Here is a 165,154-nt window from a genome sequence, read left to right on the forward strand (position 1 = left end):
GCCGACGGCGCCGAGCTGCTGCAGCTGGGACAGGGTGTCGACGACGCCCCAGACTTCGGCGATCTTGCCCTCGGTGAACCGGATGATGAAGATCTCTTCGTACACAACGGTTTTGCCGGTCGGTGCCAGCCCGCGGTAGTCGCCGAGGTGCGTCCCGGTCACGGTCTGGCGTGCGGCGAGTTTGTCATGGTCGACGACCATGTCGTCGACCATGACGTGAATGTCGGGGAAGGCGCGCAGGAGCAGCGTCCAGATGCGTTTCATGATGTCCGGCCCGGAACCTACGGCGAGCGGGGAGTGGACCACGGCATCGGGGAGGAAGACATCGTCGATCGTGCTCACGATGTCGTCGATGTCTCCGCTGTTGCAGCTGCAGTGGAATCGTTCGAACGTCGCGACATTGGTGCTCGTGGGTGTCGTGGACATGGACCCTCCTTGCGATGTGGCGCAACGGTTCGCGAGCCCACCGGGCACTCAGCCTGCGTCGCCGGTGCGGTCTGCCAGCCCCAGCCTCAGGTGCTCGCTGTGATAGACGGCTTCGTCGAGCAATTGCGCGACGTGGTTGTCGTACAGGCTGTAGACGATGCTGCGGCCGCTCCGGGTGCCGGTCACCAGTCCGAGATTCCGCAGCAGTCGGAGCTGATGGGAAACGAGCGACTGCTCGAGGCCGATCGCGTCGGCGAGGTCGGTGACGGAGCGGGCGCCCTGGCGTAGCTCGGTGAGGATCATCAATCGGCTCGGAGTGGCGAGCGCCTGCAGGGTCGTGGCGACCTGAGCCGCGGCGTCAGCGTCGAGCCGCCCGGTGGGGCGGTCACGCCCCTCGACACCATGTCCCACGTTTGTAGTGTACTAGGGCACACACATGAAGACGTATTCATTTGTTCTGATAACGTTGACTGCATGTGTTTGCGAGGTGCGTCATGGCGACGGTGACCCAGACCGCCCGGCCGGCGCTGTCCGGCGCGGCGGTGGCTCCGTCACGCCGCGGGTGGTTCGACCTGTCCGAAATGCGCTGGGCTGCACTGGCTTTGGCATTGTTCCTGGCGGGGTTGGTGCTGCAGCTGGCCGGTGGGCCGACCTGGTCGTGGTGGGCGCTGTACCTGGCCTGCTACGTCACCGGCGGCTGGGAGCCGGCGCTGGCGGGACTGCAGGCGCTGCGCGAGAAGACCCTCGACGTGGACCTGCTGATGGTCGTCGCGGCGATCGGCGCCGCCTCGATCGGCCAGGTCACCGACGGTGCCCTGTTGATCGTCATCTTCGCGACGTCGGGCGCGCTGGAAGCCCTGGCCACGGCGCGGACCGAGGACTCGGTGCGCGGCCTCCTGGACCTGGCGCCCGACACCGCGACCCGGTTGTCCCACGACGGCGAGCACGTCGTGCCGGCCACCGAGCTGGCGGTCGGTGACGTGGTGCTCGTACGGCCGGGGGAGCGCATCTCCGCGGACGCCACGGTGATCGACGGCGCCAGTGAGGTCGATCAGGCGACCATCACCGGCGAACCGCTGCCGGTCGACAAGGCCGTCGGCGACGAGGTCTTCGCGGGCACGCTGAACGGCACCGGGGCACTGCGGATCCGGGTCGACCGGCGGGCCGCCGACTCGGTCGTGGCGCGCATCGCGGCGCTGGTGGAAGAAGCGTCGCAGACCAAGGCCCGCACCCAGCTGTTCATCGAGAAGGTCGAGCAGCGCTACTCGATCGGCATGGTCGCCGTCACCCTCGCGGTGTTCGTGATCCCGCTGCTCGCGGGCGACTCCGTGCGGGAGGCGCTGCTGCGGGCCATGACCTTCATGATCGTCGCATCCCCGTGCGCGGTCGTGCTGGCCACGATGCCGCCGCTGTTGGCGGCGATCGCGAATGCCGGGCGTCACGGCGTGCTCGTCAAGTCTGCGGTGGTCATGGAACAGCTCGGCGCCGCCACCCGCGTGGCGTTCGACAAGACCGGGACGTTGACCCGCGGGACTCCAGAACTTGCGGAGATTCGGCTGCTGACAGGTGATTTCACGCAAGATCAGGTGCTGACACTGGCCGCGGCCGCCGAGCATTCCAGCGAGCACCCGCTGGGTGCGGCCATCGTCCGTGCGGCCAAGGTGCGTCGACTCGTCCTGCCGCGAGCCGCCGATTTCGCCGCCGAACCGGGCCGCGGCGTACGGGCCGTCATCGACGGACACACCATCACCGTGTCCTCGCCGTCGGCGGACAGCGCCGACGCGGCAGCCCAGATGGAGCAGCGGGGTGGTACGGCGGTCGTCGTGGCGGTCGACGGTCGCGCGGTCGCGGTGTTGGGCCTGACCGACGAACTCCGTCCCGATGCCCAGGGTGCCGTCGCCGCCGTCACCGCGTTGACAGGGCTGGCCCCGGTCCTGCTCACCGGTGACAATGCCACGGCGGCAGGACAATTGGCCGACCGGGTGGGTATCGCCGAGGTGCGTGCCGGCCTGCTGCCGCACGACAAGGTGGCTGCCGTCCGGGACTTGCAGGCCGACGGTGGGCGGCTGGTCATGGTCGGTGACGGCATCAACGACGCGCCCGCGCTGGCAGCCGCGCACCTGGGCATCGCGATGGGCGGCGCTGGTTCGGATCTCACCTTGCAGACCGCGGATGCCGTCATCATCGGTGATGACCTGCGCACCGTCCCCGCGGTGATCGCGCTGTCGCGGCGCGCCCGCCGCGTGGTGATGGCCAACCTGGCGATTGCCGCGACTTTCATTGCCGTGCTGGTGGTCTGGGATCTCGTCGGCACTCTGCCCCTGCCGCTGGGCGTGGCCGGCCATGAAGGCTCGACGATCATCGTCGGGCTCAACGGGCTGCGGCTGCTCCGGCGGGGTGCCTGGCGCGCGGCTCAGTCCTCGTAGGGGACGAACTCGTCCTTGCTGACGCCGCAGACGGGGCAGACCCAGTTGTCGGGGAAGTCTTCGAATGCGGTGCCGGGCGCGATCCCGCTGTCGGGGTCGCCGTCGGCGGGGTCGTAGATCATGCCGCAGCGCACGCAGATCCACAGCTGGGCGGTTTGGGTCTCGGTCATGGTGTGTCCGTTCGGAGAAGTGGTGTGGTCAGGGCTCGACGTGCGCCGGGGCGAGGCTGAAGCGGTTGGCCCGCCCGAAGGTGCCGAAGTCGTTGAAGCGGACACCGTTGGCGCGCAGTACTTTCTGGCAATCGTGCTTGATCGCCTCGCGGAGGTAGAACGGGTCGCGCACCAGGAAGTGGTGGATGGCGTGGGTCTCGCCGAAGTTGAAGCACAGGGCGTGGAAGGGCTTGAGCCACTTGGCCGTCCACACCTGGGTCTGCTGCATCACGTTGTGCTTCTCGACGTCGCCGTAGTAGTGCATGTTGGAGCTGACGAAGTGCAGGCAGAACGTGCGCACCGCGTTCGGCGCCAGCAGCGTGACGGCCACGAAGTCAAGCGCCGTCACCCAGCTGCCGGAAATGCTGCTGCCGGTGACGAATTCGTAGACGTGCACGCCGATGAACAGGTGCCACAGCGTGTAGTGGATGGTGCCGAGCGGGAAGTACAGTGCGAGCGTCTTGGCGGCGAGCTGACGCGCTTCTTCGGGGGAGCGGGCCTCGTGCTTGATGTAGGCGGTGACGATGGCGCGCTGTCGGAGTGGCTTGGTGTAGATGCCGAGCATCGAGTCGAGCAGGCTGAGCAGCCGGTGGCTGCCCCAGCGTTCGCCGTTGGTGATGCCGCGCTCCTCGAGGTCGGAATCGGTGCCCGAGACCTCGTGGTGGTGCAGGTGCAGCGTCCGCCGGAGCCAGGGGTTGATGGTGCTGGGCCGGAAGAACCAGACCCCGAACATCATCGCGTTGTGCACCGGGCGGTTCTGCCGGAAGTACATGGAGTGGATGAGGTCGTGTTCCAGTTCGTGCAGCAATGACAGCCAGAACGCGGTGATCAGGATGGTTGCGTACCAGGGCAGGATGCCGGCCGCGTAGAGCGCGGCGTCGACGAGTACGCCGGCGATGGACGCCAGGAAGATCGCCATCCCGACGCCGTCCTGGTGTGCGGCGAGGAACGGATGGCGTTCGCGCCAGCCGTTGCCGATGCGGATGAGCTCGCCCCGGATCGCGGCGATCCGGTCGCGGTCCTCCTCGGCCAGGTTGCGCTCGCCGGGTAGGCGGGTTGCGATACGTGCCATGATTTCTCCATTCAAGTTAGAGAACGAATGTTCCGTAAGGTATGTTTGCCGATATGGCGAGGTCAATAGCTATAGTTGGTTTCGTGACAGGCAACACAGAGAACAAACGCTCTCTATCTGTCGAGGCGGACTCCGGCAACGGGCGGGATCGGCATGGGCGCCGGACGCAGCAGGAGCGCCGCGAGCACACCCGCCGCGCGTTGATGACGGCGGCGCTGGAACTGACCGGCAGCGGATCGAGCTTCGACGCGCTGAGCCTGCGGCAGCTCGCCAGTAAGGCGGGTGTCGCGCCGTCGGCCTTCTACCGCTACTTCCAGTCGCTCGACGACCTCGGTCTCGCCGTGATTCACGAGACCTTTCGCACGCTGCGCGAGATCATGGGCGAGATGGCCACTCTCGACATCGATTCGTCCGGCGGCGCCATCCACGTCGGGGTGCAGGCGCTTCGTGGCGTGGTCTCGCGCGACCATGCACACCTGGCGTTCCTGGCGCGCCAACGTGCGGCCGGTCATTCGGTGCTCCGGCGCGAGATTCGGTCGGAAATCCGTTTGTACGCCAGCCAATTGGCTACCTACATGGCCCGGTTCGAACCCATCCGGTCGTGGAGCGTCGGGGATGTCGAGATGCTGTCGAGCATGTTGATGGCCACCATCCTCGCCGGCATCGATTCGATGCTCGAGGTCATTGCGCGCGGGCTCGACGAAGAGACGACGGCGCGTGATCTGGATGCGGCGGCCACCATGCTCGAGCGCCAGATCCGGTATCTGAACGTCGGTGCCTCCGCGTGGCGGAGCGACTGATCACCCGCGGCCCCGAAACACTTTGACCACCAACAGGAGTGACATGACATTCTCACTACAACTCAGCGATGACGTCATCGAGGTGCGCGACTGGGTGCACCAGTTCGCCGCCGAAGTCGTCCGCCCTGCCGCCGCGGAATGGGATGAGCGGGAGCAGACGCCATGGCCGATCATCCAGGAAGCGGCGAAGATCGGGCTGTACTCGCCCGAACTGTTCGGCACGCAGGCCGCCGAACCGAGCGGGCTCGGCATGCTCACCGTGTTCGAGGAGCTGTTCTGGGGTGACGCCGGCATCGCGCTGTCCATCATGGGTACCGGTCTGGCCGCGGCGGCCTTGGCGGGCAACGGAACTCCCGAACAGATCGGGCAGTGGCTGCCGCAGATGTTCGGCTCGGCCGCGGACCCGAAGGTCGCGGCGTTCTGCTCATCCGAGCCCGACGCGGGCTCCGACGTCGGGTCCATCCGGGCCCGGGCCCGCTACGACGAGGCCACCCGGGAATGGGTGCTCAATGGCACCAAGACGTGGGCCACCAACGGCGGCATCGCCAACGTGCACGTCGTGGTCGCGTCCGTCTACCCGGAACTCGGGTCGCGCGGCCAGGCCAGCTTCGTGATCGGGCCGGACACCAAGGGGCTGTCCCAGGGGCAGAAGTTCAAGAAGCACGGCATCCGGGCGTCGCACACCGCCGAGGTGGTGCTCGACAACGTGCGGCTGCCGGAGGACGCGATCCTCGGCGGCCGGGAGAAGTTCGAGGCCCGGGTGGCGCGGGTGAAGTCGGGTGCGTCCGCGGGTGGCCAGGCCGCGATGAAGACGTTCGAGCGGACCCGCCCGACGGTCGGGGCGATGGCGGTCGGGGTGGCCCGGGCGGCGTACGAGTACGCCCTCGAATATGCCTGCCAGCGTGAGCAATTCGGTAAGAAGATCGGCGAATTCCAGGCCATTGCCTTCAAACTGGCGGACATGAAGGCCCGCATCGACGCCGCCCGGCTGCTGGTGTGGCGGGCCGGCTGGATGGCGCGCAACAATGTGCCGTTCGAGAACGCCGAGGGTTCGATGGCCAAGCTGGTGGCCAGCGAGACCGCCGTGTACGTGACCGACGAGGCGATTCAGATTCTCGGCGGCAACGGGTACACCCGCGACTACCCGGTCGAGCGGATGCACCGAGATGCCAAGATTTTCACCATCTTCGAGGGCACCAGCGAGATTCAGCGGTTGGTCATCTCACGGGCGGTGACGGGCCTGACGATCCGCTGAGTCAGGACTCGTCGACGCGGCCGGTACGCCGAGACCACCATCAGGGGAATCAGACGAGTTCCGGCACCCTCAGGTGAGCGATGGCCAGTTCGAACTCGCAGATGTCGACCAGGCTGCCACCCAACTCGGCGAGCTTTTCGGTCCGCAGCGCACTGGCCTGTTCGCGGTTGTTGTCCAGCGCCGTGGCGCTGTCGAACGTCACCGACGAAACGGCGCGTCCGGACGGCTTGTCGAGCAGGAGGCTGGCACTGCAGAACCCCTCGAGTTTCTCCAACGGCGGCAGGACCAGCGTCCGGTAGAAGTCGGTGAGGAGGTCCGCCTGATGGGGCTCGACGGAGAACCAGGCAACGCGAAGGCAGGCACTCTCCGGTGAGCGGTGGTGGCGGTGCAGCGCCGCCACCTCCCACTCACTGATCTCCTTGCGGGTCCCGTTCAGCAGCTCTGCCGCACGTTCACCGAGGGGTCGGGCGGCGTGCGCCGTCAGGTGCATCACTGCCTCGGACTCCCAGGAGCTCGTGGCGATGCACCGGCCCAGGCGCCGGTCCACCAGCAGCGACATCCCCGCCGCCCCCAGTTCCTCCAAGGCCGGGAGCACGGTGTCGCGCATGTACGCAATACCGGCGTCGATCGACGCCGGCTCGGCCTGAAACGTGGTTGAGCGTGCGTACACCAGGCGCTCCTCGGTTGCGGCAGCGCCCCGTGGCGCTGCTGGTTCTCCCCACAGCGTCCCTTGTCAACCCCGATGGTGTACGGACTTTGCCGGAATCCACAGGTTGCGTTAAGGAGCGACAACTGCGGCGCCGAACCAATGGCAAAGCAGCAGTGCGGGTTCCATGTCCACGCGGACTTATTCGGTCGCTCTGCCGCGACGCGCGATGGCGAGCTGGGGCGCGGTACTTCACCGAGTTGACGTGCAGGTGCAGCTCGTGGGCACTGGAATCGAACCTCGGGTTGGTCCGCACGTACCCGCCGGGAGGGTCGGGGCACCGCTCATCGCTGTCGGGATGAGGCGGGCGTGGCCATGGGCCTGGCAAACTCGCACGCGGCCACGTTCTCGGCGCGGTGGTCGGCCGAGGCGGTCCGCTCCGCGCTGCCGAGGGATGAGCGGGGCGATGCGACTGGCGGAGTCCTGCGACGCCTGCCGGCTCCCGCGCCCCAGCGGCGGGCTATCTGGGAATGCGGGCGCGACTCGCGACTGATTGAATCGTCAATTTGTTACTGGCCGGTGGCGTAGGCCAGGGTGCGCGCACGTGCGGGCGCGGCGACGTGCGGCAATGCCGCCGAGTGGACAGCGGCCGCGGCGGCGGTGCGGCGGGCGTTGAACCAGCGGACGCCGGCGGCGCCGACGACCAGCAGCAGCGGCCACAGGCCGATGGCGAAGAGGACGATGGCGTCGAAGATGAAGGCGGGCTCGAACATGACTGTGCTCCTGGATTGGTGAAATATGTTTGTTCCGTTGATATTTGGTGTTTTCTCAACGGGAAAGCCGATACCAGAACGGTACGGCGCGGGCGCGCGGCGACCCAGGTACCGCCGAGACAATCTTTTGGCGATCTGGCCCGAATCGTTGTCCCTGAGGAACAAAGGGGCAGCAATTTTCCGCGGGTGGCCCCCATTCCGGCTCGCCGCGCCGACAATTGAAGGTGACGGCAGCAACCGAACCGAAGGCCTCCGACGTGTCCGAACCCGACGAAACGCAACGTGGCGTCGCGACCGGCATCGTCGCGGAGCTCGAAGCCGAGGGCTTCTACGGCGCCGAGCCGGTCGGTCGCGGGGGATTCGGCGTCGTCTACCGGTGCCGCCAGCCGTCGCTGGACCGCGTTGTCGCGATCAAGGTCCTTAACGCCGACTCGGACGACGTCGACCTCGAGAACTTCGAGCGTGAGCAGCGGGCCATGGGCCGGGTATCAGGTCATCCCAACATCGTGCCCGTGCTGCACAGTGGCCTGACGTTCACGGGGCGCCCGTACATCGTCATGCCGTATCTCGGCCGGAACACGCTGTCGGCATGGATCCGGCAGCACTGCCCGCTGGCCGTCGGGGAGGCGCTGACGGTCGGTGTCCGACTGGCCGGGGCGCTGGAAACCGCGCACCGCGCCGGTGTGCTGCACCGAGATGTCAAGCCGCCCAACGTACTTCTCTCGGCGTACGGGGAGCCGCAGCTGTGTGACTTCGGCATCGCCCGTATCGCGGGCGGTCGGGAAGCCACCATGAACGTGTTCGTCGGATCCCCGTCGTACACCGCGCCGGAATTGTTCGAAGGCGCGACGCCGACGGCCGCCGTGGATATCTACGGGCTGGCCGCCACCATCTTCACCCTCATCAAGGGGGAGCCACCGTTCCCGTTCCAGAAGGGAGAGAATCCCATCGCGTTCGCCCGGCGGGTCTTCGCCGGACCGGTGCCCGACCTGCGTGCGCACGGGGTCGCCGACCCGGTCTGCGCCGCGCTCGAGCAGGGGCTGAACGTCGATCCCACGCAGCGCCCCGCAACGGCCGCGGATTTCGGCGAGTTGTTGCGGGCCGCGGGTGCGCGCATCGGGCTGAACATCGCGGACGTCCCGCTGGAGCTGCCGGAAGTCCACTACGACGGGGCCGAATCGTCGCCGGACACCGGCGGACGCTCCACCGGCGGCATCGGACTGCGGACCGACGGTTCGGGGCGATCGACGTATCCGCCCAGTTCACCGGCCAGATTCCGGCCGCCGACGTTCAGCCGCCCGCCGGTACTTCGGCGCCGCATCCTGGACCGCCTCGGCTCCGGGCGCAGGCCGAAGCTGGTGCTCATCCACGGGCCGGCCGGCTACGGCAAGACGGTGCTGGCGACGCAGTGGGGCGAGACGCTGGTCCGCGAGGGCGTCCCGGCGGCCTGGCTGACGGTCGATGCCGACGACGACAATGCCCTCTGGTTCGTGGCGCACCTGATCGAGGCGGTGCGCGTCGCGATACCGGCACTTGCCGATGTGCTGCAGCAGGAATTCGACGAACGGCCCGACTCCGCGCTGCCCCAGGTGCCCAACCTGTTGATCGACTGGCTGCACGCCCACAAGCAGACGTTGGCCCTGCTGATCGACGAGTGGCATCGCGTCACCAGCGCCGACAGCCAGGACACCCTGGCTCACCTCCTGGAGAAGGGCTGCCACCACCTGCACCTGGTCGTTGCCAGCCGGACCGGCACCGGCCTGCCGCTGGGCACCCTCGGCGTGCAGGGTGAACTTGTCGAGATCGACGCGTCGCTGCTGCGCTTCGATCTCGCGGAGGCCCGGGCCCTCCTTGTCGACCGCGGCGGCCTGGACCTGTCCGGGGCCGTCGTGGCCGACCTGGAAGAGTCGACCGACGGCTGGCCGGCTGCCCTGCAACTGGCCTCGCTGAACCTGCGCGGCGGCGGTGACGCCGCCGCGCTCGCCGGCCGGCTCTCCGGGTCGGACAAGGTCATCGGCGACTACCTGACCTCCAACGTGCTGGACAGTCTGGAGCCGGAGCTCGTCGAGTTCCTGTCGGCGACGTGCATCACGAAACAGATCTGCAGCGGCCTGGCGGCGGCGCTCACCGGCCGTCCGCGCAGCCGGGAAATCCTCGAGGACATCGAGCGGCGGGACCTGTTCCTGCGGCGGACCGACCAGGACGGGACGTGGTTCCGCTACGCCAACTTGTTCGCGGACTACCTTCGGCACCGGCTGCGGCACGAGGACGAAGAACGTGTCGTGGAGTTGAACCGAACGGCCGCACAGTGGTTCATGAAGCACCGGATGTACAACGACGCCGTCGATCACTGGCTGGCCGTGGGTGATGACGAACAGGCCGTCGACGCCGTCGAGCAGGTGTCCCCGGATCTCCTCGAGCAGTGTGAACTCATGACGCTGCTCGGTCTGGCGGCCAAGTTGCCGCCGCACCTGGCCGAGGAGCGGCCGCGGCTGCAGACCAACCTGGCGTGGGCCAACGTCATTCTGCGCAGGCCGGCTGCTGTGGCCGACGCGCTGCAGCTGGCCGAAGACAACATCGACCTGCTGGGCGACGATGAAATCGATGACGTCCGTTGCGAATTGGACCTGCTGCGCGTGGTGATGGCCGGGCACGCCGACCACATCGATGCGTTCACCGAAACGGCGGCGCAGGCGTGTGTGGCCAGGACCGACACTTTGGCGCCGTTCGTGCTGTGCCGGGCGGCGTACACCCTGTCCTACGTCGCGCTGCGCAGGTTCGACTTCGACGGCGCATTGCGCTGGCACCGGTGGGGACACAAGTATCGCCGGGCCATCGCCGGGCCGATGACCGTCGGCTACGGGTATCTCATTGCCGCCCTGGCCGCCAACGAGGAACTCGACGTCGCCGGCGCCGAGGCGCACCTGCGCCACGCGATCAGGATCGCCCTGTTGCCGTCGGGGCTCCCGACCTACATCGCCAAACTCGCCGGGGCCCTGCTGGGTGAATTGCTCTACGAGCGTGGGCAACTCGACGAGGCGGAGGTCCTGCTCGATGACGCGGCCGCCCTCGGGGCAGAGGGCGGCATCGCGGACGTGATGCTCGCGACCTACCGCGCGGGCGCCTACGTCAAGTGTGCCCGCGGCGACACCGCCGCCGCCGAGCAGCGACTGTCGGAAGGTATCGGGCATGCCCGGGCGCTGGGGTTGCCCCGGTTGGAGGCTGGACTGGCGCTGACGCTCATTCGCGTCGCGGCATTGTCGGGCAACGAGATGGACAAGGCGCTGGCGCGGCGCGTGATGGCGCACGGTGTGCAGGACCTCGGTGAAAGTGGCGATCTGACAGCAGAATTCAGAGAAGACGCGCAAATCAGACTGCTACTGCTCGACGGGCAACCGGCGGCATCGGCGTCGGCGTGCGAGCGAGCTCGGGTCCGGCTCGACCATACCGACAAGCTGCAGCGGCCGCGGGCGCACCTGCTGGCCAGGATTCAGTATGCCCGGTGTCTCGCCGCAGCCGGGCGGGACGAGAAAGCGCGGTGGGTGCTGGCGCCGGCGCTGAAAACCTGTGCCGCGCTGGGATTGAGCCGGCTTCTCATCGACGAGGGCCCTGCGCTGCTGCGCGTCGCACATGATGTCGCGGTCGGCTGGGAAACCGTCGATGTCGCCACTGCGGCCGACATCAGCGACTTCGTCCACCAACTCGAGGCAACGTCGTTGCACCACGCCGGCTGATCCGCTGTCACCGCAGCCCGGCCAGCGACGCCGGCTAACCGTCCGGAGGTTCGGCTTCCTTGCTTATCCCGAGAACCGTCTGGACGACAGCATCGATACTGGGGATGTCGTCGAACCCGTCGGTCGCGGGGTGTGCGGTGTCGCTCAGCGCCGTTGCGATCACGTCCCAGGTGTGGCCTGCGGCATGTGCCGCATGGACAGCATCGCGCAGTTCACTCTGGGCCGCACGCAGCGCCTGATGAGCCGCGCTGATGCGCTCGATGTACGCGAGGTGCATCTCCTGCTTCTCTGCTGACATCTCTTCTGCTCCAAGCGTCCCCGAGGTGATCACCGATTCGGGCGCCGAAGCTGAGTTTGTGTGCCAAATCCAGCCCAGATCTGGCACACAAGCTCATGCTCGTCAGCTCAACCGGGAAGGCCGGGCCCTCCGGCAGTCACCTCACTGTCCTTTCCTTTACCACTTGTGCGATTCAGGGTAGCTTATCTATGGCAACTGACATAGATTTCGATATAGCACTGGTACATGATTCAATGCAAGTAGTGGAACAGGGAAGCTCATGAACGATGCAGATCGCCGGCCGGTGCCGCCGAGCGCAGGACCCGCTGCCGCGGGCCCGGCATCCAATCATGCGGTGTACGGGATCACGGTAGCGGCGGAACTGTCCGGTGCGCCAACACAATCACTGCGCCTATGGGAGCGTCACGGGCTCCTCACTCCGGCGCGCACCGACGGCGGCACCCGCCGCTACAGCGCCGACGACGTGGCCCGGATCGGACGGATCGTCGACCTGGTCGCCTCGGGCGTCAACATCGCGGGAATCAGCAGGATCCTCGAATTGGAAGACGCCAACAACGCGCTGCGCAGCGCCGCCGATCGGCGCAACCGCTCGAAGTGACGGTCGGCTGATCAGCTCGGTTATCGTGCCCGGGTTTTCGGCGCGAGACCTCGGGTGGCGGGCCCTTCCAGGAGCCGCCCGTCCGGTGCGAACCGCGAGCCGTGCAGCGGACACTCCCAGGCCCGGTCGGCGTCGTTCCACCGCACCACGCCGCCCAGGTGCGGACAGATCGCCGACACGGTGTGTTGTTTTCCGTCGACCAGGCTGTCGGCGCGTAGCTGCCACGGGAGCCCGCTGACCACCCCGCCGCCTTCGCACAGGCCATCCGGCGACGCGGAGATCGGCGTGATCCAGCCTTTGGCCAGATTGAGTCCGACCTCGAGATTCGCGCGCAGGGCGGCGGTCATCCCGCGCAGCTCGTGCGGACTCCAACTGTCGAACGCGCGAGCCCACTCGATGTGGCCGCCGAGCATCTGCGCGGCCAGGACCAGCGCTGCCGCGACGCCATTGGTCAGCCCCCACTTGTCGAAACCCGTTGCCACCCGGATCTTTTCGTAGCCCGGGAGTAGTGGTCCGACGTACGGCAACTCGTCGATGGGCGAATAGTCCTGGGCCGACCAGAAGTGCGTCGGGTGGGCACCCGGGTAGTGCAGTTCCGCCCACTTGGCGAGCTCGGCCACGTCGTGCGCTGGCGCGTGGGCACGGCCCACCGGATGGCCGGCGCCACCGACGATGAGCTTCTCACCGCTCGCGGATGGCGCGTAACGCACCGACCGGGTGGGCGAATCGACCGAGATGAACATGCCGCCCGTCGCCTCGCGCGTGATGTCGAATGCCACACAGTAGGAGCGTTTCGCCGTCAGCCGCGCGAAGAAGCCGCCGCGGTCCAGGATCGGCGTTCCGGTCGCCAGGATGCACCGATGCGCCGTGACCGACATGTTGGAGCCGGCGGTGTCGACCGTCGGATGTGTGGCCTGCAATGCCACGCGCACCAAGCCGTCGTCGGCCACCGACAGCGCGCGGACGCCCTGTAACAGTGTGCCGCCGTGGCTCTCGAGTTCCACCGCCAGACTGTTCAGCAGGGGCATCGGGTCGAGCTGCGCCTGTTCGGGTAGCCGCACGCCGCCATGGAACGGGAACGGCACATCGGCGGAGTCGACCCACTGCGCTTGCGTCAATCCCGCTTCCTGGCAGGCGCTGAACGTGTCGCGCGCCGTGGCGACGCCGGAGAACGTCTGGGCGTAGGCGTGGTCGGCTTCGGCCTGCCACGGGATCGCGTGGTTCTCGCAATGCCGCACCAGCCAGTCACGCCCCTCGGCGTTGCCGCGGACATAGTCGCGCAGCACATCCGCGTTGTGCTTCGCGGCGATGCGCGCCAGCTTGCTGCCCTGCAAGACGCTCAATTTGCCTGTGGTGTTGCCGGTCGTGCCGGCACCCACATGCCGTGCCTCGACAACCGTGACGTTCTTGCCCGCCCGGGCCAGGAGCACGGCAGTGGTCAGCCCGGTGATGCCGGCGCCGATCACGACCACGTCGGCGGGCGACGCCATGTCGGTCGACTCCGGCGCCGGCGCCGGGGGCGAGGACGGCGACATCTCACGGTCGGCCAACCACAACGAGGTCAGGTGGCAACCTTCTGGAGGTCCGGTCACCGCCATGCCTAGCCGGCCATGAATTCGGCGTAGGCGGAGGCCATTTCGGGTGACAGCACCGTCACGTTGCACCGCTGCTGAGTGTCACCGATCGGCGCCAGAATTCCGCGCAAATCCTGATACTGCTGGGGGTGGGCCGTGAAGTAGGCCCGGAGGTTGGCCGATGCCACCGGCCGCGGCTGCGAATAGGACGCCACCACAACCTGATTGGCATCGGGATGCGCTGTCAGGTAGTTGCTGGCCGCACCGGTGGCCGAACTGACGGTGTTCGCAACAGATTCCGGGCTGCAGTCGGTTTCTGCAATGGCGTTCGCGGGGGTGATCAGGCTCAGGCAGGCCGGTACGGCGGCCAGTACCGGGATCAGACCCGCGAGTCGAGTTGAAAGCCTCATAACATGTCCTCCTCGGTGTTTCGTTGCCGACTGGACGCAGCTCAGCCGATACGGCTGGACGGCATCCGCCAGGCGTCGGTCGTCATATACCCGCGGTGGCGAATCTGAACCCATCGGCTTTTGCTGTCTCTCATCCACAGTGCGTGTTTCAACGCACCGGAGCGGGTATTCAGCCACCGTCGGTCGGATCCGATCGCGACGCCCCGCCGGAGTGGCTCAGACATCGCCGTCGCTCTCTCCGGTCCACAGATCCGGGCGCCCGGTCGCTCCGTACTGGCACCGCCGGGACGGTTCAGCCGCAAACAGGACCGTCCCGGCCACCATGTGTGGGGACGACGCCGGTCCGGTCAGCCGCGCGGCAGCGTCGCGTGGGGGCGGAACGGCCGGGTCGGGGGTTCGTCGGGCCGCGCCGCGCGCATGCGGGTCGTGGGTTGCTCGGCGATAAACTGTTGGGGCGGACCGAGTTTCGTCGGCCGCCGCTCCGGCCGGGCCGACTCCCGTTCGGTCAGCAGACCACGGGCGATGCGCTCGAGCGCGCTCTGGACATGGATGCGCTCGGGCACGCCCTGGAATTCGTCTGACTGCGTGAGGGTTTCGGTGATCCAACTCGTGATCACGTTGCGGGCCGCACCCACCTCGGCGGAACCGGCCGGCGTCAGCGAGTATTCGGTTCCGGAGTGCGTCGCGAATCCGGTGGCCACCAGGCGATCGAAGGTCGGTTCGAGGACCTGACGTGGCACCCGTCGATCGTCTGCGATGTCGAGCAGATCCGCGGCCCCGGTCACTGAGGCATAGCGGTAGATCAGCATCAGTGCCCACAGTTGCGCCGTCCCCAGGCGGCTGTTCGTGGTGCGGGCCACGGCTTCGAGATCGATGCCGTTGCTGCGCTGCAACAACCGGCCGACGGCGACTTCGATGAGTTTCTCCGGCGACTCGGTGGTCGGCATGCCGAAGCCCTCGCCCATGTCGGTGCTGCCACTGGCGGCAGCGTCACGCAGCGGCACCTGTTTGAGGAACAGCGCCAGGACGAAGCCGACGATCGCGACGGGCGCCGCCAACAGGAACACCTGGCTCAGGGAATCGGCGTAGGCGTTGATGATCGGGGCGGCGGTGTCGTGCGGAAGGCTGTGCAGCACTTTCGGGGACGTCGCCGCGTCGGGTGGCGCGCCGCTCGATCGCATGGCCGACGGGACCCTGTCGCCGAGGAAGTTCGCAAACATCGAGCCGAAAATCGCGGCACCAAAGGAACTTCCGATGGTGCGGAAGAACGTCACACCGGAGGTGGCGACACCCAGGTCGGCGAAGTCGACGGTGTTCTGCACCACGAGAATCAGCACCTGCATGCTGAGCCCGATACCGGTGCCGAGGATCAGCAGGAACAGTGACTGGGTCAGCGTCGAGGTGTCGGCGTCCATCCGTGACAGCAGCACGAACCCCAGCGCCATGATGGCCGTACCGGCGATCGGGAAGATCCGGTATTGCCCTGTGCGGCCCACGATCGCGCCGCTGCCCAGCGAGGTGACGAGCAGACCGGCCACCATGGGCAAGGTCCGCAGCCCGGACGCGGTTGCCGAAACACCGTCGATGAACTGCATGTAGGTCGGCAGGAACGTCAGCGCACCCAGCATCGCAAACCCGACGACGAACGACAGCACACAGCACACCGTGAAGACCGGGTTCGCGAACAGACGGATCGGCAGAATCGGTTCGGGCGCACGGCGTTCCACCATGACGAAGCCTGCGATGGCCACGGCCGAGGCGACGAACAATCCGATGATCGTCGCCGAGCCCCAGGCATACGTGGTGCCGCCCCAGCTGGTCGCCAGCGTCAGGCCGGCAGCGCCGAGGCCGACCAGCACGATGCCCGCGTAGTCGACGACGGGTCGCCCGGCGCGCGCCAGTTCGGGTATGGCAACTGCCGCGATCCCGATGACCACCACCGCCACCGGCACGTTGATCCAGAACGCCCACCGCCACCCCAGATGGTCGGTGAACAGCCCGCCGAGCAACGGGCCGACGACGGTCGTGACACCGAACACCGCGCCCAAAGCGCCTTGGTACTTGCCTCTTTCGCGCAGCGGGATGACCTCACCGATCACCGCGACGGCCGTCACGGTGATGGCGCCACCACCCAGGCCCTGCAGTGCCCGCGACGCGACGAGCATCCCCATCGATCCCGAGAGCCCACACAGGACCGAGCCGGCCAGGAACAGCAGGATCGCGACCTGGAACACCTTCTTGCGGCCGAAGATGTCACCGAGCTTGCCGACCACCGCGGTCACGATCGTCGAGGCGAGCAGGTAACTGGTGACGACCCAGGACTGATGGCCGGCGCCGCCGAGGTCGGCGACGACGGTCGGCAGGGCTGTCGCCACGATGGTCTGGTCGAGCGCGGCCAGCAGCATCCCGAGGACGACGGCCAGGAAGACGAAGTTGCGCTGGCGGATACCGGGAGCTGCGTCCGGCACCTCAGCGGGGTTCTGTGTGGTCATGGCTGTCATGAGCCGGCTGACCTCAGGTCTGGGCCGGACTGCTCGCCAATGCCTCGGTGATGGCCTCGCAGAACGCCGGTAGATCGGAGGGCGAACGGCTGGTGATGAGATTGCCGTCGATACACACTGCTTCATCGACGACGGTGGCCCCGGCGTTACGCAGATCGGTGCGCACACTCGGGTAGCTGGTCACCTTGCGGTCGCGCACGACATCGGCCTCGACGAGGGTCCACGGGCCGTGACAGATGGCGGCGACGGGCTTGCCGGAGCGCACGAAGTCGCCGACGAACGCCACCGCGGTGTCGTCGACCCGCAACTTGTCAGGGTTCACCGTGCCGCCCGGCAGGATCAGCGCGTCGAATGCGTCGACGCGCACCTCACCGACGGTGCGGTCCACCGCGATGCTGCCCGCCGGTTCGAGGTCGTGATTGCGGGCCTGGATTTCACCGGCCTTGATCGACAACACCTCGACGGCGCCGCCGGCCTCCTCCACCGCGGCGCGCGGTTCCTCGAGCTCGACTCTCTCGACCCCGTCGGCGGCCAGGATGGCGATCCGGCGGCCTTGCAGTTCCTTGAGCACGTGGCTGTTCATACCCCCGCAGCCGTCGCCCAAACGTGGCCGGTCACGCCGTCAGCGCAGTTCTGCGATGACCTTCGCGAAGGCCTCCGAATGCTGTTGCTGGACAATGAAGTAGCTCACCCCGTAGCGATCCCGCAGGTCGCGGATCCGGTCGGCCATGTCGGTGGTGCTGCCGCTGAGGGCGCCCGGTGTCGCCAACAACTCGGCGTCGCTGAGGTCGGGCTGGAAGCGCCGGGTCATGGACAGGTTCGGTATCCCGGACCCGTCGGTCGGCACCGCGGTGATGGCCAGGTTCAGCTCCAGCTCATCGAACCGGTCGCCGGCGGCGTTGCGCACGAACGAGATTCGCTCAGCGAGCGGGTCGTGGTCGGGGGACGGCGGGCCGCCGCCGGTCAGCCCGATGATCTGTGCCTGCTGGGCGGCGACCGTCAGCAACTTGTCGCCGGCACCGGCGATCATCACCGGCACCTCGGGCAGGTGGGTGCGCAGATACGAGGTGACGTGCGCGGTGTACTCCACCCGTTTCCCGGCACTGGGGAACGGCAGTTCGGCGGCATCGAACTCTTCCTTGACGTACCCGGCACCGAGGCCCGCCTCGAAACGTCCCTCGGTCAGGTCGCGCATGGCCGCGATGTCGCGGGCCAGCAGCGCGGGCTTGTAGAAGCACGCGTTGAACACGAAGGTGCCCAGGTGCAGCGTGCTGCTCGCCGCGGCGGCGGTCGCCAGCACCGGAAACGGCGCCGGAGCGCCCAGATGGTCGGGCACCAGGAGGACGTCGTAGCCGAGGTCCTCACCGCGGCGCGCCGCCTCCTGGACCGCTGACCGGCTGTCGGTGTGCCGCAGGCCGACGCCGAAACGGAAATCTCTCGTCATGGGTTCGACCTTACGGACGCGCGGGGCGTGCACGCCGGTGCAAACTGCAGGTGTGCGCCCCAGACTGACACTGACCGCGGTCTGCGTGGTGGTGTTCATGCTGCTGCTCGACATGACGATCGTCGCCGCGGCGTTGGCCGACATGCAGGCTGCCCTGCACGCGCCGCTGTCCGGATTGCAGTGGGTGGTCGACGCCTACGCCCTGCCGATGGCCGGATTGCTGCTCACCGCGGCGACGGTGGGGGACCGGCTGGGGCGGCGGCGGTTGTACCTCGGTGGCCTGGTGGTGTTCATGTTCGCGTCGGCCGGGTGCGCGCTCGCCCTCAACATCGATGCGCTCAACGGGCTGCGGGCGGTGCAGGGCGCGGCCGGCGCGGTGCTGCTCGGGGTGTCGTTGCCGATGCTCGCGGCCGCGTTCCCCGATGCGCGGCAACGGGCGGGCGCCATCGCGGCATACGGCGCGGCGATGGGGGCGGGCGGCGCCGTCGGGCCGCTGCTGGGCGGTGCGCTCGTCACCGCGTACGGGTGGCCGTCGATCTTCTTGATCAACCTGCCGGTCGGCGTGGTCGCGCTGTACATCGTCATATTCGCTGTCCCCGAAAGCGTCGTCCCGCGGTCCCGTCCGGTCGACATCTGGGGCACGGTGGTGTTGACGGCGGCACTGTTCGCGGGCGTGTATGTGCTGATCGAGGGCAACCACTTCGGCTGGGGCAGCCCGATCATGTTGGGACTGAGTGCTTTCTGTGTGGTCGCGCTGGCCGCCTTCGGGCTGCGCGAGTCCCGCCTGGCCGAGCCGATGCTCGACGTGCGGCTGCTCGCCGGTCCCGGTTTCGCGGGTGTCTCCCTGGCCGCGTTCGCCGCGACCGGGACGCTGATCGCGTCGACGAACTACCTGGCGTTGTACTTCATGAACACGTTGGGGTTCAGTCCCTTTGGAGCCGGCTTGCGCTCGCTGCCGCTGACGCTGGCCATCGTCCTGGGTGCCCCGATGGCGATGGCCGCGGCGCGGCGGATACCGGTGGCCGCCACCATCCCGGCCGGCGTCGCATTGATTGCCGTGGGTATGTGGATGATGACCGCAGTAAACGCGAACACGACGTGGACGCACTTCGTCTCGGGGTCGGTCGTGGCCGGGTTGGGACTCGGCGGCCTGTCCGCGTTGACGTCGGACGCGGCGCTGCGCTTCGTGCCGGTGGCCGACGCCGGGATGGCGACGGGGACGGTCAGCACGGCGCGGCAGGTCGGGATTCTGGCCGGCGTGGCCGGACTCGGCGCGTTGTTCAGCCGGCACGCGGGCGACCTTGCCACGTCGCGGCTTTCCGCAGTACCGGGACTCGGCGCCGAAGCGCGCCGGCAGCTCAGTGACGGGTTGGCGGCCGGCGCCGGGTTGCGGGCGCTCGAGGTCGTGCCCGACAGGCTGCGCCCCGCGCTCGCGACGCTCGCACGGGAAGCCGGTGCCGCCGGCCTGCAGTCCGCGTTGACCGCCGCCGCGCTCGCCGCCACCACGGCCACGCTGTTCGTGGCGCTGCTCATCCGGACGGGCACCCGGCAAACAATCCGTGCAGAGTCTGTGGATTAGCCGAAGTTGCTACGGCCGCGCCGCAATGCGGATAGTTTCGAATCTTATGTTCGGCGCTGCTGTTCTCATCCCAGCGACCGATTCCGGCCGCTACAGCATCGTCATCTCCGACGACCCCGATGAGATCGAAGCGGCGCAGCGCCTGCGGTACCAGACGTTCGCCGAAGAGCTGGGGGCCGCACTGCCACAAGCGATTCGCGGACCGCGCACCGGCGAGATGATCGACATCGACCGCTTCGATGCCTACAGCGATCACCTGCTGGCCCGGGACGAACAGACCGGGGCGATCGTCGGCTGCTACCGGTTGCTGCCCCCGGACGGCGCGCGGGCGGCCGGCGGCATCTTCACCGACACCAACTTCGAGCTCGGTGCGGGCATCGACGCGTTGCGACCGTCGCTGGTCGAGTTGGGCCGGGCCAGCGTGCATCCCGACCATCGCAGTGGCGCGGTCATGGCGATGCTGTGGGCCGGCATCCTGCGCTACCAGGAACTCACCGGCTACCAGTGGGCGATCGGCAGCCTCTCGGTGCGCATGGCGGACGGCGGTTCGCGTGGTGCGCTGGTGCGCGGCGTTCTCGACCGGGCGTACCGGCAGCACCCGGCGCCGCCGGAGTTTCGCGTGACACCACGAAACCCGGTGCAGGTCAACGGAATACCGCTCGCTGAGCTGCCCGATCCCGGTCGGGTGCGGATTCCGCCGATGGTGGCCGGCAGCCTGCGGATCGGCGGCGTGATCTGTGGGGAACCGTCGTACGACCCGGAATTCGACATGGCCGACTTCGTGGTGCTGATCAATCGGGACATGGTGCACCAGCTCTACCTGGCCCGGCTCACCCGCAACCATGTCCAGACCTGAGAACCCCGACATGCTGGGCGTCGGGTTCGGACCGTCGAATCTGGCGCTGGCCGTGGCCCTCGCCGAGCGTGGCGTGCGCGGCCGATTCGTCGATGCCCAGCAGCGGTTCGGCTGGCACCGCGACATGCTGCTGCCCGGCACCCGGATGCAGATTCCGTTCCTCAAAGACCTGGCGACGCTGCGCAATCCGCGGAGCGCGTTCACGTTCGTCAACTACCTGAGTGATCGGGGCAGGCTCGTCGACTTCATCGGCCGCCATGACGTCTTTCCCAGCCGGCACGAATTCCACGACTACCTGCAGTGGGCCGCGGATCAGTTCGCCGCCGACGTGCGCTACGGCCGCCGCGTGGTCGGCGTGACGGCAGGGGACGCGGGATTCGCGGTGCATCTGGAACCCGACGAGGTCATCTCGGCGCGCACCCTGGTGCTGGGCACGGGCCTGCACCCGGTGCTGCCCCCGGGCACGCGCTCGAGCCTGCGCCAGTGGCACAGCCACCAATTACTCAGTGGGGTGGCTGCTCTCGGTCCGGTGGAGCGTGGCCGGTTCGCCGTGGTGGGCGCGGGGCAGAGCGCCGCCGAGGTGGTTTCCTACCTGCACCGCACCTACCCGCGCGCCGAGGTGCACGCGGTGTTCGGGCGGTACGGGTACAGCCTCGCCGACGACAGTGCCTTCGTGAACCGCATCTTCGATCCCGCCGCGGTCGACGAGTTCTACGGTGCGGACGGCGTGGAACGTCAGCGGCTGCTCGACTACCACCGGTCGGCCAACTACTCGGCCGTCGACGTCGACCTCATCGCGGAACTGTATGAACGCGAGTACAGCGAACGCGTGAGCGGGGACCGCCGGTTGTTCCTGCACCGGGCCTGCACTGTCACCGGCGCCGACGAAGACGGCGCGGAGGTCCGGCTGGGCCTGCACAATCGCATCGACAACACGACCGAGACCGTGCGCTGCGATGCCGTGGTGTACGCGACCGGCTACGCGCCGATGGATGTGCCGGCGTTCCTGGGCGAGCTGGCGTCCTGCTACGAGTTCGATGAGCGGGGCCGTCCCTTGGCGACCCGGGACTACAAGTTGGTGGCCCGGCCGGGCGCGCCCGGGGACATCTACCTCAACGGCGCGACCGTCGAACACAGCCACGGGCTCGGCGCGACGCTGCTGTCGAACGTGGCCGTTCGCAGCGGCGAGATCGCGGCGGCGATCAGCCTGTGACGGTCAGGTAGATCAGCACCACATTGAGGGCCGAGATCAGCACGGCCACAGCCCATCCCAGTGTCGTGACGAGGCGGTGGTTGATGTTCTCGCCCATCACGGCGCGGTTGCTGGTCAGGCGGACCAACGGGATGAGCGCGAACGGAATGCCGAACGACAGCACCACCTGCGAGATGACCAGCGCGCGCGTCGGGTCGAAGCCGACGGCCAGCACGACCAGCGCCGGAATCACCGTGACGGCCCGGCGCAGCAAGAGTGGATACGACCGATTGAGCAGGCCCTGCATGATCATGGCCCCGGCGTACGCACCGACCGATGAGGACGCCAGGCCCGAAGCCAGCAGACCGACCGCGAAGCACAGCGCGACCGCGGGGCCCAGGGCGTTGCCGACGGCGGCGTGCGCACCCGCGATGGTGTCGGTGCCTGCCACCCCCTGCAGATGCGTCGCCGCGACCAGCAGCATCGACAGGTTCACCGCGCCCGCGACCACCATCGCCAGGCCGACGTCGAAGCGGGTGACGCGCAGCATGTGGCGCAGCGGAGCGCCGGTCTCGGGCTTGCCGTGCCGGTCGCGGGCCAGGCCGGAGTGCAGGTAGACCACGTGCGGCATGACCGTCGCACCCAGGATCGCGGTGGCCAGCAGGAGGCTCTCGGGTCCGGCGAAGTGCGGCACGACGCCGCCGAGCACGGCGCCGGGCGCGGGTGGGTCGACGATGAGGCTGGTGAGGAAGCCGATGGTGATGATCATCAGCAGCCCCGCGATGATGCGTTCGAACGCGCGCTGGCTGCCCCGGTTCTGCACCGACAGCAGGCACATCGAGACCACGCCGGTGATCACGCCGCCCGCCAGCATGGGCAGCCCGAACAACAGTTGCAGCGCGATGGCGCCGCCCACCACTTCGGCGAGATCGGTTGCCACGGCGACCATTTCGGCCTGCACCCAGAATGCGAGCCGGGTGGGCGTGCGGCAGTTCTCGGCGACCAGCTCCGGCAGAGACCGGCCGGTCGTCAGGCCCAGCTTGGCGGACAGGTACTGCACCAGGCCGGCCATGATGTTGGCCAGCAGGATGACCCACACCAGCAGGAACCCGAACTTCGCGCCTGCGCTGATGTTGGCCGCGACGTTGCCCGGGTCCACGTAGGCGATGGCAGCGACGAACGCGGGACCCAACAGGGACCAGGTCGGGCGCGACGAGCGCGACGGTGCGCGGGTCTCGGTCAGCATGCACTCACTCTCTATCCGGGTTTGCGAATAGAAAAGTTAGGTTAGCCGAAATCTGGGGATTGTGGAAACCCGGTCAGCCGGCCGTCGAGCGCCCGTCGGGTGGCGGCGGGATGTCGCGGATCTGATGCCGGCTGGTCACGCCCAGCTTCGGAAATGAGCGGTAGAGGTACCCGGAGACGGTGCGCGTCGAGAGTTGAAGCCGGGCCGCGATCTGCGGGTTCGTCAAACCGCGGCCGGCCAGATAGACAACCTGATGCTCCTGGGGACTCAACCGTCCGGTGGACGGCGTCGCGGGTGCCGTCGTCGGAACTCCGGAAGCGCGCAGCTCCCGGGCGCAGATTTCCAGCCACGGTCTGGCGCCGAGCGTTTCGAACGTCGCCAGTGCGGCGGAGATGTGCCGGCGCGCTTCTTTGCGTCGTCGACTGCGCCGGAGCCAGCCCGAGTAGCTGAGCCGCAACCGCGCGCGTTCGAAGGGCCACTGCTCACCTGCGGCGTCGGCCAGCGTCCGGGCGAGGGTGTCGCCGGTGTCGCCGGCGCCGAGGAGGGCCGAGGCGTGGTTCACCAACTGGTCGAGGCGCGCGGAGTGCGGTGGTGAGAGGTGGGTCAGTGCCGCGCTGAATCTGCGCCGTGCGTCGTCGACCATGCCCGTGCGCATGGCTGCTTCGGCGTAGTCGACGAGAGCGCGGAAGGAGACGTGCGGGTGCAGCGGTGCGCCGGAATCGCTGAACAACTCGGCCAGATGGCCGTAGGCCCCGAGGTCGTTGCCATCGACGAGATTGATCTGCCCGAGGATGTGGTGTGCCCGCGCCGAGTGCAGGCGGTTGTCGTGGAAATCCAGCACGTCGAGGGCAGCGGTCAGCTGATCTCGCGCGGACGTGGTGTCGCCGCGCCGCGCGGTGACTGTTGCTCTGATCAGGTCCCCGGTGGCGGCGACCAACGGCTGATCGCTGACGGCCCCGAGCGTGCGCAAGTGGCCCGTGATACGAAGCGCCTCGTCCCAGCGCCCGGTGTCGACGCACGACCACGCCAGCATCGCCGTCGTGAGGGCATGCCCCGTCGTCGAATCATGTTGCGTCATCAGGGATTGGGCGGCACGTAGCGTCCGGATGCCGAGCTCTGACTCGTCGGTGACTCCGGCGGCGAGCCCGATCAGGCTCAGATCCAGCACTCCGAATCCGTCGATCGGCCGGGTGCTGAAAGACGCCAACTCGGCGCGTGCGTGCGGGGCGTCGGTCACCGCCCGGACCCACAGCCGTGATGTCGATGCGCTCCTTGTGGCCGCCGGTACCGAGTCATCAAGTCGCTGAAGCGTTTTCGCTGTGTCTTGATAGGTGGCCGGGTCGCCGGACAGGAATGCCGCGGCGGCCGCAACGCGTAGCGGTTCCCAGGCCAGCGCGGGTTCCAGTTGGAGCGCTTCGTCGGCTGCGGCCAGCAGCGTCGCGGCAGCGGCCTGGCCGTCGTTCCACATCGTCGCCATCCCGTGGGCGGTCAGTGCGCGAATCCGGTCATGCGGACTGTGCGTGGTGGCTGACGCCGCATGGGCGCGGTGCCAGGTCTGGCGCTGCGGCAACGCATGCAGTGCATCGGCCAGGAGTCGATGTGCGTCCTGCCGGGCGGCCAGTGGCGCCCCGTAGTAGGCCGCGGAGCGGATGAGCGGGTTGACGGGGCTGATGCGCGCCGCCTCGATCCGCATGATGCCCGCGGTCTCCGCCGGCGCCAGGGCAGCCGGGTCGGCCAGCGCGCCCGGGGGCAGCACGCGCAGATCTGCGGCAGACGCCGCGGCGACGACGACGAGCGCCGCACGCGTGGCCGCGGGCAGATGCGCCAGATGCTGCGCGTAGATGGCTTGCACGTTGATCGGCAGGGGCAGGGGGTCCGGGGCCTGGCCCGCCATGGCCGCCGGGCCGGCGGTCGAACTGGAAAAGTGGATGATCGCCGCGGCATTACCCGCGGATTGCTTCACGATCTGCTCGCGCAGGACTCCGCTCGGCGGTGTGGGTTGCGCCTCCAACAGCCTGAGCGACTCGTCGAGATTCATTGGTCTGAGCGGGATTTCGACGGCGGATCGGCCTGCCAGACCCGTTGCCGCGACGGTGTCGGGCAGGGTCAGCGCCACGGTGACCGGGCGGCCGGCACTGCGTCGGGCGGCGAACAAGAGGACGCTGCGGGATTGGTCATCGAGCCAATGCGCGTCGTCGACAGTGACCAGGACCGGCTGTTGCCGCGGCACCGCGTCCAAGAGTTCGAGCAGCGCCGTGGCCAGTCGCGCGGTGTGGATCTGATCGCCGAACAGCGGTGTGCTGAAAAGGGTCTCGATGATGTCGGCGCGCCCGTAGGGGTTGGCCTCGGCGCCGTTCAACGCCCGCAGTAGCCGGTGCAGGCCGCCCAGCGGAGTGCCGGTCTCTCCGGGTAATCCGGCGATCCCGAGGACGCGATGACCTGACGCGTCTGCTTGTTGCTGGGCAATCGTGAGCAGGGACGTCTTGCCCGAGCCCAAGGCCCCGGAGATGACAATCACCTGCCCGTGCGGTGGTGTGGCGATGGCGTTCCGCAGGACCGTGAGTTCCGCGTCGCGGCCGATCAGCCGCGTCGACGCGGTATTCACACGCACCATGAGACATCCGATCGGTCAGCACGTCTAACGACAGATATTGATAACTTCCATCTACGCCGTAGATAATCTGGCGCGTGGAGTTACGGCAGGTGGAGCACTTCGTGGCGGTCGCCATCGAGCGCAGCTTCACCCGCGCGGCACGCCGCGTCCACGTCGTGCAGTCCGCCGTCTCGACATCGATCGCGAAGCTGGAACGTGAGCTCGGTGTGCAGTTGTTCGATCGCTCCCGTCAGCAGATCGAACTCACGGTCGCCGGTGAACGATTTCTCGCCCAGGCGCACGAACTGTTGCGCGTCGCGGGCTCAGCCGCGGAATCGGTCGCGTCCAGTCGCGGCCGGCTGATGGGCAGCGTCGAATTCGGGTCATTGATCTCCTACGGGCCGATGAATGTCGCCCAGGTGCTCGGAGAGTTCCATCGAGAGCACCCCTTTGTACGACTTCGATTGCAACTCAATCAATCTGGCGCCTCGGCATACCTCTCGGCACTCGTCGACGGCTCGTTGGACCTGGCGCTGGTCTCGGTGCCCAACAGATTTCCGCCACAGCTCGAGATGCGGCTGATGTTCGAGGAACCGATGGTGTTCGTGTGCCGCGACGATCACCCGATGGCAGCCCAGAACGCGGCCGGTCTGCTCGAACTGGCGGGGGAGGACCTGATCGGGTTCCCACCCGACTGGGGCTTCCGGTCCTTGCTGGACAACGCTTTTCTGGCCGCAGGCGTCCAATCGCGTCCCGTCCATGTGATTCCTGCCGGCTTCTCCGTTATCGGTGAACTGGTTCGCCAGGGGCTCGGGACCACCTTCATGCCCGCGTCGGAATGCGCACAGTTCGACGATCTGCGCGCCATCGAATTGCGGCAATCTGTCAGGTGGCAGGTCTATCTGGCGTCGCAGCCCAGGGACCGCCTGACACCGGCCACCGCGGCCCTGGCCGACATGCTGATCCAGGCGGCGCCAGGCTAGCTCATCGGGAGTGTCGGCTTGTGGTCGACGATCGTCGACATCCTCGACCACAAGCCGACATTCGACTGCTACTTGGCGTGCGTGCCCGTGCCCTCCTTGGTGTGCCCGGCGTCGTGGGATGCCTTGGCGGGCTTCGTGGTTCCGGTCTTGGCCGGCTTGGTTTCGGTCTTCGTTCCGCCCGGGGTGCTGCCCTTGGTGCCGGCCTTGGTGTCGCCGCCGTCGGCGCCGGATGAGGAGTCCCCACCTGAGGCGTGGTCAGCGCCCTTGCCTTGTCCCGTGGTGGGCGTCTTGCCGCTGCCGGTACCGGTGCCGGTGCCGGTGGCTACGGTGCCGCTGCTGCCGGACGTGCTGCCGCTGGTGTCCGCGGGCTTGGCCGCGCCGCTGGTGTCGGTCGCGGTGTCCTTGCCGCCATCCGCGCCGGTACCCGTCGACGAATCCGGTTTTGTCACAGCCGGTTTCGTGGCGGTATCCGCCGAGCTCGTCGGATCCGTCTTCGGGGTATCCGTCTTCGTGGTGTCGGTCTTCGTCGTGGGCCGGTCAGCCGGCTGTGCGGTCTCCGTTGCTGCCTTGGCGGGCAACGCCTTCACGGTGGTCGCTGCCGGCAGGGCGATCGTCGTCGCATCGGTGGCCGGCACAGCGTTGGCCGCCGCCGTCTTGGTCGTCGTGATCGGCGGCGGCTTGAGCGCACCCGCAACCAGCTTCTGCAGCAGCTGCAGCGCGGCCACCGGACCGGGCAGATTGACGGTGAAGCCCAGTGGTCCGTCACCGATGTTGATGCCGAACGAGGTCAGCAGCCCGCCTGCGTACAGCGGCACGCCGGGGAGCCCGGTATCGATCACGGTCGACAGGTCCGGGCCGTAGCCGCCGTTGAGGACACCGTTGAGGACGGTGGCGGGAATCGAGATGAGCGAGGTGGCGACCTTGCCGAGATCGCCGGTGCGCGTGGCGTCGATGACGTCCTGCACGGCGGCGCCCAGCGCGGCAGGCGCCTGGATCAGCGGGCCGAGGAGGCCGCCGACGATGACGAGGGCGTTCGACGGTTGCAGCCCGCCGAAGCCCTGGTTCAGGGTGTTGAGGACGTTGACCGCGTTCTGCAGTGGGTTGGCGGCGATGACGCCCAGCGGGCCGAGCTTGTCGATCGCGCTGACGAGGCCCTGCAGCGGGTAGGCGATGGAGTTGAGCGCCGGCGCCAGCAGATTGGTCAGCGGGATCAGCGCGTTCAACCCGACCAGGAGCAGCTGATTCGTCGCATCCTCGACGTTGCCCTTCGTCAGATCGTTGACGGCGGCCGCCAACAGCGGTGGCACGGCCGTCGTCAGATTGGTCCCGATCTGGCCGAGGGTGCTGCCCAGCGCGTTCAACAGCGGCGGCGCCGGTGCGAACGGCACGGCCGGCTGCGGAGTCGGGTCGACCTTGACCGAACCCGGCGACGACACCAGCTTCAGCAGGTCCTGCAGCGCGGCGAGTTGGTTGTTGAGGGCCGCGGTCAGGATCGGCGTCGGCCCGTTGGTCTGTGCCGTGCTCACGATGGTCTGCAGGCTGGCGACGGTGTTGTTGAACGCCTGCGCGTACGCCTCGAAGGGGTTGATGGTGGCGGTCAGACGTACCGCGGTGCGCTCGATCTGAGCTTCCATGTGGTGAATCTGGGTACTGACGGTCGGCGCCATGACCGGGGCGACGGCGATAGCCGCGGCCCCGGCCAGGGACACGCCGACGGAAGCGAACGGTCGAGCGGCGGTGTGCATGGCGGGCCCTTTCAAAGGCTCAGAATCGGACATTCGGCGAACTGACTTTCGCGTAAGTTCGCCCTGATTCTGGCTTCGAGAGGTGGGTCGCCCGCTAGCGACGAATGACTCTATTTTCGACGGCGTCAGACGCGCCGGTACAGCCCTTTCCCGGTGATGAGCGGCAGATCCAGCGTCGTGCGGATGCCCGGCTCGGCGGCCACGACCGCCGGGATCGCGTTCACGACGCGGGCAGCGGTGGCAACGAGTCCGGCGTGATTGTGGTCGCCCTTGCCGCTGCTCAGGCACAGGTCCAGGGCGTACGACGGCTCGCCGGTCACCTCGACGCGGTACGAGCCGCCCTCCTGCGCGGGTTGGGGCCAGTCGGGGCAGAGATCGTCACGGAGGCGGGTGATGTGCTCGAGGACGACGGCCGGGTGGCCGTCCTTCATGCCGCGCACCTCGAACCGCATGGCTGCCGTCGTGCCCGCCGGGATGTGGCCCGACGCGATGTCGAAGTCCTCGGGCGCGGGCACCCGGGTGTGCGTCTCGGTCACCTCGTCGAGTTCGATGCCGAGACCCGCGGCCAACTGCCGCACGACCGAACCCCACGCCAGGCTCAGCACGCCGGGCTGCAGCAGCATCGGTAACTCATCGATGGGCTTGCCGAAGCCCATCACGTCGAACATCACCGTCGCGCTGTCGTAGGTGGCGTAGTCGACGATCTCCATGCACCGGACCTGCTCGACGCTCTGACAGGTGCCCATGAGGGCAAGGGGGAGAAGGTCATTGGCGAAGCCCGGGTCGATGCCGTTCACAAACAGCGACGAACCGCCTTGTTGTGCGGCGTCTTCGAGCGGCGCGATCAGTTCGGCGGGCAGCACCTGCCACGGATACTGCAGGAACACCGCCGCACTGGCGACGACGTTGATCCCGGCGGCCAGGATGCGGCGGTAGTCCTCCAGCGCCTCGGGCAGCCGGTTGTCTGCCATCGCCGTGTAGACGACGCAGTCGGGCTTGCTCGCCAAGATGGCGTCGAGGTCGTCGGTGGCCGTGACGCCGGTCGAAATATCAAGTCCGGCAAGCTCTCCGGCGTCTTTGCCGGCCTTGGCGGCAGAGGACACCCAGACGCCGGTCAGTTCGTAGGCGGGGTCATTGATGAGCTGAGTCAGGGCATGGCGGCCGACGTTGCCAGTGCCGACTGCGGCGACTTTGATGGGCATGCAGACGTTCCTCACAGGTCCGGGATGGGGAGATCAAGGTTGGGAAACGTGAGGCCGCCGTCGACCTCCAGCACCTTGCCGGTGACGTAGGCACCGGCCGGGGAGGCCAGGTACAGCGCGGCGGCCGCGATGTCCTCCGGGTCGCCGAGGCGGCGCATCGGGGTGGCCTTCTCCATGGGGTCGCGTAACGCCTCGTTGGAGGCGACGATGTCCAGCGCGGAGGTCAGGATCGAACCGGGCGCGATGCCGTTGACCCGGATCTTCGGGCACAGGTCCATGGCGGCGAGCTTGGTGTAGTGCGCGAGTGCCGCTTTGGCCGTGCCGTATGCGGCGAATCCGCGGCCCGCCAGCCGGCCGACGGCCGAGGTGATGTTGATGACGCTGCCACCGCCGGCGTGCTCCAGCATCAGCGGGACCGCCGCCTGTGTCAGTGCGTGCGCGGTGGCGACGTTGAAGGTGAAGGCGTCTTTGAGATCCTGCGGCGAGGTGTACATCAGCGGCCCGGGCATGGTGCCGCCGACGTTGTTGACGACGACATCTAGTCGGCCGAACGCCTCGACCGCCGCGGCGGCGAGCTTGGCGGTCTCGTCCGGGTGGGCGAGGTCGGCGGCGATGACGTGCGCCTTGCGGCCGGCGGCCTCGACCTGCGCGGCGACCTCGTGCAACTGAGACTCGGTCCGCGCGGCAATCAGCACGTCAGCACCGGCTTCGGCGAATGCGACGGCAATGGCCGCGCCGAGGCCGCGGCCCGCGCCGGTCACCACCGCTACCTGGTCGTCGAGCCGGAATCTGTCCAGAATCACGTGTGCCTCACTCGCGTCGTCGTGGTCGTTGTTAGGCACGCTAGCAAGTTTGGGACGCCGCGGGAACGAATTTCTAGAACACGTTTCAATTGCTGCGAATGCGTTGACCGCTCCGGCTGATACGTACACGTGGGGTGCTATGGCGAGCGTGCAGGTTTGGACCGGATCGGCGGGCGAAACCAGACAAAAGCGACACGTTCGTCGTAGGACGCGCGGGCGGCCCCGGTGAGAGACCGCCGACCGCTCAGGACCGCGACTTCGCGCTGGACTTGGCGCCGGACTTCGAGCCGGCCTTGGCGGTGGACTTCCGCGACTTCACGCTGGCCTCCAGCTTGGCCAGCAGATCGGAGACGTCCTCGGTCGCGTCCAGCTCGGTCGCCGCTTCCTCGGTGGTGAACGCCTCGCCGCCCGCGATCTTGGCTTCGATGAGCTCTTCCATCTGCTCGCGGTAGGTGTCGTGGAACTGCTCGGGCTGGAAGTCCTCGGTCATCGAGTCCACCACCTGGCCGGCCATCGTCAGCTCGGCCTTCTTGATCTCGACTTCCTTGTCCAGCACCGGGAAATCCGGATCGCGAATCTCGTCGGGCCACAGCAGCGTGTGCACGATCATCACGTTGCGCTTGCCGAAATCCTTGACGCGCAACGCCGCCAGCCGCGTCTTGTTACGCAGCGAGAAATGCACGATGGCCACGCGGTCGGTCTGCGCCAACGTCTGGGCCAGCAGCACGTACGACTTCGAGGACTTCGAGTCCGGCTCGAGGAAATAACTGCGGTCGTACATGAGCGGATCGATCTGCTCGGCCGGGACGAACTCGACGACCTCGATCTCGCGGCTGCGCTCTTCCGGCAGCGTGGCGATGTCCTCGTCGGTGATGATGACGGTCTGGCCGTCCTCCGATTCGAAAGACTTGGCGATATCCCGAAACTCGACGACCTCGCCGCAGACCTCGCACACCCGCTTGTATCGGATGCGGCCGTTGTCCTTGGCGTGCACCTGATGAAACTTGATGTCGTGATCCTCAGTGGCGCTGTACACCTTCACCGGCACATTGACCAGACCGAAGGCGACTGACCCCTTCCAGATGGACCGCATACCCCAGTATGGCCCATGATCGCGCCGTGGCTTGGATACTTGAGGTGTGGAGCAATTCGGACGGGTGCGGCTGACCAACCCCGACAAGGTGCTCTATCCGGCGACCGGCACCACCAAGGCCGACGTTTTCGACTATTACCTCGCCGTCGCCGGCGCGATGTTGCCGCACATCGCGGGCCGTCCCGTCACCCGTAAACGGTGGCCCAATGGTGTTGCGCAGCAGCCGTTCTTCGAGAAGCAGCTGGCGTCGTCGGCGCCGGAGTGGCTGGAGCGCGGCGCCATCACGCATCGCAGCGGAACCACCGTCTATCCGATCATCGACACGCCCGAGGGGCTGGCCTGGATCGCCCAACAGGCGTCGTTGGAAGTGCATGTGCCGCAATGGCGCTTTGTCGGTGGGGGCGGCGGGCCGGGCGAGGCCCCGGCGCCCGGGCCCGCGACACGCATCGTGTTCGACCTGGATCCGGGCGAGGGTGTCACGATGGCGCAGTTGTGCGAGGTGGCGCGTGCCGTCCGCGAACTCGTCGCCGGCATGGATCTGGAGGCCCATCCGGTGACCAGCGGCAGTAAGGGTTTACACCTGTATGTGCCGCTGGCCTCGCCCGTCAGCTCCCGCGGTGCGTCGGCTGTCGCCAAACGTGTTGCCCAGCAACTCGAATCGTCGATGGGTGGGCTGGTCACCGCGACCATGACCCGCAGTCTGCGGGCCGGCAAGGTGTTTCTGGACTGGAGCCAGAACTCCGCGGCCAAGACGACGGTGGCACCGTACTCGTTGCGCGGCCGCGACGAGCCGACGGTGGCGGCGCCGCGTACCTGGGAGGAACTCGACGATCCCGAGTTGCGCCAGCTGCGGTTCGACGAGGTGCTGGCCCGCCTGGCCGACGACGGCGATCTGCTCGCGGACATGGACGGCGACGCGCCGGTGGCCGACCGGCTCACCACCTACCGCAGCATGCGGGACCCCGGTCGCACGCCGGAGCCGGTGCCCGCGGCCCCGCCCGCATCGGGTCTCAACAACCGCTTCGTCATCCAAGAACACCACGCCCGCCGGCTGCACTACGACTTCCGGCTCGAACGCGACGGCGTGCTGGTCAGTTGGGCTGTCCCGAAGAACCTTCCGGACACCTCGACCGTCAACCACCTGGCGGTGCACACCGAAGACCACCCGCTGGAGTACGCCACCTTCGAAGGCGACATCCCCAAGGGCGAATACGGCGGCGGGCACGTCACGATCTGGGATTCGGGCACCTACGACACCGAAAAGTTCCGGGACCCAGGCGAAAACGGCGAGGTCATCGTCAACCTCCACGGCAGCCGGGTCTCCGGGCGCTACGTGCTGATCCAGACCGAAGGTAAGAACTGGCTGGTGCGCCGGATGAAAGAGCAACGGCTGCAACCCATGCTGGCCACGCACGGCTCGGTGGGCCGGCTGTCTCCGGACCACTGGGCCTTCGAAGGAAAGTGGGACGGCTACCGGCTCCTGGTCGACGCCGACCACGGCCGAATTCGGCTGACCGCTCGCAGCGGCCGTGACGTCACGGGAGAATTCCCGCAACTGCAGTCGTTGGCAGCCGATCTCGCCGACCACCACGTGATCCTCGACGGCGAGGTGGTGGCGTTGCAGGACGGTGTGCCGAGCTTCCAGGCCATGCAGAACCGCGGATCCGGCAGCCACATCGAATTCTGGTGTTTCGACATCCTGTCCCTCGACGGACGCGACCTGACCCGCGCGAAGTACCGGGATCGGCGAAAGTTGTTGGAGACCTTGGCCTCTGACGGTGCGCTGACGGTACCGCCACTGCTGCCGGCGGAAGACCCCCTGAAGTTCGCCGATGAGCGCGGCTATGAAGGGGTGGTCGCGAAGAAATGGGATTCGGGGTACCGGCCGGGGCGGTCGGAGGCCTGGGTGAAGGACAAGTTCTGGCGCACACAGGAAGTGGTGATCGGCGGCTGGCGGGCCGGGGAGGGCGGCCGCACCAGCGGTATCGGGGCGCTGCTGGTCGGGGTTCCCGAAGGCGACGGCCTGCAGTTCGCCGGCCGCGTCGGTACCGGGTTCACCGACAAGATGCTGGCTGATCTGAAGGCGATACTCAAGCCGCTCGAGACGCGCGAATCACCTTTTACCGCACCGCTTTCCACCCTGGATGCCAAAGGCGTGACCTACGTGCGGCCCGAACTGGTGGGCGAGGTGCGCTACAGCGAGCGCACCACGGACAACCGCTTGCGCCAGCCCAGCTGGCGTGGCCTCCGCCCCGACAAGACGCCCGCAGAGGTCACCTGGGAGTGATTTGTGCACGATTTTCCGCGGCAGGCGCGGATTTTCGTGCACAAATCACGGCAGGCAGAGTGCGGCGGCGACGGCCTCTTCCAGCCCGCGCGTCGCCAGCTGATCGGCCAACTCGTTGTCGGTGATGCCGGAGTGCCCCTTGACCCAGAACCACTCGACCTGGTGCCGGGCGCAGGCCGCCTGCAGCCGCTGCCACAGGTCGACGTTCTTCACGGGCTGCTTCGACGCCGTCATCCAGCCGTTGCGCTCCCAGCCGTACACCCACTTGGTGATGCCGTTGCGGACGTAGGTGCTGTCGGTGTGCAGGTGCACCACGACAGGCCGCGTCAACGCCTCGAGCGCCATGATCGGCGCCATCAGCTCCATGCGGTTGTTGCTGGTTTCACCGGCCTCGCCGCCGAACATTTCGCGCACGTGATGGCGCATGCGCAGCACCGCACCCCAGCCGCCGGGGCCGGGGTTGGGGCGGCAGCCGCCGTCGGTGTGGATGACCACGACGTCGTCGGTAGCGGAGTCGCTCATCGGCTGAGAATAGGTGCCGAGATCATCGCCGTGCGGACCGACATCCCGAATTCGTGATGCCGCAGCGTGGTGATCCGGCGTCCGGGTTGCACCGCCGGTTTGACGGGCGCGGTGCGGTCAGCGAAGAAGGCGGCGGTGGCATCGATGTCGTCGACGACGTAGGTCAGGCCCCACAACGTGGACGGGCCGTCGCCCGTGGCGCCGGGCGACCCGACGACCTCGAGGATCACCTCGCCCAGCCGGAAGAAGATCTGCCGCATCGGCCGGCCGCCCAGTTCGCCGTCCCGTTCGCGGCGCGGATGGACGTCGACGGCCGCCAGCGCCGCGACGGTCCGTTTCAAGTCGGGTGACAGCAGCACGACGTGGTCGACCGATACCGCGCCGTTGGGGTGCTCGGCGGGCGTCGGCGGCGGCGCGTCCGATCGCGTGGTGGGGATGCCGTCGAGCGGCTGGTCGGACGGCACGCCGCGCAGTGCCCATCCGACGATGCCCGTGCCACGCTCGCGTCCGACCAACCGCATACGGACGCCGCCGACCCGGCATACGCCGTCCGGCTCGACGGTGAAGCCGGCCGCGGTCCACGCGTCGGCGGGGTCGGCGACCTCGAATTCATCGACGCTGACGGTCATTGCCCGGCCTCGTCGACCGTCACCCGGAGTCGTGGCGGTTTCGTATCCGGCGCCACCCGTGCCCACACCGCGTCGACCATGGGCGCCAACAGTAGTTCGCCCATCTGCCGGGCGAGCACGGCGACGACCTGGGTGTTCTCGCGGCGCGTGGTCGAGGCGCGACCGGTCTTGCGGGCCGCCCGGACCTCGCGTTGCGTGAGGTCGACGATGACGTCGACCAGGTGGCTGTCGGCGACGTTCGGTTGCAGCAGGGCCCGGCGCACGTAGTCGACCACCGCCGGATTGGCCCGCAGCATGTCGCGGACGGCGGCGTCGCGCACGGCGGTGGAGGCGTCTTCGGGCACCTCGGCAAGCGCACCCGCGAAGTAGTCGACCACCAGCTGGTCCACCGCGTTCCGCAGGCCGGCCTTGGTCTTGAAGTGGTGCTGCACCAGCCCGACCGCGACGCCTGCCTCCGCGGCGATGGCGCGCAACGAGATTCGGTCTTCGCCGTGTTTGGCGTACAGGTCCAGCGCGGTGTTGCGGATGCGCGCTTTGGCTGTCAGGTCGTCGACAGTTGCCCTCGGATCAACCATCAGACCTCCCATCGGCAACCGGATCAATGTACTGTACACATGAACAGGGGCCTATACAGTTGTATAGCGCGCAGAATTTAGCGAGGTGGACCAATGTCAGAGCTCTTCCCGAAGTACCGGGCCAGCTGGGAGACCGATCAGCACCGCGAGCTGCGTCAGCACGCGGCGGCGTTCCTGGCCAAGGAGGCCACGCCCAACCAGGAGCGGTGGGCCAAGAACCACCAGGTCGACCGCGAGTTCTGGAACAAGCTCGGCGACGCCGGCCTGCTCGGCCTGGACCTGCCCGAGGAGTACGGCGGCGCGGGCGGTGACTTCGGCTTCTCGGCCGTGGTGGCCGAAGAGTTTGCGCTGGCTCATGATTCGGCCTCGGGCTGGTCGGTGCACTCGCCGATCGTGGCGCACTACATCGACACCTACGGCAACGCGGAGCAGAAGGCCCGTTGGATGCCGAAGATCATCAGCGGCGAGACGGTGCTGGCCATCGCGATGACCGAGCCGGGCACTGGTTCGGACCTGCAGGCCGTCCGCACCACCGCCATCCGCGATGGCGACCACTACGTCATCAACGGCTCAAAGACCTTCATCTCCAACGGATCTCTGTGCGACATGGTGGTGATCGTCGCCAAGACCGATCCCACGCAGGGCGCGGCCGGGGTGTCGCTGATCGTCGCCGAGGTCAACGACCTGCCGGGCTTCGAGCGCGGCCGGGTGCTGGAGAAGGTCGGTCAGCACGGCCAGGACACCCGCGAGCTGTTCTTCAGCGACATGCGCGTGCCGGTCACCAACCTGCTCGGTGAGCAGGAAGGTCTGGGCTTCTACCAGCTGATGTCGCAGCTGGCCCGCGAACGGCTCGTCATCGGATCGATCTGCGCCGGCATGGCCGAGGCCGCGGTGCTGGAGGCCATCAAGTACACCAAGCAGCGCGAGGCCTTCGGCAAACCGCTGATCAACTTCCAGCACAACCGATTCCAGCTCGCCGAGCTCAAGGCCGAGGTGCTGTCCATCAAGACCACGGTGGACTACTGCGTGCAGTCGCTGATCGACGGCGACAACGATCCGGCGATCGCCTCCATGGGAAAGCTGATCGCCGCGGACCGGGCCGTGGCCGTCGTCGACCGCTGTGTGCAGTTCTTCGGCGGGTACGGCTACATGATGGAGTACCCGATCGGCCGGGCCTACGCCGCGGCGCGCGTGAACAAGATCTACGGCGGCACAAGCGAAATCATGAAGGAGATCATCAGCCGCACGCTGTGATCCAGCTGCTGGAGTGTGCACAGATGTCCCTGACGCCCTGACGTGTCGGGGACATCTGTGTCTCCTCGCCAAAGGCGCCGTTCGGTGGCATCCTGAGGCCATGAGCTCAGGCGATTACACCGACGAGGATGACGATCAGCTGACGCAGGAGGACATGCTGATCGACCGCGGCGTCGACGACCTGCTGGACGAGGGCTACGTGCCGCCCGACAAATGGCGTGAGCCCCGGGACCAAGAGACCCTCGACGAGCTGCTCGCCGAGGAAGAGCCGGACCCGGCGCTGCAGCTTGACGAGGGTGACGATCCCGACGAGCAGTGGGGCGAAGACGAGGTCGGTGACCAGCGGTCCGGCCGGCTCGTGGCCGGCGAGCAGGACGGTGAGCTGCTTGCCGGGGACGTCGGCATCGACGGGAGCGCGGCCTCCGCCGAGGAGGCCGCGGTCCACGTCATCGACGAGTAGTCGCGCTCAGACCTTGGCGATGACGTTCTCGGCGAACATCTCCAGGTGCTTGATCTTCTCGTCGAGCGGCTGGGTGTCCTCGCCCATGATGTAGGGCACGCGGAAGCCGACGATGACGTCGGTGACGCCCTTGTCCTCGAGGCGCTTCACGCCGTCGACGGTGAAGCCGTCGATCGAGATGACGTGAATCTGGAACTCGTCGCACAGCCCGATGCGCTCTTCGGATTCGCGGTACTGCGCGAGCTTCTTGAGCAGCGGGTCGAGCTCAGCCGGGTCGCCGCCGCCGTGCATCCAGCCGTCGTTGCGGGCGGCGCGCTTGAGTGCGGCGTCGGCGTGGCCACCGACCAGGATCGGCACCGGCTTGGTCGGCGCCGGCGTCATCTTGGTCTTGGGGATGTCGTAAAACTCGCCGTGGTACTCGAAGTAGTCGCCCTGCGTCAGGCCGCGGATGACGTCGATGCACTCGTCCATGCGCTTGCCGCGGCGGGCGAACGGCACACCCATGACCTCGTAGTCCTCCGGCCACGGGCTGGTGCCCACGCCCAGGCCCAGGCGGTTGTCGAACATCGCGGCCAGCGAGCCGGCCTGCTTGGCCACCAACGCCGGCGGCCGGATGGGCAGCTTCAGCACGAAGATGTTGAAGTGCAGCTTGGTGGTGACGGCCGACAGCGCGCCGATCAGGGCGAACGACTCGATGAACGACTTGCCGTCGAGGAACTCGCGGCTGCCGTCGGCGGTGTACGGGTAGGTCGAGTCGGACTCGAAGGGGTACGCGATGCTGTCCGGGATGGTCATCGCGTGGTAGCCGGCCTCGTCCGCCGCCTTGGCCAGCGGGATGTAGTAGGACGGGTCGGTCATCGCTTCGGCGTAGGTGAACCTCATGAAGCGATACTAGAACGTGTTCTAGTTTCATGGGCCGGGTACGGCCCATTCAGTGGTCGTCAGTTCAGCGGGAACGGCGGCAACCCGGTGCCGCTGATTGCGTAGCCGCCCTGCTGGCTGCGCTCGGTGACGCGTGCCGTTGCAGTGCGCTCGCCCACGGCCACGGTGACGGCAGTGCGCGGCAGCTCGTCGAGCGTCTCGAAAACCGTTCCCCGCCAGTGGTACTGGCCGTCGATCGGATCGAGGTGCCCGGCCAGCCGGACCCGGACGTCGCGGCCGTCGATCGTGGCGGGTCCGTCGTACAGGTCTTCGGCCTCCGCAATTTCCGCCCGCGCGGCCGGCGCCACGGGACCGCCGGGCAGGAATCCGCTCCGCCGCCACAACCGCCGCGCGATGGGGCCGAGGAGTCCAACTTCCTCCAGGAATGACGCCAGCGGCGCGAAGCCGGCGATCTGTGTCTCGATCCGGTGCGGCGACGTCCGCGCCATGCGGCGCGCGGCCCGCGCGTCCAGCCCCACGCGGCGGTACTGCACCTTGTTGGTGAACAGGAACCGGAAGAACAGGCCGCCCACGCCGTTGAGGTTACCGATCCAGAAGCGCTTGGCCCACGACATCTCCGGCGCCCGCTTGCGCAGGCCGTCGCGGGCGAACTGGATGTGCCGGGCCTCCTCGGTGACGTGAATTCGCATGAGCCGCTGCACCATCGGCTGCAGCTCGGGATCGTCCATCATCTGCCGCTGCAGTGAATCGAAAATCTCCTCGCCGATCAGCGCCGCCACCCACAGCACCGAGCCCTGGAACGCGAACGGCAGCATGTTGATGATGGTGCGCTGGTACCACTTGGGGCGTACCGGGTCGGCGCCCACCTTCTCGATGGCCTTGCCGAACATCACCATGTGGCGGGTCTCGTCGCCGAGTTCGGTCAGCTCGTAGTGGGTGGCACTCGCCGTCGGGTCCTGATGCATCGCCTTGCGCAGCAGGGCCTGGTTGAGGATGTTCTCGAACCAGATGCCCGCCGACAGGGTGTTCACCAGTTCCTGGCGTGACAGCTCGATCTGCTCGGCCCGGCTCATCGACTCCCAGAGCGGGGTGCCGTACAGCGACACCACTTTCGGCGGCAGGAAGTACTTGTCCGGGTCGATCGGCGCGTCCCAGTCGATGTCGACGATCGGCGCGTAAGACTTGCGTACCGAGCCTTTGAGCAGGCGTTCGGCGAATTCCGCGCGCGTCGTCTGGCCTTTGACCGAAGCTGTCATCGTTGACATCCCTTCGAAAGTGTCCGTAATCCGAAGCTACGTCCGATACCAGAGGTAGTCAATACCTGCGGTACTGGATAAAACTGCGGCCGCCGCAGGCCGCTAGCCTTCGCGGATGCGCACAATCCACGTCATCGGTATCGGCGCCGGCGACCCGGACTACGTCACCGCCCAAGCCATCGCGGCGCTCAATGACACGCAGGTGTTCTTCGCGATGGACAAAGGCGACGCCAAGGACGATCTCGTCGCGCTGCGCCGGCTGATCTGCGAGCGCTTCATCGAAGACCCCGGCTACCGGTTCGTGGCACTGCCCGATCCCAAGCGGGCCAAAGATCGCGAGTACCACGAGGCCGTCGCCGAATGGCATGCCGCGCGGGCCCGGCTGTGGGCGCAGGCCATCGAGACCGAACTGAGGCCCGACGGCGTCGGCGCTTTTCTGGCGTGGGGCGACCCGTCGCTCTACGACAGCACGCTGCGCATCTTGGACCGCGTCGCCGAACACGTCGAGTTCGAGTTCGACGTCATCCCCGGCATCACCGCCATCCAGGCGCTCACGGCCCGACATCGCATCCCGCTCAACGACATTGGCGAGCCGGTGCTCATCACGACGGGTCGTCAGCTGCGTGAGCACGGCCTGGCCGGCGCCGCGGTCGTGATGCTCGACGGCGAGTGCTCGTTCCTGGAATGCCCACCGCAGACGCGGATTTGGTGGGGTGCCTACCTCGGGACCCCGGACGAGATGCTGATGGCCGGGACCGTCGGCGAGGTCGGGGAACGCATCGCGCGGGAGCGGGCCGACGCCCGGGCGCGGCACGGCTGGATCATGGACACCTACCTGCTGCGGGCAGAATCGACAGCATGAAATCGCTGCTGGTTCGTGCTGGGTTGACCGGCCTGGCGTTGTGGTTGGTCACGCGCATGGTGTCGGGGATCTACTTCGTCTTCCCCGTGGGCGCCGGCCAACTCGAGCGGGTCGGCATCATCCTGGTGGTGGCGTTCGTCTTCGGGTTGGTCAACGCCATCATCAAGCCGATCGTGCAGCTGTTCGCGATCCCGCTCTACATCCTCACGCTCGGCCTCATCCACATCGTCATCAACGCCTGGATGCTGTGGATCACCTCGTGGATCACCGAGAACACCACCCACTGGGGCCTGGGGATCGACCAGTTCTGGTTCACGGCGATCTGGGCGGCGATCCTGCTGTCGATCGTCGGCTGGGCGCTGGGTCTGGTGCAGCGCGCCATCGAGAGCTAGGGATTTGTGCACGTTTTTCCGCGCCGACCGCGGAAAAACGTGCACAAATCCCTACGTCAGGGACGCCCGGATCGCGTGTAACTCGTTGGCGCCGAACGCCGGTGGCTCGGTGATCTCGGCTGCCGGCCGTCCGGTGCGCACCGCGTCGGCCAGATCGCCGAGCGTCGCGGTCAGTCGCTGGGCGTCGGCGGGGGTGAACGGTGCTTCGGACTGCTCCGTGGCCCATGCGGTGGCGAGTGTGCGGTAGGCCAGTTGCTCGGTTGCGACGATGATCGGCCAAAGTCGTTCTGCCGCAACCCGACTGCGGCTCGATCCGCCGATGGCGGTGTCGTACACCGGAAGCATGGCCATCGCCCGTACCTGCAGATCGCGACGGTCGTTGCGGGCCTGATCGGTGGTCACCTGACCTGCGGCCAGATGTCCGACCACGACCGCGACCGCATCCAGCGTGGCCGCGATCGACTCGGCGGGGCGCGCCGCGGGATGGCCGCGCCGCGTCACCCACAACACCAGAAGTGCCACCGCGCAACCGATCACGGTGTCGATACCGCGGGCGAGCAGCATGGCGGGCACGTCGGCGATGTGGTGTCCGCCCGACGCGATGGTCAAGGCCGCGGGCGTGATGAAGATGACCGCGACGGTGTAGTTACGCACCACGAACATCTCGATGACGAACTGCAACGTACCGACGATCAGGGCCAGCCACGGTCCACCCGGTGCCGCGATCAAGATGCCCCCGGCCAGCACCAGGCCGAGCCACGTGCCCAGGGTGCGTTCGAGGCCGCGTTGCACCGTGCGCCGCCAGTCGAAGCCCTGGTGCAGCATCAGCACCGCCGCCGCCATCGCCCAGTACGCGTGGTCCATGTTCAGGCCGACGGTGACGGTGCCGGCGATCGCGACGGCGACCGCGGTGCGCAGGGCCGCGGTCAGCGGGGGAGCCCCCGGCGTCACCGCCCGGCGCAGCAGCGTCGCGACGGACGGCCGCCCGAGCGGGATCAGGCCCGCGAAACTGCCGCCGATGTCGTCGGGCACCGTGCCCAGTTGCCGGGCCAGTGCGGCGCTGTCGACGGACAGCGGCCGGCCGTGATCGGCGGCAGCCATGGCCTCGGCGAACAGCACATGTAGCCGGCGGTTCGTCATCCGCAGTCGATACAGGGTGTCGTCAGGCTTGGGGTGCACCGGCTGGAACGTGACGAGCGTGATCCACGCTTCGTGCAAGAGTTGGGCGGCGCGGTGCCGCGCATCGGGCGAAGACGTTTCGATGTAGGTGGCGACCGCTTCGGCGGCACCGGCCACCGCAGCGCGCTCGGGCCCGCGGGGGCGGACCAGTACGCCGGCCATGTGCACCACCCAGGCGAACGCGCCGCCGGCCAGTACCAGCGCACCCAGCCGCCAGGGACTCAGGTGCTCGGCCGCGATCCCGACCGCCGCCGCGCACGCCAGCACCGGCATGTAGGCGCCGGGTGGTCCGACCGACAGGGCCTGGCAGATCAGTACGGCGGCCATCGCGATGACGCTCACCACGAGAACCGCCGACCAAGGGGTTGCCGCCGCCCAGTCGCCGAGCGCCACGACCACCGCGAACGAGACCGCGATGGCGCCGAGATACATCGCGCGGTTGAGATACGGCCGTCCGCTGCCGTACAGCGAGGTGAAACCACCGATGGTGGCGACCAGCCCGGCCGGCACGTCTCCTGCCGCCCACCCCGCGAGAATCGGCACCACCATGCAGATCGACGCCCGCAGTGCGAACGGCCAGCGACGCGGCACGCTGTTGATGACCAGCATGCGTCGCAGCGGATTGGTGGCCGGGGCGGGCGCCGAGCGGTCTGCCATGTGTACAGCATGCGGTACATCCAGTCGCTAGCCTGAACCCATGCCGGAACTTCCCGAGGTCGAGGCGCTCGCCGATCACCTGCGTCGTCATGCGGTCGGACTGCCGGTGGGCCGCGTCGACGTCTCCGCTCTGTCGGTGCTCAAGACCTTCGACCCGCCGCCGACGGCGTTGTACGGCAAGGAGGTGACGGGTGCCAACCGCTGGGGCAAGTACCTGGGCCTGCAGGTCGGCGACCTGCACCTGATCACCCACCTGTCACGGGCGGGCTGGCTGCGTTGGTCGGAGAAGCTGGCGGCCGCGCCGCTGAAACCGGGCAAGGGCCCGATCGCGCTGCGGGTGCATCTCGGAAAGCCGGGTGAGGCACCGGGTTTCGACCTCACCGAGGCGGGCACCCAGAAGCGGCTGGCGGTGTGGCTCGTGAACGACCCATTGGCCGTGCCGCAGATCGCCACGCTGGGGCCGGACGCGCTGTCGCTCGGGCCGGCGGAGTTGGCAGCGGTGCTGGCCGGCAACACTGGCCGGATCAAGAACGTCATCACCGATCAGCGCGTGATCGCCGGGATCGGCAACGCCTACAGCGACGAAATTCTGCACGTGGCCAAACTTTCGCCGTTCGCGACCGCGGGCAAACTGACGCCCGAACAACTGAGTGCGCTGCACGACGCGATGATCTCGGTGCTCACCGATGCGGTGACCCGATCGGTCGGACAGGGGGCGGCAACCCTCAAGGGGGAGAAGCGCTCTGGGCTCCGGGTCCACGCCCGCACCGGGCTGCCGTGCCCGGTCTGCGGTGACACCGTCCGGGAAGTGTCCTTCGCGGACAAGTCTTTTCAGTACTGCGCGACGTGCCAGACCGGCGGCAAGGTGCTGGCCGACCGGCGGATGTCGAAGCTGCTCAAGTGATTCAGTTGCAGTAGTTCTTGGTCGCCGTCACCAGTGCCTGCTGGTACAGCGGGTCGAGGTGCCGTTGCTCGGTGACTTGTGTTCGAGCGGCGTCCACCGCACCCGGGCATCCAGGGCCGTGCAGGACACTCTGGTGTGCCGCCAGCTCGGCGACCATGGTGCGGTTGAAACCGTCTATCGCCGTGCGGGATTCGGACAGATCCGGGGCGGTGGTGGGAGCCGCGGCCGGATCGAACTTCCACTGGCTGAACCGCAGGTACTCGATGCCCTCGGTGGCGTGAATCTGATCGGTGAACACCTGCCGCACGAACACCGGGTCGGCACCGGACGCGGTGGCCTGGGCGCCGACCGCATTCAGTACCTGTTCCACTCGCGCGGGGTCCTCGATCGAGCCGCCGCTGATCCACTTGACGGCGGCCACCGGATCGGCGGTCTGCAGCCGCTGGGCGGCGGTGTCAACCAGCCGGAACAGCTGATCGTCGTCGGCGTGGGCGAGGGGCAGCCACGTCATGCCCAGGGCGGCAACCAACAGGGCGGCGAGCTTCATCCTTCGATCCTGCACCATGCAACCTTTCTTGACAGGTGTCGAGTTGGTTACGCTGCAGGCATGACTCGGCAGAAGATCCTCATCACCGGCGCGAGCTCGGGCCTGGGCGCCGGTATGGCCCGGCAGTTCGCCGCCAAGGGCCGCGACCTCGCGCTGTGTGCCCGCCGGCTGGACAACCTCGAAGAACTGAAGGCCGAACTGACGGCGCAGTATCCCGGGGTGACGGTGGCCATCGCGGCGCTGGACGTCAACGACCACGACCAGGTGCCCAAGGTGTTCGAGGAACTGTCCGATCAGTTGGGCGGTATCGACTGCGTCATCGTCAACGCCGGCATCGGCAAGGGCTACCCGCTGGGCGGCGGCAAGCTGTGGGCCAACAAGGTGACCATCGAGACGAATCTCGTTGCGGCGCTGGTGCAGATCGAAACGGCACTGGAGATGTTCAAGGCCACGGGCCGCGGCCATCTGGTCCTGGTGTCGTCGGTGCTCGGCAACGTCGGGGTGCCCGGGTTCAAGGCCGCGTACGCCGCGAGCAAGGCCGGCGTCACGTCGCTGGGTGAGTCGCTGCGTGCCGAGTACCCGTCCGGACCCATCAAGATCACGGTCCTCGAGCCCGGCTACATCGAGTCGGAGATGACCGCGAAAGCCGGCTCCACGATGCTCATGGTCGACAACGAGACCGGTGTGAAGGCCATGGTCGACGCCATCGAGAAGGAGAAGGGCCGCGCCGTCGTCCCCGGCTGGCCGTGGTGGCCGCTGGTCGAGGTGATGAAGCTGGTGCCGCCGCGGTTCACCAAGTACTTCGCCTAGGGATTTGTGCACGATTTTCCGCGCCGGCCGCGGATTTTCGTGCACAAATCCCTAGGAAACGCGGCCGCGCTCGACGCGGTAGCGGCGCACCAGGGCGTCGGTGGAGCTGTCGGACTGCGGTGCGGGCGCGGCGTCGGACGTGATGACCGGCAGCAGGGCCTTGGCCTGCGTCTTACCGAGCTCGACACCCCACTGATCGAACGAGTCGATGCCCCAGATGACGCCTTCGGTGAACACCTGGTGCTCGTACAGCGCGATCAACTGTCCGACCACCGACGGCGTCAGCTTGGTCGCCAAAATCGAAGTGGTGGGCCGGTTTCCCGGCATCACCTTGTGCGGGACGACGGCAGCAGGGGTGCCTTCGGCGGCAATTTCCTCGGCGGTCTTGCCGAACGCGAGCACCTGGGTCTGGGCGAAGAAATTGCTCATCAGCAGGTCGTGCATGCTGCCGGTGCCGTCGGCGGTGGGCAGATCATCGGTCGGCTCGCTGAAGCCGATGAAATCGGCCGGCACCAGCCGCGTGCCCTGGTGCAGCAGTTGGTAGAAGGCGTGCTGGCCGTTGGTTCCCGGTTCACCCCAGAAGATCTCGCCGGTATCGGTGCTCACCGGAGTGCCGTCGGCGCGCACCGATTTGCCGTTGGACTCCATGGTCAGCTGCTGCAGATAGGCGGCGAACCGGGCCAGGTCGTTGGAGTAGGGGAGCACCGCACGGGCTTGTGCGCCAAAGAAATCCGAGTACCACAGGCCGATGAGCCCGAGCAGCGCCGGCGCGTTCGCCTCCAGTGGCGCGGTGCGGAAGTGCTCGTCGACCAGGTGGAAGCCGGCCAGGAATTCGCCGAAGCGCTCCTTGCCGATGACGGCCATCACCGACAGCCCGATGGCACTGTCGACGGAGTAGCGGCCGCCGACCCAATCCCAGAAGCCGAACATGTTCGCAGTGTCGATGCCGAACTCGGACACCAGCTTTGCGTTGGTCGACACCGCGACGAAGTGCTTGGCGACGGCCTCCGATCCAGCCCCGTCGCCCAGTCCTTCAATCAGCCAGCGCCGGGCGGCGGTGGCGTTCGTCAGCGTTTCCAACGTCGAGAACGTCTTGGAGGCGACGATGAAAAGCGTTGTGGCAGGGTCGAGTCCGTCGAGCTTGGCCACCAGGTCGGCCGGGTCGACGTTCGACACGAACCGCGCCGTGATGCCCGCGTCGGCGTAATGGCGCAGGGCCTGGTCGACCATCACCGGGCCCAGGTCGGAACCACCGATCCCGATGTTGACGACCGTCGTGATGCGCTGCCCGGTGGCCCCGGTCCACTCACCGCTGCGCAGCCGGTCGGTGAAGGTGCCCATCTCGTCGAGTACCGAGTGCACGTCGGCGACCACGTCCTGACCGTCGACCACCAACGAGGCGCCGCGGGGCAGCCGCAGCGCCGTGTGCAGCACGGCGCGGTCCTCGGAGGTGTTGATGTGTTGTCCCGCGAACATGGCGTCGCGCCGCTCCTCAAGGCCGGCCGCACGGGCCAGATCGAGCAGCAGGGCAAGGGTTTCCCTGGTCACGCGGTGCTTGCTGTAGTCGATGTACAGATCGCCGACGGTCAGCGTCAGCTCCCGGCCGCGGTCCGGGTCGTCGGCGAACAACTCGCGCAGCGTGGTCGCCTCGACCGCGGCGTGGTGCGCGCTGAGCGCCTTCCAGGCTGAGGTGGTCGTGATGTCGGCAGCGGGAGTCTGATCAGCCATGCCTCAAACCCTAGTGTGACGTAGGAAACGCCGCCGTACATGATGGGTGTATGGACATCGCCGCGTTGTTGTCGTCTGTCCCAACTGGCCTCTGGATCGGCGGTGAGGAGCGCGCCGGTCAATCCACGTTCGAAGTGCTCAACCCGGCTACCGAGGACGTCATCGTCCGCGTCGCCGACGCCGCGCCGCAGGACGGCATCGCCGCACTCGACGCCGCGGAGGCTGTCGAAAAGGAGTGGGCGGCAACCCCGCCCCGTGAGCGCGGCGAAATCCTGCGGTCGGTGTTCGAGACCATCACCGCCCGCGCCGAAGATCTCGCCACGTTGATGACGCTCGAGATGGGCAAGGTGCTCGCCGAGAGCCGCGGCGAGGTCAAGTACGGCGCCGAGTTCTTCCGTTGGTTCGCCGAAGAGGCCGTCCGCATCGGCGGCCGCTACACCCCCAGCCCAGCAGGTACCGGGCGCATCGTCGTCACCAAGTCGCCCGTCGGCCCGTGCTACGCGGTGACACCGTGGAACTTCCCGCTGGCCATGGGCACCCGCAAGATCGGCCCGGCCCTGGCGGCCGGCTGCACCATGGTGGTCAAGCCCGCCGCCGAAACCCCGCTGACCATGTTGCTGCTGGCCAAACTGATGGCCGACGCCGGGCTGCCCAAGGGCGTGCTGTCCGTGCTGCCGACCACCAGTCCGGGTGAACTGACCGCCGCGCTGATCAACGACGGCCGGCTGCGCAAGCTGACCTTGACCGGGTCGACGGGCGTCGGCCGGGCGCTGGTGCAGCAGGGCGGCGAGAAGCTGCTGCGCATGTCGATGGAACTCGGCGGCAACGCGCCGTTCCTGGTGTTCGACGACGCCGACATCGATGCCGCCGTCGACGGCGCGATCCTCGCCAAGATGCGCAACGGCGGCGAGGCCTGTACGGCGGCCAACCGCTTCCACGTCGCCAACGCGGTGCGGGAGGAGTTCACCACGAAGCTGGTGCAGCGGATGAGCGAGTTCACGCTCGGCAACGGCTTGGACGAGAACGCGACGCTCGGCCCGCTGATCAACGCCAAGCAGCTCGGCACCGTCACCGACCTGGTGTCCGACGCGGTGTCGCGCGGCGCGACCGTCGCGGTCGGCGGCACGGCCCCGGGCGGTCCGGGCTACTTCTATCCCGCGACGGTCCTGGCCGACGTCCCTGCCGATGCCCGCATCCTCAAGGAGGAGGTGTTCGGGCCCGTCGCTCCCGTGACGGGATTCGACACCGAGGACGAGGCGATCGCCGCGGCCAACGACACCGAGTACGGTCTGGCGGCCTACATCTACACGCAATCGCTCGACCGGGCGCTACGGGTGTCCGAGGCGCTGGAGTCCGGCATGGTCGGCGTCAACCGGGGCGTCATCTCGGACCCGGCGGCGCCGTTCGGCGGGGTGAAGTCGTCAGGCTTCGGCCGCGAAGGCGGCACCGAAGGCATCGAGGAGTACCTCGACACCAAGTACATCGCCCTGACTCCCTGACTCCCTGACTCCCTGACGCCCTGACGCCTTGGCGCCCCTCACCCTTGGCCTGAGCGGCCGTGTCTGTACGCAACACGCCGTGGTTGCTTGTACAAATGGGGCCGCTCACCGGCCGCGAAGGTGCGCAAACCACACATCGAAGTCGGTGTGTCGCCGTACAGACACGGCCGCTCACCAGGCGCGAAGGTGCGCAGACCACACACCGAAGTCGGTGTGTCGCCGTACAGACACGGCCGCTCGCGGGAAGTTTGGTCGCGAGAAGTTTGGTCAGTGAGCGGAGGTCAGTGGCCGAGGCGGCCGCGGCCGAGACGCAGCAGCAGCATGGCGAGGTCTTTGCCCTCGGGGCCCAGCTCGCTGTAGCGCTCGATGACCTTCATCTCGCGGCTGTGCACCAGCCGGGTGCCGCCGGAGGCCATGCGGGCCTTGCCGATCATCTTGGAGACCTCGGTGCGACGGGCGACGGCCGCAAGGATGGTGGCGTCCAACTCGTCGATCTCCAGGCGGAGCTCGTCGATGTTGGGGAGTTCAGTTTCGGTCGACATGGTTTCCTCGCTGTTGGTGGATTCTGGTGTCATCCGAATTCAGGCCTCACACAACAAACGAGCCCCGGATCCGGATGCGGACCACGGGGCTGAAGGGAAGCAGCTAAACCCCGGGTACCGGCGTCCGGTACCCGTAGAAAAATCGCTGCTGCGCATTGAGCACGTTCCGAGTGTGCCATCCCGGCCGGTGCCAGCGCAAAGAGGCGACTGAAGCGACCGGGGAAATGCGTGGCTTGTCGCACCCCGGCGGTAAGTTTGAGCTGATATGACGAGCACAGCCCCCGACATCGATCAGCTTCTGGACGGCCTCAACCCGCAGCAGCGTGCAGCGGTTCTGCACGAGGGTTCGCCGCTGCTGATCGTGGCCGGCGCCGGCTCGGGCAAAACCGCGGTGCTGACCCGGCGCATCGCCTACCTGCTGGCCAACCGCGATGTCGGCGTCGGCCAGATCCTGGCCATCACGTTCACCAACAAGGCCGCCGCCGAGATGCGTGAGCGCGTGGTCCAGTTGATCGGCCCCCGCGCCAAGTCCATGTGGGTGTCGACGTTCCACTCCACCTGCGTCCGCATCCTCCGGAACCAGGCCTCGCTGCTGCCGGGGCTGAACTCCAACTTCTCCATCTACGACGCCGACGACTCGCGCCGGTTGCTGATGATGGTGGGCAAGGACCTGGGCCTCGACGTCAAGCGGTACTCGCCGCGCATGCTGGCGACCGCGATCTCGAACCTGAAGAACGAACTGATCGACCCATTGCAGGCGGCCTCGGAGGCGTCGGAGGCCGACGAGGACCTGCCGAAGATCGTCGCCGAGGTCTACGGCGAATACCAGCGCCGGCTGCGGGCGGCGAACGCCATGGACTTCGACGACCTGATCGGCGAGACGGTCGCTGTGCTGCAGAGCTTTCCGCAGATCGCGCAGTACTACCGGCGCCGCTTCCGGCACATCCTGGTCGACGAGTACCAGGACACCAACCACGCCCAGTACGTGCTGGTGCGCGAGCTCGTCGGGCACCACGCGCCCGAAGGCGCCGACGACGTCCCGCCCGCCGAACTGTGCGTCGTGGGTGACGCCGACCAGTCCATCTACGCGTTCCGCGGCGCGACGATCCGCAACATAGAGGATTTCGAGCGCGACTTCCCGAATGCGAAAACCATTCTGCTGGAACAGAATTACCGTTCCACGCAGACCATCCTGTCGGCCGCCAACGGCGTCATCAGCCGCAACGCCGGACGCCGCGACAAGAAGCTGTGGACCGACGCCGGCGAGGGCGAGCTGATCGTCGGCTACGTCGCCGACAACGAACACGACGAGGCCCGGTTCATCGCCGAGGAGATCGACACGCTGACCACCAAGGGCAGCGGTATCGACACCAAGTACAGCTACGGCGACATCGCGGTGTTCTACCGCACCAACAACTCGTCGCGGTCCGTGGAGGACATCTTCATCCGGGCCGGCATCCCGTACAAAGTCGTCGGGGGCATGCGCTTCTACGAGCGCAAGGAGATTCGCGACATCGTCGCGTACCTGCGGGTGCTGGACAACCCGGGCGACGCGGTGAGCCTGCGGCGCATCCTCAACACCCCCCGCCGCGGCATCGGTGACCGCGCCGAGGCCTGCGTGGCGGTGTACGCGGAGAACACCGGCGCCAGCTTCAGTGACGCGCTGCAGGCCGCCGCCGAGGGCCGGGTGCCGATGCTGAACTCCCGCTCGGAGAAGGCGATAGCCAGTTTCGTCGAGCTCATGGACAGCCTGCGCGGCGGGCTCGACGGCGAGCTGGGTGACCTGGTCGAGACGGTGCTGGACCGCACGGGCTACCGCCGCGAACTGGAAGCGTCCAGCGACCCGCAGGACCAGGCGCGGCTCGACAACCTGAACGAATTGGTCAGCGTCGCACACGAATTCAGCACCGACCTGGCCAACGCGCAGGCTTTGCAGGAAGAGGAACTGGACGAGGACGTGCCCGACACCGGAGCGCTGGCCGCGTTCCTGGAACGGGTCTCGCTGGTGGCGGACGCCGACGAAATCCCCGAAGACGGCGACGGCGTCGTCACGATGATGACGCTGCACACCGCCAAAGGCCTCGAATTCCCCGTGGTTTTCGTGACCGGCTGGGAAGACGGCATGTTCCCGCACATGCGCGCCCTCGGCGACCCGACCGAACTGTCCGAGGAACGTCGGCTGGCGTACGTCGGCATCACCCGGGCGCGCCAGCGGCTGTACCTCAGCCGCGCCAAGGTGCGCTCGTCGTGGGGGCAGCCCATGCTCAACCCGGAATCGCGCTTTCTGCAGGAGATTCCGCAGGAGCTCATCGACTGGCGCCGCGTCGAGCCGCCACCATCGCTGTCGGCGCCGCGAGGCTACGGGTCCGGCGGATCGGGCGGTGGTCTCGGTGGTGGACGTCCGTCGCCCATGCGGCCGGCGCCGAACCGCAACAAGCCGCTGGTGGTGCTCTCGCCAGGTGACCGTGTCACGCACGACAAGTACGGCCTGGGCCGCGTCGAGGAGGTCAGTGGTGTCGGCGAATCGGCCATGTCGCTCATCGATTTCGGCAGCTCCGGCCGGGTCAAACTGATGCACAACCACGCTCCGGTACAGAAGCTTTAGCGTCGGCGCGCGCGAAAGTCGGACGGTGCGATCTCGCTGATTTTTAGCCGGATTCGCTTCGGCGCGTCAGGTTTTGGTGCACCAGCGGCCGGTAACGGGCAGCATCGCGAGCACCATGCTGGCGATCGGCAGCACCGGGATGCCGTAGACGATCGGCGGCAGTTTGGCCCCGGCGACGAACAAACTGGCGAAGATCACCAGCGTCACCAAGGCGCCGACCACCACCACGACCCGGCCCGTGCGGCGCCGCAGCAGGACGGCGATCTGCCCGCCGATGGTGGCGCCGCAGCCGACGGCGGCGAGGAAGCCGATGGCGACGCAGAACAGCGGATCGGTGCGCCACCACCCGGCGATCAGTGAAGTGGCGATGACGGCCGTCGCCCAGCCACTCAAGATGCAGGCCGTGGCAGTGGCGCAGGCGGCGAACGGCCCGGGCGGTGGCTTGGGCGCCGGCGTCGGAGCCGACTCGGGAGCGGGAGCCGCTGCCGGAGCGGGGCCCGAGGCCGGGATGAACGTGGTCGCGGGGGCATCCTCGGCCCGGATCAGGCCGGTCACGGGCTCGGCGGGAATGAGACCGGTCGCGGGCTCGATGACACTCGTTTGAGGAGCGTCGACGACGGGTATCGAACCAGTGGGCGTGCGGCGGATGATGCTGGTGGGCGGTGCGTCAGCGACGGGAAAGGCTCCCGTCGGCGCGCGCCGGATCAACCCCGTTCTGGGTTCGTCGTCAGAGTGACGTCCGAAAGATTGGGTGGGGTCGGACGAATGCGTCTGGGCTGGCCCGTCGGCGTTGTTGTCCGTCACGGATCAGCCGACGTAGTTACCCGGGCTCAGGCCACGCTGTGCCAGCCACGGCACGGGGTCGATGCGCTGGCTGCCGCCCATGAGCACCTCGAAGTGGCAGTGCGGGCCGGTCGAGTTGCCGCGGTTGCCGATGGTGGCGATCTGGTCGCCGGCGAAAACCCGCTGGCCGACCGAGACGACCCAGGTGTTGACGTGGCCGTACAGCGTGACGGTCCCGTCCGAGTGACGGACCTTGACCCACGCGCCGTAACCAGCGGTCGGGCCTGCAGCGACGACGACGCCGTCGGAGACGGCGACGATCGGCGTACCGATCGGGCCGGCGATGTCGATACCGCCGTGCAACGCGCCCCAGCGGTAACCGAAGCCGGAGGTGAACACGCCCTTGGTCGGCATCACGAACAGCGGGCGGGCCAGCCGGGCTTCGCGCTCGGCGCGTTCCTGCGCGAACGCCGCGCCGTTGGCGAGCTCCTGGGCGTGCACCGCGCCGGACGCGGCGGCGGGTTCGACGTTGACGATCTGGATGCCGTCCGAGGAGCCGGTCGACCCGTCCGCGCGGACGACCTGGTCAGCGGCCAGCTTCGTGCTGGTCGGCTGGTCGGCGCTGGTCATCATCGAGTACCCGGCGGCAGCGGTGGCGCCGACGGCCATGGCGGCGGCGACCAGGCGGCCCTTCACGCCATTGACGGGCTCAGGCTTGCGATGGGTGCCACGGCTCGCGCGCAGGTCGATGACGTCCGTGTCGTCGAGACCGTTGCTGGTGTCGGTGTGGCTGTCGCGGTAGGCGCTCGCGGAGAGGCGCTGCGCGCCCTCGGGCTGCCGGAATTCGGCCGGAACAGTCAGAGTCAGGGGAGTCTCGTCGTCGGTGTCGTTCAGATCGTCGAGCTCGGGGGCGGCGTTGACGCGGGAATCGCGGTGGAACGCGCTCTCGGAGAGGTCCAGATCGTGCAGGTCACCGAACTCGTTGAACGGGATGATGTCGGTCACTTCAGCAGGGCTCACAGCGCGGGATAGCTTGATGGTGGTGCGGGCAGCGTTCTCAGTGTTGCCGGCGTTCGTCGCCTCTCCGAGGGGAGTTACCGACGAATCGTGCTCAGCCAACCGAAAATTCCTTTGCTCCGTGACCGTACCGTTACCGAGACCGCCCATGACGGTACTGAAAATCAGAACCGATTGGCAACCTATAGATGTCATTGGCCGGGAACTGTGATTTGCCTCACTGGTTGCTCTCAGGTGAGATGTACCACATGGGTAGTAGGCGGTGCTGGCTACTCATTAGTACGTGGCTAAAGTGCCGAGCGAGCCAGTGCGGCCCAATGCTGAAGTGAATTCAACCGTCAACGCAGACAGAACGGGATTTCTCAGAGCTCATGGATCTCTTCGAGTACCAGGCGAAAGAGCTGTTCGCCAAGCACAACGTCCCTACTACACCGGGCCGGGTCACCGAGTCCGCCGATGACGCCAAGGCGATCGCCGAAGAGATCGGCAAGCCCGTCATGATCAAGGCGCAGGTCAAGGTCGGTGGCCGTGGCAAGGCCGGTGGCGTGAAGTACGCCGCCACCCCGGAGGACGCCCTCACGCACGCGCAGAACATCCTCGGTCTGGACATCAAGGGCCACATCGTCAAGAAGCTGCTCGTCGCGGAGGCCAGCGACATCGCGGAGGAGTACTACATCTCCTTCCTGCTCGATCGCGCCAACCGCACCTACCTGGCCATGTGCTCTGTCGAGGGCGGCATGGAGATCGAAGAGGTCGCCGCCACCAAGCCGGAGCGTCTCGCCAAGGTTCCCGTCAACGCCGTCAAGGGCGTTGACCTGGCCTTCGCCCGCGAGATCGCCGAGAAGGGCCACCTGCCCGCCGAGGTGCTCGACGCCGCAGCCGTGACCATCCAGAAGCTGTGGGAGGTCTTCGTCGCCGAGGACGCCACCCTGGTCGAGGTCAACCCGCTGGTTCGCACCCCCGACGACCAGATTCTCGCCCTCGACGGCAAGGTCACCCTGGACGCCAACGCCGACTTCCGTCAGCCCGGCCACGCCGAGTTCGAGGACAAGGAAGCCACCGACCCGCTCGAGCTCAAGGCGAAGGAGCACGACCTCAACTACGTCAAGCTCGACGGCGCCGTCGGTATCATCGGTAACGGTGCCGGCCTGGTCATGTCGACGCTGGACGTCGTCGCGTACGCCGGCGAGAACCACGGCGGCGTGAAACCCGCCAACTTCCTGGACATCGGTGGTGGCGCCTCGGCCGAGGTGATGGCCGCCGGTCTGGACGTCATCCTGGGCGACAGCCAGGTCAAGAGCGTCTTCGTCAACGTCTTCGGTGGCATCACCGCGTGTGACGCCGTCGCCAACGGCATCGTCAAGGCCCTGGAAATGCTGGGCGACGAGGCCAACAAGCCGCTGGTCGTCCGTCTCGACGGCAACAACGTCGAAGAGGGCCGCCGCATCCTGGCCGAGGCCAACCACCCGCTGGTGATCCAGGCCGAGACCATGGACTCCGGTGCCGACAAAGCCGCCGAGCTGGCGAACAAGTAAGGGAGCCAACAACTTATGTCTATCTTCCTGAACAAGGATTCCAAGGTCATCGTCCAGGGCATCACCGGCGGTGAGGGCACCAAGCACACCAAGCTGATGCTGAAGGCCGGCACCCAGGTCGTCGGTGGCGTGAACGCCCGCAAGGCCGGCACCAAGGTCTCGCACGTCGACAAGGACGGCAACGACATCGAGCTGCCCGTGTTCGCCACGGTGGCCGAGGCCATGAAGGAGACCGGCGCCGACGTGTCGATCGCCTTTGTGCCGCCGGCCTTCTCGAAGGACGCCATCATCGAGGCCATCGACGCCGAGATCCCGCTGCTGGTCGTCATCACCGAGGGCATCCCGGTGCAGGACAGCGCGTACGCGTGGGCCTACAACGTCGAGAAGGGTCAGAAGACCCGCATCATCGGCCCCAACTGCCCGGGCATCATCACCCCCGGTGAGGCGCTGGTCGGCATCACGCCGAACAACATCACCGGCAAGGGCCCGATCGGTCTGGTCTCCAAGTCCGGCACCCTGACCTACCAGATGATGTACGAGCTGCGTGACTTCGGCTTCTCGACCGCCATCGGCATCGGCGGCGACCCGGTCATCGGCACCACCCACATCGACGCCATCGAGGCGTTCGAGAAGGACCCCGAGACCAAGGTCATCGTGATGATCGGCGAGATCGGTGGCGACGCCGAAGAGCGTGCCGCCGACTACATCAAGGCCAATGTCACCAAGCCGGTCGTCGGCTACGTCGCGGGCTTCACCGCTCCGGAGGGCAAGACCATGGGCCACGCCGGCGCCATCGTCTCGGGCTCGTCGGGCACCGCCGCCGCCAAGCAGGAAGCCCTCGAGGCTGCCGGCGTCAAGGTCGGCAAGACCCCGTCGGCCACCGCTGCGCTGGCTCGCGAGATCCTGCAGTCGCTGTAATTTCTTTCTGCACAACAGGCCCCCACCTTCTGGTGGGGGCCTGTTGTGTTTCGCGCGAATGCGGCTGACGATGCGAGTGTGCAAACAGATCGCAGATCCCGGCAGTGGGGCGCTCTGGCTGCACATTGGCCGCGTCAGCGCTGGCGGCGCTCGCGGTAGTGCACGTAGTGCCGGAGCAGTGGATCGCAGAGGTCGTACCAGGTGGCGCGACGGTCGCCGGAGTCCGCTTTGGCGGCGCGGACCCAGCCGCCGGCCGTGAGGCGGCCCAGCGCCGCTGACGCCGACTGGTTCGAAATGCCCACGGCGGCAGAGAGATCGGTGACAGTGCGGGCGCCGTCGGCGCGGGCCAGTTCGACGATCAGGCGTTGTTCGCCGGCCGGAAGCTGCCACAGCAACTGCTGATAATGCGGCGTCAGCTGTTCCAATACCGCGTCGGCAGCGGGAGTGACGCTTTCCAGTGCGGCGCGGTCGACGGTCTCGGCGATGATCTGCCAGTTACGCGGTGACCAGCCGATGATCTGGGCGGTCGCGCCGACCTTGGTCCGCCCCTCGGAAGTCTCGACGTACGCGGCCAATCCGCGATCGCGGGCGTGCTGCGTGAGGAACTCGGCGACGTCAGTGTCCGCGAGGTCGGGTAGTTCCTCGATGATGAACGAGCCGTACCACGGGTGGGTGCGGGACGAGACTGCCGGGAACAGCGCCGGAGACGTCGCGAAAACCAAGACGGCGGTGGATGTTTCGACCCAGGCGCGAAAACTGCCCTGGCCCGCCTCGCCGATGGCGTCGAAGATGCGGTCGGCGTTTTCGATCGCGACCAACACCATACGGCCGGCGGCCAGGTCGAGGATTTCCCGTTCCAGCTCCAGTGCGTCGCCGCGAAGCTCCTGGGCTCGTCCGAGTATTTCCGAGCCCTGCGTGCGCAGCAGTTCGACGAGCAGGTCCGGATAGCTGCCGATGGCCAGGGCGTCCTCGGGAAGTGTCAGCAGCAGTGTGGCTTTGGCGGCCTTGCGGTGTTTCAGCGCGCGATGGATCGCGACCCGAAGCGTGTGGGTCTTACCAGCGCCGCGAGGTGCGATGAGCAAGGTGTGCGGCCGGGAGCCGTCCTGCGCGGAGCTGACGATGCGATCCGTCAACCGCTTCAGCAGGGGCCCGCGGCCGACGGTGCGGGCGTCGAGTTCGTCGGGGTCGACGGTGCCAGGTGAGAACGCAGGGTGGGTCATGGCCTACCGCCTCATGGCTCGCCAAGCCGACTGCACCAGGCCGGAGGCGAAGCAGTCGTCGTCGCCGACGCGACGCAGATAGTGGTCCTGCTCGAGGCGCTCGATGAACGAAACCAACTGGTCGCGATCGGTGATGGGTGAGCCCTCGGTCTTCAGGAACTGCAGTGTTGCGTTGACACTCAACGGGGTTGGGGCATGGGCGTAGATGTCGAGCAGTCCGGCGATGGCAGGGGCGTCGTCGCCGTAGTAGTTGCGCAGCCGGTCGCGGTAGTGCCGCAGGTCCCAGGGATCGTGCGGATCGGTGATGGCGGCGGACAGTAGCTCCGCGATGCGGTCCGGTTTGACGGACCCTTCTCGTGCCGCGCCCGCGACCAGGTGCTGGATGTAATACGGCACGTTCTCTGCCGCCGCCGCAATGGATTCCGCGACCAGATGTCGGTCGGTGGTCCGGACGTTCACGCCGAGCAGCAGGCACTCGGCGAGGTAAGTGGCATGGTCGTGGCGGATCGGGCCGACCGTGACCTTGCGGATGTCGTTGACCGAACTGAGCGCGTCTTCCGAGACATGGTGGAAGCCAATGGAACCGGACAGGACGGTGGCCAGGCGGCCGGAGTGTTCCTGGCGGAACCGGCGCAGCAGGTGCAGGAACGCGTCTCCGCCGCCCGGCTTTTCGCGTTCGAGGTTCCGGGCCAGCACGGTGACCTCGTCGATGAACAGCACCAACGGGCCGTCCTTGGTGCGGGCGACGGCGCGCTGCAACAGATCGTCGAGAGCGGCGTCGGCGCGAACCCGCTCGAACTTGAACGGCCCGGTGCCAACCGCGACCTTCCAACGGTCGACCTCCTGGCGCAGGGCGTTGTCGACGCGGCCGAGCTCGGCGGCGAGAGCCGTGACGAACTCGGCATAGGTCTGCCGCTCGGCGCTGACCGAGACGACCGTCAGGCCCTGCAGCCGCGCGGTGTGCGCGACGAGTCGGGCCAGGGACGTCTTGCCGTGCCGACGGTCGCCGACGAGAGCAGCGCCACCGTCGGGCAGGCTGGCCAGGATTTCCTGCTGCTCGCGCACGCGGCCCACCACGTTCTCGGGCGGGACGACGCCGCCGACCACGAGGGACATGGGTCTGATGGGCCAATTCATCTGGCAATTGTACGTCGAATTAGCTGTACGTCTAGATAGTTGTACGTTTGAATTGTTGTACGTGTGCTCTGGCGTAAATGCCCAGCTACCCGTCATGCGCGGTCGCCTCCCAATCGGTTAGCCTGTCGAATTAACAGTTGTCTGGAGGTTTGTAATGGGTGTCGATCCGCGTACGCCGGTGATCGTGGGTGTCGGTCAGTTCACCGAGCGCCTTGAGGACCCCGACTACCGCGGCATGTCCTCGGTCGACCTCGCAGCGGCGGCCGCGCAGGCGGCACTGCAGGACACCGGAGCCGACGTCACCGCAGTTGCCGCGGCGATCGACACTGTCGCGGGCACCCGGCAGTTCGAGATCTCCGGCCACGTTCCGGCGCCGCTCGGCAAATCGAACAACTACCCGCGCTCCGTGGCGCAGCGCATCGGCGCTGATCCCGCCCGCGCCGTGCTCGAAGTCATCGGCGGGCAGAGCCCGCAACACCTGATCACCGAATTCGCCGGCGAGATCGTGGCCGGCCGCGCCGACGTCGTGATGATCATGGGGTCGGAAAACACGTCCAGCATCCGCTACTTCAAGGGTCGGGATGACAACCCCGATCACTCGGAGACCATCGACGGCCAGCTCGAGGACCGCGGCTACGGGTACGACGGCATCTTCGACGAGTACACCGTCCGGCACGGGCTGATCGGTGCGCCGGTGCAGTATGGCCTCTTGGAGAACGCCCGGCGGGCACGGCTTGGCCTGTCCGTGCAGGACTACCGACAGGCGATGGGGGAGCTGTTCGCCCCGATGTCGAAAGTCGCGGCCAAGAATCCGTATTCGTCGGCGCCGGTGGAGCGCACCGTCGACGAGCTGGTGACCGTCACCGACAAGAACCGGATGATCTGCGACCCCTACCCGCGGCTGATGGTGGCCCGCGACCAAGTGAACATGGGTGCGGCCGCATTGCTGATGTCCGTGGAGTCGGCGCGCAAACTCGGTGTGCCGGAATCCAAGTGGGTCTACTTGCGTGGTCATGCGGACATGAAGGAGCAGAAGCTGCTCGACCGTCCCGATGTCGGTGCCAGCCCGGCATCGGTACTGGCCGTACGGGAAGCGTTGCGGGTGGCCGGAATTGGAATCGATGACGTCTCGGCATTCGACCTGTACAGCTGCTTCCCGTTCCCGGTGTTCAACATCTGTGACGGCGTCGGCCTGGCGACCGACGATCCGCGGGGTCTGACATTGACCGGCGGCCTGCCGTACTTCGGCGGCCCGGGAAACAACTACTCGCTGCATGGCATCGCTGAAGCGGTCACCCGAATGCGGGAAGCCCCAGGCGAATTCGCATTGGTGGGCGCGAACGGCGGCATCGCCAGCAAGTTCTCGGTCGGCATCTATTCGACCGAGCCGGCGGACTGGGTGGCCGACAACAGCGCCGAATTGTGCGCAGAGGTCGCGTCGTGGCCGACGGTCGCCGTCACCGAGCATGCGAAAGGCCCCGCGACCATCGAGACCTACACCGTCCGATACGACTGGACTCCCAACACGGGCATCATCATCGGGCGCCTTGACGCGGATGGCAGCCGGTTCTTGGCCACCACAACGGACGTGGACCTCATGGCAGTGCTCTGCGACGGCGAGCCGCTGGGCGCAAAGATCGTCGTCACCTCGACCGACGAGGGTAATCGGGCTGTGCTGGCCTGATCTTGGTTGCCGAGATCGACGAAATGGTCGTTCTTGCAAGAGATTAGCGACCAATTCGTCAATCTCGGCGCGGGACAGAACCTCAGATCCCGAAGTCGCTCAACTTCTTCGCCAGCTTCTCGACATACGCCGACACGGTGGCCTCGTCACTGTCCGGCAACCCGAACAGCACCTCGGTCACACCGAGTTTCTTCCAGTGCGCCAGCTTGTCGGCGTCCGGCTTGAAGTCCAGCGCGACGATGGTCGGCGCACCTGAACGGCCGGCAGCGGCCCAGGTGTCCTGCAGCAGCTTGACCGGCTCGTCGATGTCGAAGTCGCGCGGCGTCGTGATCCAGCCGTCGGCCGACTTGGCGATCCACTTGAAGTTCTTCTCGGTGCCGGCCGCCCCGACCAGGATCGGGACGTGCGACTGCACGGGCTTCGGCCAGGCCCACGACGGACCGAACTTCACGAATTCGCCGTCGTACTCGGCTTCTTCCTGGGTCCACAGCGCGCGCATGGCCTCCAGGTACTCGCGCAGCATGGTGCGGCGGCGGGCCGGCGGGACGTTGTGGTCCTGGAGTTCGTCTGTGTTCCAGCCGAATCCGACGCCGACCGAGACCCGGCCGCCGGACAGATGATCCAGTGTCGCAATCGATTTCGCGAGAGTGATCGGGTCGTGCTCGACAGGCAGCGCCACCGCGGTCGACAGCCGCACCCGCGACGTCACCGATGCGGCGGAGCCGAGCGCGACCCACGGATCGAGCGTCCGCATGTAGCGGTCGTCGGGCAGCGTCTCGTCACCGGTGGTGGGGTGGGCCGCCTGGCGCTTGATCGGGATGTGCGTGTGTTCGGGCACATAGAAGGTGGTGAAGCCGTGGTCGTCGGCCAGTTTGGCGGCGGCGGCGGGCTTGATGCCGCGGTCGCTGGTGAAAAGTACGAGCCCGTAGTCCATACGGTGAATTAGAACGTGTTTCAGTATGGGGCGCAAGAGTGGGTGTCAAGAATGCCGAAGTGGGCCCATTACCTGGGAATTTCCCAAACAGCGCAGCTGCTGGACGCCCGTGAACCGATCCGGAGATAACTTCATCGCGAACGTTACCCACGACGGTGGCTGGGCTTGCTTGTTCACATGGGCCCATGACGACCGAACGCATCGCCGACCACGTCAAGTTCGCCTACTGGGTGCCCAACGTCAGCGGCGGCCTGGTGACCAGTGACATCGAGCAGCGGACCGACTGGAATTACGAGTACAACAAGAAGCTCGCGCAGACCGCGGAGAACAACGGCTTCGAGTACGCCCTCAGCCAGGTGCGGTACGAGGCCAGCTACGGCGCCGAGTATCAGCACGAGTCGACGAGCTTCAGCCTCGCGCTGCTCCTGGCAACGGAGCGGCTGAAAGTCATTGCGGCCGTTCACCCCGGCCTCTGGCAGCCGGCGGTGCTCGCGAAACTGGGAGCGACGGCCGACCACCTCTCCAACGGCCGTTTCGCCGTCAACGTCGTCTCCGGTTGGTTCAAGGACGAATTCACGCACCTGGGCGAGCCCTGGCTGGAACACGACGAGCGCTACCGCCGCAGCGCCGAATTCCTCCAGGTGCTGCGCAAGATCTGGACCGAGGACGACGTCGACTTCCGTGGCGACTTCTACCGGATCCACGACTTCACGCTGAAGCCGAAGCCGCTCAACACGGCCGAGCGCCCCAACCCGGAACTGTTCCAGGGCGGCAACTCGAGCGCGGCCCGCCGCAACGGCGGCTACTACGCCGACTGGTACTTCTCCAACGGCAAGGACTTCGACGGCGTGACCGAGCAAGTCGTGGACGTCCGCGACCACGCCCGTCAGGTTGCCCGGGAGGTCCGCTTCGGGCTGAACGGCTTCATCATCGCGCGCGACACCGAGAAAGAGGCGAAAGAGGTCCTCAAGGAGATCGTCGCGAAGGCCAACCGGCCCGCCGTCGAGGGATTCCGCCAGGCAGTGCAGCAGGCCGGCAACTCCACCGGTGACAAGAAGGGCATGTGGGCGGATTCGAGCTTCGACGACCTCGTGCAGTACAACGACGGTTTTCGTACCAAGTTGATCGGAACTCCGGAACAGATCGCCGAACGGATTGCTGCCTACCGCAAACGGGGCGTGGACCTGATCCTCGGCGGCTTCCTGCATTTCCAGGAGGAAATCGAGTACTTCGGAGCCAAGGTGCTGCCGTTGGTGCGGGAAATCGAGGAGGCGGAACAGGACGCCGCGGAGGCGCCGATCCGCGTCCCGGCGTGACGGCTCGGCGAGTTTGCTCAGGACCGTCGCGGCCGGTCAGGGCGGTGCACTGCGGGCCGAACTGATGCGGGGCGACCTCAGTGAAGTGCGCTAGCGTGGTTGGTCGAGTCGACAGGTACAGGAGAGGTCATGACGTACCAGCCCGGTAACCCCGGCTACCCGCCCGCCCAGCAGCCCGGCCAGTACGGCAACCAGTACGGCGGGCCGACCCAGCAGTTCAACCGTCTGCCCGAGCAGATCCCGGCTGCGCCTGCGGCGCCGGCCGGCCCGAGCAAACTGCCGGAGTACCTGACCATCGCGGTCGCGGCGCTCGGCCTGCTCATCTTCGGCTTCAACTTCGCGCCCCAGCTGGGTGCGGGAGGCCTGGATGCGGGCACCGGCAGCATCCTGACCCAGGCGCCGATCGTCGTCGCCGTGCTGGCTGCGCTGCTCGCCGGCGTCAGCCTCCTGCCCAAGCAGAAGAGCTTCAAGTCGTGGGTCGCCATCCTCGCGGTGCTGGCCCTGCTGCTCGTGATCAACGAGATCGTGCAGGCGCCCAAGGGCATCGAGGTCGAGTGGGGCCTCTATGTCGTGCTCGCGCTGTCGGTGCTGCAGGCCGGTAGCGCTGTCGGGGCGCTGCTGCTGGACGCCGGCGTCATCCAGCCGCCCGCACCGCGTCCGCAGGCCGATCCGTACAACTACGGCGGACCGGCGCAGGGCTACAACCCGCAGGCTCAGTACTACGGCCAGCAGCCTCAGCAGCAGTACGGCCAGCAGACCGGCCAGCACTTCGGCCAGCAGGTTGGCTACCAGCCGCAGTCCCAGAACGGTCCCATCGGCGGCTACACCGGCGCACAGAGCGCGTCGCAGCACGGCGCCGACTCGGGTCCGCCGACCCCGCCGACCGGGTTCCCGGCCTTCGGTCAGCCGCAGCAGTCGGCCGGCCAGTCGTCGTCCCCGCAGCAGTCGTCGGGCCAGGGCTCGTCGGCGTCCGAGGCCTCGGCCGGATCGTCGTCGTTCACCTCGTCGCCCAGCGTTCCGGGCTCGACGGGATCCGGCTCGGAGCCGACGACGACCTTCCAGCAACCCCCGGCTCCGCAGTAATCGGGTCCGGCTTCGTCATAATCGCTAGGGCGCTCGCGGCACGCGAGTGACGACCTCGCGAGGAGTGACCCAGCTAGTGGATAACCGACCAGTCGGTACGCGTCAGGCGCGTGACCTGCTTCGGGTTGCGTTCGGCCCGTCGGGCATCGCCCTGGCGATCATCGCCGCGCTGGTGCTGATCCAGCTGGTCATCGCCAACAGCGACCTGACCGGCGCGTTCGGCGCGATGGCCAGTATGTGGCTGGGCGTGCACGGCGTCCCGGTGTCGATCGGCGGCGCCGAGCTCGGCGTGATGCCCCTGGCCCCGCTGCTGGCGATGGTCTGGGGCACGGCCCGCACCACGGCCGCGGCGACGCGGCCGGGTGCGTCCTGGTTCGTGGTCCGGTGGATCGTCGCGTCGGCGCTCGGTGGACCCCTGCTGATCGCGGCGATCGCGATTGCGGTGATCCACGATGCGTCGTCGGTGCTCACCGAGCTGCAGACTCCGAGTGCCCTCCAGGCATTTGGCTGTGTCCTGGCGGTGCACGCGGTCGGCGCGGCCATCGGTGTCGGCTCGCGCCTGCAGGGGCGGCTGCTGACCGATGCGCACCTGCCGTACTGGCTCCCGGAGGCGTTGCGCGGGGCCGTTGCCGGCGTGTTGGCGCTGCTCGGTCTGTCGGGGTTGGTCGCGGTCGGCTCGATGGTCGTGCACTGGTCGACCATGCACGACCTCTTCGGCATCACTGATTCGGTGTTCGGCCAGCTCAGCCTGACCGTGCTGTCTGCGCTGTACATCCCGAACGTGATGGTCGGCGCCGCCGCGGTGGCCGTCGGTTCGAGCGTGCACGTGGGGTTGGCCACGTTCAGTTCTTTCACGGTGCTCGGCGGTGATGTGCCCGCCGTGCCGGTACTCGCCGCCGTGCCGTCGCCTCCGCTGGGTCCGGTATGGGTGGCGCTGCTGATCATCGCGGCGGCCTCGGCCGTGGCGGTGGGCCAGCAGTGTTCGCGGCGCCCGGCCCCGTGGCCGATTGCATTCGCCAAGTTGGCGGTGGCGTCGCTCCTGGCTGCGGTGATGATGGTCCTGCTCGCGGTCGCAGGCAGTGGTCGCCTGGGCAACTTCGGTGAGCTCGGTGTCGATCAGACGACGTTCGGGCCTGCGGTTTTCCTGTGGTTCATCTCCATCGGCGGTCTCACGGTGGCCATGGCGGGCGGCCTGACCCGCCGTCCGGCCCGTCCGGCCCGGCCGGCACCCGTCGCGCCGGCCCCGCCGGTTGACGAGGAACCGTACGAAGATGAGGCGGCAGACGTCGTCGACGATGACGAGCCCGTGACCGAGAAGCTGATCGGTGACGTGTCGGCCGCCCCGGCGGAAGGGGACGACGACTCGCACTTCGCCGGCGGCCCGGCATTCGAGCAGGCCGCCGAGACAGTGTCGGCGCCGGAGCCGGATGCTGAGCCCGCGGCCAAACCCGCCGAACCACGCCGGCCGGCACGTCCGGAACCGGACATGACCCCGGCACCGGCGGAGGCCTATCAATCCGGCACCACCGATCGCATCGGTGAGCACGTCACCTTCGACCCGGACGAGGACCCTGAGGCGCATTTCGTGGTCGACGACGACGGCCACTAGGCTGCTCCCGTGCAGCTACCGGTCCATGTGCCCCCGACTGCGCCGGCGCGGCTCGTCGTCCTGGCGTCCGGGACCGGTTCGCTGCTGGAGTCTGTGCTTGCCGCAGCGGTCGGCGACTACCCGGCGCGCGTCGTCGCCGTCGGCGCGGACCGTGACTGCCCGGCACTGCAGATCGGGGCGGCCGCCGGGGCGGCGACGTTCACCACGCGGCTGCGCGACCACGCCGACCGGGCCGCCTGGGATGCCGCTTTGACCGCCGCCGTCGCGGCCCACGAGCCGGACCTGGTGGTGTCGGCCGGGTTCATGAAGATCCTCGGACCTGCATTTCTGGCGCGCTTCCAGGGACGGGTGCTCAACACCCACCCGGCGCTGCTGCCGTCGTTTCCGGGCGCCCACGCGGTGTCCGAGGCCCTCGCCTACGGGGTTCGGGTCACCGGCAGCACGGTGCACTTGGTCGACGACGGCACCGATACCGGCCCGATCCTGGCGCAGGAGCCGGTGGCGGTACGCGACGACGATGACGAGTCGTCGCTGCATGAGCGGATCAAAGTCGTCGAACGACGACTGTTGGTAGATGTGATCGCCGCGGTGGCCCTCCGCGGTGTGACGTGGAGTGGGCGAAAGGCGGCCATCGGGTGCCGCGGTGAGGAGCAATAGGATGACGCGACGACCGATTCGGCGCGCGCTGATCAGCGTGTACGACAAGACCGGCCTGGCCGAGCTGGCCCGCGGGCTGCACGAGGCCGGCGTGACCCTGGTGTCGACCGGTTCGACAGCGAAAACCATTGCAGCCGAGGGTATCCCGGTGACTCCGGTCGAAGAGGTCACCGGTTTCCCGGAGGTGCTGGACGGCCGGGTCAAGACACTGCACCCGCGCGTGCACGCCGGCCTGCTGGCCGACACCCGCAAGGCCGAGCACCTCGCCGCGCTCGACGAGCTCGGGGTCGAGGCGTTCGAACTCGTTGTGGTGAACCTGTATCCGTTCACGCAGACCGTGGCGTCGGGCGCCTCCGAGGACGAGTGCGTCGAGCAGATCGACATCGGCGGCCCGTCGATGGTCCGCGCTGCGGCCAAGAACCACCCCAGCGTCGCCGTCGTCGTCGACCCGCTGGGGTACGACGGTGTGCTGGCCGCCGTCCGGGACGGCGGCTTCACGCTCGAAGAGCGGAAGAAGTTGGCGTCGTTGGCTTTCCGTCACACCGCCGAGTACGACGTGGCCGTCGCATCCTGGATGGGTTCGGTGCTGGTGCCCGGCGACGACGAGGCCTCCGCCGCCGGTATGCCCGCATGGCTCGGTTCGACATGGCGTCGCACCGACGTGCTGCGCTACGGCGAGAACCCGCACCAGAAGGCCGCGCTCTACAGCGACGACGCCGGCTGGCCGGGGCTGGCCCAGGCCGAGCAGCTGCACGGAAAAGAGATGTCCTACAACAACTACACCGACGCCGACGCGGCGTGGCGGGCGGCGTTCGACCACGAGGACATCTGCGTGGCGATCATCAAGCACGCCAACCCGTGTGGCATTGCGGTGTCGTCGATCTCGGTTGCCGATGCGCACCGCAAGGCCCACGAGTGCGACCCGCTGAGCGCGTTCGGTGGCGTCATCGCGGCCAACACGGCCGTGACCGAGGAGATGGCCGAGACCGTCGCGGACATCTTCACCGAGGTGATCGTCGCTCCCGCCTTCGAGCCGGGCGCCGTCGAAATCCTGAGCCGCAAGAAGAACATTCGCATCCTGGTGGCGAGCGAACCGCAGCCCGGCGGCACCGAGTTCCGTCAGGTCAGCGGTGGCCTGCTGGTGCAGCAGCGTGACGCGCTCGATGCCGCGGGCGACGACCCGCTGAACTGGACCCTGGCGACCGGCAGCCCGGCGGACCCGGAGACGTTGGCCGACTTGGTGTTTGCCTGGCGCGCGTGCCGCGCCGTGAAGTCGAACGCGATCGTGGTCGCTGCCAACGGCGCCACCGTCGGCGTCGGCATGGGCCAGGTGAACCGCGTCGACGCGGCGCGACTGGCGGTCGAGCGGGGCGGTGACCGCGTCAAGGGCGCCGTCGCTGCCTCCGACGCCTTCTTCCCGTTCCCGGACGGTCTGCAGACCCTGACCAACGCCGGCGTGAAAGCCATTGTGCACCCGGGTGGTTCGGTCCGTGACGACGAAGTGACCGCGGCCGCCGCGGCTGCGGGCATCACGCTGTACCTGACCGGGGCGCGGCACTTCGCCCACTAGATTCACAGGCTGAATGGCCAGGTTCGCACGGAGATGATCCGGGCAAACCTGGCCATTCGCCGTTCAGAGGCTGAGCAGCGCTGCAGTGTCCCGAGGGGCCACCGCATCGTTCATGCGGTACTGCCAGGAGGCGGCCCAGCGCTCGGGGAAGCACCGCTGCAGGAGGCCGAGCATGATCGGCACGGCGGTCGAGGCTCCCGGAGAGGCGCCCAGCAGTCCTGCGATGGTGCCGTCGGCCGACGTGACGAGCTCGGTTCCCGATTGCAACACGCCGACGCGCTTCGGGTCCGGTGTGACGAGCTGAGCCCGCTGTCCGGCCGGTATCAGCTCCCAGTCGCCGGGGTCGGCCTCCGGGTAGAACCGTTGCAGCTGTTTGATCTTGCCGCTGAGCGGGGTGAGCAGCTCGCCGATCAGATAGCGCACCAGGGTCAGGCTCTGCAGGGCCGCGGCGGCCAGTACATGCAGGTTGTGCCACCGCAGCGTGGTGAAGAAGTCGGTGAGCCTGCCGCCTTTGAGCAGCTTGGTGCTGAACGTCGCATACGGGCCGAACATGAGGTAGCCCTTGCCGTCGACGACGCGTTTGTCCAAGTGCGGCACCGACATCGGCGGGGCTCCTATCGCCGCCTGGCCGTACACCTTGGCATCGTGCTGTGCGACGACGTCGGGTTGCGCGCACCGCAGGAACGCTGCGCCGACGGGCAACACACCGTAGCCGCGGACCTCGGGAACGTGCGCGCGCTGCAGCAGCCGCAGGGCGAACCCACCGGCTCCGACGAACACGTGGCGCGCCCTCAGCTGAAACCTGTTGTGCGACTCCGTACGTCGGCCGCCGACCAACCAGGTGCCGTCCGGATCCTGGCGTAGCCGGCGCACCTCATGGCCGAGGCGGACCTCGCCGCCGTTCGAGGTGATGATGCGGGTCAGTCCGCGGGTGAGCGCTCCGAAGTCGACATCGGTGCCGCCGGGGTGGCGGGTGGCCGCAATCGGTTGCGCCGGATCGCGGCCCGCCATCACCAGCGGGGCCCATTCGGCGATGGTCGCGGGGTCGTCGCTGAATTCCAGATCGGCGAAAAGCGGATCGGAGCGCAGGGTTTCGAATCGGCGCCGGAGGTAGGCCACATCGTGGTCGCCGAACACCACGTCCATGTGCGGCGTGCCGTGGACGAAAGTCGCCGGGTCCAGCAGGCCCTGCTGGACCAGATGTGCCCACCAGCGGCGGGACAACTGGAACTGTGCGGCGATCTGCGTGGGCGCGCTGCCGTCTTGGGGATCGGGCATGTAGTTGAGTTCGCAGTAGCCGGAGTGGCCCGTGCCGGCGTTGTTCCACGGCCCGCTGCTCTCCGTGGCGATGTCGGATGCCCGCTCCACCAACACAATGCGCCACTGTGGTTCCAATGTGCTGATCATGGCGCCCAGGGTGGCAGACATGATGCCGCCACCGATGAGGACGACGTCGGCGACTTCCGGTTCAACGGTGTTCATGGTTGCTCCTTGTCTCGTTACTCCAGCATCACCCCCGAGAATTCGATCCGTCCAATGAATGTTCTGGCGATTATCATCCGAATATGGATCAATGGATGAGTCTGCTCGCGCCGCAGCTTCGGGCGCTCGAAGAGCTCGACTCCCAGGCCGGGCACATGACCCGTGCCGCCGACAGCCTGGGTATTCCGCAGTCATCGATGAGTCGGCGCATCCACGCCTTGGAGAAGATGCTCGGCGTCCGGCTGCTCACTCAGGAGGGGCGGACGGTGCGGCTGACGCCGGTCGCGGTGCAGCTTGCCGAACAGGCACGGCGCCCGTTGCGCGAGCTCGAAGCGACGGTCGAGACGATCGCCGGCGAAGCCGACCCCGAACACGGGACCATCCGGTTCGGCTTCCCCCTGACGATGGGGGCCGGCGTGGTGCCGAACCTGGTCACCGAATTCCACCGGCGCGCACCGGGAATCCGGCTGCAGATGAAGCAGGCGCACGGCAGTGAACTCGCCGCGGATCTGAAGGCCGGGATGCTTGACGTCGCCGTCGTGATACCGCCGCCCGACGGCGTCGAACATGTGGTGATCGGCGGACAACACATCCGGGCCGTGTTACCGGCGGCCCATCCGCTCGCGGCCCGTCGCCGTCTTCGGCTGGACGAACTGCGCGACGAGACCTTCATCGCCAACCCGGCCAGCTATCACCTGCGTCAGGCGACGGAAAGCTGGTGCCGTGACGCGGGTTTCGTTCCGCACGTGCCCGTGGAGATCACCGAGTTCTCGACCATCCGCGAGCTGGTCGGCCGGGGGATGGGCATCGCGCTGCTGCCGCACGACGAGCACACCTCGCGCAAGGTCCGGGAAATCCCGTTGACGCCCAACAACTATCAGCGACAGATCGCGCTGGCGTGGGCGCCGACCGCCGGCACTCCCGCAGCGCGCAGGCTGCTGGCCTTCCTGCGTACGGAGTGGGCGGCCAAGGCCGCCCACAACCGCTGACGGCGCGTGAATTAGGACGCGACCTCGCCGGACTGCTGCGTGGTCGTGGCGTATTCGAAGAAGTCGACGATCTCGTCGACGGCCTTGCGGGCGTCCGGGTTGACGTCGAAGCTCAGCTGGAACATGTGCATCGCCTTGTCCCACACCTGAACCCACGCCTGCGCACCCGCCGCCCGCAACGCGTCAGCGAGCGCGAACGAGTCGTTGCGCAGCATCTCGTTGTTGCCGACCTGCAGGAGCGTCGGTCCCAGGCCGTGCAGGTCGGCCTCGGTCGGCATCTCGGGCACCGGGTGCGTGCCGTTCTTCGTGGCGAAGACGTCGTAGAGGTACTTCACTGCCATGAACGGGAACAGCACGTCGCGGTGTTCGAGCATCGCGTTGTACTTCAAGTTCATGTCGGACGACGTCAGGGGCGACAGCAGAATCTGGCCGGCGGGTACCTGCAGGCCCGCGTCCCGCGCCGCGAGCGCCGTGCCGGTCGCGATCAGGCCGCCGGCGGAGTCGCCCGCGAAGACGATCTTCTGCGCGTCGACGCCCGCGCCCAGCACCATGCGGTAGGCGCACACGCCGTCGGCGATGGCGTCCTCGATCAGCGCCTGTGGAGCCAGTCGATAGCCGACGTTCAGGACCCGGGCGCCGGTCGCGGCCGAGAGCTTGCTGGCCCACCGCCGGTGCGAGTTCAGCCCGAGGGTGATCAGCGCCGAACCGTGGAAGTAGATGATCACGCGATCGGATCCCTGGGCGCGCGGCGCGACGATCCATTCGGCGTCGCAGTCGTCGAGCTTGATCGGCGTCACCGTGGTGCCGGGCAGGGCGCGGAACGCGCGGAAGGGCCCGTCGATGATGTCGTAGCGGCCGCGCTGGACCAGCTCCGGATAGAACCGGTTGACCACCAGGCCGATGAGCGTGAGCAGGGCGATTACCGGTCGGACGAACACCGCGGTGAGCCCGCCGAGCAGTCGGCTCTGCCACGCGGCGGGGCCGAACTCGAGGTCGGTGGGGCGGTGAGTCCAGTCGAGCGAGTTCACGATACCGAGGGTACTGGGTAAAGCTCCGGAGCCCAAGGGGCTGCCGCTCACCGTGCACCGTCGTAGCGTGGAGGTCGTGACATCACCTAACGACCTTCCAGCCGACCTGCCGCGGACCGTCGGCGAGCTCAAGGCCTCGGGCCACCGTGAGCGGGGCATCAAGACCGAGATTCGCGAGAACCTGCTGGCAGCGCTGGCTGACGGCAAGGACGTCTGGCCCGGCATCTTCGGCTTCGAGGACACCGTCCTGCCGCAACTGGAGCGCGCGCTGATCGCCGGACACGACGTCGTGCTGCTCGGCGAACGCGGCCAGGGCAAGACCCGTCTGCTGCGCGGTCTGGTCGGTCTGCTGGACGAGTGGACGCCCGTCATCGCGGGCTCGGAGCTGGGTGAGCACCCGTACTCGCCGATCACGCCCGAGTCGATCCGCCGGGCCGCGGATTCCGGCGACGACCTGCCGGTCACCTGGCAACACCGCAGCGAGCGCTACTTCGAGAAGCTGGCGACGCCCGACACCAGCGTCGCCGACCTCGTCGGCGACATCGACCCCATCAAGGTGGCCGAGGGGCGGAGTCTGGGTGACCCGGAAACCATCGCCTACGGCCTCATCCCGCGGGCGCACCGCGGCATCGTCGCGATCAACGAGCTGCCCGACCTCGCCGAGCGCATCCAGGTCGCCATGCTCAACGTGATGGAGGAGCGGGACATCCAGGTGCGGGGCTACACGCTGCGCCTGCCGCTGGACGTGCTCGTGGTGGCCAGCGCCAACCCCGAGGACTACACCAACCGTGGCCGCATCATCACTCCGCTGAAGGACCGCTTCGGCGCCGAGATCCGCACTCACTACCCGCTTGAGCTCGACGCGGAGGTCGGCGTCATCAGGCAGGAAGCGCACCTGGCTGCCGAGGTCCCGGAGTACCTGCTGCAGATCCTGGCCCGGTTCGCCCGGTACCTGCGCGAGTCGCAGTCGATCGATCAGCGGTCGGGTGTCTCGGCCCGCTTCGCCATCGCGGCGGCCGAGACCGTCGGCGCCGCGGCCCAACACCGCTCCGCGATTCTGGGTGAACAGGATCCGGTCGCGCGCGTGGTCGATCTGCAGACCATCATCGGCGTGCTGCGCGGCAAGTTGGAATTCGAATCCGGTGAGGAAGGCCGCGAACAGGCCGTCCTGGAGCACCTGCTGCGGCGGGCGACGGCGGACACCGCGCAGCGGCTGCTCGGCGGCATCGACGTCGGTTCGTTGGTCGCCGCGGTGGAAGGGGATTCACCGGTCACGACGGGCGAGCGGGTGTCGGCCAAGGACGTGTTGGCCGCGCTGCCGGACCTGCCGGTGATCGATGCCATCGCCGACCGGCTGGGCGCGCAGTCCGACGGCGAGCGGGCAGCAGCCGTCGAACTGGCGCTGGAAGCGCTGTATCTGGCCAAGCGCATCGACAAGACCTGCGACGACGGCGAAACGGTATATGGCTAACCACCTCTCGCGGTACTCGCGCTACACCGGCGGGCCCGACCCGCTGGCGCCTCCCGTCGACCTGCGGGAGGCGCTGGAGCAGATCGGGCAGGACGTCATGGAGGGCGCGTCGCCCCGGCGCGCCCTCTCCGAGTTGCTGCGCCGTGGCACCCAGAACATGCGCGGCGCCGACCGACTGGCCGCCGAGGCCAACCGGCGTCGTCGGGAGTTGTTGTCGCGCAACAACCTTGACGGCACCCTGCAGGAGATCAAGAAGCTGCTCGACGAGGCGGTGCTCGCCGAGCGCAAGGAACTGGCCCGCGCGCTCGATGACGACGCACGGTTCGGCGAACTGCAGTTGGAGTCGTTGTCGCCGTCGCCGGCGAAAGCAGTGCAGGAGCTGTCCGAATACGACTGGCGATCGGCCGAAGCCCGGCAGAAGTACGAGCAGATCAAGGACCTGCTGGGCCGGGAGATGCTGGACCAGCGATTCGCCGGCATGAAAGATGCGCTGCAGAACGCCACCGATGAGGACCGTCAAGCCGTCAATGACATGCTCGACGACCTGAACAACCTGCTGGAGAAGCACGCCAACGGCGACGATACCCAACAGGATTTTCAGGATTTCATGGCCAAACACGGCCAGTTCTTTCCCGAGAATCCACAGAACGTCGACGAACTGCTGGACTCCCTGGCCAAGCGGGCCGCCGCCGCGCAGCGGTTCCGCAACAGCCTGTCACCCGATCAACGAGCCGAGTTGGATGCGTTGGCGCAGCAGGCTTTCGGGTCGCCGTCGTTGATGAACGCGCTCGACCGGCTCGATGCCAATCTGCAGGCCGCCCGCCCGGGTGAGGACTGGACCGGCGAGCGGAATTTCACCGGAAACAACCCGCTGGGCATGGGGGAGGCCGCACAGGCGATGGAGGACATCGCCGAGCTGGAGCAACTGGCGGAACAACTTTCGCAGAGTTACGCCGGCGCGCAGATGGACGACGTCGATCTGGACATGCTCGCCCGGCAATTGGGAGACGAGGCCGCCGTCGATGCCCGCGCCCTCGCGGAACTGGAACGCACCCTGATGAACCAGGGCTTCCTGGACCGCGGTTCCGACGGGCAGTGGCGGTTGTCGCCCAAGGCGATGCGGCAGTTGGGTCAGGCAGCGCTCCGCGACGTGGCGCAACAGCTTTCCGGCCGTCACGGCGAGCGGGACACCCGTCGCGCCGGCGCCGCAGGCGAACTGACCGGGGCCACCCGGCCGTGGCAGTTCGGCGATACCGAGCCGTGGAACGTCACCCGCACCTTGACCAATGCGGTACTGCGACAAGCGGGTACGGGTCAGGACGGGCCGTTGCGCATCACCGTGGACGATGTGGAGATCTCGGAGACCGAGACCCGCACCCAGGCTGTGGTGGCGCTGCTGGTGGACACCTCGTTCTCGATGGTCATGGAGAACCGGTGGCTTCCGATGAAGCGGACCGCCCTGGCGCTCAACCACCTGGTGAGTACCCGGTTCCGGTCAGATGCGTTGCAGATCATCGCTTTCGGCCGGAATGCCCGCACCGTCTCGGCGGCCGAACTGACGGGGCTGGAAGGCGTCTACGAGCAGGGCACCAACCTGCACCACGCGCTGTTGCTCGCCGGCCGGCATCTGCGTCGTCATCCCAATGCCCAGCCGGTCGTCCTCGTCGTCACCGACGGTGAGCCCACGGCCCACCTCGAGCAGTACCGCAACGGCACCGAGACGTTCTTCGACTACCCGCCGCACCCGCGCACCATCGCTTTCACGGTGCGCAGCTTCGACGAGGTGGCCCGGCTGGGCGCGCAGATCACGATCTTCCGGCTGGGCAGCGATCCCGGCTTGGCGCGGTTCATCGATCAGGTGGCCCGGCGCGTCGAAGGCCGCGTCGTCGTGCCCGAGCTCGACGGGCTGGGGGCTGCGGTGGTCGGCGACTACCTCCGCTCGCGGCGGCGGCGTCGGTAACCACTCCACGGCGGGGTAACCACCTCACGCGAGGGTAACCACTTCACGCGAGGGTAACCACCTCACGCGAGGGTAACCACCTCACGGCGAGCGGCCGTGTTTGTACCGCGACACGCCACCGCACCTGTACCTGAGCGCACGCTCGTCGCCTCCGAGCGGCCCCAAAGTACACGCCAGTCGCGGCGTGTTGCGTACAAACACGGCCGCTCGCGGGAATGAGGGCTCGCGGGAATGAGGGCTCGCGGGAAAGAGAGCTCGCGGGAAGTGAGCTAAGTGGTCGGCGGCTTGCGCTTCTTGCACTTGATGCCGACGCGGCCCCACAGCGAGAAGCCGCGGATGGTGACGCGCGGGGCGCCGGGGGTGCCCTGCTGACCGAGGTGGTCGAACGCGCCCATGACACCGACGCCGTGCACGTCGACGTTGACCTCGGGCGGCAGCAGGATGGTCTGCCCGCCGAAGATCGAGTAGGAGTGGATCTCGACGTCCGGTGAGGTGAAATCGGCGTAGCGCAGATCGATGACACCGCCACCGAAGAGTGAGAACGACGTCAGCCGCTGCGGCACGTTCCAGCGGCCCCGGCGCTCGAATCCGCTCATGATCGCCAGCAGCAGCGTCGAGGGCGCGGGATGGCATTCGCCGCCCGTTTCCCACGGCGCGGTGGTGATGTACGGCAGGTCGGCGCTCAGCTTCGACAGTTCGGCGTACGTCTGCGCGGAATAAGCGCGGTTCAGCCGGTCTTCGTACTCGGACATCGGCAGCCGGCCCTGCGCGGCCGCATCGCTGAGGAGGTGAGCGACCTGGATCCGGTCGGTATCGGCGGCGCGCATCTGTGCGCGCGAACCTGGGGTGCTCATCAACTCGAGCCTACGACGATCACAGCGACTTGCAAGGCTCTTGAGGCAAACTGTGGCCGCATCGATGTCCCATCCGTTACGGGATATGGATCACTTATTCCAGTTCGGCTGCCGCTTCTGGAGGAAGGCCATCATGCCTTCCCGGGCCTCGTCGGAGACGAACAGCTGCGCCGACTGCTTGGCCAGCTTCTCGGCGTCGCGGTCGAAATCGGCCAGGATCGACGCCGTGGTCAGTGCCTTGGATGCGGCCAGACCCTGCGGTGAACCCTTGGTGATCTCGTCCGTCAGCTTTGCCACGGTTGCCGGTACGTCATCGGTCGCGACGGTCACCAGGCCGATGCGTTCGGCTTCCTCGGCGCCGAACTTCTCGCCTGTCACGAAGTAGCGACCGGCCGCGCGGGCCGTCATCTTCGGCAGCAGTGTCAGCGAGATGATCGAGGGCGCCACGCCGATCCTGGCCTCGGTGAGGGCGAAAGTGCTGGCGGTACCCGCGACCACGAGGTCGCAGGCACCGATCAACCCCATGCCGCCGGCGCGGACGTGACCATCGATCGCGGCGATCACGGGAACGGGTAGCTCCAGAATCGACCGCAGCAGCCCGGCCGCCTCCAGCGCACGTGCGGTGGCCAGGTCGCCGGGGTCGCGCCCCGCGGCTTCACTCAGATCGGCCCCGGCGCAGAACGTGCCGCCGGTGTGGCCGAGCACCACGACCCGCACGCCCGGATCGTCCGCAGCATCGGTGAGGCCCTGCCGCAACTGGTCCACCAGCGCGGTCGACATCGCATTGCGGTTGTGCGGTGAGTCCAGCGTCAGCCGGGCGACACCGTTTTCGACGGAGTAGTGGACCAGTGCGGTCATGAGACTTTCCTGTCAGTACGAGCGCGGCAGACCCAGCGAGGTCTGCGCCACGAAGTTAAGCACCATCTCACGGCTGACCGGAGCGATGCGCGCCAGTCGCGACGCCGTGACCGCGGCGGCGATGCCGTACTCCTTCGTCAGGCCGTTGCCGCCGAGCGACTGCACGGCCTGGTCGACCGCGCGGACCGAGGCCTCGCCTGCGGCGTACTTGGCCATGTTGGCGGCTTCGGCGGCACCGAAGTCGTCACCGGCGTCGTACAGCGTGGCGGCCTTCTGCATCATCAGCTTGGCCAGCTCGAGCTCGATGTGGATCTGAGCCAGCGGGTGCGAGATGCCCTGGTGCGAACCGATCGGCACCTTCCAGACCTGACGGGTCTTGACGTACTCGGTCGCGGTGCGGATCGCGAGTCGACCGGTGCCGACGGCCATGGCCGCACCGATGATCCGCTCCGGGTTCAGGCCCGCGAACAGCTGCGCGATCGCGGCGTCCTCGGAGCCGACGAGCGCGTCGGCGGGCAGCCGCACCTCGTCCAGGAACACCTGGAACTGGCTCTCGGGGCTGATGATCTCCATCTCGATCTTGGTCCAGCTCAGGCCCGGTGCATCGGTTGGGACCACGAACAGTGCCGGCTTGAGGTTGCCGGTCTTGTGGTCCTCGGTGCGCCCGACGACCAGCACGGCGTCGGCCTGGTCGATGCCCGAGATGAAGACCTTCTGGCCGGACAGGATCCAGTCGCCGCCGTCGCGGCGCGCCGTCGTGGTGATGCGGTGGCTGTTGGAGCCGGCGTCGGGTTCGGTGATCGCGAAGGCCATGGTGAGCGAGCCGTCCGCGAGACCCGGCACCCAGCGCTTCTTCTGATCTTCGGTGCCGTACTTGGAGATGATGGTGCCGTTGATGGCCGACGAGACCACCATCATCAGCAGCGGACAGCCGTTGGCGGCCATCTCTTCCATGACCAGGCTCAGCTCGTACATGCCGGCACCGCCACCGCCATACTCCTCGGGCATGTTGACGCCCAGGAAGCCGTGCTTGCCTGCCTCGGCCCACAATTCGTCGGTGTGCTGGCCGGCGCGGGCCTTCTCCAGGAAGTAGTCCTGGCCGAACTTCGAGGCCATCGCGACGACGGCCTCGCGGAGCGCCTTGCGCTCGTCGGATTCGATGAAAGACATGGTCATTCTCCTTCTGGGGTTTCGACCCGGGCCAGCACAGCGCCGACATCGACCTGTTGGCCGGGTTGCACGTTGAGTTCGGTGAGCACACCGGAATCCGGTGCGGCGATGGTGTGTTCCATCTTCATGGCTTCCAGCCAGATCAGGGGCTGGCCGGCGGTGACCGAGTCACCGATGGCCGCACCGACCCGGACCACGAGTCCGGGCATCGGCGCCAGCAGCGAGCCCTGCGCGACCGCCGCGTCCGGGTCCGGGAATCGCGGCTGGGCCACGAGGTGGACGGCACCGGCGGGGGAGTCGACGAAAACGTCGGCACCGTATCGGGCGACGTCGAACGAACGTTCAACTCCGTTGACCGACAACACCACTCGAGTGGGATCGGCGGTCACGACGGTGACGTCGTCGCGGTCGGGCAGCTCGACGCCGGCGCGCGCGTATCGGTACCGCACCTGGTGTTCGGCGCCGGCCGCGTCACTGTACGTACGGCTCTGGTAGCCCGATGCGAGGTTCCGCCAACCACTCGGTGCGGCGGCGAAAACCGTTGCTGTGGCGCGGTTGTGCGCGGCGTCGGCCAGCGCCGCTGCGACGGCGGACAGCGTGACGTCGGTGTCCGCCGGTGCCGCCAGGTCGGCCAGACCGTGCGTGTCGAAGAACGCGGTGTCGGTGTCACCGGCCCGGAACGCGGGGTGCCGCAACACGTTCACCAACAGGTCGCGGTTGGTGCGCAGGCCGTGGATGCGTGCGCGGGACAGCGCATCGGCGAGGATCGCCGCGGCGCGGTCGCGTGTCGGTCCGAACGAGATGACCTTGGCCAGCATCGGGTCGTAGAACACCGACACCACCGAGCCGTCGACGATGCCGGAGTCGACGCGCGTTCCGGCGCGACCCAGAAGGCTGAATTCGGTCCGGACACCCGGTACGTCGAATCGGTGCACCGTCCCGGCCTGCGGCTGCCAGTCCTTGGCCGGGTCCTCGGCGTAGAGCCGGGCCTCGATCGAATGTCCGTACGTCGCGGGCGGTTCCGGCGCGAGCACACCGCCGTCGGCCACATCCAATTGCAGTTCGACAAGGTCCAGTCCGGTGGTCTCCTCGGTGACCGGGTGCTCGACCTGCAGGCGGGTGTTCATCTCCAGGAAGAAGAAGTCGCCACCTCCGTCGGACATGAACTCGACGGTGCCGGCGCCGGTGTACCCGATCGCGGTGGCCGCCAGCCGGGCCGCCTCGAACAGCTTGGCGCGCATGCCCGGCGTCCGCTCCACGAGCGGGGACGGCGCTTCCTCGATGACCTTCTGGTGGCGGCGCTGGATGGAACATTCGCGTTCGCCGACGGCCCACACCGTGCCGTGCGCATCGGCCATCACCTGGACCTCGATGTGGTGACCGCTGGCGAGATAGCGCTCGCAGAACACCGTCGGATCACCGAACGCGGACTGGGCCTCGCGCTGCGCCGCCGCGACTTCGGCCGGTAGCGCGGACAATTCGCGCACCACCCGCATGCCGCGACCACCGCCGCCGGCGGACGCCTTGATCAGTACCGGCAGTTGGTCTGCGGTGACGGTGTCGGGGTCCAGCTCGGTCAGCACCGGAACGCCGGCCGCCGACATCAGCTTCTTGGCCTCGATCTTGGAGCCCATGGCCTGCACGGCGGCCACCGGCGGGCCGATCCACGTCAGCCCGGCGTCCTGCACCGCCGCCGCGAAATCCGGGTTCTCCGAGAGGAATCCGTAGCCGGGGTGAATGGCGTCGGCGCCGGACGCCTTGGCCGCGGCGATCAGCTGGGTGGCGTCGAGATAACCGGTGCGACCCTCGAGCCGCACCCGGTCGTCGGCCTCGGCGACGTGCGGGGCGGCGGCGTCGGGGTCGGTGTACACCGCGACGGTGCCGATGCCGAGCCGGCGGCAGGTGGCGAACACCCGGCGGGCGATTTCGCCGCGGTTGGCGACAAGGACTTTTGTGATCATGGAGCTACTCACATCCGGAAGACGCCGAAGTTCGACGTCCCCTCGATCGGCGCATTGGCAATGGCGGACAAGCACATTCCCAGCACGGTGCGGGTGTCGCGGGGGTCGATTATGCCGTCGTCGTAGAGCCGTCCGGACAGGAACGCCGGCAGCGACTCGGCGTCGATCTGCGCTTCGACGGCGGCACGCAGTGCCGCGTCGGCGGCTTCGTCGACCTGGCCGCCGCGGGCTTCGGTGGCCGCGCGGCTGACGATGGAAAGCACGCCGGCCAGCTGCGCGCCGCCCATCACCGCGGATTTCGCGCTGGGCCAGGCGAACAGGAACCGTGGGTCGTAGGCCCGGCCGCACATGCCGTAGTGGCCGGCGCCGTAGGAGGCGCCGATGAGCAGCGAGATGTGTGGCACCTTCGAATTGGAGACGGCGTTGATCATCATCGAGCCGTGCTTGATCATCCCGCCTTCCTCGTACGCCTTGCCGACCATGTAGCCGGTCGTGTTGTGCAGGAACAGCAATGGCGTGTCGGACCGGTTGGCCAGCTGGATGAACTGGGTCGCCTTCTGTGATTCCTCGCTGAACAACACGCCGCGCGCGTTGGCCAGGATGCCGACCGGGTAGCCCCACAGGTTGGCCCAGCCGGTCACCAGCGACGAGCCGTACAGCGGCTTGAACTCGTCGAAGTCCGAGCCGTCGACGATGCGGGCGATGACGTCGCGCGGATCGAACGGGATGCGCAGATCGGCGCCGACGATGCCCAGCAGTTCGTCTTCGGGATACAGCGGCGGCACCACCGGCGCCGGCGTCGGGCCCTGCTTGCGCCAGTTCAGCCGGGCCACGATGCGCCGGCCGATGCGGATGGCGTCGAGCTCGTCCTGCGCGAAGTAGTCGCCGAGACCCGAGGTGCGGGAGTGCATTTCGGCGCCACCGAGGGATTCGTCGTCGGATTCCTCGCCGGTGGCCATCTTGACCAGCGGCGGGCCGGCCAGGAACACCTTGGAGCGTTCCTTGATCATCACCACGTGGTCGGACATGCCGGGGATGTAGGCGCCGCCGGCGGTCGAGTTGCCGAACACCAACGCGATGGTCGGGATGCCCTCCGCCGACAGCCGGGTGAGGTCGCGGAACATCGCGCCGCCGGGAATGAAGATTTCCTTCTGCGTGGGCAGATCCGCGCCGCCCGACTCGACCATCGAGATCACCGGCAGCCGGTTCTCGCGGGCAATCTGGTTGGCGCGCAGGATCTTCTTGAGCGTCCACGGATTGCTCGTGCCGCCCTTGACGGTCGGATCGTTGGCAACGATCAGGCACTCGACGCCCTCGACGACACCGATACCGGTGACGAGGCTGGCACCGACGACGAAGTCGCTGCCCCACGCAGCCAGCGGACTGAGCTCCAGGAACGGCGAGTCCGGATCCACGAGCTGCTCGATGCGCTCGCGCGCGGTCAGCTTGCCGCGGGCATGGTGGCGGTCAACGTATTTCGCGCCGCCTCCGGCCAGCGCCTTGGCGTGTTCGGCATCCAGCTCGGTGAGCTTGGCCGTCATCGCCGCGGCTGCTTCGGTGTAGCCCGCCGCCGCGGTGTCGAGCCGAGATTTGAGGGCGGTCATGACTGGAATCCCAACGTCTTGGCAGCCAGCGAGGTGAGAATCTCGGTGGTGCCGCCGCCGATGCCGATGATGCGCATGTCGCGGTACTGCCGTTCGATTTCCGACTCGGCCATGTAGCCCATGCCGCCGAACAACTGGACGCCCGCATTGGCCACCCACTCACCGGCCTCGACGGCCGTGTTCTTCGCGAAACAGACCTCGGCGATCAGGTTCGTCTCACCGGCGAGCTCCCGCTCGACCAGGTGATGCGTGTACACCCGGGCGACGTCGATGCGCCGCGCCATCTCGGCGAGGGTGTTCTGCACCGACTGCCGCGTGATGAGCGGCCGGCCGAACGTCTCCCGGTCCCGGCACCACTGCACGGTCAGGTCCAGGCAGCGCTGCGCGCTCGCATACGCCTGCGCGGCAAGGCCGACCCGCTCGGAGACGAAGGCGCCGGCGATCTGTAGGAAGCCGGAGTTCTCGGGCCCGACCAGGTTGGCGGCCGGGACACGGACGTCGACGTAGGACAGCTCGGCGGTGTCCGACGAGCGCCAGCCCATCTTCTCCAGCTTGCGGCTGACGGTGAAGCCCGGCGTGTCCTTGTCCACCACGATCAGCGAAACACCCGCTGCGCCAGGGCCTCCGGTGCGCACCGCTGTCACCACATAGTCGGCACGCACACCCGAGGTGATGTAGGTCTTGGCGCCGTTGATGATGAAGTCGTCACCGTCGCGGTCGGCGCGGGTGGTCAGGTGCCCGACGTCCGAGCCGCCGCCGGGTTCGGTGATGGCCAGGGAGCCGATCATCTTGCCCTGCAACGTCGGTCGCACGTAGGTGTCGATCAGTCGCTGGTCGCCGGAGGCGATCATGTGCGGCGTGGAGATGCCGCAGGTGAACAGCGACGCGAAGACGCCGCCGGGCACGCCGGCGTAATGCAGCTCCTCGCAGACGATCACGGCGTCGGCGCCGTCGCCGCCCCCGCCGCCAACGGACTCGGGCGCCTGGGCGCCCAACAGTCCGGCGGCACCGGCTGCCTCGTGCAGCGAACGGGGCAGCTCGCCGCTGCGCTCCCATTCGTCGACGTGGGGGAGGATCTCGCGTTCGGCGAACGCGCGCACGGTCTTTCGCAGTGCGTCACGTTCGGGCGTGGTCCAGATGCTCACGAAAACAGTTCCTCCGGGATGTCGAGATGGCGGGTTCGTAGCCATTCCCCGAGGCCCTTGGCCTGGGGATCGAATCGGGCCTGATACGCGACGCCTTCGCCGAGGATGCCCTCGATGACGAAGTTGATGGCGCGCAGGTTGGGCAGCAGGTGTCGGGTCACGGGCAGCTCGGCTGCCTCGGGCAGGAGCTCGCGCAGCTTCTCGACCGTCAATGCGTTTGCCAGCCAACGCCATTGGTCGTCCGTGCGGACCCAGACCCCGACATTGGCAGAGCCGCCCTTGTCGCCGCTGCGGGCCCCGGCGATGGTGCCCAGCGGTGCGCGACGGACCGGCCCGGCGGGCAGGGGTTCCGGCAGCGCCGGATCGTCGACCGGTCCCAGCGTCACCGTCTCGGCGGACGGCGCGATGTTGGTGCGGGTGCCATCGGCCAGTACTGCCACGTGCGGCACCAGGGCCGCGTCGACGTAGCCGGGCTTGAACAGGCCGTACACCTGGCCGTCGCCCGGGGGCGCGGTGGTGGTGAAGCCCGGGTAGCTGGCCAGCGCGAGTTCGACTGCCGCTGCGGAGAATTGGCGGCCGACCTTGGCCGGATCGGGGTCGCGCACCACGCAGTGCAGCAGCGCGCTGGCGCGCTCCTCGGTGTCGGCGTCGGGATGATCGGTCCGCGCCAGCGTCCACTGCAACTCGGCCGGGCGCTGCGTGATGCCGGCCTCCAGCTGGCGCTGCAGCAGATCGGCCTTCGCCTCGATGTCGAGGCCGGTGAGGATGAACGACGCGGCATTGCGGAAGCCGCCGATGCTGTTGAGGGACACCTTCAACGTGGGCGGCGGCGCCTCGCCGCGGACGCCGGAGATGCGGACCCGGTCCGCGCCGTCGGACGTCAGCTCCAGCGAGTCGACCCGCAGGGTCGCGTCGGGGTTGGCGTAACGCGCGCCGGTGATCTCGTACAGCAGCTGCGCGGTGACGGTGTCGACGCTGACGCGTCCGCCGGTGCCGGGGTGCTTGGTGATCACCGACGACCCGTCGGCGGAGATCTCCGCCAGCGGGAAACCGGGGCGGATGAGGTCGGGAATCTCGGTGAAGAAGCTGAAGTTGCCACCGGTGGCCTGCATGCCGCATTCGATGACGTGGCCGGCGGCGATGGCGCCGGCGAGTGCGTCGTAGTCGGTTCGGGCCCAGCCGAAGTGGGCGGCGGCCGGTCCGACGATCACCGAGGCGTCGGTGACCCGGCCGGTGACGACGACGTCGGCGCCGGACTTCAGGCAGTCCACGATGCCCCAGGCGCCGAGGTAGGCGTTGGCCGACAGCGGGGTGCCGAAGCCGAGCTCGTCAGCGCGCGCCACGAGATCGTCGCCCTCGACGTGTGCCACGTTGACCGACAGCCCGAGCTTGTCGGCCAGGGCGCGTACCGCTGCTGCCAGGCCCGCCGGATTGAGGCCGCCGGCGTTGGCCACGATCTTCACGCCCTTGTCCAGGGCGAGGCCGAGGGACTGCTCCAGTTGGCGCAGGAAGGTCTTGGCGTACCCGAGGTCGGGGTTCTTGGCCCGGTCCCGCGCGAGGATCAGCATGGTCAGCTCGGCGAGGTAGTCGCCGGTCAGGTAGTCCAGCTCACCCCCGGCGAGCATCTCGTGCATCGCCGCCAGCCGGTCGCCATAGAACCCTGAGCAGTTACCGATCCGGACTGCTGGTGATGTCACACACACTCCCGTCGTTCAACCAACCGGTAGGGAGGTTAGTCGGTACTAGCGGTACCGAGTCAAGGGGGCTGGGGGTTGCGTGTTGCCCGGTTGGGGCGACGTTTTGGAGCCTACGCAGGTCGACGGCTATCCTGAGGTGCAATCGCTGCGCACGCGAGAAGCAATAGAGCGCCCCCAGGCCCTATTTGTTCGCGACGCGGCCGACCGCAAGCAATTCCGTTTAGTCAGAGAGGTGCACATCATGGCTGTGCCCAAGCGCAGGATGTCGCGCTCGAACACCCGTAGCCGTCGCGCGCAGTGGAAGGCCGAGGCCACTGGCCTGGTCAACGTGAACGTCGCAGGTCAGGCACACAAGGTGCCGCGTCGCCTGCTCAAGGCCGCGCGTCTGGGTCTGATCGACCTCGACCGCCGCGCCTGAACCGACTGACGGTTTTTCTCGCGCCCGCGTGGCGCGTCTTCTCAGTCCGCTCTCAGATGGTGGGGTGAGACTGTGCCTGTGCGAATCCTTGTAGTCGACGATGACCGCGCTGTACGCGAATCACTGCGTCGGTCACTGACTTTCAACGGGTACTCGGTCGAACTGGCGCAAGACGGTGTCGAGGCGCTGGAGCGCATCTCCAGCGACCGGCCCGACGCTGTCGTGCTCGACGACATGATGCCCCGGCTGGATGGGCGCGGTGTCTGCCGTCAGCTGCGCAGCAGCGGTGACGACCTTCCGGTGCTGATGCTGACCGCCCGTGACTCGATCGATGAGCGGGTGGCCGGCCTCGACGCCGGTGCCGACGATTACCTGCCGAAGCCTTTCGCGCTCGAGGAGCTCCTGGCCCGGATGCGGGCCCTGCTCCGCCGTACCGGCCCCGCCGACGGCGCCGAGTCGGCGGCGTTGACGTTTTCCGACCTCAGCCTCGATCCGGTGACCCGCGAGGTCACCCGGGGGTCCCGGTCGATCAGCCTGACCCGCACCGAGTTCTCGCTGCTCGAGATGCTCATCCACAACCCGCGCCGAGTACTCAGCCGCAGCCGGATCCTCGAAGAGGTGTGGGGCTTCGATTTTCCGACGTCGGGCAATGCCCTCGAGGTCTACGTCGGGTACCTGCGCCGCAAGACCGAGGCCGAGGGAGAACCACGCCTGATCCATACCGTGCGCGGCGTGGGTTACGTGCTGCGTGAGACGCCGCCCTGATGCTCGACAAGCTTCGCGCAACCGTGGATCGGAAGATGCGGGAAGTGCCGCAGATGCCGGCGACGACGCCGGACGGCACGGTGCAACACGACGCCAGCTCGGTGTCGCTGAAATGGCGCGTGATGCTGCTCGCGATGTCGATGGTGGCGATGGTCGTCGTCCTCATGTCGGTCGCGGTGTACGTGGTGGTGTCCAAGGCGCTGTACGGCGACATCGACAACCAGCTGCACAGCCGCGCGCAACTGCTCATCGAGAGTGGTTCGCTGGCCGTCGACCCCGGCAAGGCCATCGAGGGCACCGCCTACTCGGACGTCAATGCGATGTACGTCATCCCGGGCCAGTCGATCTACACCGCGAATCAGCAGGGGCAGACGCTGCCGCTCGGGACGCCGGAGAAGGACGTCATCGCCGGCAAGCTGCTGATGTCGTTGCGTACCACCAACTATCAGCGCGTGCTGGCGGTGCATCTGCAGTCGGGTAACTCGCTGCTGATCTCGAAGAATCTCTGGCCCACCAGCCAGGTGCTCAAACGGCTGGGCACCATTTTGCTCATCGTGGGTGGAATCGGCATGGCCGTCGCCGCGATCGCCGGTGGCACGGTCGCGCGGACCGGGCTGAGACCCGTGGCCCGGTTGACCGAGGCCACCGAACGCGTGGCCCGCACCGATGATCTGCGCCCCATCCCGGTGTACGGCAATGACGAATTGGCCAGGCTGACAGAGGCTTTCAACATGATGTTGCGGGCGCTCGCCGAGTCGAGAGACCGGCAGGCCCGGTTGGTGTCGGATGCCGGGCATGAGTTGCGCACACCGCTGACGTCACTGCGGACCAATGTCGAACTGCTGATGGCGGCCATGGCACCCGGTGCGCCGCCGTTCCCCGAGGAGGAGATGTCGGGTCTGCAGTCCGACGTCATCGCCCAGATCGAGGAGCTGTCCACGCTCGTCGGCGACCTGGTCGACCTGACCCGCGACGACGCCGCGGTGACGGTCCACGAGCCCGTCGAGATGGCCGAGGTCGTCGAGCGCAGTCTGGAACGAGTTCGCCGCCGCCGCAACGACATTGACTTCGACGTCGACATCGCCGGCTGGCAGGTGTACGGCGACGGGGCCGGGTTGTCCCGGGCGGTGCTGAACCTGCTCGACAACGCCGCCAAGTGGAGTCCGGCCGGCTCGGTGGTGGTGGTCCGGCTCGGGCGCATCAATCCGACGCACGCCGAGCTCGTGGTGTCCGACTGGGGGCCGGGTATCCCGCCGCAGGAGCGGGCGCTGGTGTTCGAGCGCTTCTACCGGTCGACGACGGCACGGGCGATGCCCGGTTCCGGTCTCGGGCTGGCCATCGTCAAGCAGGTTGTGCTCAAACATGGTGGCGCACTGCGGATCGAGGACACCGTGCCGGGCGGGTCGCCGCCGGGCACGTCGATCCATCTCGTGTTGCCGGGACGGCCCTCGGGCGTGACCGCAACACACCGGCCCTCTGGGCTGGACGTAACGGGCGTGACCACGGAAAATGAACCTGCCCGGACGGGGGAGGAAGTCTAGGGTGCGGCCTGTGGTGTCTCAGTGGATTCTCAGCCCGAAAGGGCACCGTCGGGTCATGTCGTTCGTTGTCCCGGCAACGGATCGGAAATACAGGAAGAGTGTCGACCAGTAATGACGAATCACCCGAGGTACTCGCAGCAGCCCGAGTCCGGTCGGCGTCCTGATTCCTATCAGTCCGCACCTGGCTACGGCGCGTCGCCGCAGCAGGGGTCGTCGTACGACTGGCGCTACGCCGGCCAGCAACAGAACACCGGGCAGTACCCCACGGGCAGCTACTCGACCGGTCAGTACCAGACGGGGCAGCACCAGACCGGTTCGTACACCACCGGCCAGTACTCGACGGGCCAGTACGGCACGCAGCCGTACGACCCCTATCGCAACGGGTCGCCGAACGGCCGGCCTTCGATCGCGCCCCGGCCGCAAAACCGTTCCCGCACAGGGCCTCTGATCGCCGGTATGGCGGCGGTGGCACTGGTGTCCGCGGGTATCGGCGGCGGCATCGTGATGCTGGCGCAGCCCGACTACTCGAGCAGCTCGACCTCGTTGGGCGGTTCGGCGCGCGGACAGCACGCCGGGAATGCGCCGATCGGTTCGGTGGAGCAGGTCGCCGCCAAGGTGGTGCCCAGTGTCGTGAAACTCGAGACCGACATGGGCCGGGCCTCCGAGGAGGGCTCGGGCATCATCCTGTCCGCCGACGGGCTCATCCTCACCAACAACCACGTGGTGGCCGGTGCCAAAGACGCCCCGCCGCCCGGGGCTCCGCCGGTGCAGACCAAGGTCACGTTCAACACCGGTAGCACCGCGACGTTCCAGATCGTCGGGACGGATCCGAGCAGTGACATCGCAGTCGTGCGGGCCAAGGGCGTCTCGGGCCTGACGCCCATCGCGCTGGGATCGTCGTCCAACCTGGTGGTGGGCCAGCAGGTGGTGGCCGTCGGTTCGCCGCTGGGTCTGCAGGGCACGGTGACCGAGGGCATCATCAGCTCGCTGAATCGCCCTGTCGCCGCCGGCGGCGATGCCAAGAACCAGAACACCGTGCTGGACGCCATCCAGACCGACGCCGCGATCAACCCCGGCAACTCCGGTGGCGCGCTCGTCAACATGAGCGGCGAGCTGGTCGGCATCAACTCGGCGATCGCGACGCTCGGCGGGGATTCCGGCCAGTCGCAGAGCGGTTCGATCGGCCTGGGCTTCGCCATTCCGGTGGACCAGGCCAAGCGCATCGCCGACGAGCTGATCAAGAACGGCATCGCCAGCCATGCGTCGCTCGGCGTGCAGGTGGGTAATGACAAGGCCATCGACGGGGCCAAGATCGTCGACGTCACCAACGGTGGGGCGGCCCAGTCGGCCGGTCTGCCGAGTGGTGTGGTGGTGACCAAGGTGGACGACCGGGTGATCAGCAGCGCCGACGCGCTGGTGGCCGCCGTGCGCTCGAAGGCGCCCGGCGACAAGGTCACGCTGACCTACCTCGACACCGCGGGCAAACCGCAGACCGTTCAGGTGACCCTGGGAAAGGCGCAACAGTGATGAGTGCAGGGCCGAGTTCGATGTCAGAGGCGGGATATACGGTGACAGGCATGGAACAGGCAGGGGAATTGGTCGGGCGCGCGCTCGTCGTGGTCGTGGACGACCGGACCGCGCACGGCGAAGAGGATCACAGCGGCCCGTTGGTCACCGAACTGCTCGGTGAGGCCGGCTTCCTCGTCGACGGCGTCGTCGTGGTCCCGGCCGATGAGATCGAGATTCGCAACGCCCTGAACACCGCCGTGATCGGCGGCGTCGATCTGGTCATCTCCGTCGGTGGCACCGGCGTCAGCCCGCGTGATGTCACGCCGGACGCCACCCGCACCATGCTCGATCGCGAATTGCTCGGTATCGCCGAGGCGCTGCGTTCGTCGGGTCTCGCCGCAGGTATTTCGGACGCTGGGCTCTCGCGTGGCCTCGCCGGAGTCTCGGGAAGCACGCTGGTGGTCAACATCGCCGGCTCACGTGCGTCGGTGCGCGACGGCATGGCGACGCTGGGGCCGTTGGCGGCGTACATCATCGCGCAGCTGTCGAGCCTCGACATCTGATAGCTGAGCTCCGCTGGGGCTCGTAGGTCGAACGGAGTGGTCATGAGTTCGTCTCACCTGGACCCTTCAATTTGGCAAAGGTGTGAGCTTGATCACACTAGCCGGGGGCTGTGATGAGCGATACACAGCCCTCTCGCGACCTAGTTAACAAGGTGTTCGGCGACGTTTTGCCGGACGTTACCCGGGACGAATGTAACGAACCCTCCCCGGTCGGGGAGGGTGACCGGGATCGCTGGCTACGGGAAAACGTTCCGCCGCACCATCGCTGAGCACGCTGTTCTCACAACGCGTGGTCGCGAATGAGGTTAACTCCTGATTGCGCCGGTCAGCGGCCTTGTTGAGCGCATGTTTCCGTCTTGTTTCGGCCCGACCGGCCCTCGGGGTCGACGCCGGTGCGCAGGTAGTTCCCAGCAAACTTTTCCGGATCGGGAATATATGCGCGGTCTTTATGCCGTTCGCATTGCCGGACGGTGTGTACGCCGATATCTTCCTCGTGTCAACGATGAGCAAAAGGTAAGAGCGACATTTGAAGTTCGCCTGAGGGCGTAAATGGAGTTCTTGCAACGGTCGCGCGGTCAGCTTGCTGGCACCGCCTACTGAGCTAGGGAGAATATGAAGGCATTCAGTCGGGTGCTGGTAGCACTGGTAGCGGCGCTGGCGTCGCTGTTTTTCGGGGCGGGTACGTCCCATGCGGGTCTGGACAACGAGCTGAGTCTGGTCGACGGCCAGGATCGGACGCTGACGGTGCAGCAGTGGGACACGTTCCTCAACGGTGTGTTCCCGCTTGACCGCAACCGGCTGACGCGTGAGTGGTTCCATTCGGGCCGGGCCAAGTACAACTGCGCCGGCAAGGGTTGCGACGAGTTCGCGGGGACCTTGGAGCTGGGCTACCAGATCGGTTTCCCGTGGTCGCTGGGTGTGGGTATCAACTTCAGCTACACCACGCCGAACATCCTGCTGGATGACGTGAATCCGTTCACCTTCAACACGCTCGGCGGTGGTGGCGGCATCATCACGCCGAACCTGTTCCCGGGTGTGTCGATCTCGGCGGACCTGGGCAACGGTCCGGGTATTCAGGAAGTTGCGACGTTCTCGGTGGACGTGTCCGGTCCGGCCGGTTCCGTCGCCGTCTCGAACGCCCACGGCACCGTGACCGGCGCGGCCGGTGGCGTGCTGCTGCGGCCGTTCGCCCGCCTGATCGCCAAGACCGGTGATAGCGTCACCACCTACGGCGAACCCTGGAACATGAACTAGTTATGAACTAGGTGAGAGCCGAGCACGCCTAGGCCTTATGCTAGGCGCCGACGACGCATTCGGGGCGGCGTCGACAGACCAGACCAACTGGTCTTGTCGACGCCGCCCTGTGTCTGCAGCGAACTTCATATGGAACATCATCAAGCCCAGAAAGTGGGGACCATGAAGGCATTCAGTCGGGTGCTGGTAGCGACGGTTGCGGCGGTTTCGTCGCTTTTCCTCGGCGCGGGGACGTCCCATGCGGGTCTCGATAATGAGCTGAGCTTGGTCGATGGCCAGGATCGGACGTTGACGGTGCAGCAGTGGGACACGTTCCTCAATGGTGTGTTTCCGCTTGACCGCAACCGGCTGACGCGTGAGTGGTTCCATTCGGGCCGGGCCAAGTACAACTGCGCCGGCAAGGGTTGCGACGAGTTCGCCGGGACGCTGGAGCTGGGTTACCAGATCGGTTTCCCGTGGTCGCTGGGTGTGGGTATCAACTTCAGCTACACCACGCCGAACATCCTGTTGGATGACGTGAATCCGTTCACCTTCGTGGTCCCTGGCGGTGGTGGCGGCATCATCACGCCGAACCTGTTCCCGGGTGTGTCGATCTCGGCGGACCTGGGCAACGGTCCGGGTATTCAGGAAGTTGCGACGTTCTCGGTGGACGTGTCGGGCCCGGCGGGCTCGGTCGCGGTCTCGAACGCGCATGGCACGGTGACCGGCGCGGCCGGTGGCGTGCTGTTGCGTCCCTTCGCTCGCCTGATCGCCAAGACCGGTGACTCGGTGACCACCTACGGCGAACCCTGGAATATGAACTAGGCCTGAAAAGGGTATGAGTAGGAGCGCACAGCTCGTCTGCTGAGCGCCAACGACGTACTTTGGGGCGGCGTTGACAGACCGAAAGGTCCGTCGACGCCGCCCCGTCGTTTTGCCGGGCATTGACAGTGAAAAGTAGGCCCGGGAGTGGGGAAAATGACGGCGTTCGGTCGTGTGTTGGTGGCAGTGCTGGTGGTGGTCGCGTCGTTGTTCCTGGCAACGGGTACGTCGCAGGCCGGTGTGGACAATGAGCTGAGTCTGGTCGACGGCCAGGATCGGACGCTGACGGTGCAGCAATGCGACACGTTCCTCAACGGCGTGTTCCCGCTTGACCGCAACCGGCTGACCCGTGAGTGGTTCCATTCGGGCCGGGCCAAGTACAACTGCAATGGCGCCGGGTGCGACGAGTTCGCCGGGGCGCTGGAGCTGGGTTATCAGATCGGCTTCCCGTGGTCACTGGGTGTCGGCATCAATTTCAGCTACCAGACGCCGAATATCCTGCTGGACAACGTGACTCCGGCGACGTTCACCGGTCAGGGCTTTGGCGGCATCATCACGCCGAACCTGTTCCCGGGTGTGTCGATCTCGGCGGACCTGGGCAACGGCCCGGGTATCCAGGAAGTCGCGACGTTTTCGGTGAACGTATCGGGCCCCGCGGGTTCGGTCGCCGTCTCGAATGCCCACGGGACCGTGACCGGTGCGGCCGGCGGCGTCATGCTCCGGCCCTTCGCACGGTTGGTCGCCAAGACCGGCGATTCGGTGACCACGTACGGCGAACCCTGGAACATGAACTAGACCCGACCGGTTCGCGCCGGCCTACGGCGAAGTCCCCGGCCACCGGCCGGGGTGCCGACGTCGAACTACGGGTTGTTGCCGGTGTCCTTGTTTGTGGTGAGCAGATCGCGGATCTCGGTCAGCAGTTCGACTTCCTTCTTGACTGCTTCTTCTGTGACGGTGCGGAACCGGCTGTACGGCAGCACGATCACGAAGTAGATGACGGCCGCGACCAGGACGAAGTTGATGGTCGCGCTCAGGACGGCGTTCAGGTCCATGTAGTTGTCGCCGAGCAGATGGATGCGCAGCACACCGTACGAGTGGTCGCCGCCGGCGCCGATGCTGGAGATCAGCGGCTGGATCACCTGGTCGGTGAACGACTTCACCAGCGTGGTGAACGCGGCGCCGATGACCACCGCGACCGCCAGGTCGACGATGTTCCCTTGCATGAGAAACGCCTTGAAGCCCTTGAACATGACTGGCCTCCCTGTGATACATCCTGTACCCACGAACGGTAAGACCGACGTGGGCGTCGCGCAGTAGGCGGCGGCCTCACGATCGCAACAGATGCGATCCGGTGACGAAATCGAAATCGGCCGGCGGGAAAATTCTCCGGTCAGTGCAGCGTGACGGTGATGGTCCGGTGCAGAGCCGCGCCGGCGACGGCGTTGGCGCTGTGCCGCGGCAGGGCGACGAGTACGACGCGTTCGTCGGCGCTCGTCGGTGACTTGCGCCGTTCGGACACCAGCACCACCCGCGCGGCGGTGGCGATCACCTCGGCCGGCGATTGATCGGCTGTCGTGCCGGCGTTCTCCGGTCCGGCCAGGACGTCGACCACGTCGCCTGCGCGCAGCAGGTCCGGGAGCGCGGCGTCCGCCAGATGCAGTGGCACCATGCGCGCGTCGGGCCCGGCGGCGGCGACGGTGAGCCGGGAACCGAGTATCCGCACGTCGGTGATGACCTCGCCGCGTCGCGCTGGGGCGGCCAGCGTCGAGCCCACGACGGCGCTGGATTCGCGCAGTGCGCCGTCGGGAATGCCTGGCGCGGAACGGGATTCGACGACGACGTCGTCGGCCGTCAAGGCCGAGCCGGGGGACAGGTCGTGCTTGGCGACGACGACGGCGACCTGTCCGTCCTCAGGGTCGGGGCGAAATTCGATGACGGCCGCGAGGACCACCAGCATTCCCGCGGCGACGCGGCGCGCGGCGGTGGTCCTGGCCCAATCGGGCCGCAGCTTCTGTGTCAGTCGGCCGAGCAACGGCGCGTCGAGTGAATCCCCCATGCAGTAACGGTAGGGATTCTGTGCGGGAAACACAGGCCGGAAGGCTTCCGGCCTGTGGATAACTCAGTTGGACGCGGCGGCGGCCGGTGCGGCCGACTTCGTGCTGCTGCTCGACGAGGACGACGAAGACGAGTCCGACGAGCTGGAGCTCGACTCGCTCTTTGCGGGAGCGGCTGCGGTGCTGGAGCTCTTCGAATCGCGGTTGTCGGTGCGGTAGAAGCCGCTGCCCTTGAAGACCACGCCGACGGAACCGAACAGCTTGCGCAGCCGGCCGTGGCACTTCGGGCATTCGGTCAGCGCGTCATCGCTGAATGCCTGCACCGCGTCGAACCGGTTGTCGCACTCGGTACACGCGTAGGAATAGGTCGGCACGTAAACCTCCGAGGTCGTCAAACTTGTTAGCACTCTACCGGCTTAAGTGCCAAAACAGCTATTCGGTGCCGGGCATTCCCCGGCCGACAGGCCGGGTGGCCTGGTGGCGGGGGCAATCACGTCCGGGATGGCGGCGCGACACATAGCATTGTGCGCATGACTCGCATCATGACCAAGGGCAGCTGTGACAACCCGGACTGCACCTGCGAAAACTGCAACTGCGGATCGGGATGTACCTGCGGCAAGGACTGATTGTCTTCCGCAGGTTCAAACTCCCAGCGTGACGAGGCCCGTCCGCGGGGTCAGGGCGTGCGTCATCGCGATGTCGTGCGGTTCGGCGGGTAGCGCCGGCAGCAGATCGTCGTCGTACACGACCGCCACGAGCAGCGCGTCCGGCGCGGCCAGCGACAGCGACCGGTCGTAGAAGCCGGCGCCGCGGCCGAGGCGCACGCCCGTACGGTCGACGCCGAGCGCAGGGACCAGCACCACACCGGCCTGCCGGATCGCATCGGGCGGCAGATGCGGCATCGCCGGTTCGAGCAGGCCGAACGACGCCTTGGTGAGATGCCCGGAGCGATACCAGCCCCAGCTCAGCGGGGCGTCGGGGTGCGTCACCGGCAACAACACCCGGGCACCGGCGTCGATCAGGGCGTCCAGCATCGCCGGAGAACCCGGTTCGGTGCCGATCGGGACGTACGCGCACACCACGACCCCGGGCCCCACCAATCCGGGTGCATGTCGTGCCAGCGCTTCGGCGTCCGCGCGCCTCTCCTCCGGAGTCAGGGCGCGCCGTCGACTCAGGATGGCGCTGCGCAGCTCACGCTTTCCCTCAGGGGTCACGGTTACCACCGTGTCATATTTGCTCGCCCGGTGTTGTACACCTGTCCAGGTAATGGCTACTTCGGCGTTGCCGCTGACCCCTCGAAGGTGCACCTTGGTAGGGCAGATCGAGGCATTGCCGTTATCGTGTGAACAATGACGACACAGACTTCAGTGCCGATGCCGCGTACCGCGGTGGTCCCGGCGGCTGGTCTGGGCACGCGTTTTCTGCCTGCCACCAAGACCGTGCCCAAGGAGTTGCTGCCGGTCGTCGACACCCCCGGCATCGAGCTGGTTGCTGCGGAAGCTGCCGACGCCGGCGGCGAGCGACTGGTCATCGTGACCTCGGAGGGCAAGGACGGCGTCGTTGCGCATTTCGTCGAGGACCTCATCCTCGAAGGAACGCTCGAGGCGCGCGGCAAGCACGTGATGCTCGAGAAGGTGCGGCGTGCACCCGCATTGATCAAGGTGGAGTCGGTCGTGCAGGCCGAGCCGCTGGGCCTGGGCCACGCCGTCAGCTGCGTCGAACCGGTGCTGCTGCCCGACGAGGACGCCATCGCGGTCCTGCTGCCCGACGATCTGGTGCTGCCGACCGGCGTGCTCGAGACCATGGCGAAGGTGCGCGCCAAGCGCGGCGGCTCGGTGTTGTGCGCCATCGAGGTGCCCGAGGACGAGATCAGCGCCTACGGCGTGTTCGACGTCGAGACGGTACCCGACGCGGCCAACCCGAATGTGCTGCGCGTCAAGGGCATGGTGGAGAAGCCGAAGGTCGAGGACGCCCCGTCGCCGTTCGCCGCGGCCGGCCGGTACATCCTGGACCGCGCCATCTTCGACGCGTTGCGGCGCGTGCAGAAGGGTGTCGGCGGCGAGATCCAGTTGACGGATGCCATCGCGCTCCTCATCGAGGACGGCCACCCCGTACATGTGGTGGTGCACCGCGGGTCCCGACACGACCTGGGAAATCCCGGCGGCTACCTTAAAGCTGCGGTTGACTTTGCGTTGGAACGCGACGACTACGGCCCGGAATTGCGGCGTTGGTTGGTCGAGCGATTGGGTCTTGCCGAGCGCTGAGCGCCTGACACCGGCGGTACGGTTGGCCCGCACGTGCGCGAGCATGTGGTCAGCCACGGTGTGCGAGGTATGCGGAAAGGCGAGCTGTGCGTTCGGTTGAGGACCAGCAGGCCCGGGTTGCGGCTGCGGCGGTGGCACCGCGGCCGGTGCGGGTGGCGATAGCCGAAGCGCAGGGCCTGATGTGCGCCGAAGAGGTGGTCACCGAACGCCCGCTGCCCGGATTCGATCAAGCCGCCATCGACGGCTATGCCGTGCGCAGCGTCGACGTGATGGGCGCGGATTCCGGCGGCGACGCCGACGTCACGCTGCCCGTGGTCTCGACCATCGCCGCCGGCGAACGCACTCCCACCCGCCTGCAGCCGCGTCAGGCCGCGCGGGTGCAGACCGGTGCGCCGATGCCCACGCTCGCCGACGCGGTGCTGCCGCTGCGCTGGACGGATGGCGGCGAATCGCGCGTGCGGGTCCTGCGCGGGGTGCGGTCCGGCGCCTATGTCCGTCGTACCGGGGACGACGTGCAGCCCGGCGACGTCGCGGTGCGTGCCGGCACCATCATCGGGCCGGCCCAGGTCGGGCTCCTGGCGGCCGTGGGCCGCGAACGCGTGCTGGTCCACCCGCGGCCGCGGCTGACGGTCATCTCCGTCGGCGGCGAGCTGGTCGACATCTCCCGCACGCCCGGCAACGGCCAGGTCTATGACGTCAACTCCTATGCGTTGGCCGCCGCCGGTCGCGACGCCGGCGCCGAGGTGAACCGCGTCGGCATCGTCGACGCCGACCCCAAGACCCTGCGCGATGTGATCGAGGGCCAACTGAGCCGGTCGGAAGTCGTGGTGATCGCGGGCGCTGTCGGCGGTGCGGCGGCCGAGGGTGTGCGCGCGGTGCTCGCCGAGCTGGGGGAGATGGAGGTCGCCCGGATCGCGATGCACCCCGGATCGGTGCAGGGTTTCGGCACGCTCGGGCGTGACGGCGTCCCGGTCTTCCTGCTGCCCGCGAACCCGGTGAGCGCGCTCGTGGTCTTCGAGGTGATGGTCCGTCCGTTGATCCGGATGTCGCTGGGCAAGCGGCAGCCGATGCGGCGCGTGGTGCCGGCCCGGACGTTGTCGCCCATCTCATCGGTGGTGGGGCGCAAGGGATTTCTGCGCGGGCAGCTCATGCGTGATCAGGACACCGGCGAATATCTGGTGCAGGCGCTGGGCGGGGCGCCGGGGGCGTCGCACCTGCTGGCCACCCTCGCCGAGGCGAACTGCCTGGTGATCGTGCCCACCGAGGCCGAGCAGATTCGCACGGGCGAATCGGTCGATGTGGCCTTTCTTGCGCAGCGCGGCTGATTCGTGAACCTGTTGCGTTCGAGTGCGATGCATCCGGGCTGGCCGCTGTCGGTCGGCCCGATCCGCGTGCGCGCCGGAGTGGTGCGATTGCGGCCGGTGCGGTTGCGCGACGGTGCGGTGTGGAGCCGGATGCGGCTGACGGACCGCGCCCACCTGGAGCCCTGGGAGCCGGTCGGTGAGGTGGATTGGACTGCGCGCCACGCTGTTTCGTCTTGGCCGGCGCTGTGTTCGGGGTTGCGGTCGGAAGCCCGGCGCGGCCGCATGCTGCCGTACGTCATCGAGTTGGACGGTGAGTTCTGCGGGCAGTTGACCATCGGCAACGTGACCCACGGGGCGCTGCGGTCGGCGTGGATCGGCTACTGGGTGGCGCGTCAGTTCACCGGCGGCGGGATCGCGACGGCCGCGCTGGCGCTCGGCGTCGACCATGCCTTCGGGCCGGTCGGACTGCACCGGATCGAGGCGACCGTCCGCCCGGAAAACGGTCCGAGTCGGTCGGTCCTGGCGCGGGTGGGGTTCCGCGAGGAGGGGCTGCTGCAGCGGTACCTCGAAGTCGACGGCGCCTGGCGGGACCACCTGCTGGTCGCCATGACCGTCGAAGAGATGGCGCAGTCGGCATCATCGGCGCTGGTCAGGGAGGGCCGAGCCACCTGGGTCTGAGGGATTTGTGCACGATAGTCCGCGGTGGGCGCGGCAAATCGTGCACAAATCGCAAATAGGACTGTGTTGCAGATGTGACATCTGTGACTGATGTGCTTGTAAGTAGCGAATTACAGGTGTGTAATTGACCTTGGCGCGTCGGCTTCGGATGCGCTGGTCACGGACCTAATCTGATGGGGAAAGGAGCCGGCGACATGCCAAGCATCCCCCAATCCCTACTGTGGATATCCCTCGTCGTGTTGTGGTTGTTCGTGTTGGTGCCGATGTTGATCAGCAAGCGCGAGAACGTCCGCCGGACGAGCGATGTCGCATTGGCGACCCGCGTGCTCAACACGAACGGCAACAGCCGGCTGCGACGCCGCAGTGGGCCCGCCGCAGGGCACCACAGCGACCCGCATTGGAAGCACGACGATCTCAGCGCGTTCGAAGAAGACTTCGCGCGCAGCGATGCGACCACCGACTCGATCCCGGTCGCCGACCCCGAAGCGGATAAGACGCATTCGATGGTGGTCGTCGAGCACGTCGTCGTCGAGGAATCGGAGTACCTCGACGTCGAGGTCGTCGAGATGGACTCCGGTGCGTTGCCGATCGGCGCCTCTGGGCGCATGAAAGCCGTTCCGGAGCCCGAAACGGCCGAACAGCCAACACTTTTCGATGAGATCGCGACGCCGACCATGGCGATCCGGACCATCTCTGAGGCCGACTTCGACCCGGAGGAGGCGCTCACGGACGAGATGGTGGCGGCCGAGCCCGACGTGGAGACCGAGACAGAGCCTGAGCCGACCACCGACGTGCACGAGGCCGTCGCGGTCGACGAGGAACAGGCCGAGGCGGCTCCCGAGCCCGCGGCCGAGCCGGCTGCCGAAGCCGAGGACGGCACCGACCACGACTACGAGTACGTCGACGACACCTCGGGCGTCGAGGCACCCTCCGAGGCCGAGCCGAAGCTGGCCGACTCGATGTCCAAGGCGCGCCGCGTCCGCTACGAATCGAAGGCCGCCGTCGCGGCCGCCGAACGCAAGTACCGCTTCCGCAGCCGGATGCTGTCCGGGATGGCGCTGGCGATCCTGTTCTCCGGCATCGCCGCCTTCTCGCTGTCGTCGAGCCTGTGGTGGGTGTGCGGCACGGTCAGCGTCATCTCCGTGCTGTACCTGGCGTACCTGCGCCGGCAGACCCGCATCGAGGAACAGCTGCGGCGCCGTCGTGCCCAGCGGATGATGCGGTCCCGGCACGGCGTGGAGAACACGCAGGACGAGGAGTTCGATGTCGTCCCTTCTAGGCTGCGGCGGCCAGGCGCCGTAGTGCTGGACATCGACGACGAGGATCCGATCTTCGAGCACCTGGAATATGCCCGGATGGCACGCGACTATGACCTGCCCCGAGCGGCCGGGCAGTAACCGGTTTTTATGTGGCGGACCGGTACTGGTAGCCTTTGCTTCCGGTACAAGGGGCTATAGCGCAGTTGGTAGCGCGTCTCGTTCGCATCGAGAAGGTCAGGGGTTCGATTCCCCTTAGCTCCACAGAGATTGAGTAGTTCAGGTGGGCGTGGCTTCGCCCAGTCCCAGGGTCACCGACGGACCGGCGAAGCGCCTCACAAGCTCGTATTCGGACTGTTTGTCCTTGAGCGGCCAGTACCACAGCGCGAATGTCACGCGGATCAGCCATTGTGCCGCCAACGGGTCGTCGCTCCCGATCATCTCGGCGGCGAACTTTCCCACCAGTGGCGACGCGGTCACGGTCCCGCTGTCGTGATCGGGCCGGATGTCTCCCATGATGAGCTTTCCCAGCGGTTCGGCCCGCATACAGTCCAAGGCGACGACGATGGCGGCCACGACACGCTCGGTACCTTCCAGGCCGGTGATGGCCTCGCGAATGGCGCCGACGATTCGTTGGGCGAAGAGCGATACGAGTCGCTCGAGGATCGCGGCCTTGCCGCCCGTACGGCGATAGACGGTCGCCGGGGAACAGTGCAGTTCGGCGGCCACGGCTTCGACCGTGAACGCTTCGAACCCCTTGCGGGACACGAGTTCTGAGGCTGCCGAGAGAATGCGGGCGAGCGCCTCGGCGTTGCGGTCGGTGCCGAGGACCCAGTCATGTCGGGGCATGTCGTCGGCCTCCTGTTGCGATAGAAGCAGAATCCGTTCTATCACCTTGAGACATTCAGCGGCTTCTATCTCACTGGTATTGCCTGGTCGGGAATCGGCTCGCGTCCGACAACCGCCGCCGAGCTGCGGCTACGTCCATCAACATGGGCGAGACGCATTGACCACCGCGGTGGCCGGCACGGACGCTGATCGCGTGGCAACCAGGAAGGTCCGCTGACATGACAGTCGCCCAGGCGGTACGTGGCACCACCTCGGTGCTCTCCCCGCTGCTGGCCGCCGGCCAACTGAACATCGCCGCGGCGGTGCGCGCGCGCCGGCTCGGATACCGAGGCTGGACCGGCGCCATCAACACCGACTACGACCCGCTGGACCCGCAGACGGCCGCCCAACCACACGCGGCATACGCGGCCCTGCACCGGGGTGGACGGGTGCACTACAGCCCGCAGCGGTCGACGTGGATTCTCCACCGGCTCGACGACGTCCGTGCGGCCCTGCGCGACACCGACCAGGTCACCAGCAGCCAAGGGGTGACCCGGATTCGGATGGTCGCCGACCTCGTTGTGGTGACCGATGGCGAACAGCACAGCCGACTGCGCAAGCAGGTGCAGCCGGCATTCACGAAAGGCGCTCTGGACAGCTGGCGCAGCACCATCGACGGGCTCGCTGCGGAACTCGTCGACGAGCTGATCGCCGCCCCGGGCGAGGACGCCGTACAGCGGCTGACCGTCCCGCTGCCGCTGCGGGTCATCGCCGCGCTGCTCGGCGTCCCCGCGCGTGACATCGCCGAATTTCGCCGGTGGTCCGACGAGAGCACCCGGCTGATCAACTTCACCCCGACGGTCCCCGGGCTGGTCGACGCCGCGAAGTCGATGCGTGCCGCAATGGCATTACGCCGTTACTTCTTACGGCATCTCGCGACAGGAGAACTGAAGGGCTCGGACACCGTGCTCGGGCGCCTGCTCGCCCACAGCTCCGACGGCGCGTTGTCGGACGAGGCGCTGTTCCAGATCGCCATCCTGCTGCTGATCGCCGGCAACGAGACGACCACCAATCTGCTGGGCGGGATGCTTCACACCTACGCGCAGCACCCGGATCAGTACGACATGATCCGGGCCGATCCGGACCTGATCCCGCAGGCCGTCGAGGAACACATCCGGTACACCAGTCCCATTCAGAACCTCTACCGCTACACCCGCGCGCCCTACCGGGTCGGCGAAGTCACCATTCCGACCGGCTCGCGGGTCCTACTGTCCTTCGGCGCCGCGAACCGCGATCCACTCGCATTCGATGACCCCGACGTTTTCCGCACGGACCGAAACCCACGGACCCACGTCGGTTTCGGTTTCGGGGCACACCTGTGTCTGGGCGCGCCGCTGGCTCGGATGGAAGCGCATGCTGTTCTGCGTGAGCTCGTCAACCGGGTTTCGCGACTGACCATCGCGGGACCGCCGACGTGGTCGACCAACAGTTCGCTGCGCGGACCCACGCGGCTCCCGGTGGTTCTGCACCGCTGACACGGTGCCACTGTTTCGGAGAATATCGACGGTTTCGCGATCACCGGGAACTTCGTAGGCTGGCTTAGGTCGTCGCAGTCCCCGACAAGGTCAGGACATCTCGTGAGCGAATCCGAATTGAGCAAGTCCCCGACACCCGACCCGGCTGAGGACAACGCCTTCTTCCCGTCGGCGTACTCGTTGAGTCAATACACCTCGGACAGAACAGATTTCGGCGGCGTCAAACACGCCGGCGCCTATACCGGCGGGCGGTGGAAGGTGCTGATGATCGCCACCGACGAGCGCTATCTGCTGATGGACAACGGCACCATGTTCTCCACCGGCAACCACCCCGTGGAGATGCTGCTGCCGTTGCATCACCTGGTGGCCGCGGGCTTCGACGTCGACGTCGCCACCATCACCGGGAACCCGGCGAAGTTGGAGCTGTGGGCCATGCCCCGCAAGGACGACGCGGTGCTCAAGACGTACGAAGACCTCAAGCCCAAACTCAAGGAGCCGCTGAGCCTTCGCGAGGTGATCGCCGACAGGCTGGGGCCCGATTCCGACTATCTGGCGGTGTTCATCCCGGGTGGCCACGGTGCCGAGGTCGGTATCCCGTTCAGCCCCGAGGTCGGGCAGGTCCTCAACTGGGCACTGGAGAACGACAAGTTCGTCATCACGCTCTGTCACGGGCCGGCCGCCCTGCTGGCGGCCGCGATCGGGAAGGAGGGGTCGCCGTTCAAGGGCTACAGCATCTGCGTCTTCCCCGATGCCCTCGACAAGGGGCCCAACAAGGAGATGGGCTACATCCCCGGCGGGCTGCGGCTCTTCATCGGGGAGGCCCTGGAAGGCCAGGGTCTCAAGGTCGTCAATGACCAGATGACCGGGCAGGTTCATCAGGACCGACGCTTGCTCACCGGCGATAGTCCGCTGGCGTCGAACAACCTGGGGCTGCTCGCGGCGGACGCGTTGGTCGAAGCGGTGTCTGCATAGAGCTGCTGTTGGCCGGGCGGCGTCACGTTCTCGCGTGCTCGCGGAGTACAGCGAGCCTTTCGCGGTACTCCGTTTCCGTGATGTCACCGTGTGCGAATCGCGCGGCGAGTATCTGTCGAGCGTCGGGTTCGCCGGGGCCGGAGTAGCCGAACCTCTGGTCGCCACCGGCGACGCGGATCAGCGCGACGATGCCGCCGAGCACCAGCGCCCAGAACAGGAACATCCCGATTGCCATGCCGGCGTAACCCCATCCGCCCATGTCGTTGCCGTACCAGAACATCATGATCTGCTGCTCCTTCCGCTGCTGTGGACCATTGTTCCGCCGCGGAGCAGCTCCCCGGTGGTGCCAAAAGGACAGCGATGGTGGGACTTTCGGCACCGGCGGCCGGCCCGGATGCGCCATCAGGCCATAGTCACGGCCAGTACGACTCCGAACACCACGGCGGGCGGCGTCATCCCGACCAGAAACCGGAGCCCGAACCGACGACCGCCCGCGGTGAACGCCAGCACGGTTTTCACGATCAGGTTGGAGCCCAGTGCGGCCGCCACCGCGAGCAGCGCGGTATCGACCGAGATATCGCCCTTGGCGGCCAGGCTGGCAGCGGCCACCGCGCCGGCGTGCGCGTCCGCCAGGCCAGCGGCGAACGCGGCGAGCACGGTGCCGCCAGAGCCGAGCACATCGGCACCCCACCGCCCGACAAGCAGTGCCAGGGTGAGTACGGCGGCGAGGATCAACGCCGGACGTAGCGCGAACGGACGGCTTGCGGCTTTCGCGCCGGTGTCCTGACCTGGTGACGGGTCGCCTTCGGGGAGACCCGCTCGGCGGTAGACGACGGCGGCGATCACCACCAGCACCGCCGCGCCGGCAGCCACGGGTGGCCACAGACGCTGGAGCACTTGGGCATCCACCACTGCGATCACGATGAGCAGCTGGACGAAGGTGGCCAGGCTGGCCAGCAGGGCGCTGGCCAGGGGCGCGCGCACGCTCGGTGTCGTGCGGCTGAGCCGCGCCATGGATGCCGTTGTCGCGGTCGCCGAGACGAATCCACCGGCGATGCCGGTGATCAGCAGTCCGCGTTCGGGTCCGAGCGCTCGAACGCCGATGTAGCCCACCCAGCCGATGCCGGTCAGCAGTACGACGAGGAGCCAGACCTTCTCCGGATTCAGGACGCCGTACGGTCCGAGGCCACGATCCGGCAGCAGCGGCAGGATCACGAATGCGACGACCAGAAATTTGATCGCGTCTTCCAGCTCGACCTCGGTCATGATGTCGCGGGCGAATCGGTGGATGCGGTTCTTCGAGACGAGCAGCCCTGCGACGACGACGGCGAGGGCCACCGCGAGTGCCGGCCGGGAGTAGGCAAGGGCGCCAAGGAGATACGCGACGAGCGCCGCTGTCGCTGTGGTGGTTCCCGGGTCTTCCGCACTGGTTCGGAAGTAGGCCAGCGTGATCAGCGCGCCGACGCCGAGAAATCCGACGACGATGACCCACTGACCGAAACCCGCTGCGACTGCACCGGTCAAAGACAGCAGCGCGAATGAGCGCGAGCCGGCAGGCAGTTTGCGTGTGTGACTTCGCTCGCGCTCCAGGCCGAGCAGCAGCCCGATGGCGAGCGCTACGAGGAAGGGTTCGATCTGCTGCCAGCCCATGTCGGTTCCTGGGGTTAACGCGCCGACGGGAACTGTGGCGGGCGCTTCTCGCGCAACGCCGTGTACCCCTCGACCACATCCGGCCCGAGGAACGTCAGCATCTCGTAGGCCGCGGACTGGTCGAAGATCGGGCCGGCGTTGCGGAGCCAGTTGTTGAGCGCGCGCTTGGTCAACCGGATCGCCTGCTGGGCGCCGGTGGCCAGCACGTCGGCCACGCGCAGCGCTTCCTCCAGAACCTGTTCGCGGGGAAGCGCTTTGGCGACCATGCCGATCCGCTCGGCCTCGACGCCGTCGATCATCTCGCCCGTCATCAGGTAGTACTTCGCCTTGGCGGTTCCGGCCAGCAGTGGCCAGATGATCGCGGCGTGGTCGCCCGCGGCGACCCCGAGTTTGACGTGGCCGTCGCCGATCTTGGCGTCCTCGGCGATGATCGCCACATCGGCCAGCAGCGCGGCGACGGCGCCTGCGCCGACCGCGACGCCGTTGATGGCCGACACGATCGGTTTGTCGCAATTGATCATGTTGTAGACCAGGTCGCTCATCTCGCCGAGCATGTGCGAGACGCGGTCGTAGTCGCCCGCCATGCGTTCGACCATCGCCAGATCCCCGCCGGCGCTGAATGCCTTTCCCGCGCCGGTGATCACGGCCACCCGAGTGTCCGGATCGGCCGCGACGTCCTTCCAGATGTTGGCCAGCTCGGCGTGCATGTCCTCGTCGGCGGCGTTGTACTTCTCCGGCCGGTCGAGGGTGATCAGCAGGACGCCGTTGTCGTGGCGCGTCAGGGACAACTGCTGGTAGTCGATGAATGCCATCTCGCGAAGCCTTTCTGCCGCATGCGGGTGCCTGCAGCTGTGCGCCCGACGGCAACCCACGTTACGGTCTCCCGACCGCCGCCGTGGTCAGCCCACGCGGACGGCGGCCTCGGGCGGCTGGGCGGCCCGGGACCAGGCCAGGGGATTCAGGCTGCGGTACGGATCGCGGGCTCGGACTTCCTGCAGGTCGGCCAAGATCTGTTCCAGCGCTTGCTGAGTCGTGGTCTTGACCGTCTCCACCCACCGGCCGTGGTCGGTCGTGCTGGTCGGCGCCGTGGTGCTGATCGGCTCGCCGAACTCCAGGTACATGCGCTGCGGGCGGGGGATCAGCGTCGGGCCGATGCCCCGCACCAGGGGCATCGCCATGTCGGACCGTCCGCCCAACCGCTCGCCGATGGTCTGACTGAGCCGGCCCAGGGTGCTGTCGCGCTCGAAGAGGGGCTCGTAGACATCGTCGCTGCCGACGAGGCCGACCGGCACGATCGGGTACCCGCTCTCGATGGCCACTCGGGCGAATCCGCTTCGCCCGTCCCATTTCAGCTGGTACTCCTCGCCCTTGAACTTGGGCATCTCGCGTCCGCCGCCGGGGAAGACCAGCACGGTCTCGTTGTGCCGCATCAGCTCTCGAGCGGTGTCGGGATGGCCGACCACGCCGCCGTACGCGGCGACCAGATCACCGCCGAAGCCCTTGGCCTGTGCCAGGCCCCGCTCCGCGAGCGGGCGTACCTGCACTCCGAGCTCGCGCCGGGTGTAGTACGGCATCAACAGAATCTCGGCGAAGCCGAACGCGGTGTGGTTGCCCACCAACAGAAAACGGCCGTCGCGCGGCAGCCGGTCGAGTCCGGTGACGTACGGTCGATACAGGTCGATCAATGGCTCGAGGGCATCGCCGGTGGCGTCCAACACATTTCGCAGGGTGCGGACGCGCTGCGGCGGGTCCATGATGGCAGTGATCTCGTCGTCGGTGACGGTCGGCCGGCCCTGTGGCGGTCCGAATCCCATCGGTGCTCCCGTCGGTGTCGTGATGTTGACACCAAGGTACCGAGAGTTTTGATAGATCAGCTAATAAAAGGCTGTGAACTTCGCAACGCGGCGCGCTCCTTCGGGGTTGTGGCGCCCCAGATGCCGTAGGGCTCATCGGCTTCCATGGCATGGCCGAGGCACTCGCGCAGCACTGGGCAGCGGTGGCAGATCTGTTTGGCGTGTTCTTCGTGCGCGACCCGGCGGGCGCCGCGATCGTCATCGCCGGTGTAGAAGACCTCGGCCGGCAACCCGCGGCAACGGGCATGCAGTTGCCAGTCCCAGGCCGCGGTGGTCGCCGCGCCCCGGGTGTGGGACCCGGGCCGCGGCCGATGCCGGGTGATACGCGGCGGGGAGATGAATGAGTCGGTGCGGCAAGGGGATACCCGCGCCAAGGTCATCGACCGTACTTGCGGTTGAACTTCTCGACGCGACCCGCGGTGTCCAGAATCTGCCGCTTGCCGGTCCATACCGGGTGGGAGTCTGAGGTGACATCGACCACGATCAGCGGGTACGTGCGGACGCCGTCGGCGGTCTGCCATTCGATGGTCCGGGAGCTCGTGGCGGTGGAGCGGGTCAGGAACGTGCGTCCGGTGGTGGCGTCCTGGAAGACGACGGGGTGGTAGTCGGGGTGGATGCCGGCCTTCATGGGAACCTCCGTCAGTTAAGTGAAAATCGTTTTCATTAACGCGCGGCCGACGATACCCGAGACCGGAGAGCTTGTCGAAAATTGTTTTCAATAGGGGGAGTCCCAACGGCACCACATGCCGTGCCGTCCGCCGGTAACGTTTCCTTCCGTGCCGGAAGCGACGACGGATGAACTGGCCTCGTTGGGGTTCTTCGCGAGCTGCCGTCGGGAGGACCTCGACCGGCTGGCGCCCCTGCTGAGGCCGCTGACCGCCGAACCGGGCAAGGTGCTGATGACGCAGGGCGAAGTTGCGTCGTCGTTCATCCTGATCAGCGCCGGCAGCGTCCGGGTGACGCATGCCGCCCCCGACGGCGAACTCATCGTCCACAACATCGGCCCGGGCCTGATCGTCGGTGAGATCGCCCTGTTGCGGGGTGGCACGCGCAACGCCACCGTGCTGGTCACCGAACCGCTGACCGGGTGGGTCGGTGGGCACGACGCGCTGACCGCGATGCTCGACGTGCCCTGTATGGCCGAGCGGCTGGTGCGTACGGCGCGGCAGCGGCTCGCGGAGTTCATCACGCCGCTCCCGGTGAAGCTGAGCGACGGCAGCCAGATGTACTTGCGGCCCGTGCTGCCCGGCGACAACCCGCGCGTGCGCCAGGGGCCCGTCCGTTTCTCGACCGAGACCATCTATCGCCGGTTCCAGACGGCCTACCAGCCCAGCCCCGCGCTGATGGCCTACCTCTTCGAGGTCGACTACGTCGACCACTTCGTGTGGGTGCTGACCGACGGCATCGACGGGCCCGACGGGCCGATGGTCGCCGACGCCAGATTCGTTCGGCTGCACGAGAACCCGACCGTCGCCGAGGTTGCCTTCATGGTCGGTGACGACTATCAGGGCCGGGGCATCGGTACCTTCCTGATGGACGCGCTGGTGCCGGCCGCGCGGGGCTCCGGCATCGAGCGATTCGCGGCGCGGGTGCTGTCCGACAACTTTCCGATGCGCAAGATCCTCGAGCACTACGGCGCCACCTGGGAGCGCGACGACCGCAACATGATCGTCACCGAATTCGACGTCCCGAAACCCGACCAATTGTCGTTGTCGCCCAAGCAGTATCAAGAGATCCACACCCTGGCGCAGCAAGTGATCAAGGCGGTCGGCTGATGGCGGAATCGTTGTACTCCCGGCGTCCGCTGCTGAACAAGGACACCGCGGTGTGCATCTCGCTGGCTGCCCGGCCCAGCAACATCGGCACGCGCTTTCACAACTACCTCTACGACGAGCTGGGCCTGGATTTCGTCTACAAGGCCTTCACCACGACCGACATCGCCGCGGCGATCGGCGGCGTCCGGGCCCTGGGCATCCGCGGCTGCTCGGTGTCCATGCCGTTCAAAGAAGACGTCATCGCGCTCGTCGACGAGCTGGAAGAGTCGGCGCGCGTGATCAATTCGGTCAACACGATCGTCAATGACGCGGGCCGGCTGACGGCCTGCAACACCGACTACCTCGCCATCGCCCGGCTCATCGACGAGCACGGCCTCGATCCGGGCGCGTCGCTGCTCATCCGCGGCAGCGGCGGCATGGCCAGCGCGGTGGCGGCAGCGTTCCGGGACAAGGGATTCGAGGCGGGCACCATCGTCGCACGCAACCCTGAGACCGGCGGCCGGCTGGCCGACCGGCTGGGGTACCGCTACACGGCCGACGCGTCAGGTGGCGCGGACATCGTCGTCAACGTCACCCCCATCGGGATGGCTGGTGGCGCCGAAGCCGACGACCTGTCGTTCGCGCCGGAGGTTGTTGCCAAGGCGCGCAACGTTTTCGACGTGGTGGCCCTGCCATCGGAAACGCCGCTGGTGCGCGCGGCGCGCGCGGCCGGGATCCCGGTGATCACCGGCGCCGAGGTCATCGCCCTGCAGGCCGCCGAACAGTTCGAGCGGTACACCGGGGTCCGGCCGACGGCCGAGCAGGTGGCCGCGGCATCGGCGTTCTCCCTCGCCTGAGTTCAGGCCCGTCAGGGCACGGTGATCTTCAGCGATTTGTCGATCGACGACGTCGCATCCATCAGCGGCGCGATGGTCTCCTTGGTGCCGCTGGCGTTGATCTGCAGCACGATCACGCCGTCCTTGGTCGGGATGGCCGCCGTCTTCTGTGCCATCAGCCGGTCCTTACCGTCCTGGCTGTACATACCGCCGACCTGACACGCCTTGAACCCCGCGAGCATCGCCTCGCAGTTGGTGCCGGCATCCTGCCAGTTGTGCAGGTTCTGCAGCTCGCCGGGTGCGTACTGCAGTACCTCGTCGGCATTGGCGCCGGGCAACTTCGAGATCAGCACGATGATGGTCGGCGGGTCGGCCTTCATCGCCGGGTCGTCGAATTTGCTTGCGCTCCAGGCCCATTTCGGTGTCAGCGGACCGGCGTCCACCCAGCCCTGGGGGAGCGGCATGGTCAGCGTCGGGGCGCCGGGATCGCCGGGGTGCAGCTGCTGCTCGGTGATGTTCTTCTCGTGCAGGTAGTCCCGGATGGTCTTCTTCGGAACCGCCGGTGCGCTGGGTGCCGCAGAAGTCGGTGCGGCCGCCGCGCTGGTGCTCGCGGCACTGCTGGACGTCGACGACGGCGCCGGTTTCGAGTCCGAGTTGCAGGCACTCGCGCCCAGCGCAGTCACAGTCACGGCCAGCGCAACGCCGGCAACCCTCATCGGCAACATTTCCGTCTCCTGTCGTCGGTTGCAGACTACGGGGCGGACGAAGCCGGATGCGCGAGCTTGCGGTGGAACGTCGTGTCCGCAAAAGTCGCATCGGCGTGGCGCCGGACATCGGCCGGGGTCGACGCGTTCGCCGTGCTATCAACAGCAAATGCGCGTACTCGCGTGGTCGGCAGCGGTGCTGCTGTGTGCGGCGTGTGGGTCGACGACCCCGCCCACGCGGCCGACCACCCCGGCGGCCGGGAAACCCGCCGACCCGGCCGCGATCGGCCGGATGCGCCAACACCTGCCCAAGGATCTGCAGGGCTACGAGTTCGCTGCGTTGCCGGCACCGGCCGCCCCGACGACGTTCTGGGGCATGTCCGCCGGGTCGGCGGCCGACCCACCGGACTGCGCGGTCCTGGTGGCCGCGCCGGCAGACGGCGTGCGGGGCTGGTCGGCATCGGGACCCGGCGGCATCGTGTACGCGACCGCGGCGCCGGCCGCCGCCCCGGCGCGCGAACTCGTCGGCGACTGTCACGCCTGGTCATTGAGCACCGGCCGTGCGCACGCTGCCGTCGACCTCGTCGACGCTCCGCAGATCGCCGACGCCAAGACGTTGGGCCTGACGGCGCACATCACCACCAGCGTCGAGAACGGTGCGCAAACCCATTCGCAGGCAACGACTCTGATCGCGTACGTCGACGCGCTGGCGGTTTCGGTGACCATGGTGACCGACCCGGGGGCCGTCGCGCCGCCGTTGCCCGCCGAGCTCCCGGCGACATTGTTGGACGCGGCGGTGCGGTCGGTGCGGGGCATCCCGGCCGCAGATGGATTGGCCCGGTAGATTCGCCACAATGCGCAGAACGGTGCTCGCGGTGGCCGGCCGGGTCGGGCTGGTCGGTCTGGTGGCGGCATGCACGTCCCACTCCCCGGCGGTGGTCGCTGACCCCGACATCACCAAAATCCTTGATCTGAAGGGCACTTTCGGGCCGGACTACCAGGTCAAGACGGTCGCGCCGACAGGCATCGACCCGCGCGCGTTCGCCCCGCAGACGCTGCCGCCGGGCCTGAAATTCGAGCCGCCGGACTGCGCGAAATTCGCCTCCGGCATGGCCGTCTCCCCAGGTGCCAAGGGCAACATGACCGCTGTCACCGCCGAAGGGCAGGGCAACCGGTACGTCATCCTGGCGGTCGAGACGTCCGAACCGATCGCGCCGGCCGATCCCGGTGACGGCTGCAAGAAGGTCGCCTTCTCCGGCGCCGGGGTGCGGGGCCTGGTCGAAGAGGTGCCGGCCCCGCCCATCGACGAGGTGAAGACGCTGGGTACCCACCGCATCCTCGAGACGATGGCGGGCGGCAAGCCGGCCTCCGGCCAGCTGTACAACTACGTCGCCGGTTTCGGCAGATTCCTGGTGATCGTCACCGCCAACTCGCTCGTCGCGCCGGACAAACCCGTCGTGCCGGTGAACACCCAGAAGGCGACGGAGCTGCTGACCAAGTCGGTCGCCGCGGTGCGCGGGCAGTAACTACCGCACGTTGCGCGGCCGGAACTGAATGCTGATCCGCGGCCCTGTGGGCCGTGCGGTCTTGGGCACCGCGTGCTCCCAGGTGCGCTGGCAGGACCCGCCCATCACCAGCAGGTCGCCGTGGACCTGGGGCAGCCGGACGCTGGTGCGTCTGCCGTCTGCGCCCGTGTTGCGGGGACGCAGCGCGAAAACCCTTGTCGCCCCGAGGCTCAGCACCGCGACCATGGTGTCCTCGGTGCTGCTGCGCCCGATGGTGTCGCCGTGCCATGCGACGCTGTCATTGCCGTCGCGGTACAAGCACAGGCCCACCGTGGTGAACGGCTCGCCGAGTTCGTGGGCGTAGGCGTCGTTGAGGCGCACCCGCAGCCGCGCCAGCCCGGGATGCGGCGCCCGTTCCTGCGCGAGGTCATGGAAGCTGACGAGCCGCGGCACGTCGAGCACCTTGTCGTACATCTGGCGCTGCTCGGCGCGCCAGGGAATCGCCGTCAGCAGCTCGTCGAAAAGCGTGTCGGCGCCCGTCAGCCAGCCGGCGCGGACGTCGACCCAGGCGCCGTCGCCGAGCCAGCGCCGTTCGGCATGGTCGAACAGCGAACCCTGAACCGCCAAGGACACCCCGCGATCCTATCGCACAGGCGTTCGATGTGTCGGAACCGTTCCGTTGACTCCGCGGTGGCGGCGTTCGCCACTCGCACTCTTGCGCCCTAGACGCAGGATCAACGCCAGGAGGGCAGCACGATCTCCATGTTCCAGGTCGACGGCGAGATCGGCAGGCCGGTCAGGATCGGGTACATCCACGCGAAGTTGGTGATCACCAGCGCCACGTAGAAGCACACGACCAGCAGCCCGAGTGTTCGTCGTTCCGGTTCCGTCGATCTCGGATACAGGATGTCGCCGAGGATCAGCGTGATCAGGATGATCAGGAACGGCGCCATGGGTGTGGCGTAGAAGAAGTACATCTGCCGGTCGATGTCGGCGAACCACGGCAGGTAACCCGCGGCGTAGCCGGTGAGCGCGGCGGCGTACCGCCAGTCGCGTTTGACGAACGTCCGCCACACCGCCCAGGCCAGCACCGGCACCGCGATGAACCACATGGCCGGCGTGCCGGCCAGCATGACGGCCTTGACGCACGACTGCGCGCCGCAGCCCGGCACATTGTTGTTGTCGATGGCGTACAGCACCGGCCGCAGCGACATCGGCCACGTCCACGGCTTGGATTCCCACGGGTGGTGATTGCCCGCGGCGTTGGTCAGGCCGGAATGGAAGCGGTAGACGTCGTGCGTGTAGTACCAGAGCGAGCGCAGCGTCGCGAACGGCCCGTCGCCGATGTTCCGGCCTTCCATGTGCCGGTCGATCGCGGTCTCCGAGGCGAACCACGGCGCGTACGACGCCAGGTACACCCCCACCGGGATCAGCGTCAGCGCCCACATTCCCGGCACGACGTCGCGGCGCAGCGTCCCCACCCAGGGCCGCTGCACGCGGTACGCCCGCCGGGCCGCAATGTCGAACGCGACCGTCATCAGGCCGAAGAACACCATGTAATACAGGCCCGACCACTTCACCGCGAGCGCGAGCCCCAGCAGCACGCCGGCGCCGAACCGCCACCACCGCACGCCGAGCCGCGGCCCCCACGGTGCCTCGGTGATCCGGCCTTCGGCCATCGCGACGTGCATCCGGGCGCGCACCTGGTCGCGGTCCACGATGAGGGCGCCGAACGCCGCCACGATGAATACGGCCTGGTAGACGTCGAGCAGCGCGGTGCGGGCCGAGACGAAGCTGACGCCGTCGGCGATGATCAGCAGCCCGGCGATGCCGCCCAGCAGCGTCGAGCGCGTCATGCGCCGCACGATCCGCGCCACCAGCAGCACCAGGATGACGCCGCACACCGCGCCGGAGAACCGCCAGCCGACGCCGTTGTATCCGAAGATCCACTCGCCGATGGCCATCAGCTGTTTGGCGACCGGCGGGTGCACCACCAGGCCGTAGCCGGGGTTGTCCTCGACGCCGTTGTTGTGCAGCACCTGCCAGGCCTGCGGCGCGTAGTGCTTCTCGTCGAAGATCGGGGTGCCCGCGTCGGTCGGCGAGCCCAGGTTCAGGAACCGGGTGATGACGGCCAGCGCGGTGATCACCGCGGTCATGGTCCAGCCACGCAGCCGGTCGGTCGGGCCGAAATCGGCGGCAGGCGTCAGTGGCGCCGGACTGATCACGGGGACCTCGCGCTCGGCGTCGGAGGCGTCGAGGGCGGGGGCGGTCACGTCAGCGAGCTTAGGCTGTCCCGTGTGACATCAGCACTTGGTCCGCTCGCCGGCGCTGGTCGGCTGCTGCTCGCGGCGACTCCATTGGGCCAGCCCGGTGACGCGTCGGCCCGCCTCATCGAGGCGCTCAGCACCGCCGATGTGATCGCCGCCGAGGACACCCGGAGGGTGCGCGCGTTGGCCGCGTCGCTGGATGTCCGGCCCGCCGGGCGCGTCGTGAGTTTCTTCGACCAGAACGAGGCATCCCGGGTCGCGGGGCTTGTCGAATCGATCGCCGCGGGGGAGACCGTGCTGGTGGTCAGCGACGCCGGCATGCCGTTGATCAGCGATCCCGGGTACCGGCTGGTGGCGGCGTGCGCCGGGGCCGGGCTGCCGGTGTCGTGTCTGCCGGGCCCGTCGGCGGTGACGACGGCGCTGGCGGTGTCCGGGCTGGCGTCGGACCGGTTCTGCTTCGAGGGTTTCGCGCCGCGCAAGGGCCGGGCGGCGTGGCTGGCCGGCTTCGCGACCGAGCGCCGGACGTGTGTGTTCTTCGAGTCACCGCGCCGGCTGGCCGAGACCCTGGCCGAGGCGGTGACCGTGCTGGGGCCGGACCGGCGCGCGGTGGTGTGCCGTGAGCTGACCAAGACCCACGAGGAAATTCGCCGGGGCAGCCTCGCGGAACTGGCCGAGTGGGCCGCCGACGGCGTGCTCGGCGAGATCACCGTGGTGCTGGCGGGGGCGACGCCGGTGGCGGACATCGACAGCTTGGTCGCGCTGGTTCAGGAACTGGTCGACGACGGCGCGCGCGTCAAAGATGCCTGCGCGCAAGTGATCGCCGAGAACCCCGGCGCGCCGTCCCGGCGCGAGCTCTACGACGCGGTCCTGAAGGCCCGTGAGACATAAAAGTGTTGAAAAAGGCTCCGCTGACGTTTTCTGTGGGTCGACTGTCCGGCCGGTGCGGGCCTGGGATGCGCCACGCGGGCGATCGCCTGCGATGCTTCGCAGGCGATCACGAAATTCGCCGCCAATCTCCGCGTGAACCGACCCGACTCGCTTAGGTCGCACTAAGGCCTCGGATCCCAGTCACCAGGTGACTGGGATCCGAGGCCTAAGAGAGTCGGGTAGCTAGATCAGTGTCGATCGACCCAATTTTGTGCAGGGTACCGCCCGCTTGCAGCGGACTGCTCGCGAGACAGGGAGAGGCTGACGGTGGCGGCGGCCTTGTGGAGGCACTCTTCCCATTCGCGGTCCGGGTCGGAGTCGGCGGTGATGCCGCCGCCCACCCCCAGGATCGCTCTGCCGTCGGGGTCGAATTCCACGGTGCGGATCGCGACGTTGAGTTCGGTGCCGGCCAGGGGTGACGCCAAACCGACCGTCCCGCAATAGATTCCGCGGTCGTACGGCTCCCATTCGGCGAGGAGTTCGCGGGCGCGGCATTTCGGGGTGCCGGTCACCGAGGCGGGCGGGAACGCGGCATCGAGCACGGCTGCCATCGGGGTGTCGACCGGAACCCGCGCGGCCACCGTCGACACGAGATGCCAGACGCCCGGCGCGGGCTCGACTGCCAGTAGCTGCGGCACCCGGACCGACCCGGTCGTCGCGACGCGGCTCAGATCATTGCGGACGAGGTCGACGATCATGATGTTCTCGGCGACGTCCTTGACCGACGACGCCAGCTCCGACGGCGGACGATCAAGGGGGAGCGTGCCTTTGATGGGGCTGGAGGTGACGACCTCGCCGCGGCGGCTCAGGAACAGTTCAGGCGACAGCGACGCGACCGCGCCCCACTCGCCTGCGACGAACGCGGCCCGGGCGGGCGCGGTCCGCGTCACCGCGTCGACGAAGAAGTCGATGGGCGCGCCGGACAGCCGCCCGGTGAAGCGGGTACAGACGCAGGCCTGGTACACCTCGCCCGCGGCGATCGCGTCGAGGCAGGACAGCACGCCGGCGCGGTGGCCGGCGCGGTCCGGCGCCCGCCAGTCGATGGCGTACGGCTCGGGTGCCGCCGGCTCCAGGGCGGCCAGCCAGTCGGGAAGCGCTGCCCCGGAGAGGCTTTCGTACCACCAGTGCCCGGCGGCGTCCTGCCGCAGCACCGAGTCCGACCAGCCGCCGGCAGCCTCCGGAATCCGGTGACCACCGTCCGGGTACGACAGGTAGCCGAACCAGCCGCCACCGATCGCCTCACCGGAACCCGTTGGCGCGTCGAAGACTTCGGTGGCGGTCACCGGTTCGATGGCGACGCTCGGTGCGATGACGGCCGTCGCGCCGAACCAGTCACCCAGCAGCGCGGCCGGCGGGGGCAGGCCGCGGCGGGCGGCGGCGTCGGCGACAGCCTTCAACACCCCCGGGGCGTCGCCCAGGTCGGCCAACCGCTCGACTCGCACGCCCCACAGCTTGTCAGACGGTCCGCCGGATCTCCCGCTCGACCAGCACCCCACCGAGCTTGTCGGGGTTGCGCACGGCGTAGAAGTGGCTGATCTTGCCGTCCTCGATCTCGATCAGGATGACGCCCTCGAGTTTCTCGCCGAGGTACAGCACCAGTGCCGGGGCGCTGTTGTACGTCGCGAGGTCGGCACGGGCCTCGGGGTAATCACCGATGCCGCGCATGAGGCCGAGCAGCAGTCTGCCGACCTTGTCCGGGCCGTACACCGGTCGCCGGGCCGCGCTGACCTTGCCGTCGCTGTCCGCGGTCCACGTGACGTTCGGGGCCAGCAGCGTCATCAGGCCGTCCAGATCGCCGGTCGCCGCTGCCGTCAGGAACTGCGTGGTGACCTCGGCGGACTTGGCGGTGTCGGGCGTGTACCGCTTACGCCGGGCCTGGACATGCTCGCGGGCCCGGTGTGCGACCTGGCGCACCGCCGCGGTGGATTTGCCTACGGCCCCGGCGATTTCGTCATAGTCGAACCCGAACACCTCACGCAGCACGAACACGGCCCGTTCGTCGGGGCCCAGCGTCTCCAGGACCACGAGCATCGCCATCGAAACCGACTCGGCGAGAACGACATCCGAGGAGGCGTCGCGCTCGTCGAGTAGCAGCGGCTCGGGCAGCCACGGGCCGACGTACTCCTCGCGGCGGCGAGCGCCGGCCCGCAGGGCATTCAACGCCTGCCGGGTGACCAACTGCGCCAGGTACGACTTGGTGTCCCGCACGGTGTCGAGGTCGACCTCGGCCCACCGCAGGTAGCTGTCCTGCAGCACGTCGTCGGATTCCGTTGCCGAGCCCAGGATTTCGTAGGCGATGGTGAAGAGGAGCGGCCGCAGGTGGGTGAACCGCTCGGCGTGTTCACCCCCTGCGACACTGGCTGAGCCGGTCATGCGCTGACAGTCTCCGCCAGCTGTTCGGCCCGCTTGCCGCCCGTCATTACGAACACCGCGCTCGGCTTATTGGCGACCCGTCGGATCCCCCACAGCGTGCCCTTGCAGATCGCTTCCTTCAGCTTCGCGCCGACTCGACCGCCGATGTAGTAGTTGGTCGAGGAGTCGTCTTTCCGGGCGATCTGGATGGTCGCCAGGTGCCGGCCGAGGCTGACGCACGATCCGACGAACACGGGGTCGAGGGGCTTGGGCTCGGTTCCGGCGATCCGGCTCAGCACGGTCCCCACGGCCGTCACGGTGAGCGGACTCGTCGCCTGGCAGCTCATCCGCAGCGGCTGACCCGACGGTGCAGCGGCGTCGCCGGTGGCGACGATGCGCGGATCGTCGATGCTGGTCATGGTTTCATCGGTCAGCAACCGGCCCAGGTCATCGGTCCGCAGTCCGCTGGCGGCCGCCAGTTGGGGGGTGCCGAAGCCGGCGGTCCACACCGTGACGGCGCTACTGATGAAGCGCCCGTCGGCGAGGGTCACCCGGTGGGCGCTGACGGCGCTGACGTCGCCCTCGATCACAGTCACGCCCAGCTTGGCCAGGGCCTTGGCCACCGAGCGGCGGGCCGGGGCACTCATCGCCGGCGCGAGCTTGTTGCCGACCAACACGACGTTGCGGCCGGCCTCGGCGAATTCGGACGCCGCCTCGATGCCGGTCAGCCCGGCACCGATGACCACCAGTGGCGCGGACAGCGGCACGTCCTGCAGTCGCGCTGCCAGCCGCTCCGCCTGCTCGAATTCGGCCAGGGGGTAAGCGAATTCGGCGGCGCCGGGCACCGACGCCGGGACGGCGCCAGTGCTGCCGACGGCGTAGATCAGGTAGTCGTAGTCCAGGGTGTCGCCAGACGCCAGCTCGACGGTGCGGGCCGCGGCGTCGATGCGGGTGGCGGTGTCGATCACCACGCGGACGTCGTCGGCGAGGAGGGTGTCGTAGCCGACGGTGGCGTCGTAGTTCCCGGCCGCGTGCTGGTGCAGGCGGATGCGTTCGACGAACTTGGGCCGCGGGTTCACCAGGGTGACGGCCACGTCGTCGCGCATCCGGACGTGATTGGCCGCCAGTGCGCCGGCGTATCCGCCGCCGATGACGACAACGCGGTGGAGCTTCTGGTTTCCGGTCATCACTGCATCTCCTTCGGGGTTGGTTATGCCCTCAAGACACCGGCGGCGCCGAAAGTGTGACAAACGTACCCGCAGATGTGGCCCAGATCACTCGACTCCAGTGCGGACCCTGCGACCAGCGGGGGTCAATGCGCAGGTCAGACCACTCCGAGGGCCGACATCGCGTCGGCGACCCGGATGAACCCGGCGATGTTGGCCCCGGCCATGTAGTTGCCCGGCTGGCCGTATTCGTCGGCGGTGCTCAGGCAGCGGTCGTGGATGCGGCCCATGATCTCGGCCAGCCGCTGCTCGGTCTCCTCGAACGTCCACGAGTCGCGCGACGCGTTCTGCTGCATCTCCAGCGCGCTGGTGGCCACGCCGCCGGCGTTGGCGGCCTTGCCGGGCGCGAAGGCGACCTTGGCCTCGGCGAACAACTTCACTGCTTCCGGGGTGCACGGCATGTTGGCGCCCTCGGCGACGACCTGGCAGCCGGACGCGATCAGTGCCTTCGCGTCGTCACCGTCCAGCTCGTTCTGCGTCGCGCACGGTAGCGCGATGTCGCACGGTAACTGCCAGACCGAATCGTTATCGACGAACTGCGCACCGCCGCCGCGCATTTCGGCGTACTCGGCAATCCGGCCGCGACGCACTTCCTTGAGCTCCTTGAGGAGCTCGAGGTCGACGCCCTTCTCGTCCACGATGTATCCGCTCGAGTCCGAACAGCCGATGACGGTGCCGCCGAGTGCGTGCACCTTCTCGATGGCGTAGATCGCGACGTTCCCGGACCCGGACACCACGACCTGCTTGCCGTCGAAGGACTGCCCGGTGCTGCGCAGGATTTCATCGACGAAGAACACGGTGCCGTAGCCGGTGGCCTCGGTGCGGACCTGCGAGCCACCCCACGTCAGGCCCTTGCCCGTCAGGACACCGGACTCGTAGCGGTTGGTGATGCGCTTGTACTGGCCGAACAGGTAGCCGATCTCGCGGCCGCCGACGCCGATGTCGCCGGCGGGGACATCGGTGTACTCACCGATGTGCCGGTACAGCTCGGTCATGAACGACTGACAGAACCGCATCACCTCGTTCTTGGAGCGGCCTTTGGGGTCGAAGTCCGAACCGCCCTTGCCGCCGCCGATGGGCAGGCCGGTCAGCGAGTTCTTGAAAATCTGCTCGAACCCAAGGAATTTCACGATGCCCAGGTACACCGACGGATGGAACCGCAGGCCGCCCTTGAACGGACCCAGCGCGGAGTTGAACTCGACGCGGAAGCCACGGTTGATCTGCTCGGCTCCGGCGTCATCGATCCACGGCACGCGGAAGATGATCTGCCGCTCCGGCTCGAACAGCCGTCGGATGATGGCGGTGTCGGAGTACTCGGGGTGCTTGTCGACGACCGGGCCCAGGCTCGTCAGAACCTCGTAGACGGCTTGGTGGAATTCGATCTCGCCGGCGTTGCGGCGGGTGACTTCCTCGTAGACGTCGTGCAGCCGCTCGTGTAAGCCGTCCTGCGCCATATCTTTTCGTTACTCCTTGGTCTCCGCTTGATAGCGGGGAAATACGCCTTCGGGTGTCGGTAGCACCGTCCCCGGTGCCAGCCGGGTGCCCAGGGCACGGAAATCCCGTGCCGAGGCGTCCTGCCCAAGAAGGTCGAGCAGCTTCCCCCCGGACTCCGGCATCACCGGCTGCACCAGCAGCGCGGCGATCCGGACCGCCTCCAGCGTCGTGTATAGCACTGTGCCGAAGCGGGTCTGGTCCGACTCAGCGGGAGACTTGCGCAGCACCCACGGTTCTTCGGCCGAGAAGTAACGGTTGGCGGCACCGAGCATCTGCCAGATGGCCTCCAGGGCCAGATGCATCGCCGGCACGTCGTAGTGCGCCCGCACCTGCTCGAGCAGCGCGTCGGCCTGCTTGAGCAACTCGAGGTCGGCGGCGGTGAATTCGCCTGGCTCCGGCACGATTCCGCCGAGGTTCTTGTTCACCATCGACAGCGAGCGCTGTGCCAGGTTGCCCAGTTCGTTGGCCAGGTCGGCGTTGATGCGGCCGATGATGGCTTCCTCGCTGTAGCTGCCGTCCTGGCCGAAGGACACCTCGCGCAGGAAGAAGTAGCGCACCTGGTCCAGGCCGAAGGCGTCGATCAGCGCGATGGGATCCACCACGTTGCCCACCGACTTGCTCATCTTCTCGCCCTTGACATTGATGAAGCCGTGCGCGAAAACCCGCTCCGGAAGGGCGATTCCAGCCGACATCAGGAACGCCGGCCAGTAGACGCTGTGGAACCGGATGATGTCCTTGCCGATCATGTGGAGATTGGCCGGCCAGTACTTGCCGAAGTCCTCGGCGGCGGTGTCCGGAAAGCCCACGCCCGTAAGGTAATTCGTCAACGCGTCGACCCACACGTACATGACGTGCTCGGGGTGGTCGGGTACCGGGACGCCCCAGTCGAACGTGGTGCGCGAGATCGACAGGTCCTTGAGCCCGCCCGAGACGAAGCTGACGATCTCGTTGCGCCGCACATCGGGTCCGATGAATTCGGGATGCGCCTCGTAGTGCGCCAGCAGCCGGTCGGTGTAGGCCGACAGCTTGAAGAAGTAGGTCTGCTCCTCGGTCCACGTGACGGGCGTGCCGGTCTCGATGGCGAACCGGCTGCCGTCGCGCACCTCGGTCTCGTCCTCGGCGAAGAAGCGCTCGTCGCGGATCGAGTACCAGCCGGCGTACGTGCCGAGGTAGATGTCCCCGGTCTCGTTCATCCGGCGCCAGATTTCCTTGGACGCCTCGTAGTGGTCGGCGTCGGACGTCCGGATGAACCGGTCGAAGGAGATGTTGAGCTTCTCCTGCAGCGCCTGGAACACGTCGGAGTTGCGCGTGGCCAGCTCCGCGGCGGTGATGCCTTCGGCCGCCGCGGCCTCGGCCATCTTCTGGCCGTGCACGTCGGTACCGGTCAGGTAGCGGACGTCGAAGCCGTCGAGCCGCTTGAACCGGGCGATCGCGTCGGTGGCGATGTACTCATACGCGTGCCCGATGTGCGGTGCGCCGTTCGGGTACGCGATGGCGGTGGTGATGTAGAAAGGCTCACTCATTTGGGTCTCACTTTAGGGTGTCGCTGTGAGCGCCAAACGAGAGAAGCCGCCCGCCCCGGAACCACTGCCCGGACTGATCGACGCCCACACCCACCTGGACGCCTGTGGTGCGACCGACGCGGCGAGCATCAAAGAAATCCTGGACCGTGCCGAAGCCGTCGGCGTCGAGAAGGTCGTCACCATCGCCGACGATCTCGAGGCGGCCGAGTGGGCCGTCGGCGCCGCGCATGCCGATCCGCGTGTGTACGCCGCCGTCGCGCTGCATCCGACCCGTGCCAACGCCCTCGATGACCAGGCCAGACGCACCCTGGAAGGCCTGGCCGCCGACCCGCGTGTGGTCGCGGTAGGGGAGACCGGCATCGACATGTACTGGCCCGGCAAGCTCGACGGTTGCGCCGACGAGGCGACGCAGCGCGAGGCCTTCGCCTGGCACATCGACCTGGCCAAACGGGTCGGCAAGCCGCTGATGATCCACAACCGGGACGGCGACGCCGAGGTCCTCGACGTGCTGAGGTCCGAGGGCGCGCCGGAGACGGTGATCTTCCACTGCTTCTCGTCGGACGCCGCGATGGCCCGCACCTGCGCTGATCACGGCTGGCTCATGAGTCTGTCCGGCACCGTCAGCTTCCGGAACGCGCATGCGCTGCGGGAGGCGGCCGCGATCATCCCGGCGGAGCTGTTGCTCGTCGAAACCGACGCGCCGTTCCTGACGCCGCACCCGTTCCGCGGCGCGCCCAACGAGTCGTACTGCCTGCCGTACACGGTCCGCGCACTGGCCGAGATCCGGAATTCTTCAGCGGCCGAAATTGCCGCGGTGACCTCGGAAAACGCTTCGAAAAGCTATGGACTGTATCATTAGTCCAAGTTGCCGCCTCCCGGGGACGTTCGTTACCGTTCTGTGATCAACCCGGTCGAGGTGGCTTTCATGTGGTCACCGCGGCCGCTGCTCGGGGCCACCCCGGGCTCGATAGACACGGGATTGACGCCTTGAACGTTCTGAACAAATTGCATGATGCGCGCTCGCCGATGCTGCGTGGCGTGACCGGGGCCTTCCTCGCCACGCTGACCGTCGCAGGCGGGTTCGCCGTCGCGAACCACAAGACCGTCACCCTCACCATCGACGGCGCACCGATGACGGTGCAGACCATGAAGACCCGCATCGGCGACGTCCTGACCGAGAACGGCTTCACCGTCGGCGAGCGCGACGACCTGTTCCCCGCGGCCGACCAGGACGTGCACGACGCCGAGAACATCGTGCTGCGCCGCAGCCGCCCGCTCGAGATTTCGCTGGACGGCCAGGGCACGCGTCAGGTGTGGACCACCGCCGCCACCGTGCAGGACGCCCTCAAGCAGCTGTCCATGACCGACACCGCGCCCGTCGCGGCCGACCGCGCCACCCGCGTGCCGCTGGCCGGCATGTCGCTGCCCGTGGTCAGCGCCCGCAACGTGACCATCGTCGACGGCGGTGTGCCGCGCCAGGTGCACCTGGCCGCGGCCAACGTGGCCGGGCTGCTGGCCGAGGCCGGCGTGCCGCTGGAGCAGCGCGACACCGTCGTCCCCGCGGCATCCACGCCGGTGACCGAGGGCATGCAGATCGATGTGACCCGGATCCGGCTGCAGCAGGTGACCATGGAATCGCCGCTGCCCCCGACCATGAACACGGTGCCCGACCCGGCGCTCAACATGAGCCGCAAGGTGGTCGACGATCCGGGCCAGCCCGGCACGCAGAACGTGACGTTCGCCGTTGCCACGGTCAACGGTGTCGAGACCGGTCGGCTGCCGGTCTCCAATCAGGTGCTGACCCCGGCGCGGGACGGCGTCCTGCGCGTCGGCGCCAAGCCCGGCACCGAGGTGCCGCCGGTGACGCAAGGGGCTGCCTGGGATGCACTGGCGCGTTGCGAGTCCACCGGCAACTGGGCCATCAATACGGGCAACGGTTTTTACGGCGGAGTCCAATTTGATCAGAACACCTGGGAGCGGCAGGGCGGTCTGCGTTATGCTGCGAGAGCTGATCTTGCGACACGTGAAGAGCAGATCGCGATTGCTGAAGTGACGCGAGCCCGCCAAGGTTGGGGTGCCTGGCCAGTGTGTAGCGGGAGAATTGGGGCACGATGACGATCCGGCTACTCGGTCGAACCGAAATCCGGCATCTGGCAAAAGAGCTTGATTTCCGGCCGCGTAAGGCCTTCGGACAGAACTTCGTGCATGACGCCAACACGGTGCGCCGCATCGTGTCGGCATCCGGGGTCAACCGGCAGTCCCACGTCTTGGAGGTCGGCCCGGGTCTGGGCTCGCTGACGCTGGCGCTGCTGGACCGCGGCGCGAAGGTGACGGCCGTCGAGATCGACCCGGTGCTGGCCCGCCAGCTGCCGACCACGGTCGCCGAGCACTCCCACAGCGAGATCGGCCGGTTGACGGTGATCAACCGCGACGTGCTCGACCTCATGCCGTCCGACCTGGACGAGCAGCCGACGGCGCTGGTCGCCAACCTGCCGTACAACGTCGCGGTGCCGGCAATCCTGCACCTGCTCTCGGAATTCCCGACCATCCGCACCGTCATGGTGATGGTCCAGGCCGAGGTCGCCGAGCGGCTCGCCGCCGACCCCGGCACCAAGGACTACGGGGTGCCCAGCGCCAAGGTGCGGTTCTTCGGCAACGTCCGGCGCTACGGCATGGTGTCGCCGACGGTGTTCTGGCCCATCCCGCGGGTCTACTCGGGCCTGGTCCGGATCGACCGGCACGAGACGTCGCCGTGGCCGACCGACGACAACTTCCGCTCGCAGGTTTTCGACCTGATCGACATCGCGTTCGCGCAGCGGCGCAAGACGTCGCGCAACGCGTTCGCCGAGTGGGCGGGTTCGGGCAATGCCTCGGCCGAGCGCCTGCTGGCCGCCAGCATCGATCCGGCACGTCGTGGCGAGACCCTGGCGATCGCCGACTTCGTGCGGCTGCTGCAGCGTTCGGGCGAGCTGGACCGCGAGCAGCGCGCCACGGCCCCGGAGCCTGAGCAGCAGGTCGACGCCACCCACTGAGGCCGGCGGGCAGGCTTTTCCACACTTGGTGTTGTGGCTCTCGCCGCGGGCGTTAATGTCGTGGCGTGTCTACGTCGGATGGAAACACTGCTTCTGAGTGGGTACCCACAGGCTCGGTGACCGTCCGCGTGCCGGGCAAGGTGAACCTGTACCTCGGTGTCGGTGACTGTCGCGATGACGGCTATCACGAGCTCACCACGGTGTTCCACGCCGTCTCCCTGTTCGACGAGGTGACCGTTCGCAACGCGGACCTGTTGTCACTGGAGATGTTCGGCGACGGCGCCGAGGGCCTGCCGACCGACCACCGCAATCTCGCCTGGCAGGCTGCCGAACTCATGGCCGAGCACGTCGGCCGCGCGCCCGACGTCGCGATCTCGATCGACAAGTCCATCCCGGTGGCCGGCGGCATGGCCGGCGGCAGCGCCGACGCGGCCGCCGTGCTGGTCGCCATGAACAACCTCTGGGAGCTGGGTGTGCCCCGCAGGGACCTGCATGCGCTGGCCGCCCGGCTCGGCAGCGACGTCCCGTTCGCGCTGCACGGTGGCACCGCGCTGGGCACCGGCCGCGGCGAGCAGTTGGCCACGGTGCTGGCGCGGAGCACGTTCCACTGGGTGCTGGCGTTTGCCGAGGGTGGGCTGTCCACGCCGAAGGTTTTCGCCGAGCTGGACAACCTGCGGGCCGACGGGCGCAAGGGCGGCCCGCCGGCGCTGGACGATCCCGAGCCGTTGCTGACCGCGCTGGCCTCGGGCGATCCGAGGGAACTGGCGCCGCTGCTGGGCAACGATCTGCAGGCCGCGGCCGTCAGCCTGGACACCGGGCTGCGGCGCACGCTGCGCGCGGGCGTCGAAGCCGGCGCGCTGGCGGGCATCGTGTCCGGTTCCGGGCCCACCTGCGCGTTCCTGTGCGCCTCCGCCGAGGACGCCGTCGAGGTCGGCACCCAGCTTTCCGGTGCCGGGGTATGCCGCACGGTGCGTGTCGCCAGCGGCCCGGTGCACGGCGCCAGAGTGGTGCCGGCGCCCAGCAAGCAGGCCTGAGCCGGTGTGACTCAGCACTCAATTCGGCCAACAGTTTGTTAGCTACTTAAGAGTCTCTTAAGATGATCGATGGTGTATGCCAGCGGCCAGGCGTGGAACGCAATGGTTTTTCTCACCGGCGGTGTCGGTGGGCGGATGCGCAGCGCCGGAGTCATGGCAGCGGAGCCATCGATTCGAGATATAACCGCGGCCGAATTGTGCGTGCGCGCCTCTACAAGTGCGCCTGGCACCGGACGGACTATGGAACGACGGGCAGTGGCGCCTGACGTCAGGAGGTTGTCGTGAGCCGATTTACCGACAAGATGTACAACAACGCTCGTACATCGCAGCGGGGCATGGTCACCGGTGAGCCGCACGAGCCGGTGCGCCACACCTGGGGTGAGGTCCACGAGCGGGCCCGCCGGATCGCAGGTGGCCTGGCGGCCGCCGGCATCGGTCACGGCGACAAGATCGGCGTGCTGGCCGGTTTCCCGGTGGAGATCGCCCCGACCGTGCAGGGCATCTGGATGCGCGGCGGCAGCCTCACCATGCTGCACCAGCCGACGCCCCGTACCGATCTGGCCGTCTGGGCTGAAGACACCATGAACGTCATCAGCATGATCGAGGCCAAGGCCGTCATCGTCTCCGAGCCGTTCCTGGTGGCCATCCCGGTGCTGGAGGAGAAGGGCCTGCAGGTCCTCAAGGTCGGCGATCTGCTCGCTGCCGAGCCCATCGACCCCGTCGAGACCGGTGAAGACGACCTCGCGCTGATGCAGCTGACCTCGGGTTCGACCGGGTCGCCGAAGGCCGTGCAGATCACGCACCGCAACATCTACTCCAACGCCGAGGCCATGTTCATCGGCGCCGAGTACGACGTCGACAAGGACGTCATGGTCAGCTGGTTGCCGTGCTTCCACGACATGGGCATGGTCGGCTTCCTGACCATCCCGATGTACTTCGGCGCCGAGCTGGTCAAGGTCACGCCCATGGACTTCCTGCGCGACACCCTGCTGTGGGCCAAGCTGATCGACAAGTACAAGGGCACCATGACGGCGGCCCCGAACTTCGCCTACGCCCTGTTCGCCAAGCGGCTGCGCCGCCAGGCCAAGCCGGGCGAATATGACCTCTCCACGCTCCGGTTCGCGCTGTCCGGCGCCGAGCCCGTCGACCCCGCCGACGTCGAGGACCTCATCGACGCCGGCAAGCCGTTCGGCCTGAAGGCCTCGGCCATCCTGCCGGCCTACGGCATGGCCGAGACCTGCCTCGCCGTGTCGTTCTCGCCGTGCAACGCCGGCCTGGTCGTCGACGAGGTCGACGCCGACCTGCTGGCCGCCCTGCGGCGCGCCGTGCCGGCCTCCAAGGGCAACACGCGTCGCCTGGCATCGCTGGGCCCGCTGCTGCGCGACCTCGAGGCCCGCGTCGTCGACGAGGACGGCAACGTCCTGCCCGAGCGCGGTGTCGGTGTCATCCAGCTGCGCGGCGAATCGGTGACCCCCGGCTACATCACCATGGCCGGCTTCCTGCCGACGCAGGACGAGAACGGTTGGTACGACACCGGTGACCTCGGGTACATCACCGAGGAGCAGAACATCGTGGTGTGTGGCCGCGTGAAGGACGTCATCATCATGGCGGGCCGCAACATCTACCCCACGGACATCGAACGCGCGGCGGGCCGGGTGGAAGGTGTGCGCCCGGGCTGCGCCGTCGCGGTGCGCCTGGATGCCGGTCATTCGCGCGAGACCTTCGCCGTCGCGGTCGAGTCCAACGCCTGGCAGGACCCGGCAGAGGTGCGCCGGATCGAGCATCAGGTGGCGCACGAGGTCGTCACCGAGGTCGACGTGCGGCCGCGCAACGTGGTCGTGCTGGGCCCCGGCACCATCCCGAAGACCCCGTCCGGCAAGCTCCGTCGCGCCAACTCGGTGGAACTCGTCACCGGCTAGGTTTGTGAAGTCGTGAAAGCCCCTGATCTCCAAGGAGATCGGGGGTTTTCACGTTTTCCACACGGATGGGCTTGCCCGCTACGCTGAGCGAAAGCTGTGAACCCCGGGTAATCTCGCCAATTACCGACGAGAGGACCGGCGTATTCATGAGGCGTGTCGTTGCGGCCCTGGCCGCAGTGCTCGGCGCGGGCGCCATCGCCGCGGTACCCGCTTGTGCCGACGGCTCGGCGGGCGTGCTCGGGAAGCCGAACAACATTGCCGCAGCGGTCGGTTCCGGCGTCCGGGGCGGCGTCATCGTCGGCTTCACCGCCACGGGGCCTGACGTCCGTGCGGCCTCCGTGGCAGTGATCGCGGCGTGTAACCGGGCCGGTGCCGACCAGTGCACGAGCGACGAGGTCACCAACGATCGGTTGTGCATCGTCAACGTGCACGCCCCCGAGAGCGGCGTCGTGGCCGGCGGCGCCGGGCCGACGATCGAGGACGCCCGCCGCGACGCGTTCAACCGGGCGGCGGCCAACAACACTCCTCTTGCTGCGGACTCACCCACACTGGTCTCGTCGTGCCCGTGAACTGAGGCACGCACGCAGCGGTCGTGACGAATTCCGTTGCATACGAAAGTTCCTCGGCCATCCGGTGACGTTGCTCACCGCCTTTTTCGAGATCACCAGGTCACCGCATTTCGGCTGCTCACGGACATGTGAGTTTGCCATGAGTTCATGGCACGGTCACATGGCCGAAACATATAGTCGAACTAACATGCGGGGGCCAGAAGGCAGGCTGAGAGACAGACGGCCTTCCCCCGAAAGTGAGAAGGTGACATGACTCATCAAGGCAAGCGCACGATGGCAGCTCTGCTGGTGGGCCTGGCCTCGGTCAGCGGCATCATGGCGCCCGTCGCAGGTGCCCGCCCGACCTGTCAGGACTCCGGCGCAACCTCCACCTGTGAGACCAACGGCAGCGTGGCGATCAAGGCGACCCCGGGCGTCCGTACCCAGGACACCACCCAGAGCTCGCGCGTGGGCGCGCAGGGCCGCCGCAACTGCTACACCGATGCCGTCGACCGGCAACACATCTGCGGATAGTTCTTTCGCGACCAATACGCGAAAACCCCCAAATTCGGTGGAATTTGGGGGTTTTCGTGGTTTACGGCCGAAATGGCTACCAGGCGTGGACGGTGTTCTGCGCCGCCTCGACGCCGTGCTGCAGCAGCAATTCCGTTGCGTCGGCTGCTTGTTCGAGAATGGCGCCCAATTCGGGCCGTTCCCTCGAGTTGAAGTTCTCCAGCACGAACGCCGCCGGGTCCTGACGCCCCGGCGGGCGGCCGACGCCGATGCGGACGCGCTGAAAATCCTTGGTGCCCAAGGCCGAAGCCACGGACCTCAGGCCATTGTGGCCGCCCTCGCCGCCGCCGAATTTGAGCCGGATGCGGCCGAAATCGATGTCCAACTCGTCGTGGAGCACCACGACATCGGCGGGCGCGACCGAATAGAACTTCGCCAAAGGCCCGACGTGCCTGCCGGATTCGTTCATGTAGGTGCGCGGCTTGGCGAGCACCACGGACCGGCCTCCCAGCCGGCCCGTGGTGACCTCAGCTCCGGATTTCTTGTGCACCTTGAATCCTGAGCCGATGCGCTCGGCCAGGATGTCGGCAACCAGAAATCCAACGTTGTGCCGCGTTGTTTCGTAGCGCGGCCCAGGATTGCCCAGGCCGACCACCAGCAGTGGCTCGGCCAAAGCGGACTACTCCGACTCGGCAGCGGCCTCTTCGGCCGCCTCGCCCTCGGCAGCGGCCTCTTCGCCCGAAGCGGCCTCTTCCTCGCCGGCGCCCTCGGCGTCCAGGTCCTCAGCGGTCGGCGCGGTGACGACGTTGACGACCAGGGTCTCGGCGTCGGTCACCAGGGTGACGCCCTTGGGCAGCTCGACCTGGCCGGCCAGGATCTGGGTGCCGGCCTCGACGCCCTCGACCGAAATGGTCAGCGACTCGGGGATCGACAGGGCCTCGGCCTCGATCTGGATGGTGTTGGCGTCCTGGGTGACCAGGGTGCCGGGGGCGGCGTCGCCCTCGACGAGGACGTTCACGTCGACGGTGACCTTCTCGCCACGCTTCACGACGATCAGGTCGGCGTGCTCGATGTTGCGCTTGATCGGGTGAACGACGACCTGCTTGGTCAGCGCGAGCTGCTCCTTGCCGGCGATGTCCAGGGTCAGCACCGCGTTGGTGCCCGAGTTACGCAGCACGGCAGCGAAGTCGTGGGCGTTGATCTCGAGGTGCTGGGGGTCGGTGCCGTGGCCGTACAGGACAACGGGCACGCGGCCTTCGCGACGGGCCAGACGCGAGGCGCCCTTGCCGGTCCGGGTGCGGACCGCAGCGGTCAGATTGTTCGAGGTGGGGGCCGCGTTCTTGGCCATGTGAATCGCTCCTGATGCCGTATCTACTGGGTGGCACGGCCAGGGCTGGGATATCTGCGCACATACGTGCTGTGAATTCCCGTCGATAACGGTGGCCCGAAATCGGACCGACCCTCGCCGTGATCGTGAGCCAGACTAGCGGAAACGCCCCTTACAGCGGAAATTCAGTGGCAGTGAGCTGGGCAGACAGGTCCCAGAGCGCCGTCGCGGTGCGCGCCGAACGGGCGGCCGGCTTGATCAGCTGGGTGGGGCCGGTCGGCCCACGGAAGCCGAATTTCGGGCCGACGAACGTGTTGCCCGGCAGGTCCTGCGACGCCGCGAACAGCGTCTGGCGCGCACCGAAGGACGCGTCGGTGGCGATCTTGTTGGCGGCGAGCCAGAACTTGTCGCCGAACTCATTGCCGGTGTGGCCCTGCAGGTTGGTGGCCGAGTAGCCCGGGTGCGCGGCCAGCGCCCGGACGGGCGAGCCCGCGATCGACAGCCGGCGCTGCAGGTCTTTGGTGAACAGCAGATTCGCCAGCTTCGACTGCCCATACGCCAGCCAGGCCGAGTACGGCCGCGACTTCCAGTTCAGGTCTTTGAGGCTGATGTAGCCCAGCAGGTGCAGCTCGGACGACACCGTGACGACGCGGTCGGTGATCTTGGGCAACAGCAGGTTGGTCAGGGCGAAGTGGCCCAGGTGGTTGGTGCCGATCTGGCTCTCGAAACCGTCCTCGGTCACCGAGAAGGGCACCGCCATGATGCCGGCGTTGTTGATCAGGACATCGACCTTGTCGACCCCGGCGGCGAACTCACGCACCGAGGCCAGGCTCTGCAGATCGAGCGGACGGACCTCGACGTCGCCGGTCATGCCCGCGGCCGCGGCGTCGCCTTTGGCGGTGTTGCGGCAGGCCAGGATGACCTTGGCGCCCACGCCGGCCAGCTCACGGGCGGTGACCTCGCCGAGGCCACTGTTGGCCCCGGTGACGATGACGGTGCGGCCGGCGAAGGAAGGAAGGTCCGCGGCGGTCCATTCGCTCATGACGGCGAGCTTAGTGCGGCGCCGCTACTTCGGTCCGACGGAGAAGCCCTTGATGATCGTCTCGATGTCGCCGGCCTGCTCCTTGGCCTGTTCGGCGTACGTCGTGACGGTCAGCTGGATCAGGTAGTGGATGCCCGGGCGCGGCGGCGACGGCTGGGCGATCACGATCCGGTTGTACGACTGCATCCGGCGGTTGTGCAGGTCGTAGCTGCCCTCGATCATGGCCGACGGATAACCCTGGAAGTCCTCGCTCGAGCTGTAGAGCTTCTTGAAGTTCTCGGACAGCAGCGCGTCGGCGTCGGAGTGCTTGAGAGCGTCCTTGACGTCGAAGTCGCCGGACAGCTGGAACACCATCAGCATCGCCAGGGGATAGGTGTCGTTCTTGGCGATCGTCACGGTGCCGGGCGAGTAGTTGAGGTTCTTGTAGCCCGTCCAGCCCGGTGGCCGCGGCAGCGACACCTTGAGGTCGGTGAGCTGGTCCGGGACGACCTGCTTGCTCTGCACGCCGAGCTTGTTCAGGTAGTCGGGGAACGGGATCAGGCTGGCCTTGTCCACCGGAGTCGTGCTGGTGGTCGGCGTCGTCGACCAGATCGACTTGTAGTCAGGCGTTTTCGCGTCGCATGCGGCGAGGGTGAGAGCGGTCGCAATGGACAGCACCGCCCCACCGATCCGCTGCAGGATCACAGAATCTCGCGGACCGCGTCGATCGGGCGGGCCAGCCGGGTGCCCTTGTCGGTGACGACGAAGGGCCGCTCGATCAGGATCGGGTGCTCCGCCATGGCGTCGAGCAACTGCTCGTCGGTGGCCTCGGCCAGATTCAGCTCGGCGTAGAGGGCTTCGCGCTTGCGCACCGCGGTGCGCACGTCGATGCCCGCATCCTCGATCATCGCCGCGAGCTCGGCCCGGGACGGCGGCGTCTTCAGATACTGCACGACCTCGGGCTCAACGCCGTTCTCCCGCAACAGATCCAGCGTCTTGCGGGAGGTCGAGCACTTCGGGTTGTGGTAAATCCGGGCCATTTAGGCGGATCCGTCGAAAAGGCCGGTGACCGAGCCGTTTTCGAACACCGCGCGGATGGTCGAGGCCAGCAGCGGCGCGATCGACAGCACGGTCAGGGCGTCGAACTGCTTGTCCGGCGTGATGGGCAGCGTGTTGGTGACGATGACCTCGCGGGCGCCACAGTCGGCGAGACGCTGGGCCGCCGGGTCGGACAGCACGCCGTGCGTGGCGGCGATGATGACGTCCTTGGCGCCGTCTTCGCGCAGCAGCTTCACGGCGCCGGCGATGGTGCCACCGGTGTCGATCATGTCGTCGGTCAGGATGCAGGTCTTGCCCTTGACCTCACCGACGACGCGGTTGGCCTTGACCTGGTTGGGGACCAGCGGATCGCGGGTCTTGTGGATGAAGGCCAGGGGCACGCCGCCCAGCGAGTCGGCCCACTTCTCGGCGACGCGCACGCGGCCGGAGTCGGGGGAGACCACGACGAGGTCGGAGTCGGAGTACTTGTCACCGATGTAGCCGCACAGCAGGGACTGGCCGCGCATGTGGTCGACCGGACCGTCGAAGAAGCCCTGAATCTGGTCGGTGTGCAGGTCGACCGAGACGATGCGGTCGGCGCCGGCGGTCTTGAGCAGGTCGGCGACCAGGCGGGCCGAGATGGGCTCGCGGCCGCGGTGCTTCTTGTCCTGGCGCGCGTACGGGTAGAACGGCAGGATCGCGGTGATCCGCTTGGCCGACCCGCGCTTGAGCGCGTCGATCATGATGAGCTGTTCCATCAGCCAGTGGTTCAGCGGCGCGGGGTGGCTCTGCAGCACGAAGGCGTCACTGCCGCGCACCGACTCGTCGAAACGGACGAAGATCTCGCCGTTCGCGAAGTCCCGGGATGTCTGCGGGGTGACCTCGACGCCGAGCTCTTTGGCCACCTGTTCGGCCAGTTCGGGGTGCGCGCGCCCCGAGAAGAGCATCAGATTTTTGCGGTTGTCGGTCCAGTCCGTGGCCACTGTGTGCTGCTTTCGCGGTGGGGGATCGATACGCGGTAATGGTACTTGCCGGTAACCCGGAACTGTTGCCGGGTTACCAGAACACCAACAACAAACATCGAGCTCAGCTCTCGCCGCGCGCTTTCCGGGCTGCGGCTGCGGCCTTCGAGTCGGGGCGTTTGCGCTCGACCCAGCCTTCGATGTTGCGCTGCTCACCCTTCGAAACGGCCAGCGCACCAGGGGGTACGTCCTCGCGGACCACGGTGCCGGCGCCGGTGTAGGCGCCGTCGCCGACGGTCACCGGTGCGACGAACATCGTGTCCGAGCCGGTGCGCACGTGGGAACCGATGGTGGTGCGGTTCTTGTTCTCACCGTCGTAGTTGACGAAGACGCTGGACGCGCCGATGTTGCTGTACTCGCCGATGTCGGCGTCCCCGACGTAGGTCAGGTGCGGCACCTTGGTGCCGGTGCCGATCTTCGAGTTCTTCACCTCGACGAACGCACCCAGCTTGCCGTCGGCGCCGAGTTCGGTGCCGGGCCGCAGATACGTGAAGGGGCCGACGGTGGCGCCCGCCCCGATGACCGCGAGCTGCCCGTGGGTGCGGATAACCTCGGCGCCGTCGCCGACCTCCATGTCGGTCAGCGTGGTGTCGGGGCCGATGACGCAGTTGGCGCCGACGTCGGTGGCGCCCAGCAGCTGGGTACACGGCCTCACGACGGTGTCGCGGCCGATGCTCACGTCGACGTCGATCCAGGTGGTGCTCGGGTCGATGACCGTGACGCCCGCGCGCTGGTGGCCGGCGATGATGCGGCGGTTCAGTTCGGCGGCCACCTCGGACAGCTGCACACGGTCGTTGACGCCGGAGACCTGCGCGCTGTCGTCGACATGGTGGGCCCGCACGATCTGGCCGTCGCCGCGCACGATCGAGATGGCGTCGGTGAGGTAGAGCTCCTGCTGCGCGTTGTCGGAGCGCAGCCGGCTCAGTGCCGAGCGCAGGGCGGCCGCGTCGAAGGCGTACACCCCGGAGTTCACCTCGCGGATGGCGCGCTGGGATTCGGTGGCATCGGCCTGCTCGACGATGCCGATCACCTCGTGGTCCTGCGTGCGCAGGATGCGGCCGTAGCCCGTCGGGTTGGTGACGGTCGTGGTCAGCACGGTGGCCGCCGCGGTCGCGGCGGCGTGGGTATCGACGAGATTGGCGAGGGTGTCGGCGTCGAGCAGCGGCACGTCACCCGCGGTGACGACGACGGTGCCGGCGAAGTCGCCGGGCAGTGCGGACAAGCCGCAGCTGACGGCGTGCCCGGTACCGAGCTGCTCGTCCTGGATGGCGACGGTGACGCTGCGCCCGAGGCCGCCCGCGATCTCGTGCACATGCGCGGTGACGCGCTCGCGCTCCTTGCCGACCACCACAACGAGGTGCGTCGGATTGACCTTGGCGACGGCATGCAGCGCGTGTGCCAGCATGCTGCGGCCGGCCAGCGTATGCAGGACCTTCGGGATGTCGGAGCGCATCCGGGTGCCCGACCCGGCCGCCAGGACGATGACAGCGGCTTCGCCTCGAGTCACGTACGCCTCTCTCTACGCGGATGGTCGCGCTTTACAGCTCCGTCGCCAGGACTCGAACCTGAACTATCTGAACCAAAATCAGAGGTGCTGCCGATTACACCACGACGGATTACTCGCCAGAGACTCTAATGCAAGCGGATAGGCTGGCGACCATGGCAGCGGCGGAGAACGGAGCGCGCAGCCCTCGTGCGCGCATGACCGGCAGTGAACGCCGTCAGCAGCTCATCGAGATCGCCAAGTCGCTTTTCGCCGAGCGCGGCTACGACGGCACGTCCATCGAGGAGATCGCGCAGCGCGCCAACGTCTCCAAGCCCGTCGTCTATGAGCATTTCGGCGGTAAGGAAGGCCTCTACGCCGTCGTCGTCGACCGCGAGATGTCCGCGCTGCTCGACGGCATCACGTCGTCACTGACCAACAACCGGTCGCGGGTCCGGGTCGAGCGGGTGGCGCTGGCGCTGCTGACCTACGTCGAGGAGCACACCGACGGCTTCCACATCCTGATCAGGGATTCGCCGGCGGCCATTACCTCGGGCACCTACTCGACGCTGCTCAACGACGCGGTCAACCAGGTCAGCTCGATCCTGGCCGGTGACTTCTCCCGCCGCGGGCTCGACCCGGAGCTGGCGCCGCTCTATGCGCAGGCGCTCGTGGGCTCAGTGTCGATGTCCGCGCAGTGGTGGCTGGACACCCGCGAACCGAAGAAGGAAGTGGTCGCCGCGCACCTGGTCAATCTGATGTGGAACGGCCTGACGCATCTCGAGTCGGATCCCGAGCTGCACGAGAACTGAGTTCACGTTCGGCTGACGGGGTCCTAGCCGCAGTCGCGCAGCAGCAGGTCCGCCGTGGTCTCCCGGCGGATCAGCGCCCGGACCCGGCGGTCGCACACGGCGATGACCGGTGGCCGGGTCGTCATGGTGAAGTTCGACGCCGTGCTGTGGTGGTAGGCGCCGGTGCACGCGGTGGCGAGCAGATCGCCGGGGTGGACGTCGTCGGGCAGGTCGAGGTCGTCGGCGATGACGGTGCCGTCGCGGCCGAGGACGGTGGCGGGTCGCGTGGGCCCGAGCGGGTGCCGATTGGCAAGGGTGACAGTGTAATTCGCGACCGGCGCCGAGTGCGGGTGGCTGCCGTCGACGGTGACGACGGCGCGGCCGTCGGTGCGGGCCGACACCGACTGCACGCGGTGCAGCGTCACGCCGGCCCGGCCGCTGATCGCGCGGCCGGGTTCGACGACGAGCCGGGGCCGGGGGAAGCGGTTGGCGGCGCAGGCGGCGTCGAGGGCGTCTTCCAGGAAATCGGCGAGGGCCGCCACGTCGAGTTCGGGTTCGCCGGTCCGGTAGGCGATGGCGTGGCCGCCGCCGATGTTCAGTTCGGTGAGCACGACGCCGTGGGCGGCGCGCACATCGGTCATGGTGTCGACGAGACCGCGCACGGCCTCGACGTACACCTCCGGTTCGGCGATCTGCGTGCCGAGGTGGCAGTACAGGCCGGCCAGCGGCAGTTGCGGGGTGGCGAGCGCCCGGCGGACGGTCGGCAGCACGTCGACACCGGGCCGGACCTGCAGCAGCACGGCCTGCCGCCGGCGCGCGACGCCCGCCAGGTAGGCCATCTCGATGGGGCAGTCCAGCACGATGCGGCCGACGCCGGCGCCCGCGGCGGTCGCCAGCTCGTCGACCGACTTGCCGCTGCCGTGGACGACGATGCGCGCCGGGTCCATGCCGCCGGCGAGGGCCGTGGCCAGCTCGGCCGTCGAACACACCGCCATGCCGAGGCCGGCCTCGTGCACCCAGCCGGCAACGGTCCTGGTCAGCAGGGACTGGGCGGCGTAGACGACCTCGACGCCGCGCAGCGTGGCGCGGTAGTGCTGGGCCCGCTTGCGGAAGTCCGCCTCATCCAGAACATATGCGGGCGTGCCGAACTCGTCGGCCACGTCGGTGAGCGCGACCGACCCGACGCAGAGTCGTCCCAAGGCGTCGACCTGGGTGGTCAGCGGCCAGATGGTGGTGTCGATGCGCGGACGCATGGCGCCCCGCAGGGACGGCAGGATGTCGAGCAGTGTCATGGATCCACCCTGCGCCCGGAATCGCCCGGTGAGCGCCCCGTTGACGATCCCTTGACGGGACGGTGCCCAATATTGACGAAGTCCTGCGAACTACAATCGGAGTCATCATGACCTCCCCGGGGCAGCAATCGATCCAAACCCCGTTGGCGGGGCTCGTCCAACTCGCACTCACCGATCCTGGCCTGCAGGAACTGACGCGGCAGGCCGCTGAGGGTGTCGCCGAGCAGGCTCTGGTGGGCCCGGTCAGCGCGCGGCTCCCGGTCGCGGCCGCGCTGGCCGCCGCCGGTCCGGTGCTGGTCGTCACGGCCACCGGTCGCGAGGCCGACGACCTCACCGCCGAACTGCGGGCCGTCCACGGCGACGCCGTGGCGCTGTTCCCGTCGTGGGAGACGCTGCCGCACGAGCGGCTCTCGCCCGGCGTGGACACCGTGGGTGCCCGGCTGACGGTGCTGCGCCGGCTGGCGCGGCCCGACGACGCCCGCCTCGGCCCGCCGCTGCGCGTGGTGGTCACCACGGCCCGGTCGCTGTTGCAACCGCTGGCCGGCGGGGTCACCGACGCCGAGCCGGTGACGCTGACCATCGGCGGTGAAGCCGACTTCGACGACACCGTGGCGCGGCTGGTCGAGCTGGCCTACACGCGCGTCGACATGGTGGGCAAGCGCGGCGAATTCGCCGTCCGCGGCGGCATTCTCGACGTCTTCACGCCGACCGCCGAGCACCCGGTGCGCGTCGAGTTCTGGGGCGACGAGGTCACCGAGATGCGGATGTTCTCGGTGGCCGACCAGCGGTCCATCCCCGAGATCGCGGTCGACACGGTGATCGCGATGCCCTGCCGCGAACTGCTGCTGACCGCGGATGTCCGCGAACGCGCCGCCGAGATCGGGGCGGGCCTGCCCAGCAGCGACAACCAGGTCACCGGCAGCATCGCCGACATGATGGCCAAGCTCGCCGAGGGCATCCCGGTCGACGGCATGGAGGCACTGCTTCCGGTGCTGCGCCCGGGCGAACTGGCATTGCTCACCGACCGGCTGCCCGCCGGTGCGCCGCTGCTGATCTGCGACCCGGAGAAGGTGCGCACCCGCGCCGCCGATCTGATCAAGACGGGCCGCGAGTTCCTGGAGGCCTCGTGGTCGGTGGCCGCCGTGGGCGGCGACGCACCGATTGATGTTGAGCAGCTTGGTGGTTCGGGTTTCCGGGATTTCGTGGAGGTCCGGGAGGCCGCGGCCGCCGGTGGCCACCCGTGGTGGACGCTGAGCCAGCTGGCCAATGAGTCGGCCGCAGAGGTCGACATCCGGCCGGCGCCGTCGGCCCGCAGCCAGCAGAGCCTCGAGGAGATTTTCGCGATGCTCCGGGCGCACATCGCCACCGGCGGGCTCGCCGCGGTGGTGACTCCGGGCACCGGTACCGCGCACCGCGTGGTCGAGCAGCTCGGCGAATCCGACGTCGCCGGGGCGATGTTGGAGCCCGGCGAGGTGCCCAGGCCCGGTGTGGTCGGCGTGCTCAAGGGCCCGCTGCACGACGGTCTGGTGCTGCCCGGCGTCAACCTGGTGATCATCACCGAGACCGACCTGACGGGTAACCGCGCCGGGGTCACCGAGGGCAAAAGGCTTGCCGCCAAACGGCGTAACGTCGTCGACCCGCTGGCGTTGACGGCCGGCGACCTGGTGGTGCACGACCAGCACGGCATCGGCAAGTTCGTCGAGATGACCGAGCGGGTGGTCGGTGGCGCCCGGCGCGAATATCTGGTGCTCGAATACGCCTCCGCCAAACGTGGCGGTGGGTCCGACCGGCTGTACGTGCCGATGGATTCGCTGGACCAGCTGTCCCGCTATGTCGGCGGCACCGAGCCCACGCTGAGCCGGCTCGGCGGCAGCGACTGGACCAACACGAAGACCAAGGCGCGCAAGGCCGTTCGCGAGATCGCCGGCGAGCTGGTGTCGCTGTACGCCAAACGGCAGTCCGCGCCGGGGCATGCGTTCGCCCCCGATACCCCGTGGCAGGCCGAGATGGAGGACGCGTTCGGCTTCACCGAGACCATGGACCAGCTGACCGCCATCACCGAGGTCAAGGCCGACATGGAGAAGCCGGTCCCCATGGACCGCGTCATCTGTGGTGACGTCGGCTACGGCAAGACCGAGATCGCGGTCCGCGCGGCGTTCAAGGCCGTGCAGGACGGTAAGCAGGTCGCGGTGCTGGTGCCGACGACGCTGCTGGCCGACCAGCACCTGCAGACCTTCACCGCGCGCATGGCCGGGTTCCCGGTGACCGTCAAGGGTCTGTCCCGGTTCACCGATCCGGCCGAATCCCGTTTGGTGGTCGAGGGTTTGAAGGACGGCTCGGTCGACGTGGTGATCGGCACGCACCGGCTGCTGGCGACCGGCGTCACGTGGAAAGACCTCGGCCTGGTGATCGTCGACGAGGAGCAGCGGTTCGGCGTCGAGCACAAAGAGCACATCAAGTCGATGCGCACGCACGTCGACGTGCTGACCATGAGCGCCACCCCGATCCCGCGCACGTTGGAGATGAGCCTGGCGGGCATCCGGGAGATGTCGACGATCCTGACGCCGCCGGAGGAACGCTTCCCGGTGCTGACTTACGTTGGGCCGCACGACGACAAGCAGGTCGCCGCGGCGCTGCGGCGCGAACTGCTGCGCGACGGGCAGGCGTTCTACATCCACAACCGGGTGAAGTCGATCGACAACGCGGCCGCGCGGGTGCGGGCGATGGTGCCCGAGGCGCGGGTGGTCGTGGCGCACGGGCAGATGCCGGAGGAAATGCTGGAGAAGACCGTCGAGGGCTTCTGGAACCGCGAGTACGACATCCTGGTGTGCACCACGATTGTCGAGACGGGCCTTGACATTTCGAACGCCAACACGCTGATCGTGGAGCGCGCCGACACCTTCGGCCTGTCGCAGCTGCACCAGCTGCGGGGCCGCGTGGGCCGCAGCCGCGAACGCGGCTACGCGTACTTCCTGTATCCGCCCGAGGTTCCGCTCACCGAGACCGCGCACGACCGGCTGGCCACCATCGCGCAGAACAACGACCTCGGCGCCGGTATGGCCGTCGCGATGAAGGACCTCGAGATCCGCGGCGCCGGCAACGTGCTCGGTGTCGAGCAGTCCGGGCACGTCGCGGGCGTCGGCTTCGACCTGTACGTCCGGCTGGTCGGCGAGGCGGTCGAGGCCTACCGGGCCGCGGTGGACGGGAAAACCATTGCGGCCGTGGAGGAACCGAAGGAGGTGCGGGTCGACCTGCCGATCGACGCCCACCTGCCGCCCGACTACATCGGCAGCGACCGGCTGCGGCTCGAGGCCTACCGCCGGCTGGCCGCGGCGTCCGATCACGCGGCCGTGGCGGCTGTCGTCGAGGAGTTGGTGGACCGCTACGGACCGCTGCCCGAACCCGCGCAGCGCCTCGTCGCGGTGGCGCGCCTGCGGCTGCTGTGCCGCGAGTACGGCGTCACCGAGGTCACCGCGATCTCGGACTCGACGATCCGTCTGACGCCCCTGACGCTGATGGACTCGGGGCAGCTGCGGCTCAAGCGGATGTATCCCGGCGCGACGTACCGGGCCACCACGTCGACGGTCCAGATCCCCATTCCGCGGGCCGGTGCCGGGGTCGGTGCACCGCGCATCCGGGACCTGGAGCTGGCGCGCGCGGTGGCCGGATTGCTGCTGGTGCTCGACGGGAAAGCGGCGGGTGAAGTCGACATCACCGACCTGGGAGGTAACGCAGTGGGAGAGGCGGATCGCGCATGACTGTCGTCCTGGTCGATCCGCGCCGCCCCTCGCTGATGCCGATCGACGCGCTGGTCCTGCTCACCGGTGACGTGCAGTACACCGAGGAACTGCCCGTCAAGGTGCCGTGGTCGTTGCCGTCGGGCCGGCCGGCCTACGGCGACGCCGACACCCCAGCGCCGGTGCTGCTGTCCTCCGATCCGGAACATCCGCAGGTGCGGGCCCGGCTCGCGGCCGGCGAGAAGCTCATCGCGGCGGATGGCTCGCAACCGGGAGAGCGGCTCATCGACGCCGTCACGATGATGGACAAGCTGCGGACCAACGGCCCGTGGGAGAGCGAGCAGACACACGACTCGCTGCGCCGGTATCTGCTGGAGGAGACCTACGAGCTGTTCGACGCGGTCCGGGGCGGCAACGCCGACGACGTGCGTGAGGAACTCGGAGATGTGTTGCTGCAGGTGCTGTTTCACGCCCGCATCGCCGAAGACGCACCGCTGCACCCGTTCGGCATCGACGACGTCGCCGACACCCTGATTCGTAAGCTGGGCAACCGGGTCCCGGCAGTGCTTGCCGGACAAGAGATTTCGCTGGAAGACCAGATCGCCCAGTGGGAAGAGCGCAAGGCGCTGGAAAAGGCGGCGCGGACTTCGTGCATGGACGAGGTGCCGACGGCGCTGCCGGCATTGGCGTTGGCGCAGAAGCTGCTTGAACGGGCGAACGCAGCCGGGCTGCCCGCCGACCTGCTTCCGGCCGGGCTGACTGCGGTGACGGTGTCGGCCGACACCGACGCCGAAAGCGCTCTGCGCACAGTGGCTCTCGAGTTCATCGACACCGTCCGCGAGGCCGAGCGTCGCATCGTCGCCGCCCGCCGCGGCGACGAAGTGGCGGTGGAATTGGATGCGGCGCCGCTGGGTGCGGTGTCAGAGGACGAGTGGCGGGAGCACTGGCCTCAGGGGTGACTGAGTCGCGGCCTCGTCGATAAGGTCGGCTACCGCCACCGCCTGTGAAGCCAGCGACGCGTGGCTGGCGTCGAGTTCGATGATCTTGCGCGGGCTGATGCGCTCCGCCGAGGCCGGCTTCAGCCGGGCGTTCAGCCGGCGGTTCGGCGCCCCGCCGCTGCGCTGGCGAAACACCGTGGGCCGCGCCGGCTGAGACGGTGCGCTGCAGCGTCCGAACGCAACTGCACGGCGACTCTCGGGCTGGTTTTCCGCCACCCAGTTGCGTTCGAGCGACGGCGGATCCTGAGCGGGTTGTCGCACAGAGGGGGCGCATCGGTCCGTCTCCTGGCCGGCGACACAAGTGCCTGGTGTGGTGACAGTGACTGCAACAATGCGCCCGCCACCGCGAATGTGCAGCTAGAGCGCCCATTCGGCTGGATCTGCGATCTGTGCGCACGGTCGCGGCCCAACTACCGACACACCCGCAAGGCCCCAGAACTTGGGATCGGTAGCCGCCGGGCCCCGGTGTGATTGCTCCAACGACGCCGACCGACGAGCGTCGGAGAAACCTGAGGAAGGAATCACCATGAAGCTCCCCGCCGCCATCGAACAGCACGTCAACCGCTTCGACCGCCAGCAGAGCCTGATCATCGCGATCAGCACCGGCCTGTTGGCCTTCTGGTCGGGCTACCGCGTCGCCTGGTCGCTGTACCTGACCATGACCTACGACTTCCTGTTCGGTTCGCTGGTCTTCCAGATCGCACTGTGGGGTGTCATCGGTGCCGCCGCAGCGGTCGCGTCGCTCGCGTTCTACAACCGTTACCGCACCGCCGAGCAGCCCGAGTCTCAGCCGAGCAGCGTCGATCCCCAGTAGTCCGACGAACCATCACGCACACCCGGCGGGCAGGCAAAGATGCCGCTGCCGGTGTGCGTGATGTATTCGTTGAGGGCATCGTTGTCGGACAACGACTTCTGCATCGGGATGAACGATTCGGCCGGGTTGCGGACGAACGCGATGAAGAACAGGCCCGCGTCCAGGTGGCCGAAACCGTCTGAGCCGTCGGTGAAGTTGTACCCGCGGCGCAGGATCTTCGCGCCCTTGTTGGCCTCGGGTGAGGCCAACCGCACGTGCGAGTCGACGTCGATCAGCGGTGCGCCGTCGGCGCCCTTGCTCTCGAAGTCGAGCGGGGTGAACTCGTCGGTGTACCCGTTGGGTGCGCCGTTGCCCTTCTGCCGCCCGATAACCCGCTCCTGCTCCGCGAGCACCGTGCGGTCCCACGATTCGATGAGCATCCGGATGCGGCGGCTGATCAGATACGCGCCGCCGGTCATCCAGGCCGGTCCGTCGCCGGAGCCGACCCAGACGTGCTGGTCGATGGCGGAGGTGTCCTCGGCCTTCAGGTTGTTCGTTCCGTCCTTGAACCCGAACAGGTTTCGTGGCGTGGACTGCGTGACGGTGGTCGACGACGTGCGGCCGAACCCGAGTTGCGAGTACCGCACGGCGACGGTGCCGAACCCGACGCGGGCCAGGTTGCGGATGGCGTGCACCGCGACCTGTGGGTCGTTGGCGCAGGCCTGCACGACGATGTCACCGCCGCAGCGCTTGGGGTCGAGCGTCTCGTTGCGGAACTTGGGCAGGTCGACCAGGTGCGCGGGCCGCTGCCCATCGATGCCGAACCGGTCCTTGCCGTCCTTGCGGAAGAACGTCGGGCCGAAACCGATGGTCAGGGTCAGCGCGGAAGGCGAAAGCCCAAGGGCCTCACCGGTATCGGCCGGCGGGGCGTACGGGTTGAGCCCGACCGCCCCGTGCGCGACGGCCTCCTCGCCGAGCGTCATGCGCTCGGCCATCTCCGTCCACTTCTTCAGCATCGCCACGACGTCGGACTTCTTGTCCGTCGTGACGTCGAAGGTGGCGAAATGCATCCGGTCCTGCGCGGCGGTGACGATGCCCGCCTGGTGGGTGCCGCGGAACGGCACCGGGTTGCGCAGGCTGTTGTCGACGACGGCCGCGGAGGAGCGGCCGGCCAGCGCGCCGGTGGCGGCGGCGCCGACGACGGCGGCCGTCACCCCGGCCGCGCCGAAGAGCTTGCGCCGGCTGAGCCCACCGGACTCGGTCACGGTCGGCTCAGTGGTCGCCGGCTGGGGCTCACTGCTTGGCGACGACACCCTGCACCTCGCTGACCTCCTTGCTCAAGGCGTCGACGGCGCGCGAAAGTTCTTGCCGCTGCGGCTCGGTCACCTTGTCGTACGAGATGAAGCCGTCGCCCTCGCGGTACTTGTCGAGCAGCTTCTGGACATTCTCGAAGGCCGCGTCGACGTCCTTGCCCAACTGCGGGTTGCGCTCGTCGAGGATCGGGTCCACTGAGCCGACCGCGGTGCGCGAGCCCTCGATGTTGGCCTGGATGTCCCACAGGTCGGTGTGGCTGAAGATGTCTTCTTCGCCGGTGATCTTGGTCTTGGCGATCTCGTCCAGCAGTTCCTGCGCGCCACCGGCGATCTTGGTGGAGTCGATGGTCCACTTCGGATCCTTGACGCCGGCCTCGAGCTCCTTGACGTCGGCGACCAGCTGGTCGGCGAGGGCGCCCGCGTAAGGCTGCAGCCCGGTGACCCACAGCTGCTTCTCCAGGACATGGAAGCCGGTCCACTTGTCGCCCGGCTTGACGTCGGCTTCGCGCAGGTCGATCCGGGGGTCCAGATCGTCCGGGAACGACTCGGCGACGGGCTCGATGCGCTCGTAGAAGGTGCGCGCCTTCGGGTACTGCGCCTTGGCGCCGGCGACGTCACCCTTCTTCACGGCGGCGGCGAACGCCTCGGTGGCGGGCACCAGGGCGGTGGTCTGCTCGACGACGTACTTCTTGTAGAAGTCCGCGGCGTCCTTGAACTTGCCGGTGTCGTCGATCTTGACGGTGTCGCCGGTGACGGTGAAGTCGCCGCGGATGCCGTCGCCGACCATGCCGGGCTTGCACGCGGTCTTGTAGGTGCCGGCTTCGGGCAGCTGCACGATCAGCTTGCGCTGCAGGCCGGGGGAGACGTTCTCGATCTCACCCATGACCTTGTCGCCGGGGCCGTACACGTAGAACTCGGTGACCTTGGTGCCGTTGTTGGTGACGACGAAGGTGCTGGTGCCCGTCTTGGCGGACGTCGCCGACAGCTTGCAGGCGTCGTCGGAGGCGGTCACGGTGATCTCGCCGGAGGCGGACTTGTTCTCGTCCGACTTGGAGGTGCACGCGGAGACCGCGGTCAGGCCGGCGAGCAGGGCCGCCGAGGCGGCCACGCCGGTCTTGACGTTGAGGGCAGCGAGTTTCACTTAGCGGACCTTTCGAGGGAGGCAGCAGGGGCGGGTTTGGCTGCGACAGGTCGCAGGAACAGCGTCAGGACGACCAGAAGGTAGGCCAGCCAGCAGACGAACTGCAGGATCGAGGGGGCGGGGCTGATGTTGAAGACGCCCTGGATCACCTGGCCGTACCACGACGACCAGTTGAAGGCGCCCGTCATGTCGAAGGCCTTGGCGCCCAGGCCGGGCAGCCAGCCGACGGTCTGCAGCGCGTGGACGGCGTACGACAGGATGCCCGCGGCGACGACGACGAGGAACGCGCCGGTGTATTTGAAGAACTTGGCCAGGTTGATCCGTACCGCGCCGGCGTACATGCCGTACGCGACGACGACGGCGATCAGCAGGCCGATCACGAGTCCGATCAGCGGCCATGCGGTTGACGCGTTGGCGTAGCCGACCATGAACAGGGCCGTTTCGACGCCCTCGCGGCCGACGGCCAGGAACGCGAGCGTGGCAACGGCCATGCCGCCGGTCTCCAGGGCGCGCGCCATGTCGCTGCGCAGCTCGCCGGAGATGGTGGCGGCGGCTTTGCGCATCCACAGCACCATGGTCGTCACGATGATCACCGCTACCAGGGAGGCGACGCCGGCGATGGCCTCGGCCGCCAGGCCGGAGATGGTGTTCTCGCTGAGCTGGATGGAGAGGAACACGCCGATGGTCATCGCGATGGCGGCGGCGACGCCGAGCCAGACCCATTTGAGGGCGTCGCGGCGGTCGGACTTCACGAGGAAGGCGATCAGGATGGTGACGACGATCGCAGTTTCCAGGCCTTCGCGAAGCCCGATCAGCAAGCTGCCAAATAGCTGTGAGGAGACGCCGGGGCCGGCGGCGACCAGCGATGTCGAGACCGCGAAAGTGGTGGTCATCCGCAATCCTTAGATAGACTAAACGGCAACACAGGTTTGCCTTGCCAAAGGAAGGCAAGCCAACCTTATCAGCGGATGAGCGACCGTCGTACCTTCGTGCCGGAAAGCTTGCGCTTCGGGGCGCACTCAGCCCGGCATGCGACGATGACGGGACGACGAATCCGTCGAAATCTCTGGGTATAGGGGAGTACCGGTGTTGCGAGCGCGATGGCTGCGGGCGAGCGCTGTTGTCGCCGCGACGGCGCTCCTGATGGCCTCGAGCTGCTCATTTCAACCCGGCTACCTGCGCGGAGTACCGCCGCCGCCCGGGCCCGCCGTGCCCCCGATCAACACCCACGTGAAGGGGCGGGGCGCGGACCAGCTGCATGACTGGGCCGAGCATCTGGCCCCACCTCTCGGCATTCCGGTCATGGCCCTGGAGGCCTACGGGTACGCCGCGCGCGTGGCCGAGGTCGAGAACCCGAAGTGCCACATCGCGTGGACGACCCTGGCCGGCATCGGCATGGTCGAGAGTCACCACGGCACCTATCGTGGCGCGACCATCGCCCCGAACGGTGACGTCACGCCCCCGATTCGCGGTGTGCCACTCGACGGCACCATGAACAATCTGCGGATTCCGGACTCCGACTCGGGCAGCATGGACAGCGACGACGCCGTCGACCGCGCCATGGGGCCCATGCAGTTCATCCCGGACACCTGGCGGTTGTACGGCGTTGACGCCAACAACACCGGTTTCGCCAGCCCCGACAACATCGACGACGCCGCGCTGTCGGCGGCGGGTTACCTCTGCTACCGCGGCAAGGATCTGTCCAGTCCGCACGGCTGGATGGACGCGCTGCACGCCTACAACCTGTCCGACGACTACGCTCGCGCCGTGCGGGACTGGGCGACGGCGTACGCGAACGGGCACCAGAGATAGGTCTGCGAATAGCTACCGGTAGCTGACGCACTTCACACCCTGGCACCGTTTAGGCTGATGGGCGTTCGCACGAGTCCGTGACGCCAAAGGGAGACCCAAGTGCCAATCATCGAACAGGTCGGAGCCCGCGAGATTCTCGACTCTCGGGGAAATCCGACGGTCGAGGTCGAGGTCGCTCTGACCGATGGAACCTTCGCTCGCGCGGCGGTGCCGTCGGGTGCGTCGACCGGTGAGCACGAGGCTGTCGAGCTGCGCGACGGCGGCGCCCGTTACCTCGGCAAGGGTGTCGAGAAGGCTGTCGAGGCCGTGCTCGACGAGATCGCGCCCGCGGTCATCGGCCAGGCGGCCGACGACCAGCGCATCATCGACCAGGCGTTGCTGGACCTGGACGGCACCCCGGACAAGTCGCGCCTGGGCGCCAACGCCATCCTCGGCATCTCGCTGGCCGTGGCCAAGGCCGCTGCCGACTCCGCCGGCCTGCCGCTGTTCCGCTACATCGGTGGCCCGAACGCCCACATCCTGCCGGTGCCGATGATGAACATCCTCAACGGTGGCGCGCACGCCGACACCGGCGTCGACGTCCAGGAGTTCATGGTCGCCCCCATCGGTGCGCCGACCTTCAAGGAGTCGCTGCGCTGGGGCGCCGAGGTCTACCACTCGCTCAAGTCGGTGCTCAAGAAGCAGGGGCTGTCGACGGGTCTGGGTGACGAGGGCGGTTTCGCTCCCGACGTCGCCGGCACGCACGCCGCGCTCGAACTGATCAGCACCGCCATCGACGCCACCGGCCTCAAGCTGGGCAGTGACGTGGCGCTGGCCCTGGACGTCGCGGCCACCGAGTTCTACACGGACGGAACGGGTTACGCCTTCGAGAAGCAGACCCGCACCGCCGAGCAGATGGCCGAGTTCTACGCCTCACTGCTCGATGCGTTCCCGCTGGTGTCCATCGAAGACCCGCTGTCCGAGGACGACTGGGACGGCTGGGTCGCGCTGACCACCGCCATCGGTGACCGCGTGCAGCTCGTCGGCGACGACCTGTTCGTCACCAACCCGGAGCGTCTGGAAGAGGGCATCGAGAAGGGCGCCGCCAACGCGCTGCTGGTGAAGGTCAACCAGATCGGCACGCTCACCGAGACCTTGGACGCCGTCGCCCTGGCGCACGCCGCCGGCTACAAGTCGATGATGAGCCACCGCAGTGGCGAGACCGAGGACACCACCATCGCCGACCTGGCCGTGGCGTGCAGCTGTGGCCAGATCAAGACCGGTGCCCCGGCCCGCAGCGAGCGCGTCGCCAAGTACAACCAGCTGCTCCGCATCGAGGAGACCCTGGGCGACGCCGCGCGTTACGCCGGCGACCTGGCGTTCCCGCGTTTCGCGGTGGAAGCCAAGTAGTTTCGCGGGTCTGACCTACCGACATGGCCGATCCCAAACGGCGTACCCCCGCCTCTCGCCCCGCCAAACCCGGCGAGGCGAAGCGGGGGCGTGCCGGGGCCGGCACGTCGGCGGCCAAGGCGGGTAACCGGCCCAAGGCCGAGCCACGGCGCGTCCCGGACAACCTGCCGGTTCCGGTCACCGAGCCCATCCGGCAGGCCTATGCGGAGTCGGTCGAGCACCATGCCGAGCAGCGGCTGGGGTCGGCGGCGCGGCGCGCGGCGATCCTCGCCGTCGTGGTGTGCGTGCTGACCCTGACCATCGCCGGGCCGGTCCGCACCTTCTTCGCGCAGCGCACGGAGATGCAGCAGCTGGCCACCGCCGAGTCCCAATTACGTTCGCAGATAGCCAATTTGGAGCAACAGAAGGTGAAGCTGGCCGACCCGGTGTACATCGCCGCGCAGGCCCGTGAGCGGTTGGGCTTCGTGATGCCAGGCGATATCCCGTATCAGGTGCAACTGCCTCCCGGCGCCGTCACGACACCGGTCGCACCCGCGCCGTCGCCCACCGCGAAGAGCAACCAGCCCTGGTACACCGCGCTGTGGCACACCATCGCCGATCAGCCGCACGGGCTGACGCCGGCTCCGGCCGTCGTCCCGCCCGGCCCGGACGGCGTCACCCCGGACCCTGACGTGCCCCCGACCGATCTGCCCGCACCCCAGGCGCCGCCCGGTGGTTGACGCTGCTGATCTCGAAGCCGTTGCGGCCCAATTGGGGCGGGAACCGCGTGGCGTCCTGGAGATCGCCTACCGCTGCCCCAACGGCGAGCCCGGCGTGGTCAAGACCGCGCCGCGACTGCCCGACGGAACCCCTTTTCCCACTTTGTATTACCTGACGCACCCGGCGCTGACCGCGGCCGCCAGCCGACTGGAGTCGTCGGGCCTGATGCGGGACATGACCGAACGCCTGCAGGCTTCCGAAGAGCTGGCGGCGGCGTATCGGCGCGCGCACGAGTCGTTCCTGGCCGAGCGGGACGCCATCGAGTCGCTGGGCACGACCTTCTCCGGCGGCGGCATGCCCGACCGGGTCAAGTGCCTGCACGTGGTGATGGCACATTCGCTCGCAAAAGGACCGGGTCTCAACCCCTTTGGCGATGAGGCGTTGGCGTTGTTGGCGGTCGAACCGGCGATGGCCGGGATTCTGGATCCGAAGGTGTGGGTGTGAGTTCGCGGGTTGCGGCGGTCGACTGCGGTACGAACTCGATCCGGCTGCTCATCGCGGACGTGGCCGACGGCCGGTTGCGGGACGTCCACCGCGAGATGCGGATCGTCACCCTCGGTGAAGGTGTCGACGCCACAGGCGAATTCGCGCCTGCCGCGCTGGCCCGGACCGAAGCGGCGCTGACCGACTATGTCGAGACGATGCTGGCGCACGACGTGACCAAGGTGCGGATGGTCGCCACCTCCGCGGCTCGCGACGCCGGGAACCGCGACGAGTTCTTCGCCATGACCGCGCGCCAGCTGGGTCGGGTGATGCCGGGGGCCGTGGCCGAGGTGATCACCGGGACCGAGGAAGCGGCGCTGTCGTTCCGCGGCGCCGTCGGCGAATTGGACCCGGCCACAGGGCCTTTCGTGGTCGTCGACCTGGGTGGCGGCTCGACCGAAGTGGTGCTCGGCGGGACCGGTGCCGCGGTTGCGGATGTGGTCGCGAGCTTCTCGGCCAACATCGGCTGCGTCCGGCTCACCGAGCGCTGCCTGCAGACCGACCCGCCCACCGCCGACGAGGTCGCGGCCGCACGTGCCGTGGTGCGGGAGAAGCTGGACGAGGCTCTGGGCGTCGTGCCCATCGAAGGTGCCCGGACGTGGGTCGGTGTGGCCGGCACGTTCACCACGGTTGCCGCGCTGGCCCTGGGGCTACCGGAGTACGACTCCGAGGTGATTCACCTGTCCCGCATCGGAATTCCGGATGTCGTCAAGGTGTGCGATGAACTGATCGCGATGCCGCGGGCGCAACGCGCCGAACTCGGCCCCATGCACCCGGGCCGCGTGCCGGTGATCGGCGGCGGCTCCGTCGTCGTCGAGGAATTGGCCCGCGAATTCGGTCAGCGGGCGGGGATCACGGAATTGGTGGTCAGCGAGCACGACATCCTGGACGGCATCGCGCTGTCGGTCTGACGCCGAGCGTGGGGGCCTACGCGGAAAACCGAAGCGAATCCCTCGTCAACCCCCACGGTCGACGGTCGAGAATCCTGACTAGACCTTGCAGTTCGGGCGGTTGTGGCAGTGGTGTCCGTCGCGGCAGGCGTTGCACTGACAGCCACAGGTCGACACGTTCTTGGTGGAAACCTTCATTACTGATCACCCCTGTTTGTCTCGGCTTATCGAGATATGACTACCTCACCATAGTTCGATCGCGGGATGGAGTGAAGGTCACGGGAGAGACCGGCGCTACGGCGAATGTGACGGCCGGCGCGGTGACGCGCGGGAGAATTCAACGGCAAGCGTCGCGTTCGGCGTAGCAGCCGGGACCGCGTCAGGACAGACCGACGGCCGGAGTCAGTCCTTGTGAGACTAGCGTCCGGCCGTCGGCTGGGGGTGATTCAGTTGGCTGTGTCGTCCGACGTCTGGATCATCGGGGCAACCGGAGCGGCAGGTGCACCCAGCTGACGGGCGACGAAGTCCGCGGCCTGGTTGGCCATGCCGTTGAACTTGTAGGCGCTGTGCGCGGAGCGGTCCATGCCGCCACCGCAGATCGGGTCGCCGGGGGCGCACAGCTGGATGGTCTTGCCGGCGTAGGCGCCACCGATGTTGATGGCGGGCGCGCTGCGGTCGGCGACGCTCAGCACGAACGGGCTCGGGGTGCCGAACAGGACGACGGCGGCGACGTGTGAGGCGACCGACGCGGGCATCGGGCCGCTGATGCCGGCGGGCAGAACGAACCCGGCGGGCACACTGCTCATGGTGCTGTAGCCGGCGACGGCCGCGCCCTGCGAGTAGCCGCCGATGACGATCTTGGTGGCGGGGCACGAGGCGGCGATGGACTCGATGCGGTTGGTGGCGTCGGCGACGCCGTCGGCGGCGGCACCGAAGTCCAGGGAGGCGGGGTAGTTCACGCCGTAGGCGTCGATGTTGCGGCCGGGCATCCGGGCGTTCAGCGCGTCGACGAAGGCTTGGCCGGTGGCTCCGACGCCGGGGGCTTCGAAGGTGCCGCGGGCGAAGACGACCTCGACGTTCGCACAGGAGTCGTCGGCGGCGTTGGCGGTCGCGACCGGGCCGGCGATGGCGCCGGTGATGATCGTGAAGGCGGCCACGGCGGTCAATGCCACCTTGCCGGCCGCGTTACGAATGGCGCTCATGTTGTTTTCCCCGTCCTTGAAGTTCCAGTTGCCTGGTATAAGCCGAACGGGGGAGCTGCGATTCCACGCGATCGTGTGACGTACCGCATACGTAGCGTAACTAAGCATGAGGGATGAACTGCGGGCTCCGATGCGTTGGCATCGGGTCGCGCAAATCAGGGCGTCGCGTGTGCGTCACAGGGAGCGTGTCTGGTCGGTCTGGGACGGAAAAAAATCAGTCGAACTGTGTGCGCCGAATTGTGAGGATGAGGCCGTGATCGACGACTGGCGCAGCATGAACCTGGCGAACTGGGAGGCGCGGGTACCGCTGCACACGGCCCCCGATGGCTACGATCTGGCGGCTTTCGACGACCCTGAATATCTTTCGGCCGTGGTCCGTTATGACCTGCCGCGGCTCGGACGGCTGGACGGTCGCGACGTGGTGCACCTGCAATGCCATATCGGTACCGACACGGTATCGCTGGACAGGCTCGGCGCCCGGTCGGTAACCGGCCTGGACTTCTCGCCGGCCGCACTCGACGCCGGCCGCGCCTTGAGTCGTCGGGCCAACACGGACGTGCGCTTCGTCGAGTCCGACGTCGATGGTGCCGTTGCGGCTCTGGGCGCGGCATGCTGCGACGTCGTCTATACCGGCATCGGTGCCCTGTGCTGGTTGCCCGACATTCGGCAGTGGGCGGCCGTCGTCGCCGAGCTACTGAGGCCGGGAGGCCGGCTCTTCATGCGTGAAGGCCACCCGGTGCTCTGGGCCATGTGTGACCCCAGGCCTGACGGCCTGCTGGTTCTGGAGTACCCCTATTTCGAAACGGCCGGAACGGTTTTCACCGACCACGAGAGCTACGCGGGCTCGGGTGTCATCACCGCGCCGGAGTCGGTCAACTTCAACCACGGCCTCGGCGAGATCTTCACCGCCCTCACCGAGGCCGGACTCACGGTCACCGCGTTGGAAGAACATCGCGAGGTGCCGTGGAATCCGTTGGGCGAAGCGATGATTCCCAGCCCCGATTTCGCGGAGGAGTACGTCCTCGCCAGCGGGCGTGACCGGGTGCCGATGACCTATACGCTGCAAGCGGTGAAGCGCTGACCCTACTCCTGGAAGCGGTAGCCCATGCCGGCCTCGGTCAGCAGGTGCTTGGGGTGTGACGGGTCGACCTCGAGCTTGCGGCGCAGCTGTGCCAGGTACACCCGCAGATAGTGGGTCTCCTTGGCGTAGGCCGGGCCCCACACTTCCTTGAGCAACTCCTCGCGGCCGACCAGCTTGCCGCGGTTGCGCACCAGCATCTCCAACATCCCCCACTCGGTGGGCGTCAGATGCACCTCGACTCCGCTGCGCGTCACGCGTTTGGCCGCCAGATCGACGGTGAACGACGATGTCTCGACGACGGGCTCGTCGGTCTCGGACGCGGCCGCACCCCGTCGCACCGCGGCGCGGAGCCGGGCCAGGAACTCGTCCATGCCGAATGGCTTGGTGACGTAGTCGTCGGCGCCGGCGTCGAGGGCCTCGACCTTGTCCATGGAGTCGGTGCGCGCCGACAGCACGATGACGGGCGCGGTGAGCCAGCCGCGCAGCCCGGCCAGCACGTCGATGCCGGACATGTCGGGCAGGCCGAGGTCCAGGATCACGACGTCGGGCTTGTGTTCGGCGGCCGACTTCAGGGCCTCGGCGCCGGTGGCGGCGACCGAGACGTCGTAGCCGCGCACCGACAGGTTGATGCGCAGCGCACGCAGAATCTGTGGTTCGTCGTCGATGACCAGAACCCGTGTCACACCCGATCCTTTCCCGCGGCTGCCAGGTCCACCACGACCGTCAGCCCGCCACCGGGAGTGTCGGTGGCAGAGATGGTGCCGCCCATTGCTTCGACAAAACCGCGCGCCACCGAAAGGCCAAGTCCCACACCGGTGCTGTTGTCGTGGTCGCCGAGGCGCTGGAACGGCGCGAACAGTTGTTCCTCGGCGCCGCGGGGGATGCCCGGCCCCTCGTCGACGATGGTGACCAGCACCCGCTCGCCGACCTGTCCGGCGTTCACCCGCACCACGCTGCCCGCGGAGTAGCGCAGCGCGTTGTCGATGAGGTTGACCAGCACCCGCTCCAGCAGTCCCGCATCGGCCAGCGCGACGGCGTCGCCCACTTCGACCTTGACCCGGTCGAGGCCGCGGTTCGCGTAACCGGTTGCTCCGCGGCTGATTCCGAGCAGCGCCCGCTGCACGACCTCTTCCATGTACACGCGGCGCAGCTCGGGCTTCACGACGCCGGCCGCCAGTCGCGACGAGTCGAGGAGGTTGCCCACCAGCGCGGTCAGCTGATCCACCGATTCCTCGATGGTGGCCAGCAGTTCGGCGGTGTCCTCGGGCGAGAATCCGACGTCCTCGCTGCGCAGGCTCGATACCGCGGCCTTGGCCGCGGCCAGCGGGGTGCGCAGGTCGTGGCTGACGGCGCTGAGCAGGGAGCGGCGCAGTTCGTCGGCCTTGGCGAGCGCCTCGGCGCGGCCGGCTTCCTCGGCCAGGGCGCGCTGGCGCACCAGCCCGGCCGCCTGCCGTGCGACGGCGCCGAGCACCCGGCGATCGCGCGCCTCGGTCTTGCGGCCCGCCATCAGCAGCCAGTATTCGTCGTCGCTGACCTCGATGGCGGTGTCGGCGGAATCGACTGTCACACAGGGGTCTTTGCCGACACAGGCGACGATGCCGTCCTCCTCGTGCAGCAGGCTGACGGCCCGTTGCGCGTACGTCTCGCGGACACGTTCAAGCAGCGTGGTGAGGTCGGCACCGCGCAGCACGCTGCCGGCGAACAGAGCCAGCAGCTCGGCTTCCTGCGAGGCGTGCCGGGCTTCCCTGGACCGTTTGGCGGCGCCGTCGACCAGTGCGGCGACGGCGACCGCGACGGCCAGCAGCACGACGATGGTCAGGGCGCTGTCGGGGTCGGCGATGGTGAAGCTGTAGCGCGGCGCGACGAAGAAGTAGTTGAGCAGCAGACCGGACAGCACCGCCGACAACGCGGCCGGGGCGACACCACCGAGCAGCGCGACGACCAGCACGCCGATGAAGAACACCGCGCTCTCGCCGCCGACGTGAAGGAACGGGTCCAGCAGGGAGGCGATGGCGGTGATGATCACGGGCACGACGATGGCGGCCAGCCACGACGTCAGGTGACGCTGCCCGCGGGTTGCCGTCGACCACGACCAGCCCGGCTGGGACTGCTCATGGGTGACCATGTGCACGTCGATCTTGCCGGAGTTCTGGACGGTCTTGGCGCCGATGCCCTCATCGAAGAGCCGGGCCCAGCGCGAGCGTCGCGACGTGCCCAGCACCAGCTGGGTGGCGTTCATCTCGCGCGCGAAATCCAATAGGGCACTGGGAACGTCACCGTCGCTGCCGCCGACGACGGTGTGCAGCGTGGCACCGAGGCTTGCGGTCAGCTCGCGCACCTTGCCCATCTGCGGGGCGGAGACACCCGTCAGGCCGTCGCCGCGGACGACGTGCACCACCATCAGTTCGGCGCTGGATTTGGAGGCGATGCGCGACGCGCGCCGTACCAGGGTCTCCGATTCGGGGCCGCCGGTGACCGCTACGACGACGCGTTCGCGCGCCTCCCAGGTGTCCGAAATATTGTGCTCGGCACGGTATTTCGCGAGCGCCGCGTCAACCTGGTCGGCCAGCCACAGCAGCGCCAGTTCACGCAGGGCGGTCAGGTTGCCCTGCCGGAAGTAGTTGGACAGCGCCGCGTCGACGCGTTCCGGTGCGTACACGTTGCCGTGGGAAAGTCTGCGGCGCAACGCTTCCGGGGTGATGTCGACCAGCTCGATCTGGGCGGCACTGCGCACCACGGAGTCCGGCACCGTCTCCTGCTGTTCGATGCCGGTGATCTGGGCGACGACGTCGTTGAGGCTCTCCAGGTGCTGGACGTTGACGGTGGAGATGACGGTGATGCCGGCGTCGAGCAGTTCTTCGACGTCCTGCCAGCGTTTGGCGTTCTTGCTGCCGGGGGTATTGCTGTGCGCCAGTTCGTCGACCAGCACCACCTCGGGGTGGCGGGCCAGCACCGCGGGGACATCCAGTTCGGCGAACGTCCCGCCGCGGTAGTCGATGAACCGCGGCGGGATCCGTTCGATGCCTTCCAACGCCTGGGCCGTCTTCTTGCGCCCGTGCGTCTCGACCACGGCCGCGACGACGTCGGTGCCGCGCTCGAGGCGGCGGTGCGCCTCGCCGAGCATCGAGAAGGTCTTGCCCACTCCGGGGGCCGCACCCAGGTAGATGCGTAGCTCGCCCCGCTTGTCCGGCGTTCCCATGTCTCCCATCATCCAATACGGGCTGGGTGCTTCTGGTCCAACGCGAGATTCAGCTGCAGGACGTTGACCCGCGGCTCACCCATGAAGCCCAGCGCGCGGCCGGTGGTGTTGTCGCGCACCAGCGCCCGGACCTCGTCGACGGAAAGGAGCCGCGCCTTCGCGACCCGGTCCACCTGCAGGTCGGCATAGTCGGCCGAGATGTCGGGATCCAGGCCGCTGCCGCTGGCGGTGACGGCGTCGGCCGGCACCCGCGAGTCGGCGGCCGCCGCGCCGCGGATCGCGACGATCTGTCCGGCGGTGTAATCCGCGCCGTCCGTGGCGCATTCGACCCGCACGCCCTCGTACGTCGCCAGGAACGGCGCCTTGGTGGTGGCGCACGGCTGGTTGACGCTGACCACCTTGGTGGGGTGGGCGACGTTGCCGGTGGCGTCCCGGGGGCCGATCACCGACAGCACCGCGCCCACGCCGTCGGCAGTGCAGAACGGACGGGCGCCGGCGGCGCGGCCCAGCCCTTCGGTCTCGGCGACGGCGTAGCTGCGGGTGCACACCTGGGTCAGCAGGCTCGGCTTGCCGGCGGCGTCGACGACGTTCTCCGGGCCGAGATTGCCCGCACCGCTGGCCATCGGGTCGTACCCGGTGCCGGCATTGGACGGCCGGCTCTGGAAATACTGCGGCAGCGCATTGCCTTTGGCATCGGTGAACAGCTGGCCGATCAGGGAGCTGCCGACCACCTTGCCACCCGCCGTGACGAGCGAGCCGTCGGCCTTGTCCTTGAGCCCGGGCAGCTGGGCGACGGCCCAGACAAGCACCGGGTAGGCCAGGCCGGTGATGACGGTCAGGACCAGCAGTGCGCGCAGGGCGGCACTGTGCACGCGAATCAGGTTGCCAATGTTCATGATTAAGACATCCCCGGGATGAACTGGATGAGCAGGTCGATGAGTTTGATGCCGATGAACGGGGCGACGATGCCGCCCAGGCCATAGACGTACAGGTTGCGGCTCAAGAGCTTTGACGCACTGCTGGGGGTGTACCGGACACCGCGCAGCGACAGCGGGATCAGCGCGATGATGACGAGGGCGTTGAAGATCACCGCCGACAGGATCGCCGACTGCGGGCTGTGCAGCCGCATGATGTTCAGCAGATCCAGGCCGGGGAACAGCGCCACGAACATCGCCGGGATGATCGCGAAGTACTTCGCGATGTCGTTGGCGATGGAGAACGTGGTCAGGGCGCCGCGGGTGATGAGCAGCTGCTTGCCGATCTCGACGATCTCGATGAGCTTGGTCGGGTCCGAATCGAGGTCGACCATGTTGCCGGCCTCTTTGGCTGCCGAGGTGCCGGTGTTCATCGCGACGCCGACGTCGGCCTGCGCCAGCGCGGGGGCATCGTTGGTGCCGTCACCGGTCATCGCAACGAGCTTGCCGCCCGCCTGCTCCTTCTTGATCAGCGCCAGCTTGTCCTCGGGCGTGGCCTCGGCGAGGAAGTCGTCGACCCCGGCCTCGTCGGCAATCGCCTTGGCGGTCAACGGGTTGTCGCCGGTGATCATGACGGTACGGATGCCCATCTTGCGCATCTCGTCGAACCGCTCGCGCATGCCCTGCTTGACGACGTCCTTGAGGTGGATGACGCCGAGGACCTCGGCTCGCCCGTCGACGACCCGCCCCACCACCAGCGGGGTACCACCCGCCGCAGAGATGCCGTCGACGATCTCGCCCAGCTCGACGGGCACGGTGCCGCCGTTGGTCCGAATCCAGTCGGCGACGGAGTTGACCGCACCCTTGCGCAGCTTCTGGCCGTCGTGCAGATCGACACCGGACATGCGGGTCAGGGCGGTGAACTCGACCCATGTGGCGTCGGTCAGCTCGCCCGGGGTGCGGGCCCGCAGGCCGTAGGTTTCCTTGGCGTACACCACGATCGACCGGCCCTCAGGGGTCTCGTCGGCGAGGCTGGACAGCTGCGCGGCGTCGGCGAGTTGTTCGGCGGTGACGCCGGGGACCGGGAGGAATCCCGCGGCCTGCCGGTTGCCGAGCGTGATGGTGCCGGTCTTGTCGAGCAGCAGGGTGTTGACGTCACCGGCAGCTTCGACGGCACGGCCCGACATGGCGAGCACGTTGCGCTGCACCAGCCGGTCCATGCCGGCGATGCCGATCGCCGACAGCAGAGCGCCAATTGTGGTGGGAATCAAGCAGACCAGCAGCGAGACCATCACGATGCCGGTGACGCCGAAGCCGTCGAGCGCTTCGGTGTCCGGCACGCCCGGGTTGTTGGCCTTCGAATAGATGGCCAGCGGCTGCAGCGTCGCGACGGCGAACACGAAGATGATCGTCAGCGCGGCCAGCAGGATGTTGAGCGCGATCTCGTTGGGCGTCTTCTGCCGGTTGGCACCCTCGACCAGCGCGATCATGCGGTCGACGAAGCTCTCACCCGGCTTCTGGGTAATCTGCACGACGATCCGGTCGGACAGCACCGTGGTACCGCCGGTGACAGCCGACCGGTCGCCACCGGACTCCCGGATGACGGGCGCCGACTCGCCGGTGATCGCCGATTCATCCACGGAGGCAATGCCTTCCACGACGTCGCCGTCACCTGGGATGACCTGCCCGGCCTCGACGACGACGATGTCGCCCTGCTGCAGCAGCGGCGCGGCGATCTCTTCCTCGGTACCGGCGTTGCCCGGCGCCCACCCGACCAGCTTGCGGGCCATGGTGTCGGACTTGGTCTTTCGCAGACTGGCCGCCTGCGCCTTGCCACGTCCCTCGGCGACCGCTTCGGCGAGGTTGGCGAAAACGACTGTCAGCCAGAGCCAGAACACGATCAGCCAGGCGAACCAGCTGGAGTTCAGCACGGCCAGGACCGTCGACCACACGGCGCCGACCTCGACGATGAACATCACCGGGTTGCGCCACAGGGTGCGAGGGTCCAGCTTGCGCAGCGCGTCCGGCATGGACTTCCACAGCATCTTCGGGTCGAGCAGGCCGCCCTTGACAGCGGTATCGGACATCAGTGAATTCCTTCAGCAAGGGGGCCGAGCGCCAGCGCCGGCAGGAAGGTCAGGGCGACGAGAATCAGCGTCACGCCGGCGACCATGCCGACGAACTGGGGTCGATGCGTCGGCAGCGTGCCGATGGACGGGGGAGTGCTGCCCCGTTTGGCGAGTGAACCGGCGAGAGCGAGCACCAGGATCATCGGCAGGAAGCGGCCGATCAGCATCGCCAGGCCCAAAGCCGTGTTGTACCAGACGGTGTTGACGGACAGACCCGCGAACGCCGAGCCGTTGTTGTTGGCCGCCGAGGTGAAGGCGTACAGCACTTCGGACAGGCCGTGCGGGCCGGAGTTCAGCATCGCCGCGCGCTCACCCGGGAGAGCCATGGCAAAAGCGGTGCCGGTCAACACGATCAGCGGCGTGACGAGGAAATAGCTTGCGGCCAGCTTGATCTCCCGAGGGGTGATCTTCTTGCCCAGGTATTCGGGCGTGCGCCCGACCATCAGGCCGGCCACGAACACCGTGATGACCGCGAGGATCAGCATGCCGTACAGGCCCGAGCCGGTACCGCCGGGCGCGACCTCACCGAGCTGCATGTTGAACATCATCATCAGGCCGCCCAGCGACGTGTACGAGTCGTGGAACGAGTCCACGGCACCGGTCGAGGTCAGCGTGGTGGCGGTGGCGAACACCGCCGAATTGGCCACGCCGAAGCGCTGTTCCACGCCTTCCATCGACGCCCCGATGGCGGTCGGCACGGTCCCGTGGTGCTGGGTCTGGAACACCAGCATGAGGCTGGTGCTGATGATTGCCAGGACTGCCATGACGGCGACGATCGCGTAGCCCTGCTTACGGCTGTCGACCATGCGACCGAACGTGCGCGGCAGCGAGAACGAGATCACCAGCAGCAGGAAGATTTCCACCCAGTTGGTCCAGGCCGTCGGGTTCTCGAACGGGTGCGCCGAATTGGCGTTGAAGAAACCGCCACCGTTGGTACCCAGCTCCTTGATCACTTCCTGGCTGGCCACCGGACCACCGGTGATGGTCTGCTGCGCGCCGGCCAGGGTGTCGGCGATCTGGTCGTGCAGGTGGAAGTTCTGGATGGCGCCGCCGGCGATGAGAATCAGCGCGGCAATAACGGCCAGCGGCAACAGGATTCGGATGGTGCCGCGCACCAGGTCGACCCAGAAGTTGCCCAGTTCGGCGGCGTGCCGACGGGCGAACCCGCGCACCAGGGCGACGGCCACGGCCATGCCGACGGCAGCCGAGACGAAGTTCTGCACCGACAGACCGGCCATCTGCACCAGGTGGCCCTGCGTCGTCTCACCCGAGTAGGCCTGCCAGTTGGTGTTGGTGACGAAGCTGACGGCGGTGTTCCACGCCAGATCGGCCGTCATCGGGGTCGCCGGATTGTTCAGGTGCAGGGGCAGCATGCCCTGTGCGAGCTGGAAGAAGAACAGGAACAGCAGCGAGACGGCGGAGAAGGCGAGCGCGCTGCGGGCGTAGGCGCCCCAGTTCTGCTCGGCCTCCGGGTCGGCGCCGATCACCTTGTAGATGAGACGTTCGGCGCCCGAATGCTTTTCGGACGTGTACACGCGGAACATGTAGTCGCCCAACGGCACATGCACGGCGGCGAGCGCGACGATCAGGGAGAGCAGGAACACGATTCCCGCGGCGGTGGGACTCATCAGAACCGCTCCGGAAACAGCAAGGCGGCGACCAGGAACAGTGCGATCACCAGACACAGCACCAGGCCGATGGCGTTGGCGTAGTTCACAGGCGCTCGACCGCCTTCTGGATCACGCCGAGCAGCGCGAAAATCGCGACCGTCAGCACCACGAACACCACTACAGACATGGGTTCTCCCACACGTAAACGGGTCGCCGGCCCTCGGCGACCTCGTCAGCATCGACCCGCCGGAGGGGACATCCCGCGATCTTGACGCCTTCTTTACGGCCGGCCCGGCTTCCTTTACGGAATTCCGCACCGAGCGCCGGGCCCACTGTGCGCGCGACGCGAAAAATGCCTGGTCATGTGATGTTTTGTACAACGAAATGGGACGGTGCCGGGACATTTACGGGCAGCGCGGCCGGTAGGAGTCGAAAGCAGGTGATGTCGCGTCAGCGCTCAACCGGCTAACGTGCCATGCAGTGTGGGGCCGATCACCCCTCAAACCTCGGGAGGCATGTGGTGTTGGACGTCGTCGGTGGAGTGCAGCAGAAGCTGGGCCGCATAGCGGAATCCGCAACCGCGCTACGCAGGCTGTTCGAGACCGGCTTCCTGGATCTCGCCAACCCTGGGGCGATGATCGAGACCGCCAAGAATGCGCCGATATTCGGCCCGCAGGCCACCATGGCCATCCAGGGCGGACGCAAGTATGCGGGGCTGCCGGCGCTGGTGGATGAACGCGGCACGTTGACCTACCGGCAGGTGAACGATCAGTCCTGGGCGCTGGCCCGTGGTCTTCAGGGCCTGGGAGTGGCGGAAGGCTCTGTGGTCGGGCTGTTGTGCCGGGACCATCGTGGCCTGATCCTGGCCATGGTGGCGTGCGGCAAGCTCGGGGCCCGGCTGGTTCTCATGAACACCGGCTTCGCCAAGCCACAGTTCGCTCAGGTCTGTGACCGTGAAGGCGTCAAGGTCGTGCTGCACGACAGCGAGTTCATCGGGCTGCTGGACGCCCTGCCCGCGGACATGCCGCGCGTGCTGACGTGGGTCGACGAGGGCGCCGAAATCCCCGATGGCGCACAGACCCTCGACGCCATCGTCGCGGCCAACTCCACCGAACCGCTGCCGGCGCCGAACAAGGCGGGTGGCTCGGTGATCCTCACCAGCGGCACGACGGGGCTGCCGAAGGGTGCGCCCCGAAGCTCGGTGTCGCCATTGGCCTCGGCGCAGATCATCGACCGAATTCCGTTCCCGCGCAAGGGCACCATGGTGATCGTCTCACCGATCTTCCACAGCACCGGGTGGGCCACCTACACCGTCGGCGCAGCGCTGGGGAACAAGGTGGTGACCGCCCGGCGGTTCAACGCCGAGCGGACGCTGCAGCTCATCGCCGAGCACAAGGCCGACATGCTCGTCGCGGTGCCGACGATGCTGCACCGGATCGTCGAACTGGGGCCCGAGGTCATCGGCAAGTACGACACGTCGTCGCTGAAGACCATCCTGATCGCGGGGTCGGCGTTGAGTCCGGAACTGTCCAACCGGGTCCAGGACACCTTCGGCGATGTGCTCCACAACCTGTACGGCTCAACCGAATGCGCCATCGCCAGCGTCGCCACTCCCGCCGAACTGCGTCTCGCCCCGGGCACGGCCGGACGGGCGCCGGTGACGTGCGAGGTGGTGCTGTACGACGAGAACGACCGGCGCATCACCGGGAAGAACAAGCGTGGCCGCATCTTCGTCCGTAATGGCGCACCGTTCAGCGGTTACACCGACGGCCGGACCAAGCAGATCATCGACGGCTACATGTCCAGTGGCGACATGGGGCATTTCGACGACCATGGGCTGCTGTTCGTCGACGGCCGTGACGACGACATGATCGTCTCCGGCGGCGAGAATGTGTTTCCGCAAGAGATCGAAGAACTGCTCGCCGAGCGGGACGACATCTATGACGCGGCGGTCGTCGGCGTCGATGACGTGGAATGGGGAAAGCGCCTGCGCGCCTTCATCGTTTCGCAGCCGGGCGCGACCCAGGACGCCGATGAGATCAAGGCATTCGTCAAGAACAACCTGGCCCGGCACAAGGTGCCGCGCGACGTCGTGTTCATCGAAGAGCTGCCGCGCAACACCACCGGCAAGCTGCTGCGCCGCGTGCTGATCGAGATGGACGTCTAGGGCGGCGATGCCGACCGAACTCAGCGCCGAGCAGGCCGCTGCCCGGTTGGGGGCTGTCGACACGCTGGGCATCACCCTCGGCCCCGGCCAGCCGCCGGCGATACTGAGGGCGCTCGGCGCGCGCCAGGACTGGTCGAATCTGCGGGTGTTCGGCGCGTTGTTGGCCGTTGGTACCGAACTGTTTTCGCGCCCCGGCGTGCACTACGTCTCCGGCTTCTTCGGGCCGATCGAACGGGCGCTGCGGGACATGGGCGCCGACATCGAGTTCGCCGCCGCGGACTTCCGCCGGTTCGCACCACTGTTGGAGCGGCAGGCGCCGCGGGTGATGACGACCGTCGCCACCCCACCTGATGCCGACGGGTGGTGCTCGCTGTCGCTGCATGCCGGCGGGACGGTCACCGAATTGCGCCGGGCCGGGGCGGACCCGCAGCGACTCCTCATGGTCGAGGTATCCGACTCCTACCCAAGGACTTTCGGATACGGCTCCCGCCGTCACGCACTGCACGTCGACGAGATCGACATCCTCGTGCGCTCGACCGACGGCCCGCTGGCCCTGCCCGGCGGCGACGTGCCGCCGACGGAGGTCGAGCGAGCGATCGCGCGGCACGCCGTCGGCTTCATCGGCTCGGGCGCGACGCTGCAGACCGGAATCGGCGCAATTCCCAACCAGATTGCCACCTTGCTGGCCGAGGGTGACGGCAGCGGCTACGGCTTGCACACCGAGATGTTCACCGAGGGCTGCATGCATCTGCATCGCGCGGGCAAGATCACCAACACCGGTAAGGGGCAGTACGACGGCGTCAGCGTCACGACGTTCGCATTCGGGTCGCAGGAGCTCTATGCGTGGCTCGACGGCAACCGTGATGTCGCGTTCCTGCCCGTCGACCTCGTCAACTCCCCGGAGGTGATCGCCGCGAACACGGACATGGTCTCCATCAATGGCGCACTCGCAGTGGACATTCAAGGACAGGTGATCGCCGACACCATCGACGGGGGACAGTTCAGCGGGATCGGTGGCGCCGAGGACTTCGTTGCCGGCGCCGGGCTGGAGTTGTCCGACCGTTCGCTCATCTGTCTGCCGTCTACTTTCGTGAAGGACGGCGAGCTGCGATCGCGAATCGTGCCGTGGTTCGGGCCCGGCGCGGTGATCACCACGCCGCGGCAGCAGGTCGACGTCATCGTCACCGAATACGGGGCCGCGGAACTGGAGGGCAAGACCGTCCGCGAACGCGGTGAGGCGCTGGCGGCAATCGCGCACCCGCAGTTCCGGGACGCCCTGCTGGCGGCGGCCCTACGCGCCGCGAAAGGGCGTTCGCCGGTCGGCTAGCGCAATTCGTGATTCACTGCCGCCATGACGACCAGCGATCAGCCGTGGTGGATCGCCGCGTCCGTTGCGGACCTGGCCGCGGCGATACTGCCGATGTTCGGGCAGTCGTCGTTCGACAGCGAGCGAGCGGCGATGGCGGACGTCGTGTCATGGCTCCGGACCGGCGCCCGCGCTCCCCGTGGCATGTTCTCCGCGGGCGTCTCCACCCGCGGCGACGTGTTCCAGAACCCCGACCTGCGCGCCGTCGCGGAGGCCATGCAGTTGCTCGAACGCTCAGGCCTGCTGCTGCGGGTGCTGGTCCCGTCGAGCCATTCCAGCTTTGACGTCGGTTTGACGCGCCTGGGATGGCACGCCGTCCAGACCGGCACGGTCAGAAAGCATCTCGGTCTGGGGGACGCACCGGCCTGAGGCGGCGGCCGGCGATGGAGCAACCCTTGACAATCATGTGGGACCGGGGGTCCCATATAACTGGGTGGGCAACGGTGCTCACGTGGGAGGTTGATGTCATGGCAGCTACGAAGACGGTCCGCCGGTGGCGCGCCGGTATGGACGTGCGCGACGACCTCGACTACTGCGCGAATCTGGAGACGCTTTCGGCCGGTTCGGTGCGCCGGAACTTCAATCCCTATCTGGATGTTTCGTGGGATTCGCCCGAATTCCGGGTGACGGAGAACGACCCGCGCTGGGTGCTGGCCAAGAGTGACCCCATCGGTATGAGCGCGTGGTATCAGGCGCAGCCCCTGGAGAAGCAGATCGCGATCGGCATGTGGCGCCAGGCGAACGTCGCCAAGGCCGGCCAGCAGTTCGAGAGCATGCTCATCCGCGGGCTCCTCAGCTACACGTTCTGGGTGCCCAACGGCAGCCCCGAGTACCGGTATTGCCTGCACGAAGCGATCGAAGAGGGCAACCACACCCTGATGTTCCAGGAGATGGTGAACCACGTCGGCGTGGACGTCCCGGGCCTGCCGCGCTGGGTCAAGTGGCTCAACTGGGCCTTCCCGCTGTTCGCCAGCCCGACGCCGGCCTTCTTCTTCATGATGGTGCTGTGCGGCGAGGAGCCCATCGATCACATGCAGAAATCCATTCTGCGCGAAGGCAGTTCGATCCATCCGATCATGGAGCGTGTCATGGCGATCCATGTCGCGGAGGAAGCGCGGCACATCTCGTTCGCCCACGAGTTCCTGCGCCGGCGGATCCCGGAGATGCGGCCGTTCAACCGCTTCGTGTTGTCGCTGTTCTATCCGCTGGGCTTCCGCGTGGCGGCCTCCCTCATCGCCAAGCCGCCACGCGTCTTCTGGCGTCAGTTCGACATCCCCAAGTCGGTGAAGAAAGAGATCTTCTGGCGGGCGCCCGAATCCAGGACGATGCTGCGCGAGTTCTACGGCGACGTGCGCATGCTCGCCGAAGACACCGGCCTGATGAACCCGGTTGCCAAGGTGTTGTGGCGGATGTTCCGGATCGACGGCCCGGCGTCGCGCTACCGCAGCGAGCCGGCGCGCCAGGCTGTCGTGCCCGTGGCTTGACCAGGGCCGTCGCGGCTCGGCGCCGACACAATGTCGGTCTGAGGCTGTCGATAACCGTATATGGCCATCAACGGCGTTCTCAGACCGACATTGTGTCGCCAAGATCTTTTTCTCGAACGATGTCGAAATCGGCCCCGCCTGTTCGACGTGTGTGTGAAGGATTGACACGACGACGAAAGGTCAGGCAATGCGCTACATGGGTTTGGTCATCATGGATCCCAACCAGGGTCCGCCTCCGCAGGCGCTGATGGACGCGATGGAGGTGTATGTCGGCAAGAACGCCGCCGACGGCATCTATCTGGATGGCGGCGGACTGGGACAGGGCGAGAACCGCATCGGATACCAGGTCCGCTCCGGCCAGATGAGCACCACCGACGGGCCTTTCACGGAGGCCAAAGAGATCATCGGTGGGTTCGCGATGCTCGAGTACCGCAACCACGCGGAGGCTGTCGAAGGTGCCCGGTCCTTCACCGAACTCCACCGGGAGCACTGGCCCGAGTGGGAAGGCCGGGTCGAGATGCACTTGATCGAGGGCGCGCCCGATCAGGAACCGGGTGCTTGTCCTCGGTAACCACAACTGAGGCAGTGACCGCCGCCTGGCGTGCCGAATCGGCGCGCCTCGTGGCGGCGCTGGCCCGCATGACCCGCGACATCGAGCTTGCGGAGGACGCCGCGCAGGACGCGCTCGTCGCGGCACTGGAGGAGTGGCCCGAGCGCGGAATTCCGGCCAACCCCGCCGCGTGGCTCATGACGGCCGCGAAGCGCCGCGCGATCGACCACATCCGTCGCGCTGAGACGCTGCGCCGCAAGACCGAGGAGATCGGACACCGCCTGGAGGAGGTCGACATGGCCGATTTCGCGGGGCAGCTCGACTTCATCGAGGACGACGTGCTCCGCCTGATGTTCCTGACGTGCCACCCGCAGCTGGCGCCGGCGTCGCGGGCGGCATTGACGCTGCGGCTGGTGTCGGGTCTGAGCACCGCCGAGATCGCCCGTGCCTTCCTGGTGCCGGAGGCGACGATGGCACAACGGATCAGCCGGGCGAAGAAGACCCTCGTGGGTGCGGATATGGAGCTGCCGGTGGGGGCCGAGCGTGTCGCGCGCCTCGACGACGTGCTGGCCGCCATCTACCTGACCTTCAACGAGGGGTATGTGGCGACCGCCGGCACTGATTGGACGCGCCCGGACCTCTGCTTCGAAGCGATCCGGCTGGCGCGCATGGTGGCCGCGATGGTGCCGGACATCCCGGATTCGCTTGGGCTGCAAGCACTTGTCGAACTTCAAGCATCGCGGATTCCGGCTCGTGTGGATCGCGACGGTGCGCCGGTGCTGCTGGACGATCAGGACCGGGCGCGGTGGGATCACCTGCTGCGGCGCCGTGGGCTCCAGGTGCTGGCCCGGGCCGAGAAGCTCGCTGCGGCAGGTGCGCCCGTCGGGACCTACTTCTTGCAGGCGGCCATCGCGGCGTGTCATGCGCGTGCCATCCGGGCCGAGGACACCGATTGGCAGCGGATCGCGGACCTGTATGACGTGCTGGCGCTCGCCGCGCCGGGGCCCGTCGTCGAGGTGAACCGCGCAGTGGCGCACGGGCGTGCCTACGGGGCAGAAGCGGGTCTGGTGGTGCTCGATGCGCTCGGACCCGATCCGCTGCCCCGATCGCCACTGCCGCACGCGGTACGCGGAGACCTGTTGGAGCGTTTGGGGCACGCCGCCGAGGCGTCGGCGGCATTCACGCGGGCCGCTGCACTCAGCACGAACGACGCCGAGCGCACGCTGCTGCTCCGTCGGGCCGGGGCCTGAGTTGCGCTCAGACGCAGCAACGCGCACAGGTCAGAGCCGGTGTCGTGTGGTGGCGCCGTGTGCTTGGCCCTGTGCGTCGCGATTGACCATCCTGAGACGTTGGTTCAGGATTGTTTCAAGCGACGGTCCTGATCTGGTCGCGTGCTTCGATGCGGGGCGGGGGTGAGCAGGCCATCTCAGAACTCCTCATGGACCTTCGCCAGGCGATCGACCGCGACGAACTCTCGCTGGTCTATCAGCCCAAATTCGACGCGCACACGGCCGCCGTCGTCGGGGTGGAGGCGTTGTTGCGGTGGCGCCATCTGGACCGCGGCTTACTGCGGCCCGCCGATTTCCTGCCGCTGGTGCGCGAGCACGGCCTGATGGACCAGGCCACGGGTCTGGTCGTCAACATGGCACTCGACGATGCGCTGCGCTGGTATGCCGCCGGCGCGGAAGTGCCTGTCGCCGTTAACCTTTTCGCCCCGTTGCTCAGCGATCTGAAGCTGCCGGATCACCTGTGCCAGGCACTCGACGACCGCGGGCTGCCGTCGTCCGCGCTCACGGTCGAGATCACCGAAGACCTGTTCGTCGACAACATGGAAGACACGCGGACGGTGCTGACGGGCCTGCTCGACCGCGGCATCAGGATCGCCCTCGACGACTTCGGCACGGGGTACTCCGCGCTCACCTACCTGTCCGACCTGCCGATCGACGAGATCAAACTGGACCACGACTTCATCGCCCGGGTGACGGTCGACGAGCGCGCAGGGCTGGTGGTGCGGACCATCATCGACCTCGCGCACAAGCTCGGTTTCGGAACCGTCGCCGAGGGTATCGAGAGTGCCGAATCGGCCGCGCAGCTACGGGATTTCGGGTGCGATGTGCTGCAGGGGTTCTTCCTCAGCCCGCCCCTGCCGGCGTCGGAAGTGCTGGGCGTGGTGCGTGCCGGCGCGCGGGCTGCGTTCTAGGTTCTGCGCTGGCTTCTCGGGTCTGCGGCCGGGGTCGGGTTCAGTGGCCGGGTGTCCACGTCATAGGTTGATACCCGCTTGATCACCAAGCCCCCATAGCCCAATTGGCAGAGGCAGCGGACTTAAAATCCGCCAAGTGTGGGTTCGAGTCCCACTGGGGGCACCGAGTAAGGCCAGGTCAGACACGTTCTGACCTGGCCTGCTCTGCGTTCGGACCATCTCGCCCCAGCGTTACCCCAGCGCTAGCCGCTAGCAAGCGCTTATTGCGGTGTTAGCTAGCGGTAATAGCTACCGGATTGAGTGCGGGCCGACTACCGGCGCAATCGCTGCCAATTGACCGGCGATAGCGTTAGC

General features: G+C 67.7%; 151 protein-coding genes, 3 tRNA genes and 1 pseudogene. 75 read left to right on the plus strand and 80 right to left on the minus strand.

The window, feature by feature from the left end; translation table 11 throughout:
- The coding region (locus VXD91_RS18995; protein ID WP_346416114.1) for an ester cyclase at nucleotides 1-426 on the minus strand (426 nt) is incomplete at its 3' end.
- A 48-nt stretch (nucleotides 427-474) separates the two neighbouring features.
- Nucleotides 475-837 carry a metalloregulator ArsR/SmtB family transcription factor gene (locus VXD91_RS19000; RefSeq protein WP_318987142.1) on the minus strand — a complete coding sequence of 121 codons (363 nt, stop codon included), beginning with the start codon at nucleotides 835-837 and terminating at the stop codon, nucleotides 475-477.
- A gap of 83 nt (nucleotides 838-920) precedes the next feature.
- On the opposite strand from VXD91_RS19000, the gene VXD91_RS19005 reads away from it, so the two are divergent.
- Nucleotides 921-2,852, plus strand: a complete 1,932-nt coding sequence (locus tag VXD91_RS19005) for a heavy metal translocating P-type ATPase (RefSeq protein ID WP_318987143.1) — start codon at nucleotides 921-923, stop codon at nucleotides 2,850-2,852.
- Here VXD91_RS19005 and rd read toward each other — a convergent pair.
- Complete coding sequence (gene rd / locus VXD91_RS19010) at nucleotides 2,840-3,022, minus strand: rubredoxin (RefSeq protein ID WP_318987144.1); 183 nt, start codon at nucleotides 3,020-3,022, stop codon at nucleotides 2,840-2,842. The genes VXD91_RS19005 and rd overlap by 13 nt on opposite strands.
- A 28-nt stretch (nucleotides 3,023-3,050) precedes the next feature.
- On the minus strand, nucleotides 3,051-4,133 hold the full coding sequence (locus tag VXD91_RS19015; RefSeq protein ID WP_318987145.1) for a fatty acid desaturase: 1,083 nt from the start codon (nucleotides 4,131-4,133) through the stop codon (nucleotides 3,051-3,053).
- An 83-nt stretch (nucleotides 4,134-4,216) separates the two neighbouring features.
- On the opposite strand from VXD91_RS19015, the gene VXD91_RS19020 reads away from it, so the two are divergent.
- Nucleotides 4,217-4,933 (plus strand): TetR family transcriptional regulator, encoded by a 717-nt coding sequence (locus tag VXD91_RS19020; protein ID WP_318987146.1) that lies wholly within the window; start codon nucleotides 4,217-4,219, stop codon nucleotides 4,931-4,933.
- A 43-nt stretch (nucleotides 4,934-4,976) separates the two neighbouring features.
- Nucleotides 4,977-6,188 carry an acyl-CoA dehydrogenase family protein gene (locus VXD91_RS19025; RefSeq protein ID WP_318987147.1) on the plus strand — a complete coding sequence of 404 codons (1,212 nt, stop codon included), beginning with the start codon at nucleotides 4,977-4,979 and terminating at the stop codon, nucleotides 6,186-6,188.
- A 49-nt stretch (nucleotides 6,189-6,237) separates the two neighbouring features.
- Here VXD91_RS19025 and VXD91_RS19030 read toward each other — a convergent pair whose 3' ends face one another.
- Both VXD91_RS19030 and VXD91_RS19035 read right to left on the minus strand, forming a co-directional pair.
- Entirely contained in the window at nucleotides 6,238-6,858 is a 621-nt protein-coding gene (locus VXD91_RS19030) for a hypothetical protein (RefSeq protein ID WP_318987148.1), read from the minus strand.
- A 545-nt stretch (nucleotides 6,859-7,403) separates the two neighbouring features.
- A complete protein-coding gene (locus VXD91_RS19035; RefSeq protein WP_318987149.1) occupies nucleotides 7,404-7,607 on the minus strand; it encodes a hypothetical protein in 204 nt (67 codons plus the stop codon).
- Between the two features lie 224 nt (nucleotides 7,608-7,831).
- Between VXD91_RS19035 and VXD91_RS19040 the strand changes: the two genes are divergently transcribed.
- Nucleotides 7,832-11,341 carry a protein kinase gene (locus tag VXD91_RS19040; protein ID WP_318987150.1) on the plus strand — a complete coding sequence of 1,170 codons (3,510 nt, stop codon included), beginning with the start codon at nucleotides 7,832-7,834 and terminating at the stop codon, nucleotides 11,339-11,341.
- A 34-nt stretch (nucleotides 11,342-11,375) separates the two neighbouring features.
- Here VXD91_RS19040 and VXD91_RS19045 read toward each other — a convergent pair whose 3' ends face one another.
- Nucleotides 11,376-11,639, minus strand: coding sequence for a hypothetical protein (locus tag VXD91_RS19045; protein ID WP_318987151.1), 264 nt, complete (start codon nucleotides 11,637-11,639; stop codon nucleotides 11,376-11,378).
- Nucleotides 11,640-11,898: 259 nt separating this feature from the next.
- On the opposite strand from VXD91_RS19045, the gene VXD91_RS19050 reads away from it, so the two are divergent.
- Nucleotides 11,899-12,237: a MerR family transcriptional regulator gene (locus tag VXD91_RS19050; RefSeq protein ID WP_318987152.1), complete on the plus strand. Its 339-nt coding sequence runs from the start codon at nucleotides 11,899-11,901 to the stop codon at nucleotides 12,235-12,237.
- Between the two features lie 20 nt (nucleotides 12,238-12,257).
- On the opposite strand, the gene VXD91_RS19055 is transcribed toward VXD91_RS19050, so the two are convergent.
- From VXD91_RS19055 to VXD91_RS19075, 5 genes are all read right to left on the minus strand, one after another.
- On the minus strand, nucleotides 12,258-13,835 hold the full coding sequence (locus VXD91_RS19055; protein WP_346416115.1) for an FAD-dependent oxidoreductase: 1,578 nt from the start codon (nucleotides 13,833-13,835) through the stop codon (nucleotides 12,258-12,260).
- A gap of 2 nt (nucleotides 13,836-13,837) precedes the next feature.
- The gene (locus VXD91_RS19060) at nucleotides 13,838-14,221 is read right to left on the minus strand and encodes a heme-binding protein (protein WP_318987154.1); all 384 of its coding nucleotides are present in this window, start codon (nucleotides 14,219-14,221) and stop codon (nucleotides 13,838-13,840) included.
- A 347-nt stretch (nucleotides 14,222-14,568) separates the two neighbouring features.
- On the minus strand, nucleotides 14,569-16,713 hold the full coding sequence (locus VXD91_RS19065) for an MDR family MFS transporter (protein ID WP_346416116.1): 2,145 nt from the start codon (nucleotides 16,711-16,713) through the stop codon (nucleotides 14,569-14,571).
- A gap of 22 nt (nucleotides 16,714-16,735) precedes the next feature.
- Nucleotides 16,736-17,293 (minus strand): type 1 glutamine amidotransferase domain-containing protein, encoded by a 558-nt coding sequence (locus tag VXD91_RS19070; RefSeq protein ID WP_060999312.1) that lies wholly within the window; start codon nucleotides 17,291-17,293, stop codon nucleotides 16,736-16,738.
- A 51-nt stretch (nucleotides 17,294-17,344) separates the two neighbouring features.
- Nucleotides 17,345-18,166 carry a TIGR03621 family F420-dependent LLM class oxidoreductase gene (locus VXD91_RS19075; RefSeq protein ID WP_318987156.1) on the minus strand — a complete coding sequence of 274 codons (822 nt, stop codon included), beginning with the start codon at nucleotides 18,164-18,166 and terminating at the stop codon, nucleotides 17,345-17,347.
- 64 nt (nucleotides 18,167-18,230) lie between these two features.
- Between VXD91_RS19075 and VXD91_RS19080 the strand changes: the two genes are divergently transcribed.
- The 3 genes from VXD91_RS19080 to VXD91_RS19090 are packed head-to-tail and all read left to right on the plus strand — an operon-like array spanning nucleotide 18,231 to nucleotide 21,814.
- Nucleotides 18,231-19,745 (plus strand): MFS transporter, encoded by a 1,515-nt coding sequence (locus VXD91_RS19080; RefSeq protein ID WP_318987176.1) that lies wholly within the window; start codon nucleotides 18,231-18,233, stop codon nucleotides 19,743-19,745.
- Between the two features lie 46 nt (nucleotides 19,746-19,791).
- Nucleotides 19,792-20,601: a GNAT family N-acyltransferase gene (locus VXD91_RS19085; RefSeq protein ID WP_318987157.1), complete on the plus strand. Its 810-nt coding sequence runs from the start codon at nucleotides 19,792-19,794 to the stop codon at nucleotides 20,599-20,601.
- Nucleotides 20,602-20,611: 10 nt separating this feature from the next.
- Nucleotides 20,612-21,814, plus strand: coding sequence for a SidA/IucD/PvdA family monooxygenase (locus VXD91_RS19090; RefSeq protein ID WP_318987177.1), 1,203 nt, complete (start codon nucleotides 20,612-20,614; stop codon nucleotides 21,812-21,814).
- On the opposite strand, the gene VXD91_RS19095 is transcribed toward VXD91_RS19090, so the two are convergent.
- Together VXD91_RS19095 and VXD91_RS19100 are read right to left on the minus strand one after the other, a co-directional pair.
- Nucleotides 21,804-23,039 carry an Nramp family divalent metal transporter gene (locus tag VXD91_RS19095; protein ID WP_346416117.1) on the minus strand — a complete coding sequence of 412 codons (1,236 nt, stop codon included), beginning with the start codon at nucleotides 23,037-23,039 and terminating at the stop codon, nucleotides 21,804-21,806. The two genes, VXD91_RS19090 and VXD91_RS19095, sit on opposite strands and share 11 nt — an antisense overlap.
- A gap of 73 nt (nucleotides 23,040-23,112) precedes the next feature.
- The gene (locus VXD91_RS19100) at nucleotides 23,113-25,644 is read right to left on the minus strand and encodes an AAA family ATPase (RefSeq protein WP_346416118.1); all 2,532 of its coding nucleotides are present in this window, start codon (nucleotides 25,642-25,644) and stop codon (nucleotides 23,113-23,115) included.
- Nucleotides 25,645-25,727: 83 nt separating this feature from the next.
- Here VXD91_RS19100 and VXD91_RS19105 point away from each other — a divergent pair, with 83 nt between their 5' ends.
- Nucleotides 25,728-26,615, plus strand: a complete 888-nt coding sequence (locus VXD91_RS19105; protein WP_346416119.1) for a LysR family transcriptional regulator — start codon at nucleotides 25,728-25,730, stop codon at nucleotides 26,613-26,615.
- Nucleotides 26,616-26,683: 68 nt separating this feature from the next.
- Here the strand turns inward: VXD91_RS19105 and VXD91_RS19110 are convergent, their stop codons facing one another.
- The 4 genes from VXD91_RS19110 to VXD91_RS19125 all read right to left on the minus strand — a co-directional run bounded on the left by VXD91_RS19110 (nucleotide 26,684) and on the right by VXD91_RS19125 (nucleotide 31,458).
- Complete coding sequence (locus VXD91_RS19110) at nucleotides 26,684-28,360, minus strand: hypothetical protein (RefSeq protein ID WP_346416120.1); 1,677 nt, start codon at nucleotides 28,358-28,360, stop codon at nucleotides 26,684-26,686.
- Between the two features lie 125 nt (nucleotides 28,361-28,485).
- The gene (locus tag VXD91_RS19115) at nucleotides 28,486-29,562 is read right to left on the minus strand and encodes a diacylglycerol kinase (RefSeq protein ID WP_346416121.1); all 1,077 of its coding nucleotides are present in this window, start codon (nucleotides 29,560-29,562) and stop codon (nucleotides 28,486-28,488) included.
- Between the two features lie 11 nt (nucleotides 29,563-29,573).
- On the minus strand, nucleotides 29,574-30,365 hold the full coding sequence (locus VXD91_RS19120) for an SDR family oxidoreductase (protein WP_318987178.1): 792 nt from the start codon (nucleotides 30,363-30,365) through the stop codon (nucleotides 29,574-29,576).
- A gap of 244 nt (nucleotides 30,366-30,609) precedes the next feature.
- Nucleotides 30,610-31,458: a Ku protein gene (locus tag VXD91_RS19125; RefSeq protein WP_318987163.1), complete on the minus strand. Its 849-nt coding sequence runs from the start codon at nucleotides 31,456-31,458 to the stop codon at nucleotides 30,610-30,612.
- 46 nt (nucleotides 31,459-31,504) lie between these two features.
- Between VXD91_RS19125 and ligD the strand changes: the two genes are divergently transcribed.
- Nucleotides 31,505-33,745, plus strand: coding sequence for a non-homologous end-joining DNA ligase (gene ligD, locus VXD91_RS19130; protein ID WP_346416122.1), 2,241 nt, complete (start codon nucleotides 31,505-31,507; stop codon nucleotides 33,743-33,745).
- Nucleotides 33,746-33,790: 45 nt separating this feature from the next.
- Here the strand turns inward: ligD and rnhA are convergent, their stop codons facing one another.
- From rnhA to VXD91_RS19145, 3 genes are read right to left on the minus strand one after another with little or no spacing between them, the layout of a single operon-like run.
- A complete protein-coding gene (gene rnhA, locus VXD91_RS19135) occupies nucleotides 33,791-34,267 on the minus strand; it encodes a ribonuclease HI (protein WP_212813016.1) in 477 nt (158 codons plus the stop codon).
- A complete protein-coding gene (locus tag VXD91_RS19140; RefSeq protein ID WP_346416123.1) occupies nucleotides 34,264-34,896 on the minus strand; it encodes a glyoxalase in 633 nt (210 codons plus the stop codon). Before VXD91_RS19140 ends, rnhA begins: the two co-directional genes overlap by 4 nt.
- Nucleotides 34,893-35,471, minus strand: a complete 579-nt coding sequence (locus tag VXD91_RS19145) for a TetR/AcrR family transcriptional regulator (protein ID WP_020099003.1) — start codon at nucleotides 35,469-35,471, stop codon at nucleotides 34,893-34,895. The genes VXD91_RS19140 and VXD91_RS19145 overlap by 4 nt, the downstream gene beginning before the upstream one ends.
- Before the next feature lie 93 nt (nucleotides 35,472-35,564).
- Here VXD91_RS19145 and VXD91_RS19150 point away from each other — a divergent pair, with 93 nt between their 5' ends.
- Together VXD91_RS19150 and VXD91_RS19155 are read left to right on the plus strand one after the other, a co-directional pair.
- The gene (locus VXD91_RS19150) at nucleotides 35,565-36,725 is read left to right on the plus strand and encodes an acyl-CoA dehydrogenase family protein (protein ID WP_346416124.1); all 1,161 of its coding nucleotides are present in this window, start codon (nucleotides 35,565-35,567) and stop codon (nucleotides 36,723-36,725) included.
- 100 nt (nucleotides 36,726-36,825) lie between these two features.
- Nucleotides 36,826-37,185 (plus strand): DUF5709 domain-containing protein, encoded by a 360-nt coding sequence (locus VXD91_RS19155; RefSeq protein ID WP_318987167.1) that lies wholly within the window; start codon nucleotides 36,826-36,828, stop codon nucleotides 37,183-37,185.
- 6 nt (nucleotides 37,186-37,191) lie between these two features.
- Here the strand turns inward: VXD91_RS19155 and VXD91_RS19160 are convergent, their stop codons facing one another.
- Both VXD91_RS19160 and VXD91_RS19165 read right to left on the minus strand, forming a co-directional pair.
- The gene (locus VXD91_RS19160) at nucleotides 37,192-38,067 is read right to left on the minus strand and encodes an LLM class flavin-dependent oxidoreductase (RefSeq protein WP_318987168.1); all 876 of its coding nucleotides are present in this window, start codon (nucleotides 38,065-38,067) and stop codon (nucleotides 37,192-37,194) included.
- Nucleotides 38,068-38,126: 59 nt separating this feature from the next.
- Complete coding sequence (locus VXD91_RS19165; protein ID WP_318987169.1) at nucleotides 38,127-39,323, minus strand: diiron oxygenase; 1,197 nt, start codon at nucleotides 39,321-39,323, stop codon at nucleotides 38,127-38,129.
- Between the two features lie 115 nt (nucleotides 39,324-39,438).
- Here VXD91_RS19165 and cobF point away from each other — a divergent pair, with 115 nt between their 5' ends.
- Together cobF and VXD91_RS19175 are read left to right on the plus strand one after the other, a co-directional pair.
- The gene (gene cobF / locus VXD91_RS19170; protein ID WP_346416125.1) at nucleotides 39,439-40,185 is read left to right on the plus strand and encodes a precorrin-6A synthase (deacetylating); all 747 of its coding nucleotides are present in this window, start codon (nucleotides 39,439-39,441) and stop codon (nucleotides 40,183-40,185) included.
- Nucleotides 40,182-40,577 carry a phage holin family protein gene (locus VXD91_RS19175; protein ID WP_318987171.1) on the plus strand — a complete coding sequence of 132 codons (396 nt, stop codon included), beginning with the start codon at nucleotides 40,182-40,184 and terminating at the stop codon, nucleotides 40,575-40,577. Before cobF ends, VXD91_RS19175 begins: the two co-directional genes overlap by 4 nt.
- A 51-nt stretch (nucleotides 40,578-40,628) precedes the next feature.
- On the opposite strand, the gene VXD91_RS19180 is transcribed toward VXD91_RS19175, so the two are convergent.
- Nucleotides 40,629-42,413, minus strand: coding sequence for an FUSC family protein (locus tag VXD91_RS19180; RefSeq protein WP_346416126.1), 1,785 nt, complete (start codon nucleotides 42,411-42,413; stop codon nucleotides 40,629-40,631).
- 40 nt (nucleotides 42,414-42,453) lie between these two features.
- Here VXD91_RS19180 and VXD91_RS19185 point away from each other — a divergent pair.
- Nucleotides 42,454-42,696: pseudogene (locus tag VXD91_RS19185) on the plus strand (DNA-formamidopyrimidine glycosylase family protein); the annotation flags it as partial.
- A gap of 147 nt (nucleotides 42,697-42,843) precedes the next feature.
- Nucleotides 42,844-43,317, plus strand: coding sequence for a zinc finger domain-containing protein (locus VXD91_RS19190; protein WP_346416179.1), 474 nt, complete (start codon nucleotides 42,844-42,846; stop codon nucleotides 43,315-43,317).
- Nucleotide 43,318: 1 nt separating this feature from the next.
- Here the strand turns inward: VXD91_RS19190 and VXD91_RS19195 are convergent, their stop codons facing one another.
- A complete protein-coding gene (locus VXD91_RS19195; RefSeq protein ID WP_346416127.1) occupies nucleotides 43,319-43,864 on the minus strand; it encodes a chorismate mutase in 546 nt (181 codons plus the stop codon).
- A gap of 60 nt (nucleotides 43,865-43,924) precedes the next feature.
- Between VXD91_RS19195 and VXD91_RS19200 the strand changes: the two genes are divergently transcribed.
- The gene (locus tag VXD91_RS19200) at nucleotides 43,925-44,674 is read left to right on the plus strand and encodes an SDR family oxidoreductase (protein ID WP_346416128.1); all 750 of its coding nucleotides are present in this window, start codon (nucleotides 43,925-43,927) and stop codon (nucleotides 44,672-44,674) included.
- A 51-nt stretch (nucleotides 44,675-44,725) separates the two neighbouring features.
- Here VXD91_RS19200 and pgi read toward each other — a convergent pair whose 3' ends face one another.
- Nucleotides 44,726-46,402 (minus strand): glucose-6-phosphate isomerase, encoded by a 1,677-nt coding sequence (gene pgi, locus VXD91_RS19205; RefSeq protein WP_346416129.1) that lies wholly within the window; start codon nucleotides 46,400-46,402, stop codon nucleotides 44,726-44,728.
- A 50-nt stretch (nucleotides 46,403-46,452) separates the two neighbouring features.
- Here pgi and VXD91_RS19210 point away from each other — a divergent pair, with 50 nt between their 5' ends.
- On the plus strand, nucleotides 46,453-47,901 hold the full coding sequence (locus tag VXD91_RS19210; RefSeq protein ID WP_346416130.1) for an NAD-dependent succinate-semialdehyde dehydrogenase: 1,449 nt from the start codon (nucleotides 46,453-46,455) through the stop codon (nucleotides 47,899-47,901).
- 281 nt (nucleotides 47,902-48,182) lie between these two features.
- On the opposite strand, the gene VXD91_RS19215 is transcribed toward VXD91_RS19210, so the two are convergent.
- The gene (locus VXD91_RS19215) at nucleotides 48,183-48,476 is read right to left on the minus strand and encodes a chorismate mutase (RefSeq protein ID WP_020099016.1); all 294 of its coding nucleotides are present in this window, start codon (nucleotides 48,474-48,476) and stop codon (nucleotides 48,183-48,185) included.
- Nucleotides 48,477-48,708: 232 nt separating this feature from the next.
- Here VXD91_RS19215 and pcrA point away from each other — a divergent pair, with 232 nt between their 5' ends.
- A complete protein-coding gene (gene pcrA, locus VXD91_RS19220) occupies nucleotides 48,709-51,048 on the plus strand; it encodes a DNA helicase PcrA (RefSeq protein ID WP_318987223.1) in 2,340 nt (779 codons plus the stop codon).
- A gap of 66 nt (nucleotides 51,049-51,114) precedes the next feature.
- Here pcrA and VXD91_RS19225 read toward each other — a convergent pair whose 3' ends face one another.
- Together VXD91_RS19225 and VXD91_RS19230 are read right to left on the minus strand one after the other, a co-directional pair.
- Nucleotides 51,115-51,756: a hypothetical protein gene (locus VXD91_RS19225; RefSeq protein ID WP_318987241.1), complete on the minus strand. Its 642-nt coding sequence runs from the start codon at nucleotides 51,754-51,756 to the stop codon at nucleotides 51,115-51,117.
- Nucleotides 51,757-51,855: 99 nt separating this feature from the next.
- Nucleotides 51,856-52,950: a M23 family metallopeptidase gene (locus VXD91_RS19230; RefSeq protein ID WP_318987224.1), complete on the minus strand. Its 1,095-nt coding sequence runs from the start codon at nucleotides 52,948-52,950 to the stop codon at nucleotides 51,856-51,858.
- 269 nt (nucleotides 52,951-53,219) lie between these two features.
- On the opposite strand from VXD91_RS19230, the gene sucC reads away from it, so the two are divergent.
- Both sucC and sucD read left to right on the plus strand, forming a co-directional pair.
- Nucleotides 53,220-54,383 (plus strand): ADP-forming succinate--CoA ligase subunit beta, encoded by a 1,164-nt coding sequence (sucC, locus tag VXD91_RS19235; RefSeq protein ID WP_318987225.1) that lies wholly within the window; start codon nucleotides 53,220-53,222, stop codon nucleotides 54,381-54,383.
- A 15-nt stretch (nucleotides 54,384-54,398) separates the two neighbouring features.
- A complete protein-coding gene (sucD, locus tag VXD91_RS19240) occupies nucleotides 54,399-55,301 on the plus strand; it encodes a succinate--CoA ligase subunit alpha (protein ID WP_020099021.1) in 903 nt (300 codons plus the stop codon).
- Nucleotides 55,302-55,435: 134 nt separating this feature from the next.
- Here the strand turns inward: sucD and VXD91_RS19245 are convergent, their stop codons facing one another.
- Nucleotides 55,436-56,521: a MarR family transcriptional regulator gene (locus VXD91_RS19245; RefSeq protein WP_346416131.1), complete on the minus strand. Its 1,086-nt coding sequence runs from the start codon at nucleotides 56,519-56,521 to the stop codon at nucleotides 55,436-55,438.
- Between the two features lie 3 nt (nucleotides 56,522-56,524).
- Nucleotides 56,525-57,637: an ATP-binding protein gene (locus VXD91_RS19250; protein WP_346416180.1), complete on the minus strand. Its 1,113-nt coding sequence runs from the start codon at nucleotides 57,635-57,637 to the stop codon at nucleotides 56,525-56,527.
- Nucleotides 57,638-57,812: 175 nt separating this feature from the next.
- Between VXD91_RS19250 and VXD91_RS19255 the strand changes: the two genes are divergently transcribed.
- On the plus strand, nucleotides 57,813-59,342 hold the full coding sequence (locus VXD91_RS19255) for an acetyl-CoA acetyltransferase (protein ID WP_318987230.1): 1,530 nt from the start codon (nucleotides 57,813-57,815) through the stop codon (nucleotides 59,340-59,342).
- 82 nt (nucleotides 59,343-59,424) lie between these two features.
- Here VXD91_RS19255 and VXD91_RS19260 read toward each other — a convergent pair whose 3' ends face one another.
- Nucleotides 59,425-60,276 carry an LLM class F420-dependent oxidoreductase gene (locus VXD91_RS19260; RefSeq protein WP_212812984.1) on the minus strand — a complete coding sequence of 284 codons (852 nt, stop codon included), beginning with the start codon at nucleotides 60,274-60,276 and terminating at the stop codon, nucleotides 59,425-59,427.
- Nucleotides 60,277-60,461: 185 nt separating this feature from the next.
- Between VXD91_RS19260 and sfnG the strand changes: the two genes are divergently transcribed.
- The 5 genes from sfnG to purH all read left to right on the plus strand — a co-directional run bounded on the left by sfnG (nucleotide 60,462) and on the right by purH (nucleotide 66,511).
- On the plus strand, nucleotides 60,462-61,592 hold the full coding sequence (sfnG, locus tag VXD91_RS19265; RefSeq protein WP_212812982.1) for a dimethylsulfone monooxygenase SfnG: 1,131 nt from the start codon (nucleotides 60,462-60,464) through the stop codon (nucleotides 61,590-61,592).
- A gap of 129 nt (nucleotides 61,593-61,721) precedes the next feature.
- Entirely contained in the window at nucleotides 61,722-62,675 is a 954-nt protein-coding gene (locus VXD91_RS19270) for a DUF5336 domain-containing protein (protein ID WP_318987231.1), read from the plus strand.
- 76 nt (nucleotides 62,676-62,751) lie between these two features.
- Entirely contained in the window at nucleotides 62,752-64,284 is a 1,533-nt protein-coding gene (locus VXD91_RS19275; RefSeq protein WP_318987232.1) for a DUF6350 family protein, read from the plus strand.
- A gap of 9 nt (nucleotides 64,285-64,293) precedes the next feature.
- Complete coding sequence (gene purN, locus VXD91_RS19280) at nucleotides 64,294-64,941, plus strand: phosphoribosylglycinamide formyltransferase (RefSeq protein WP_318987233.1); 648 nt, start codon at nucleotides 64,294-64,296, stop codon at nucleotides 64,939-64,941.
- Between the two features lies 1 nt (nucleotide 64,942).
- A complete protein-coding gene (gene purH / locus VXD91_RS19285; RefSeq protein ID WP_073694331.1) occupies nucleotides 64,943-66,511 on the plus strand; it encodes a bifunctional phosphoribosylaminoimidazolecarboxamide formyltransferase/IMP cyclohydrolase in 1,569 nt (522 codons plus the stop codon).
- 63 nt (nucleotides 66,512-66,574) lie between these two features.
- On the opposite strand, the gene VXD91_RS19290 is transcribed toward purH, so the two are convergent.
- Nucleotides 66,575-67,993: a malate:quinone oxidoreductase gene (locus tag VXD91_RS19290; protein ID WP_346416132.1), complete on the minus strand. Its 1,419-nt coding sequence runs from the start codon at nucleotides 67,991-67,993 to the stop codon at nucleotides 66,575-66,577.
- Between the two features lie 83 nt (nucleotides 67,994-68,076).
- Between VXD91_RS19290 and VXD91_RS19295 the strand changes: the two genes are divergently transcribed.
- Complete coding sequence (locus VXD91_RS19295; protein WP_318987235.1) at nucleotides 68,077-68,982, plus strand: LysR family transcriptional regulator; 906 nt, start codon at nucleotides 68,077-68,079, stop codon at nucleotides 68,980-68,982.
- Between the two features lie 11 nt (nucleotides 68,983-68,993).
- On the opposite strand, the gene VXD91_RS19300 is transcribed toward VXD91_RS19295, so the two are convergent.
- Nucleotides 68,994-70,010, minus strand: a complete 1,017-nt coding sequence (locus tag VXD91_RS19300) for an alpha/beta hydrolase (protein ID WP_346416133.1) — start codon at nucleotides 70,008-70,010, stop codon at nucleotides 68,994-68,996.
- A 76-nt stretch (nucleotides 70,011-70,086) separates the two neighbouring features.
- Between VXD91_RS19300 and VXD91_RS19305 the strand changes: the two genes are divergently transcribed.
- Entirely contained in the window at nucleotides 70,087-71,481 is a 1,395-nt protein-coding gene (locus tag VXD91_RS19305; protein ID WP_346416134.1) for a sigma 54-interacting transcriptional regulator, read from the plus strand.
- Complete coding sequence (locus tag VXD91_RS19310; protein ID WP_346416135.1) at nucleotides 71,474-73,441, plus strand: VWA domain-containing protein; 1,968 nt, start codon at nucleotides 71,474-71,476, stop codon at nucleotides 73,439-73,441. Before VXD91_RS19305 ends, VXD91_RS19310 begins: the two co-directional genes overlap by 8 nt.
- Before the next feature lie 269 nt (nucleotides 73,442-73,710).
- Here the strand turns inward: VXD91_RS19310 and VXD91_RS19315 are convergent, their stop codons facing one another.
- The 7 genes from VXD91_RS19315 to VXD91_RS19345 form a co-directional block, all read right to left on the minus strand.
- A complete protein-coding gene (locus VXD91_RS19315; protein WP_346416136.1) occupies nucleotides 73,711-74,295 on the minus strand; it encodes a DUF1707 domain-containing protein in 585 nt (194 codons plus the stop codon).
- 90 nt (nucleotides 74,296-74,385) lie between these two features.
- Nucleotides 74,386-75,153: an enoyl-CoA hydratase family protein gene (locus VXD91_RS19320; protein ID WP_061005715.1), complete on the minus strand. Its 768-nt coding sequence runs from the start codon at nucleotides 75,151-75,153 to the stop codon at nucleotides 74,386-74,388.
- Nucleotides 75,154-75,165: 12 nt separating this feature from the next.
- Nucleotides 75,166-76,329 (minus strand): acyl-CoA dehydrogenase family protein, encoded by a 1,164-nt coding sequence (locus VXD91_RS19325; protein ID WP_168175984.1) that lies wholly within the window; start codon nucleotides 76,327-76,329, stop codon nucleotides 75,166-75,168.
- Nucleotides 76,326-78,284: a biotin carboxylase N-terminal domain-containing protein gene (locus VXD91_RS19330; RefSeq protein ID WP_061005713.1), complete on the minus strand. Its 1,959-nt coding sequence runs from the start codon at nucleotides 78,282-78,284 to the stop codon at nucleotides 76,326-76,328. Before VXD91_RS19330 ends, VXD91_RS19325 begins: the two co-directional genes overlap by 4 nt.
- Nucleotides 78,285-78,292: 8 nt before the next feature.
- On the minus strand, nucleotides 78,293-79,888 hold the full coding sequence (locus VXD91_RS19335; protein WP_061005711.1) for a carboxyl transferase domain-containing protein: 1,596 nt from the start codon (nucleotides 79,886-79,888) through the stop codon (nucleotides 78,293-78,295).
- Entirely contained in the window at nucleotides 79,885-81,033 is a 1,149-nt protein-coding gene (locus VXD91_RS19340; protein WP_061005709.1) for an acyl-CoA dehydrogenase family protein, read from the minus strand. Before VXD91_RS19340 ends, VXD91_RS19335 begins: the two co-directional genes overlap by 4 nt.
- Nucleotides 81,030-82,730, minus strand: a complete 1,701-nt coding sequence (locus tag VXD91_RS19345) for an acyclic terpene utilization AtuA family protein (RefSeq protein WP_346416137.1) — start codon at nucleotides 82,728-82,730, stop codon at nucleotides 81,030-81,032. The genes VXD91_RS19340 and VXD91_RS19345 overlap by 4 nt, the downstream gene beginning before the upstream one ends.
- Before the next feature lie 241 nt (nucleotides 82,731-82,971).
- On the opposite strand from VXD91_RS19345, the gene rpmF reads away from it, so the two are divergent.
- The 8 genes from rpmF (at nucleotide 82,972) to VXD91_RS19385 (ending at nucleotide 90,376) form a co-directional block, all read left to right on the plus strand.
- Nucleotides 82,972-83,148 (plus strand): 50S ribosomal protein L32, encoded by a 177-nt coding sequence (gene rpmF, locus VXD91_RS19350; protein WP_061005745.1) that lies wholly within the window; start codon nucleotides 82,972-82,974, stop codon nucleotides 83,146-83,148.
- 78 nt (nucleotides 83,149-83,226) lie between these two features.
- Nucleotides 83,227-83,913 (plus strand): response regulator transcription factor, encoded by a 687-nt coding sequence (locus VXD91_RS19355; RefSeq protein WP_020099048.1) that lies wholly within the window; start codon nucleotides 83,227-83,229, stop codon nucleotides 83,911-83,913.
- 53 nt (nucleotides 83,914-83,966) lie between these two features.
- Entirely contained in the window at nucleotides 83,967-85,454 is a 1,488-nt protein-coding gene (locus tag VXD91_RS19360; RefSeq protein ID WP_346416181.1) for a HAMP domain-containing sensor histidine kinase, read from the plus strand.
- Between the two features lie 111 nt (nucleotides 85,455-85,565).
- Complete coding sequence (locus VXD91_RS19365) at nucleotides 85,566-86,981, plus strand: trypsin-like peptidase domain-containing protein (protein WP_138248052.1); 1,416 nt, start codon at nucleotides 85,566-85,568, stop codon at nucleotides 86,979-86,981.
- Nucleotides 86,981-87,526 (plus strand): MogA/MoaB family molybdenum cofactor biosynthesis protein, encoded by a 546-nt coding sequence (locus tag VXD91_RS19370; RefSeq protein WP_293018105.1) that lies wholly within the window; start codon nucleotides 86,981-86,983, stop codon nucleotides 87,524-87,526. The genes VXD91_RS19365 and VXD91_RS19370 overlap by 1 nt, the downstream gene beginning before the upstream one ends.
- Nucleotides 87,527-88,138: 612 nt before the next feature.
- Nucleotides 88,139-88,780 (plus strand): MspA family porin, encoded by a 642-nt coding sequence (locus tag VXD91_RS19375; protein ID WP_346416138.1) that lies wholly within the window; start codon nucleotides 88,139-88,141, stop codon nucleotides 88,778-88,780.
- Between the two features lie 162 nt (nucleotides 88,781-88,942).
- Nucleotides 88,943-89,584, plus strand: a complete 642-nt coding sequence (locus VXD91_RS19380) for an MspA family porin (protein WP_346416139.1) — start codon at nucleotides 88,943-88,945, stop codon at nucleotides 89,582-89,584.
- 153 nt (nucleotides 89,585-89,737) lie between these two features.
- The gene (locus VXD91_RS19385) at nucleotides 89,738-90,376 is read left to right on the plus strand and encodes an MspA family porin (protein WP_346416140.1); all 639 of its coding nucleotides are present in this window, start codon (nucleotides 89,738-89,740) and stop codon (nucleotides 90,374-90,376) included.
- A gap of 65 nt (nucleotides 90,377-90,441) precedes the next feature.
- On the opposite strand, the gene mscL is transcribed toward VXD91_RS19385, so the two are convergent.
- The 4 genes from mscL to VXD91_RS19405 form a co-directional block, all read right to left on the minus strand.
- Nucleotides 90,442-90,831 carry a large-conductance mechanosensitive channel protein MscL gene (gene mscL, locus VXD91_RS19390; RefSeq protein WP_138248056.1) on the minus strand — a complete coding sequence of 130 codons (390 nt, stop codon included), beginning with the start codon at nucleotides 90,829-90,831 and terminating at the stop codon, nucleotides 90,442-90,444.
- Nucleotides 90,832-90,971: 140 nt separating this feature from the next.
- Nucleotides 90,972-91,637: an SAF domain-containing protein gene (locus VXD91_RS19395; RefSeq protein WP_138248057.1), complete on the minus strand. Its 666-nt coding sequence runs from the start codon at nucleotides 91,635-91,637 to the stop codon at nucleotides 90,972-90,974.
- A 63-nt stretch (nucleotides 91,638-91,700) separates the two neighbouring features.
- Entirely contained in the window at nucleotides 91,701-92,009 is a 309-nt protein-coding gene (locus tag VXD91_RS19400) for an FmdB family zinc ribbon protein (RefSeq protein WP_138248058.1), read from the minus strand.
- A gap of 267 nt (nucleotides 92,010-92,276) precedes the next feature.
- A complete protein-coding gene (locus VXD91_RS19405) occupies nucleotides 92,277-92,849 on the minus strand; it encodes a 5-formyltetrahydrofolate cyclo-ligase (protein ID WP_138248059.1) in 573 nt (190 codons plus the stop codon).
- Between the two features lie 159 nt (nucleotides 92,850-93,008).
- On the opposite strand from VXD91_RS19405, the gene VXD91_RS19410 reads away from it, so the two are divergent.
- The 5 genes from VXD91_RS19410 (at nucleotide 93,009) to VXD91_RS19430 (ending at nucleotide 97,401) form a co-directional block, all read left to right on the plus strand.
- Nucleotides 93,009-93,899 (plus strand): UTP--glucose-1-phosphate uridylyltransferase, encoded by an 891-nt coding sequence (locus tag VXD91_RS19410; RefSeq protein ID WP_346416182.1) that lies wholly within the window; start codon nucleotides 93,009-93,011, stop codon nucleotides 93,897-93,899.
- Nucleotides 93,900-93,985: 86 nt separating this feature from the next.
- Complete coding sequence (gene glp, locus VXD91_RS19415) at nucleotides 93,986-95,224, plus strand: gephyrin-like molybdotransferase Glp (protein ID WP_138248060.1); 1,239 nt, start codon at nucleotides 93,986-93,988, stop codon at nucleotides 95,222-95,224.
- A gap of 3 nt (nucleotides 95,225-95,227) precedes the next feature.
- The gene (locus VXD91_RS19420) at nucleotides 95,228-95,881 is read left to right on the plus strand and encodes a GNAT family protein (RefSeq protein WP_138248061.1); all 654 of its coding nucleotides are present in this window, start codon (nucleotides 95,228-95,230) and stop codon (nucleotides 95,879-95,881) included.
- Between the two features lie 194 nt (nucleotides 95,882-96,075).
- Complete coding sequence (gene glpR, locus VXD91_RS19425; protein ID WP_346416141.1) at nucleotides 96,076-97,278, plus strand: gephyrin-like molybdotransferase receptor GlpR; 1,203 nt, start codon at nucleotides 96,076-96,078, stop codon at nucleotides 97,276-97,278.
- A 50-nt stretch (nucleotides 97,279-97,328) separates the two neighbouring features.
- Nucleotides 97,329-97,401, plus strand: a tRNA-Ala gene (locus tag VXD91_RS19430).
- 15 nt (nucleotides 97,402-97,416) lie between these two features.
- Here the strand turns inward: VXD91_RS19430 and VXD91_RS19435 are convergent.
- Nucleotides 97,417-97,986, minus strand: a complete 570-nt coding sequence (locus tag VXD91_RS19435) for a helix-turn-helix domain-containing protein (RefSeq protein WP_318986746.1) — start codon at nucleotides 97,984-97,986, stop codon at nucleotides 97,417-97,419.
- A gap of 218 nt (nucleotides 97,987-98,204) precedes the next feature.
- Between VXD91_RS19435 and VXD91_RS19440 the strand changes: the two genes are divergently transcribed.
- Complete coding sequence (locus VXD91_RS19440; RefSeq protein ID WP_346416142.1) at nucleotides 98,205-99,500, plus strand: cytochrome P450; 1,296 nt, start codon at nucleotides 98,205-98,207, stop codon at nucleotides 99,498-99,500.
- Nucleotides 99,501-99,602: 102 nt separating this feature from the next.
- Nucleotides 99,603-100,472, plus strand: a complete 870-nt coding sequence (hchA, locus tag VXD91_RS19445) for a glyoxalase III HchA (RefSeq protein ID WP_346416143.1) — start codon at nucleotides 99,603-99,605, stop codon at nucleotides 100,470-100,472.
- Nucleotides 100,473-100,494: 22 nt separating this feature from the next.
- On the opposite strand, the gene VXD91_RS19450 is transcribed toward hchA, so the two are convergent.
- The 6 genes from VXD91_RS19450 to VXD91_RS19475 form a co-directional block, all read right to left on the minus strand.
- A complete protein-coding gene (locus VXD91_RS19450; RefSeq protein ID WP_318986743.1) occupies nucleotides 100,495-100,755 on the minus strand; it encodes an SHOCT domain-containing protein in 261 nt (86 codons plus the stop codon).
- Nucleotides 100,756-100,874: 119 nt separating this feature from the next.
- Complete coding sequence (locus tag VXD91_RS19455) at nucleotides 100,875-102,122, minus strand: DUF4010 domain-containing protein (protein WP_346416144.1); 1,248 nt, start codon at nucleotides 102,120-102,122, stop codon at nucleotides 100,875-100,877.
- Nucleotides 102,123-102,136: 14 nt separating this feature from the next.
- On the minus strand, nucleotides 102,137-102,934 hold the full coding sequence (locus VXD91_RS19460; protein ID WP_318986741.1) for an enoyl-CoA hydratase/isomerase family protein: 798 nt from the start codon (nucleotides 102,932-102,934) through the stop codon (nucleotides 102,137-102,139).
- A gap of 87 nt (nucleotides 102,935-103,021) precedes the next feature.
- Nucleotides 103,022-103,936, minus strand: coding sequence for a lysophospholipid acyltransferase family protein (locus VXD91_RS19465; protein WP_346416145.1), 915 nt, complete (start codon nucleotides 103,934-103,936; stop codon nucleotides 103,022-103,024).
- A gap of 56 nt (nucleotides 103,937-103,992) precedes the next feature.
- The gene (locus VXD91_RS19470; protein WP_346416146.1) at nucleotides 103,993-104,355 is read right to left on the minus strand and encodes a WhiB family transcriptional regulator; all 363 of its coding nucleotides are present in this window, start codon (nucleotides 104,353-104,355) and stop codon (nucleotides 103,993-103,995) included.
- Entirely contained in the window at nucleotides 104,352-104,603 is a 252-nt protein-coding gene (locus VXD91_RS19475) for a type B 50S ribosomal protein L31 (protein WP_029121474.1), read from the minus strand. Before VXD91_RS19475 ends, VXD91_RS19470 begins: the two co-directional genes overlap by 4 nt.
- Nucleotides 104,604-104,718: 115 nt before the next feature.
- Between VXD91_RS19475 and VXD91_RS19480 the strand changes: the two genes are divergently transcribed.
- Nucleotides 104,719-105,750, plus strand: coding sequence for a GNAT family N-acetyltransferase (locus VXD91_RS19480; protein WP_346416147.1), 1,032 nt, complete (start codon nucleotides 104,719-104,721; stop codon nucleotides 105,748-105,750).
- A complete protein-coding gene (locus VXD91_RS19485; protein ID WP_346416148.1) occupies nucleotides 105,750-106,586 on the plus strand; it encodes a shikimate 5-dehydrogenase in 837 nt (278 codons plus the stop codon). The genes VXD91_RS19480 and VXD91_RS19485 overlap by 1 nt, the downstream gene beginning before the upstream one ends.
- An 11-nt stretch (nucleotides 106,587-106,597) precedes the next feature.
- On the opposite strand, the gene VXD91_RS19490 is transcribed toward VXD91_RS19485, so the two are convergent.
- A complete protein-coding gene (locus tag VXD91_RS19490) occupies nucleotides 106,598-107,290 on the minus strand; it encodes an LpqN/LpqT family lipoprotein (protein ID WP_346416149.1) in 693 nt (230 codons plus the stop codon).
- A 148-nt stretch (nucleotides 107,291-107,438) separates the two neighbouring features.
- Between VXD91_RS19490 and VXD91_RS19495 the strand changes: the two genes are divergently transcribed.
- Both VXD91_RS19495 and VXD91_RS19500 read left to right on the plus strand, forming a co-directional pair.
- Nucleotides 107,439-108,113: a DUF5642 family protein gene (locus VXD91_RS19495; RefSeq protein ID WP_346416150.1), complete on the plus strand. Its 675-nt coding sequence runs from the start codon at nucleotides 107,439-107,441 to the stop codon at nucleotides 108,111-108,113.
- 10 nt (nucleotides 108,114-108,123) lie between these two features.
- Complete coding sequence (locus VXD91_RS19500; RefSeq protein ID WP_346416151.1) at nucleotides 108,124-108,795, plus strand: DUF5642 family protein; 672 nt, start codon at nucleotides 108,124-108,126, stop codon at nucleotides 108,793-108,795.
- On the opposite strand, the gene VXD91_RS19505 is transcribed toward VXD91_RS19500, so the two are convergent.
- Both VXD91_RS19505 and VXD91_RS19510 read right to left on the minus strand, forming a co-directional pair.
- On the minus strand, nucleotides 108,796-109,407 hold the full coding sequence (locus tag VXD91_RS19505) for an alpha-ketoglutarate-dependent dioxygenase AlkB (RefSeq protein WP_346416152.1): 612 nt from the start codon (nucleotides 109,405-109,407) through the stop codon (nucleotides 108,796-108,798). It abuts the gene before it with no gap.
- Nucleotides 109,408-109,508: 101 nt separating this feature from the next.
- The gene (locus VXD91_RS19510) at nucleotides 109,509-111,047 is read right to left on the minus strand and encodes a phospholipid carrier-dependent glycosyltransferase (protein WP_346416153.1); all 1,539 of its coding nucleotides are present in this window, start codon (nucleotides 111,045-111,047) and stop codon (nucleotides 109,509-109,511) included.
- Between the two features lie 24 nt (nucleotides 111,048-111,071).
- Here VXD91_RS19510 and rsmI point away from each other — a divergent pair, with 24 nt between their 5' ends.
- Nucleotides 111,072-111,929, plus strand: a complete 858-nt coding sequence (gene rsmI, locus VXD91_RS19515; protein ID WP_346416154.1) for a 16S rRNA (cytidine(1402)-2'-O)-methyltransferase — start codon at nucleotides 111,072-111,074, stop codon at nucleotides 111,927-111,929.
- 227 nt (nucleotides 111,930-112,156) lie between these two features.
- Here rsmI and VXD91_RS19520 read toward each other — a convergent pair whose 3' ends face one another.
- From VXD91_RS19520 to metG, 5 genes are all read right to left on the minus strand, one after another.
- The gene (locus tag VXD91_RS19520; RefSeq protein ID WP_346416155.1) at nucleotides 112,157-113,410 is read right to left on the minus strand and encodes an aminodeoxychorismate synthase component I; all 1,254 of its coding nucleotides are present in this window, start codon (nucleotides 113,408-113,410) and stop codon (nucleotides 112,157-112,159) included.
- A gap of 13 nt (nucleotides 113,411-113,423) precedes the next feature.
- Nucleotides 113,424-114,341, minus strand: coding sequence for an RNA polymerase sigma-70 factor (locus tag VXD91_RS19525; protein ID WP_318986735.1), 918 nt, complete (start codon nucleotides 114,339-114,341; stop codon nucleotides 113,424-113,426).
- Nucleotides 114,338-115,507, minus strand: coding sequence for an FAD-dependent oxidoreductase (locus VXD91_RS19530; RefSeq protein WP_318986734.1), 1,170 nt, complete (start codon nucleotides 115,505-115,507; stop codon nucleotides 114,338-114,340). The genes VXD91_RS19525 and VXD91_RS19530 overlap by 4 nt, the downstream gene beginning before the upstream one ends.
- Before the next feature lie 137 nt (nucleotides 115,508-115,644).
- Nucleotides 115,645-117,000 (minus strand): NADP-specific glutamate dehydrogenase, encoded by a 1,356-nt coding sequence (gene gdhA / locus VXD91_RS19535; RefSeq protein WP_346416156.1) that lies wholly within the window; start codon nucleotides 116,998-117,000, stop codon nucleotides 115,645-115,647.
- Nucleotides 117,001-117,009: 9 nt separating this feature from the next.
- A complete protein-coding gene (gene metG / locus VXD91_RS19540) occupies nucleotides 117,010-118,563 on the minus strand; it encodes a methionine--tRNA ligase (RefSeq protein ID WP_346416157.1) in 1,554 nt (517 codons plus the stop codon).
- A 25-nt stretch (nucleotides 118,564-118,588) separates the two neighbouring features.
- On the opposite strand from metG, the gene VXD91_RS19545 reads away from it, so the two are divergent.
- The 7 genes from VXD91_RS19545 to VXD91_RS19575 all read left to right on the plus strand — a co-directional run bounded on the left by VXD91_RS19545 (nucleotide 118,589) and on the right by VXD91_RS19575 (nucleotide 125,630).
- A complete protein-coding gene (locus VXD91_RS19545; RefSeq protein WP_133427946.1) occupies nucleotides 118,589-119,422 on the plus strand; it encodes a TatD family hydrolase in 834 nt (277 codons plus the stop codon).
- A 128-nt stretch (nucleotides 119,423-119,550) separates the two neighbouring features.
- The gene (locus VXD91_RS19550; protein ID WP_346416158.1) at nucleotides 119,551-120,678 is read left to right on the plus strand and encodes a transglycosylase family protein; all 1,128 of its coding nucleotides are present in this window, start codon (nucleotides 119,551-119,553) and stop codon (nucleotides 120,676-120,678) included.
- Nucleotides 120,675-121,595 carry a 16S rRNA (adenine(1518)-N(6)/adenine(1519)-N(6))-dimethyltransferase RsmA gene (gene rsmA, locus VXD91_RS19555; RefSeq protein WP_346416159.1) on the plus strand — a complete coding sequence of 307 codons (921 nt, stop codon included), beginning with the start codon at nucleotides 120,675-120,677 and terminating at the stop codon, nucleotides 121,593-121,595. Before VXD91_RS19550 ends, rsmA begins: the two co-directional genes overlap by 4 nt.
- 65 nt (nucleotides 121,596-121,660) lie before the next feature.
- Complete coding sequence (locus VXD91_RS19560; RefSeq protein ID WP_346416160.1) at nucleotides 121,661-122,629, plus strand: 4-(cytidine 5'-diphospho)-2-C-methyl-D-erythritol kinase; 969 nt, start codon at nucleotides 121,661-121,663, stop codon at nucleotides 122,627-122,629.
- Nucleotides 122,630-122,910: 281 nt separating this feature from the next.
- Nucleotides 122,911-124,548 carry a fatty acyl-AMP ligase gene (locus VXD91_RS19565; RefSeq protein WP_346416161.1) on the plus strand — a complete coding sequence of 546 codons (1,638 nt, stop codon included), beginning with the start codon at nucleotides 122,911-122,913 and terminating at the stop codon, nucleotides 124,546-124,548.
- Nucleotides 124,549-124,694: 146 nt separating this feature from the next.
- A complete protein-coding gene (locus VXD91_RS19570) occupies nucleotides 124,695-125,117 on the plus strand; it encodes a hypothetical protein (RefSeq protein WP_346416162.1) in 423 nt (140 codons plus the stop codon).
- 249 nt (nucleotides 125,118-125,366) lie between these two features.
- Nucleotides 125,367-125,630 carry a hypothetical protein gene (locus VXD91_RS19575; RefSeq protein ID WP_138248077.1) on the plus strand — a complete coding sequence of 88 codons (264 nt, stop codon included), beginning with the start codon at nucleotides 125,367-125,369 and terminating at the stop codon, nucleotides 125,628-125,630.
- Nucleotides 125,631-125,706: 76 nt separating this feature from the next.
- On the opposite strand, the gene pth is transcribed toward VXD91_RS19575, so the two are convergent.
- The 8 genes from pth to VXD91_RS19615 all read right to left on the minus strand — a co-directional run bounded on the left by pth (nucleotide 125,707) and on the right by VXD91_RS19615 (nucleotide 131,633).
- Nucleotides 125,707-126,282, minus strand: a complete 576-nt coding sequence (gene pth, locus VXD91_RS19580) for an aminoacyl-tRNA hydrolase (protein ID WP_346416163.1) — start codon at nucleotides 126,280-126,282, stop codon at nucleotides 125,707-125,709.
- 6 nt (nucleotides 126,283-126,288) lie between these two features.
- The gene (locus VXD91_RS19585) at nucleotides 126,289-126,957 is read right to left on the minus strand and encodes a 50S ribosomal protein L25/general stress protein Ctc (protein WP_318986728.1); all 669 of its coding nucleotides are present in this window, start codon (nucleotides 126,955-126,957) and stop codon (nucleotides 126,289-126,291) included.
- Between the two features lie 151 nt (nucleotides 126,958-127,108).
- Nucleotides 127,109-127,978: an oxidoreductase gene (locus VXD91_RS19590; protein WP_346416164.1), complete on the minus strand. Its 870-nt coding sequence runs from the start codon at nucleotides 127,976-127,978 to the stop codon at nucleotides 127,109-127,111.
- Nucleotides 127,979-128,002: 24 nt separating this feature from the next.
- The gene (locus tag VXD91_RS19595; protein WP_318986726.1) at nucleotides 128,003-128,662 is read right to left on the minus strand and encodes an LpqN/LpqT family lipoprotein; all 660 of its coding nucleotides are present in this window, start codon (nucleotides 128,660-128,662) and stop codon (nucleotides 128,003-128,005) included.
- Nucleotides 128,659-128,997 carry an arsenate reductase (glutaredoxin) gene (gene arsC, locus VXD91_RS19600; protein ID WP_318986725.1) on the minus strand — a complete coding sequence of 113 codons (339 nt, stop codon included), beginning with the start codon at nucleotides 128,995-128,997 and terminating at the stop codon, nucleotides 128,659-128,661. The genes VXD91_RS19595 and arsC overlap by 4 nt, the downstream gene beginning before the upstream one ends.
- On the minus strand, nucleotides 128,998-129,978 hold the full coding sequence (locus VXD91_RS19605; protein WP_318986724.1) for a ribose-phosphate diphosphokinase: 981 nt from the start codon (nucleotides 129,976-129,978) through the stop codon (nucleotides 128,998-129,000).
- Between the two features lie 103 nt (nucleotides 129,979-130,081).
- Nucleotides 130,082-131,524, minus strand: coding sequence for a bifunctional UDP-N-acetylglucosamine diphosphorylase/glucosamine-1-phosphate N-acetyltransferase GlmU (glmU, locus tag VXD91_RS19610; RefSeq protein ID WP_346416165.1), 1,443 nt, complete (start codon nucleotides 131,522-131,524; stop codon nucleotides 130,082-130,084).
- Between the two features lie 37 nt (nucleotides 131,525-131,561).
- A tRNA-Gln gene (locus VXD91_RS19615) sits at nucleotides 131,562-131,633 on the minus strand.
- A gap of 85 nt (nucleotides 131,634-131,718) precedes the next feature.
- Here VXD91_RS19615 and VXD91_RS19620 point away from each other — a divergent pair.
- Nucleotides 131,719-132,312, plus strand: a complete 594-nt coding sequence (locus tag VXD91_RS19620; protein WP_346416183.1) for a TetR/AcrR family transcriptional regulator — start codon at nucleotides 131,719-131,721, stop codon at nucleotides 132,310-132,312.
- Nucleotides 132,313-132,335: 23 nt separating this feature from the next.
- On the opposite strand, the gene VXD91_RS19625 is transcribed toward VXD91_RS19620, so the two are convergent.
- Nucleotides 132,336-133,583 (minus strand): diaminopimelate decarboxylase, encoded by a 1,248-nt coding sequence (locus tag VXD91_RS19625; RefSeq protein WP_060999250.1) that lies wholly within the window; start codon nucleotides 133,581-133,583, stop codon nucleotides 132,336-132,338.
- Nucleotides 133,584-133,690: 107 nt separating this feature from the next.
- Between VXD91_RS19625 and mfd the strand changes: the two genes are divergently transcribed.
- The 3 genes from mfd (at nucleotide 133,691) to VXD91_RS19640 (ending at nucleotide 139,132) form a co-directional block, all read left to right on the plus strand.
- A complete protein-coding gene (mfd, locus tag VXD91_RS19630; protein WP_346416166.1) occupies nucleotides 133,691-137,341 on the plus strand; it encodes a transcription-repair coupling factor in 3,651 nt (1,216 codons plus the stop codon).
- Nucleotides 137,338-138,279 carry a nucleoside triphosphate pyrophosphohydrolase gene (locus tag VXD91_RS19635; RefSeq protein WP_346416167.1) on the plus strand — a complete coding sequence of 314 codons (942 nt, stop codon included), beginning with the start codon at nucleotides 137,338-137,340 and terminating at the stop codon, nucleotides 138,277-138,279. The genes mfd and VXD91_RS19635 overlap by 4 nt, the downstream gene beginning before the upstream one ends.
- A gap of 565 nt (nucleotides 138,280-138,844) precedes the next feature.
- Nucleotides 138,845-139,132: a hypothetical protein gene (locus VXD91_RS19640; RefSeq protein ID WP_133427954.1), complete on the plus strand. Its 288-nt coding sequence runs from the start codon at nucleotides 138,845-138,847 to the stop codon at nucleotides 139,130-139,132.
- Here the strand turns inward: VXD91_RS19640 and efeB are convergent.
- Genes efeB through efeU form a run of 3 tightly spaced genes read right to left on the minus strand, consistent with a single transcriptional unit; the run spans nucleotide 139,105 to nucleotide 142,458 of the window.
- The gene (gene efeB, locus VXD91_RS19645) at nucleotides 139,105-140,376 is read right to left on the minus strand and encodes an iron uptake transporter deferrochelatase/peroxidase subunit (protein ID WP_346416168.1); all 1,272 of its coding nucleotides are present in this window, start codon (nucleotides 140,374-140,376) and stop codon (nucleotides 139,105-139,107) included. The two genes, VXD91_RS19640 and efeB, sit on opposite strands and share 28 nt — an antisense overlap.
- A 28-nt stretch (nucleotides 140,377-140,404) precedes the next feature.
- A complete protein-coding gene (efeO, locus tag VXD91_RS19650) occupies nucleotides 140,405-141,565 on the minus strand; it encodes an iron uptake system protein EfeO (protein ID WP_346416169.1) in 1,161 nt (386 codons plus the stop codon).
- Nucleotides 141,562-142,458 carry an iron uptake transporter permease EfeU gene (efeU, locus tag VXD91_RS19655; RefSeq protein ID WP_346416170.1) on the minus strand — a complete coding sequence of 299 codons (897 nt, stop codon included), beginning with the start codon at nucleotides 142,456-142,458 and terminating at the stop codon, nucleotides 141,562-141,564. Before efeU ends, efeO begins: the two co-directional genes overlap by 4 nt.
- 193 nt (nucleotides 142,459-142,651) lie before the next feature.
- Here efeU and VXD91_RS19660 point away from each other — a divergent pair, with 193 nt between their 5' ends.
- The 5 genes from VXD91_RS19660 (at nucleotide 142,652) to VXD91_RS19680 (ending at nucleotide 146,919) form a co-directional block, all read left to right on the plus strand.
- On the plus strand, nucleotides 142,652-143,377 hold the full coding sequence (locus VXD91_RS19660; protein ID WP_226520764.1) for a lytic murein transglycosylase: 726 nt from the start codon (nucleotides 142,652-142,654) through the stop codon (nucleotides 143,375-143,377).
- 99 nt (nucleotides 143,378-143,476) lie between these two features.
- Complete coding sequence (eno, locus tag VXD91_RS19665) at nucleotides 143,477-144,766, plus strand: phosphopyruvate hydratase (RefSeq protein ID WP_133427957.1); 1,290 nt, start codon at nucleotides 143,477-143,479, stop codon at nucleotides 144,764-144,766.
- 23 nt (nucleotides 144,767-144,789) lie between these two features.
- Nucleotides 144,790-145,485, plus strand: a complete 696-nt coding sequence (locus tag VXD91_RS19670) for a septum formation initiator family protein (RefSeq protein WP_061006152.1) — start codon at nucleotides 144,790-144,792, stop codon at nucleotides 145,483-145,485.
- On the plus strand, nucleotides 145,478-145,969 hold the full coding sequence (locus VXD91_RS19675) for a DUF501 domain-containing protein (RefSeq protein WP_133427959.1): 492 nt from the start codon (nucleotides 145,478-145,480) through the stop codon (nucleotides 145,967-145,969). The genes VXD91_RS19670 and VXD91_RS19675 overlap by 8 nt, the downstream gene beginning before the upstream one ends.
- On the plus strand, nucleotides 145,960-146,919 hold the full coding sequence (locus tag VXD91_RS19680; RefSeq protein ID WP_346416171.1) for a Ppx/GppA phosphatase family protein: 960 nt from the start codon (nucleotides 145,960-145,962) through the stop codon (nucleotides 146,917-146,919). Before VXD91_RS19675 ends, VXD91_RS19680 begins: the two co-directional genes overlap by 10 nt.
- A gap of 425 nt (nucleotides 146,920-147,344) precedes the next feature.
- Here VXD91_RS19680 and VXD91_RS19685 read toward each other — a convergent pair whose 3' ends face one another.
- Nucleotides 147,345-148,100, minus strand: a complete 756-nt coding sequence (locus tag VXD91_RS19685) for a cutinase family protein (protein WP_138248095.1) — start codon at nucleotides 148,098-148,100, stop codon at nucleotides 147,345-147,347.
- Between the two features lie 253 nt (nucleotides 148,101-148,353).
- Between VXD91_RS19685 and VXD91_RS19690 the strand changes: the two genes are divergently transcribed.
- Entirely contained in the window at nucleotides 148,354-149,181 is an 828-nt protein-coding gene (locus tag VXD91_RS19690; protein ID WP_346416172.1) for a class I SAM-dependent methyltransferase, read from the plus strand.
- Between the two features lie 2 nt (nucleotides 149,182-149,183).
- On the opposite strand, the gene VXD91_RS19695 is transcribed toward VXD91_RS19690, so the two are convergent.
- The 7 genes from VXD91_RS19695 to VXD91_RS19725 are packed head-to-tail and all read right to left on the minus strand — an operon-like array spanning nucleotide 149,184 to nucleotide 157,232.
- A complete protein-coding gene (locus VXD91_RS19695; RefSeq protein WP_061006148.1) occupies nucleotides 149,184-149,864 on the minus strand; it encodes a response regulator in 681 nt (226 codons plus the stop codon).
- Nucleotides 149,861-152,389: a sensor histidine kinase KdpD gene (locus VXD91_RS19700; RefSeq protein WP_346416173.1), complete on the minus strand. Its 2,529-nt coding sequence runs from the start codon at nucleotides 152,387-152,389 to the stop codon at nucleotides 149,861-149,863. The genes VXD91_RS19695 and VXD91_RS19700 overlap by 4 nt, the downstream gene beginning before the upstream one ends.
- Nucleotides 152,389-153,276: a potassium-transporting ATPase subunit C gene (locus VXD91_RS19705; RefSeq protein WP_346416174.1), complete on the minus strand. Its 888-nt coding sequence runs from the start codon at nucleotides 153,274-153,276 to the stop codon at nucleotides 152,389-152,391. The genes VXD91_RS19700 and VXD91_RS19705 overlap by 1 nt, the downstream gene beginning before the upstream one ends.
- A gap of 2 nt (nucleotides 153,277-153,278) precedes the next feature.
- Nucleotides 153,279-155,381, minus strand: a complete 2,103-nt coding sequence (kdpB, locus tag VXD91_RS19710; protein WP_346416175.1) for a potassium-transporting ATPase subunit KdpB — start codon at nucleotides 155,379-155,381, stop codon at nucleotides 153,279-153,281.
- Nucleotides 155,381-157,051, minus strand: a complete 1,671-nt coding sequence (gene kdpA / locus VXD91_RS19715; protein WP_346416176.1) for a potassium-transporting ATPase subunit KdpA — start codon at nucleotides 157,049-157,051, stop codon at nucleotides 155,381-155,383. Before kdpA ends, kdpB begins: the two co-directional genes overlap by 1 nt.
- Complete coding sequence (locus tag VXD91_RS19720) at nucleotides 157,051-157,140, minus strand: K+-transporting ATPase subunit F (RefSeq protein WP_020099126.1); 90 nt, start codon at nucleotides 157,138-157,140, stop codon at nucleotides 157,051-157,053. Before VXD91_RS19720 ends, kdpA begins: the two co-directional genes overlap by 1 nt.
- Nucleotides 157,137-157,232, minus strand: coding sequence for a potassium-transporting ATPase (locus VXD91_RS19725; RefSeq protein WP_220098076.1), 96 nt, complete (start codon nucleotides 157,230-157,232; stop codon nucleotides 157,137-157,139). Before VXD91_RS19725 ends, VXD91_RS19720 begins: the two co-directional genes overlap by 4 nt.
- 321 nt (nucleotides 157,233-157,553) lie before the next feature.
- On the opposite strand from VXD91_RS19725, the gene VXD91_RS19730 reads away from it, so the two are divergent.
- The 8 genes from VXD91_RS19730 to VXD91_RS19765 all read left to right on the plus strand — a co-directional run bounded on the left by VXD91_RS19730 (nucleotide 157,554) and on the right by VXD91_RS19765 (nucleotide 164,963).
- Nucleotides 157,554-159,200 (plus strand): acyl-CoA synthetase, encoded by a 1,647-nt coding sequence (locus VXD91_RS19730; protein ID WP_346416177.1) that lies wholly within the window; start codon nucleotides 157,554-157,556, stop codon nucleotides 159,198-159,200.
- A 7-nt stretch (nucleotides 159,201-159,207) separates the two neighbouring features.
- Entirely contained in the window at nucleotides 159,208-160,527 is a 1,320-nt protein-coding gene (locus tag VXD91_RS19735) for an acetyl-CoA hydrolase/transferase C-terminal domain-containing protein (RefSeq protein WP_064860052.1), read from the plus strand.
- Between the two features lie 24 nt (nucleotides 160,528-160,551).
- A complete protein-coding gene (locus VXD91_RS19740) occupies nucleotides 160,552-160,935 on the plus strand; it encodes a hypothetical protein (protein ID WP_064860053.1) in 384 nt (127 codons plus the stop codon).
- Nucleotides 160,936-161,033: 98 nt separating this feature from the next.
- Nucleotides 161,034-162,050, plus strand: coding sequence for a diiron oxygenase (locus VXD91_RS19745; RefSeq protein ID WP_082934819.1), 1,017 nt, complete (start codon nucleotides 161,034-161,036; stop codon nucleotides 162,048-162,050).
- Between the two features lie 187 nt (nucleotides 162,051-162,237).
- Complete coding sequence (locus VXD91_RS19750; protein WP_064860055.1) at nucleotides 162,238-162,621, plus strand: YciI family protein; 384 nt, start codon at nucleotides 162,238-162,240, stop codon at nucleotides 162,619-162,621.
- 14 nt (nucleotides 162,622-162,635) lie between these two features.
- Nucleotides 162,636-163,850 (plus strand): sigma-70 family RNA polymerase sigma factor, encoded by a 1,215-nt coding sequence (locus VXD91_RS19755; RefSeq protein WP_346416178.1) that lies wholly within the window; start codon nucleotides 162,636-162,638, stop codon nucleotides 163,848-163,850.
- Between the two features lie 149 nt (nucleotides 163,851-163,999).
- Nucleotides 164,000-164,800 carry an EAL domain-containing protein gene (locus tag VXD91_RS19760; RefSeq protein WP_131808806.1) on the plus strand — a complete coding sequence of 267 codons (801 nt, stop codon included), beginning with the start codon at nucleotides 164,000-164,002 and terminating at the stop codon, nucleotides 164,798-164,800.
- An 89-nt stretch (nucleotides 164,801-164,889) separates the two neighbouring features.
- A tRNA-Leu gene (locus tag VXD91_RS19765) sits at nucleotides 164,890-164,963 on the plus strand.
- The last annotated feature ends 191 nt before the right edge of the window (nucleotides 164,964-165,154 follow it).

This window comes from Mycobacterium sp. SM3041 (assembly GCF_039668335.1).
Taxonomy (GTDB): domain Bacteria; phylum Actinomycetota; class Actinomycetes; order Mycobacteriales; family Mycobacteriaceae; genus Mycobacterium.

Excerpts from the sequence above, each read along its gene's own strand:
- VXD91_RS19005 (WP_318987143.1), top strand. The coding sequence starts at position 921 with ATGGCGACGGTGACCCAGACCGCCCGGCCGGCGCTGTCCGGCGCGGCG.
- rd (WP_318987144.1), bottom strand. The coding sequence starts at position 3,022 with ATGACCGAGACCCAAACCGCCCAGCTGTGGATCTGCGTGCGCTGCGGC.
- VXD91_RS19015 (WP_318987145.1), bottom strand. The coding sequence starts at position 4,133 with ATGGCACGTATCGCAACCCGCCTACCCGGCGAGCGCAACCTGGCCGAG.
- VXD91_RS19025 (WP_318987147.1), top strand. The coding sequence starts at position 4,977 with ATGACATTCTCACTACAACTCAGCGATGACGTCATCGAGGTGCGCGAC.
- VXD91_RS19035 (WP_318987149.1), bottom strand. The coding sequence starts at position 7,607 with ATGTTCGAGCCCGCCTTCATCTTCGACGCCATCGTCCTCTTCGCCATC.
- VXD91_RS19045 (WP_318987151.1), bottom strand. The coding sequence starts at position 11,639 with ATGTCAGCAGAGAAGCAGGAGATGCACCTCGCGTACATCGAGCGCATC.
- VXD91_RS19050 (WP_318987152.1), top strand. The coding sequence starts at position 11,899 with ATGAACGATGCAGATCGCCGGCCGGTGCCGCCGAGCGCAGGACCCGCT.
- VXD91_RS19055 (WP_346416115.1), bottom strand. The coding sequence starts at position 13,835 with ATGGCGGTGACCGGACCTCCAGAAGGTTGCCACCTGACCTCGTTGTGG.
- VXD91_RS19060 (WP_318987154.1), bottom strand. The coding sequence starts at position 14,221 with ATGAGGCTTTCAACTCGACTCGCGGGTCTGATCCCGGTACTGGCCGCC.
- VXD91_RS19065 (WP_346416116.1), bottom strand. The coding sequence starts at position 16,713 with ATGACCACACAGAACCCCGCTGAGGTGCCGGACGCAGCTCCCGGTATC.
- VXD91_RS19075 (WP_318987156.1), bottom strand. The coding sequence starts at position 18,166 with ATGACGAGAGATTTCCGTTTCGGCGTCGGCCTGCGGCACACCGACAGC.
- VXD91_RS19085 (WP_318987157.1), top strand. The coding sequence starts at position 19,792 with ATGTTCGGCGCTGCTGTTCTCATCCCAGCGACCGATTCCGGCCGCTAC.
- VXD91_RS19090 (WP_318987177.1), top strand. The coding sequence starts at position 20,612 with ATGCTGGGCGTCGGGTTCGGACCGTCGAATCTGGCGCTGGCCGTGGCC.
- VXD91_RS19095 (WP_346416117.1), bottom strand. The coding sequence starts at position 23,039 with ATGCTGACCGAGACCCGCGCACCGTCGCGCTCGTCGCGCCCGACCTGG.
- VXD91_RS19110 (WP_346416120.1), bottom strand. The coding sequence starts at position 28,360 with ATGCACACCGCCGCTCGACCGTTCGCTTCCGTCGGCGTGTCCCTGGCC.
- VXD91_RS19115 (WP_346416121.1), bottom strand. The coding sequence starts at position 29,562 with ATGCCCATCAAAGTCGCCGCAGTCGGCACTGGCAACGTCGGCCGCCAT.
- VXD91_RS19125 (WP_318987163.1), bottom strand. The coding sequence starts at position 31,458 with ATGCGGTCCATCTGGAAGGGGTCAGTCGCCTTCGGTCTGGTCAATGTG.
- rnhA (WP_212813016.1), bottom strand. The coding sequence starts at position 34,267 with ATGAGCGACTCCGCTACCGACGACGTCGTGGTCATCCACACCGACGGC.
- VXD91_RS19140 (WP_346416123.1), bottom strand. The coding sequence starts at position 34,896 with ATGACCGTCAGCGTCGATGAATTCGAGGTCGCCGACCCCGCCGACGCG.
- VXD91_RS19145 (WP_020099003.1), bottom strand. The coding sequence starts at position 35,471 with ATGGTTGATCCGAGGGCAACTGTCGACGACCTGACAGCCAAAGCGCGC.
- VXD91_RS19150 (WP_346416124.1), top strand. The coding sequence starts at position 35,565 with ATGTCAGAGCTCTTCCCGAAGTACCGGGCCAGCTGGGAGACCGATCAG.
- VXD91_RS19155 (WP_318987167.1), top strand. The coding sequence starts at position 36,826 with ATGAGCTCAGGCGATTACACCGACGAGGATGACGATCAGCTGACGCAG.
- VXD91_RS19160 (WP_318987168.1), bottom strand. The coding sequence starts at position 38,067 with ATGAGGTTCACCTACGCCGAAGCGATGACCGACCCGTCCTACTACATC.
- VXD91_RS19165 (WP_318987169.1), bottom strand. The coding sequence starts at position 39,323 with ATGACAGCTTCGGTCAAAGGCCAGACGACGCGCGCGGAATTCGCCGAA.
- cobF (WP_346416125.1), top strand. The coding sequence starts at position 39,439 with ATGCGCACAATCCACGTCATCGGTATCGGCGCCGGCGACCCGGACTAC.
- VXD91_RS19175 (WP_318987171.1), top strand. The coding sequence starts at position 40,182 with ATGAAATCGCTGCTGGTTCGTGCTGGGTTGACCGGCCTGGCGTTGTGG.
- VXD91_RS19180 (WP_346416126.1), bottom strand. The coding sequence starts at position 42,413 with ATGGCAGACCGCTCGGCGCCCGCCCCGGCCACCAATCCGCTGCGACGC.
- VXD91_RS19195 (WP_346416127.1), bottom strand. The coding sequence starts at position 43,864 with ATGAAGCTCGCCGCCCTGTTGGTTGCCGCCCTGGGCATGACGTGGCTG.
- VXD91_RS19200 (WP_346416128.1), top strand. The coding sequence starts at position 43,925 with ATGACTCGGCAGAAGATCCTCATCACCGGCGCGAGCTCGGGCCTGGGC.
- pgi (WP_346416129.1), bottom strand. The coding sequence starts at position 46,402 with ATGGCTGATCAGACTCCCGCTGCCGACATCACGACCACCTCAGCCTGG.
- VXD91_RS19210 (WP_346416130.1), top strand. The coding sequence starts at position 46,453 with ATGGACATCGCCGCGTTGTTGTCGTCTGTCCCAACTGGCCTCTGGATC.
- VXD91_RS19215 (WP_020099016.1), bottom strand. The coding sequence starts at position 48,476 with ATGACACCAGAATCCACCAACAGCGAGGAAACCATGTCGACCGAAACT.
- pcrA (WP_318987223.1), top strand. The coding sequence starts at position 48,709 with ATGACGAGCACAGCCCCCGACATCGATCAGCTTCTGGACGGCCTCAAC.
- sucC (WP_318987225.1), top strand. The coding sequence starts at position 53,220 with ATGGATCTCTTCGAGTACCAGGCGAAAGAGCTGTTCGCCAAGCACAAC.
- sucD (WP_020099021.1), top strand. The coding sequence starts at position 54,399 with ATGTCTATCTTCCTGAACAAGGATTCCAAGGTCATCGTCCAGGGCATC.
- VXD91_RS19245 (WP_346416131.1), bottom strand. The coding sequence starts at position 56,521 with ATGACCCACCCTGCGTTCTCACCTGGCACCGTCGACCCCGACGAACTC.
- VXD91_RS19250 (WP_346416180.1), bottom strand. The coding sequence starts at position 57,637 with ATGTCCCTCGTGGTCGGCGGCGTCGTCCCGCCCGAGAACGTGGTGGGC.
- VXD91_RS19255 (WP_318987230.1), top strand. The coding sequence starts at position 57,813 with ATGGGTGTCGATCCGCGTACGCCGGTGATCGTGGGTGTCGGTCAGTTC.
- VXD91_RS19260 (WP_212812984.1), bottom strand. The coding sequence starts at position 60,276 with ATGGACTACGGGCTCGTACTTTTCACCAGCGACCGCGGCATCAAGCCC.
- sfnG (WP_212812982.1), top strand. The coding sequence starts at position 60,462 with ATGACGACCGAACGCATCGCCGACCACGTCAAGTTCGCCTACTGGGTG.
- VXD91_RS19270 (WP_318987231.1), top strand. The coding sequence starts at position 61,722 with ATGACGTACCAGCCCGGTAACCCCGGCTACCCGCCCGCCCAGCAGCCC.
- purH (WP_073694331.1), top strand. The coding sequence starts at position 64,943 with ATGACGCGACGACCGATTCGGCGCGCGCTGATCAGCGTGTACGACAAG.
- VXD91_RS19290 (WP_346416132.1), bottom strand. The coding sequence starts at position 67,993 with ATGAACACCGTTGAACCGGAAGTCGCCGACGTCGTCCTCATCGGTGGC.
- VXD91_RS19295 (WP_318987235.1), top strand. The coding sequence starts at position 68,077 with ATGGATCAATGGATGAGTCTGCTCGCGCCGCAGCTTCGGGCGCTCGAA.
- VXD91_RS19310 (WP_346416135.1), top strand. The coding sequence starts at position 71,474 with ATGGCTAACCACCTCTCGCGGTACTCGCGCTACACCGGCGGGCCCGAC.
- VXD91_RS19315 (WP_346416136.1), bottom strand. The coding sequence starts at position 74,295 with ATGAGCACCCCAGGTTCGCGCGCACAGATGCGCGCCGCCGATACCGAC.
- VXD91_RS19320 (WP_061005715.1), bottom strand. The coding sequence starts at position 75,153 with ATGACCGCACTGGTCCACTACTCCGTCGAAAACGGTGTCGCCCGGCTG.
- VXD91_RS19325 (WP_168175984.1), bottom strand. The coding sequence starts at position 76,329 with ATGACCATGTCTTTCATCGAATCCGACGAGCGCAAGGCGCTCCGCGAG.
- VXD91_RS19330 (WP_061005713.1), bottom strand. The coding sequence starts at position 78,284 with ATGATCACAAAAGTCCTTGTCGCCAACCGCGGCGAAATCGCCCGCCGG.
- VXD91_RS19335 (WP_061005711.1), bottom strand. The coding sequence starts at position 79,888 with ATGACCGCCCTCAAATCTCGGCTCGACACCGCGGCGGCGGGCTACACC.
- rpmF (WP_061005745.1), top strand. The coding sequence starts at position 82,972 with ATGGCTGTGCCCAAGCGCAGGATGTCGCGCTCGAACACCCGTAGCCGT.
- VXD91_RS19360 (WP_346416181.1), top strand. The coding sequence starts at position 83,967 with ATGCCGGCGACGACGCCGGACGGCACGGTGCAACACGACGCCAGCTCG.
- VXD91_RS19365 (WP_138248052.1), top strand. The coding sequence starts at position 85,566 with ATGACGAATCACCCGAGGTACTCGCAGCAGCCCGAGTCCGGTCGGCGT.
- VXD91_RS19370 (WP_293018105.1), top strand. The coding sequence starts at position 86,981 with ATGAGTGCAGGGCCGAGTTCGATGTCAGAGGCGGGATATACGGTGACA.
- VXD91_RS19375 (WP_346416138.1), top strand. The coding sequence starts at position 88,139 with ATGAAGGCATTCAGTCGGGTGCTGGTAGCACTGGTAGCGGCGCTGGCG.
- VXD91_RS19380 (WP_346416139.1), top strand. The coding sequence starts at position 88,943 with ATGAAGGCATTCAGTCGGGTGCTGGTAGCGACGGTTGCGGCGGTTTCG.
- VXD91_RS19385 (WP_346416140.1), top strand. The coding sequence starts at position 89,738 with ATGACGGCGTTCGGTCGTGTGTTGGTGGCAGTGCTGGTGGTGGTCGCG.
- mscL (WP_138248056.1), bottom strand. The coding sequence starts at position 90,831 with ATGTTCAAGGGCTTCAAGGCGTTTCTCATGCAAGGGAACATCGTCGAC.
- VXD91_RS19395 (WP_138248057.1), bottom strand. The coding sequence starts at position 91,637 with ATGGGGGATTCACTCGACGCGCCGTTGCTCGGCCGACTGACACAGAAG.
- VXD91_RS19410 (WP_346416182.1), top strand. The coding sequence starts at position 93,009 with ATGCCGCGTACCGCGGTGGTCCCGGCGGCTGGTCTGGGCACGCGTTTT.
- glpR (WP_346416141.1), top strand. The coding sequence starts at position 96,076 with ATGCCAAGCATCCCCCAATCCCTACTGTGGATATCCCTCGTCGTGTTG.
- VXD91_RS19435 (WP_318986746.1), bottom strand. The coding sequence starts at position 97,986 with ATGCCCCGACATGACTGGGTCCTCGGCACCGACCGCAACGCCGAGGCG.
- VXD91_RS19440 (WP_346416142.1), top strand. The coding sequence starts at position 98,205 with ATGACAGTCGCCCAGGCGGTACGTGGCACCACCTCGGTGCTCTCCCCG.
- VXD91_RS19450 (WP_318986743.1), bottom strand. The coding sequence starts at position 100,755 with ATGATGTTCTGGTACGGCAACGACATGGGCGGATGGGGTTACGCCGGC.
- VXD91_RS19455 (WP_346416144.1), bottom strand. The coding sequence starts at position 102,122 with ATGGGCTGGCAGCAGATCGAACCCTTCCTCGTAGCGCTCGCCATCGGG.
- VXD91_RS19460 (WP_318986741.1), bottom strand. The coding sequence starts at position 102,934 with ATGGCATTCATCGACTACCAGCAGTTGTCCCTGACGCGCCACGACAAC.
- VXD91_RS19465 (WP_346416145.1), bottom strand. The coding sequence starts at position 103,936 with ATGGGATTCGGACCGCCACAGGGCCGGCCGACCGTCACCGACGACGAG.
- VXD91_RS19470 (WP_346416146.1), bottom strand. The coding sequence starts at position 104,355 with ATGACCTTGGCGCGGGTATCCCCTTGCCGCACCGACTCATTCATCTCC.
- VXD91_RS19475 (WP_029121474.1), bottom strand. The coding sequence starts at position 104,603 with ATGAAGGCCGGCATCCACCCCGACTACCACCCCGTCGTCTTCCAGGAC.
- VXD91_RS19480 (WP_346416147.1), top strand. The coding sequence starts at position 104,719 with ATGCCGTGCCGTCCGCCGGTAACGTTTCCTTCCGTGCCGGAAGCGACG.
- VXD91_RS19485 (WP_346416148.1), top strand. The coding sequence starts at position 105,750 with ATGGCGGAATCGTTGTACTCCCGGCGTCCGCTGCTGAACAAGGACACC.
- VXD91_RS19490 (WP_346416149.1), bottom strand. The coding sequence starts at position 107,290 with ATGTTGCCGATGAGGGTTGCCGGCGTTGCGCTGGCCGTGACTGTGACT.
- VXD91_RS19495 (WP_346416150.1), top strand. The coding sequence starts at position 107,439 with ATGCGCGTACTCGCGTGGTCGGCAGCGGTGCTGCTGTGTGCGGCGTGT.
- VXD91_RS19500 (WP_346416151.1), top strand. The coding sequence starts at position 108,124 with ATGCGCAGAACGGTGCTCGCGGTGGCCGGCCGGGTCGGGCTGGTCGGT.
- VXD91_RS19525 (WP_318986735.1), bottom strand. The coding sequence starts at position 114,341 with ATGACCGGCTCAGCCAGTGTCGCAGGGGGTGAACACGCCGAGCGGTTC.
- VXD91_RS19530 (WP_318986734.1), bottom strand. The coding sequence starts at position 115,507 with ATGACCGGAAACCAGAAGCTCCACCGCGTTGTCGTCATCGGCGGCGGA.
- gdhA (WP_346416156.1), bottom strand. The coding sequence starts at position 117,000 with ATGGCGCAGGACGGCTTACACGAGCGGCTGCACGACGTCTACGAGGAA.
- metG (WP_346416157.1), bottom strand. The coding sequence starts at position 118,563 with ATGAGTGAGCCTTTCTACATCACCACCGCCATCGCGTACCCGAACGGC.
- rsmA (WP_346416159.1), top strand. The coding sequence starts at position 120,675 with ATGACGATCCGGCTACTCGGTCGAACCGAAATCCGGCATCTGGCAAAA.
- VXD91_RS19570 (WP_346416162.1), top strand. The coding sequence starts at position 124,695 with ATGAGGCGTGTCGTTGCGGCCCTGGCCGCAGTGCTCGGCGCGGGCGCC.
- VXD91_RS19575 (WP_138248077.1), top strand. The coding sequence starts at position 125,367 with ATGACTCATCAAGGCAAGCGCACGATGGCAGCTCTGCTGGTGGGCCTG.
- VXD91_RS19585 (WP_318986728.1), bottom strand. The coding sequence starts at position 126,957 with ATGGCCAAGAACGCGGCCCCCACCTCGAACAATCTGACCGCTGCGGTC.
- VXD91_RS19590 (WP_346416164.1), bottom strand. The coding sequence starts at position 127,978 with ATGAGCGAATGGACCGCCGCGGACCTTCCTTCCTTCGCCGGCCGCACC.
- arsC (WP_318986725.1), bottom strand. The coding sequence starts at position 128,997 with ATGGCCCGGATTTACCACAACCCGAAGTGCTCGACCTCCCGCAAGACG.
- VXD91_RS19620 (WP_346416183.1), top strand. The coding sequence starts at position 131,719 with ATGACCGGCAGTGAACGCCGTCAGCAGCTCATCGAGATCGCCAAGTCG.
- VXD91_RS19625 (WP_060999250.1), bottom strand. The coding sequence starts at position 133,583 with ATGACACTGCTCGACATCCTGCCGTCCCTGCGGGGCGCCATGCGTCCG.
- mfd (WP_346416166.1), top strand. The coding sequence starts at position 133,691 with ATGACCTCCCCGGGGCAGCAATCGATCCAAACCCCGTTGGCGGGGCTC.
- VXD91_RS19635 (WP_346416167.1), top strand. The coding sequence starts at position 137,338 with ATGACTGTCGTCCTGGTCGATCCGCGCCGCCCCTCGCTGATGCCGATC.
- VXD91_RS19640 (WP_133427954.1), top strand. The coding sequence starts at position 138,845 with ATGAAGCTCCCCGCCGCCATCGAACAGCACGTCAACCGCTTCGACCGC.
- efeU (WP_346416170.1), bottom strand. The coding sequence starts at position 142,458 with ATGACCACCACTTTCGCGGTCTCGACATCGCTGGTCGCCGCCGGCCCC.
- VXD91_RS19670 (WP_061006152.1), top strand. The coding sequence starts at position 144,790 with ATGGCCGATCCCAAACGGCGTACCCCCGCCTCTCGCCCCGCCAAACCC.
- VXD91_RS19685 (WP_138248095.1), bottom strand. The coding sequence starts at position 148,100 with ATGAGCGCCATTCGTAACGCGGCCGGCAAGGTGGCATTGACCGCCGTG.
- VXD91_RS19700 (WP_346416173.1), bottom strand. The coding sequence starts at position 152,389 with ATGGGAGACATGGGAACGCCGGACAAGCGGGGCGAGCTACGCATCTAC.
- VXD91_RS19705 (WP_346416174.1), bottom strand. The coding sequence starts at position 153,276 with ATGAACATTGGCAACCTGATTCGCGTGCACAGTGCCGCCCTGCGCGCA.
- kdpB (WP_346416175.1), bottom strand. The coding sequence starts at position 155,381 with ATGTCCGATACCGCTGTCAAGGGCGGCCTGCTCGACCCGAAGATGCTG.
- kdpA (WP_346416176.1), bottom strand. The coding sequence starts at position 157,051 with ATGAGTCCCACCGCCGCGGGAATCGTGTTCCTGCTCTCCCTGATCGTC.
- VXD91_RS19735 (WP_064860052.1), top strand. The coding sequence starts at position 159,208 with ATGCCGACCGAACTCAGCGCCGAGCAGGCCGCTGCCCGGTTGGGGGCT.
- VXD91_RS19740 (WP_064860053.1), top strand. The coding sequence starts at position 160,552 with ATGACGACCAGCGATCAGCCGTGGTGGATCGCCGCGTCCGTTGCGGAC.
- VXD91_RS19745 (WP_082934819.1), top strand. The coding sequence starts at position 161,034 with ATGGCAGCTACGAAGACGGTCCGCCGGTGGCGCGCCGGTATGGACGTG.
- VXD91_RS19750 (WP_064860055.1), top strand. The coding sequence starts at position 162,238 with ATGCGCTACATGGGTTTGGTCATCATGGATCCCAACCAGGGTCCGCCT.
- VXD91_RS19760 (WP_131808806.1), top strand. The coding sequence starts at position 164,000 with ATGCGGGGCGGGGGTGAGCAGGCCATCTCAGAACTCCTCATGGACCTT.